This window comes from Bacillus sp. REN10 (assembly GCF_016820555.1).
Taxonomy (GTDB): domain Bacteria; phylum Bacillota; class Bacilli; order Bacillales; family Domibacillaceae; genus Bacillus_CE.
In genome coordinates, this window is the sequence record NZ_JADHDW010000003.1 from 57,672 (window position 1) to 288,357 (window position 230,686).

General features: G+C 39.3%; 213 protein-coding genes, 7 pseudogenes, 1 CRISPR repeat array and 3 riboswitches (2 of these 224 only partly in view). Of the genes and pseudogenes, 139 read left to right on the plus strand and 81 right to left on the minus strand.

Annotation, left to right across the window (positions count from 1 at the left end; all coding sequences use genetic code 11):
- The 18 genes from parE to IRB43_RS05895 form a co-directional block, all read left to right on the plus strand.
- Positions 1-1,489, plus strand: the 3' portion of a protein-coding gene (gene parE / locus IRB43_RS05810; RefSeq protein WP_203362793.1) for a DNA topoisomerase IV subunit B. 464 nt of this gene lie to the left of the window's left edge; the window shows 1,489 of its 1,953 coding nt (coding positions 465-1,953); its start codon lies off the left edge, out of view; the stop codon is at positions 1,487-1,489.
- Positions 1,490-1,493: 4 nt separating this feature from the next.
- Positions 1,494-3,917, plus strand: coding sequence for a DNA topoisomerase IV subunit A (gene parC / locus IRB43_RS05815; protein WP_203362514.1), 2,424 nt, complete (start codon positions 1,494-1,496; stop codon positions 3,915-3,917).
- A 148-nt stretch (positions 3,918-4,065) separates the two neighbouring features.
- Positions 4,066-5,493 (plus strand): alanine/glycine:cation symporter family protein, encoded by a 1,428-nt coding sequence (locus IRB43_RS05820; RefSeq protein WP_203362515.1) that lies wholly within the window; start codon positions 4,066-4,068, stop codon positions 5,491-5,493.
- Between the two features lie 390 nt (positions 5,494-5,883).
- Entirely contained in the window at positions 5,884-8,061 is a 2,178-nt protein-coding gene (locus IRB43_RS05825) for a PAS domain S-box protein (RefSeq protein WP_203362516.1), read from the plus strand.
- Positions 8,062-8,231: 170 nt separating this feature from the next.
- Positions 8,232-10,307, plus strand: a complete 2,076-nt coding sequence (locus IRB43_RS05830) for a hypothetical protein (RefSeq protein ID WP_203362517.1) — start codon at positions 8,232-8,234, stop codon at positions 10,305-10,307.
- A 54-nt stretch (positions 10,308-10,361) separates the two neighbouring features.
- On the plus strand, positions 10,362-12,272 hold the full coding sequence (locus tag IRB43_RS05835; protein ID WP_203362794.1) for a beta-propeller fold lactonase family protein: 1,911 nt from the start codon (positions 10,362-10,364) through the stop codon (positions 12,270-12,272).
- Positions 12,273-12,738: 466 nt separating this feature from the next.
- Entirely contained in the window at positions 12,739-13,137 is a 399-nt protein-coding gene (gene mscL, locus IRB43_RS05840; protein WP_203362518.1) for a large conductance mechanosensitive channel protein MscL, read from the plus strand.
- A 169-nt stretch (positions 13,138-13,306) separates the two neighbouring features.
- Positions 13,307-15,175: a sigma-54-dependent Fis family transcriptional regulator gene (locus IRB43_RS05845; RefSeq protein WP_203362519.1), complete on the plus strand. Its 1,869-nt coding sequence runs from the start codon at positions 13,307-13,309 to the stop codon at positions 15,173-15,175.
- A 236-nt stretch (positions 15,176-15,411) separates the two neighbouring features.
- Entirely contained in the window at positions 15,412-16,464 is a 1,053-nt protein-coding gene (locus tag IRB43_RS05850; RefSeq protein WP_203362520.1) for a zinc-dependent alcohol dehydrogenase family protein, read from the plus strand.
- A 24-nt stretch (positions 16,465-16,488) separates the two neighbouring features.
- The gene (locus tag IRB43_RS05855) at positions 16,489-17,973 is read left to right on the plus strand and encodes an aldehyde dehydrogenase family protein (RefSeq protein WP_203362521.1); all 1,485 of its coding nucleotides are present in this window, start codon (positions 16,489-16,491) and stop codon (positions 17,971-17,973) included.
- A 65-nt stretch (positions 17,974-18,038) separates the two neighbouring features.
- Positions 18,039-18,359: a quinohemoprotein amine dehydrogenase subunit gamma gene (qhpC, locus tag IRB43_RS05860; protein ID WP_203362522.1), complete on the plus strand. Its 321-nt coding sequence runs from the start codon at positions 18,039-18,041 to the stop codon at positions 18,357-18,359.
- Between the two features lie 14 nt (positions 18,360-18,373).
- Positions 18,374-20,005, plus strand: coding sequence for a quinohemoprotein amine dehydrogenase subunit alpha (gene peaA, locus IRB43_RS05865; protein WP_203362523.1), 1,632 nt, complete (start codon positions 18,374-18,376; stop codon positions 20,003-20,005).
- Positions 20,006-20,013: 8 nt separating this feature from the next.
- Positions 20,014-21,471: a radical SAM/SPASM domain-containing protein gene (locus tag IRB43_RS05870; RefSeq protein WP_238941843.1), complete on the plus strand. Its 1,458-nt coding sequence runs from the start codon at positions 20,014-20,016 to the stop codon at positions 21,469-21,471.
- A complete protein-coding gene (locus IRB43_RS05875) occupies positions 21,471-22,544 on the plus strand; it encodes a YncE family protein (RefSeq protein ID WP_203362524.1) in 1,074 nt (357 codons plus the stop codon). Before IRB43_RS05870 ends, IRB43_RS05875 begins: the two co-directional genes overlap by 1 nt.
- 58 nt (positions 22,545-22,602) lie before the next feature.
- The gene (locus IRB43_RS05880; RefSeq protein WP_203362525.1) at positions 22,603-23,535 is read left to right on the plus strand and encodes a hypothetical protein; all 933 of its coding nucleotides are present in this window, start codon (positions 22,603-22,605) and stop codon (positions 23,533-23,535) included.
- Between the two features lie 14 nt (positions 23,536-23,549).
- A complete protein-coding gene (locus IRB43_RS05885) occupies positions 23,550-24,542 on the plus strand; it encodes a peptidase U32 family protein (protein WP_203362526.1) in 993 nt (330 codons plus the stop codon).
- Positions 24,543-24,552: 10 nt separating this feature from the next.
- Positions 24,553-26,223, plus strand: coding sequence for an ABC transporter ATP-binding protein (locus IRB43_RS05890; protein WP_203362527.1), 1,671 nt, complete (start codon positions 24,553-24,555; stop codon positions 26,221-26,223).
- Complete coding sequence (locus IRB43_RS05895) at positions 26,201-26,944, plus strand: S8 family serine peptidase (RefSeq protein ID WP_203362528.1); 744 nt, start codon at positions 26,201-26,203, stop codon at positions 26,942-26,944. Before IRB43_RS05890 ends, IRB43_RS05895 begins: the two co-directional genes overlap by 23 nt.
- A gap of 19 nt (positions 26,945-26,963) precedes the next feature.
- Here IRB43_RS05895 and IRB43_RS05900 read toward each other — a convergent pair whose 3' ends face one another.
- Positions 26,964-27,704 carry a YwaF family protein gene (locus IRB43_RS05900; RefSeq protein ID WP_203362529.1) on the minus strand — a complete coding sequence of 247 codons (741 nt, stop codon included), beginning with the start codon at positions 27,702-27,704 and terminating at the stop codon, positions 26,964-26,966.
- A gap of 189 nt (positions 27,705-27,893) precedes the next feature.
- Between IRB43_RS05900 and IRB43_RS05905 the strand changes: the two genes are divergently transcribed.
- A complete protein-coding gene (locus IRB43_RS05905; protein WP_203362530.1) occupies positions 27,894-28,532 on the plus strand; it encodes an HAD-IA family hydrolase in 639 nt (212 codons plus the stop codon).
- Between the two features lie 49 nt (positions 28,533-28,581).
- Here IRB43_RS05905 and IRB43_RS05910 read toward each other — a convergent pair whose 3' ends face one another.
- Complete coding sequence (locus IRB43_RS05910; RefSeq protein WP_203362531.1) at positions 28,582-29,262, minus strand: glycoside hydrolase family 16 protein; 681 nt, start codon at positions 29,260-29,262, stop codon at positions 28,582-28,584.
- Between the two features lie 167 nt (positions 29,263-29,429).
- On the opposite strand from IRB43_RS05910, the gene map reads away from it, so the two are divergent.
- The 4 genes from map to IRB43_RS05930 all read left to right on the plus strand — a co-directional run bounded on the left by map (position 29,430) and on the right by IRB43_RS05930 (position 33,975).
- Positions 29,430-30,173, plus strand: coding sequence for a type I methionyl aminopeptidase (gene map / locus IRB43_RS05915; protein WP_203362532.1), 744 nt, complete (start codon positions 29,430-29,432; stop codon positions 30,171-30,173).
- A 119-nt stretch (positions 30,174-30,292) separates the two neighbouring features.
- Positions 30,293-31,087 carry an alpha/beta fold hydrolase gene (locus tag IRB43_RS05920; protein ID WP_238941844.1) on the plus strand — a complete coding sequence of 265 codons (795 nt, stop codon included), beginning with the start codon at positions 30,293-30,295 and terminating at the stop codon, positions 31,085-31,087.
- Between the two features lie 185 nt (positions 31,088-31,272).
- Positions 31,273-32,298 (plus strand): metal ABC transporter solute-binding protein, Zn/Mn family, encoded by a 1,026-nt coding sequence (locus IRB43_RS05925; RefSeq protein WP_203362533.1) that lies wholly within the window; start codon positions 31,273-31,275, stop codon positions 32,296-32,298.
- Between the two features lie 180 nt (positions 32,299-32,478).
- A complete protein-coding gene (locus IRB43_RS05930; protein ID WP_238941845.1) occupies positions 32,479-33,975 on the plus strand; it encodes an FAD-dependent oxidoreductase in 1,497 nt (498 codons plus the stop codon).
- An 87-nt stretch (positions 33,976-34,062) separates the two neighbouring features.
- Here IRB43_RS05930 and IRB43_RS05935 read toward each other — a convergent pair whose 3' ends face one another.
- Positions 34,063-35,400 carry a sodium-dependent transporter gene (locus IRB43_RS05935; protein ID WP_203362534.1) on the minus strand — a complete coding sequence of 446 codons (1,338 nt, stop codon included), beginning with the start codon at positions 35,398-35,400 and terminating at the stop codon, positions 34,063-34,065.
- A gap of 181 nt (positions 35,401-35,581) precedes the next feature.
- Here IRB43_RS05935 and IRB43_RS05940 point away from each other — a divergent pair, with 181 nt between their 5' ends.
- Both IRB43_RS05940 and IRB43_RS05945 read left to right on the plus strand, forming a co-directional pair.
- Entirely contained in the window at positions 35,582-36,964 is a 1,383-nt protein-coding gene (locus IRB43_RS05940) for an aldehyde dehydrogenase (protein ID WP_203362535.1), read from the plus strand.
- Positions 36,965-37,026: 62 nt separating this feature from the next.
- Positions 37,027-37,500 (plus strand): hypothetical protein, encoded by a 474-nt coding sequence (locus IRB43_RS05945; protein WP_203362536.1) that lies wholly within the window; start codon positions 37,027-37,029, stop codon positions 37,498-37,500.
- A gap of 76 nt (positions 37,501-37,576) precedes the next feature.
- Here IRB43_RS05945 and yhfH read toward each other — a convergent pair whose 3' ends face one another.
- Entirely contained in the window at positions 37,577-37,711 is a 135-nt protein-coding gene (yhfH, locus tag IRB43_RS05950) for a protein YhfH (RefSeq protein WP_203362537.1), read from the minus strand.
- A 314-nt stretch (positions 37,712-38,025) separates the two neighbouring features.
- On the opposite strand from yhfH, the gene cspD reads away from it, so the two are divergent.
- The 12 genes and pseudogenes from cspD to IRB43_RS06010 all read left to right on the plus strand — a co-directional run bounded on the left by cspD (position 38,026) and on the right by IRB43_RS06010 (position 49,497).
- A complete protein-coding gene (gene cspD / locus IRB43_RS05955) occupies positions 38,026-38,226 on the plus strand; it encodes a cold-shock protein CspD (protein ID WP_094834266.1) in 201 nt (66 codons plus the stop codon).
- 292 nt (positions 38,227-38,518) lie between these two features.
- Positions 38,519-39,709 (plus strand): RNA-guided endonuclease InsQ/TnpB family protein, encoded by a 1,191-nt coding sequence (locus IRB43_RS05960; RefSeq protein ID WP_203362538.1) that lies wholly within the window; start codon positions 38,519-38,521, stop codon positions 39,707-39,709.
- Positions 39,710-39,945: 236 nt separating this feature from the next.
- Positions 39,946-40,158 (plus strand): annotated as a pseudogene (locus tag IRB43_RS17770) (carbon starvation CstA family protein); the annotation flags it as partial.
- A gap of 227 nt (positions 40,159-40,385) precedes the next feature.
- A complete protein-coding gene (locus tag IRB43_RS05970; RefSeq protein WP_203362539.1) occupies positions 40,386-41,516 on the plus strand; it encodes a pyridoxal-phosphate-dependent aminotransferase family protein in 1,131 nt (376 codons plus the stop codon).
- Positions 41,517-41,675: 159 nt separating this feature from the next.
- Positions 41,676-41,981 carry a hypothetical protein gene (locus tag IRB43_RS05975; RefSeq protein ID WP_203362540.1) on the plus strand — a complete coding sequence of 102 codons (306 nt, stop codon included), beginning with the start codon at positions 41,676-41,678 and terminating at the stop codon, positions 41,979-41,981.
- Between the two features lie 155 nt (positions 41,982-42,136).
- Positions 42,137-43,060, plus strand: coding sequence for a DMT family transporter (locus tag IRB43_RS05980; RefSeq protein ID WP_203362541.1), 924 nt, complete (start codon positions 42,137-42,139; stop codon positions 43,058-43,060).
- A gap of 84 nt (positions 43,061-43,144) precedes the next feature.
- Positions 43,145-43,774, plus strand: coding sequence for a metal-dependent hydrolase (locus IRB43_RS05985; RefSeq protein ID WP_203362542.1), 630 nt, complete (start codon positions 43,145-43,147; stop codon positions 43,772-43,774).
- Positions 43,775-44,030: 256 nt separating this feature from the next.
- A riboswitch (cobalamin riboswitch) is annotated at positions 44,031-44,205 on the plus strand.
- Positions 44,206-44,413: 208 nt separating this feature from the next.
- A complete protein-coding gene (locus IRB43_RS05990; RefSeq protein ID WP_203362543.1) occupies positions 44,414-46,639 on the plus strand; it encodes a ribonucleoside-diphosphate reductase subunit alpha in 2,226 nt (741 codons plus the stop codon).
- Between the two features lie 14 nt (positions 46,640-46,653).
- Entirely contained in the window at positions 46,654-47,688 is a 1,035-nt protein-coding gene (locus IRB43_RS05995; RefSeq protein ID WP_203362544.1) for a ribonucleotide-diphosphate reductase subunit beta, read from the plus strand.
- Positions 47,678-47,845, plus strand: coding sequence for a hypothetical protein (locus IRB43_RS06000; RefSeq protein ID WP_203362545.1), 168 nt, complete (start codon positions 47,678-47,680; stop codon positions 47,843-47,845). The genes IRB43_RS05995 and IRB43_RS06000 overlap by 11 nt, the downstream gene beginning before the upstream one ends.
- A 27-nt stretch (positions 47,846-47,872) precedes the next feature.
- A complete protein-coding gene (locus IRB43_RS06005; RefSeq protein WP_203362546.1) occupies positions 47,873-49,156 on the plus strand; it encodes an acetyl-CoA hydrolase/transferase family protein in 1,284 nt (427 codons plus the stop codon).
- 203 nt (positions 49,157-49,359) lie between these two features.
- Positions 49,360-49,497, plus strand: coding sequence for a hypothetical protein (locus tag IRB43_RS06010; RefSeq protein WP_203362547.1), 138 nt, complete (start codon positions 49,360-49,362; stop codon positions 49,495-49,497).
- A 100-nt stretch (positions 49,498-49,597) separates the two neighbouring features.
- Here IRB43_RS06010 and IRB43_RS06015 read toward each other — a convergent pair whose 3' ends face one another.
- Positions 49,598-49,897, minus strand: coding sequence for a DUF6509 family protein (locus IRB43_RS06015; protein ID WP_203362548.1), 300 nt, complete (start codon positions 49,895-49,897; stop codon positions 49,598-49,600).
- A gap of 239 nt (positions 49,898-50,136) precedes the next feature.
- On the opposite strand from IRB43_RS06015, the gene IRB43_RS06020 reads away from it, so the two are divergent.
- The 4 genes from IRB43_RS06020 to ppdK all read left to right on the plus strand — a co-directional run bounded on the left by IRB43_RS06020 (position 50,137) and on the right by ppdK (position 55,284).
- Positions 50,137-50,955: a GDSL-type esterase/lipase family protein gene (locus tag IRB43_RS06020; RefSeq protein WP_203362549.1), complete on the plus strand. Its 819-nt coding sequence runs from the start codon at positions 50,137-50,139 to the stop codon at positions 50,953-50,955.
- Positions 50,956-51,160: 205 nt separating this feature from the next.
- Entirely contained in the window at positions 51,161-51,802 is a 642-nt protein-coding gene (gene ccpN, locus IRB43_RS06025) for a transcriptional regulator CcpN (RefSeq protein ID WP_203362550.1), read from the plus strand.
- A 24-nt stretch (positions 51,803-51,826) separates the two neighbouring features.
- Positions 51,827-52,642: a pyruvate, water dikinase regulatory protein gene (locus IRB43_RS06030; protein ID WP_203362551.1), complete on the plus strand. Its 816-nt coding sequence runs from the start codon at positions 51,827-51,829 to the stop codon at positions 52,640-52,642.
- A gap of 2 nt (positions 52,643-52,644) precedes the next feature.
- Complete coding sequence (ppdK, locus tag IRB43_RS06035; protein ID WP_203362799.1) at positions 52,645-55,284, plus strand: pyruvate, phosphate dikinase; 2,640 nt, start codon at positions 52,645-52,647, stop codon at positions 55,282-55,284.
- 115 nt (positions 55,285-55,399) lie between these two features.
- On the opposite strand, the gene IRB43_RS06040 is transcribed toward ppdK, so the two are convergent.
- Entirely contained in the window at positions 55,400-55,645 is a 246-nt protein-coding gene (locus IRB43_RS06040) for a YgaP family membrane protein (protein ID WP_203362552.1), read from the minus strand.
- A 162-nt stretch (positions 55,646-55,807) separates the two neighbouring features.
- Here IRB43_RS06040 and IRB43_RS06045 point away from each other — a divergent pair, with 162 nt between their 5' ends.
- The 15 genes and pseudogenes from IRB43_RS06045 to bcaP all read left to right on the plus strand — a co-directional run bounded on the left by IRB43_RS06045 (position 55,808) and on the right by bcaP (position 77,998).
- Positions 55,808-57,940 carry an ATP-dependent helicase gene (locus IRB43_RS06045; RefSeq protein ID WP_203362553.1) on the plus strand — a complete coding sequence of 711 codons (2,133 nt, stop codon included), beginning with the start codon at positions 55,808-55,810 and terminating at the stop codon, positions 57,938-57,940.
- A gap of 70 nt (positions 57,941-58,010) precedes the next feature.
- Positions 58,011-58,706 (plus strand): Type 1 glutamine amidotransferase-like domain-containing protein, encoded by a 696-nt coding sequence (locus IRB43_RS06050; RefSeq protein WP_203362554.1) that lies wholly within the window; start codon positions 58,011-58,013, stop codon positions 58,704-58,706.
- A 281-nt stretch (positions 58,707-58,987) separates the two neighbouring features.
- Positions 58,988-59,428 (plus strand): RNA polymerase sigma factor, encoded by a 441-nt coding sequence (locus IRB43_RS06055; protein WP_343070807.1) that lies wholly within the window; start codon positions 58,988-58,990, stop codon positions 59,426-59,428.
- Positions 59,428-60,327: pseudogene (locus IRB43_RS06060) on the plus strand (sigma factor regulator N-terminal domain-containing protein). Before IRB43_RS06055 ends, IRB43_RS06060 begins: the two are co-directional and overlap by 1 nt.
- A 122-nt stretch (positions 60,328-60,449) precedes the next feature.
- Positions 60,450-62,879 (plus strand): CRISPR-associated helicase Cas3', encoded by a 2,430-nt coding sequence (cas3, locus tag IRB43_RS06065; protein ID WP_203362555.1) that lies wholly within the window; start codon positions 60,450-60,452, stop codon positions 62,877-62,879.
- A gap of 12 nt (positions 62,880-62,891) precedes the next feature.
- Positions 62,892-63,611 carry a type I-C CRISPR-associated protein Cas5c gene (gene cas5c, locus IRB43_RS06070; protein ID WP_203362556.1) on the plus strand — a complete coding sequence of 240 codons (720 nt, stop codon included), beginning with the start codon at positions 62,892-62,894 and terminating at the stop codon, positions 63,609-63,611.
- Positions 63,612-65,501: a type I-C CRISPR-associated protein Cas8c/Csd1 gene (cas8c, locus tag IRB43_RS06075; protein ID WP_203362557.1), complete on the plus strand. Its 1,890-nt coding sequence runs from the start codon at positions 63,612-63,614 to the stop codon at positions 65,499-65,501.
- A gap of 15 nt (positions 65,502-65,516) precedes the next feature.
- Positions 65,517-66,380, plus strand: a complete 864-nt coding sequence (gene cas7c / locus IRB43_RS06080; RefSeq protein ID WP_203362558.1) for a type I-C CRISPR-associated protein Cas7/Csd2 — start codon at positions 65,517-65,519, stop codon at positions 66,378-66,380.
- Entirely contained in the window at positions 66,370-67,026 is a 657-nt protein-coding gene (gene cas4 / locus IRB43_RS06085) for a CRISPR-associated protein Cas4 (protein WP_481748117.1), read from the plus strand. The genes cas7c and cas4 overlap by 11 nt, the downstream gene beginning before the upstream one ends.
- Positions 67,023-68,054: a type I-C CRISPR-associated endonuclease Cas1c gene (gene cas1c, locus IRB43_RS06090; RefSeq protein WP_203362560.1), complete on the plus strand. Its 1,032-nt coding sequence runs from the start codon at positions 67,023-67,025 to the stop codon at positions 68,052-68,054. The genes cas4 and cas1c overlap by 4 nt, the downstream gene beginning before the upstream one ends.
- A gap of 9 nt (positions 68,055-68,063) precedes the next feature.
- Positions 68,064-68,354 (plus strand): CRISPR-associated endonuclease Cas2, encoded by a 291-nt coding sequence (cas2, locus tag IRB43_RS06095; protein ID WP_203362561.1) that lies wholly within the window; start codon positions 68,064-68,066, stop codon positions 68,352-68,354.
- A 166-nt stretch (positions 68,355-68,520) separates the two neighbouring features.
- A CRISPR array of direct repeats spans positions 68,521-75,034; the repeat unit is 32 nt; unit sequence GTCGCACTCTACATGAGTGCGTGGATTGAAAT.
- A gap of 171 nt (positions 75,035-75,205) precedes the next feature.
- On the plus strand, positions 75,206-75,433 hold the full coding sequence (locus IRB43_RS06100; RefSeq protein ID WP_203362562.1) for a hypothetical protein: 228 nt from the start codon (positions 75,206-75,208) through the stop codon (positions 75,431-75,433).
- Positions 75,434-75,802: 369 nt separating this feature from the next.
- Positions 75,803-76,012, plus strand: a pseudogene (locus IRB43_RS17775) (IS66 family transposase); the annotation flags it as partial.
- 33 nt (positions 76,013-76,045) lie between these two features.
- The gene (locus tag IRB43_RS17780) at positions 76,046-76,201 is read left to right on the plus strand and encodes a transposase domain-containing protein (RefSeq protein WP_238941847.1); all 156 of its coding nucleotides are present in this window, start codon (positions 76,046-76,048) and stop codon (positions 76,199-76,201) included.
- A gap of 405 nt (positions 76,202-76,606) precedes the next feature.
- Positions 76,607-77,998, plus strand: a complete 1,392-nt coding sequence (gene bcaP, locus IRB43_RS06110; protein WP_203362563.1) for a branched-chain amino acid transporter BcaP — start codon at positions 76,607-76,609, stop codon at positions 77,996-77,998.
- A 64-nt stretch (positions 77,999-78,062) separates the two neighbouring features.
- Here the strand turns inward: bcaP and IRB43_RS06115 are convergent, their stop codons facing one another.
- Both IRB43_RS06115 and pdxR read right to left on the minus strand, forming a co-directional pair.
- Complete coding sequence (locus IRB43_RS06115; protein WP_203362564.1) at positions 78,063-79,133, minus strand: DUF3900 domain-containing protein; 1,071 nt, start codon at positions 79,131-79,133, stop codon at positions 78,063-78,065.
- Positions 79,134-79,152: 19 nt separating this feature from the next.
- Positions 79,153-80,571 carry a MocR-like pyridoxine biosynthesis transcription factor PdxR gene (gene pdxR / locus IRB43_RS06120; RefSeq protein WP_203362565.1) on the minus strand — a complete coding sequence of 473 codons (1,419 nt, stop codon included), beginning with the start codon at positions 80,569-80,571 and terminating at the stop codon, positions 79,153-79,155.
- Between the two features lie 289 nt (positions 80,572-80,860).
- Between pdxR and ytvI the strand changes: the two genes are divergently transcribed.
- A complete protein-coding gene (gene ytvI, locus IRB43_RS06125; protein ID WP_238941848.1) occupies positions 80,861-81,898 on the plus strand; it encodes a sporulation integral membrane protein YtvI in 1,038 nt (345 codons plus the stop codon).
- 58 nt (positions 81,899-81,956) lie between these two features.
- On the opposite strand, the gene yfkAB is transcribed toward ytvI, so the two are convergent.
- On the minus strand, positions 81,957-83,075 hold the full coding sequence (gene yfkAB / locus IRB43_RS06130; protein ID WP_203362566.1) for a radical SAM/CxCxxxxC motif protein YfkAB: 1,119 nt from the start codon (positions 83,073-83,075) through the stop codon (positions 81,957-81,959).
- A gap of 243 nt (positions 83,076-83,318) precedes the next feature.
- Here yfkAB and IRB43_RS06135 point away from each other — a divergent pair, with 243 nt between their 5' ends.
- Positions 83,319-84,011 (plus strand): hypothetical protein, encoded by a 693-nt coding sequence (locus IRB43_RS06135; RefSeq protein ID WP_203362567.1) that lies wholly within the window; start codon positions 83,319-83,321, stop codon positions 84,009-84,011.
- A 44-nt stretch (positions 84,012-84,055) separates the two neighbouring features.
- On the opposite strand, the gene IRB43_RS06140 is transcribed toward IRB43_RS06135, so the two are convergent.
- From IRB43_RS06140 to thiC, 5 genes are all read right to left on the minus strand, one after another.
- Entirely contained in the window at positions 84,056-85,297 is a 1,242-nt protein-coding gene (locus tag IRB43_RS06140; protein WP_203362568.1) for a glutamate-5-semialdehyde dehydrogenase, read from the minus strand.
- A 21-nt stretch (positions 85,298-85,318) separates the two neighbouring features.
- Positions 85,319-86,434 (minus strand): glutamate 5-kinase, encoded by a 1,116-nt coding sequence (gene proB / locus IRB43_RS06145; protein ID WP_203362569.1) that lies wholly within the window; start codon positions 86,432-86,434, stop codon positions 85,319-85,321.
- A 346-nt stretch (positions 86,435-86,780) separates the two neighbouring features.
- The gene (locus IRB43_RS06150) at positions 86,781-87,422 is read right to left on the minus strand and encodes an NUDIX hydrolase (RefSeq protein ID WP_203362570.1); all 642 of its coding nucleotides are present in this window, start codon (positions 87,420-87,422) and stop codon (positions 86,781-86,783) included.
- Positions 87,423-87,573: 151 nt separating this feature from the next.
- Complete coding sequence (locus IRB43_RS06155) at positions 87,574-87,750, minus strand: hypothetical protein (protein ID WP_203362571.1); 177 nt, start codon at positions 87,748-87,750, stop codon at positions 87,574-87,576.
- On the minus strand, positions 87,747-89,492 hold the full coding sequence (gene thiC, locus IRB43_RS06160) for a phosphomethylpyrimidine synthase ThiC (protein ID WP_203362572.1): 1,746 nt from the start codon (positions 89,490-89,492) through the stop codon (positions 87,747-87,749). The genes IRB43_RS06155 and thiC overlap by 4 nt, the downstream gene beginning before the upstream one ends.
- A gap of 122 nt (positions 89,493-89,614) precedes the next feature.
- A riboswitch (TPP riboswitch) is annotated at positions 89,615-89,730 on the minus strand.
- Between the two features lie 102 nt (positions 89,731-89,832).
- Here thiC and IRB43_RS06165 point away from each other — a divergent pair.
- The 3 genes from IRB43_RS06165 to IRB43_RS06175 all read left to right on the plus strand — a co-directional run bounded on the left by IRB43_RS06165 (position 89,833) and on the right by IRB43_RS06175 (position 93,758).
- Positions 89,833-90,405, plus strand: a complete 573-nt coding sequence (locus IRB43_RS06165; RefSeq protein ID WP_203362573.1) for a GNAT family N-acetyltransferase — start codon at positions 89,833-89,835, stop codon at positions 90,403-90,405.
- A 145-nt stretch (positions 90,406-90,550) separates the two neighbouring features.
- Positions 90,551-92,350 carry a PAS domain S-box protein gene (locus IRB43_RS06170; protein ID WP_203362574.1) on the plus strand — a complete coding sequence of 600 codons (1,800 nt, stop codon included), beginning with the start codon at positions 90,551-90,553 and terminating at the stop codon, positions 92,348-92,350.
- A 316-nt stretch (positions 92,351-92,666) separates the two neighbouring features.
- Complete coding sequence (locus IRB43_RS06175; protein ID WP_203362575.1) at positions 92,667-93,758, plus strand: branched-chain amino acid aminotransferase; 1,092 nt, start codon at positions 92,667-92,669, stop codon at positions 93,756-93,758.
- A 129-nt stretch (positions 93,759-93,887) separates the two neighbouring features.
- Here the strand turns inward: IRB43_RS06175 and IRB43_RS06180 are convergent, their stop codons facing one another.
- The gene (locus IRB43_RS06180) at positions 93,888-94,382 is read right to left on the minus strand and encodes a L,D-transpeptidase family protein (protein ID WP_203362576.1); all 495 of its coding nucleotides are present in this window, start codon (positions 94,380-94,382) and stop codon (positions 93,888-93,890) included.
- 112 nt (positions 94,383-94,494) lie between these two features.
- Here IRB43_RS06180 and IRB43_RS06185 point away from each other — a divergent pair, with 112 nt between their 5' ends.
- Complete coding sequence (locus tag IRB43_RS06185; protein ID WP_203362577.1) at positions 94,495-95,736, plus strand: MFS transporter; 1,242 nt, start codon at positions 94,495-94,497, stop codon at positions 95,734-95,736.
- A 53-nt stretch (positions 95,737-95,789) separates the two neighbouring features.
- Here the strand turns inward: IRB43_RS06185 and IRB43_RS06190 are convergent, their stop codons facing one another.
- Positions 95,790-96,728, minus strand: coding sequence for a LysR family transcriptional regulator (locus IRB43_RS06190; RefSeq protein WP_203362578.1), 939 nt, complete (start codon positions 96,726-96,728; stop codon positions 95,790-95,792).
- Between the two features lie 133 nt (positions 96,729-96,861).
- Between IRB43_RS06190 and gltS the strand changes: the two genes are divergently transcribed.
- Entirely contained in the window at positions 96,862-98,052 is a 1,191-nt protein-coding gene (gene gltS, locus IRB43_RS06195; RefSeq protein ID WP_203362579.1) for a sodium/glutamate symporter, read from the plus strand.
- A gap of 39 nt (positions 98,053-98,091) precedes the next feature.
- Here the strand turns inward: gltS and IRB43_RS06200 are convergent, their stop codons facing one another.
- Entirely contained in the window at positions 98,092-99,543 is a 1,452-nt protein-coding gene (locus IRB43_RS06200; protein ID WP_238941850.1) for an amidase, read from the minus strand.
- Between the two features lie 113 nt (positions 99,544-99,656).
- Positions 99,657-99,757: riboswitch (TPP riboswitch) on the plus strand.
- A 72-nt stretch (positions 99,758-99,829) separates the two neighbouring features.
- Here IRB43_RS06200 and thiT point away from each other — a divergent pair.
- From thiT to IRB43_RS06245, 9 genes are all read left to right on the plus strand, one after another.
- Positions 99,830-100,402, plus strand: a complete 573-nt coding sequence (thiT, locus tag IRB43_RS06205) for an energy-coupled thiamine transporter ThiT (RefSeq protein WP_203362580.1) — start codon at positions 99,830-99,832, stop codon at positions 100,400-100,402.
- A gap of 212 nt (positions 100,403-100,614) precedes the next feature.
- On the plus strand, positions 100,615-101,718 hold the full coding sequence (locus IRB43_RS06210) for an ABC transporter substrate-binding protein (RefSeq protein ID WP_203362581.1): 1,104 nt from the start codon (positions 100,615-100,617) through the stop codon (positions 101,716-101,718).
- Positions 101,708-102,538 carry an alkaline phosphatase family protein gene (locus IRB43_RS06215; protein ID WP_203362582.1) on the plus strand — a complete coding sequence of 277 codons (831 nt, stop codon included), beginning with the start codon at positions 101,708-101,710 and terminating at the stop codon, positions 102,536-102,538. The genes IRB43_RS06210 and IRB43_RS06215 overlap by 11 nt, the downstream gene beginning before the upstream one ends.
- Before the next feature lie 31 nt (positions 102,539-102,569).
- Positions 102,570-103,415, plus strand: coding sequence for an ABC transporter permease (locus IRB43_RS06220; protein WP_481748118.1), 846 nt, complete (start codon positions 102,570-102,572; stop codon positions 103,413-103,415).
- Positions 103,412-104,191 (plus strand): ABC transporter permease, encoded by a 780-nt coding sequence (locus IRB43_RS06225; RefSeq protein WP_481748119.1) that lies wholly within the window; start codon positions 103,412-103,414, stop codon positions 104,189-104,191. Before IRB43_RS06220 ends, IRB43_RS06225 begins: the two co-directional genes overlap by 4 nt.
- A gap of 3 nt (positions 104,192-104,194) precedes the next feature.
- On the plus strand, positions 104,195-105,199 hold the full coding sequence (locus tag IRB43_RS06230) for an ABC transporter ATP-binding protein (protein WP_203362583.1): 1,005 nt from the start codon (positions 104,195-104,197) through the stop codon (positions 105,197-105,199).
- On the plus strand, positions 105,196-105,993 hold the full coding sequence (locus tag IRB43_RS06235) for a DeoR/GlpR family DNA-binding transcription regulator (RefSeq protein ID WP_203362584.1): 798 nt from the start codon (positions 105,196-105,198) through the stop codon (positions 105,991-105,993). Before IRB43_RS06230 ends, IRB43_RS06235 begins: the two co-directional genes overlap by 4 nt.
- A complete protein-coding gene (locus IRB43_RS06240) occupies positions 105,990-106,988 on the plus strand; it encodes a histidinol phosphate phosphatase domain-containing protein (protein WP_203362585.1) in 999 nt (332 codons plus the stop codon). Before IRB43_RS06235 ends, IRB43_RS06240 begins: the two co-directional genes overlap by 4 nt.
- A 102-nt stretch (positions 106,989-107,090) precedes the next feature.
- A complete protein-coding gene (locus tag IRB43_RS06245; protein ID WP_203362586.1) occupies positions 107,091-107,846 on the plus strand; it encodes an exodeoxyribonuclease III in 756 nt (251 codons plus the stop codon).
- Positions 107,847-107,869: 23 nt separating this feature from the next.
- On the opposite strand, the gene IRB43_RS06250 is transcribed toward IRB43_RS06245, so the two are convergent.
- Entirely contained in the window at positions 107,870-108,811 is a 942-nt protein-coding gene (locus IRB43_RS06250) for an endonuclease I family protein (RefSeq protein ID WP_203362587.1), read from the minus strand.
- Between the two features lie 181 nt (positions 108,812-108,992).
- Here IRB43_RS06250 and IRB43_RS06255 point away from each other — a divergent pair, with 181 nt between their 5' ends.
- Positions 108,993-112,802 (plus strand): dynamin family protein, encoded by a 3,810-nt coding sequence (locus tag IRB43_RS06255; RefSeq protein ID WP_203362588.1) that lies wholly within the window; start codon positions 108,993-108,995, stop codon positions 112,800-112,802.
- Between the two features lie 140 nt (positions 112,803-112,942).
- The gene (locus IRB43_RS06260) at positions 112,943-113,140 is read left to right on the plus strand and encodes a hypothetical protein (protein WP_203362589.1); all 198 of its coding nucleotides are present in this window, start codon (positions 112,943-112,945) and stop codon (positions 113,138-113,140) included.
- Between the two features lie 622 nt (positions 113,141-113,762).
- Here the strand turns inward: IRB43_RS06260 and IRB43_RS06265 are convergent.
- Complete coding sequence (locus IRB43_RS06265) at positions 113,763-114,260, minus strand: hypothetical protein (protein ID WP_203362590.1); 498 nt, start codon at positions 114,258-114,260, stop codon at positions 113,763-113,765.
- Between the two features lie 746 nt (positions 114,261-115,006).
- On the opposite strand from IRB43_RS06265, the gene IRB43_RS06270 reads away from it, so the two are divergent.
- The 8 genes from IRB43_RS06270 to IRB43_RS06305 all read left to right on the plus strand — a co-directional run bounded on the left by IRB43_RS06270 (position 115,007) and on the right by IRB43_RS06305 (position 123,394).
- A complete protein-coding gene (locus IRB43_RS06270) occupies positions 115,007-116,086 on the plus strand; it encodes a putative 2-aminoethylphosphonate ABC transporter substrate-binding protein (protein ID WP_203362591.1) in 1,080 nt (359 codons plus the stop codon).
- A gap of 21 nt (positions 116,087-116,107) precedes the next feature.
- Positions 116,108-117,124 carry an ATP-binding cassette domain-containing protein gene (locus tag IRB43_RS06275; RefSeq protein ID WP_203362592.1) on the plus strand — a complete coding sequence of 339 codons (1,017 nt, stop codon included), beginning with the start codon at positions 116,108-116,110 and terminating at the stop codon, positions 117,122-117,124.
- Positions 117,125-118,882, plus strand: coding sequence for a putative 2-aminoethylphosphonate ABC transporter permease subunit (locus tag IRB43_RS06280; RefSeq protein ID WP_238941851.1), 1,758 nt, complete (start codon positions 117,125-117,127; stop codon positions 118,880-118,882).
- A gap of 12 nt (positions 118,883-118,894) precedes the next feature.
- Positions 118,895-119,710 carry a phosphonoacetaldehyde hydrolase gene (gene phnX, locus IRB43_RS06285; protein WP_203362593.1) on the plus strand — a complete coding sequence of 272 codons (816 nt, stop codon included), beginning with the start codon at positions 118,895-118,897 and terminating at the stop codon, positions 119,708-119,710.
- A complete protein-coding gene (phnW, locus tag IRB43_RS06290; RefSeq protein ID WP_203362594.1) occupies positions 119,703-120,800 on the plus strand; it encodes a 2-aminoethylphosphonate--pyruvate transaminase in 1,098 nt (365 codons plus the stop codon). The genes phnX and phnW overlap by 8 nt, the downstream gene beginning before the upstream one ends.
- Entirely contained in the window at positions 120,797-121,972 is a 1,176-nt protein-coding gene (locus tag IRB43_RS06295; RefSeq protein ID WP_203362595.1) for a saccharopine dehydrogenase family protein, read from the plus strand. The genes phnW and IRB43_RS06295 overlap by 4 nt, the downstream gene beginning before the upstream one ends.
- A gap of 41 nt (positions 121,973-122,013) precedes the next feature.
- Positions 122,014-122,799, plus strand: a complete 786-nt coding sequence (locus IRB43_RS06300) for a DeoR/GlpR family DNA-binding transcription regulator (RefSeq protein WP_203362596.1) — start codon at positions 122,014-122,016, stop codon at positions 122,797-122,799.
- A 310-nt stretch (positions 122,800-123,109) separates the two neighbouring features.
- Entirely contained in the window at positions 123,110-123,394 is a 285-nt protein-coding gene (locus IRB43_RS06305; protein ID WP_203362597.1) for a hypothetical protein, read from the plus strand.
- Between the two features lie 49 nt (positions 123,395-123,443).
- Here IRB43_RS06305 and IRB43_RS06310 read toward each other — a convergent pair whose 3' ends face one another.
- From IRB43_RS06310 to fdhF, 3 genes are read right to left on the minus strand one after another with little or no spacing between them, the layout of a single operon-like run.
- The gene (locus IRB43_RS06310; protein ID WP_203362598.1) at positions 123,444-124,490 is read right to left on the minus strand and encodes a P-loop NTPase; all 1,047 of its coding nucleotides are present in this window, start codon (positions 124,488-124,490) and stop codon (positions 123,444-123,446) included.
- 15 nt (positions 124,491-124,505) lie between these two features.
- Positions 124,506-124,982, minus strand: a complete 477-nt coding sequence (locus tag IRB43_RS06315) for a helical membrane plugin domain-containing protein (RefSeq protein ID WP_203362599.1) — start codon at positions 124,980-124,982, stop codon at positions 124,506-124,508.
- 17 nt (positions 124,983-124,999) lie between these two features.
- On the minus strand, positions 125,000-127,927 hold the full coding sequence (gene fdhF / locus IRB43_RS06320) for a formate dehydrogenase subunit alpha (RefSeq protein WP_203362600.1): 2,928 nt from the start codon (positions 127,925-127,927) through the stop codon (positions 125,000-125,002).
- Positions 127,928-128,296: 369 nt separating this feature from the next.
- Here fdhF and IRB43_RS06325 point away from each other — a divergent pair, with 369 nt between their 5' ends.
- The 4 genes from IRB43_RS06325 (at position 128,297) to IRB43_RS06340 (ending at position 131,378) form a co-directional block, all read left to right on the plus strand.
- On the plus strand, positions 128,297-128,641 hold the full coding sequence (locus tag IRB43_RS06325; protein ID WP_203362601.1) for a Na-translocating system protein MpsC family protein: 345 nt from the start codon (positions 128,297-128,299) through the stop codon (positions 128,639-128,641).
- 13 nt (positions 128,642-128,654) lie between these two features.
- Positions 128,655-129,449, plus strand: coding sequence for a formate dehydrogenase accessory sulfurtransferase FdhD (gene fdhD / locus IRB43_RS06330; protein WP_481748121.1), 795 nt, complete (start codon positions 128,655-128,657; stop codon positions 129,447-129,449).
- 66 nt (positions 129,450-129,515) lie between these two features.
- On the plus strand, positions 129,516-130,532 hold the full coding sequence (moaA, locus tag IRB43_RS06335) for a GTP 3',8-cyclase MoaA (RefSeq protein ID WP_203362603.1): 1,017 nt from the start codon (positions 129,516-129,518) through the stop codon (positions 130,530-130,532).
- A 45-nt stretch (positions 130,533-130,577) separates the two neighbouring features.
- Entirely contained in the window at positions 130,578-131,378 is an 801-nt protein-coding gene (locus IRB43_RS06340) for a formate/nitrite transporter family protein (protein ID WP_203362604.1), read from the plus strand.
- A 104-nt stretch (positions 131,379-131,482) separates the two neighbouring features.
- On the opposite strand, the gene moaC is transcribed toward IRB43_RS06340, so the two are convergent.
- The 3 genes from moaC to IRB43_RS06355 are packed head-to-tail and all read right to left on the minus strand — an operon-like array spanning position 131,483 to position 133,062.
- Positions 131,483-131,971 carry a cyclic pyranopterin monophosphate synthase MoaC gene (gene moaC, locus IRB43_RS06345; protein ID WP_203362605.1) on the minus strand — a complete coding sequence of 163 codons (489 nt, stop codon included), beginning with the start codon at positions 131,969-131,971 and terminating at the stop codon, positions 131,483-131,485.
- 33 nt (positions 131,972-132,004) lie between these two features.
- Positions 132,005-132,571, minus strand: coding sequence for a molybdenum cofactor guanylyltransferase (locus IRB43_RS06350; RefSeq protein ID WP_203362606.1), 567 nt, complete (start codon positions 132,569-132,571; stop codon positions 132,005-132,007).
- Complete coding sequence (locus IRB43_RS06355; protein WP_203362607.1) at positions 132,568-133,062, minus strand: MogA/MoaB family molybdenum cofactor biosynthesis protein; 495 nt, start codon at positions 133,060-133,062, stop codon at positions 132,568-132,570. Before IRB43_RS06355 ends, IRB43_RS06350 begins: the two co-directional genes overlap by 4 nt.
- A gap of 101 nt (positions 133,063-133,163) precedes the next feature.
- Between IRB43_RS06355 and IRB43_RS06360 the strand changes: the two genes are divergently transcribed.
- From IRB43_RS06360 to IRB43_RS06390, 7 genes are all read left to right on the plus strand, one after another.
- Positions 133,164-134,180, plus strand: coding sequence for a thiazole biosynthesis adenylyltransferase ThiF (locus IRB43_RS06360; RefSeq protein ID WP_203362608.1), 1,017 nt, complete (start codon positions 133,164-133,166; stop codon positions 134,178-134,180).
- Between the two features lie 17 nt (positions 134,181-134,197).
- Entirely contained in the window at positions 134,198-135,484 is a 1,287-nt protein-coding gene (locus tag IRB43_RS06365) for a molybdopterin molybdotransferase MoeA (protein WP_275296759.1), read from the plus strand.
- Positions 135,448-135,969, plus strand: coding sequence for a molybdopterin-guanine dinucleotide biosynthesis protein B (gene mobB, locus IRB43_RS06370; protein WP_203362610.1), 522 nt, complete (start codon positions 135,448-135,450; stop codon positions 135,967-135,969). The genes IRB43_RS06365 and mobB overlap by 37 nt, the downstream gene beginning before the upstream one ends.
- Position 135,970: 1 nt before the next feature.
- Positions 135,971-136,444 (plus strand): molybdenum cofactor biosynthesis protein MoaE, encoded by a 474-nt coding sequence (locus IRB43_RS06375; protein ID WP_203362611.1) that lies wholly within the window; start codon positions 135,971-135,973, stop codon positions 136,442-136,444.
- Positions 136,441-136,674 (plus strand): molybdopterin converting factor subunit 1, encoded by a 234-nt coding sequence (moaD, locus tag IRB43_RS06380; protein ID WP_203362612.1) that lies wholly within the window; start codon positions 136,441-136,443, stop codon positions 136,672-136,674. The genes IRB43_RS06375 and moaD overlap by 4 nt, the downstream gene beginning before the upstream one ends.
- A 210-nt stretch (positions 136,675-136,884) precedes the next feature.
- Positions 136,885-137,964, plus strand: a complete 1,080-nt coding sequence (locus IRB43_RS06385) for an SDR family oxidoreductase (protein WP_203362613.1) — start codon at positions 136,885-136,887, stop codon at positions 137,962-137,964.
- 148 nt (positions 137,965-138,112) lie between these two features.
- Positions 138,113-140,677, plus strand: coding sequence for a DEAD/DEAH box helicase (locus IRB43_RS06390; RefSeq protein WP_203362614.1), 2,565 nt, complete (start codon positions 138,113-138,115; stop codon positions 140,675-140,677).
- Positions 140,678-140,735: 58 nt separating this feature from the next.
- Here IRB43_RS06390 and IRB43_RS06395 read toward each other — a convergent pair whose 3' ends face one another.
- Positions 140,736-141,041: a hypothetical protein gene (locus IRB43_RS06395; protein ID WP_203362615.1), complete on the minus strand. Its 306-nt coding sequence runs from the start codon at positions 141,039-141,041 to the stop codon at positions 140,736-140,738.
- Positions 141,042-141,165: 124 nt separating this feature from the next.
- On the opposite strand from IRB43_RS06395, the gene IRB43_RS06400 reads away from it, so the two are divergent.
- Complete coding sequence (locus IRB43_RS06400) at positions 141,166-141,648, plus strand: DUF456 domain-containing protein (protein WP_203362616.1); 483 nt, start codon at positions 141,166-141,168, stop codon at positions 141,646-141,648.
- Between the two features lie 61 nt (positions 141,649-141,709).
- Here the strand turns inward: IRB43_RS06400 and IRB43_RS06405 are convergent, their stop codons facing one another.
- A complete protein-coding gene (locus IRB43_RS06405) occupies positions 141,710-142,636 on the minus strand; it encodes a helix-turn-helix transcriptional regulator (RefSeq protein ID WP_203362617.1) in 927 nt (308 codons plus the stop codon).
- Between the two features lie 144 nt (positions 142,637-142,780).
- On the opposite strand from IRB43_RS06405, the gene modA reads away from it, so the two are divergent.
- From modA to IRB43_RS17975, 4 genes and pseudogenes are all read left to right on the plus strand, one after another.
- Positions 142,781-143,578, plus strand: a complete 798-nt coding sequence (gene modA / locus IRB43_RS06410; RefSeq protein WP_203362618.1) for a molybdate ABC transporter substrate-binding protein — start codon at positions 142,781-142,783, stop codon at positions 143,576-143,578.
- 4 nt (positions 143,579-143,582) lie between these two features.
- The gene (gene modB, locus IRB43_RS06415) at positions 143,583-144,239 is read left to right on the plus strand and encodes a molybdate ABC transporter permease subunit (RefSeq protein WP_203362619.1); all 657 of its coding nucleotides are present in this window, start codon (positions 143,583-143,585) and stop codon (positions 144,237-144,239) included.
- 351 nt (positions 144,240-144,590) lie between these two features.
- Positions 144,591-145,731 (plus strand): annotated as a pseudogene (locus tag IRB43_RS06420) (IS3 family transposase).
- Positions 145,732-145,812: 81 nt separating this feature from the next.
- On the plus strand, positions 145,813-146,097 hold the full coding sequence (locus tag IRB43_RS17975) for an HNH endonuclease (protein ID WP_343070817.1): 285 nt from the start codon (positions 145,813-145,815) through the stop codon (positions 146,095-146,097).
- A gap of 22 nt (positions 146,098-146,119) precedes the next feature.
- On the opposite strand, the gene IRB43_RS18145 is transcribed toward IRB43_RS17975, so the two are convergent.
- On the minus strand, positions 146,120-146,629 hold the full coding sequence (locus tag IRB43_RS18145) for an SMI1/KNR4 family protein (RefSeq protein WP_481748122.1): 510 nt from the start codon (positions 146,627-146,629) through the stop codon (positions 146,120-146,122).
- Positions 146,630-146,890: 261 nt separating this feature from the next.
- Between IRB43_RS18145 and IRB43_RS06430 the strand changes: the two genes are divergently transcribed.
- The 4 genes from IRB43_RS06430 (at position 146,891) to IRB43_RS06445 (ending at position 150,202) form a co-directional block, all read left to right on the plus strand.
- Positions 146,891-147,742: an ABC transporter ATP-binding protein gene (locus tag IRB43_RS06430; RefSeq protein ID WP_203362620.1), complete on the plus strand. Its 852-nt coding sequence runs from the start codon at positions 146,891-146,893 to the stop codon at positions 147,740-147,742.
- Positions 147,735-148,466 (plus strand): ABC transporter permease, encoded by a 732-nt coding sequence (locus IRB43_RS18150; RefSeq protein ID WP_203362621.1) that lies wholly within the window; start codon positions 147,735-147,737, stop codon positions 148,464-148,466. The genes IRB43_RS06430 and IRB43_RS18150 overlap by 8 nt, the downstream gene beginning before the upstream one ends.
- A gap of 31 nt (positions 148,467-148,497) precedes the next feature.
- Entirely contained in the window at positions 148,498-149,181 is a 684-nt protein-coding gene (locus IRB43_RS06440) for a response regulator transcription factor (protein ID WP_343070818.1), read from the plus strand.
- Positions 149,182-149,491: 310 nt separating this feature from the next.
- Positions 149,492-150,202, plus strand: a complete 711-nt coding sequence (locus IRB43_RS06445; protein WP_203362623.1) for a sensor histidine kinase — start codon at positions 149,492-149,494, stop codon at positions 150,200-150,202.
- Between the two features lie 815 nt (positions 150,203-151,017).
- Here the strand turns inward: IRB43_RS06445 and IRB43_RS18155 are convergent.
- Positions 151,018-151,156, minus strand: a pseudogene (locus IRB43_RS18155) (JAB domain-containing protein); the annotation flags it as partial.
- A 102-nt stretch (positions 151,157-151,258) separates the two neighbouring features.
- Here IRB43_RS18155 and IRB43_RS06450 point away from each other — a divergent pair.
- From IRB43_RS06450 to IRB43_RS06475, 6 genes are all read left to right on the plus strand, one after another.
- A complete protein-coding gene (locus IRB43_RS06450; protein ID WP_203362624.1) occupies positions 151,259-151,999 on the plus strand; it encodes a MerR family transcriptional regulator in 741 nt (246 codons plus the stop codon).
- A 136-nt stretch (positions 152,000-152,135) separates the two neighbouring features.
- Entirely contained in the window at positions 152,136-152,723 is a 588-nt protein-coding gene (locus tag IRB43_RS06455; RefSeq protein ID WP_203362625.1) for a TetR family transcriptional regulator, read from the plus strand.
- 15 nt (positions 152,724-152,738) lie between these two features.
- The gene (locus tag IRB43_RS06460) at positions 152,739-153,122 is read left to right on the plus strand and encodes a DUF5367 domain-containing protein (RefSeq protein WP_203362626.1); all 384 of its coding nucleotides are present in this window, start codon (positions 152,739-152,741) and stop codon (positions 153,120-153,122) included.
- A 115-nt stretch (positions 153,123-153,237) separates the two neighbouring features.
- Positions 153,238-154,284, plus strand: a complete 1,047-nt coding sequence (gene desA, locus IRB43_RS06465) for a Delta(5) desaturase DesA (RefSeq protein ID WP_203362627.1) — start codon at positions 153,238-153,240, stop codon at positions 154,282-154,284.
- Positions 154,285-154,429: 145 nt separating this feature from the next.
- Positions 154,430-155,566 carry a sensor histidine kinase gene (locus IRB43_RS06470; RefSeq protein ID WP_203362628.1) on the plus strand — a complete coding sequence of 379 codons (1,137 nt, stop codon included), beginning with the start codon at positions 154,430-154,432 and terminating at the stop codon, positions 155,564-155,566.
- Positions 155,563-156,162, plus strand: a complete 600-nt coding sequence (locus IRB43_RS06475) for a response regulator transcription factor (RefSeq protein ID WP_203362629.1) — start codon at positions 155,563-155,565, stop codon at positions 156,160-156,162. Before IRB43_RS06470 ends, IRB43_RS06475 begins: the two co-directional genes overlap by 4 nt.
- A gap of 35 nt (positions 156,163-156,197) precedes the next feature.
- On the opposite strand, the gene IRB43_RS06480 is transcribed toward IRB43_RS06475, so the two are convergent.
- Genes IRB43_RS06480 through IRB43_RS06490 form a run of 3 tightly spaced genes read right to left on the minus strand, consistent with a single transcriptional unit; the run spans position 156,198 to position 156,701 of the window.
- Positions 156,198-156,323 (minus strand): small acid-soluble spore protein P, encoded by a 126-nt coding sequence (locus IRB43_RS06480; protein WP_203362630.1) that lies wholly within the window; start codon positions 156,321-156,323, stop codon positions 156,198-156,200.
- Positions 156,324-156,338: 15 nt separating this feature from the next.
- Positions 156,339-156,536, minus strand: a complete 198-nt coding sequence (locus IRB43_RS06485; RefSeq protein ID WP_203362631.1) for a DUF3813 domain-containing protein — start codon at positions 156,534-156,536, stop codon at positions 156,339-156,341.
- Positions 156,537-156,701, minus strand: coding sequence for a hypothetical protein (locus IRB43_RS06490; protein ID WP_203362632.1), 165 nt, complete (start codon positions 156,699-156,701; stop codon positions 156,537-156,539).
- A gap of 544 nt (positions 156,702-157,245) precedes the next feature.
- Here IRB43_RS06490 and IRB43_RS17800 point away from each other — a divergent pair.
- From IRB43_RS17800 to IRB43_RS06500, 3 genes and pseudogenes are all read left to right on the plus strand, one after another.
- Positions 157,246-157,326, plus strand: a complete 81-nt coding sequence (locus tag IRB43_RS17800; protein ID WP_275296761.1) for a putative holin-like toxin — start codon at positions 157,246-157,248, stop codon at positions 157,324-157,326.
- A gap of 322 nt (positions 157,327-157,648) precedes the next feature.
- Positions 157,649-158,038, plus strand: a complete 390-nt coding sequence (locus IRB43_RS06495; protein WP_203362633.1) for an ASCH domain-containing protein — start codon at positions 157,649-157,651, stop codon at positions 158,036-158,038.
- A gap of 6 nt (positions 158,039-158,044) precedes the next feature.
- Positions 158,045-158,471 (plus strand): annotated as a pseudogene (locus IRB43_RS06500) (hypothetical protein).
- A gap of 38 nt (positions 158,472-158,509) precedes the next feature.
- Here IRB43_RS06500 and IRB43_RS06505 read toward each other — a convergent pair.
- Positions 158,510-159,664, minus strand: a complete 1,155-nt coding sequence (locus tag IRB43_RS06505; RefSeq protein WP_203362634.1) for an MFS transporter — start codon at positions 159,662-159,664, stop codon at positions 158,510-158,512.
- A gap of 227 nt (positions 159,665-159,891) precedes the next feature.
- On the opposite strand from IRB43_RS06505, the gene IRB43_RS06510 reads away from it, so the two are divergent.
- The gene (locus IRB43_RS06510; protein WP_203362635.1) at positions 159,892-161,823 is read left to right on the plus strand and encodes an S-layer homology domain-containing protein; all 1,932 of its coding nucleotides are present in this window, start codon (positions 159,892-159,894) and stop codon (positions 161,821-161,823) included.
- A 135-nt stretch (positions 161,824-161,958) separates the two neighbouring features.
- Here the strand turns inward: IRB43_RS06510 and IRB43_RS06515 are convergent, their stop codons facing one another.
- On the minus strand, positions 161,959-163,077 hold the full coding sequence (locus IRB43_RS06515; protein WP_203362636.1) for a tyrosine-type recombinase/integrase: 1,119 nt from the start codon (positions 163,075-163,077) through the stop codon (positions 161,959-161,961).
- 367 nt (positions 163,078-163,444) lie between these two features.
- Between IRB43_RS06515 and IRB43_RS06520 the strand changes: the two genes are divergently transcribed.
- Both IRB43_RS06520 and IRB43_RS06525 read left to right on the plus strand, forming a co-directional pair.
- Entirely contained in the window at positions 163,445-164,707 is a 1,263-nt protein-coding gene (locus IRB43_RS06520) for an ATP-binding protein (protein WP_203362637.1), read from the plus strand.
- 97 nt (positions 164,708-164,804) lie between these two features.
- Positions 164,805-165,584 (plus strand): DUF3959 family protein, encoded by a 780-nt coding sequence (locus IRB43_RS06525; RefSeq protein ID WP_203362638.1) that lies wholly within the window; start codon positions 164,805-164,807, stop codon positions 165,582-165,584.
- A gap of 68 nt (positions 165,585-165,652) precedes the next feature.
- On the opposite strand, the gene IRB43_RS06530 is transcribed toward IRB43_RS06525, so the two are convergent.
- Positions 165,653-166,006, minus strand: a complete 354-nt coding sequence (locus IRB43_RS06530; RefSeq protein WP_203362639.1) for a YxeA family protein — start codon at positions 166,004-166,006, stop codon at positions 165,653-165,655.
- 170 nt (positions 166,007-166,176) lie between these two features.
- On the opposite strand from IRB43_RS06530, the gene IRB43_RS06535 reads away from it, so the two are divergent.
- From IRB43_RS06535 to IRB43_RS06555, 6 genes are all read left to right on the plus strand, one after another.
- The gene (locus IRB43_RS06535; protein WP_203362640.1) at positions 166,177-166,305 is read left to right on the plus strand and encodes a YuzL family protein; all 129 of its coding nucleotides are present in this window, start codon (positions 166,177-166,179) and stop codon (positions 166,303-166,305) included.
- Between the two features lie 196 nt (positions 166,306-166,501).
- Complete coding sequence (locus tag IRB43_RS06540) at positions 166,502-166,759, plus strand: hypothetical protein (RefSeq protein WP_203362641.1); 258 nt, start codon at positions 166,502-166,504, stop codon at positions 166,757-166,759.
- Positions 166,728-167,033 carry a type II toxin-antitoxin system RelE family toxin gene (locus tag IRB43_RS17805; protein ID WP_343070808.1) on the plus strand — a complete coding sequence of 102 codons (306 nt, stop codon included), beginning with the start codon at positions 166,728-166,730 and terminating at the stop codon, positions 167,031-167,033. Before IRB43_RS06540 ends, IRB43_RS17805 begins: the two co-directional genes overlap by 32 nt.
- A 74-nt stretch (positions 167,034-167,107) precedes the next feature.
- Positions 167,108-167,680 carry an LAGLIDADG family homing endonuclease gene (locus IRB43_RS06545; RefSeq protein WP_203362642.1) on the plus strand — a complete coding sequence of 191 codons (573 nt, stop codon included), beginning with the start codon at positions 167,108-167,110 and terminating at the stop codon, positions 167,678-167,680.
- Positions 167,681-167,705: 25 nt separating this feature from the next.
- Positions 167,706-168,077 (plus strand): rRNA methyltransferase, encoded by a 372-nt coding sequence (locus IRB43_RS06550; protein ID WP_203362643.1) that lies wholly within the window; start codon positions 167,706-167,708, stop codon positions 168,075-168,077.
- Between the two features lie 555 nt (positions 168,078-168,632).
- On the plus strand, positions 168,633-170,243 hold the full coding sequence (locus IRB43_RS06555; RefSeq protein WP_203362644.1) for a DUF2339 domain-containing protein: 1,611 nt from the start codon (positions 168,633-168,635) through the stop codon (positions 170,241-170,243).
- Between the two features lie 23 nt (positions 170,244-170,266).
- On the opposite strand, the gene IRB43_RS06560 is transcribed toward IRB43_RS06555, so the two are convergent.
- Genes IRB43_RS06560 through IRB43_RS06595 form a run of 8 tightly spaced genes read right to left on the minus strand, consistent with a single transcriptional unit; the run spans position 170,267 to position 177,107 of the window.
- Positions 170,267-171,160 (minus strand): TSUP family transporter, encoded by an 894-nt coding sequence (locus tag IRB43_RS06560; RefSeq protein WP_203362645.1) that lies wholly within the window; start codon positions 171,158-171,160, stop codon positions 170,267-170,269.
- 22 nt (positions 171,161-171,182) lie between these two features.
- On the minus strand, positions 171,183-171,935 hold the full coding sequence (locus tag IRB43_RS06565; RefSeq protein ID WP_203362646.1) for a sirohydrochlorin chelatase: 753 nt from the start codon (positions 171,933-171,935) through the stop codon (positions 171,183-171,185).
- A complete protein-coding gene (cobA, locus tag IRB43_RS06570; RefSeq protein WP_203362647.1) occupies positions 171,932-172,711 on the minus strand; it encodes a uroporphyrinogen-III C-methyltransferase in 780 nt (259 codons plus the stop codon). The genes IRB43_RS06565 and cobA overlap by 4 nt, the downstream gene beginning before the upstream one ends.
- Before the next feature lie 18 nt (positions 172,712-172,729).
- The gene (locus IRB43_RS06575; protein WP_203362648.1) at positions 172,730-172,939 is read right to left on the minus strand and encodes a DUF3906 family protein; all 210 of its coding nucleotides are present in this window, start codon (positions 172,937-172,939) and stop codon (positions 172,730-172,732) included.
- Between the two features lie 15 nt (positions 172,940-172,954).
- Positions 172,955-174,577, minus strand: a complete 1,623-nt coding sequence (locus tag IRB43_RS06580) for a nitrite/sulfite reductase (protein ID WP_203362649.1) — start codon at positions 174,575-174,577, stop codon at positions 172,955-172,957.
- Positions 174,567-175,181 (minus strand): adenylyl-sulfate kinase, encoded by a 615-nt coding sequence (gene cysC / locus IRB43_RS06585; protein WP_203362650.1) that lies wholly within the window; start codon positions 175,179-175,181, stop codon positions 174,567-174,569. The genes IRB43_RS06580 and cysC overlap by 11 nt, the downstream gene beginning before the upstream one ends.
- Positions 175,182-175,192: 11 nt before the next feature.
- Positions 175,193-176,341, minus strand: coding sequence for a sulfate adenylyltransferase (gene sat, locus IRB43_RS06590; protein WP_203362651.1), 1,149 nt, complete (start codon positions 176,339-176,341; stop codon positions 175,193-175,195).
- Positions 176,342-176,399: 58 nt separating this feature from the next.
- Complete coding sequence (locus tag IRB43_RS06595; protein ID WP_203362652.1) at positions 176,400-177,107, minus strand: phosphoadenylyl-sulfate reductase; 708 nt, start codon at positions 177,105-177,107, stop codon at positions 176,400-176,402.
- A gap of 315 nt (positions 177,108-177,422) precedes the next feature.
- On the opposite strand from IRB43_RS06595, the gene IRB43_RS06600 reads away from it, so the two are divergent.
- The 3 genes from IRB43_RS06600 to IRB43_RS06610 all read left to right on the plus strand — a co-directional run bounded on the left by IRB43_RS06600 (position 177,423) and on the right by IRB43_RS06610 (position 179,529).
- On the plus strand, positions 177,423-177,599 hold the full coding sequence (locus IRB43_RS06600) for a hypothetical protein (protein ID WP_203362653.1): 177 nt from the start codon (positions 177,423-177,425) through the stop codon (positions 177,597-177,599).
- Positions 177,600-177,615: 16 nt separating this feature from the next.
- Complete coding sequence (locus tag IRB43_RS06605; protein ID WP_203362654.1) at positions 177,616-177,777, plus strand: hypothetical protein; 162 nt, start codon at positions 177,616-177,618, stop codon at positions 177,775-177,777.
- Between the two features lie 123 nt (positions 177,778-177,900).
- Complete coding sequence (locus IRB43_RS06610; RefSeq protein WP_203362655.1) at positions 177,901-179,529, plus strand: ABC-F family ATP-binding cassette domain-containing protein; 1,629 nt, start codon at positions 177,901-177,903, stop codon at positions 179,527-179,529.
- A gap of 35 nt (positions 179,530-179,564) precedes the next feature.
- On the opposite strand, the gene IRB43_RS06615 is transcribed toward IRB43_RS06610, so the two are convergent.
- The 7 genes and pseudogenes from IRB43_RS06615 to IRB43_RS06645 all read right to left on the minus strand — a co-directional run bounded on the left by IRB43_RS06615 (position 179,565) and on the right by IRB43_RS06645 (position 183,343).
- Positions 179,565-179,840 carry a hypothetical protein gene (locus IRB43_RS06615; RefSeq protein ID WP_203362656.1) on the minus strand — a complete coding sequence of 92 codons (276 nt, stop codon included), beginning with the start codon at positions 179,838-179,840 and terminating at the stop codon, positions 179,565-179,567.
- Between the two features lie 108 nt (positions 179,841-179,948).
- A complete protein-coding gene (locus tag IRB43_RS06620; protein WP_203362657.1) occupies positions 179,949-180,251 on the minus strand; it encodes an HXXEE domain-containing protein in 303 nt (100 codons plus the stop codon).
- 56 nt (positions 180,252-180,307) lie between these two features.
- On the minus strand, positions 180,308-181,243 hold the full coding sequence (locus IRB43_RS06625; RefSeq protein WP_203362658.1) for an SDR family NAD(P)-dependent oxidoreductase: 936 nt from the start codon (positions 181,241-181,243) through the stop codon (positions 180,308-180,310).
- 51 nt (positions 181,244-181,294) lie between these two features.
- A complete protein-coding gene (locus IRB43_RS06630; RefSeq protein WP_203362659.1) occupies positions 181,295-181,867 on the minus strand; it encodes a TetR/AcrR family transcriptional regulator in 573 nt (190 codons plus the stop codon).
- A gap of 249 nt (positions 181,868-182,116) precedes the next feature.
- Positions 182,117-182,659 carry an HPP family protein gene (locus tag IRB43_RS06635; RefSeq protein WP_343070819.1) on the minus strand — a complete coding sequence of 181 codons (543 nt, stop codon included), beginning with the start codon at positions 182,657-182,659 and terminating at the stop codon, positions 182,117-182,119.
- Positions 182,660-182,680: 21 nt separating this feature from the next.
- Positions 182,681-182,785, minus strand: a pseudogene (locus tag IRB43_RS17985) (CGNR zinc finger domain-containing protein); the annotation flags it as partial.
- A 135-nt stretch (positions 182,786-182,920) separates the two neighbouring features.
- The gene (locus IRB43_RS06645) at positions 182,921-183,343 is read right to left on the minus strand and encodes a DUF2935 domain-containing protein (protein ID WP_203362660.1); all 423 of its coding nucleotides are present in this window, start codon (positions 183,341-183,343) and stop codon (positions 182,921-182,923) included.
- A gap of 153 nt (positions 183,344-183,496) precedes the next feature.
- Between IRB43_RS06645 and IRB43_RS06650 the strand changes: the two genes are divergently transcribed.
- Positions 183,497-183,664: a YozQ family protein gene (locus IRB43_RS06650; RefSeq protein WP_238941857.1), complete on the plus strand. Its 168-nt coding sequence runs from the start codon at positions 183,497-183,499 to the stop codon at positions 183,662-183,664.
- Positions 183,665-184,049: 385 nt separating this feature from the next.
- Positions 184,050-184,694, plus strand: a complete 645-nt coding sequence (gene trhA, locus IRB43_RS06655; protein WP_203362661.1) for a PAQR family membrane homeostasis protein TrhA — start codon at positions 184,050-184,052, stop codon at positions 184,692-184,694.
- Between the two features lie 39 nt (positions 184,695-184,733).
- On the opposite strand, the gene IRB43_RS06660 is transcribed toward trhA, so the two are convergent.
- The gene (locus IRB43_RS06660; RefSeq protein ID WP_203362662.1) at positions 184,734-185,288 is read right to left on the minus strand and encodes a helix-turn-helix domain-containing protein; all 555 of its coding nucleotides are present in this window, start codon (positions 185,286-185,288) and stop codon (positions 184,734-184,736) included.
- Between the two features lie 73 nt (positions 185,289-185,361).
- On the opposite strand from IRB43_RS06660, the gene IRB43_RS06665 reads away from it, so the two are divergent.
- From IRB43_RS06665 to IRB43_RS06675, 3 genes are read left to right on the plus strand one after another with little or no spacing between them, the layout of a single operon-like run.
- Positions 185,362-186,072 (plus strand): AzlC family ABC transporter permease, encoded by a 711-nt coding sequence (locus IRB43_RS06665; RefSeq protein WP_203362663.1) that lies wholly within the window; start codon positions 185,362-185,364, stop codon positions 186,070-186,072.
- The gene (locus IRB43_RS06670; protein WP_203362664.1) at positions 186,069-186,395 is read left to right on the plus strand and encodes an AzlD domain-containing protein; all 327 of its coding nucleotides are present in this window, start codon (positions 186,069-186,071) and stop codon (positions 186,393-186,395) included. Before IRB43_RS06665 ends, IRB43_RS06670 begins: the two co-directional genes overlap by 4 nt.
- A 15-nt stretch (positions 186,396-186,410) precedes the next feature.
- Positions 186,411-187,709 carry an MFS transporter gene (locus IRB43_RS06675; protein ID WP_203362665.1) on the plus strand — a complete coding sequence of 433 codons (1,299 nt, stop codon included), beginning with the start codon at positions 186,411-186,413 and terminating at the stop codon, positions 187,707-187,709.
- Positions 187,710-187,751: 42 nt separating this feature from the next.
- Here IRB43_RS06675 and IRB43_RS06680 read toward each other — a convergent pair whose 3' ends face one another.
- The 4 genes from IRB43_RS06680 to IRB43_RS06690 form a co-directional block, all read right to left on the minus strand.
- The gene (locus IRB43_RS06680) at positions 187,752-188,345 is read right to left on the minus strand and encodes a GNAT family N-acetyltransferase (RefSeq protein ID WP_343070810.1); all 594 of its coding nucleotides are present in this window, start codon (positions 188,343-188,345) and stop codon (positions 187,752-187,754) included.
- A gap of 5 nt (positions 188,346-188,350) precedes the next feature.
- On the minus strand, positions 188,351-188,917 hold the full coding sequence (locus tag IRB43_RS06685; protein ID WP_203362666.1) for a dihydrofolate reductase family protein: 567 nt from the start codon (positions 188,915-188,917) through the stop codon (positions 188,351-188,353).
- 437 nt (positions 188,918-189,354) lie between these two features.
- The gene (locus IRB43_RS18065; RefSeq protein ID WP_343070820.1) at positions 189,355-189,513 is read right to left on the minus strand and encodes a GNAT family N-acetyltransferase; all 159 of its coding nucleotides are present in this window, start codon (positions 189,511-189,513) and stop codon (positions 189,355-189,357) included.
- 108 nt (positions 189,514-189,621) lie between these two features.
- Positions 189,622-190,839: an MFS transporter gene (locus tag IRB43_RS06690; protein WP_203362667.1), complete on the minus strand. Its 1,218-nt coding sequence runs from the start codon at positions 190,837-190,839 to the stop codon at positions 189,622-189,624.
- 156 nt (positions 190,840-190,995) lie between these two features.
- Between IRB43_RS06690 and IRB43_RS06695 the strand changes: the two genes are divergently transcribed.
- From IRB43_RS06695 to IRB43_RS06710, 4 genes are read left to right on the plus strand one after another with little or no spacing between them, the layout of a single operon-like run.
- Positions 190,996-192,297, plus strand: coding sequence for a right-handed parallel beta-helix repeat-containing protein (locus IRB43_RS06695; RefSeq protein WP_203362668.1), 1,302 nt, complete (start codon positions 190,996-190,998; stop codon positions 192,295-192,297).
- On the plus strand, positions 192,294-192,749 hold the full coding sequence (locus IRB43_RS06700; RefSeq protein ID WP_343070811.1) for a nitrous oxide reductase accessory protein NosL: 456 nt from the start codon (positions 192,294-192,296) through the stop codon (positions 192,747-192,749). Before IRB43_RS06695 ends, IRB43_RS06700 begins: the two co-directional genes overlap by 4 nt.
- Positions 192,746-193,564 (plus strand): ABC transporter permease subunit, encoded by an 819-nt coding sequence (locus IRB43_RS06705; RefSeq protein ID WP_203362669.1) that lies wholly within the window; start codon positions 192,746-192,748, stop codon positions 193,562-193,564. The genes IRB43_RS06700 and IRB43_RS06705 overlap by 4 nt, the downstream gene beginning before the upstream one ends.
- Positions 193,561-194,259 (plus strand): ABC transporter ATP-binding protein, encoded by a 699-nt coding sequence (locus IRB43_RS06710; protein ID WP_203362670.1) that lies wholly within the window; start codon positions 193,561-193,563, stop codon positions 194,257-194,259. The genes IRB43_RS06705 and IRB43_RS06710 overlap by 4 nt, the downstream gene beginning before the upstream one ends.
- A 38-nt stretch (positions 194,260-194,297) precedes the next feature.
- Here the strand turns inward: IRB43_RS06710 and IRB43_RS06715 are convergent, their stop codons facing one another.
- From IRB43_RS06715 to IRB43_RS06765, 11 genes are all read right to left on the minus strand, one after another.
- Positions 194,298-194,954 (minus strand): nitrous oxide reductase accessory protein NosL, encoded by a 657-nt coding sequence (locus tag IRB43_RS06715; RefSeq protein ID WP_203362671.1) that lies wholly within the window; start codon positions 194,952-194,954, stop codon positions 194,298-194,300.
- A gap of 321 nt (positions 194,955-195,275) precedes the next feature.
- Positions 195,276-195,419, minus strand: a complete 144-nt coding sequence (locus IRB43_RS06720) for a YrzI family small protein (RefSeq protein WP_203362672.1) — start codon at positions 195,417-195,419, stop codon at positions 195,276-195,278.
- A gap of 198 nt (positions 195,420-195,617) precedes the next feature.
- On the minus strand, positions 195,618-197,570 hold the full coding sequence (locus IRB43_RS06725) for a DUF6449 domain-containing protein (RefSeq protein WP_203362673.1): 1,953 nt from the start codon (positions 197,568-197,570) through the stop codon (positions 195,618-195,620).
- Complete coding sequence (locus IRB43_RS06730) at positions 197,545-198,447, minus strand: ABC transporter ATP-binding protein (protein WP_203362810.1); 903 nt, start codon at positions 198,445-198,447, stop codon at positions 197,545-197,547. The genes IRB43_RS06725 and IRB43_RS06730 overlap by 26 nt, the downstream gene beginning before the upstream one ends.
- On the minus strand, positions 198,440-198,829 hold the full coding sequence (locus IRB43_RS06735) for a GntR family transcriptional regulator (RefSeq protein ID WP_203362674.1): 390 nt from the start codon (positions 198,827-198,829) through the stop codon (positions 198,440-198,442). The genes IRB43_RS06730 and IRB43_RS06735 overlap by 8 nt, the downstream gene beginning before the upstream one ends.
- 252 nt (positions 198,830-199,081) lie before the next feature.
- Positions 199,082-199,462 (minus strand): PH domain-containing protein, encoded by a 381-nt coding sequence (locus IRB43_RS06740; protein WP_203362675.1) that lies wholly within the window; start codon positions 199,460-199,462, stop codon positions 199,082-199,084.
- 11 nt (positions 199,463-199,473) lie between these two features.
- On the minus strand, positions 199,474-199,833 hold the full coding sequence (locus IRB43_RS06745; protein WP_203362676.1) for a replication termination protein: 360 nt from the start codon (positions 199,831-199,833) through the stop codon (positions 199,474-199,476).
- A gap of 151 nt (positions 199,834-199,984) precedes the next feature.
- Complete coding sequence (locus IRB43_RS06750) at positions 199,985-200,845, minus strand: DUF421 domain-containing protein (protein WP_203362677.1); 861 nt, start codon at positions 200,843-200,845, stop codon at positions 199,985-199,987.
- A 17-nt stretch (positions 200,846-200,862) separates the two neighbouring features.
- The gene (locus IRB43_RS06755) at positions 200,863-201,069 is read right to left on the minus strand and encodes a DUF1657 domain-containing protein (RefSeq protein ID WP_203362678.1); all 207 of its coding nucleotides are present in this window, start codon (positions 201,067-201,069) and stop codon (positions 200,863-200,865) included.
- A gap of 12 nt (positions 201,070-201,081) precedes the next feature.
- Positions 201,082-202,086: a stage V sporulation protein AD gene (spoVAD, locus tag IRB43_RS06760; RefSeq protein WP_343070812.1), complete on the minus strand. Its 1,005-nt coding sequence runs from the start codon at positions 202,084-202,086 to the stop codon at positions 201,082-201,084.
- Positions 202,087-202,134: 48 nt separating this feature from the next.
- Complete coding sequence (locus IRB43_RS06765; protein ID WP_203362680.1) at positions 202,135-202,341, minus strand: DUF1657 domain-containing protein; 207 nt, start codon at positions 202,339-202,341, stop codon at positions 202,135-202,137.
- A gap of 212 nt (positions 202,342-202,553) precedes the next feature.
- Between IRB43_RS06765 and IRB43_RS06770 the strand changes: the two genes are divergently transcribed.
- Positions 202,554-203,732 (plus strand): LL-diaminopimelate aminotransferase, encoded by a 1,179-nt coding sequence (locus IRB43_RS06770; protein WP_203362681.1) that lies wholly within the window; start codon positions 202,554-202,556, stop codon positions 203,730-203,732.
- Between the two features lie 201 nt (positions 203,733-203,933).
- Positions 203,934-205,289 (plus strand): TrkH family potassium uptake protein, encoded by a 1,356-nt coding sequence (locus IRB43_RS06775; RefSeq protein WP_275296754.1) that lies wholly within the window; start codon positions 203,934-203,936, stop codon positions 205,287-205,289.
- Positions 205,290-205,382: 93 nt separating this feature from the next.
- Here IRB43_RS06775 and IRB43_RS06780 read toward each other — a convergent pair whose 3' ends face one another.
- The 6 genes from IRB43_RS06780 to IRB43_RS06805 all read right to left on the minus strand — a co-directional run bounded on the left by IRB43_RS06780 (position 205,383) and on the right by IRB43_RS06805 (position 211,574).
- On the minus strand, positions 205,383-206,066 hold the full coding sequence (locus tag IRB43_RS06780; protein ID WP_203362683.1) for an LrgB family protein: 684 nt from the start codon (positions 206,064-206,066) through the stop codon (positions 205,383-205,385).
- The gene (locus IRB43_RS06785) at positions 206,044-206,439 is read right to left on the minus strand and encodes a CidA/LrgA family protein (RefSeq protein WP_203362684.1); all 396 of its coding nucleotides are present in this window, start codon (positions 206,437-206,439) and stop codon (positions 206,044-206,046) included. Before IRB43_RS06785 ends, IRB43_RS06780 begins: the two co-directional genes overlap by 23 nt.
- 32 nt (positions 206,440-206,471) lie before the next feature.
- Complete coding sequence (locus IRB43_RS06790) at positions 206,472-207,518, minus strand: CaiB/BaiF CoA transferase family protein (RefSeq protein WP_203362685.1); 1,047 nt, start codon at positions 207,516-207,518, stop codon at positions 206,472-206,474.
- A 152-nt stretch (positions 207,519-207,670) separates the two neighbouring features.
- On the minus strand, positions 207,671-209,263 hold the full coding sequence (locus tag IRB43_RS06795; protein ID WP_203362686.1) for a long-chain-fatty-acid--CoA ligase: 1,593 nt from the start codon (positions 209,261-209,263) through the stop codon (positions 207,671-207,673).
- A gap of 257 nt (positions 209,264-209,520) precedes the next feature.
- Entirely contained in the window at positions 209,521-210,519 is a 999-nt protein-coding gene (bioB, locus tag IRB43_RS06800) for a biotin synthase BioB (protein WP_203362687.1), read from the minus strand.
- 239 nt (positions 210,520-210,758) lie between these two features.
- Positions 210,759-211,574: a GNAT family N-acetyltransferase gene (locus IRB43_RS06805; protein WP_203362688.1), complete on the minus strand. Its 816-nt coding sequence runs from the start codon at positions 211,572-211,574 to the stop codon at positions 210,759-210,761.
- Positions 211,575-211,818: 244 nt separating this feature from the next.
- Here IRB43_RS06805 and yidC point away from each other — a divergent pair, with 244 nt between their 5' ends.
- The 4 genes from yidC to IRB43_RS06825 all read left to right on the plus strand — a co-directional run bounded on the left by yidC (position 211,819) and on the right by IRB43_RS06825 (position 216,539).
- Complete coding sequence (yidC, locus tag IRB43_RS06810; protein ID WP_481748120.1) at positions 211,819-212,580, plus strand: membrane protein insertase YidC; 762 nt, start codon at positions 211,819-211,821, stop codon at positions 212,578-212,580.
- Positions 212,581-212,819: 239 nt separating this feature from the next.
- On the plus strand, positions 212,820-214,535 hold the full coding sequence (locus IRB43_RS06815; RefSeq protein WP_203362689.1) for a methyl-accepting chemotaxis protein: 1,716 nt from the start codon (positions 212,820-212,822) through the stop codon (positions 214,533-214,535).
- 166 nt (positions 214,536-214,701) lie between these two features.
- Positions 214,702-215,352: a 5-bromo-4-chloroindolyl phosphate hydrolysis family protein gene (locus IRB43_RS06820; protein WP_203362690.1), complete on the plus strand. Its 651-nt coding sequence runs from the start codon at positions 214,702-214,704 to the stop codon at positions 215,350-215,352.
- A gap of 2 nt (positions 215,353-215,354) precedes the next feature.
- On the plus strand, positions 215,355-216,539 hold the full coding sequence (locus IRB43_RS06825; RefSeq protein WP_203362691.1) for a toxic anion resistance protein: 1,185 nt from the start codon (positions 215,355-215,357) through the stop codon (positions 216,537-216,539).
- 51 nt (positions 216,540-216,590) lie between these two features.
- Here the strand turns inward: IRB43_RS06825 and brnQ are convergent, their stop codons facing one another.
- The 6 genes from brnQ to IRB43_RS06855 all read right to left on the minus strand — a co-directional run bounded on the left by brnQ (position 216,591) and on the right by IRB43_RS06855 (position 223,315).
- Entirely contained in the window at positions 216,591-217,886 is a 1,296-nt protein-coding gene (brnQ, locus tag IRB43_RS06830) for a branched-chain amino acid transport system II carrier protein (RefSeq protein ID WP_203362692.1), read from the minus strand.
- 211 nt (positions 217,887-218,097) lie between these two features.
- Positions 218,098-220,017 carry a vWA domain-containing protein gene (locus tag IRB43_RS06835; RefSeq protein WP_203362693.1) on the minus strand — a complete coding sequence of 640 codons (1,920 nt, stop codon included), beginning with the start codon at positions 220,015-220,017 and terminating at the stop codon, positions 218,098-218,100.
- A gap of 9 nt (positions 220,018-220,026) precedes the next feature.
- Entirely contained in the window at positions 220,027-220,842 is an 816-nt protein-coding gene (locus IRB43_RS06840) for an ATP-binding protein (RefSeq protein WP_481748123.1), read from the minus strand.
- 158 nt (positions 220,843-221,000) lie between these two features.
- On the minus strand, positions 221,001-221,432 hold the full coding sequence (locus tag IRB43_RS06845) for a Rok-like winged helix domain-containing protein (protein WP_203362694.1): 432 nt from the start codon (positions 221,430-221,432) through the stop codon (positions 221,001-221,003).
- A gap of 223 nt (positions 221,433-221,655) precedes the next feature.
- The gene (locus tag IRB43_RS06850) at positions 221,656-221,859 is read right to left on the minus strand and encodes a DUF6501 family protein (RefSeq protein WP_203362695.1); all 204 of its coding nucleotides are present in this window, start codon (positions 221,857-221,859) and stop codon (positions 221,656-221,658) included.
- A gap of 19 nt (positions 221,860-221,878) precedes the next feature.
- Entirely contained in the window at positions 221,879-223,315 is a 1,437-nt protein-coding gene (locus tag IRB43_RS06855; protein ID WP_203362696.1) for an NAD(P)H-hydrate dehydratase, read from the minus strand.
- A gap of 219 nt (positions 223,316-223,534) precedes the next feature.
- Here IRB43_RS06855 and sda point away from each other — a divergent pair, with 219 nt between their 5' ends.
- Positions 223,535-223,663: a sporulation histidine kinase inhibitor Sda gene (gene sda / locus IRB43_RS06860; RefSeq protein WP_203362697.1), complete on the plus strand. Its 129-nt coding sequence runs from the start codon at positions 223,535-223,537 to the stop codon at positions 223,661-223,663.
- 50 nt (positions 223,664-223,713) lie between these two features.
- On the opposite strand, the gene odhB is transcribed toward sda, so the two are convergent.
- The 3 genes from odhB to IRB43_RS06875 all read right to left on the minus strand — a co-directional run.
- Entirely contained in the window at positions 223,714-224,946 is a 1,233-nt protein-coding gene (odhB, locus tag IRB43_RS06865) for a 2-oxoglutarate dehydrogenase complex dihydrolipoyllysine-residue succinyltransferase (RefSeq protein ID WP_203362698.1), read from the minus strand.
- Between the two features lie 89 nt (positions 224,947-225,035).
- Positions 225,036-227,855 (minus strand): 2-oxoglutarate dehydrogenase E1 component, encoded by a 2,820-nt coding sequence (locus IRB43_RS06870; RefSeq protein WP_203362699.1) that lies wholly within the window; start codon positions 227,853-227,855, stop codon positions 225,036-225,038.
- A 589-nt stretch (positions 227,856-228,444) separates the two neighbouring features.
- Positions 228,445-230,686, minus strand: the 3' portion of a protein-coding gene (locus IRB43_RS06875; RefSeq protein WP_203362700.1) for an FAD-dependent oxidoreductase. Its footprint extends 212 nt past the window's final position; the window shows 2,242 of its 2,454 coding nt (coding positions 213-2,454); its start codon lies beyond the right edge, outside the window; the stop codon is at positions 228,445-228,447.

The following is a 230,686-nucleotide window of genomic DNA, read 5'->3' on the forward strand; positions in this document are numbered from 1 at the left end:
CGGAAAAACGAAGAAAACCGGTACGATTATTCACTTTAAACCGGACGAGACGATTTTTAGCACGATTAATTATAATTTTGATACACTGAGTGAACGGTTGCGAGAGTCGGCCTTTTTATTAAAAGGGATGAAAATAACGTTGCGTGATGAGCGTCACGGAGAAGAAGAAATCTTTCACTATGAAAACGGGATCGAAGAGTTTGTGAAATATTTAAATGAAGAAAAGGACACATTGCACTCTGTTGCTTCATTTGCTGGAGAACAAAGCGGTATTGAAGTTGAATTTGCTTTTCAATTTAACGATGGTTTTTCAGAAAATATTTTGTCCTTCGTCAACAATGTTCGCACAAAGGATGGAGGTACTCATGAAGCAGGGGCTCGTACAGCGATGACGAGAATGTTTAATGAGTATGCCCGAAAAGTGAACTTATTAAAGGAAAAAGATAAGAATTTGGAAGGGTCCGATATTCGCGAAGGGTTATCCGCAATCATCTCTGTTCGAATTCCTGAGGAGCTTTTACAATTTGAAGGGCAGACGAAAGGGAAGTTAGGGACGAGCGAAGCCCGCTCAGCTGTGGATCAAGTCGTTTCTGCTCAGCTGTCTTATTTTCTCGAAGAAAATCCTGACATTAGTTCGTTGTTAATTAAAAAGGCAATCAAAGCAGCACAGGCGAGAGAAGCGGCCCGTAAAGCGAGAGAAGATGCCCGCAACGGCAAAAAACGCAAAAAAAATGAAGCGGTTCTTTCGGGGAAATTAACACCAGCTCAATCAAGAAACCCACAAAAAAATGAACTGTATTTAGTGGAGGGAGATTCGGCAGGAGGTTCAGCAAAGCAAGGCCGCGACCGGCGCTTCCAAGCTGTTCTTCCGCTTCGAGGGAAAGTAATCAACACAGAAAAGGCCAAGCTTGCCGATATCTTTAAAAACGAAGAAATCAATACGATCATTCATGCGATCGGCGCTGGCGTTGGACCGGAATTTGCCGTTGAGGATGTGAACTATGATAAAGTCATTATTATGACGGATGCGGATACAGATGGAGCGCATATTCAAGTATTGCTGTTAACATTCTTTTACCGTTATATGAAGCCTCTTATTGAAGCGGGGAAAGTGTATATTGCACTTCCGCCATTGTATAAGGTAAGTAAAGGTAGCGGCAAAAAAGAAATCGTAGAATATGCATGGACGGATGAAGAACTCGATGAAACAATGAAAAAAGTAGGCAAGGGCTGCATGCTTCAGCGTTATAAAGGGTTAGGTGAAATGAATGCGGATCAATTATGGGAGACGACGATGAATCCTGAAACGAGAACGTTGATTCGTGTGTTAATTGATGATGCTGCAAGAGCCGAGCGTCGAATCACGACGTTAATGGGTGACAAGGTGGAACCACGCCGCAAATGGATTGAATCGAATGTTGCATTCGGCATGGAAGAAGACAGCAACATTTTAGAACATGAAAACCTTTCAGTCGGCGAGGAGGAATAATGAAATGGAGAAAGAAAAGTTTCAAGATTTACCATTAGAAGAAGTGTTAGGCGACCGCTTTGGCCGCTACAGTAAATATATTATTCAAGAGCGTGCTTTACCGGATGCGCGTGACGGGCTAAAACCGGTACAGCGCCGGATTTTATATGCAATGTACACGGAAGGAAATACTCATGAAAAAGGGTTTAGAAAGTCTGCTAAAACAGTCGGAAACGTGATTGGGAACTATCATCCGCACGGAGATACATCGGTGTATGATGCGATGGTGCGTCTGAGCCAAGATTGGAAAGTGAGAAACTTGCTTGTGGAAATGCACGGAAACAACGGGTCAATCGATGGCGACCCGCCAGCTGCGATGCGTTATACAGAGGCAAGACTTTCTTCTATTGCGGGTGAGTTATTAAAGGACATCGATAAACGAACGGTTGACTTTGTCCCGAACTTTGACGATACGACCGAAGAACCAACTGTGCTTCCGGCGAGATATCCTAACCTGTTAGTCAATGGTGCTACTGGAATATCTGCCGGATACGCTACTGAAATTCCGCCTCATCAGCTTGGAGAGGTCATTGATGCCGCTATTTTAAGAATGGATCGTCCGAACTGTACGGTAGAAGAGCTTATGACCGTGATCAAAGGTCCAGACTTTCCAACAGGAGGAATTATTCAAGGAATAGACGGCATTGAAAAGGCGTATAAAACAGGAAAAGGAAAAATTGTTGTCCGTGGAAAAGCCGAAATTGAAGAGATTCGAGGGGGACGAAAGCAAATCGTCATTACTGAAATTCCTTACGAAGTCAACAAAGCGAATCTTGTGAAGAAAATCGACGAGCTCCGTTTAGACCGCAAAGTCGAAGGAATATCAGAAATTCGCGATGAAACGGACCGAACGGGTTTAAGAATTGTCATCGAACTGAAAAAAGATGGCAATGCACAAGGAATTTTAAATTACTTATATAAGGCAAGCGATCTGCAAATTAGTTACAACTTCAATATGGTGGCGATCCACAATCGCCGTCCAACTTTGATGGGGCTTCCCCAATTGCTTGATGCCTACATAAGCCATCAAAAAGAAGTAGTAACAAAGCGCTCTGAATTCGAACTCTCAAAAGCAAAAGCGCGAGCGCATATTGTAGAAGGTTTAATTAAGGCTCTATCCATTTTGGATGAAGTCATTGCGGCGATTCGGGCATCGAAGGATAAAAAAGATGCAAAACAAAATTTGATAACATCTTTTGAGTTTACCGAGCCTCAAGCGGAAGCGATTGTAAACTTGCAGCTATATCGATTAACGAACACCGATATCACTGCTTTGCGCAAAGAAGCAGAAGAACTAGCTTCTTTAATTGAACATCTAACGAACATTTTATCCAGCGAGAAAAAGCTGGCATCTGTCATTAAAACGGAGCTTCGGGCGGTAAAGAAACACTACAATGACGAGCGCCGGACTATAATTGAAAAAGAAATCGAAGAAATTAAAGTGAATTTAGAAGTGATGATTCCGAGTGAAGATGTGATGGTCACTGTCACAAAAGACGGCTATATTAAGCGAACGAGCTTGCGTTCTTATTCAGCTTCCGGCGGGGCGGACTTGGCGATGAAAGAGACAGATCATCTACTTTACCAAGCAGAAGTGAACACAACCGATGTCTTGTTAGTGTTTACGAACAAAGGGAACTATTTATATTTGCCGGTTCATGAATTGCCAGACATTCGCTGGAAAGATTTAGGGCAGCATTTAGCAAGTCTTGTCACAATCGATAAAGAGGAAGAGGTTATTTCCGTCTTTTCTGTGAAGGATTTTCAGCAGCCGCTTTTCTTCTTATTTGTTACCAAAAATGGAATGGTCAAGAAGACAGAGCTGTCGCAATATAAAGTTCAACGTTATTCCCGAGCGCTTGTTGCCATTAATGTAAAAGGCGATGATGAAGTTGTTGATGTTCACTTGACGGATGGAGAAGGACTTGTGTTTATTGCGACCCATTTTGGATACGGCTTATTATTTGCTGAACAAGAAGTAAATATCGTGGGACCGCGTGCCGCAGGAGTAAAGGGAATCAATTTAAAGGATGGCGATTTTGTTGTGGCTGGAAAAGTCACTAAGGAATCAGCTGATCCAGCGATTCTCTTAGTCACTCACCGAGGTGCTGTTAAAAAAATGGACCTATCCGTATTTGAAGTCGCTACCCGAGCGACTAGAGGAGTTGTGATGCTTAGGGAATTGAAAGCAAACCCTCATCGAGTAGCGGGAATAGCGTTCATGGAATCAACAGAAAAAATCGCGTTGCAAACGAAAAAAGGTCAAGTAGAAATATTTGATTTTCATTCGTTAAATAAAAGTGACCGTTATTCTAATGGTTCTTTTGTGATCGATGAAAAAGAAAGCGGGGCAGTCATGCATATATGGCGATTGATTGATCCACAATAATAAATCAATGTTGCAGGGCTGTATACGAGGATACAGCCCTATTTTTCATGGTGTGCAAAAAAATCCATTTGATTGGAATCTATCTTTTTGATAAGTTAATATAGGTTAACTTTAAGCAGTATACGAAGGAAGGAGAGGTTAATTTTATATGCAGTTTTTAGATGTACTTGATCAATATGTGCTGAAAATTAATGACTATTTGTACACCTATTTAATGATTGCGATGTTAATAGGTTTAGGTCTGTTTTTCTCATATAAAAGCAAGTTTGTTCAATTTCGTTATTTTGGAGAAATGTTTCGCGTAATTTTTGAAAAGTCAACTATCTCAACAGAAGGAAAAAAAGGGGTTTCTTCTTTCCAGGCATTTACGATTAGTGCAGCTTCACGGGTAGGAACAGGGAACCTTGCTGGTGTAGCAACAGCGATTGCAACAGGAGGACCTGGAGCTGTTTTCTGGATGTGGCTGATTGCTTTTGTTGGAGCTGCCTCTAGTTTTGTGGAGAGCACGTTAGCTCAAGTGTATAAAATCAAAGATAAAGACGGATTCCGCGGAGGTCCTGCCTATTATATGGAGAAGGGACTGAACAAGAGATGGATGGGTGTGATCTTTGCGATTACCATCACCTTTTGTTTCGGATTAGTCTTTAATGCGGTTCAGTCAAATACGATCTCAAATGCAGTTAACCAAAGCTTTAATGTATCTACTTCTACCATTGGTTTGATTTTGGCTGCTTTAACAGCTGTCATTATTTTCGGTGGAGTGAAACGGATTGTACATGTTACGCAAATTTTAGTTCCAGTTATGGCTATTCTTTATTTAATTTTGGCTGTTGCGATTTTAGTCATGAACATTACAGAAGTTCCTGCCATGTTTATGCTGATTTTTAAAAGTGCTTTCGGCTTACAAGAGGCAGCCGGAGGGGCACTAGGAGCGGCTATTATGAATGGCGTGAAGCGCGGGCTATACTCCAATGAAGCGGGGATGGGTTCCGCTCCAAACGCCGCAGCGACAGCAGATGTCAGTCATCCAGTTAAACAAGGGTTGATTCAAACATTAGGTGTATTTGTGGATACAATTGTAATTTGTTCCGCCACTGCGTTTATCATTCTTTTATCTGGCGAGTATACAAAAGAAGGACTTACTTCGATTAATTTAACTCAATCGGCATTAAGTGTTCATATCGGTGATTGGGCAACCATTTTCCTTGCAGTAGCCATTTTCTTATTTGCCTTTAGTTCAGTCATCGGGAACTACTATTATGGTGAAACAAATATTGAATTTATTAAAAATTCACCAGCGGCATTGTTCATTTATCGTCTAGCGGCTGTTGGAATGGTTTACTTTGGAGCCGTTGCTAAAATCAGTTTAGTATGGGATTTAGCCGACTTATTTATGGCAATTATGGCCTTTATCAACTTAATTGCGATTGCAATGCTATCTAAAATCGCGATGGCGGTTCTCAGCGACTATCATAAGCAACGAAAAGCTGGGAAAGAACCAGTTTTCTATGCGGATTCCATTGAAGGGATCCATGGAGTAGAATGTTGGGAACGGAAGCCGGAAACAAACAAATAAACACACAAAGCCTATGGCGAATATCGCTATGGGCTTTTTTATATGCAATGAATGTATATAAATCTAAAATGATGTTCCGGCATCATCACATCCTATCTAGTTAGAAAAACCAACAGCGTATCTTATATCGATTTAACAAGTTGAACATGGATAGAAAAGCAACACAGTGTACTTTTTTCTCTTATTACCTAGTAATTTGATATAAAAAAGTGTTAATCTTTAATCAGTTCTAATTTTTGTATCACTATAGTATCAATGCAACAATCTAAATATCATTTTACGAAATTTTTTATATAATTATCTGCTTTTTGACGATTGTGTCAATGTAGGGATAAAGGGAGATTTACCAACCTTGAGTTATCTGTCATTTTAAGAAGAGGGGTATGGAAAGTGGCGAATAATTTTTTTAATTCTTCACTCATTTCTATGGAAGAGATCGAGTGGTTTATACAAATGACAAAAGATATATTTGCAGCAGTAGATCATGAAGGAATAATTCATTTTGTCAATCCAGCATTAAACGAAATGCTCGGTTATGAAGAAAACGAGCTGATTGGAAAAAACTTTCTAGAGTATGTGTATCCTGCAGATCTTGAATATACAAAAGAAAAATTTGCAGAGGTGTTGCAATGCGGCAAATTAGTATCTGTTGAAAATCGCTGTCTTTCTAAAGATAGCAATTATACTTGGGTTTCTTGGAATGCTGCTTCCATCAAAAAAATGGTATTAATGATTGGGCAAAATATTAATAAGCAAAAGCAGTTAGAAAGAGAATTAATTCAATCCAATCAATATATTCAATCATTTTGGGAAAACACGGGTGATGCAGTTGATCTTGTCGATTTAGAAGGAAAGGTGATTACGGTTAATCGAGCATTTGAGAAGATTTTTGGTTGGACAAATGAGGAGGTAAAAGGCAAGGAACTACCAATCATTCCTGATTTTCTTAATAATGAGTTTCAACAGATTAGAAAAAAAGTGTTATCTGGACAAAAAGTAGTCAATTATGAAACGATGAGACTGCGTAAAGATGGATCTATGATCCCTGTAAGCGTTACCGCTTCACCGATCCGAAATGAAGCAGGAGAAATAATGGCTTTTTCTGGTATTAGCAGAGATAATTCCTTGCTTGTCGAGGCAAAGCGAGAGCTAATTAATAGAAAAAGAGAGTTAAAAAAAGCAAATGACCGTCTTGAGAATATATTGAAGAGTATTATTGAAGCTTTTTTCTTTGTGGACGATCAATGGAATATTATTTATGTGAATGATGTGCTCGCAAATATATGGGGGAAAAGTCTAGAGGAATTAGAAGGTAAGAATTTGTGGGAAACCTTTCCTGAAGTGAAAGGAACAATCTATGAGCAGTATTATAAACAGTCTATGAGTACGCAAGAACCAAAACGTTTTCAAGTGTATAGCGAACTTTACAAAGGTTATTTTGAAATTTGTACGTTTCCATCTTCAATGGGGTTAGCTGTCAATATACGCGATATTACAGATTATCAAATGAGTTTACAAAAATTAAAGGAAAGCGAAAGACAAATACGAGAAATTACAGAAAATATTAATGAAATATTTTGCGTACATAATCTAGAAGGCTATGAGTTGCTTTATGTCAGTGCTGCATTTGAAAAAATATGGCAGCGACCTTTAGTAGATTTATATGAGAACCATTTTGATTATGTACATACTATTCATCCAGAGGATCGTGAGAATGTTATTCATCAATTCACTCAACCACAAGAAGCATTGGATGAATTCGAATTTCGGATGATCAGACCTAGCGGTGAAATTCGCTGGATTCGTACGAGACAAACGGTTATTTACAATAAAGCGAATGAGCCGCAGCGAATCATCAGTGTGTTAGAAGATATTACTGAATTAAAAGAGAAAGATATTTTAATTCGTAAAGGGGATAAGCTTGGAGCTGTAGGGCAATTAGCGGCCGGGATTGCTCATGAAATCCGCAATCCACTAACGACCATTAAAGGGTTTGTTCAGTTGTGGGGAAAAGAAAGTCAAACAAAATATAGCGATATTATTTTATCAGAATTACAGCGAATTGAATTTATTATGAATGAATTTTTAATGCTAGCGAAGCCCCATCAGGAACTGCAAATGGAAAAGCTAGATTTGAATAAAATATTAAATGAAGTGATTATTTTTATGCAGCCGGAGGCATTGCTTCATAATGCCAATATCGAGAGTGCATTAGACGAGCATTTGCCAGCAACGTTTGGGGAAATGAAACAAATTAAACAGGTAGTGATTAATTTAATTAAAAATGCGTTAGAAGCAATGCCAAAGGGCGGGGTGATTACGATCACAACTAAGCGTGATCATCATCGAGTGATTATGGAATTGACGGATGAAGGCATCGGCATTCAAAAAGATCGGATTGCTAGACTTGGTGAACCATTCTATTCTAATAAAGAAAAAGGAACCGGGCTAGGGTTAATGGTCAGCTTTAAAATTATTCAAAACCATAAAGGAACGATCTCTTTTGAAAGTGAAGAAGGGAAAGGAACAAAGGTGATTATTTCCTTGCCTGTCTATGAAGAGAACTAAATAATTGGTGAAAAAAGAAGCGACATGCTTCTTTTTTTAGTTGGATTAAACGACAGAAAATGACTTAATTATATAAAAGTATTGATAATGATTTTCATTAGTAGTAGAATAAGAAAATGAAAATCATTATTAATATTACATAGTTGAAAACGGTTAGGAGAAAAAGAGTGATGAAGAAAATGCCATGGAAAGTCGTTACGAGTTTATCTCTTGCAGCATCAATGTTTATTGCGGGTTGTGGAGCAGAAAATGTGTCGTCTGATGATCGCAGTAAAAAAGACGACAAAAATCAAAAAGCAACTGTAAAGGTTCAAGATTATACATTTAATACAGCGGATAATATGTTTGCATATAGTGAATTTGAATTGTCTGGAGAACCTTTAGCTGAGGGACTTGGACTTGATCTTGACGTTTTAGATCCTAAGAAAATTGATGAACCGACTCCTTTTGATTACATTGCTGGTATTGAATCGTATGAGTATTCTGAGGAAGCGATGTATGAAGTAGTTGAGAAGTCAGGTTTAGGATTGCATTTAGTTCATGGTCCTGCTGTTCAGGAAATGGCGAAAGCAGCAGGTAAGAAGCCGGAAGAAATGTTAGGAGAGCGTTTTTATGCATTAGCTGATGCTGTTGGATATCCGAGAGAAGAAGTGTTTTCTAATATGTACCCAACGCTGATTGAGTATGCAACTGGAGATCCGCATTATACTCAAAAAGTGGATACGAAAGAATATGCGGCTAATGATGATGGGACTTATGTTCCTATGTATCAAGTAAACTTTGAGTCTTTGCGCTGGGATCGTCAAAAGATGGATAAAATCCTGAATCCGGCCGCTTATGGTGGTGTGTTTTTAAAACAGGCTTTATGGGCAGGAGATTTCATGGGAGGCTTCCATACAGTGGACAAGGATGAAGAGCTGGCTGGAGAGACAACGAAAGACGATGATGATAAGAATATCGCTCTTGGAGTTAGTTCGGCAGATGGCATGCAAGGAGCCATTTTAACGGAGGAAATTTGGAATAAGTTACAATACATTCGCTCCAACTTATTTTTAGATGCAAAGTCTGGCAAGTTAACAGCGGCTGGTATCGGAAGTCAGTATGATCCGTCGAAAGGCTTTGTGTATTTGCCACACGCGATTGAAGTGAAAGAGGATGGAAATGATCAAGCGGCGAACGCTGAGTCTTTAAAAGTGGCTGATGCGAAAAGCCAGTTAAATGACCAATGGATGATGCTTTGGCCAGCGGCTGAATTTTATGGTATGGCCGATCAGCGTCCGGAAAATAAAAACGTCGCGCCTTCGTTTAGAGCTTTATTCGATGGAAAGCCATTCCCGCAAGCGAATACAGCTAATATTGACGCAACAGCTGATAATGACCAATTAGCGAATGATCCATTCTCTGTTAATAAAGACGTCGCTTTACATGTATTTAAAAATATGAAAGCAATGCATTTTAATGAGCAAGAAGGAGCATTTATCACAGAGCATGACGGCAAGTCTCAAAACAATATCGTTGATGCGTTTGAAGCAGGCTATTCAATGGAAGCAATGCGTATTTTTGAGCGTGCGATTGACGGATTGCCAGTCGGCTATGCGAGCGGAGAAGCGGCTGAAGGGTTAGGAACGGAAGAAGCGAAGCAAGCAAAAGAGATGGTTCAAAAGCAAGCTGATTTTATTTTAAATAAAATGATGCTTAAAAACGGTTTAGTCGCTGATCAATATGAAATCGGTAAAGGAGCTAGTGAAGAAGCTACATTGAAAGCTCAATTAGGAGCGATTCGCGGATTAACAGCGGCCTATTTATCAACAGAAGACGAAAAGTATCGTACAGCAGCCCGCGAACTATATGTCGCGATGGAAAAAGAATTCTTCAACAACAAGCTAAATATTTTAGAAACGAAAAAAGGTGAGATGAAGTGGGATCCAGCAACAGCTGGTGCTTTATCTGGTGTATACCGAATCGCCATTCAAAATTTAAGCAATCAAAATGCGAAAGAAACAAATAAAGAGTTAGAAGTAGAAACGATTATTGAGCGCTATAATGATTTTTATAATCTTGTCATTGATGGCCCTTCACTAAAAGAAGGAATGCAAACAAGCGAATTTTGGGATACAGGTGATTTCTATAAAGCAGATGATAAGTCTGAAAACACAGATGGTGACAATGTACCGCAAATTCAAGCAGGCCATGGGAAATATGGAATTGCGCCAGTGCTTGTCCCTGTCGAAGTAAAAGAAAAATAAAAGAAGGTATGAACTGTGAAAAGAACGAACCTTTTATTTGCGCTCGCGCTCCTTATGATAGGGGCGCTAGTCGCATGTTCAAACGGAAAAGAAACAGTGATTCGTCAACAAGCCGCAAGTAGCAATAATATTGTGATGTCAACGAAAGAAGGTATCATTTTTACAGCAAATCTTGATGTGGACACGGTCACAATGATTGATGTTGAGACGAAAAAGGTGAAAAAAGAAATTAAAGTCGGTCAAGAGCCTGTTCAATTAGCTCTGTCTCCTGATGAAAAAACGTTATATGTCTCTTGTAGATATGATCATCGTGTCGATGTGATTGATGTCAAGAAACAGAAAGTAGTTGACTCTATGAAAACAGGCATAGAGCCATACGGACTAATAACTAATCAAGATGGAAGCAAGCTTTATGTAGCGAACTATCGTGAAAATTCGATTTCAGCTATTGATTTACAATCAGAAAAAGTGACGAACATAAAAGCGGGGGACCGTCCTCGTACATTAGCTATTTCAAAAGATGGTAAAAAGCTGTATGCGACGAACTACTTAACTGGTGAAATCAAAGTCATTGATACTGAAAAAGACAACGTATCGAATACGATTGCATTAGTACCATCTCCCGATCAAGCCAATCGAAAGAAAAGTCAAGGACTACCGAATACATTGGAGCAACTCGTTATTTCTCCTGACGGAAAAACAGCTTGGGTGTCTCACTTACTGACGAATATAGACACGCCTGTGCACTTTGAAGAGACGGTGTTTCCAGCTATTTCAGTTGTTGACTTAGAAAAGGAAAAAGAGAAAACAGAGGAACGAAAAGAGCTATTTGAAGAGATCAATGTCACCGATCGGCAAAATCAAACAATCATTGTATCCAACCCATATGATATCGTCTTTCAGCCGGATGGCAGCAAAGCGTATGTGGTGATGTCCGGAAGTGAGGATCTTGCTGTGTTTGATTTGAAACGAGGCGGAAATGCCGTACAGATTTTGAGACGAATCGAAGGAGATAATCCAAGGGGTGCAGTCTTAACCGAAGATGGACAAACGTTATTTGTTCATAATGCGATGAGCCATGATTTAGCGACGATTGATACAGGTGGAGACAGCAGCTATGGCCGGGCAAAAATGGCAGGAGAAAATATTAAATTAATTAAGACAGATTCGTTAGATCCTCTTGTTAGGGAAGGGAAAACGATTTTTTATAGCGCCAACAGCGATGAGCATGCAGCCGATATTACCGGAAACAATTGGATGAGTTGTATTTCCTGTCACGCAGACGGAGAAATCAACGGATTATCCATTAGTACATTAAAAGGCCCGCGAAATATTCCATCTAATGTGTTAACGACAGAAACAGGTTTGTTTATGTGGGATGGAAGCCGAGATGATTTCACTGATTATTTATTAACGGTTCAAGGGGAAATGGGTGGAATGATGGATTACGATCCTTCTAAGCCTCTTCCGAAAGAAGTGGAGCATATGTATGATGCGATGCTAGCTTATTTGCAACATCCGGATTCATTCCCTGTTCCGAAAAGCCCCTATCGAAAAAACGGCGAGTTGACAGCGGATGCAGAAGCAGGAAAGCAATTATTCGAAGGAAAAGGGCAATGTTTAACCTGTCATGGCGGAAAAATGATGACAGACAGTGTAAAAGCTGTTGGAAAAGATGGCAAGCTTTCCACAGATCATACGCAATTTCTTCATGATATCGGTACAGGGTCCGATCAAGATAAAGCTTCAGATGGTGATGGTCGTGCCCAGTTTACCAATAAACGAGATAACAAGAAATTTGATACTCCGACTTTAAGAGGCGTATGGGCTACAGCTCCTTATTTTCATGATGGAAGTGCCAAAACGATTGAGGAAGCCATTATGAGACATCACTATGACAATGCACCAGAACTATCAGCTAAAGAAATTGCTAAAATTGCTGCCTATGTGAAATCCATTGAGTAAAAAAAGAAATCAATGGAAGAAGGTCAGGAGGATGCTCCTACTTGTGGTAAAATAGAAAGAAAGCCTAAAGGGAGTGGCCGAAATGAACATAGTAAGCGGTTTTTGGCTATTATTTGTGTTGATAATTCCTGTTTTCTTCATTTCTCTATTTATCGGTCTGTTTTTCTCCGAGAAAAGAAGCAATGAAAGATTTAGAAGGATAGAAGAGAGAGTTAAACAGCAAGACCGTACATAAAAAAGCAGGCGTGATGCCTGCTTTTTTATAGTATATAAATCTAAATTGATTTTCCGACATCATCACATTCTATCTAGTTAGAAAAACCAACAGCGTATCCAAATGAATATTCTTATGTCAATTTAACAAGTTGAACATATATAGTAGAAAAAATTAAAAATATTTTCCCCTTTATTCTTCTCCATTTTTTGCTATAGTTATATAGGGATTATAATCGAATGGAGGATATGTATGTTCAAAGAATTTAAGGAATTCGCGATGCGCGGGAACGTGATCGACCTAGCCGTTGGGGTGATTATCGGTGGAGCTTTTGGCAAAATTGTATCATCGCTCGTCGAAGATATTATGATGCCGCTGATTGGCTTGCTTCTTGGCGGAGTAGACTTTAGTAATCTAGCTTTTACATATCATAAAGCAACTATTAAATATGGAATGTTTATTCAAACAATTCTAGACTTTTTAATTATTGCTTTTTCTATTTTTCTTTTTATTAAGCTAATTAATAAATTAACTTCTAAACAGGAAAAAGCTGAGGAACCAGCAGTGCCAGCGCCTTCTCAAGAGGAAGTATTGCTAATGGAAATCCGAGATTTATTAAAAGCGCAAAAATCATTTGAGTCCGATAAGTAACATGCAGGAGCAGGAAAAAGTGATAGTTCTTTTTCTGCTCCTTTTTATTTTCAATAAAGAACGGAAAAGTTGTCTTCTAATGGATTTATTTGTCGTTTCAATTGACGGAAAATTCCGAATAATATACTCTTAATTTAACTACATACCCGTAGAAAAAGGAGGACACAGAATGAGGAATAGTCATTTTCGTTTAGTGAATCAAGAGGTCCCGAAAACGATTATGGAATCTTGGAAAAGAAGCCAGAAAAATAAAGTATCACACAGCCTTAATTCTGCCCCTCTTGTGTTAACCGAAGAAGATGTAAAAAAAATGAAGCAATATGGTGATCTTTATCAATCTTTTTCAACAGTCTACTCCCGAATGGAGGGGGAGATTGAGGATTGTTATGCTTTTGGTGTAGCGGATGAAAATGGTAGAATGATGGGCGTGAGGATGAGAGGAAAGCTGCGTGATCAGCTGAGGGAAGCCAACTTCTATCCGGGGGCAAATTGGCAGGAAAAGGTGACAGGAACGAATGCGATCGGCACAGCATTAGCTGCTAAACAGTCAGTAACGATTCATACAGAGGAACATTTTTGTGATGCTTGGAAAGCGTTTTCGTGTGCTGGTGTGCCGATTGTTCATCCAATTAAAAAGCAGTTAATGGGCGTTCTTGATTTAACGAGTAATGATGAACATTTCCATAAGCAAAGTTTGCTGCTGACGAAGGCGATTGCGGAGGGAATTCAGATGGATATATTGAATCGTTTTCAAAGAAAAACAAGTCGATTAAAAGAAGTCTTCACGACAAAAAAGCGCGAGATTCAACAAGATTGGCTGCTTGTAATTGATGATTACGGGGATATGGTGGCCTCTAATCACCCGAGGCAGTCTTTTCATTATATATGGAAGTCTTCTTTTAATTGGAGCACTTATTTTTATCAATTACAGAGTAAGAAACAAACGGATGCTACAGAGGCATCTTTACCTTTTTTTCATGGACAGCCTGAAGGAAAGATCCAGCCGGTCATAGAGAATGAAAGAGTGATTGGAATCATTGTGCAGCTCCCTAAACAGTCGGTTGTTCAAACGCCTGCCAAAATTTCTGCTCACATTTCTCAAGTAGAAAAGGGAGTGATCGGGGAAAGTGATTCGTTTCTCTCTTTTTTTGCTAAAATTAAAAAAGTTGCTCCAAGCCATGTACCGGTATTGCTGACGGGAGAGAGCGGGACAGGAAAAGAAGTGTTCAGCCAAACGATTCATCGGTTAAGCGACAGAAAGGAGAAGCCGTTTATTACATTTAATTGCTCCTCCTTAAATCACGAACTGGCGGCCAGCGAACTGTTCGGTTATGCACCAGGCTCTTTCACAGGTGGATTAAAGGAAGGAAAGAAAGGGCTATTTGAAGCGGCGGATGGCGGCGTCCTGTTTTTAGATGAAATTGGAGAAATCCCCTTAACGGTTCAACCGTTACTGCTTCGGGTGCTGCAGGAAAAAGAAGTGCTTAGAGTCGGAGAGTATAAACCAAGAAAAGTCGATGTTCGAATTATTGCAGCGACGAATCGTGATTTAAAGCAAATGATTCAAGAAGGCACTTTCCGCGAAGACCTTTATTACCGATTAAGCGTGATTAGTCTATCTATTCCTCCTTTGAGAGAAAGAAAAGAAGATATTGTTCCGTTAGCTCATTATTTTTTAGAGACATGCCAGCTAGCTCAACGCTTGCAATTCAGTCAATCGGTGATCAACGTATTACAAACGTATGGATGGCCAGGAAATGTGAGAGAACTTCGGAACGTGATTGAATATAGCGTATTGTTTGCGGACGGGCATATCATCGAAACTAAACATTTACCGGATTATTTACAAGAGCACATATCCGCTTCAGCAGTCAAGGCCAATCAATGGCAAGCAAGAAGTACCGAGAAGCATGAACGGGAAAATATTATGGACATGTTGAAGCAAACGAATTTTAATGTCACAAAAGCTGCCAAGATGCTCGGGTTTTCGCGAGGCACATTGTATAACCGTCTAAAAAAATACAATATCTCCTATTAAAAGGAATCAAAAAGTAACATAGTGTGATAACAAATTTTAACAATAAACAAACTGTTCAACAGCGCTTGAACAGTTTGTTTATTTTTTGAACAATTGAACAAATAAAAAGTTGTAATATACAGAATAATCAATACATTTGTTTTGGCATAAGATTTGCATTTATGTAAGTGAGCTCATAGACATGTAAAATTTCGCTTCTAGTAAATGGGTGTAAAAAACGTAAGGAGGGGATGAAGATGAGAGCTGCTGTGATGGAAGAGTTCAATAAACCGCTGAAAGTGTTAAATGTAGACGATCCTGAATGCGGTCCAGATGATGTCATTGTGGCGGTGAAAGCCAATGGAGTGTGCCGAAGTGATTGGCACGGATGGGTAGGAGATTGGGAGTGGCTCGGCTTAAAGCCGGAATTGCCTCATATTCTCGGTCATGAGTTTGCTGGAGTGATTGAAGAAGTAGGAAAAAACGTCAAGCGATTTAAAAAAGGCGATCGAGTCGTTATTCCTTTTAGTTTAGGGTGCGGAAGTTGTGACTGTTGTCAAACAGGGCATCAAAACGTGTGTGAAAGTTTAACGGTTTTGGGATTTGCCTGCAACGGTTCTTACGCTCAATTTACTAGAGTCCCTCTTGCCGACCAGAACTTAGTTCATTTGCCTGATTCCATTGACTTTATTACAGCTGCCTCCTTAGGCTGTCGATTTATGACTAGCTTTCATGCAGTAGCTGATATTTCAGGTGTACAAGCTGGAGACTATTTTACCATTTATGGCGCTGGCGGAGTCGGTTTGGCTGCTTTGCAAATTGCCTCTACTCTTGGCGCAAGAGTAATCGTCGTTGATATTGACGATCAAAAGCTAGAAATGGCTAAACAGCTTGGAGCGGTAGAAACAATTAACTCAAGAGAAGTGAATCCTGTCGAAGCGATTATGAACATAACGAATGGCGGCAGCGACATTACTTACGATGCGCTAGGGATTGCTGAAACTTGCCGAAATTCTATTTTGAGTTTAAGGAACAGAGGCACTCATGTTCAAGTAGGGTTAACGACTCAAGTAGAGGGAGGCATGATTTCATTGCCGACTGATTTAATTGTTGCGAAAGAACTGCAAATAAAGGGTTCCTTAGGGATGCAGCCTCATCGCTATAAAGCGTTGCTCGCTATGGTAGAAAGCGGCCAGCTTCATCCAGAAAAGCTCATTTCAAAAACGATTCCTTTAGAAGAAGCAAGCGATGTTTTAGCGTCTATGCACGAATATGGCACGGTAGGTTCTGTCGTTATTGACCGTTTCTAAATAAAAAATGAGGAGGAGATCGAAATGGAAAAAACAATCAACGTATCACCACGTGTGGAGGAATTTTTAAAAGGGACGAAAAAGCTGTTTATTAATGGGAAATGGGTGGAGTCCGCTTCAGGAAAAACGTTTGAAACATATAATCCAGCAACTGGGGAAGTGCTTGCTGTTGTAAGTGAAGCGATGGAGCAAGATATTGAACAAGCTGTTCAAGCAGCAAGACGCGCATTTGACAGCGGCCCATGGTCAAAGATGAGTGCAGCGGAACGGAGCCGATTAATTTATTTATTGGCTGATAAGATGGAAGAGCATAAAGAGGAATTGGCACAGCTCGATACATTAGATAGCGGCAAGCCGATTCGCGAATCATCCGCAGCGGATGTGCCGCTTGCCGTTGAACATTTTCGTTATTTTGCTGGCTGGGCGACGAAGATTATGGGACAAACGATTCCGGTTGCCGGCAATTATTTGAACTACACTCGTCACGAACCTGTAGGGGTAGTTGGACAAATTATTCCTTGGAATTTCCCATTATTAATGGCTGCTTGGAAATTAGGAGCGGCACTTGCGACAGGCTGTACAGTCGTCTTAAAGCCGGCAGAACAAACGCCTTTATCCGCTCTTTATTTAGCTCAGCTCGCTCAAGAAGTCGGTTTTCCTGAGGGTGTGATTAATGTTGTTCCTGGTTTTGGAGAAACAGCAGGAGCCCCATTAGTGAACCATCCGCAAGTCGATAAAATTGCTTTCACTGGTTCGACACCGGTTGGAAAATCCATTATGAGACAAGCATCGGAAACACTGAAACGAGTCACGCTTGAGCTAGGAGGGAAATCCCCGAATATCATTTTACCAGATGCTGATCTTAGCAAAGCAGTACCAGGAGCTTTATTCGGTATTATGTTCAACCAAGGACAAGTGTGTTGTGCGGGCTCTAGACTGTTTGTTCAGAAAAAGAAATATGATAATTTCCTAGCAGATATGGTGAGTCATGCCGAAAAAATTCAGCAAGGACAAGGAATTGATCCAGCAACAGAAATGGGCCCACTTGTGTCAGACGAACAGCAAAAGCGTGTCATGTCCTATATTCAAAAGGGACAAGAAGAGGGGGCAGAAATTTTAACAGGTGGAAAAGTACCATTTAACAAAGGATACTTCGTTCAACCGACTATTTTCGCTGATGTAAACGATTCCATGACGATTGCGAAAGAAGAAATTTTCGGACCAGTCGTTTCAGCCTTACCGTTTGACGACTTAGACGATTTAGTTGAGCGTGCGAACAACACAAACTTTGGTTTAGCCGCAGGGGTGTGGACAGAAAACTTAAAAAGCGCTCATTATTTAGCCCAACGCATTAAAGCAGGAACGGTGTGGGTCAATTGCTATAATGCGCTTGATGCAGCCAGTCCATTCGGCGGGTTTAAGCAATCTGGTTTAGGAAGAGAAATGGGCTCTTATGCTTTAAATGCGTACACTGAAGTAAAGAGCGTGTGGGTTGACTTAAACGAATAAGGTAGAAAAGTCTGGTCCGCTTCTAGCGGGCCAGCTTTTCTAAAATGAAGAAAGGAGCAGTTTCGATGAAGCATATTAAACCTCTGAATGTTAAAGGCAAGATGATTGAGCAAACGGTCGACCTGGAAAAAAAGCCGGAGGTGCAAGGGCTAGCCTTGCTTCCGATGGGATGTACAAGCCTGTTTGATCCAGGCTGGGAAACGGACTTTTCGGGAATGAGTTTAGAAGGGGTATGCCAACCGCATTATAAAGATATTTATGGATGTTACGGCGATTGCTGGTGGGCAGCTCAAGTGCCGGACGGATTAACGAATTACGGAAGTTGGGCAGATGAATGTCCAGTTGCTGCAAATGATTGGCGAAAACTAACGTACGTGAAACCATGAGAAGGAGTCGTGCCATGAGAAAAAAACATATTATGATGATTGTTATTGTCGCCAGTTTGATCTTGTTGTTGGCTGCTTGTTCGGATTCAGTGATCCAAGAGCAGCAAAGTGAACAAGGAGAAACGGTTTCATCCAATGTGCTTGTTAGTAAACAAGTTGAAAAAAGCTGTGTCAGCTGTCACGCGGTCGATGAAGCCGGAAAGCTTGAACGCATTGAATATGTCAGAAAAACGCCAGAAGGGTGGGCTCAGTCCATTGCTCGAATGGAAAGAATTCACGGGTTGAAAATAACGGACGAAGAAAGAGAGCAGCTCATCGCAGACTTAAGCAGTGAAAGAGGATTAGCTCCTGAAGAAGCAGAGAAAGTTCAATATTGGTTAGCGAATAAACCATCTTATTCAGAGCCGACACCTGAGAATGACAGTGTTGCTCAAAGCTGTATTGGATGTCATGCAGCGGGTAGATTTGAAGCCCAGCGAAGAACAGAAGAAGAGTGGAAAAATTTGAAGGATTTTCATCTTGTTATGTATCCGTCCATTTACTTAAACCATCGCCATATGGATTGGCCGGAGGAAACTGAAAAAGCGCTTGAGTTTTTAGCGAAAAATTACGGAGAAGAATCTGAGGCTTGGGAGAAATGGAAAGGCAAAGAATACGATGTCACAGGAAAATGGAAGGTAGCCGGTTTTCAAGGAACGAAGGGCTATTACATCGGAGAAAGTGAATTTTCAAAGTCGGAAAAGGGGTATACAGAAGAGAAAAATGTCCGCTTTATTAAAGATGGAAAAGAAGAAAGTTTTAGTGGGGAGGTAAAAATGTTCTCGGGCTATATGCTGCGCTCGCATTATAAGCAAGGGGAGAACAAAATAAACGGTACGTATAATGTAGCGAGTGAAAACGTTATTCAAGGCGATTGGTCTAAAGCGAATGATCTCGGTATTACAGCAGAAGAGACGTATTACAAAGTGCAAACGGAAACACCAGAGATCCTTCATGCGGAACCTTTTGCTTTGCAAAAAGGAAAAACGAATAAGGTCACTCTTTATGGGATGAACTTAAAGAAGTTAAAACAAGAGTTATTATCCTTACCTAAAGGAGTTGAAGTCGTCCGTTTAACAGCTTCATCCGATGATCAAGCAGAAGTGGAAATGAAAGTGGACGAGAAAGCGGAAGTCGGAGCGTTTGCTTTCAACGAGGAGAAAGTGAAAGTTCACGAAAAGTTTATGGTATATGATCAAGCTGATTATATTAAACTGGAACCTGCTTATGGCGTGTCCCGAATGGGCGGAGCTGGTCCAATGGATAAAGTCAGTATTCAATATGTTGCCTACGCTTACAGCAGCGGTAAAGATGGCAAGAAAGAGTCAAAGGATGACTTGAATCTAGGCCCGGTGGATGCGGAGTGGTCCCTGTTAACGTATCCAGAAAACAATGCCTCAAGGGATGATCGTCCATACATTGGCAAACTAGCTAAAAATGGCTTATACACACCAGAAGCAGAAGGTGTAAATGCAGAACGAGAATTTGTTCAAGAAAACGTAGGAAGCGCGACAGTACAAGCAAAAGTGATCATCGACGGAAAAGCCTTTACCGCGACGACTCATCATATTTCTACTGTACCGGACTATGTGAATACTATTCACTAAAAAAGGAGTTGGCCACTATCGCAAACGTCACATTAACTAATTATATTCCATTTGAAGTAGAAGATAGAGAATATTTATTCCATGGGTTAACAGGAAATATTATAGAGCTAGATGAGCTATCTAAACATATGGTTCAAACGTTTAATGAATATGGAGAGCAAATAGCGGATACACGGACTCTTTCAGAAAAGCAATTGCTAGAAAAGAACCCGCAATTTGCGGAGGTGTTAGCGGAGCTTGAGCAGATGGAGATGATTCACAGGGATGCCTCTTATGAATCGCGCTTTTCGAATACCCCTGCTCCGCCGTTAACAACGGAAAAAATGCCTGTTAAAACGCTTGTTTTTCATTTAGTGAATGAATGCAATTTACGCTGCACCTATTGTTATGCAGGAGATGGAGAATATGGAGCGCCACAAAAGTATATGTCTGTGGACACAGCGGATCGAGCCATTCAATTTTTAATGGAAAACAGTTTTGAAGAGAAAGAAGTGAATATTGTTTTATTTGGGGGAGAGCCTTTTTTAAATTGGAACACGTTGAAATATGTAGTGGAACAGGCCACATTAGAAGCTGAAAAACACGGCAAACGAGTGGGTTTTTCCTTAACAACTAATGGAAGTAAAATGTCAGAAGCGCAAATGTCGTTTTTGAACGAATATAAAGTGATGGTTTCTGTCAGTATGGATGGAACGAAAGAAGCTCATGACCGGCATCGACCATTAGCTGGAGGACAAGGCTCGTATGATCGCGTCAGTCAAAATGTCGAAAAGTTAATGAATATTCATCACTCTGCGCCAATTGGCACTCGAGTGACAGTTGTCAAGGATTTTGAGAAGCTCGAAACATCTTTAAAGCATCTGTTATCTAAAGGATTCTATGAGGTGGGATTTGCTCCTGTCACTGAGACGAATATGAATCTTGCTTTAGATGATGACGATTTAAAGGAATTATTGCGCCAGTTTGAAGAATTGACTGAGTTATTTGTTGAACATGCATTAAAAAATGAATACGTCGGCTTTTCAAATTTAACTAATCTTTTAAAGGAACTACACATCGGTACGAATAAAGCGTACGGTTGTGGAGCGGGGCTAGGCTTTTTTGCGGTCAGTCCGGATGGCGGGTTATTCCTTTGTCATCGCTTCAATGAAAATGAAGAATTTCGGATGGGAGACATTTTCTTTGGGATTGATCAGAAGAAGAGAGCTAGTATGTTAGATGAACTGCATGTGGATCGCAAGCCGACTTGTCAATCTTGCGCGTTAAAGCATATTTGCTCTGGCGGCTGTTATTACGAGGCGATGGAAAGACAAGGAGATTACCGGGCTCCCAATGCTCATTACTGTAATTGGATGCACGAATGGATCACGATTGGACTGAAAGCATATGTAAGAATTTCTCAACAAAACCCTACTTTTTTAGAGAAAATCAGCGGTGTCACAAAAGAGAGGTGTGTGAGTAACTAATGGCCAAGAAAACCGTTTCACTATTTATACTAGCTTTATTGCTGATTATTGGAAACACAAGCTTTTTCAGTCATGCAGAAGGAAATTATACAGAAAGAGTGTACATTTCCGGATATGGACAAATTATTCCTGTTGATCCGTCTGTTCCGAAAGTAATGGAGGGCATTAAAGTAAAAGGGCCTGTTCGAGATATGAGTTTTTCTGAAGATGGCAGAACAGGCTTATTTTTAGCTAATGGCCGGACAACGCTTTATGTGGTAGATACGATGAATAATAAAGTGAAGTCAGAAATTAATTTGCAAGCAAGAACGGATCAAGGCTTGTTAGATCGCCGCGTATGGGGAAGCACGATTTCGCCCGATGGAAAAAAAGCTTATGCTTTCGTGACTCAAGGAGAGAAAAGGAAGAACAGCTTTAAAGCTCATCCAAGTAAAATACTAGAAATTGATATTGCTAGTAAACAAGAGTTGCGCAGCGTGGAAGCTCCTTATGGCACGCATGTTCTCCAGTTTAAAAAAGGAGACCCGAATACGATCTATATTTGGGGGTATGACCTTCATGAATTAGATGTTAAAAAGATGAAACTGACATTAAAGCAAGGGATTAAGCACCCTGAAAAGGCAGAGGACGGATCAGGCAACTTTCTTATGCTGTTTCCTAGAGGAGAAAACGGAATCAATTCCATTCCGTTAATAAAGCAATATCCGGATGGACGTGTAACAGAAGGTGTTATGTGGATGAATTTAGCTTCAGGAGACATGAAAACATTAGAATATGATCGAGAGCCGATTGGGATGTTTTCAGCGATCATTGATCAAAAAGAGGAGTTTGCTTATACGACTTTAAATAAGTGGTACAAGGTAGATATTCAATCACAAAAAATTGTGAAAGAAGCTACGCCTCCAGTTGGAAGCATGTATGGAGTGAATTTAAGTGCCGATGAAGAAAAACTATATTTTAGCGGTGCGGGAAATGACTTTATTATTGCGAATAAAGACTTGCAAGTTGAGAAGAAACTGACTATTCCGACGGATAGTTTAGATCTTAAAGTCATTAAAATTCAAAACAAATAATGAACGAGATTAGTAACCATCGCTTCATGGTGACAAAGGAACAGAGGGGGATCGCTTCATGGAACTTGCTGTGGCTATTCAATCGATAAGAGATTTAAAACATGTGAAAGAACCTTGGAATCCTATTGAATCACAAAGTGAGATAGAAGCGGAACTACAAACGGTGTTTTTTGAAGAATGGAAGAAAACGTTTGGAGAAGTATCCGTTCCTGACCGAATCGTATTTGGCTCGGAGTTTTGCCAATATCGTATTCCTTCGTTGAAAAATGTCAAGAAAGCACTGGAGTTTTGCTTGGAAAATGGTCTTGCTTTCTCTTTTGCTACTCCCTACGTACACGAAGAAAAATATCAGCAGCTTCATGAGTTGCTGGCTTTTTTAAACGAACAGGCTGAGCAGCAAGAAAAAGTAATCGAAGTGATTGTTAATGATTGGGGAGTCTATTATTATACGAAAACCCATTTTCCTCATCTTCATTTAGTGATTGGCCGACTACTAAATAAATCGATTCGTGACCCGCGTGTGGCCCATTATTATAATGACAGCAAGGCACCGGAAGAGGGGAAACACTTCTTTAAGAATACGGGGTTGTTTGCTGAGGGTTTTAAACAGTTTTTAGCAGATGGAAAGGTAACTGGATACGAATTCGATCAATTAATTCAAGGGAATTCATTGAGCGCCAAGGAAGCTGAGAAAACAATTGGTCTTCATTTTCCGTTTGGTTGTGTCGCTAGCGGAAGTGCTTGTATGGTGGGCTTTATGGATACCGATAAAGCGGATAAGTTCCGCGGCGACCCAGAATGCAAACAGCAATGCCAATTATATGTTTTTGAGTTGAAAAACAAGCTCCACAAAGATATGAAAAGCCGTGTATTTCAAAAGGGAACGACTGCTTTTTACAGTCACGATCAGGGGCTGGTCAAGACTGCCTTTTCCAGTTTACAAACGATTGAACATGCTAGAGCTGTATATAGCATTAGGATACCAGTTTAAAGGAGGCGAAAAAGATGAAAATTTTAGCACCGCTTGGCTCCAAAGAAGAAGTAGAGATGTTAGCTGAAAATGGAGCAGAAGAATTTTACTGCGGTATTACTCCAAATGAGTGGATGAAGCAATATTCACCAGGCGTATGGATCAACCGGCGTAATCCATACGCTGGTTTTCCTTCCTTTCAAGATTTACAAGCAGCGGTACGACAAGCAGAAAGTTATACTATTCCGATTTTCTTAACGTTAAATGCTCCTTATTATATGGAAGAACAATACCCGATGCTGATCGATTTAATTAAGCATTGCTCCGAAGACATTGGCGTCCGGGCCTTCATCGTCAGCGATCCGGGGTTAATGATGGCGATGAAGGAGAAAGTGCCGCAAGCGGCGATCCATGTGAGCAGTTTAGCGGCTCCAATGAATACTGGAAGCATTGAATTGTATAAACAAATGGGTGTAGAAAGAATCGTTCTTCCCCGAAGTGTTCAATTGAACGAAATTCCCGCATTAAAAGAAGCAGCTGGGGATATAGAGCTAGAGATGTTTATTTTAAATGATGGTTGCGTATACGAAGAAAGCTTTTGTATGACAACTCATTCAGCAGGCGCCTTTTGTGCCCAATCACAATGGGAATATGAAGCGTTTCATGCCGATGGAAACAAGCAGTTGTCTTCTCGGGAAATGGAGAAACTGACTGAGCAAGTCAATGACTATCGTGAGTTTGTTTGGTTTGTCAATGACTGCAACTGTCAAATTGCTTCCGACGGTTTGCCGCTCGGACCTTGTGGGTTGTGTTCGCTCGGAAAACTGTTTCATATGGGGGTCGATTCACTAAAGATTGTCGGTCGTGAAGGAGCACCTTATCGAAAGTTAGCTAGCGTCCAGATGGTGAAAGCGGTCGTCGACCAAGTTCGAAAACAAGCAGAGGAAGAGGAGATAAAGCAAACGGCAAAAACGATTCGCAATCAGCCTCAATATTGTGACTCGGGGCTGATGTGCTATTATCGCTGAGGTGAGAGTGATGAATATGTTTTCTTTCATCAAACCGTATCGTTTTGTCTTTTTGCTTGTCTTTGCAATGGGATTGATCTCAACATTTATTACAGCGGCACAGCCGATGATTGGTAAGTTTTTTATTGATGAAGTATTGCTTACCAAACGTTATTCTTTCTCGCTCGTTTTAACAGTAGCTGTTGTAGTAGCAGCCGTTGGTTATGGTGTGGCGCTCTTTACAAAGTTTCTTTATTTTCGAATGAGTTTACATATCATGGTTGATATGCGAACGGCATTCTATCAACATTTACTGCATCTCCCGTTCGCTTTTTTTGCAAAAAAACGAACGGGTGATATTTTATCTCGAATGAACGAGGATATAACAGAAATACAGCGGCTGTACACAGAAAATGTATTGCAGCTATTCACTATTGGCTTAACTTTTGTGTTTAACGTGGCATTATTATTGTTTTTGAATTGGCGTTTAACTTTATTGTCTTTTCTGTTTATTCCTTTATTAGTGTTCGGTGTGCATGCATTTCGGCACCTCATTTTTATCAATCAAATGGAATTTCGAAAAGCATCAGCAAAGAATCAAAGTTTTCTTTACGAAACCTTTTCAGCAATGAATTGGATTCGTACCGCTCATATCGAAAAACAGCTACAACAGCAGTTTAAAGCGGAACTCGACCATATTAATAAACAAAATATGAAAGTCATGTTTACGAATGCCTCAGCCCAAGGAATCCCACAGTTCATTTTAATGGGCTCAGCTGTTTTGATGCTGGTATTTTTAGGGCAGCAGGTCATGCAAGGAGAGATGACATTAGGGACGATGCTCGCTTTTATGGCGTATCAAGCGAGTCTGTTCGCCACTGTGCAAGGGATGGCTCAACTGTATATCAAATTTCAAAAAGGCCGCGCATCCATACAGCGCATCAATGATTTCTTCTATATTCCGCCTATTGCAATCGAGGGAAAAGATGTCCCAGAGTCGTTTCGTACCATTCACTTTGATCACGTCTCTTTTTCTCATCATCCGAATCGGCCAATCTTAACCGATTTTACCTTTCGTATTCAATCAGGCGAAAAAGTCGGCCTCATTGGAGAAAATGGCAAGGGGAAAAGCACGATTGCTCAGTTGCTCGCCCAACTGTATGAACCGGTTAACGGAGCGATTTACTTAGATGATCACAATATTCGTGAATTTTCTAAAACGAGCTGGTATAAAAAAGTTTGCCTAGTTGCACATGATCATCCTGTGTGGTGCACGACGATTGAACAATTTTTAAGGTTAGGCAACAAAGAAACAACAGTAGCGGAACTAGAGGGAATAATAGAGTTAGTTGGGTTATCGGAATGGATTCAGGCATTGCCCGAGAAAATGAATACACAGCTTGATGGTCGAGGACTGACGGTATCCGCTGGGCAGAAACAGCGGCTTGTACTTGCCCGAGCGTTATTGCAAGAGGCTGATATATATATATTTGATGAAGCGACTTGTCATTTGGATATACAATCAGAGCAGCAATTGTTTCAGCGGCTACAAGAGCGGTTGCAAACGAAAACGGTCATAGTCATCACTCATCGCTATGATCATTTAGCCTGGCTGGATCGCATAGTGGATTTATCTACAAATGAATCGAAACAGATTAGAGGAAAGGTGGCGAATGAATATGTATCAGTTTTGCATGGATAAGGGAAAATGGGGGAATGGGCGAGGTATCAAAATTGCTCATATTGACAGCGGCATTAATGAATGGCATCCGCATATTGGCAAAGTGGCTGGAGGAATCGCTTTCGAGGTAACTGATCAGGGAAAAATTGTGCTCGAGGAAAGCTTTCAAGATGGTCTCGGGCATGGAACGGCGGTTGCAGGAGTGATTAAAGAGCAAGTGCCGGAAGCGGAACTGTGGGCGGTGAAGATTTTTCATGAGCGGCTCACGACGTATATTGAAGTGCTATGTGTTGCAATTGAATGGTGCATAGAGCAGAAAATGGATATAATTAATTTGAGTTTAGGAGTCAATCAAGATATTGCCGCCTTTCGTCATATTTGCGAGCAAGCGAATGAAGCGGGCATTTTCATTGTGTCGGCATGTGATGAACAAAATGGTTTATATTGGCCAGGCTACTATCCTTCTATATATGCTGTCCGAAGCGCGAAACATGGGAGAAGCGGTGTTTTTCATTTTTCGCCAGATGAGCCGATTGCTTTTCAAACAGTAGGTGTTCCTAGAAGTTTAGAAGGCCCCCTGCAAAAGTTTAACTACCAGGGGCATAGTTTTGCTGCAGCACATGTGACAGGAATGATGGCGAAGGTCAAAGAAAAGTATTCAGAGATAAAAACGGTCTCTGAAATGAATCAGCTGTTCATCAAGCTGAGTGAACAGCAGACTGTCCATCAAAAGAGCATCTGATCAGATGCTCTTTTGATGATTAAAGCTCTCGTTGAAAGGCATTTTTCACCTTAATGTTTGGATTCTTTTCTCGAAATATGAGCCAAATGATTAAACTTAAGCTGAAAGTGAGAAACTCTAAGGAAAGAATATACCAAGGATAAGGACCTAATAGATCGAGTAGGCTTGTCCCTTCTGGTTTGTGATGTAAGTACAAATAATTTCCATCGAAGAGCCAATTCATCGTCATTACAAAAGGCATAAGTACATTGACAAAGATGATCATTTTGAAAACGGAATAAATAGTTGGGCGATAGCCTTTCACCCATGTAAAATATAGAGGTGTACAAAAAATGATCATATGAGTGATGAAAAAGTGAAAAAATCGGAAATGCGGAAAATCAAACGTTAAGAATGGAGTGACTAAAGCTTGAGAAGCTCCGAGCAAGCCGGTAAATAATAAGATTTCATAGGCGATCCTCTTTTTACTGATTAATAAAATGACAGTTAAAAGTAAACTAATGCTGCATAATTCTAACGGGATGGAATGACTAAGATCCCAGCTATCCGTGACAATCATCCAAACATGGTACGCCAATTCTAACGTTAATAAAAACAGGGCTACACTAATTTCTGCATAGTTTAGCTCAAGAGCTTGTAACTGATTTCTAAAAACGTACATAAAAATAATAATTGAAACTAAAATAAATAAAATAGTTATATGACTAGCTGAAAACATATGAAATGGAAATTGCTCATTGCTTCCGCCGAACCAATCCATGTTTTTTCCTCCTCTCACACAAATAGTTTACCATATTTTATGGCGATCATTTTTAGATATGAAAAAAGAACGGGTTGGATAAGGAAAGCATTTAATAATTATTAATTCATTGTTAAGTAAAAGCAGAATCGATGTGAGTAGCTCGGGAAATTGGTATAATTAAGGTAATCCAATAAGGTGGTGTGACTGATGCCGAAATATATTGTATTTGATTTCGATGGAACGTTAGCGAACTCATTAACGCTTTTCATTGAAGCTTATAATGAGATGGCTGCGCGGGAAGGCTATCGGATTGTACAAGAGTCAGATTTAGAACCTTTGAGCAAAATGTCTATTCCTGAACGATGCAAGTATTTAAATTTCCCTTTACGCAACATCCCATTTGCGGCTCCCAAACTGTATCGTTATGTAAGAGAGTCAGGGATGGGATTTCAGTTTTTCCCAGGGATTAAAGAGCTACTAGATGAATTAAAACAGCAAGGATACCGCCTGGCGATCATTTCTTCAAACGCCAAAGATATTATTAGTCAATCTTTAAAAACCCATCAAGTTGACTATTTTGATGAAATTTTATGCTCGAAGTTTATTTTCAGCAAGGACAAAATGATTAAGAAGCTAATGAATAAGTATCAACTAGCACCATCTGATGCATTATATGTCGGGGATGAGGAGAGAGATATCACCGCTTGCAATAAAGCTGGTATTAAAGTCGTCTGGGCAGGGTGGGGATATGATGATGCAGAAGTGGCTTTAAAAGCCAACCCTGATTATGTGGCCGAACAGCCGCAAGAAGTATTGCCGATCATTTCTAAATTAAATATAAGTTGAATGGTTGAATCTAACGGAAAAAGGATACTCATTAAAAATGGGTATCCTTTTAATATTGGACTTGTTCAATGACTGTTTCTCGTTTGTTCGCTTTTTGTTTTGTTAACCAAGTAGGGTACCAGCTATTGATCATGAGCTGCATGTCCTTCGAACTAAATTGCCCTTCCCACGCCTGTATTTGTTCTCCATCAATATAGAAGCTTACTTCATCAGGCAATATATCCATTCTGTAGCGGTGAACCGATTTTGTCGGATCAAAAGGCAATTGATAAGTAGCTTGTTTAGCTTCCTTTCCATCTTTATAAATTGTAAACAATACTTTTCCACTAGAGTCATTCCATATTTCAATATCAATTTCATGATACAGATCAGGAGGGGCATAAAGAAAAAAGCCGGTGATCGACCCAGGAGCATCCGCTACTTGAATGTCAGCTTCAAACCGCCCGTATTGGAATGTTTCTCTCGTCCGGATTTCTCCGCCATTTCCTTCTTGATCGGAAAGCGACAAAATGATTTTCCCTCGTTGATGGCTCACTTGATTGGCTAATAAATAACCTTGTCCAAGCGGAAATTCTTTTCTGATTTCCCACCTCTTATCATTGAATGTATCAAATCGTTCTACTGTTCGGTTCCATGGGTGAACAAGCAGGGCATGTTGGAACCAAGGAAAATTAATAACAATGAAAGCGAGAAGCAGTATGGACATCAAAAGAAATAGTTTGAATTTCATGATCGTTCCTAATCTTAAAGTGAATTTTTTTATATCGCCAGTTAAGTTGCGCTATGGTGACGAAATGCATTTTTAGTAAATATAATATAATCGTAAAGGCTTTTCAAGCGCATCCTATTTCTGTATAGTAATATAAAAGAGATATTAAATAAAGAAGGAAGAGTTTTATGATTATTAAAAACGATGAAGAGCTTCAAGCTTTAAAAAAAATTGGCAAAATTGTAGCTGAGATACGAGATGAGATGCGCGCAGCTACTAAGCCAGGTGTGACAACAAAACAGTTAGACTTACTAGGCGGCGAACTATTTGCGAAACATGGAGCCATTTCTGGTCCAAAAGGGGAGTATGACTTCCCAGGTTTTACTTGTATTAGCGTTAATGATGAAGTGGCTCATGGCATACCGGGGGAAAGAATCCTTCAAGAAGGGGATTTGATTAATATCGATGTTTCCGGATCTTACGATGGATATTTTGCTGACACAGGTATTTCTTTCGTTGTTGGTGAAGGAGATCCAATTTTAACGAAATTATGTCAAGCAGCTGAAAAGGCCTTTGAACATGGATTGACGAAAGCAAAAGCAGGAGCGAAGCAAAACCAAATTGGGAAAGCTGTTATGAATGAAGCGCGCCGGCACGGATTTACCGTTATTAAAAACTTAACAGGACATGGTGTTGGTCGTTCCTTGCATGAAGCGCCGGACCATATTTTAAACTATTTTGATCCATGGGATAATGCTTTGTTAAAGGAAGGAATGGTTATTGCGTTTGAACCGTTCGTTTCAACGAAAGCAGAAATGATTGTGGAAAGCGGCGATGGCTGGACATATAAAACGCCTGATGGCAGCCTCGTTGCTCAAATTGAACATACAATTGTGATTACAAAAGGTGAACCGATCATTTTAACAAAATAACAATAAAAAAGCTGAATCTACTCCTCATTTGATTCGGCTTTTTTATTGTCTAGAGCAGTCAAATAATGTATGCTTAAAGGAATCGACAATTTTCTTATTTAGTAAAGGAGTTCAATCCATTGTTAGATTATAAGTTATATGAACATGCTAATTCGGATCAATATGTAGTGCTTATTCATGGTATGGGTGGAAATTCCAGCATTTTTTATAGCAATCTCAAATCTTTAAAAAAACATTTTAATATATTAGCTGTTCATCTTCACGGACATGGGAAGAGTCCAAGTGTAGAAGATGAAAAAAGCTTTAATATTGATGTCGCGGCTCAAGAAGTATTGCATGTGCTTGATCATTTATTAATTAAAAAAGCGCATTTTATTGGCATTTCTTTAGGAACGATTGTGATTCATTCGATCTTTAAAATGGCGCCGAAACGAGTATATTCAGCTGTATTGGGCGGAGCTATTACTCATTTTAATCTCTTTTCTAAGTTTTTGATTAAAGTAGGAAAGCTGATTAAATCCTTCACTCCTTTTCTATGGATCTACAAGCTTTGTGCCTATATTATTATGCCGGGAAAAATGAACCGAAAATCGCGGTCTTTGTTTATTAGCCAAGCTACCAAAATGAAACGGCCTGATTTTCTTGCTTGGTTCAATTTAGTCGATACGGTAGAAGAGGTATATGAGGGAGTGCCGGAGAGCTCTAAAGGAGTGCGGAAGCTATACATTTCGGGTTCAGAGGATCATTTGTTTATTAAGCAATTGCAAAAGGATATTGCAGAAGATCCATATGCTACATTTATGTTACTCAAGGATTGCGGGCATGTATGTAATGTGGAAAAAAGCAAAGAATTTAATGAAGCGTCTATTGAGTTTTTATTAAACACGGACAATAGGATGAAAGAAGCTCAATAAAAAAGTGTGTTGAGCGGTTTCGTAAAGAGTCTGACGCCCGAAAAATATTTATATAAATATTTTTCTTTGGCGGCAGACTTCTTTCCTTTTTATTTTTTATTAAATCGTAATAGTTACTATTTACAAAACGGAATCATTTCGATATAATTTCATACAGTTAACATTAGTAATGAGGAGGAAATTTGATGAAACGAATATTTTCAATGATTGGCATAATATCAGCCATTATGCTTATTATAGCCGGATGTTCCAGTGAAAAGACGGAGAATAATCAGGAAAACAAAGAAGGTAACAAACAGGATGCTCCATTGCAAGTGTACACTACGATTTATCCTTTAACGTTCTTCACTGAAGAAATCGGAAAAGAATTTGTTGAAGTGGAAAGTGTTTTGCCGGCAGGTGTAGACGCTCATACATATGAGCCGACTTCGAAAACAATGATCGATATTGCACAAGCTGATTTATTTATGTATAACGGGCTTGGATTAGAGCCTTTTGGCGATAAATTAAACGAGTCGATGAAAAGTGAAAAAGTAAAGGTAGTTGAGGTTGGTAAAACAATCGATATAGACGCCCATAAACAAATGCATGCGCATGAAGAAGCTACACATGGAGATCACGAGGATCACGCCGCTCATGAACAGGAGAATGAAGAGGCTCATGGGCATGATGATGGACATCATCATGGAGATACAGATCCTCACGTTTGGATCGATCCAACATTAGCCATTCAAATGGCTGAAGTTGTGAAAGATCAGTTAATAGAGCTACAACCTGAGCATAAAGCAGAGTTTGAAAACAATTTTAATTCATTAAAGGAACAGTTATCGAAATTAGACGAACAATTTCATGAAATGGCGGATCATGCCAAAAATAAAGAATTTCTTGTATCACACGCCGCTTTTGGTTATTGGGAGAAAAACTATGGCTTAAAACAAATTAGTGTAGCTGGTTTATCACCGACAGATGAACCTTCTCAAAAACAATTAAAAGACATGGTAGAGACAGCGAAAGAGCACAATATTAAATATGTTATTTTCGAACAAAATATTACGCCGAAAGTAGCGAAGATTGTCCAAAGTGAATTGAGGGCAGAAGCTTTACAGATTCATAATCTAGCTGTATTAACGAAAGAGGACGAAGCGAAGAAAGAGAACTATGTGACATTAATGGAAAAAAACATTGAGACATTGAAAAAAGCAACAAAATAATGAAAAGAGCCTTGCCTTTTTCCTTTAAGTGAAACAGCATTCATCATTGATGAAGCTGGTGATTTCACAGAGGGAGGCAAGGTTTTTTCTCATGGGTAAAAATCTCCCTTGTTTTGTTGGCATACTTTTCCTAAAAAGATGGAATGATAATGACAGGTAAGCAAGACAGGAGGAATAAAGTTGATAAGAAAAACATTATGGAAACAAGAAGTGAAACTACCTTCTTTCCCAAGTCTCGAGCAAAATGTATTTGCTGATGTCGTGATTGTGGGTGGTGGGATTACCGGTATTGTGACTGCTTATTTATTAACGAAAGCAAAGAGAAAAGTCGTGCTGCTCGAAGGAACCAAGCTTGTCAATGGAACGACAGGTCACACAACAGCCAAAATGACGGCTCAGCATAATCTCATCTACTATGAATTAATGCAAAACTTCGGGAAAGAACAGGCAAGACTATATTATGAAGCGAATCAAGAAGCGATCACTTGGGTGAAACAAACGATACAGGATGAAACAATTGATTGTGACTGGCTCGATGAAATTGCTTATGTGTATACGAACGCAGAGCAAGAAACAAAAACGGTAAAGGAAGAGGCCTATCGTTATGAAGAATTAGGCATTGATGGAGGGATCGCTAGCACGTTGCCATGGAAAACTCCTTTTAAGCAAGCGGTGCAAATGAATAATCAAGGACAGTTTCACCCGATTAAATTTTTGCGCCCGTTAGTGCAATTTATTACAGAACATGGCGGGGAAATTTATGAGCAAACGGTGGCAAAAGACATTGAAAAAGGAGATAAATCAGCTGTGATTACACTGGACGGTAAGAGAGCGGTAGGTGATCACATTGTCATTGCAAGTCATTTTCCTTTTTATGATAGCGGTTTTTATTTCACGAAAATGTATGCTAATCGTTCTTATGTTATAGCAATTAAGCCAAAAAAAGCGTTTCCGGGCGGTATGTATATAACAGCTGAAAAACCGACCCGTTCGGTGAGAAGTGCGATGTACCAAGGGGAGGAAGTTTTACTCATTGGCGGAGAAGGACATAAAACGGGGCAAGATCATCCGACAGAAGAGCGGTATCAGGCGTTAATTGATTTTGCAGAAAAAGAGTTTGGAATTAAAGAGTTATTATTTACTTGGTCTACACAAGATTTAATGACATTGGATAATATTCCTTATATCGGAAAAGTGAATAATGCGGAAAATATTTATACAGCCACTGGGTTTAAAAAATGGGGAATGACATCAAGCATTGTATCTTCTCTGCTCCTATCTGATTTAATTTTGAATAAACAAAACCGTTATGAAGAGTTATTTTCTCCGCAGCGTTTTAAAGCAGATCCTGGTTTGAGAAATTTTGTGAAACAAAATAGTGATGTGGCCGGTCATTTTATTAAAGGAAAACTCGATTATTTTCTTCAAAATAATGAGGAGCTTCCTGTGAATAAAGGAGTAGTTGTCAATTGGAATGGAAAGAGAGCAGGAGCATTTAAAGAGGAAGACGGTACGGTGCATCTAGTTGATACAACATGCACGCATTTAGGCTGTGAGTGCGAATGGAATGATGCGGAAAAAACATGGGATTGCCCATGCCATGGCTCCCGCTTTTCTGTTTCAGGAGAAGTGGTGGAAGGCCCAGCAATGGAGCCGTTAAAAAAGCTGAAAGAATAAAGAAAAACCTCAATCGGTGCATCGTTTCATCTCTCATCGATGAAAATAGGAAAGAAAACCGCCCTTCATATGAAGGACGGTTTTCTTTTAAATAAGGCCAATTACATCAAGAAAGACGATGATAATAATAATTGGAACAACAAAGCGCAGCAGAAGCAGCCAAAGAGCAAACCAGCCCTTTACATTGCCTGCTCCTTTCGATAATTCATCAATCAGCAATTGTTTATCCATTTTTAAGGGGATAAAAATCGCAATTAAAAACGCGCCTAATGGCATTAAAATATTGCTGACAAGAAAATCAGCCGCATCAAAAATGCTTTTATTAAAGATAGTGATCTCACTAAGGACACCGAATGATAACGCAGAAGGAATCCCAACGAGAAAGATCATTAGCCCAACGATCCAGGATAAACTTTTTCGTTTTGTAGAATCCCCTTTGGCAATCGAAGCTACGATAATTTCTAGCATCGAAAAAGCCGATGTAAGGGTCGCGAATAAAAACAGCGCTAAAAATAAAATTAAAAATATCGAGCCGAAAGGAATTTGCTGAAAAATAGAAGGCAGAACGATAAATAATAGTCCTGGCCCTGCTGCCGGCTCCACATCAAGTGCAAACACAGCCGGGAAAATCGCTAATCCAGCAAGCAAAGAAATAATAATATTTAAACTGGCAATAGAAACAGCTGATTTCGGCAAGTTTTGTGTTTTGTCTAAATAAGAGCTGTATGTCACCATAACAGATACACCAACACTTAATGAGAAGAAAGACTGCCCCATTGCAAACAAGATGCCTTCAGAGGTAATCTTAGTGAAATCAGGCTTTAAAAAAAATTCTACTCCAGCGATAGCATTGTCCAATGTTAATGAGCGAATAATGATAGCGATAAATATGATAAAAAGGGCCGGCATTAAATATTTGTTTGCCGCTTCAATTCCATTTTGAATACCACGTGAGACAACGGTGATCGTAATCAGTAAAAATGCTAATTGAGCGCCGATTGACCAAAGCGGAGATGCGATGGTTTCTCCAAACAAGGAAGCAAAGTCGCCTGTTGTTTGAAGCTTACCTGTTAGACCAAACAGTAAATACTGTAGGATCCAGCCTCCAACCACACTGTAAAAGGATAAAAGGATAAAGCATGTAATGACTCCAATATATCCAGTCACTGGCCAAAATGATTTGGGAGCAATATGTTCATATGCGCGAATCGCTTCTTTTTGCGTGCTCCGGCCAATGACGAACTCTCCAAGCAATAAAGGAAGCCCCACTAATGCAGTAAACAAAAGAAAGAGAAGGAAGAAAGCCCCACCGCCGCTTGTGCCCGCTACATAAGGGAGCTTCCAAATAGCTCCAATCCCAATAGCAGAACCGGCTGAGGCTAAAATAAAGCCAATCTTGGATGTCCATTGTTCAGTTTGATTCATTGTTAAATCTCCATTTCTCTTCTTAATATTTAATCATCATATACTACTTTAATTAAATAGAAAAGAACATAATCGAATTTTTAGAAAAAATCCTGCGCTCATATTGTTGGGAAAAATGAAGGGAAAAGAGTAAAGTAATAAATAGATAAGAGAAATGGATATTGCATGAGGAGGCACTTTAATGAACGAACAACAAATCTATGAAACCATCAATAGGCAAAAGCAGTTTTTTCATACTGGAGAAACGAAAGACCTCACTTTTCGTTTAAAGGCGCTTCAGCAATTAAAAAAAGTGATTGTCCAATATGAAACGAAAATTATCGAGGCGCTTTATCAAGATTTGCGAAAAAGTGAATTTGAAGCGTATGCGACAGAAATTGGTTTAGTGTTAGATAGCATTAATTATGTGTCAAAAAACTTAAAGAAATGGGCGGCCCCGATCAAGGTGAAAACACCTGTTTATCAATTGCCGGCAAAAAGCTGGATTCAGTCAGAGCCGTACGGAGTCGCTTTAATCATCGGTCCTTTTAATTACCCATTTCAGCTCGTCATTGAACCATTAATTGGCGCGATTGCAGCCGGAAACTGTGCGGTGATTAAACCATCTGAACATACACCTTACACCTCTGCTTTAGTTAAAGAAATGATTCAGCAAACGTTTGACTCGAATTATATACAAGTGATTGAAGGGGAAAAAGAAACGACTTCTATACTGATTCATGCTCCGCTTGATTATATTTTTTTCACGGGAAGCGTGCCTGTCGGGAAAATTGTAATGGAGGCAGCTAGCCGACATCTTGTCCCGTTAACACTTGAACTTGGAGGAAAGAGTCCAGCCATTATTGATCGGACGGCTGACTTGGAAACAGCAGCGAAAAGAATTGTTTGGGGAAAATTTGTGAATGCCGGTCAAACTTGCGTTGCACCTGACTATTTGCTTGTTCATCACAATATTAAGGAAAGCTTTTTAAAGCAATTAAAAAAAGAAATCATTGATTTTTATGGAAAGAACGCTCAAGAAAGTCCGGATTATGGACGGATTGTCAATCAAAAACAGTTTGATCGTTTAGTAGAGATAATGGAAAAAGATCGGTCAAAAATATTTTATGGCGGAGAGTTTGATCGCAGTGATTTGTTTATCGCACCAACCATTTTACAATCGGCGGATTGGGGCGATGCCTCGATGCAAGATGAAATATTCGGACCGATTTTGCCGGTATTAAGCTATCAAGAGTTAAATGATGTGATTACAGAAGTGAATAAACATCCGAAACCGTTAGCTTTATATGTATTTACAGAAAATGAAGCGGTAGAAAAGACCGTTCTATCTTCTATTTCCTTTGGCGGCGGCTGTGTAAATGACACATTGTCTCACGTAGGAAGCCCTTATTTGCCGTTTGGAGGAGTTGGTCCTTCAGGGATGAACAGTTACCATGGGAAGCATAGTTTTGATGCTTTTTCACATCAAAAAAGCATCATGAAAAAAAGCACCAAGCTAAGTCATTCCATGATTTTTCCTCCTTATGGAGATAAAGTGAAATGGCTGAAAAAAATTATGAAGTGAACAATTGATAGGTGAAGGGAAAACGTGGTCTGCGTCGAATGACTTTAACTGAGGTGAAAAAAATGCCTGTGAGTATAGCTGATTTAAAAGTACCAGATGAATGTATGTTGAACCAAGACGAAGTCATTGCAGCAGCGGCTCATTATTTTGAAAAAACAGGGTGGCAAGTAGACAGTAACCTTTCATCAACAGAGCCGGATGTAGTGGCGAAAAAAGGTCATTGGACCGTTGTTGTCAAAGCCAAAGGATCAAAAAGTAAAAAACAAAAAGGGGATATTGTCTTTGATAATAGTCAGCTAAGAACGCACATCGCGGACCAAATCGAAAAGATCATGAGGTTTCAGCAAAACGCAACTGCGCCAACTATTTTTATGATGGCTAATCCTGATGTTTATCGAATCAAATCGATGACGAATCAAGTATCATTAAGTCTTGATAAACTCGATATTGTAAGAATGTGGGTGGCACCAGACTCCCCCCCTCATTTTGAGATCCCCAAACATCTTTATGCGATGGCTGAGCAGCTTGGTTTATAGAGTAGAAAATAAGGGTTGACTCTTTTAAGTGTAATCCACACTTATGAGTCAACCCTTATTTTCTGTAATATACGTGTTATTCATCTCTTTTAGATAGACAGCGATCACATTCCATTAAGTAAGATTCTGCTTGTTCATGCATATGCTCACCACACTCTGGACACATTTTTTGAGGCATTGTTCTAAAGAATTCTACTGGACTCATCATCATGTTATTCTCTCCTTTTATAATACAGTAATTTTATTTAACTTCTGTTATAATACAGTATACGCACGGGGTGGTTATTTGTAAACGATAAAATTAAATTTTCTGAAAATTGGTTCAATCGTACTATTTTCTGATCAAAAAGTCAAAAAGCAAGGATAAGGAACAATTATCCTTGCTTTATTGTATATAAGATGATATATTTAATTCAGTTGTTTAAGTTCGTTTCAAAAGAGAGCATAGTTTTAAATTGTTTTCGTCTTGAAATAGCAATAAACAGCAAGAAATGAATGAGCGCGTTTGCGCGAGGAGGAAATTACATGTTACAAGGTAAAGTGAAATGGTTTAATGCAGAAAAAGGTTTCGGATTCATCGAAGTTGAAGGACAAGACGATGTATTCGTACATTTCTCCGCTATTCAAGGCGAAGGCTATAAATCTTTAGAAGAAGGTCAAAGCGTATCTTTCGAAGTTGTTGAAGGACCACGTGGACCACAAGCTGCTAACGTAGAAAAACAATAATAGATGTATAAGAAAAGAGACTATCCCAAGCGATAGTCTCTTTTCTTGTGTAAAAAAATTGGAAAAGCAGTATTTTTATTTTAACATAACCCGAGAGAAGTCCTCTTCCTCAAGGAGCGTGAAGGGCACAGCCCAGCGAGTAGAGAGGGGATGACTCTCGATTCGGCACAGCCGAAAAGCGTGAGATGGAGGACCTTTCGAACGTTGTCGAAAGAAAAAAGGGTGATAGTTTCCATTCACTCTTGATGAGAACGTATATTCGTTTTATAATGATGATAAAGGAGGGGATGGGATGTATCGCACGTTGAAAACAAGCTTTACAGCGCCACGGTCCACGCTTCAACAGTTGTTTCACCTACGTCGGCTTTGCGGAACGATTTGGAATGACTGCGTGCAGCTGGCTCGGTATTACTACCGAATTCATGGCCAATGGATCAACAAAAGCGACCTTCAATCGGAACTTAAAGGCTTGTATCCGCTTCACAGTCAGACGATCCAAGCGGTGTGCCACAAGTTTTTGCATGCCCGAGAAGGCGTTCGCCAAGCGCGGAAAACGAACAAGTCCATCCGGTATCCATACAAAGAAAAGTTCGTGTTTCCTCCCAAATGGGTCGACAAATCCTTCGTGTTGGAAGGACAGAAACTGATCCTGAGCTTAGGAAGATGGCAAGGGAAACAGCAGGCACCTCTTGTGTTGACACTCGCCTCGGCTCCAGCTGGTGTAGTCAAAGAAGTGGAACTCATCTATGATGGTCGATGGCATGCCTGTTTGTCGTATGAAGACGGCATCGAGCCCGTCCCCGTGTCAGATGGTCATACAGCCGCGATCGATCCAGGAGAAATTCATACAATTGCCGCCGTCAGTACTCATAGACAAGCGCTAGTGATTTCGGGCAGAAAGATGCGCAGTGTTCACCGGTTGCGAAACAAAAAAGTGAGAGAACTGCAAATCTTCATGAGCCGGTGTCAAAAAGGGTCGAGGAAATGGCGCCAATACAATCGGGCAAAAAAGTACATTCTCTCCAAAAGCGAACGACAGCTAGGTGATCTCCTACACAAGACGACCCGTGCGTTTGTGAACTGGTGCGTGGAACAAAAGATTGGTCATGTCGCTCTTGGTGATGTGGAAGGTGTCCAGCGACACACAAGCAAACGAAATAAGCGACGAAAACGCATCCGCTCCAAACAAGTGAACCAAAAACTCAGCAACTGGAGTTTTGGAAAACTCACGAAACAGCTAGCCTATAAATTAGAAACGGTCGGTGTTTCCTTATCAAAAGAAAACGAAGCCTATACAACGCAAGCATGCCCTGCTTGTGGAAAACGAAACAAAGTGCGTTCACGAAATTACCGATGTTCCTGCGGTTATGAACGGCATCGGGACATCCATGGTGCAGGGAATATTTTGTCCCAGTATGTGCACGGAAAGTTTCGCGAAGTGATGTTGACGAACATCACGTATCTACGTCCTGTACAGGCGTAGTAGATGGGCAGAACCGCCCCAGAGGGAGTTCGACTCTCTCTGTTGCTTACGGTGGCAGCAAGCGGTTGAGAGACTTCTTGCGTCAAGACCACTGCTTCCGTATGGGAGCGTCAGTCCCCAAGACAGACGAGGGTGTCGTGTACACCTATGGACATTGTCCAGTTTCTGATGTCTTGGGGATCGACAAGAAACCCCTACCTCAAGTGAAGTGCGAAGCGATAGGTGGGGGAGGTTCATTGACGACTTTGGATTCAGCGACTCGACTTGGAAAGTATGCCGTGCAGGAGTTTGCGGAAAGCCGTGCTTCCATCTTTACGAACAATCACGTAGCAACCATTGTCGTAGTTGTAGGGGCGGGTGCTCTAGCTTTATCAGGGACTTGGAGTGCGGTGTGGCCTTTGTTTGGCTCAGCTAATCAAATGCTTGGAGCGATTGCCTTGCTTGGCGTTCTTTAACGGCAGTGGGCGATGATACTTCAGTGAAAATCTAATATTGCTACAATGCTTGTACAATAAGCGTAGATTCATCATAAAAGCTTCCGTTTTAATAGATTATTTAAAATGGAAGCTTTTTTCATATACTTTACATAATATAATTATAGACTATCTAAGCATCTTTGATTCTTTTGTATTTTAACGAATGACATACTATAATAAGTGGAAAAGGAGGAATATCGATGATTAGTGAACTTTTACCACCAAAACGAATTTTAATGGGACCAGGTCCAAGCGATGTCCATCCACATGTATTAAAGTCAATGGTGACACCATTATTAGGACATTTAGATCCCGCGTTTTTAACCATTATGGATGAAACAATGGAATTGCTGCGCCAAGTGTATCAAACAAATAATAAAGCAACGATGGCGATGTCTGGAACAGGAAGCGCAGGGATGGAAACATTATTTGTGAATTTAATAGAGCCGGGTGACAAGGTAATCATTGGGGTGAATGGGCTTTTTGGTGAGAGAATGGTCGATGTGGCCGAGCGTTGCGGGGCAGAAGTGATTCAAGTGAAAGCGCCATGGGGACAGATTATTGATCCGGAGCAAATCAAAGAAACGCTACAAGATCATAAACAGGTGAAGGCTGTGGCTGTCGTACATGCAGAAACATCCACAGGTGTCAGACAACCGTTAGAAGAATTGAGTCAGATTGTTCATGAGCACGATGCGCTGTTTATATGCGATATGGTCACTAGTCTTGGTGGATGCCCGACGGACATTGATCGCATCGGGGTAGATGCTGCTTATAGTGGTACACAAAAATGTTTAAGCGCTCCTCCAGGGTTAGCACCAGTGACATTCAGTTCTCGTGCTGTTGACGCAATGGCGAAGCGAAAACAAAAAGTGCAAAGTTGGTATTTAGATTTATCGATGATTCAAGCGTATTGGAGTGAAGACAGTGAGCGTTTCTATCATCACACCGCTCCTATTACGATGATTTATTCTTTGCGTGAAGCATTAAGATTAATCGTCAATGAAGGGGTGGAGAATGTGTTTGCACGCCATAAACTTTATGGAGATGAGCTTCATACCGGTCTTGAAGAGATGGGATTAAGCCTTCTTGTGGATCGAGAGTACCGATTATCTCAATTAACTTCTGTAAAGATTCCAGAAGGAGTAGATGATGTAGCGGTTCGCAAACGGCTGTTGGAGAAATACAGCTTAGAAATCGGCGGCGGTTTAGGTGAACTGAAAGGGAAAGTATGGAGAATTGGGTTGATGGGCTACAATGCTCGCCAAGAAAATGTTACATATCTGTTAGCCGCACTACAAGATGTATTGAAAGAACAGAACTATTCATGAATGAATGAATGAATGGTTCAGTGAGTAGCTGCCAAATGAATTCATGTTGATCAGATTGAAAAGATTATATTTTCTCAACAAATAGTCTTATTTACAAATACGGCGAAAGCTGATACCGTAAGATTGTCAAAAACACTTACCGAATAAAGGGGTATTCAAATGGCGATTTTTACGGATGAAGAGAAAGCTTTAGAATGTATCATGACAGATGCCGAATGTTCATGGAAAAAGAACGTAATCAAGATTGAAAATGGATATTTAGTAAGTAGGGGATTAGTGACCAATGTTCGGATTCCGTTGCATCATGTAGATACAGTTGTATACTCTATGAATCCTAAAAAGCCAGCTCTTGTACCAGGTTTAAAGATTATTGGAAAAGGTGTTGTACTGGCCGAAATGGATGTTTCGGCGGAGTATATTGAAATGGTTCAAGATTGGCTTCTTCAAGTAGTTGAAAAGGAATAGTCACTTTTAAAGATGCCAGGCTTCTTCGCGGCTCCTCTTCCCTAGAAGAGAAATGTTGTGGGGGCGAAGCCTGGCTTTTCCATATTAAAAGCAAACTTGAACGCAGTTGGCTTATTAAATACTGAACATTCATTATTTTCGAAAGTGGTGATCAAATGAAACAGCCTTCTCCATACATACTTCTCGTATTAGCGACTCTTTTGTGGGGAGGTAATTTTGTGATCGGTCGGGCAGTAGCAAATGACGTACCTCCATATACGCTTTCTTTATTGCGCTGGTGCACAGCTTTTCTAGTTTTTTATCCTTTTGTAAGAAAGAATTTAAAAACAGATTGGCCGGCGATCAAACAACATTTTCACATCGTAATTGCAATGGCTATAACAGGCGTTGCCGGTTTTAACACTCTTGTATACATATCGCTTCACTATACGACATCGATCAATGCATCATTAGTGAATTCATCTACTCCTATTATCATTTTTGTACTCTCTTTTCTCTTTTTTAGAGAGCGGCTCCATCGCAATCAATTAATAGGGGCGCTTATTTCTCTTTCTGGTGTTTTGTTTATATTATCCAAAGGAGATTGGAGCAACTTGCTGTCATTTACATTTAACTTAGGGGATGTGCTTGTTGTCGGAGCGGTTGTTCTTTGGGGCGTATATTCCATTTTAGTAAAGCAATATGCCGGCAGGCTACCTGGATACAGCACCTTTTTTGTAGCGATCAGTCTCGGTTTAGTTGTTTTACTTCCTTTTTCATTCATCGAATTGTTTTTGTATAAAGAGGTAGTGAATTGGAAGTTGACATCCATGGGGGCAGTCGCTTATATCGGTATTTTTGCGTCGATTGTGGCTTTCACTTCATGGAATACGGCCGTGGCTGCGATTGGTCCGAATAAGGCAGGGGTCTTTTTAAACTTTATTCCTGTGTTTGCTTCTTTATTTGCAATTATTTTTCTTGAGGAAACGTTGACCTCCTATCAAATGATCGGTGGGTTGTTTGTTGTTTTCGGTGTGTATTTATCAACGAAAGCACCTAAAAAAGTCCCCTCTATCAATCGAAAAAATGCTGTCTCTTGAACATAAGAGGCAGTATTTTTTGTAGAAAAGAGAACGTTTGTTTGTTATAATGAGTCGAAATAAGAAGGAAGGGAAGGATCTTTCATGAAGGGATCAGCTCATTTAGCGATTGGAGGGGCTACGGGATTAGTAACGGCGATGTATGTACAAACAGATCCGCTTTCAACAGCATCCCTGATCGGCCTCGGAGCGGTTGCCGGGCTTGCACCAGACCTTGATGTGAACGGCAAGTTAGCTAATCGGATTACAATTTCAAAGAAATGGCTCATTTTATTTTTTGCTTTATGTGGCGTTTTGTTAATCGGCTATAGTTACCTGCATTTATCTAGTTTTACAAAATCAGCAGGAATCATCATCGGCGTCTGTTTATTATTGCTGCCGAGACTGTTTATTAAACAGCGGACGATGTTATTTCTAACTGGAGCGATACTAGCTTATGTTGGCTGGAAGGCTGATATTTATTGGGTGATGCTTTTAAGCGGATTTATTATTGTTTCTTCTTTTTTGCCGCATCGCTCATTAACTCATTCGTTACTTGGCGTCGCCTGTTTCGGTTATATTGCTTGGCATTTTGAACAAGCGGTCGGCTTGGAGGGCGGTTTTTTGTCATCGGTATTCGCTTACACAAGCCATCTAGTTGCAGATATGAAAATGTGGTCCTTTAATAAAAAAGGGATCAGATGGTTCCAACCAATTTTTAATAAAGAATTTTAATTTATTTTTTACAAAAACACTATGTGAAAAATTCAAACAATAAATTATTTTCCCCACCCTAAATATATTGTAAAAGCGTCATCAAATTCATGCACTGGTAAGCAAATGAAGGAACAAAAGGAACAGAATCTAACGATTGAATAATGCAAGTTAAAAAACATAAAGGGCAAATCATCACTTGCTAAAATGATAACCCATTGTTATAATGATTCAGGCACAATATTTAGTGTTTTATTGAAAATAAAATCTATATTTAGTATAAAACCAGTAAAAAGGTGTTATATGCATAATAGGGAATCCGGTGAAAGTCCGGAACTGTACCCGCAACTGTAAGTGCAGACGACCAAGGTAGAGCCACTGTCTTAAGACGGGAAGGGCCTTCGGAAGAATGAAGCACAAGTCAGGAGACCTGCCTTTTTACAGCGTTTACTCTTCTTCGGGAGTTGGGAAGAAAGCGCGGGGAAAATGTCAATTATGAATTAATCAACGAATTTAGAGGACTCTCTATGTCAGTTTGACTAATTTGTAATATTTCTTCGCTCTAATCCCATCTTTCTCATAGAAAGGTGGTTTTTTTGTTTTATTTTTTAAACAAGAAGTCTCTTTCGAAATAAAAATATGTCTTAAGGAGCCAATAAAATGAATCAAATGATACAAAAAGGGGTCGAGAAAATGATAGATGGGATCGGAATGGAGTATCCGAATCTCGATTTATCTAGTGTTCAAGAAAAGATAGAAGCGGCGGCTTCTCAAAAAGAACATTGGTCAGAAGAACAATTACAACGGTTACTTTTACAGGCAGCTGTTGAGAGAATTTCAAGTGAAGAACCGGATTGGACATTTGTAGCGGCTAAGCTTTATTTACAAAATTTATATAAAGAAGCAACAGCGGTGAGAGGTGAGTCCGCTCATCCATATGGCAGTTTTCTCGGGCTAGTTCAATTACTAACTGATGAAGGAATTTATCATCCAAGATTGTTAACAAAGTATTCCAAAGAGGAAATTGAACAATTAGGCAAAGTGATTGATCCAAGTAAAGATCGTTTATTTACATACATAGGAATTGTGACTTTGAGTGATCGCTATCTTGCTAGAACACATGAAAAGCAAACAGCTGAGCTTCCGCAAGAACGATGGATGATCATTGCAATGACGCTGATGATCAATGAGCCGAAGCATCATCGTATGCAATTAGTGAAAGAAGCGTACTGGGCTTTATCTAATTTATATATGACGACAGCCACTCCGACGTTGGCGAATGCTGGAAAATCTTACGGTCAGCTCTCTAGCTGTTTCATTGATACAGTGGATGATAGTCTCCGCAGTATTTTTGATGCTAATACAGATGCGGCAACGCTTAGTAAAAATGGCGGAGGATTGGGAATTTACCTCGGCAAAATTCGTTGTCAAGGCAGTGATATTAAAGGGTTTAAACATGTAAGTTCAGGGGTGATTCCATGGATGAAGCAGTTAAATAACACAGCTGTTTCTGTGGATCAGCTCGGTCAGCGCCAAGGGGCCATTGCGGTGTATTTAGACGTGTGGCATAAAGATATTTTCTCTTTCTTAGAGACGAGATTGAATAATGGAGATGAACGCCGTCGGACACATGACTTATTTACAGGAGTGTGCATCCCAGATTTATTTATGGAAGCAGTAGAAGCTCGAGATGACTGGTATTTATTTGATCCGCATGAAGTGAGAAAAGTGATGGGTTATTCCCTTGAAGATGCTTTTGATGAGGAGAAAGGTTCCGGAACATTTAGAGAGCGATATGAAGCATGCTGTGCTCACCCTGCACTAAGTAAAAAGATCGTACCGGCGATTGACATTATGAAAGCAATTATGATTTCCCAGCTTGAAACGGGCACACCTTACATGTTTTATCGCGATACAGTCAACAGAGCGAATCCTAACAAACATGCTGGAATGATTTATGCCAGTAATTTATGTACAGAAATTTGCCAAAATATGAGCCCAACGGTAGTGACGGAAGAGAACACAGAGGATGGAAAAATTATTGTAACCAAGGAACCGGGAGATTATGTTGTGTGCAACTTATCTTCTATTTCCTTAGCCAGAGCGGTAAAAGATGACGCTTTAGAACGGCTTATTCCTATTCAAGTAAGAATGCTTGATAACGTGATTGATATTAATGACATTGCCGTTCCTCAAGCACAATTAACAAACAATAAATACCGGGGAATTGGTTTAGGCACATTCGGATGGCATCATTTGCTTGCGTTAAAGGGATTGAAATGGGAGTCCGACGAGGCGGTCGCTTATTGTGATGAATTATATGAAAAGATTGCCTTCTTAACAATTGAAGCAAGTGCGGACTTAGCGAAAGAAAAAGGCGTTTACCCAGCATATTATGGATCTGATTGGGAGAATGGTCGCTATTTTGAACAAAAAGGCTATACAAATGAGCAATGGCAACGTTTAAAGGAAAAGGTGAGTGAATGCGGTATTAGAAACGGCTATTTACTGGCGGTCGCACCGAACTCTTCAACCGCATTAATTGCTGGGTCAACAGCCGGCATTGATCCAATTTTCCGCAAAGAGTATATGGAAGAAAAGAAAGATTATAAAATCCCAGTGACAGCGCCTGATTTAACGGCAGAGACCGCTTGGTATTATAAATCCGTTTACTATATTGATCAGCATTGGAGCATTAAACAAAATGCGAAACGCTCCCGCCATATCGATCAAGGTATATCGTTTAATTTTTATGTTCGCAATGATATTAAAGCAAAAGCTCTACTGAACCTGCACTTTGATGCATGGGATTCTGGGCTGAAAACCACATATTATGTGCGATCGACTGCATCAAATATTGAAGAATGCGACAGCTGTCATTCATAAGGAGGCATCATCACATGAAACTAGAAAAAAGAAAACTTATTGACCGCGAAGCACCGAACTGTTCTACAGGGATTATTAATGGAAAAAGTTCGAATATATTAAACTGGGATGATGTCCGATTCAGCTGGGCATATCCTAAATATAAGCGGATGCTAGCCAACTTTTGGACCCCTTTTGAAATTAATATGACGAAGGACCGCCAGCAATTTGATCAATTGGAGCCAGCTGAAAGAGAAGCTTTTTTAAAGATCATTGGTTTACTTGCTTTACTGGATAGCGTTCAAACCGATTATGCCGGCCGGGCAGCGGATTATTTAACCGATTCAAGTCTTCACGCATTAATGATTATGCTCGCTCAGCAAGAAGTGATTCATAACCATTCTTACAGTTACGTCTTGTCAAGTGTGGCAGATAAAAGCGTACAAGATCAAGTGTTTGAATATTGGAGAAGTGAACCGATTTTACGAGAGCGCAATGATTTTGTAACGAAAGGGTATGAAGCGTTTGCGGAAGAGCCGACGGTGGATCATTTTTTACGTTCAATCATATATGATGTCATTCTTGAAGGGTTATTCTTCTATTCCGGCTTTGCCTTCTTTTATAATTTGGCCAGAAATCAAAAGATGATCGCAACGAGTACGATGATCAACTATATTAATCGTGACGAACAACTGCATGTGGATCTATTTGTGAAAATTTATAAAGAAATATTAGTAGAATACCCTGAATATGATACGGATGAATTAAAGCAATATGGACAAGACACAATCAAAAAAGCAGCTGAGCTTGAAATTGAATGGGGAAGACATATTATCGGGCATAAAATTGACGGTATTCAAATGAATGAACTAGAAAGCTATATTAAATTTATGGCGAATAAGCGCGCGGAACAGCTTGGATTCAAGGTACCGTTTGAAGGGTACCGTACGAATCCGATGCGCTGGATTGTTGCTTATCAAGAAGTAGACCTTGGGAAAACCGACTTTTTTGAACAAAAATCACGAGCTTACACAAAAACGAGCGAGGTGAACGGCTTTGATGAATTGTAAAGAGGAGGAGAACGAGAGGAAACAGAAGTGGGTAGACCAGCTATTGGCAGGAGTGGTTTTATACGGAAGTCTTGACAAGGCGTTAACGCAGTATATGATAAAAGAGGAGAGGAAATTTTCTCTTGATAAGAAAGAATGGCTCTACATAAGTAATTAAACAGTCGAGTGAAGGAGTTGTCGTTCCGTGGATCACACAAAAAAGTACAGTCAATTATTAACTAGCGCTGAACAAGCAATCGCCTGTATTGAAGCAGGGGAAGATATTATTGTCCCTCTTTTACCTGGCGAGCCCCCTGGCTTACTAGCCGCTTTGGAAAACCGAACTGACTTGCAAAGAAATAGGCTATTTCAATTACTAACAGCTAGACCTGCGATCAAGAAGCATCCAGATGAATTAAAGGTAATTTCTATGTTTTTATCAGGTGGAGACCGAAAAGCGTTTCATGCTGGAGATGTGGATTTATTGCCTAATCATTTTTCGGATGTGCCTGTATTATTAGAGGAAATAACGAATGAACGCGTCATTATGGCTACTGTGGCACCGATGGATGAGAACGGATATTTTTCGCTAGGAACAAATTGTGACTACACGGCGCCATTGGCGAGAAAAGCGAAAAAGATCTTGCTTGAAGTCAATGAATATATGCCTAGAACATACGGAATGAACCAAGTCCATATTTCAGAAGTAACAGCACTAATTGAAAACCATCAACCACTCCTTGAAAGTCCGACACCTGAAGTGACGGAAAAGGATGAGAAAATCGGAAGTTATATTGCGGATTTAATTAAAGATGGCGACAGCTTACAAATTGGATTCGGAGCGATCCCAAATGCTGTGATGGACTCATTAACGAACCACCACAATTTGAATATATTTACAGAAATGATTCCCGATAAGCTGGTTGATTTAGTGAAAAGCGGGGCTGTATCGAATATCGGAAGAAGTGATTATCCAGGAAAGACAACAGCAACCTTTGCTTTCGGCACACAAAAGTTATATGATTTCCTGCATGAAAATGAGCAGGTCTATATGCTGCCTGTTGATCAGACGAATGATATTAGCCGCATTTCTGAGATTGACGGTATGATAACGATTAACGCCACGATTGAGGTCGACTTTTTAGGGCAATGTAATTCAGAAAAAGCCGGTTCTCTGTATTGGTCTTCGACAGGGGGACAAGCAGAATTCGGTATTGGTGCGAGAAGATCGAAAGGCGGAAAAGGGATTATTTGCCTTCATTCAACAACAAAGGATGGTAAAATATCAAAAATTGTTCCAATGTTAGCACCAGGTACACCGGTGACTACCTCCAAAAACGATGTCGATTATATCGTGACTGAATTTGGAGTGGCAAAACTACGCGGCAAGACGATTCGTGAGCGCACAGCTGCTCTAATCGAAATTGCTCATCCGGATTTTAGAGAAGAATTAACGGAGAAAGCAAAAGAAATGGGTTATTTGATATAGATTAAAAATGAGACTGGTCTAAGCAATCGATTACTTTCCATCTAAAGTGGAAAGAGGTATTCGCTGGGGCCAGTTTTCTTTTGGTTTGAAGTCAGAAAATTTCTTTTATTTTAAACAACAAGTCGTTGACACCTATAAGAATCTGTTATATATTATAAACAACAACTTAAGGTTGTTATATAACAGTTAAGGAGGAATGAACAATGGAAATGTATCGCATCGCTTATCAATATTATACGGAGACTTGCGAAAGCTATGGAATGGAGTCGATTAACTTTCATCACTTTATTAAGCATTTAACGGAAGAACAATTGCAAGAGTATATTAAAAAAGCAAATTAACGAAAGGTTGTGTTGATTACGGAAGTTCAAGTAGATAACCATAAAAAATAACCCCGCTTCAGTAACAGAGAAACTGTTCATAGGCGGGGTTTTCATATGTTTATGACTCTTGAACAACCTCATGATAATGATCGTGGCAATAACTAGAGATCATTTCCACTTCATCATCTTCTAATTCAAAATCGAGCACTTCGTCTGTTGCTCGGTCATAGAGGTGATAGTGAATGATTTTTTTTTGTTCATCATCTACCATATACAGAACACGGATGTAGAAGCCAGATTCAGAGTACAATTCATCCTCCTCATCTACCTCTGCGTACAAACGGAACTCATAGCGCTCCCCGGATAATAACCCGAACGGATCTTTTAACCACTCTACTGTATGTTTAGTTATGTTCATTTCTATGACCATCCTTTTAAGAAATATCTTTCTTATTCTAACACAATTGAAGATGGATAGACATCTATTCGAATGAACGAAAAAAGTAGAGAAAAAATATTTTTCCGTATGTTTCTTTAAAAAAACGTGCAAAATAGTCTAATAATACTTTAGTTGACTATTTCATTTATTTGAGAAATGACTCGTTTTAACATATATAATGAAGTTAGCATGACATACATGGTATAGAGGAGGTTCCCATGAAGAAGTTTTTCTTGTCGCTATTGTCGCTTGTAGTGAGTGTAGTCATTGGACTTTCTATCTGGATTTATTATCCTAAATATAAAATTAATCAAATGCAAGAAGAAGCAGTTACTGTCGCTTCACCGCAAGCGTTTACTTATATTGATCATTTCCGAATGCTAGATCAAACGTATTTGAACCACTTGGCGATCGGTGATTCCATTATTACCGGTATTGGAGCGGAAGGAGAAGAAAACTTTGTTGATCACTTTTCCAAAGAATTAGAGGAGCAAACAAATAAACATGTGATTACGCAAAATGAAGGTATTCCTGGCGTGAGTAGTTCGCAACTGAACGCTTTAGTGCAAAAAGGAACATTTGATCAGCAAATAAAAGATGCAGATTTAATTACGATTAATGTAGGGGGAAATGACATTTTACAAACAATGGAAGGGGTGGATTACCAAAAAGTATTTCAATCCTTTGACTCCATGCAATCCACATTTATGAATAATTTGACAGAGATAGCTGAAAAGATTAGAGAAACAAATGAAGAGGCAACCATTGTTTTTCTAGAAATGTATAACCCCCTTGAACAAAATCATGAATTTTATGCTGTTGCTGATCAGCTGCTTCCAAAATGGAACGTTAAAATTTATGAATTAGCCAACAGTTTGGATTATTCGTTAGTGATGCAAACAACGAAAGTGATTAACAGCCAGCACCAGCAATATTTATCAGCAGATGGTGTTCATCCCAATTCACTAGGCTATGCGGCACTTTCTAAACAAATGCTTAAACAATTAAGGAAGAAACCATTTGTAAAATCGGCTTAAGCTTAATATTAAAGGAGAAACTGCGAGAAATGATGAGAAAGCAACTCTATTCTTAATCATTTTTTGCAGTTTTTTTAAATTTTTTTGCTATATTGTCAAATTTTCTTTTTGCTATTTTCGATAAATATGATACATTATATAAAAATAAGTATAACACTTTTGTGGGTGTTTCATAAAATGTAACACACTTATTGTGAAAAAGAGGGTGGTAATCATTAAGTTATCCGATCGCCAAGATGAAATTCTTCAAATTGTAAAGCGTAGCGGACCCATAACAGGAAGTGAAATTGCAAAGAGACTTTCCGTTTCCAGGGCAGCGTTAAGGTCAGATCTCGCGATTTTGACAAGCTCCGGGAACTTAGAAGCAAGACCTCGGGTTGGTTATTTTTATAATAAAGACTTACAAATGATGCGTCATTCTGAACGATTTATTCAACAAAAAGTGAATGACTTTAAAGCCAATCCGATTGTCGTGGAGAAATCAGCTTCCGTCTACGAAGCGATTGTTCAATTGTTTTTAGAGGATGTTGGCACACTTTACGCAGTTGATTCTGAGGGATATTTAAGCGGGGTAGTTTCTCGGAAAGACTTACTGAGAGCGGCTCTTGGAAATAGAGATCTTCAAGAAGTGCCAGTCAGTGTGATTATGACGAGGATGCCAAATATTACGACTATTGATCCTGAAGATACGTTGATGGAAGCGGCGAAAAAAATGATTAATTTTCATATTGATTCCTTACCTGTTGTGAAGAAAGTTGACGGCAGGAAGAATACATATTCGCTCCTTGGGCGAATTACGAAAACAACCATCACACGAGCTTATTTAGAAATCATTGAAGGACAATAACATTTAAGGGGAGTTGCTAAAGTATTGGAGCGAAAAGAAGTGGTTTATGTAGTTTCTGACTCGGTTGGAGAAACAGCTGAGTTTGTCGTAAAAGCGGTTGCCACACAGTTTAATGGCAGCAAAGTAGACATTCGCAGAAATTCCTATGTGGAAGATATTGAAGACATTGAGGATGTTATTACGTTAGCGCGCAACGAACTGTCGATCATTGCTTATACGATCGTTATTCCTTCTTTAAAAGAGTATTTAGATAGAAGGGCTAAAGAAGAAGGGATTATCGCCGTTGATTTATTGAACCCTTTAATGAGTGCATTTGAAACAAGATTTCATAAAGAGCCTCATCATAGTCCAGGGGTGATGAGGAAACTTGATGAAGAATACTTTCGCAGGATTGAGGCGATCGAATTTGCTGTGAAATATGATGATGGGCGTGATCCGCGCGGGATTTTACAGGCGGACATTGTGTTGATTGGTGTGTCGCGTACATCCAAAACACCATTATCAATGTATTTAGCTCATAAACGGTTTAAAGTGGCGAATGTTCCGTTAGTTCCTGAAGTGGCTCCGCCGGACGAATTGTTCCAAATTCCAAGAAAGAACTGTATCGGTTTAGTCATTTCTCCAGATCAATTAAATGAAATACGCAAGGAACGTTTGAAGGCGTTAGGGCTAGGGGCAAAAGCAAACTACGCCAGCTTTGAAAGGATTTTAGGTGAGCTGGACTACGCAGAAAAAATCATGAAGCGTGTCGGCTGTCCAATCATTAATGTATCCAATAAAGCAGTGGAAGAAACAGCTGGTTTAATTTTAGAAGTGTTGAAAAAAGAGAGGAGTTTTTAATGGTGACAAAATTTGTTTATTTATTTCATGAAGGCCAAGGTAATATGAAGGAACTGCTAGGAGGGAAAGGAGCCAACTTAGCAGAAATGACAAACATCGGTTTACCCGTTCCGTTTGGCTTTACAATTACAACAGAAGCTTGTAATGCTTACTATGAATCTGGTCAAACGATTCCTTCGATGGTACAAGAGCAAACGCTTGAGGCGTTAAGCCGTTTAGAAGAAAAAATGGGCAAAAAGCTTGGGGATGCTGACAATCCATTGCTTGTATCTGTCCGATCTGGTTCTGTCTTCTCCATGCCTGGCATGATGGATACGATTTTAAATCTTGGGATGAATGATGAAACGGTTATCGGAATGGCGAAATTAACGAATAATCCGCGTTTTGCTTATGACTCTTACCGTCGCTTCATTCAAATGTTCAGTAATGTTGTTCTTGAAATTGATACATACTATTTCGAGCAGCTGTTAGAAGAAATTCGCGAACAAAAAGGGTATTCATCCGATCCAGAGTTAACAGCAGAAGATTGGAAAGAAGTCATCGCTGGATATAAAGAAATTGTGAAAAAACATACGAAAAAAGCTTTTCCGCAAGATCCAAAGGAACAGCTTTTCCTAGCGATCAATGCGGTATTTAACTCTTGGAACAACCAGCGTGCGATTATTTACCGCCGTCTAAATAAAATTCCTGACCATCTTGGAACAGCGGTGAATATTCAAAGTATGGTATTTGGAAATATGGGAAATGACTCTGGTACAGGAGTTGCTTTCACAAGAAACCCATCGACAGGCGAAGCCATTCTTTACGGTGAATATTTAATTAACGCTCAAGGTGAAGATGTCGTAGCAGGTATTCGTACACCGCAGCCGATTGCGACCTTACAAGAAGAAATGCCAGAAGTATACAAACAATTTACAGAGACATGTCACCAATTAGAGCAACATTATCAAGAAATGCAAGACATCGAATTCACAGTTGAACGCGGAAAACTATTTATTTTGCAAACACGTAACGGAAAGCGTACGGCACAAGCGGCCATTCGCATAGCGGTCGAAATGGAGAAGGAAGGAATTATTGATAAAGAGACAGCGCTTCTTCGTGTCGATCCAGATCAATTAAATCAATTACTTCATCGCCGTATTGATGATTCAGTCAAAAAAGAAGTGTTAGCAAAAGGATTGCCAGCGTCTCCAGGAGCTGCTACCGGCCAAGTGGTGTTTGATGCCGATGAAGCAGAGCAATTAGCGAATCAAGGACAAAAAGTTATTCTTGTCCGTCCTGAAACAACACCAGATGATATTCATGGTATTGTTACGTCACAAGCGATTGTTACAAGCCGTGGCGGAATGACAAGCCATGCAGCTGTTGTTGCAAGAGGTATGGGGAAAGCATGTATTTGCGGCTGTGAAACGTTGAAAATCGATTTAAAAGCGAAGCAGTTTACTGTAGGCGATACCGTTGTCCATTACGGTGATGTTATCACAATTGATGGCGCGACTGGTGAGATCATGCTTGGAGAAGTACCGATGATTGACCCAGAGCTATCTGATGAGTTCCAGCAACTGCTTACTTGGGCAGATGAAGTACGTCAAATGAACGTTCGCGCGAATGCTGATACACCAGAGGATGCGAAGAAAGCATTTGAATTTGGAGCAGAAGGGATTGGGTTATGCCGTACAGAGCATATGTTTATGGACAGCAAACGAATCCCAATTGTACAAGAAATGATTTTAGCGGAGAACTTTACTGAGAGAAAAGCAGCGCTTGATCAGCTTTTACCAATGCAACAAAGCGACTTTGAAGGAATTTTCGAAGCGATGCAAGGTCATCCGGTCACCGTTCGTTTACTAGATCCGCCACTTCATGAGTTCTTACCTAATAAAGAAGAACTCCTAGTAGAAGTGACGAAACTGCAAATTTTAGATCCGCAATCAGAGGAACTAAAAGCAAAAGAGCAATTATTGAAAAAGGTGCGTCAATTAGATGAGCATAACCCGATGCTTGGTCTTCGTGGTTGTCGCTTAGGTATGATGTATCCTGAAATTTATGAAATGCAAGCGAAAGCAATTTTCTATGCGGTAGCTCAATTAGCTGAAAAAGGCATTCCTGCACAACCAGAAGTGATGATTCCGCTTGTAGGGCATGTGAATGAGCTAAAAGAAATGCGTCAAGTTGTTATTGATGCGGCTCACTCTGTCCAAGAGGAAACAGGCCAAACGGTTGCGTACACGATCGGTACCATGATTGAAATTCCACGTGCGGCATTAACAGCGGACGAAGTAGCTGAGGAAGCGGACTTCTTCTCGTTTGGAACGAATGACTTAACACAAACAACATTCGGGTACAGCCGTGATGATGCAGAGGGTAAATTCCTGCAAGCTTATATCGAAAACAAAGTGCTTCCAGAAAATCCATTTGCTGCTCTTGATCAAAATGGCGTCGGAAAATTGGTCGAAACAGGTGTGAAACTTGGACGCACAACGAAGCCGCAGCTGAAAACAGGTATTTGCGGAGAGCATGGTGGTGAGAAGACATCCATCGAATTCTTCTACAAAACAGGTTTAGATTATGTCAGCTGCTCACCATACCGCGTGCCACTTGCTCGTTTAGCCGCTGCACAAGCGACAATTCGAAATCAATAAAAAAAGAAATGTAATAAAAGTATGATGTAAGTAAAGAGCTATCCCATCGTCAAGTGTTTGACGATGGGATAGCTCTTTTTATTTAACTCTATAATTGCACATGAAACGATTTAGCTTAATTTGTTTCATCCATTTTGAAATTGTAAACCATCATCTCTTGTCTCTTATTAAATAAGGCTGTTAATGGGCAAAAACGTAAAATACCTTCACCTATTTTCATTCCACCTAACATGGCCATGACCAGATAAGAGTTTCTCCAAGGCTGTTTCACGAGTTTGGAAGTGCTCCATGCAAAAACGGTAAAACCGAGAGTGATTCGAATGAGAGCGTTAATGATTCCGATATTGGATGTGATTTTCATTGTCGTTTCTCCTTTACAAAATGTCTTTCATTGATAGTGTTATAATTCCCATTCATTTGTATTTTATGCTTCAAAATAAATGGGCTCCTCTTTTCCCAATCGCCTTTAATTTGATGTTATACTAAAAGAAAAGTATGGAACGGTTGAAAGGGTCATTCAAAAATGGTTGTAAAAGCGGATTTTTTTGTTCGTAAAAAACATGAATTGGGTGTTTCGTTAAATCAAATGCAACAACAGGCGATGCTTCAAACGGAAGGACCGCTATTGTTGTTAGCTTCTCCAGGATCGGGGAAAACAACGACGATCATTATGAGGATCGGTTATTTGATTGAAGAAAAAGGGATAAATCCATCACGGATCAAAGCGATTACATTTAGTCGGGCAGCGGCTTATGATATGAAGTTGCGTTTTGCACGTTTTTTCCCTGATCTTCCAGCTGTTGATTTCTCTACGATTCATGGCTTGGCCTTTGAAGTGGTGCGGGAGTATTTTCGTGAAACGAGAACACCCTATCAAATGATTGAGGGGGATAAAAGTCCAGTACATAAAAAGATCATCCTCCGAAATTTATTTAAATCGATTGTCGGTGAACATATCACGGAAGATCAAATGGATGAACTGACGTCGTATATTAGTTTTATTAAAAATAAGATGATTCCTGAGGATAAGTGGTTAACTGTTAAAGTGAGTGTTCCGGAAGCGGAGCGGATTTTTCGTGAGTACGAAACTTATAAGAAAACGGGCACGCATCAATTATTGCTGGATTATGATGATATGCTAACGATCGCTAATCAAGTGTTGAAAGAGAATCAACAGTTTCTTAAGAGATACCAGCAAAGGTATGATTACATTTTGACAGATGAAAGCCAAGATACGTCAATGGTGCAGCATGCCATTACTGAAAAACTTGTTCAAGAACATCAAAATCTTTGTGTGGTAGCAGACGATGATCAAGCCATCTATAGTTGGCGGGGAGCCGAGCCTTCCTACTTATTGAATTTCAAGCAAGTGTATCCTAACGCTACAATTTTATTTATGGAACAAAATTATCGCTCGTCTCAAGAGATCGTCGATGCAGCGAATCAATTTATTAAACGAAACAAACAGCGCTACGATAAACATATGTTTACGGACAATCCTTCTGCTGAGCCGATTAAAGTAAAGGATTTAGCAGATTATAAATATCAAGCGAAATATTTAGTGCAAGAAATTCAGAAAGCGGCAAAACTTTCAGAAGTCGCTGTTTTATATCGCAATCATTCTTCCTCTATTATGTTAATGAATGAGTTTGACCGTGCCGGGATTCCTTTTTATATGAAGGATGCCGACAATCGCTTTTTCTCCCATTGGGTCGTGGAAGATATTTTAAATTTTATGCGCATGACGTTTACCGATAAACGCCCAGATATTTTAGAGAAAATTCATTTGAAATTCAATGGCTACATTAGCAAACAGCAAATGCTAACATTGAAGCAAATTCATAACAATGAATCGGTGTTTGATAACTTATTAAATCATGTTCAGCTACGCGACTATCAAGTGAAACAATTAAAAACTTGTAAAGAGACCTTCCGAGAAATGAGAGGGATGCCGCCATTGCATGCGATTCGTGTCATTCGAGATCGGTTAGGTTATGAAAAAGCACTGGAAAAGACATGTGAAACGCTAGGATTTCGTAAGGAATATGTATTTGGTATTTTGAACACGCTAGAAGAGATTGCAGATACGTTAGAAACAATGGAGGAATTTGCGAACAGGCTCAAGCATTTAGAATCCATTTTAAAACTGGCTAAAACAAGAAAAGGCCAGAATGCTGTCACTTTTTCTACTTTCCATAGCGCGAAAGGATTGGAATTTGAACGGGTGTATATGATTGATTTAGTTGAAGGAATCATTCCATCCTCCGATGATGATAAAAGAGGAGAAGAAGAGAAAATGGAAGAAGCCACTCGGCTTTTTTATGTCGGAATGACGAGAGCGAAACGCCATTTAGAGCTGATTCATTACCGAGTGCGTGATGGGAAAATGACAACGGAATCTCGATTTGTCACGGATGTAAAAAAATTAATCAATCCGAAAGAGGAAACTATTCGGGAGAAAGTGTCTGCACAGAACCCTAATGCGATCCGAAACAGAAAAGAATTAACAGTAGGGAAACAAGTGAAACATCGAGTGTTTGGAAGTGGAGAGATTATTCAACTTACTAAAGAGATGATTGAAATTCAGTTTCAAGAGGGTGTTAAAAAGCTGGCTGTGGCTACTTGTTTAGAGATGGGATTGCTAGAAAAAATATAGGAGTAGCCGTAGAACAGTCCTTGCTTTAAAAGTAACCGGAAATTCTAAGGGCGAGGGAGAATTGTTAGTTATGAGATTAGTTTTAATAGGTGGGGGATTTATCAAACATTTAGATCATTTTCATATTAATAAAAGAATAGTTGAGCTAGTTGACAAACACCATCCGAAAGTTTTATTCATACCTACTGCAAGTAATGATGATGAGGATTATATAAGAGACTTTATAGAGGTTTTTGAAAACCAGTTAGCATGTCAAGTTAATGTGCTACGCTGCATTAATGAAAATCCAAATGAAGAGGAATTAAAAGAGATAATTAACTCTGCTGATTTGATTTACTTGGGTGGAGGAAATTATATCAACATGCTGGAGAAGTGGAATCAATATAAAATTGATGAAAAGCTAATTAAAGCACTAAAACAGCAGAGCTTAATTGCTGGTATAAGTGCAGGTGCGATTTGTTGGTTTAAAAGTGGCATCCGTTCAAACTATGAAGGTACAGGGTATATAGAGAGTCTCGGGTGGAATGTCATAAATAAAATCTTTTGTCCACATTACAATCAGGCAGATAGAGCGAAAGACTTTCATAATCTACTTCTTCAAAATGGTGGTGAAAAAGCACTTGCACTTGCCTTAGAAGATAATTGTGCGTTGTATGTAGAAAATAATACTTTTGAACTAATTGGGGAACCTTTAAGGGCTTGGGAGATTCAAGTTAAGGATGGAAAAATATTGAAGCGAGCTTTTGAACAAGATAAGCCTCTTTAAGAACGAATTAAAAACCTGGCTGTCAAAACCCGTTTAGAGATAGAGTTACTAGAAAACCGCTCAGAGCGAAGAAGCTTTAGAGCGGTTTTGATTTTGGTGTTTTTATTATGTGTAAGATCATAAAATTATTTAATTTCGGAAATTGAATCGTTAATAAATCAAATTTTTTTCATTTAAGTGTATACATTTATTGTTATTTATTCGTTGTATAAGTATAGGGAGGAAAAATGATGAAGAAAGAAAACATACTGGCCTCCTATCTTATCAATTAAGGAGAGGAAGTGTTCAAGCTATTACTAGCGAAAGGAGTCAAAAAAGAAGATGCTGAAGATATCATTCAAAACACTTTTTACAAAGTATATACACTGCTGGATGATCTAACAGAGAGCAATATACGTCCATGGTTTTTTAGAGTCGCACTCAATGAATATATTGACTTTAAAAGAAAAAAGGAGCAGAGAAACATCTACTTAACCGAGGAAATTTACTCAAAGCTACAACATACAGACCGCGAATTTGATGTCATTTTAAATAAGGATGAGATTGGCTATTTATTAAAAGACATCAAAAAGGACTATAAAGAAGTTTTCTTTTTAAAGTATTACTATGATTTTTCGTATGAACAAATTGCGTCTATTTTGGATATTAAAGTAGACAGTGTAAAACAAAAATTATATCGCGCGCGTACATCTATTCATTCAAACATAGAAGGAGAATATTAATGGATACTTCGTTAAAAGGTGCTTTAAGAAAGGCTAAACGAAAACAATTACTAAAAGTCGTCACTATTTCAACTATCGTTGTACTTATACTATTACCGATCCTTTATAAAGTTGGAAATTACTTTGCAGCGAAGAGTTCTACAAGACTTCACGAACAGCTCTTTTTACATAATGAGATTGCCGAACCTAATATTCAAATCGATTCTCAAGTTACAAGTAATTCCTCTATGTTTGGTGGAAGCATTGTGACAAATCGTTCTAAAACATTAATGGCTATGTAGTGCAATGGGGTACCATATAATTGGATTGGTGTTGATATTGATCATAACGAGTTAATACCGGGGTTTTATTGGTCTGATACGGAATTCTACGAGTATGATAAACAAACAAAGAATAAAGTCGCAACGTTTTATCATCCATCTATTAAAAAATACCATGATAATGTGCAAAATGAACTAGGTGAAATTTCAAAAATGGAAAATCACGTTGCGGAAGTGGCCATTTCTTTCGATCATCCTTATACATTACAAGAAATTCAAGCAAAAATTCCTGATAATTTAAACATTGTATGGTTGTATATGGTATCACCAATTGTAGATGAAAGTAAGGGACCTTCTGGCATGCGGATTTATGGATTTGATCCATCTGATTCGCCAAAAGAAGCGTACGATGGCTTCATTGATGCACTTAAACAATATGATGCAGATGGTAATCACGAAGCAATCCAGGAGTTTTTCAAATTAAATAAAAATAAACAGTTTGATGAAGTGAAAATTTTAGGGGTCATGCTGACTGGCCAAACTAAAAATTTCAAAGTCTTAGAAAATCAAGATTGTATTCGTGGTGCCTCTGTAGGAGCTACTGCACCGATTGTTCCTTATATTAAACCGGAGAAATAATAAGCAAGAGACCAGATAATATTTGGTCTCTCTTTTTTTGTTAATTTCGTTGAATATTTGGTTGTTATTTGTAAAAATATGATAAGATGGATATGAAAATATCACCAGCAAGGAGAGGTTTGATGGGATATATTGCTCATGTTCGGGAAAGTGATCATCAAATACAGTCTGTTGAAGCTCATTTATTAGAAGTGAAACAACTAGCGGAATCTTATGGAAAAAAACTTGGGGTTCAACATATTACAGGACTAGCCGGAGTGCTTCATGATTTAGGAAAATATACTCAGGAGTTCAAACAATACATAATAGAAGCAGTGAATAACCCAGATGCTCCCCCGAAAAGAGGTAGTGTTGACCATTCTACTGCTGGCGGAAAGTTATTGTATGAATTATTTCATACAGGAAAGAACATCCAGTCTTATAAAGCTATTTTAGCTGAAATTGTGGGTAATGCGATTATTTCTCATCATGCTTATTTACAAGATTTTTTAAACTCTGAGTTAGGATCGAACTATTTAAATAGAGTGCGAGATAAAGAATTAGCGGAGTTTCACCTAACAAAGCAAACTTTCTTTGAACATGTTATGAGTGAAGAGGAATTTCTTGGATATGTAGATCAGGCTACTAGTGAATTACAGGGCTTTTTAGCCAAGGAATCGCCTGAAAATTATGATAAACAGTTCATGTTTTTATCGAAATTTGTTTTTAGTGCATTAATTGATGCTGACCGAACGAATACAAGATCGTTTGAAGAAAATAAAGGAAACGAATCAGCAATAAACACCAATGAATTGTTTGATATTTATTATGAAAGACTACTAGAAAAAATCGATTCATTTAAACAACATGAAAATGCCAATACGCCCATTAATTTGTTAAGAGCAGAGATGTCTAATCAATGTGAAGCGTTTGCTGAAAACCCATCAGGAATTTACACATTATCGATTCCAACAGGTGGAGGCAAGACGTTAGCTAGTTTAAGATATGCCCTTAAACATGCCAAATTGTATAACAAAAAGCGAATCATTTATGTTGTTCCGTTTACAACCATTATTGAACAAAATGCTAAAGAAGTGCGAAACATACTCAAAGATGAAATGAATATTTTAGAGCACCATTCCAATGTGATTGAAGATGTTGACGATAATGATGAATATCAAGATGGCATGATTAATGTTCAACAGAAATTGAAGCTAGCGAAAGATAATTGGGATGTTCCTATTATTTTTACAACGATGGTGCAATTTTTGAATGTGTTTTATGCAAAAGGAAGCAGGAATATCCGGCGGCTTCACAATTTGAGTGAGTCGATTATTATCTTTGATGAAGTCCAAAAGGTACCTATTTCTTGTGTCAGCTTGTTCAACCATGCGTTAAATTTTTTGAAAAACTATGCTCATTCGAGTGTTGTTCTCTGTACGGCGACTCAGCCAGCATTAGATTTTGTCGAACATAAATTAGAGATTAATACAGATGCTGAAATGATTGGAAATTTAAGAGAGGTCGTCGAGGCGTTTACTCGTGTGAAAATAATCGATAAGGCGACGAACGAATCTTTTAATAATGCCAAGCTTGCAGAGTTTATCCAATCAAAAATGGAAGATGTTCAAAGTGTACTAGTCATTTTAAATACGAAAACGGTTGTGAAAAATTTATACGATCAATTAATCAATCGAGAGCTCGATATTCCTATTTACCATTTAAGTACATCGATGTGTGCGGCCCATCGAAATGAAATATTAAATGAAGTAAGAGAGCACTTAAAACAAGGAAATAAAATGATTTGTATTAGCACCCAATTAATTGAAGCAGGGGTAGACGTTAGCTTTGATTGTGTAATTCGCTCTTTAGCAGGATTAGATTCCATTGCGCAAGCGGCTGGTAGATGTAATCGCCATGGAGAAAAAGATATTCAAGATGTGTATGTGATTGATCATGAGGAAGAAAACCTTGAGCGCTTAAAAGAAATCAAGGTCGGTAAACAAGTATCACAAAAAATTCTTATTGATCTTCAACGTGATGAAACCAATCACGGTGGGCATATTTTATCAACGCAAGCGATGGAACGGTACTTTAAAGAATACTATACAGAGTTTGTGTCTGATTTGAATTATTTTATTCCGGCGTTGAAAAAGGAAATGATTGAATTATTGACAGTCTCCAAAGCGAACAGTAGCTATGCTCAAGCTTATTATCGCAAAGAAAAAAAGCACGTACCGTTATTTATTGTCAATAGTTATCATACAGCGGCGGAGCATTTTCGTGTCATCGATGATCAAACGACATCCGTACTTGTCCCTTACGGAGAGGGAAAAGAACTGATTGCAGAATTAAACAGTAACAGATCCATTGAAGATCTTACTAAGTTATTAAAAAAGGCTCAGCAATACACGATCAGTCTATATAGTCATGAAAAGAACCAATTATCTAATAATGAAGGTCTTGTCAGTTACCTAGATGGGAAAATATTTGCGTTAAAAGAAGGGGCTTATAACGATAAATATGGTCTTAATCTTGAAAATGATAGTATGCCAGGCTTTACATTATTTTAAGGGGGTGAACAGATGAGAAACGGAATCGAATTTGAAGTTTTCGGTGATTATGCATTATTCACTGATCCACTAACGAAAATGGGTGGAGAAAAGTTATCGTACCAAGTACCGACATATCAAGCGTTAAAAGGAATTGTCGAAAGTATTTATTGGAAGCCTACTTTACTAATGATTGTGGATGAAGTGCGGGTGATGAATGCGATCAAAATGGAGTCTAAGGGAATTCGGCCGATTGATTATGGTGGAGGAAACACGTTAGCGAATTATACGTACTTAAGGGATGTACGCTACCAAGTGCGAGCTCATTTTATCTTTAACCCTCATCGACCAGATATGGCTTTTGATCGTAATGAATTTAAACATCATAATATCCTTAAGCGTTCTCTCAAGGCGGGGGGCCGCCGAGATATTTTCCTCGGAGCGAGAGAATGTCAAGCTTATGTAGAGCCATGTGTGTTTGGCGAAGGAGAAGGATTCTACGACAATTATGGTGGAGAAATTCACCTCGGACCTATGGTGCATGGTATTAATTATCCAGATGAAACGGGCCGAAATGAAATGGAAGTTCGTTTATGGACGCCGGTGATGAAAAATGGAGTCATTCAATTCATCCGACCGGATCAATGTACGCAAATTCGTAAGATTAAAGATATGGAAATGAAGCACTTTGATCAAAGCAACGTGAACTCTGTAGAGGGAGAAGAAGCGAAGCTAGACATAGGAGGTGAGTAAATGAGCTGGCTATTGAATTTATATGAAACATATGAAGCAAACCTCGATCACGTAGGTGTCATTGAAAAAAAATACAATGATAAGGAATTCACTTTACTTCCTATTTCACATACGACACAAAATGCACATATTGAAGTCAATATTACAGAGGATGGAGAGTTTCATTCGGCGGTCGTTATTGATAAAAGTGATGCCAGTACGTTAATTCCGTGTACAGAAGAATCAGCCAGTCGAGCAGGATCAAAAATAGCTCCATATCCGCTGCATGATAAATTAAGTTATGTAGCGGGAGACTTTGTCGCTTATGGCGGCCAAATAAAAAAAGAAGAGCCGTTTACATATTATATTGCGCAACTAGAGGAATGGGCAAAATCTCCGTATGGTCATGATAAGATAAAAAGTATCTATAAATATTTAAGCAAAAAACAATTAATTCATGATCTAGTGGGAGCAAAGGTTTTATTTCTTGATGAAAATGGCCGATTAATCGATAAATGGGAGAAAACATATGAAACCTTGCATGGTGAAAAACCAGCTGTTTTTTCTGTAGTGAGTGGCGGTCAAGAAAGTGCTTTTATCCGTTTTAACGTGCATTCGCCTAATGAAATATTAACGAAGATTTGGAGAGACAAAGACGTATATGATTCTTTCACTCGTTATTATAATGAATTGTTAAGTGATGAAGATCTTTGTTACATAACAGGTAAAAGCTTACCGAGTACAGACAGACACGCAAATAAAATCCGAAATGCCGCAGATAAGGCAAAGTTAATTTCAGCGAATGATACGAGCGGGTTTACATTTAGAGGTCGTTTTAATAAAAGTAATGAAGTGGCGAATATTAGTTATGAAGTGTCTCAAAAAGCACATAATGCCCTAAAGTGGCTCATTCATCGTCAAGCGAAAAGTGTTGATCAGCGAGTGTTTCTTGTATGGGAAAATGATGACACAAATACACCGGATCCAACCGAAGATACATTTTCTCTTGTGCCAGTTACTGCAGAGAAAAGCAAAAAAGTATCGTTTACTAACCAAGAGTTTGCGGGAGAAGTAGCTAAGGCACTTGATGGTTATAAGAATGATTTAAAGCAACGTTCAAACATCAATATTATCATTTTAGATTCTGCTACTACTGGTCGTTTAGCTGTACTATATTATCGGAATATGGAAAAAGAGCTTTATTTAGATCGATTAGCGAAATGGCATTCTAGTTGTGTGTGGCTTCATCGGTATCGAAAAAATGATCAGGGGGAATTTGTTCAATTCTATGGAGCTCCGGCAACGAAAGATATTGCTTTTGCTGCATACGGTCCAAAAGCCAATGAAAAAGTAGTGAAGGGGCTTATGGAGCGGATGCTTCCATGTATTATCGATGAGCGAAATATTCCATTAGATATTGTCAAAAGTGCGTTTTATCGAGCGTCTAATCCTGTATCGATGGACAAGTGGGAATGGGAAAAGACACTAAGTATTACCTGTGCATTAATCAACAAAAAGGAGGGGTATAATTTGGCACTAGATATAGAAAAGAATGACCGTGATTACTTATTCGGTCGCTTGCTGGCTGTTGCAGATGTATTAGAAAGACGTGCTTTAGGTTCGGATGAAACTCGTGCAAGTAATGCAATTCGATACATGAATTCGTTTTCTAAGCATCCGGCACGAACATGGAAAACGATTCAAGATAGCTTGCAACCGTACCAAGCTAAATTAGGAACAAAAGGGTTGTATTTGTCAAAACTAATTGATGAAATAGCTTCCAAAATGGACTATGAAGATTTTAATAACAGGCCGTTATCAGGAAAGTACTTATTAGGGTTTTACAGCCAGCGTCACGAATTATATCAAAAGAAAGAAAATAATGAAGCAACAGACCAGACGACTAATTAAAAAGGGGCTATGAACATGACTATTTTAGATCATAAAATCGATTTTGCTGTTATTTTAACTGTAACAAAAGCGAACCCGAATGGAGATCCGTTGAACGGAAATCGTCCGCGACAAAATTATGACGGTCACGGTGAAATATCTGATGTAGCTTTAAAAAGAAAAATAAGAAATCGTCTGCAAGATATGGGAGAATCTATTTTTGTCCAATCAAATGATAGAAAGATAGATTCATTTAAAAGCTTAAGAGAGCGTGCAGAAGCTAATTCAGAATTAGAAAAAATATTGAAATCCAAAGATAGTTCAGCAGATGCATTTGCAATGATCGCTTGTCATGAATGGCTGGATGTTCGTAGTTTTGGACAAGTGTTTGCTTTTAAAGGTACAGGTAAAGGATCCGGTGTCTCTGTTGGTGTAAGGGGACCAGTTTCGATTCATACAGCAACAAGCGTAGACCCGATTGATATCACAAGCATGCAAATCACGAAAAGCGTCAATTCTGAACCGGGTAAAGACAAAGGTTCAGATACGATGGGAATGAAGCACCGAGTCGACTTTGGCGTTTACGTATTTTATGGAAGCATTAACACTCAATTGGCAGATAAAACAGGTTTTACAAATGAAGATGCGGAAAAAATTAAACAAGCGCTGGTTACATTATTTGAAAATGATGCGTCTTCCGCAAGACCTGATGGAAGTATGGAAATCAATAAAGTGTATTGGTGGGAGCATAATTCCAAACTAGGTCAATATTCTTCTGCGAAAGTTCATCGTTTACTGGACATTAAAAGTAAAGTGGAAGAGCCTAAAACCATCGATGACTACACGATTACTTTAAATGAATTAGAAGGTTTGCGAGTTGACGTGATTGATGGACAATAAAGAAGATGGCTATTTAATTTTATCTGGCATTCAGCATTTTCAGTTTTGTCGACGGCAATGGGCGCTCATTCACATTGAACAGCAATGGGAAGAAAACGTTCGAACCGTTGAAGGGCAGCATCTTCATACAAAAGCAGATGATCCTTTTGTTAGAGAGAAAAGAGGAGAGAAACTCACTGTACGTGGCATGCCTGTAAAGTCTAATGAGCTTCAAATTACAGGTGTTTGTGATGTAGTTGAGTTTATAAAAGATCGGCATGGGGTGGAGATCAATGGTGCTGACGGAAAATATATGGCTTATCCAGTAGAATATAAACGAGGGAAGCCAAAAAAGAACGATTCAGATGTGTTACAATTAACGGCCCAAGCGCTCTGTTTAGAAGAAATGTTGCTTTGTGAAATAGACATAGGTTACATGTACTATCATGAAATTAAACACCGTGTTGAAGTTCCGATAACGATCGAACACAAAAAGAAAGTGAAGTCTGTTGTTGCAGAAATGCAAGATTATTATCACCGTAAGCATACGCCTAAAGTGAAAACAGGAGCATTCTGCAACAGTTGCTCTCTTCAAAACATTTGCTTACCAACGTTAATGAATAAACGATCGGTGAAAAGCTATATTGAAGGGAAGATCAACGAATGAAAAAACTTTTGAATACGTTGTTTATCACCCAACCAGATGTTTATTTATCATTAGATGGAGATAATATTGTTCTTTTGAAAGAGCAAGATAAGCTAGGAAGGTTGCCACTACATAACTTGGAATCAGTTGTTTCTTTTGGTTATACAGGGGCCAGCCCTGCGTTAATGGGCTACTGTGCAGATCGAAATATCTCATTAATATTTTTTACGAAAAATGGAAGGTTTTTAGCTAGAGTCATTGGGCAAAGCAAGGGAAATGTGGTCTTAAGGAAAAAACAATATCGCATATCAGAGGATGAAACGGCAGCGGCAAAAATATCTAGAAACTTTATTGTTGGTAAAATATATAATCAAAAATGGATGATTGAAAGAATGACAAGAGATTATCCATTACGAGTAGATGTCGTTCAATTTAAAGAAGTATCTAAACAGCTTTCTTCCATCATTTTAGAGGTAAGAGCATGTGAAGACTTAGAAAGTTTACGAGGATGGGAAGGACAAGCTGCTGTAAGTTATAACAAAATATTTAATCAAATGATTTTACAACAAAAAGAAGATTTCTATTTTCATCTGCGTTCAAGAAGGCCGCCGTTAGACAACGTGAACGCGATGCTGTCTTTTGCTTATACGCTATTAGCTAACGACATGGCTGCGGCATTAGAAGGTGTTGGATTAGATGCTTATGTAGGTTTTCTACATCGTGATCGGCCAGGAAGAGCTTCTTTAGCTTTAGATGTGATGGAAGAATTAAGAGGCGTATATGCTGATCGATTTGTCTTGTCTTTAATCAATAAAAAAGTGATGAATAAAGATGACTTCTTTAAAAAAGAAAATGGAGCTGTCATCATGACTGATGAAGCAAGAAAGAAATTTTTAGCCGCTTGGCAAAACAAAAAACAAGATAAGATCACACACCCATACTTAGGAGAGAAAATTTCTTGGGGATTAGTTCCACATGCACAAGCCTTATTATTAGCACGCTACTTACGAAATGATCTAGATGAATATCCTCCATTTTTATGGAAGTAGGTGAAATGTTTGTTAGTATTAATCACTTATGATGTAAGCACTACTAACAATTCCGGGCAAAAGCGATTACGAAAAGTAGCAAAAACATGTCAAAACTATGGTCAACGAGTCCAAAACTCAGTATTTGAGTGCATTGTAGATGCTGCACAATTCGCTGCACTAAAAATTGAGCTAACTAATATTATCGACAAAGACCAAGATAGCCTTAGATTTTACCAGTTAGGCAATAACTACAAAAATAAAGTAGAACATATCGGTGTAAAAGAATCCATCGACATAGAAGGACCTTTAATATTTTAGTGCGAACCTATAGTGCACATGAATTCCCCAGTGTATTCGCACCTGACATTTTTAGATTTTCTTTGTAATTTTGTAATATTTGTTACATTGTTCTTTATTTAATAAAGAAAATAGCGTATTTTTGGGCAGAAAAGGCTTTTTTCAAGCTTTTTGCCCAAAAATCGCTGTCGCACTCTACATGAGTGCGTGGATTGAAATAAGTAAAAACATACACAACAAATGCCGGCGACATGTCGCACTCTACATGAGTGCGTGGATTGAAATTATTATTATAGAAAAAAGTAGTTCTGAGGAATCCGTCGCACTCTACATGAGTGCGTGGATTGAAATATGCAGGATGGGCTGTGGAAGAGAAGGCGACAGCGTCGCACTCTACATGAGTGCGTGGATTGAAATCGGACATTGATACAGATATTGTTACCGACCGGCCAGGTCGCACTCTACATGAGTGCGTGGATTGAAATAAAGAAGGAGCTTATACAGGTCAAGAGGCTTTATGTCGCACTCTACATGAGTGCGTGGATTGAAATTAACCGCTCATTGATCAGGCTGTCAGTGTTAAACGTCGCACTCTACATGAGTGCGTGGATTGAAATAGATCATCCATGTCTCTTGGAAGCTCAATGTCATGTCGCACTCTACATGAGTGCGTGGATTGAAATCTCAGCAGTTACCCAACTAAAGAAGCTTTTTAGAGTCGCACTCTACATGAGTGCGTGGATTGAAATAATCATCGCAAGAACAGTGTTAGCAGCACGACTAGTCGCACTCTACATGAGTGCGTGGATTGAAATTGGCCAAGATTGGCGTGAATTGGTTGATCAACGGTCGCACTCTACATGAGTGCGTGGATTGAAATCTTTGTATCGATGTACATTAATCATCTTGCTCCCGTCGCACTCTACATGAGTGCGTGGATTGAAATCATGTCACGAACAGTCAAAGTGATCAAGTCGCTATCGTCGCACTCTACATGAGTGCGTGGATTGAAATCCTTCCCGATCCAAACGAAAAGATGTAATGGACCGTCGCACTCTACATGAGTGCGTGGATTGAAATAATTGTTATTTTGGATGAGGCGGATCTTGAAGCGTCGCACTCTACATGAGTGCGTGGATTGAAATCAACAAATACTTGGAAAACCTTGATATCGACTGGGGGTCGCACTCTACATGAGTGCGTGGATTGAAATCCCCTTTAACAAATCGTAAATGAATAGTCTGCCCTTGTCGCACTCTACATGAGTGCGTGGATTGAAATTTCATTTGCTCGAATCGATCGCTTAAAAACTTTGGTCGCACTCTACATGAGTGCGTGGATTGAAATAAGTCGAGCATTTGAGTTAAATGGCGTGCCTGTAAGTCGCACTCTACATGAGTGCGTGGATTGAAATTATAAAACGCTGCATAAGTGAGTTAATACTCTCAGTCGCACTCTACATGAGTGCGTGGATTGAAATACTTTCAACCGCTGTTTTTGTTGCTTCTCGATCGTCGCACTCTACATGAGTGCGTGGATTGAAATCAAAGGGTTGGAACATAGAATCATGTTTAAGAAAGTCGCACTCTACATGAGTGCGTGGATTGAAATATCAATAACATGATCATCTTCATTGAACATGTCAGTCGCACTCTACATGAGTGCGTGGATTGAAATAGCTAATTGTTTAGCGTGATACTCTTGCACCAAGTCGCACTCTACATGAGTGCGTGGATTGAAATGCAATACCATCAGCAATCGCTTGGCAGAAGTCGTTGTCGCACTCTACATGAGTGCGTGGATTGAAATGATTAATAACAGGGCAAGATTACACAAACGCTTAGTCGCACTCTACATGAGTGCGTGGATTGAAATTTGGAATGGAGTGTTTAGCAAAAAACGTATAGAACGTCGCACTCTACATGAGTGCGTGGATTGAAATCTTATTTTCGAGATTCAAAAAATATGGTTCAATTGTCGCACTCTACATGAGTGCGTGGATTGAAATGTATGAAATAGAGGAAAATTACGATAAAATGTCGTCGCACTCTACATGAGTGCGTGGATTGAAATAGTTAGAGTGTGGAATAAGCTGTTGACGACTTCTCGTCGCACTCTACATGAGTGCGTGGATTGAAATTAAAATCGACATCGTGCAATCTAATCCGCTTTCGTCGCACTCTACATGAGTGCGTGGATTGAAATCTTTTGTTAAAACTATATCTCTATTATATCCAACGTCGCACTCTACATGAGTGCGTGGATTGAAATTTTCAAAAACTCTCTATTCATTGTAATCTCCTTAGTCGCACTCTACATGAGTGCGTGGATTGAAATATACTCATCTAAACGCTCCTCATGTTGTAGCTTAGTCGCACTCTACATGAGTGCGTGGATTGAAATATCGGTGGAAAGAAGCAAGGCGGTCAGCAAAAGTCGCACTCTACATGAGTGCGTGGATTGAAATATCGGTGGAAAGAAGCAAGGCGGTCAGCAAAAGTCGCACTCTACATGAGTGCGTGGATTGAAATAAAACATATGTAGATGTCGTAAAAACCAAACGTGGTCGCACTCTACATGAGTGCGTGGATTGAAATACTTGATCCGCAGGGTAGTAATAAGGACAAGGAAATGTCGCACTCTACATGAGTGCGTGGATTGAAATCGCTATATCGTTGTAGTGATGGAACATATATAGCGTCGCACTCTACATGAGTGCGTGGATTGAAATCCATGTGTACGGTTCGAAAGACGTTTTGGGCAGTCGTCGCACTCTACATGAGTGCGTGGATTGAAATCCATGTGTACGGTTCGAAAGACGTTTTGGGCAGTCGTCGCACTCTACATGAGTGCGTGGATTGAAATCTCCATATTAACTCGTTTCACTGTAAATTCCCCGTCGCACTCTACATGAGTGCGTGGATTGAAATATTATAGTGTATTAATGGATAATGTAATGAAATCGTCGCACTCTACATGAGTGCGTGGATTGAAATCGCACCAACACTATCTATCGCTACTTTACTAGCGTCGCACTCTACATGAGTGCGTGGATTGAAATCGCCATATCTTGTAGCATTTTAATGTAAGCATCGTCGCACTCTACATGAGTGCGTGGATTGAAATCTTAACTCTTCTTCTGACACTTGTTCGACTATACGTCGCACTCTACATGAGTGCGTGGATTGAAATACTATTGGAATGAGATTAACAAAAAGTCAGGAAAGTCGCACTCTACATGAGTGCGTGGATTGAAATAAAGCTATTTGTGTATCTGTATGGAATGACGGCGGTCGCACTCTACATGAGTGCGTGGATTGAAATTAAAATCGACATCGTGCAATCTAATCCGCTTTCCGTGTCGCACTCTACATGAGTGCGTGGATTGAAATAAAACAGAAGAAGAGGTAAGCACGATTATCAACTGTCGCACTCTACATGAGTGCGTGGATTGAAATAAAACTTAGTTGAAGATTGTCTGTGGCTCGCTAAGTCGCACTCTACATGAGTGCGTGGATTGAAATCCACACCTTTCTCGCCAGCTAAATCAACACCTTGGTCGCACTCTACATGAGTGCGTGGATTGAAATTAGCGACTTAATGGCTCTCTTAATCGTATTAACGTCGCACTCTACATGAGTGCGTGGATTGAAATATAATGCATCAATTTGTCAGAGTCAATACGATTGTCGCACTCTACATGAGTGCGTGGATTGAAATATATCATCGCCACCTCTCATTTATTTAACTCTAAGTCGCACTCTACATGAGTGCGTGGATTGAAATTTTAACTCTTACAACTGGTTTAGTAGTGGATTTAAGTCGCACTCTACATGAGTGCGTGGATTGAAATGAATTAAGAATGCTTATCCAAGTGATTTATTAGCGTCGCACTCTACATGAGTGCGTGGATTGAAATTTTGGAGCGATCGAATCAGCACAAATCGCTTTTGCGTCGCACTCTACATGAGTGCGTGGATTGAAATAGAAATGATCTTTGCGTGCACTCCTTCATTTATTGTCGCACTCTACATGAGTGCGTGGATTGAAATAAGAACGACATGAAGATCACAGAAGGTGTGGGTCACGTCGCACTCTACATGAGTGCGTGGATTGAAATCTGTGATTGCTCCAAAGATTGCTAGCGTCGTAGAGTCGCACTCTACATGAGTGCGTGGATTGAAATCCTGACAGCTTTCTCGCTCTGCTTCGATAACACACGTCGCACTCTACATGAGTGCGTGGATTGAAATGATAAGCTAGCCAAAGAAGGATTCGAGCGGAATGGTCGCACTCTACATGAGTGCGTGGATTGAAATAGGAGGAAGCACAGACTTAATTGAGAAAACGATCGGTCGCACTCTACATGAGTGCGTGGATTGAAATTTCGAAAATGACAACACAAGAAACATGGGCTGATGTCGCACTCTACATGAGTGCGTGGATTGAAATAAAGTCATGCTCATCCGTTGGGCTGTCTCCTAACCGTCGCACTCTACATGAGTGCGTGGATTGAAATGGTAACGTGTATCCTGCTTCAAAGACGATTTTAGTCGCACTCTACATGAGTGCGTGGATTGAAATTGTAAAGCAAAAGAAAGTCCTCACATGGTGGCGTGTCGCACTCTACATGAGTGCGTGGATTGAAATTGTTGCTGGTCCAGAGGGGGCATATGTGTATTGGGGTCGCACTCTACATGAGTGCGTGGATTGAAATTATGGAATCCTTAATAGTATCTTTTTCTTGTTTTGTCGCACTCTACATGAGTGCGTGGATTGAAATCGCTATAAGTAGCGAGAGGGATCGCTACTGTGCGTCGCACTCTACATGAGTGCGTGGATTGAAATCTGCTCCAGCAGTGACGCTGTGTCGATTACGTCGTCGCACTCTACATGAGTGCGTGGATTGAAATTGATTACGCGCTAAGTTGTAGAAAAACGCAAAGGTCGCACTCTACATGAGTGCGTGGATTGAAATCACCTTTATCATCCTTTCTTTAATGCGCTTCATGTCGCACTCTACATGAGTGCGTGGATTGAAATACCAGTGTTTAGAGGACCTGCTGTAGAACGTCACGTCGCACTCTACATGAGTGCGTGGATTGAAATACCAGTGTTTAGAGGACCTGCTGTAGAACGTCACGTCGCACTCTACATGAGTGCGTGGATTGAAATAAGCTACAGATTGGAGAAAATCACATAACTTGCGTCGCACTCTACATGAGTGCGTGGATTGAAATATTGATTGTCGCTTCTTTGTGTGCTTGCATCATTGTCGCACTCTACATGAGTGCGTGGATTGAAATATTTCTTGCTTGAGCTTTCGCGTGTCTTCGTTCATGTCGCACTCTACATGAGTGCGTGGATTGAAATATTTCTTGCTTGAGCTTTCGCGTGTCTTCGTTCATGTCGCACTCTACATGAGTGCGTGGATTGAAATCGTATATGCGCATGAATACTGGCGGCCAGTTATACGTCGCACTCTACATGAGTGCGTGGATTGAAATAAGCCGGACTTGATTTAATGACAGCACTAAAAGAGTCGCACTCTACATGAGTGCGTGGATTGAAATGCCTAATGCAGACTGCTGTGTACCCGTTTAATAAAGTCGCACTCTACATGAGTGCGTGGATTGAAATTTGATGAGATTTACGGTCGAAACGACGCGGCGTGTCGCACTCTACATGAGTGCGTGGATTGAAATTCCGTGAGGCTTTCCTCGTCTTAACACGTTAGGGTCGCACTCTACATGAGTGCGTGGATTGAAATCGGCCATCTGATAATCTTGATCACGGCAGGAGACGTCGCACTCTACATGAGTGCGTGGATTGAAATTCATCGTAGATACAAGTAGCCCCTTGTGGCGTTGCGTCGCACTCTACATGAGTGCGTGGATTGAAATTTTAATGGTTGCACATCAATTAATGCCGGGGGAGTCGCACTCTACATGAGTGCGTGGATTGAAATCCTGCTTATCCGGCTAACGAGGTGAATGTTCGCTCGTCGCACTCTACATGAGTGCGTGGATTGAAATATCAGATAGCCGGCGGGCTGAACATAAACGTAAGCGTCGCACTCTACATGAGTGCGTGGATTGAAATATTAACTCGTTGCGAATTTCAGACGTTTGAGAAAGGTCGCACTCTACATGAGTGCGTGGATTGAAATTTTGTCGATGAACTTAAAAGAGCGTTAGCGGCGGTGTCGCACTCTACATGAGTGCGTGGATTGAAATTTGTGGTGCCACATTTTCCTCGAACTGCGACACTAGTCGCACTCTACACGAGTGCGTGGATTGAAATCGAGAGGCAGGTGAAACACATGAATACTGTGAAGTCGCACTCTACATGAGTGCGTGGATTGAAATCTGTCCTTCAACGAACTGAACCTCGATTTTAGCACGTCGCACTCTACATGAGTGCGTGGATTGAAATCCACCATGATCTCTAATGTCTATCATCTTTACACCGTCGCACTCTACATGAGTGCGTGGATTGAAATCATTGTTGTTACTTTCATACGGCCGAGCTTTAAGTCGCACTCTACATGAGTGCGTGGATTGAAATAAAATTAAAAGGACGGTCAGCAACAGTGACCATCCCGTCGCACTCTACATGAGTGCATGGATTGAAATTGTGATCGGGATTGCGCCTTTGCCATGGGCTCCAGTCGCACTCTACATGAGTGCGTGGATTGAAATTGATGGATGATGTCCATCGTCAGCAGCTCAATAGGACAATGTTAGTGCAATAAGAGTTATTGTGGTAATACGTGGATAAAAATGTTTCATCATACTAATTAAAAAATCATTAGCATATTCTTATTATTCTTTAAAGCGTGCAATGATGAAAGCATATAAGAGTGGTATTGCTTGTGCATAGCAGTGTCCCTTCTTTGTGGTGATACGCGACAAAAAGAGGCTGATATATCGGGAACAGGTAAAGTAGATGATTCATTTGAGGAACCTCTTGTCATGGAGATAACTGGAGATATTATCATTGATATTAACGATGGACATAATAATTTCGATGCATTCAGAATACTAAATGAGTCGGATGTTTTCGAAAAGGTGCAAGGCATTCTTGATAATGATAATTAGAAAATAGTGGAATTAAGTATGAGCTGATCTGCGGATTATCGTGCCGAAATTGTAGATAAGAGGGATAAGGAAAAGTCAGTAACAACTTTTTACTATCTTTGGGCAAATCCGGAGCATAAAAATATTGAACTGGTAGGTTATGGTAATACACGGTGCGTTCTGATGAATAAGTTGGATTCAGAAAAGTTGTACAAATTTTTGACGGATAGGAACTTGTCAGATCATGTTGTAATTGAATAACCATTATCTTAGGATTTGTTTTAACGTAATCCAAGAGAGTCTCTTTCCTCAAGGAGCGTGAAGGGGGTACCAATGGCTACAATTGAGTATTTCCAAGCATACTAAGTCAGGGTTTGTTACCACCATTTCCTAAAAAATCTTTATGTCACGTTCGCTAACTGTTGGGCACATGTGCGATGCTATTGGCTAAAAGCTAATAGCAAGCATGGACAAATTGGCGTGGATTACTGTGATCAATTGTATCTTTTAAAACGTCAATTTAAGCGCTTTTCAATAGGAAAATACCATAAAGCAAGGAAAAAACACTCCAAGCCGATTGTAGAAAAATTTCTGAAATAGATAGATGATTTACCTTTCTTCGGAAAAAATACCTTGGCTGAAGGGGCAAAAGCAAACGGCATTGATTTTTATCAATACTTTGTGAAGCTATTGATGGAGCTACTTAATTTACCGATTCACCAGCAACAAGAGATTTTAAATAGCTACATGCCGTGGTCAAAAAATACTCCGGCGCCATGTGCAAAATAGCCATCTATCCGAAAAAATTTTAGCATAGATGGCTATTCGTCGTGCGTACCCAAAAGGTGCGCTTATTTGTTATTTCGGGTTTATGTAAGAATGATTTGATTTTGAAAGCCACAAAAGTCATAACAACAGTCAAAGTGATAGTGTTTTATGACTATAAGTAATAAATCATCAAAAAAAGATCAAGCTAATAACGACGGTAGCAAAAGTTATCCACGCTGTTTCAATAATTGGAATAATTAACTGAAAATAAAAAATTAACGAAAAAATATATTTACTTTTTTAAAAGATCATATTAGAATAAAAAAGCGATCGATATCGACAATAAAAGACATATGTCGACAAATTAGGAATGTTTTTATTTCTGAATCAACAAGTTTATTACATCTAGGAAAGGAAATAGGGAATATGAGTTTATTTAGGAAGAAATCCATCTCGGATTTAATTGCTCAGTCAGAGGTCGCTGGAAAAGCTTTAAAGAAGGATCTTGGCCCCTTTGATTTAACGATGCTTGGAATTGGAGCCATTATCGGAACAGGAATTTTTGTGTTAACAGGCGTGGCCGCTGCCGAACATGCAGGACCAGCGCTGATTCTATCATTTATTTTATCCGCATTGGCCTGTGTATTTGCTGCCTTATGTTATTCTGAATTCGCTTCAACTGTTCCAGTTTCGGGAAGCGCTTACACTTATAGTTATGCGGCCTTTGGTGAGTTGATGGCTTGGATTCTTGGTTGGGCGCTCATTTTAGAATATGGCGTCGCTTCCTCCGCTGTAGCAGCAGGATGGTCAGGATATTTCCAAGGATTATTATCTGGATTCGGTATTAAAATCCCAACGGCATTATCAAGTGCGTATAATCCAGAAGCAGGTACGTACATTGATCTTCCTGCCGTTATTATCGTATTGTTAATTAGCGTTTTATTAACAAAAGGAGTGAAAAAATCAGCGCGTTTCAATACGTTTATGGTATTAATTAAAGTAAGCGTTATCTTATTGTTTATCGTCGTTGGAGCTTTTTATGTACAACCAGCTAATTGGACTCCGTTTATGCCATTTGGGTTTAGCGGTGTCGCAACAGGTGCAGCTACAGTTTTCTTTGCTTATATTGGTTTCGATGCTGTATCAACGGCTGCGGAAGAAGTGAGAAATCCACAGCGTACGATGCCGATTGGAATCATTGCTTCCTTGGCTATTTGTACTTTGTTATATATTATCGTCGCCGGTATTCTTACTGGAATCGTGCCTTATACAGAACTTAATGTGAAAAATCCAGTGGCTTTTGCTTTACAATACATTCATCAAGATTGGATTGCTGGATTAATTTCTTTAGGAGCTATCGCGGGGATTACCACTGTATTACTAGTGATGGTATTTGGACAAACTCGTTTATTTTACGCAATGAGTCGTGATGGCTTACTTCCAAAAGCATTCTCAAAGGTAAATGAAAACACAAAAACGCCAGTTATCAATACTTGGATCACAGCGGCTATGGTGGCTTTCTTTGCAGGAGTTCTTCCATTAAACAAACTCGCAGAATTAACAAATATCGGAACATTATTTGCTTTCATTGTCGTTTCAATTGGCGTGATTGTCCTTCGCAAAACACAGCCGAATTTAAAACGTGGCTTTAAAGTACCGTTTGTCCCGTTACTTCCTATTCTTGCTGTATTGTTTTGTGGATATTTAACCGTTCAGCTCCCATTGTCTACGTGGATTGGATTCACTGTATGGTTAGTATTTGGTTTAATCGTGTATTTCACTTACGGTTATCGTCATAGTTTATTAAGAAAGCAATAATTATATAAGAAACCACCCAAAAGGTATGAATTTTTGGGTGGTTTCTTTTTGAACACAACTGCTATTACTCCCTATTACTTTTCCGCTCAATCCTCTCAACCACCTCATGCAACTCATCCGGCTTATGAAACTCAATCGGCGAAAATCCTTTTTCAAACACTACCGAGTCCGCTTCCATTAATAAAACATAACGGTCGCCTAGTTTGGCGAGGTGAACGGATTCACCAAAATCAGAAAGCATGGCATTCACTCCCATATGGTCAAGCTTCATTTTCAGTTCAAGTTCAGGCGTATGCTCGATCATACGAGCGGAGGCTTCGACGACTTCATCGGTTGAAAACCGCTCCTGCAACTCCCGTTTCGGACTCTCTGCCCAAATTTCCATCGCTTCTTCAAATTGCTGAAATTCTGGACTTTCTTCTTCTAATTCTTCGATCGTATATTCCCGCACCATATCGATGACTTGAGACTTGACGATCTCAGGCATCGACTGTTCGTAGCCAACGTATTTCAAAAAATCCTCGAAGTAACGAGCGTGGGACGCTTGGTGAATTTTTAGTTCGCCTTCTTCAACCATTCCTTCTTCGGGCATGTATGGATATTGAATCGATTTCATGTTCTTTGTTGTAATCGCCAGTTCAACATGACGAATGAGGGAGGAGGCATCAGTAATGGTTGCTACTTTCGGTTCGAAATCGCATTTTAATAGGAAGACAAAAGTGTCGTCAAAATATTTTTTGATCTGTGCTTTTGCCACAATAAATACTCCGCCCCGGACTGCACTTGTTTGAGTGTACAATGTGGCAAATTGCTCGCTTGCTTCTTGAAATTCAAGCATGGAATAAGCAGCCCGCGCTTTAGCGAATAAATTATAGTTTGGATTAGAGGTTAAATCATGTCCAGGTTCAGCAATGAAATAACCGATTTTCGTTGGCACTTGTTCGGCTTTTGGATGCCGATCCGCTTTTCGTTTAACAATTTTCGTAAATTCCCCATCTAAAAAGTCTTTGAGCGGGCTATTTTCGTATTCTTCTTCGCCAAGTGTTTGATAATGCTGGGCGCGTTTAACAGCATCGTCTCCTTTGCCATCTACATGAACGACAAAGAATGATAAGTAATTAATTGTAAAATCCAATGAATATCACCTGTTTTTCTTAACTAATATCTAAAATAATTTTTCGTAATTGCTTGATGCCTTTTTCAAAGTCCTCCATCGACGCATAGCCGTAGGACAAGCGAATGGCTTGGACGGATTCTTCGGTATAAATGCTACCGATATTCAATGAAATGCCAGCGCGATAAGCTTTGGCGCAAATATCTTTTAAATGGACGCTTTCTTTCATGCGTAGCCAGATTAAAAAGCCGCCAGCAGGAACGTCCCATTCAGCTAAGTCGCTCATATGCTCTTCTAGTGCTTGAAGAGCCGCTGTTCGTCGCTTTTTTAATTCTTCCCGAACGAAAGATAAGTGCTGCTCATACAGGCCGCTTGAAATCCATTCCGCCGCAACGAGCTGGGAAAGAGAACTGGAGCCATAGTCTGTCTGTTTTTTGATTTCGGCGAGGCGTTCAATGACTTGTTCCGGTCCAGCAATCCAGCCGATACGAAGGCCTGGAGTAAGTGTTTTTGAAAAACTACCGATATACAGCACATGCCCATTTGAATCGAGAGACTGAAGTGTCGGCGGCGGAGGACTGTCAATCCAGAGCTCACGGTAAATATCATCTTCAATGATTGGAAGCCGCTTTTGCGCACAAATATCGAGCAGTTCTTTCCGGCGCGCTTCCGACATTAAGATGCCAGTCGGGTTATGGAAACACGGAATCGTATACAAAACAGAAGAGGGCCCCGCACTCGCTTTTTTGGAAAGGATGTCTGCTCGCAATCCTTCTTTATCCATCGAGAGGCCAGATAAATTCATGCCAGTGGATTGAAAGATGTGCAGAGAATAAAGATAAGACGGTTTCTCTAAAAAAACGGTCGATCCTTTATGTAGCAGGCTAGCCGATATTAACTGGAGCCCTTGAATTGCTCCGGAAACGATTAATATAGAAGCAGGAGAGATATCTGTTCCTTGCTTTTTCATGTAATCGCTGATCGCCTGTCTTAACGGAAGGTATCCTTTTGGTTCCTCGTAGCCAAAAGGTTCCAGACTTTGAGCGAGTCGCATCATCACTTGTTGCATATTATCGGTTGGGAAAATATCTTGAGCAAGCTCTCCTTTACTAAGTTCGATTACATGTTCCGGTGCCGTCATTGTATCAGTTTCCAAGGGAGGCAGAGATACCGCTTTTGGAAAAGAAAGTGAGGCGGAATCATCCCAGGAAGGAGGGCTTGCAGCAAGTAGTGTCCATGTATTGTTAATGACCATTGTGCCTTTACCCATCACGCCTTCAATTAATCCTTCTGCTTTCAATTCTTCCAGCGCTGTAACAATAGTCGAACGGTTGACGGACAGAAGTTCCGCCAATTTGCGCTGGCTCGGAATTTTACTGCCGATGGGCCATTCACCGCTTGAAATGGCTTTTTTGATGTAATTCATCACTTTTTCGTATTTCGCAAGGTTTGTGCTCATTGCTATTTCAATCTCCCTATTGTTGTGCTTCTTTTATCATATCATCGTCTGTCATTGCTTACTATCTCTAGCCAATGCTTTTTATAAATTTATCTCGGTCTGGGTTCACAATGACCTGTTACGTTAGCTCTTTATAGATAATGCGGTAGCTGCCATTCTGCTTCAATCCAGCCTCGCACAAACTTGATTGGATGAGATTTTATGATTTAGCGAAAATAAAGTGACTTTACAGGAGAGAATGGTTTATTATAGTAGTTAGAATTTTCGAGTCATGACAGAAGGGCAGTTGATGTTTTTGCTGAAAAAGTGGATTTTACCTGTAGCGATTTTACTTATTATTTTATTTTTAATACCGTACTCGCTGCCTTTTATACTCGCTTTAGTGACTGCTATTTTATTAGAGAACTCTGTGAAATGGTTCATCACGCGGTTTAAATGGCAACGATTTCGAGCGGTTCTTGTTACCTTTCTGCTTTATTTGCTGTTCATCGCATTATTTGTATGGTTTGTTGTGAATCTTGTGATTGATCAAATTGTGACACTAGCTCAAAAAGGGCCATCCTTTGTGACTAATTTCTATAAAGAATCACTTATTCAGTTTGTGGATCAATTTCAGCATTATTTTAAGACTTTACCGCCGGATGTGATTCGGTCATTTGAACAAACGTTGGAAAAATCAATTGATTCCGTCACGCAAATGGCGCAGTCGTTGCTTGAATGGTTATTCGGACTAGCAACCGCTATCCCAGGGTTTTTAATCGAGTTTTTAGTGTATTTAATCGCTGTCTTTTTGTTTAGTTTGGAACTGTCTCGATTAAAAATAAAAACAGAACGTCATTTAAAGGAATCTACGAAAGAGAAATTATACTTAATTACAGGCCAATTAAATAAAGCGGGTATCGGCTTTATTAAAGCGCAAATTTTATTAAGTGTGATCACCTTTCTAATGGCATTTATCGGCTTATCTATTTTGCGGGTGCCTTATGCTGTTTTGCTTTCTATATTAATTGTTTTTGTTGATGTCTTACCGATTTTAGGAACGGGATCTGTACTTGTTCCGTGGGCGGTCATTTGCTTTTTCCAAGACAATCAGTTCCTTGGTATTGGGTTAATTCTATTATTTATTATTATTACAGTAGTCCGCCGTATTTTAGAGCCGAAAGTCTTTTCGTCCAATATGGGCATTTCGCCATTAGCAGCGCTAATTAGCTTGTTTGTCGGCTTTAAAATATTAGGCTTTATCGGATTTTTCGTTGGGCCAGCGATTGTGATCATTTATGATACATTGCGAGAAGCGGGTATTATTAAAAGCAGATGGAGAATTTAGAAAAGAGAGTGATGTCAAAAAGTCGTGTTTAACGACCTTTTGTATCACTCTCTTTTTACTATGACAATGAACTGGTTTCAGCCTTTTTAGTTGTAAAATCTTCTTGCTCATAATAAGTGTGTTTCACTAAAATATTTGGCCCGAGACATTGGACGCTTGGGCAGTGACAATTTAATTCGGACGCAATGGAAGAGTTCATCCAAGCACGATAAGCTTCTTCTAATGTATTTGTTTGGATATTACCTAATGGCGGAGCATCTCCAAAGTCTGTCACAATAATATCTCCATTAAAAATGTTAACATTCAGTCTCGAACGTCCGTCAGGGTCATTTCTTACAGTGACCATATTTTCGTTTCGTAGCCTCTTTAACAGCTGTTGGTCTTCTTCTTTTTGGCTGCATGAATAAAACGGAAGAGTACCGAAAAGCATCCAAATGTTTGGGTCGCGAACATCGAGTAAATGATGAATCGCTTTACGCATTTCTTGTAACGAAAGGGATTCTAATGCGCTGGCAAAATCGCTTGGATACATCGGGTGAATTTCATGGCGAGCACAGCCCATGTCATCAACAATTTCGCGATGAATCTTCTCTAGATAAGGAAGTGTTTTTTTATTTAACATCGTTTCCGCTGAGACTATAACCCCCATTTTTGACAGCGCCTTACTATTATCAATCATTCGTTGAAAAAGAGCTTCCCGCTGGGCAATCGTAGGTTTTCGTTCCATATTAGCGAATCCTGTTTCGACAAACTCTTCGATTGTTCCCCAGTTATGTGAGATGTGTAGCACATCTAAATAAGGGGTGATTTCTTCATAGCGAGACAATTCAATCGTTAAGTTTGAATTGAGCTGTGTATATACATCACGTTCATGAGCGTATTTCAACAGTGGCAATACATAGTTCCGAACGGAGGATTTAGATAACATGGGTTCTCCGCCTGTAATACTAAGAGCCCGCAAGTCTGGTACTTCATCTAACCTACGAAGGATTAGCTCAAGCGGTAAAGCTTCTGGATCTTTCGTTTGTAATGTATAGCCAACTGCACAATGTTCACAACGCATATTACATAATGTGGTTGTCGTAAACTCGACATTTGATAATTTCATCTGACCTGCTGTTTGGATATCCGAATAAGGTTCCCATGGGTCAAATTGTGGATGAATCAATTGTTTCATTGTAAAACCTCTTTTCTATAGACATTAATATTATAACTCTTTTCGAAAAGAAATGGCTAGGGGAAAACGAAGTTAGATAGGCCGTCTCTTGTTTTTTCTTCAATCTATTGTTAAATAATGATTCATTTTATCTATCAATCTTGAGAACTATTTTTTCTATTTTCTAGTGTCTTTTCTTTGGAAACAATTTCACCTGTGATACAATGTAGGCGAGTTAACTAGTAGTTGGAGGGAGAGGTACATATGAAAAAAATGACAACTGTCATGGGAGCTGTATTATTAGCTGGCGGCGTGTTAGCAGCATGCTCTGATGCGGATACAACGAAAAGTGGAGAAACTCCTGAGAAGCAAGAAACAGAACAAACAACGGATCAAGCAACGGCTCCTGAGCAAGAAGTGGAAAAAGAAACGAACGCATCTCCAAAAGAAGAGTCGAAAAGCGAACCCGTAGCGGAAGAAGTAGAAGCAACAGGGATTTATAACGGCATGGCGGATCCTCATACAGTGGAAATCAATGTGAATGGGGAAGACAAGGCCTTTCAAATCAACCCTGATGGTGAAGAAGTGAAGAAATTCGAAGCGTTAGAGGCAGGGTCAGAGGTGACTTTTGTTTATAAAACAGAAGGGGAACAAATGACCATCACACAAGTAAAAACGGTAACCACTAAGCAGGACACGGAACAAGAAACATCTGAACCGGAGCAGGGAGAAATGAATGGCCAAACAGCCGTGCAGGAAGTAGAGGCTAAAGGGACTTATAATGGCATGGCGGATCTTCATACAGTGGAAATCAATGTAGATGGGGAAGACAAAGCCTTTCAAATCAACCCTGATGGTGAAGAAGTGAAGAAATTCGAAGCGTTAGAAGAAGGAGCAGAAGTAACCTTTGTTTATAAAACAGAAGGGGAACAAATGACCATCACGCAAGTTAAATAATAAAAAGAAGGCGAAAGAGTAAGGTTCTCTTTCGCCTTCTTTTTTTAAGAGCGAATTTGTCCGCTCCCTTTTACTAATGATTTAACGGTAGTAATCGCTTTAAGTCCCATAGGTCCTCTAGCGTGTAGCTTTTGAGTGCTGATCCCAATTTCAGCTCCTAAGCCAAATTGTTCACCATCTGTAAAGCGAGTTGAAGCGTTATGGTATAGAACAGCTGCATCGATAGCACGGAAAAACCAATCGACATTCTCTTTTGTTTCCGAAATGATAGCTTCAGAATGCTTCGTTCCAAATTGATGAATATGTTTGACCGCTTCTTGTACGTTCGCCACCGTTTTTACAGCGAGAATAGGAGCTAAATATTCGGTACCCCAGTCTTCATCTGTTGCCCCTTTGACAAAAGGAAATTCAGTGGCTAAGTGTTGATCTCCTCGAAGTTCCACCTCTTTTTTATGCAGTGCCTCTAATACAGCTGCGCGATGAGGCCAATCTTGATGAATCAGCAACGTTTCCGCTGCGTTACAAACAGACGGACGCTGTGTTTTCGCATTTACAGCAATATCAATGGCCATTTGCTTGTCCGCACTGTCATCAATGAAAATATGGCAATTTCCAACGCCTGTTTCTAACACAGGAACAGTTGCTTGACGAACAACTGCTTGAATAAGGCCAGCTCCGCCACGGGGAATTAACACATCTAAATATTCATTTAACTGAAACATCTCGGAAGCTGTTTCGCGGCTTGTATCTTCTAACAGCTGAAGCGCATCCTCAGGAATAGGAGACTGCTGCAAGGCGGCCTTCATCACTTTGACTAACGCTTGATTAGAATGAGCAGCAGAAGAGCTTCCTCTTAATAGTACGGCATTTCCTGCTTTTAAGCATAAAGCAGCTGCATCGACGGTTACATTTGGACGAGCCTCGTATACCATCCCAATGACGCCTAGAGGAACGCGGATTGTTTCAATTTTCAAGCCATGAGTGGTTTCATGCTCCTCGACAATTTCTCCTACAGGATCTTTTAGTTGAATGAGCTGGCGGACGCCGTCAGCGATTTGCTGAATCCGCTCCTCACTCAGCTGTAAGCGATCTAAAATATTAGGAGAGAAACCTGCTTTTACGCCGTTCTCCATATCCTTTGCATTTTCCTGCAAAATAAAATTAGATTGTTCGATTAGCCCCTCGGCTATTTTTTCTAGTCCTTGATTCTTTTCGTGTTCAGACAGCAAGCTCATTTGCAGGGAGGCTGCTTTTAGTAGTTTTGCTTTTTCAATTAATTCACTCATGTTTTTTCTCCTATCTATTATTTATTTAATGAAGTTAGTAGTGACCCAGTTGTCGCGGTGAATCACTTCGGCCCGCTCATTAATCGAGTACACTTTGGCTTCTGAACTGGATAAACCTTTAATTTTGTCAAGGTCGACGGAAGAATAGAATACTTGTCCTCTGCCAATGATTTCTCGTTTGCGATTTAAGACATTGACGACATCCATTGGATGAAATAAGCCTTCTACTGATAATATACCGGCTGGCAGCAAGCTCTTTCCTTTAGAGAGAAGGGCGGTTTCCGCTCCTTCATCAATGATAATAGTTCCAGAGGTTTTCGCATGGTGAGCTATCCACTGTTTTTTCATTTGCATATGCGATTTAAAAGGAGAGCCAATATAGGTTCCGCTGCCTTTGCCTTCAAGGATGTCTAGTAATTTATCCACTCCTTTTCCAGTTCCGACAAATACAGGGACACCAAGGGACAGTGCTTTTTCAGCGGCGATTAGCTTTGACTTCATTCCGCCTGTACCCACTGATGAACCACTGTCTCCAGCGTAACTGAGCAGCTCTTCTGTGACTTCAGGAATAAAGTGAAATCTTTTTGCTTCCGGATTAGAATTTGGGTTACTGTCATATAAGCCATCAATATCGGTTAAAATGATTAAAGCATCCGCTTGAACAAAGCCGCTGACAAGCGCCGATAACAGATCATTGTCACCATAAGTAAGCTCCTCGATAGAAATACAGTCATTCTCGTTAATAATCGGGATGGCCCCTGCTCGTAATAGCTCAGACATCGCTGTATAAAAATTTTGAAAGCGGCCGCGGTTGTAAAAGTCTTCTCTCGTCAACAGCATTTGAGCAACGGCTAGATGAAAAGTCGAAAACAACGAGATATATTTTTGAATCAGTAAGCTTTGACCCACAGCAGCTGATGCTTGTTTCGCCGCGACGGTTTTGGGGCGCGATGTATAGCCTAATGATTGGAATCCGGCAGCTACAGCCCCAGAAGAAACGATAATGACTTCATGGCCTTTTTGTTTCATCTTGGCGATGGCTTCCACGTGGTCCCAAACTTTTTCTTCAACAATGTTTCCTTGCTCATCGGTTAATGAGCTGCTTCCAATTTTCACAACTACTCGGTATTTCTTCACAACAAATCATCCTTTTATCAAATTTGGCTAGGTGCAAATGTTTGGCCTAGAAAATGAAAAAAAGCATGCCCCTCCTATCCATAAAAGGACGGAGGGCATGCTGATCCGCGGTACCACCTTTTTTGGCGCAAATTGCGCCCGCTCGATCCCGTAACGAGGGAGACGGCCTATGTTTCCATAAGCGATATTACAAAGGGCAGGTTCAATTGCTTCCTGCGAGGAGCCTTACAGCCGGCGGACCCCACTCTCTGGCGCATTTCACAAATTTACTAATCCCTTTATCGTTCAAGTATTCATAATTATTACAATTATCTATAGATTTTCTGATTTGTCAAGAGCATATGGATTAAACATTTTCTAAATCAACCTCTTGATCTTTAAGCAAGTCGAGAAAATGCTTTAAAATTCTAGCTGTTAACCCCCAAATAATTTTGTCTTCATAAAAATAAAAATACTCTTCCATTTTTCGCGGCCGCCAATTGTAGTTTTCTCCTCCAATAATGAGATCAAAAGGAAAATTTTCTTCCGGCTCTACTTTGAAATGGATATGATGTTTTTTAGGCGAATGCTGAAGCAAGTAATCAAGAGGCACAGTAAATAATTGTTCCACTTCATCTTGATTTGGCTTTAGTGTCGATTCTGGTAATAAGCAACCGGCAAATGGGTAAATCATCGTGCCAAACGGAGAGACGATAAAGTCCAGTGAAAATACTTGAGTAATGTCAGAAGGATTAATACCCAGTTCTTCCGATGTTTCACGAATGGCTGTATGAAACTCACTTTTATCAAATTTTTCAATTCTTCCACCCGGAAAGCACACTTCACCTGGCTGATTTCTCATTTGCAGAGAGCGGACTTGGAACAATATATGAATCTCGCCTTCTTTTTCTACGAGCGGAAGGAGGACAGCATATTTAGAGAAGTGCTCACTGCCTAAAATGGTCGGTGTTCGCTGATGGAATTGTTTCAACAGCTGATCTGTTTTCATACGTTTCCTCTTTTCTTTCACCATTTCTATTATTATAAAACAATTGCATACATTTGTGAAAAAAATGAGACGTTCCCAAATGCTCTATACGAAAAGAAGAAGAGCCGGTAAAGAAACAGACAGCTAGAGAAGGAGATCTCTAGCTGTCTGTTTACCATAACGTACTGTCTGAATAGCCGCATTTTTGACATACTCTGACAAAAGCCTTCTTTTCAAACTGATGAACACAATTTTGTTGCAGCGAAGACAGTTCTTGTTTTAACTGGCTCACTTTTTGTTCTAATGTCATAATTTCACTTTTTAATTGTGTAGCTTTGGCGGTGTTCATTGATAAATCTCTGCTCCTGATTGACGGAATTCATCGGCTTTTTCTTTTAACCCTTTTTCCACTTCCATTTCACGGATGTGGTGTGAAATTTTCATGCTACAAAATTTAGGTCCGCACATCGAGCAAAAGTGAGCTGTTTTTGCTCCTTCTGCTGGCAGTGTTTCATCATGGTATTCAAGTGCGCGTTCCGGATCCAACGAAAGATTAAATTGATCGTGCCAGCGAAATTCAAAACGGGCTTTAGACAGCGCGTCATCCCGTAAGTGAGCTTGTGGATGGCCTTTCGCGAGATCGGCTGCATGGGCGGCGATTTTATAAGCAATTACACCCTCTCGCACATCCTCTTTATTCGGAAGCCCTAAATGCTCTTTCGGTGTGACATAACAAAGCATTGCCGTCCCATAGGTAGCAATCATCGCTGCACCGATGGCGGAGGTGATATGATCATATCCCGGGGCAATATCGGTTGTTAATGGACCAAGTGTATAAAAGGGAGCCTCCATACACATCTCTAACTGCTTATCCATATTTTCTTTAATTTTATGCATCGGTACATGTCCAGGCCCTTCAATCATTACTTGTACATCATGTTTCCAAGCAATTTTAGTTAGCTCTCCTAATGTTTGAAGCTCGGCAAATTGTGCTTCATCATTCGCATCGGCAATGGAGCCAGGTCGCAGGCCATCTCCTAATGAGAAAGCGACGTCATACGTTTTCATAATTTCACAGATTTCTTCAAAATGCGTATATAAAAAGTTTTCCTGATGATGAGCTAGGCACCACTGAGCCATAATCGAGCCTCCGCGAGAAACGATGCCTGTCGTTCGTTTCGCCGTCAATGGAATATAGGGGAGACGAACACCAGCATGAATCGTAAAGTAATCAACACCTTGTTCCGCTTGCTCGATCAATGTGTCACGAAACACTTCCCAATTTAAATCTTCGGCGATGCCGTTTACTTTCTCTAACGCTTGATAGATAGGGACTGTACCAACAGGAACCGGACAATTACGAATAATCCATTCTCTTGTCGTATGGATATTCTTTCCGGTCGAAAGATCCATCATCGTATCTGCTCCCCAACGAATCGCCCAAGTCATTTTTTCGACCTCTTCATAAATAGAGGAAGTCACAGCTGAATTTCCGATGTTCGCATTGATTTTTACATGAAAAGCGCGTCCGATAATCATAGGTTCGCTTTCTGGATGATTAATATTTGCTGGGATAATCGCTCGGCCTTCCGCGATTTCCTTCCGAACAAACTCCGCATCCATTCCTTCTCTAATAGCGATAAACTCCATTTCAGGTGTGATGATTCCTCGGCGGGCATAGTGAAGCTGGGTCACATTTTGTCCTGTTTTAGCTCGTCGTGGCTTTCTTGTTAAGCCTTTAAACAGAAGCGACTGATCTTGTTGTTTTGTTTTAAACCCATTGTCTTCAGGACGCACAGTACGGCCTGTGTATTCTTCTGTATCATTACGCTCTGCAATCCATTGATCACGAACCGCAGGCAACCCGTTTTCAATTCGAATATTTACCTCATCATCTGTATAATAACCACTTGTATCATACACTCGAAGGGAAGGATTTGGCTCTTCCTTTGTTGAGGTGATCGTCGGCGATAAGGTAATTTCACGAAAAGGCACCTTCATATCAGCTCTAGATCCCTCCACATATACTTTTTTGCTATTTGGAAAACGGTGCATTAAATTCAACTTTTCATCTGGTCTTTGTTCTTTCATCATTTTTCCTCCTTTGTTAACAAAAGGACGAAATCCGATTCTACCCATGCATGAAAAAACCGAGCCCTATAAATAGACGGACCCGGTTAATGATCAGTTAAATAGCATAAAAACACAAGCTAATAAACAGATATAAACTTCCCCACGCTGGTATGAACCAGATCAGGTCCTGAGGGTTAAGAAACTTCTTTGCGTCTCTCTCTCAGCCCAAGCTTAGTGGACACCCCTAGTTTGCAACATATTCAATTTACTCCTTCACTCTATACCAATTTTAATGCATTGTAAAGAAAAAATTCCAAAATATACAATGAGCTGGTATAATGTTCTGTAAAATTTGGAGGTGCTTTCATTGAACCCATTATTAATCGATTTTCCAACTGAATTTTTTACTGACAGATTGCATATTCGTCTGCCTTTACCGGGAGATGGAAAAGCAGTATATGAAGCCATTCAAGCTTCGTTGCATGAAATGAAGCCATGGCTGCCGTTTGTTCATGATGAGCAATCGCTTGAAGGAGCAGAAGCGAACGTGAGAGAAGCCTATGCAAAATTTATCGCTCGTGAAGATTTAAGGTTGCATATTTTTGATAAAGAAACGGGGCAGTTCATCGGTTCTTCCGGCTTGCATCGGATCGATTGGAAGGTTCGCAAATTTGAAATTGGCTATTGGGTCAACACGAAATTTTCAGGGCGTGGCTATATGACAGAAGCAGTGGAAGCAATCACTGCTTTTGCTTTTGAACATTTACAAGCTAATCGAGTAGAGATCAGATGCGATACTAACAATAAAAGAAGCCGTGCTATTGCTGAAAAACTGCAATTTACTCTTGAGGGTGTATTAAGAAAAGAGCAGTTATCAGCGGATAGCACTCAAATAAGAGACATGTGCATTTATGCTCGAATAAGTAAATAAAAAAGCTGCTTTCAAAATCATTACGATTCATGTCTTTCTCTTGTCTATCGAGATTATTGTCGGAAAAACTCATCATTTGTTGAACGGTTTTTGCTGAAAAAATAAGAATATTTCGACATAGTTATAAAGAGGGAGAGGATTTTTTGTGAATAATAAAGCGCTAATAAATAGAATGAATGATCGAAATATAGAATGGTTTTGGGAGCATAGCTCAGATCTAGTTTTTTCAATGAATGCGGAGGGGATTCTTTTAACAGGGAACCCTGTATTTATCGAAATGACTGGGTTAAATCCGAAAAGTGAAACGCTCTCAATATTCGACCTTTGGAACAGCAAACCGCACAAAAAAATCATGGAACTCATGAATCAAGCGGTAGAAAGTGCTAGCTCTATTTCCGCTAATGCAAGAATTCTTCATCGAACAGGTACTTTATTTGTTTATAAATGGAGCATGATGTACGATTCGCAAAGCAAGTTGTTTTATGTAATAGGTCAAAAGTTATCTGAAGTAACTGGTTGTTTAGGATGGTGTGATGCCTTTTTAACCACTACGAATGATCCTGTTTATATATTAAACCGTGAAGGTAAAATCATGAAGGTCAATGAAGCATTCGAACGAGTATACGGCTGGAGTTTAGATGAATTGGTTGGGACAGAAGTACCAACTATTCCTTACCATTTAAGAGGGGAACGCCAAATGTTTTCAGACATGCTTCAAAGAGGCGAAGCGGTTCGCAACCATAAGACGATTCGCCAAAAAAAGGATAAATCCCTTATACATGCGGTCGTTTCAGCTACTCCTGTACTTGATATTCACGGCGAGATGGTTGCTGTTGTAGGAGTTAGCCGAAATATTACCGATAAAGTGGAAGCAGCGCTCTTATTAGATCAAAAAGTGAAAGAGTTAAAGGAACATGAAGTGAAGTTTTTGGAGATTTCCGAAAATATAAATGAGATTTTTTGCGTGTTTGATTTTTCATTAAAAAAAGTAGTGTACATGAGTCCCTCTTATGAGAGAATACTTGGGCATTCGAAAGAAGATTTCTATAAAAATTTCAACAGTATTTATCAATTTATTCATGAAGAGGATAGAGAGATATTTAAACAATTTCTAAAGTCAGCTAATACAGACTCGGAAGTAGAATATCGGATTTTCGATAAGGATGGTACTGTAAAGTGGTTTCGATCGAGAAAAACCCCTATTAAAGATATTCAATATCTTCATCGGATGGTGACGGTGACGCAAGATATTTCCAGTTTAAAAGAAAAAGAGCTATTGCTAAATAAACAAGATAAGCTAGGGGCAATTGGTCAATTAGCAGCAGGAATTGCCCATGAAGTGAGAAATCCTTTAACAGCGATCAAAGGGTTTACGCAATTATGGGGGCAAGAAACTCATAATAAATATAGTGAGATTATATTATCTGAGCTCGAGCGAATTGAGTCTATTATGCAGGAATTTTTAATGTTAGCTAAGCCGAATCAAGAAACTAAGTTCGAAGTGTATAATATTAATCAGTTAGTCAATGAAACCATTGATTTTATGCATCCGGAAGCACTGCTACATAAAGTGGAACTGATGACCGATATTTTTGAAGAATTACCGCTTGTTAAATTAGAGAAAAAACAAATAAAACAAGTGATGATTAACTTGATCAAAAATGCGATCGATTCCATGCCAAATGGCGGAAATTTATTGGTGAAAACAAAACGATTAGGAAATGAATATGTATGTATCGAGGTCATTGACGAAGGCATTGGTATTTCACCAGATCGCATTCCGCGACTTGGTGAACCTTTTTATTCTAATAAGGAAAAGGGAACCGGTTTAGGGCTGATGGTTAGTTTTAAAATTATTGAGCATCATAAAGGGAAGATTTTATTTGAAAGTGAAGAAGAAAAAGGGACAAAAGTTTTAGTTTGCCTCCCCGTCAAACTAGAGTAGCTGAAAAATAAACATAATCAACTCTCGGGATTGTTAAATTGACTGGCAATCCTATTTTTTTGTTTAATTTTATTAAAATACACTATGTGCAAAATTCAAGTAAATTTTAAAAATTTTTAAGCATCTAAAGATACAAAAGATCGTAGTCAAATCAGCACGTTTTTCATCTTTTAAAATAATATTTTTGTAAAATTTTATTTTTTTTGAAATTACCTATTGTGTAAAGATTCTAAAAAATTGTAATATAATAAGTATATATTTATTCATTGGTGATTTTTTCTAAACAAAATCTTTATTCAGCAAGGAGTTATGCAAAATGACAGAGCAAACCATTCAAGTTCAATTAAGTACTGAAAAAAAACAAAAACCAGTATCCGATCAATTAGGATTTGGAAAAATATTTACTGATCATATGTTTGTGATGGATTATACAGCAGGAAAGGGTTGGCATGATCCTCGAATTATTCCGTATCAGCCACTTATGTTAGATCCTGCTTCGATGATTTTTCACTATGGACAAACGGTATTTGAAGGATTAAAAGCGTATGTAACAAATGACAATCGGATTTTATTATTCCGTCCGGAAAGAAATATGCAAAGATTAAATCGTTCAAATGATCGATTATGTATTCCGGCTTTTGATGAGGAGTTGGCCTTAGAAGCATTAAAACAATTAATTTTAATTGATAAAGAGTGGATCCCTAAGGCAGAGGGAACATCACTTTACATTCGTCCCTTTATTATTGCGACAGAACCTTTCCTTGGAGTCCATGCATCAAGCCGTTATCAATTTATTATCATTCTTTCACCGGTAGGTCTATACTACAAAGAGGGAATTCAACCAGTGAAAATTTTAGTAGAAAACGAGTATGTTCGTGCGGTAGCTGGTGGAACGGGTGAAGCAAAGACAGCAGGAAACTATGCTTCAAGTTTGAAAGCACAAGAAGTAGCCAGTCAAAAAGAATATTCTCAAGTATTGTGGTTAGACGGGGTAGAGAAGAAATATATTGAAGAAGTCGGCAGCATGAACGTGTTCTTTAAAATTAACGGGGAAGTAGTGACACCGGCTTTGAATGGAAGCATTTTAGAAGGGGTAACACGCAACTCAGTTATTCAGCTGTTAAAACATTGGGGTGTACCAGTTTCAGAACGTAGAGTTTCCATGCAAGAAGTGTATGATGCCTATAAAGCCGGACAATTAGAAGAAGCGTTCGGTACCGGAACAGCTGCTGTCATTTCTCCTATTGGAGAATTCTTCTGGAAAGATGAAAAGCTTGTAATTAATGAAGGCGAGACAGGAGAAATCTCTAAGCGTTTGTACAAAACGATTACAGGCATTCAAAATGGAACAGAGCCAGATCCGTTCGGTTGGGTAGTAGAAGTTGACCAAAAATCTGTTGCCAAATAAAATGAAACTTTAATCAGTGGGGGATGAAGCCCCCACTGATTAAAGTTGAACCAATCGAGCGTTTACAGGCTGTTGTTAATACGGGATAAATCATCAAAAGGCGTCTACTTGCATAAACAGCCCAAAAATCTAATAGAGAATATTTACTTGTGTACCAATAGGCACGGTTTTTGCTAATTGTTCTACGTCGTGATTGTACATGCGAATGCAGCCTTTAGACACGTATTTTCCAATAGAAGCTGGATTATTCGTTCCGTGAATCCCATAAGATTTTTTTGATAAACTCATCCACATCGTGCCGTATGGGCCACCTGGATTGGGGGACTTATTAATAATGACAAATGATCCTACAGGTGTTCGGGTGAGCATTTTTCCGACACCTACTGGATAAACTTTTAAGACCCTTCCTTGGTGCGTTAAAGTCAAGGTGCGAGCAGACAAAGAAACAGAAATTTGATAAGGAATCGTTTCAGGAGAAGGTACTCCTGGGATCACAATTTTTTGTCCAACGTGAATTCCATTTTGTCCGATCCCTGGGTTCGCTTTAATTAGTCTCGACAAGGAGACTCGATAATCTTCGGAAATAGATTTCAATGTTTCGCCTGCTTTTACTGTATGAAACATGAGGATGACACCACCTTTACAAGTAACCAAATGTCATAAATGGAGAATGAAGCGCCTTTTTCATTGATATGTCATTTGTTTATGATTTAGCCTAATAAAAAAGGAGGAACTCATGTCCGCTGATCAGCGATCTTTATTCAAAAATCCTTTTGTCCGCGTGATTCTTGCTTCGGCTCTTTTTCTTCAGATCGGCATTTGGATTCGTAATTTTGCAGTGTTGCTTTTTGTAATGGAACAGACGAAAGGAGACCCTTTTGCTGTATCTATGATTTCTGTGGCAGAATTTGCCCCTATTTTTATTTTTTCTTTTATCGGTGGAACATTTGCCGATCGCTGGCGTCCGAAAAGAACGATGATTTGGTGTGATCTCCTAAGTGCTTTATCAGTATTTGCTGTTTTATTAGCATTAACGGTCAGCACTTGGAAAATGGTATTTCTAGCCATGCTTATCTCGTCTATTCTTTCGCAGTTTTCACAGCCTTCTGGTATGAAGTTGTTTAAAATGCATTTAACAGAGTCGCTCGTGCAAGCGGCGATGTCTATTTATCAGACAATCTTTGCTGTGTTTATGATTTTAGGTCCAGCGCTTGGAACAGTTATTTATCAGAATTTTGGAATCTACACTTCTATTTTATTGACAGGAGTAGCATTTTTACTTTCAGCTCTTATGTTAGTATTTATTCCAGCGGACCAAGTGATTGATCGCTCGCAAGCATCAACAACGCTGTTACAAGAAATGAAAAGTGGGATTCAGTACGTATGGCGAAAGAAAATGCTGAAACTATTAGGTGTTTGCTTTATAGCAGCTGGTCTTGGTATCGGGTTGATCCAGCCATTAAATATTTTCCTTGTCATTGAAAGGTTGGGGCTAGAAAAAGAGAATTTGCAATGGCTATTAATGGTTAACGGTGTTGGGATGATTGTTGGTGGAGCATTAGCCATGGCATTTTCTCAAAAGCTTCTTCCTCAAAGAATGTTACTGCTAGGGATGCTGATGAATGCTGCCGGAATTAGTGTGATTGGTATATCTACTAATTTATGGATCACATTAGGAGCTGAATTTATAAGCGGGTTGTTTATGCCTTGTATTCAAATTGGCATCAATACGATGATCCTGCAAAACACAGAAGGAAGTTTTATTGGCCGGGTCAATGGCATTCTCACACCACTCTTTACGGGAGCGATGGTTGTAACGATGAGCATCGCAGGCAAGCTACTTGAAATATTCAATATTGTTTCTTTATATGAAACAGCTGCTTTGTTGTTTATCGTCGGTTTATTATTCATTCTACCTTTGTATTCCATGCAAAAAGAAAGAAGTTCAAATACTGCTTCATCCGAGTCGGTTCATTAATTAACACTTTATTTGTATCAAACCAATGAAAAAGGAATGTTTTCGTTCCTTTTTCATTGGAAAGATGATGCCATGTACGAATCTATCATCCAACTATGCTGAATTAACTCATCGTTTTCTTTTGTTAAAAGAAGCTGAATGAACTCCTCAACAACAGGGGGAAGATAGCGGTTTTTGATTGTCATTAAATAAATGGTTCGAAAAATAGACTCATCTTGAATCGATTTATAAATAATGTCATCGCTTCGATAGCTTTTGATTGAATTGATTGGAAGCAAGGCAATTCCAACGTTCTGCTCAATTAAACGGCAAGCCATTTCGAACCGTTCAATTTCAAATTGGACTTTTAAAGGCAAGTTGTGACGCTGAAACATTTGCAGCAAATTATCTCTCGTCTGCAATCCGTGGGTACTAACAATAAAAGCTTCTGATGCTAAGTCCTCTAAGTAAATCTGCTGATAATGAGCTAATGGATGACTTTTATTCATAGCGACAACTAGAGGCTCGGAATATAGCTCTTGCACATGAATTAAATCTGATTTAATTTTATGATTCGAAATCACAAAATGTACATCCAGCCGATTTAAGGCTTGAATAATGCTATCTGGCGTGAGCATTTCTTTTAATTCCACTTTTAATTTAGGATGCTGCTTCGTATAGTCTGCCACCATTTTAGGAAGCCAATTTCGAACAGATTCAATTAAACCAATCGATAATTTGCCTTCCCCCATTTGTTGAATTTCCTCAATTTCCATCTCCACGTTATGCACGTGCTGAATGATCTCTAACGCTCGATTGTAAAAACGTTTTCCGGGTTCTGTTAATTCGATCCCTTTAGCTGTTCTTTCAAATAATGAAAATTTTAATTCTTCTTCTAATTTTTTTATAGAGTGACTAAGAGAAGGTTGAGAAATGTGTAGAAGAATAGCTGCTTTTGAAATGCTTTGTTCCTGTGCCGTTACAACAAAATACTGCAATTTACGAAAATCCATAAAATTCTCCTTTTCGTTAGGTATAGAAAAAAACTATATTAGTATCGAAATGTAGTATTAGAATATATATATTATATTTTGTATACTATACTATGGCAAACGCTTACAGCAAGAATAAATAAGGAGTGTTTATATGGAGTTTAACCAAGTAACTAGTTTATTTTTGGCCGTATTAGTATTTATGATCGGTTCTTTTTTAATTAAAAAAATACCAATATTCGATAGATTTTGCATACCAGCTCCGGTGGTTGGAGGTTTATTCTTTGCTATTTTAGTTGCAATCTTAAACAAATTTAACATTGTAGCGATTACGATGGATACGTCATTGCAAAGTTTATTTATGTTAGCCTTCTTCACAACGGTTGGTTTAGGAGCAAGTACAGCTTTAATTAAAATTGGCGGAAAATTGTTGCTGATTTATTGGGGCATGTGTACCATCCTTGCTTTGATGCAAAATGTCATCGGTATTTCTTTATCTAAGTTAATGGATATTAACCCGTTAATTGGTATTTTATGTGGAGCTGTTTCTATGTCAGGTGGTCACGGCGGAGCAGCTGCGTACGGTGGGACGATGGAAGAGCTTGGATTTTCTGCAGCGACAACGATTGGAGTGGCGGCAGCTACATTAGGTCTCGTATGCGGCGGCTTAGTTGGCGGACCAATTGCAGGCTACTTAATGAAAAAATATAATTTGAAATCCAATACGGACAAAGTAAATAAACTGGAACAACCCAAAAAAGATCATTTTGTGCGATTAAGTGATGAAAAGACATGGATGCGTCAAATGTTTCTAGTCACATTCTGTATGGCTCTTGGCTCTTATTTAGGTGAATTATTTGCGAGCACAACAGGTTTAACATTGCCTGGTTATGTTGGAGGAATGATTGTAGCAGTCATCGTTCGCTTTATTATTGATAAAGTGAATGAAGATTTCATCAATATGCCGACTGTACAAATCATTGGGGATATTTCTTTAAATATTTTCTTAGCGATGGCGTTAATGAGTATTAAGCTTTGGGAAATTGCAGATCTTGCGTTACCGATGTTGCTCATTATTGCGGTACAAGTTCTATTTATTACACTGTTTGCTGTATTTGTTGTTTTCCGCGTCCTTGGAAAAAATTACGATGCGGCTGTGATGATCAGCGGAATGCTAGGACATGGGCTTGGTGCGACTCCGAATGCGATGGCCAATATGTCAGCTGTGACAGCAAAATTTGGACCATCAAGAAATGCCTTTTTGATCGTACCGATCGCCGGGTCGTTCTTAATTGATCTTGTATCAATGCCAATTATTTTAACAAGTATTGAATTATTTAAGTAATAAGAAAACCTGCAGTCTAGATCTGCAGGTTTTTCTATTTTAAAAAGCGCATCGATATCCTCTAAATTGTTTTTCAAGTATGGCCCCAAGTTGAAATAATGCTTGTTCATTTCCATTTTTGCTGACAAGCTGAATCGCTATCGGCATGCCGTCCGAATCTTCCCCTACAGGTATAGTTAAAGCAGGGAGTCCCCAAACATTAGCATACGCAATATAAGGCATGTATTTTAAAAATGTTTTTCTTATAGAGAAAATTTCTTTATAAACGATAGAGTGAGGTGGTGCTGCCTGGTGGTAAACGGGCATGATGAAGATTGTCTGATCTAAGTATTCCTCTAATATTAAGTCTCCTTTTTTCAATATTTGCTCTATCTTCTTCACCCGCTTACGAGAAGGGCGGAATAACTTAGCACCGATAATGGCCCAGGTGAGGTAATAGTGCAAGTCTGATGTTTTCATACTTCGTTCTTTTAAAAATTCTACTACCGTATGAGGCTTTTGATCATGAAAAGCTACTGCTTCAATTCCTTTGCCCCCATCAACAGCCATCATTTCCTGCCACAGAAGAGTAGATTCATGAAAAAATGGTGGTACACAACGTTTAGTTGAAAACCGCTCCTGAAGAAACGTTTCCACTTGTTTAAGTAATTGATCTGTTTCTTTTGATAATTGCCTATGATGTTTTGTCTCTAGAAACTCTAAATGAAAATTGTTTATTCTTTTTTCCTCTATTTCATGCTTGGCTATAATGGAATAGAGCAGTTCCATATCACGGACGGATTTGCCCATCGGTCCAATTCCGATCATTCGCTCTTGAAAGGGGTGAGAAACAAACGGAAAGTGACCCTCCTGCGACACTTGAAATTTTCCAGGTTTGAAGCCAAGCACTCCGTTAAAATGACTCGGGAAACGAATTGAACCGCCGATATCTGACCCGATTCCTGCGGTAGCTCCGCCCGCTGCCAATAAAGCCCCTTCACCGCCGCTAGAGCCGCCTGCTGTTCTCGACTCATCCCATGGATTATTCGTTCGTCCGTATAATTTATTATCGGTTTCTTGGCAAAAGCAAAGAGTTGGAGTATTCGTTTTTCCAAGAATGATTGCCCCTTCTGCTCTTAACTTAGCAACTGCCTCGGCATCTTCATACTCGACCTGCTGTTTTCGATACAGTAATCCACCGGTTGTTTTCATTCCTGCCACATGAAGCGATTCCTTTATACTGATCGGCACCCCATAAAGAGCGCCTTTGTTCTTTTCTACTTGAAGCTGTTCGTCTTTTCGTTTCGCTTCCTCTAAAGCTTCTGAAAATCGTTCTTCTACAACAGCATTAATTGCAGGATTTACTGTTTCAATGTGGTCGATATAAGCTCGGACGGCCGATGTGCAAGTGATTTCTTTTGTGCGAATTTTTTCGGCAAGTACGGATGCCTCCATGGGTATAATCGTTGAAGCCAGTTGCGATTCATTGCAAGCTTGATCAGCTGTTTTCATAAAATCCCTCCAATATATTGAAAATTTCAAAAAAATCTTTCTCTTATTATATGTCTATTCATCTGCTAATCGTACTGTTATGATCGAAAAAATTATGCTATATTATATCAATATACGTCCACTAGGGGTGTCGATTGACTGAGAGAGGATTCTTCCTCAACTCTTTGAACCTGAACTGGGTCATGCCAGCGTAGGGAAGTGCGGACAAGTGCCATTATTTGAGCATTCTTATCGGTTAAATACCGGCACGTGCACCCCCTGGATAAAAAAGAAAGGGGATTTTGTTATGGACAGAAACAAGCTAGTGACAATGATTGAAATCGCGGTCATGGCTGGTTTAGCACAAATTTTAAGTTTATTTAAATTTGGTGCGTTGTGGGCCTATGGAGGTTCGATTTCTCTTGTGATGGTTCCGATCTTTTTAATGGCCTATCGCCGCGGATTAAAAGCAGGCATTGTAACGGGGCTAATTGTTGGACTATTAGGGCTCATTTTAGGTGGTACGATTGTTCATCCTATACAGCTAGCGCTTGATTATCCGCTGGCCTATGCTGTGCTTGGTTTAGCGGGAGTGATGGCAGCCGCATCAGAAATGAATGTCAATCGAATAATAAGCGGATTGATGCTTGGTACATTTCTGCGATTAGCCTGTCATTTTATTTCTGGAGTTGTTTGGTTTGGTCAATATGCTCCGGATGGATGGCCTGTCGTTTTGTATTCAATCGCCTATAATGCCTCTTATTTAATTCCGGAGATGCTGATTACAGCGCTCGTTCTTGTGTTTCTTTATAAAACCTCACCAAGCTTTTTTAAACAGTCAACTTCATCGGTACAGAGTGTGACCGGTGTGAAAATGTAATGGTAGAAGGCCTAGATCTCAATATGTGATCTAGGCCTTTTTATGTGATGAAGAAACATCGCCAGTTTTGTTTGCTGAAAATTCTCTTGGTTTCTTTACAATGAATTAAAAATTGAGATAACAGATTTTACATTTGTTTAATATTGGCTTTATTTTTGAATTCTATAATTCTACTTGTAAAACAAAACAAAACAAAAATCAGGAGGATGAACATGCGCGTAAATCTGTCGGTTTTTAAACTTTCTTGTATTGGGTTGTTGTCAATTCCTTTAATGTTTGGATGTTCAGGAGAAACAGAGAAGACAGCTTCATCAGAAAAGAATTATAGCGAGTTATCAGTTGAAGAAGTGGAAAAAAAGGCAAAAGAAGAAGGGGAAGTGAACTCCGTTGGGATGCCTGATACATGGGCGAACTGGGTAGGCACTTGGGAAGATTTAAACAAAAAATATGGCTTGAAACACACAGATACGGATATGTCGAGTGCGGAGGAGCTGGCGAAATTTGAATCAGAAAAAGAAAATGCTACTGCGGATATTGGAGATGTTGGCGTAGCATTTGGGCCCATCGCAGAAGAGAAAGAATTAACGCTTCCATATAAAACATCTTATTGGGATGAGATTCCTGAATGGGCAAAAGATGATAATGGAGATTGGATTGTTGGATACACAGGAACGATTGCCTTCATTAGTGACAAAACCAAGGTGAAGGAAATTCCGAAGTCATGGAAGGAACTAAAAGAAAGCAAGTATTCAGTGACCATCAGTGACGTACCAACGGCGAATCAAGGACAATTTTCTGTATTGGCCGCCGCTTATGCGAATGGTGGAGATGAAAAAAATATTGAGCCAGGATTGAATTATTTTGCGGACTTAGCGAAAGAAGGACGACTTGGCGGGGGAGATGTCAGTGTCGCTTCTTTAGAGAAGGGGGAAGTAGAAGTCGCCATTGTATGGGATTTTAACGCCTTAAACTACCGTGATCAAATTGATCCAGAGCGGTTTGATGTCATTATTCCAGAAGAAACATCCGTGATGTCAGGGTATGCGACGGTCATTAATAAATATGCTAAACATCCTCACGCGGCGATGCTTGCACGTGAATATATTTTATCCGATGAAGGTCAAGTGAACTTAGCGGAAGGATATGCGCGTCCGATTCGTGAGAAAGCGGAACTGCCGGAAGAGGTAAAAGCGAAATTATTACCAGATGAGATGTATAACAATGTTCGCCCAGTCGAAGACGACAAAGCTTGGGAGGAAACAACGAAACAATTACCTCAATTATGGGAAGAAAAGGTGTTAGTACATGCAAAATAAATTGATTTTCATTACAATAGACGGCCTCAGATTTGATACGGCCGTCTCACAAATGGGCTATATAAATCACCTTGTTGAAAAAGGCCAGGCAGCACGGTATAAAGTACAATCCGAGCTTCCGAGCATGTCTCGTCCTCTTTATGAAGTATTGTTGACAGGGACGCCTGCTTATCAAAACGGGATTACGCATAATGGAGTCGTGCGGTTATCTCATGAAAAAAGTTTATTCCATTTAACGAAGGAACAAGGCAGAACCAATGCGACAGCTTCTTACTATTGGGTTAGTGAGTTGTATAGCCGTGCCCCATTTCTTCCAGAGAGAGATCGATTTCAGTTTGCAGGTTCTCATGCGATCGAAAAAGGAATTTTTTACTGGGAAGATCATTATCCAGATAGTCATTTATTTGCGGATGCCAATTATTTGTTACATACGTACCACCCCGATTTTTTGTATGTCCATTCGATGAATGTCGATGATGATGGACATACATTCACGTCTGAGTCCAAACAGTATCGGGAAAGAGCCATTCATACAGATATCATCTTAGCGCATACACTGCCCAAATGGCTAGATGAAGGCTATCAAGTGATCGTAACAGCCGATCATGGCATGAATGCGGATGGATTGCATGGCGGAACCACTTTTGAGGAACGTTCTGTGCCACTATATATCATCAGTGAAAAGGTGAAGCCGCAAATTGTACAGGAAGAAATTCCGCAGCTTCAATTGGCTCCTTTGGCTTGTCACTTATTAAATATTCAACCTTCATCGGCGATGCAGCCTTTAACCATTCCAGGTGTAGCCGTGGCGTCTGAATAAGACGCCTTTTTGTGAGAAAGGAGCGACCAGAGTGAAACGTATAAATGGAATGTTAGTTGCTAGTCTAGTGCCATTTTGTTTATTGATTTTATGTTTTTTGTTCATCCCTTTTATTTCGATGATTTTAGCTAGTTTCCAAAGCAGTACAGGGGACGGATTTTCTCTCGATCAATATAAAGAAGTGGTGAGCAGTGTTTATTATCATAAGGCATTTAAAAACAGTATTCTAATTTCATTTGTGTCTAGTTTAGTTGCGATTATGGTTGGTGTATTTACTTCATACGCTATTACATTATTCCCTTCTAAAATCCAAGAAAGAATATTAGTGATTACGAATCTTACATCTAACTTCGCAGGTGTTCCGTTAGCCTTTGCCTTTGTTGTTTTGATCGGGAATAGCGGGGTCTTCACTTTACTATTGCATAAGTATGGAATTAATTTACTAGAAACATTTCATCTTTATTCATGGTCTGGGCTGGTTTTAATCTATATTTATTTTCAGCTGCCGCTTTGTATCATGTTTTTATATCCGGTGTTTTCTGGCATTCAAGGGCAATGGAAAGAGGCGGCTTCTTTGCTTGGAGCATCCACCACTCAGTTTTGGCTCAAGATCGGTTTGCCTTTTATGCTGCCGAGCTTAGCCGGAACCTTTAGTATTTTGTTTGCGAATGCGATGGGCGCCTATGCCTCTGTTTTTGCTTTAACAGGCAGTTCATACAACTTAGTGACGATTCGAATCGGTGCTCTTGTTTCAGGTGATATTTTTGCGCGTCCAGAACTCGGAAGCGCCTTGGCTATTCTTCTAGGGTTGATTCTTGTCATAGCTATGTTAATGAATGAATGGTTCACTCGAAAAGTTCGGAGGGATTTATCTTGAAAAAGCCGCTTCTTCCTATGATGATGGCTGGTATTGCGTCTTTCTATTTAGTGCTGCCGCTGTTAGCTACTTTGCTCTATTCTTTTGCTACGGATTGGAACGCCACCATTTTGCCAGAAGGGTACACGTTACAATGGTATCAGACATTGTTTCAAGATATTCGCTTTTTCGAAGCGTTAGGACGTTCCTTATGGTTGTCACTAATCTCTACTTTTCTTGGTCTTGTAATTATTGTTCCAACCGTGTTTAGTATCGTCGTGTATGCCCCTAAATTGGAGAGATTTATACAAGTATTAGTGATTATGACATATGCCATGCCCGGTGTCATTCTCGCTGTAGGATTAATTAGAACGTATTCAGATACGAGCCTTTCCATGATTTTTGTGATTATAGGAGCCTATTTCGTTAGTATTTTACCTTTCATGTATCAAGGCACTCGAAATAGTTTGCGAACCATTCACGCCACATCGTTAATGGAGGCAGCAGAATTGCTAGGAGCCAATCGATGGATGGCGTTCCGATCAGTCATTATTCCCAATATCCTATCAGGTTTACTTGTTTCTTCATTATTATCATTCTCTATTTTGTTTGGAGAATTTGTCCTCATCAATTTAGTGCTTGGTGGCCGATTTGAAACGGTTCAAATGTTTTTATATCAACAGCTAAGTAAAAGTGGGCATATAGCGAGTGCGATTGTTGTTTGTTATTTCCTGTTAATGTGTATCGTCTCGTTAACTATTATCCAACTCACTAAAGTCAAAAAGGAGAAGGTGTAACAAATGAGTTATATCACGATTCAAAACATCCATAAATCATTTCACAATAAAACCGTTCTTCAGTCTTTGAATCTTACACTTGAAGAAGGAGAATTTGTTACATTATTGGGACCGAGCGGATGCGGAAAAAGTACGTTATTGCGAATACTTGCTGGCTTGACTGCACCGGATACCGGAGTCATTATGATGGATGGAAAAGAGATCACCAATGTGAAAGCGAAAGACAGAAATGTCGGGATGGTTTTTCAGTCTTATGCTTTATTTCCTAATATGACGGTCGAAGAAAATATCGCATTTGGTTTAAAAATACAAAAAGCCAATAAAGAGATCATCAGGCAAAAAGTGAAGCGATTAATTGAGATGGTCGGTCTCGAAGGAAAGGAAACATCGTATCCAAGAGAATTATCAGGAGGCCAGCAGCAAAGAGTGGCTTTGGCTCGTGCATTAATCGTCGAACCGAAAGTACTCCTGCTGGATGAACCGTTAAGTGCCTTGGATGCTCAAATACGAAAAAATTTGCAAAAACTACTTCGTCACATCCAACAAGAGTTAAATATGACGACGATTCTGGTAACACACGACCAAGAAGAAGCGATGGCCATGAGTGATCGCATCTTTCTATTAAACAATGGACAAATCGTTCAAAGCGGCACGCCTCATTCGATCTATACACAGCCTAAAAATGAATTCGCCGCTAGATTCATTGGCAATTATAATATTTTAACTGGACAACAGTTACATATGTTGATCGAGGGTGAGCATTTTTCTCCTCGAAAAAAATATGCCATTCGACCGGAAGCTTTTTCTTTGAATTCAATGCCGGGGGGATTTGTTACTCACGGAAAAGTGGTGGACATTCAATTGCTTGGAAACATAGCTCGCTATGAACTGGAGAGTGGAAGCTTGACCTATATGGCTGATTTTTTACATCAATCGAATGAGCTAGATCGCATCAATGAAGAAGTCACTCTATATATCCATAAAGGGGATGTGATTGAATTGTCATGAGTACATTACAGAAGGAACGATATGTTTATATGCTGAAAGAGCTTGAACGTGTCGGAAAAATTATGGTCGTTGAAATGGCTCATCAATTGCAAGTAACGCCAGAGACAATTCGAAAAGATTTGGATGTGTTAGAAAAGGAAAAAAAGTTAAAACGAGTTCATGGCGGAGCCGTTAAATATGGGCAAACAAGGAAAGAAGCTCATTTTAACAAAAAAATGAATGATCAATACCATCAAAAAAGAGAAATTGGCAAAAAAGCAGCGGAAATGATTGAGGATAATGATACGATTATGATCGATGTAGGCACAACGACTGTTCATATTCCTGAACATATTGTTGGTGTGCAGCGAGTGACAGTGGTGACCAATTCTTTAGCAGCAGCGGATCTATTAAATAAACAAATCGAGCATCGCTTTTTTGACGGCAAGGTCATTGTGCTTGGCGGGATTGCTAATCCTGAACAAAAGTCTGTCGCTGGTACATTAACATGTAATATGTTGGAACACTTCCAATTCGATAAAGTGTTTATTTCTTGCGGAGGAATGACGCCTCAAGATGTTAGTGACTTTGATCTAGAGGAATCAATCGCTTCTGCTCAAATGTTGAAGCAAGCGAATAAAGTCATCTTGTTGGCCGACTCTTCCAAATTAGGAAATAAATCATTCTATAAAATTTGTCCGACTAAAGAGATTCATTCAATTATTTGCGATCAAGCGATGCCAGCGGAGTGGAAACATCATAAAAATTTACAACATATTAAATGGATTGAAGCAAAAGGCAGGGGAGTAATATGAAAATAGATTATCATGTTCACTTAGAAGAAGGACCCTATTCTTTACGGTGGTTAGAACGAACGAATCAAGCGATCTCGCATTTTAAGAAAGAGCAGCCACTGAAACATACAAAAGAATGGCTCAGTTCTAGTATGGCTCAGTTGAATGTAAGGCTAGAAACAGGTGCTTATTCCAAGGAGTGGCTTCGCTTTTACTTAAAAAAAGCAAAAGAACGAGGGATTCAAGAAGTAGGCATTGTCGATCACCTGTACCGATTTAAAGATGCACGTCCTTACTTTGAAACCTATATGACAATGGATGAAACGGAATTAGGGAAGAAGCAACGAATTTGGTTGGATCAAGTGATGACGGAAGACATTGAGGAATTTGTACATACGATCGAAGAAGCAAAATCAGAGTGGGCACAAGAAGGTATCGCTTTAAGATTAGGGGTTGAAGCAGATTATTTTCCAGGGGGGGAACAGTGGTTAAAGTCTTATTTAGATCTCTATCCGTGGGATTATATCATTGGATCGACTCACTTTGTGGAAGGGTGGGGCTTTGATAACCCGGAGACAAAAGAAACATTTACAAAAGGCTCATTAATACAGTTGTATGAAACATTCTTCGGAGCGGTGGAGCAGTCGATTCGTTCGGGTTTATTTGATATTGTGGCTCATTTAGATAATTTAAAAGTATTCAATTATCGACCGCACGAAACAGACTTGCTTCCATTTTATGAACGGATTGCTCAAGCATTAATCGAGGTAGATACAGCCACAGAGATCAATTCTGGCTTATATTATCGCTATCCTGTAAAAGAGATGTGTCCAAGTCCAACCTTCTTATCTGTTTTAGTTCAGCATGGAGTGACATTTACAACCTCGTCTGATTCCCATTTTCCAGATGATGTAGGCTCTTATATTGACGAAGGCCAAAAAATGCTAGTGCAATATGGAGTAAAAGAACTATGTACGTTTCAGCAACGTCAAAGAATCATGAAGCCAATCATTTAATGAAAGGAACCTTTGGATGCCTGTCGCAGCTAAAGGTTCTTTGCTTTTCATAAAAATGATATAATGGGAGACTATCTAATAGGATAAGGAGACGAATAAAGATTGAGGAAATTAGTTTCTTGGAATGTAAATGGCTTGCGGGCTTGTGTGAAAAAAGGATTTTTAGATTATTTTAAGGAAACAAATGCGGATATTTTCTGTCTGCAGGAAACAAAATTGCAAGCGGGACAAATTGATTTAGAGCTTGAAGGGTATGAGCAATATTGGAATTATGCTGAAAAGAAAGGGTATTCCGGAACAGCGGTATTTACGAAACAGCGGCCTTTGTCCGTGTCGTACGGCGTTGGAGAGGATAAAGACGAAGCGGAAGGTAGAATTATCACTTTAGAATTTGAGTCATTTTATCTTGTGAATGTGTATACGCCTAATGCGAAACGAGATCTTTCAAGATTGGTGGAAAGATTAGAGTGGGAAGATCGGATGCGGGTATATTTGCAACAGTTAGATCTAGTAAAGCCGGTCATTTTGTGCGGAGATTTAAATGTGGCGCATCAAGAAATTGATTTGAAAAATTATAAAACGAATCGGGGAAATTCCGGTTTTACGGACGCCGAGCGAGAGAAGATGACGAAGCTGCTTGAATCTGGTTTTGTTGATAGCTTCAGATATTTTTATCCAGACAAGACAGACGCTTATACGTGGTGGTCTTATATGAGTAAGGTGAGAGAAAAAAATATTGGCTGGCGGATTGATTATTTTATTGTGTCCGAGCGACTAACTTCTAAATTACACAATGCTTCCATTCATCCGCATGTATTTGGCAGTGACCATTGTCCAGTTGTCTTGGAGTTCCAATGAAATAGTCCCCTTTAGAAAGGGGACTATTTCATTGGAAATGCGAACCTAGCCGCAAGCTCAGGGTGATCAATAAAAGGGTTGCGGTTTCCTTGAATGCGATAAATGGCTCGATTTCGATGTTTTTCATAAATGGTCACTGGAAATTGTTCGTGCCAGTTTATTAAGAGAGAAAGATTGATTTGTTTTAAAAAGGACTTTCGAATTGTATTAGGGTAACGCAACAAAAAGTAAAGCATCGCCCGGGCAACGGTACCTTTTCCATTCTCAGGTTCAAATCCGCCATTTACGGCCACGCCGCAACGGTTTTGGATTCGTTCCTTCGGTGATTCGGGCTGGTAAAAGGAAAAATCGACATAAGGAAAGTTAGAGCGAGCGGTGTTGCAATCTGGCTGACAGACGAATAAATGATGCAAATCCCCTTTCATCGGTTCTTTGCCTCCAAACCAAGACTGAGGAACGACATGCTCCGTATTAAACTTTAACTGAGCATCAATGCTTTGGATTTTTGTATCGATCGCAAGGCCAAACCTTTTAGAACAGTTGAGTAAAATTTGAAATTCTACATATCTTTTTTTAATAGTTTCATAGTCTTCTTCTAACATCGTTTGCGGATCTTTATTTTCACCCGAGTAAATACTTTTGACGGATCCGTCCGGCTGTAAATCGACCCATGTATATAAATAGTGGTCTTTGCTTAAAAAATAGGGAATTTGCCATTTATGAGTGCGGGTCACTAATTGATGATATTGATGAAAAAGGGCATGTCCGTCACCTGAGCGGGAAGCTACTGAACGATAGTAGCGACGGATATCCCGTTCGTCTATTTTTTCACGGTAATAAAGATGCTCATCCTTCTTGATTTTTCCTTTATTCTCTTTTAATTTAGTGAGCGGTACGTGAACGTCCTTTTGGTACCAATTCTGTAATTCAGTCAAGCTCTCCCGTAAGGTTACATGGTTTTCCATATGATCGCCTCAATTGTATAGATTGCCTATTATTTTATCACAATGTTTACTAGACATCATGTCAGACAAGTTGCTACGAGCAGATTACACCCTAAATTAGACATCCCCCTCCAAATTTCTTACACTAAATCCAAACAGTATCATTCTTGGACAATTGATGAGTAAAGGAGCTTCGTATGAGATGCTAAATGAAACGCTAAAAGAGTGGCTTCAGAGACAACGTCCCACTCGTGCATTATTAGTTGAGAAGTTAACGAAATTGAGGGCAATGATGCTTAAGCAGAATCTTCACACGCTGGCAGGGAAATGTTCGGATTTAATTGAAAAGCTTGATAATATGGAGTATGTCATTGCTTTTTGCGGCCACTTCTCCGCCGGTAAATCTACGATGATTAATGAACTGATGGGCGAAAATTTACTGCCTTCTAACCCCATTCCAACGAGTGCGAACGTCGTCAAGGTGAAAGCGGGTGAACCGTATGCCAAAGTGAGCTTTAAAGAGCAAGGCATGAAACAGTTTCCGTTTCCGTATGATATAGAGACGATTCAGGCTTATTGTGTCAATGGAGATACAGTAGATGAAGTGGAGATCTCTCATCCTGTCGATCATTTGCCGAAAGGGGTGGCTATTTTAGATACGCCCGGTATCGATTCGACAGATGATGCCCACCGTGTCAGTGCGGAGTCTAAACTTCATGTAGCAGATATTGTTTTTTACATGATGGACTATAATCATGTGCAGTCGCCTGTTAATTTCGAGTTTTGTCAGCGGCTAGCGGATATGGGGAAGGAAAGCTATTTTATTGTTAATCAAATTGATAAGCATCTGGCCTTTGAACTGTCTTTTCATGAATTTGTGCAAAGAATTCGTTCTTCTTTTGATGAACATGACCTTTCTTACAAGGGCCTTTACTTTACTTCGTTGAAAGATGATGATCATCCCCACAATGAAATACATCAATTAAAAGCCTTACTAAGCGACAAGTTGGCGACGCGTAAGCAAGCGATCATTGAGCATGTGATGACAGAAGCTTTATTGCTGGCTCTTCAGTTTTACCATCATCAAGTGGAGCGGGATCAAGAGAAAAAAGAATCGATGCAGCAATTAGTAGCAAATGTTCGATCGATGGCCGAGTTAGAAGAAGCATTGACGAATGTGATTCGCGAAGAGGAAGCGATGGAAAGACGAGGGCAAAAGTATCTTCAACTATTTGATCAAGAGTTAGATATGATTTTTAATAATGCCAAACTAATGGATTATTATACAAGAATTTTAGCTCGGGAATTTTTAGAATCGCGGGAGCTCACCTTTCGTGTTCGGGGACTATTTTCTAAAAAGAAAACGCAAAAAGAGCGAATGGAGCGGCTTCATCGTTTTTATAAAGCGATTAATGAAAATCGGCTCGCTTATATTGATATTCCTTTAAAAAAAGCCATGCCGGCGTTTTTATTCAATTTCGGGTTGTTAAATGACGAACTCCGCGAGGGAATCCGTCAACTGCAAGTCAAATTTCCTACGTCCTTTTTAGAGGAAAAAGTGAAGCGAGGAGCACTTTTAAGCGGTGATTATGTATTGACCTATGCGAAAGATGTGACGAGGGAACTTCAGCTATTATATCGCCGCTCGTTGCTACCGCTCATTGAACCACTAGAGAGACAAGCACTCATTAATGCGAAAAAGAAAAAAGAGCAACTATTAAAAGAAAGAACAGAATTAGAACAAAAAAAGCAGGCATGGGAAGTGCTTGTTCGATTAAATGAACAGCATGAAACATTATACGAAACGCTGCTAGAACTGCTTGAAATGCAAGGGGAGGAAACGATCACGGAAGATGCGTTTATTGCTTTTGGTGATCAACACGTTCATAAACGGAAAAGCTCCCGCAAGGTCGTCCCGATTGGCGAGGTGGCTCGCGAATGGCACAAGACATCCAATGAACAGCCTTTTATTCCTGTGTCTTTGGAAAAAGAAGTAAAAGAATTGCATCGCCAAACCGATCTATTGTCGAGTGTAAATGGAATGGAAACAGTGGTTAGTCATATGCGTATGAGACTTAATCGTTTAGAAACGAATCAATATACCATCGCTTTATTTGGAGCGTTCAGTGCAGGGAAATCCTCCTTTGCTAACGCTCTGCTTGGCGAGCATGTCCTTCCTGTTTCTCCTAACCCGACAACAGCTGCCATCAATGAAGTACGCGCCCCGAACGAAACGTATTCACATGGGACGGTAGTTATTCAGTTTAAAACGGAAGAACAACTAGTGAAAGATGTGAATCAAGCACTCGAGTTGAGTGAACAAACGATCGAACATATAGAGGATTTGTATCTGCTTTTTGAACAACATGATCGGATGATGAAAGAATGGAAGGAGCAAAAAAAGGATAAAACGGATGCAAAGAAAACGGGGGAAGAAGAGGAAACCGCCTTTCCGCCACTCATTCAGTTGCCGAACGAGCAATTTACTTTTTTGCGGTCCGCTCTAAAGGGTTATCCATTCATGAACAAACGTTTAGGGAAAAAAGAAGTTCAGACCATTGCATCATATGGAGAATATGTGAGTATAGAGGAAAAAGCTTGCTTTGTGGAGAAAATCGAGATGTACTATTCTTCTCCTTTCACTGAGCAAGGAATGGTTCTTGTCGATACACCAGGAGCGGGATCAATGAATGCTCGTCATACAGAAATGGCTTTTCATTATATTGCTAAGGCTGATTCGGTCGTCTTTGTGACGTACTACAATCATGCTTTTTCGCGTACAGATCAAGAATTTTTGATTCAATTAGGACGAGTGAAGGATTATTTTGAACATGACAAAATGTTCTTCGTCGTGAATGCTGCTGATTTGGCCGAATCGAAAAAAGATCTGTTGGATGTGATGCATCATGTCGAGAAAAATTTATTAACGTGCGGCATTCATCAAGCACGTATCTATCCGCTGTCTAGCCACCTTTCATTATATGCTAAAAAAGCAGGTGCTCATCGTTTACAGGCTGAAGAAGAAATAAGATACAGAAAAATGCTACAGATTGCCCTTGATGAAGAGCTGCCTCATGCGAAACAATCATTGGAACTCTCGGGCATGAGCTTGTTTGAGGAGCAATTCGTTTCTTTTACGAAGCAACAGTTAGCGTTATCCACTCTTCGTCATGCTCAATTTGAGATCAAGCAAGCGATCATTGAGCTGAAGCGCTGGATGGATCTATCTCAAGAAGAAGAAGTTGTGAAAGAACAGACTCGAAAGCAGCTCATTGATCAGCTACATACAGCTCGAACATACTTACAACAGCGTTCCGTCACACTTGAACAGGAAGCGATGAAACAAGAAATGGAGGAATTGCTATTTTACGTGAAACAACGTATTTTCTATCGGTATAATGATGAGTTCAAAGTCATTTTCAGTCCAGCGGCTTTTGATCAATTTGACGATACCATCGTGGCGCTTCATCGATTTACCAATGAAATCATCCGTTTTGTCGCTAATGATTTAACCCAAGAAATGAGAGCGACCACGATCCGTCTCCAAGCATTTATGCAAAAAAGTATTCAAGCACTGCAAAGGAACCTAGAAGCGGAATTAAAAGAAAAGATGGAATCGGTGACTTTGCGATATACAGAAGCACCAACTATCGAGTGGCCATCTTTTCAAGCGGGATTACATCATATACAAGCTTCACATTTTCAGTCTTTCTTAAAAAAATTCGAGTCGCCAACCGCTTTCTTTGCGGAAGGAGGAAATAAAATGGTACGAGATGAAATCGAAAAAGCCTTACTCCATCCTGTTCATGATTATGTTGATCGTTCCGGTGAGCAAATACAGAACACAATGCGGCCAATTTATAGAGAATTACTAGAAGAAATTCGAAACGATGTCATGGAACAAATAGAAAATCAAACAGCGGGCCGACTGTCTATCTTGTCTACTGCTATAGATCTGGATCATATTCAAGAGATTATCCATAAATTAGAAAGAGGAGGGAGGAATTATTGAGCAAAAGTAAAAAGAAAATGAAAAATGATACGAGAATGTTAATCATTTGTTAAAAAAAGGAATAAAAACTTCTATTTTTCTCTAAAGCTAGTTATGATAAGTATGTACGATTGATTGCTACTTTAAAGGAGGAAAAGAGAGTGAAAAGTTTAAAACAATGGTTTATGTTATTATTAGCTTCTCTAATGATCCTAGGTGTTGCTACAGGCTGTAGCAATGATGATGCAACCAATGAAGAAGATACGACGAACACAGAAGAAACTGAAGATGCAAATACGGAAGATACAAACACAGAAGAAACTGAAGATACTACGGAAGAAAAAGAAGAAGGCCAATAATGAAGAAAAAAAGCTTAGATCCATTTGGATTTAGGCTTTTTTATTCGTATTTTTCAAACGAGAAGACCTACTGAGGGCGGTAACCCGTCTTTTGAAAAGAGTATATATAATATAGAAGAAAAGCGATATCATTCGTTAATGAATGCTGCCGCTTTTTTATAAAAAAACAGACCTAATCGAAACTGTGCCGAATGGTGAATGAGGGAGAAGAACCATTTGAGCATGCAAACTTGAAGCGAACGATTCGAATGCTTCGCCAAACCGTTTTTGAAAGCTTACAGATATCCACTAAGCATTATGAGTGAATTGAAGCTGCTTCCGTTGTAGGATAATTTGATAAGGAGTTACTTACGTATATTACCAAACAATTGCTTGATTACACGGAAAAAATGACTATGAAACGTTAAATGTTATGTTCCGTTATTTATTTGAACAATTGAGGGATAATGGCTTGCATACGGTTCTTTTGCCAACCGATTATGACATCTCCGGTTTACTTTCGTTAGGATTTAACGAACTCCCATGGGCCGCGTCGTCGACTAATTAACAAGAGGGGAATTCCACACGAATTTTAGAGAAAACACAAAGAGAATATGATTTCTCGGTGTGTTTTTATGAGTTTTCAAGCAAGGTTCACATTTTTCATCGACTCAATTGGAGACACCATTCGATTCAGGAATCTCCACTTTTTCGCCCCATGGTCCGCTCCTAAATAATCGTTGGTCAGCCATAATCCCACATCGGTCATTGTGACCATCTCCATTTTGATCGGCCCTTCCTTCACATTCATCGAAAAATCTGAATTCCACTGAAAATCAACGACAGTTGCAGGCTCGCCAGTAGACTCTACCCGATGTGTTCCCGTACCTGCAGCTAGTATCGCAGCAACCATACAATCGCCTAGCTTTTTCCCTTCGATCACTACATCACTCTCTAACAAAATTCCCTCACACTCGAGAGACGCCTGAACTTTTGGAACCTCTTTGTCCGTTTCCTCCTCGTTTGGCTGAGACTTTTCTTGCTTCGAATCTTCCTGCTTTAACTCGGATGGCGATTCCTTCGATTTCTCCTCAGCTGAACTACACGCAACGAGCAATATCGATAATAGAATTATCAGCAAAGCTAAAACAAGTCTAGTTGTTTTTTTCCAGCCCTTACACTCTCTATTTTTTGTAAAATTCCCCCTCTTTTACCACAACTTTCTATTATTCTATTCAACCTTTCTTTTTGTCATCATGCATTCATACATATTGTTTCATAAAATTTCTATCTGTTACTCTCAAGAAACTATCAAAATAAGGACGGCTACCTTTTTAATTTTGCAATAGAAAAGTGCAGAGAAATGATATAAAAGGGAATGTTATTCGAGGTCTTGGACAATTTATACAGGAATGGTATGAAACTTTTCATTTTAAACTTATAAACCCAGGATAATTAATCATAGAAACTCAATAAAAATGTTGAAGAATTTGAGAATGCCGCTAACTTTTTAACGTGAATAAAATCATATGATCGTCATCTCAAAGAAGTAATTCCTGCTTTTTTCGTATTTAGTTGTATAGGACTTATAATGGCATCTGTGCAGGGCTTCCTTGAACCAGTCCCCGAATTTTTATTTTAATGTAAAACCCACATAAAACCAAAATTCAGAGTGGTTTTTGTGGGACTTCTGCCTTGAATGTAAAGGTAATGTAAATGTTTAAGGAAAATGAGTGTGGTTTTTTATTGGGGTATGCGTAAAAATACACAATACAAAGAACTTCAATAGTAAACAAAGTTTTAACAAAGTTCCCCACTAGCATTAACATTTATCTCCTATAGTGGAATTGTGGAAGAGATGAATCCAACATAAAGGGGAGAAAATAAATGAAATCAACGAAGCGAAAGTTAATAGGGCTTACAGCTGTTCTAGGATTATCTGTCCTTGCGGGTTGTTCAGGCGAGGAAGATAAAGCAACTGGAAAAAATAAAGGGGGTAAGCTCGAAGGAGAACTGACAGTATATACAGCAATCGAGGAAGAACTGATTCCTGTGTATCTTGAATCATTTGAGAAGAAATATCCTGATGTTGATTTAAATATTGTGCGGGATTCAACAGGAGTGATTACAGCTAAACTTCTAGCTGAAGGCAAAAATACAGAAGCGGATGTTGTATGGGGAACAGCGGCCTCTAGCTTGTTAGCTCTTGATGAGAAAGATATGTTAGAAGGATACACACCTGAAGGGATTGATCGTGTACAACCGCAATTTAAAGATAGTAATCAACCAGAGAAATGGGTAGGGAATACAGCATTTATGACGGGTATTGCCGTCAATACGGCTGAATTAGAAAAGAAAAAATTACCGATGCCAACATCTTATGAAGACTTAGTAAAACCAGAATATAAAGGAACGCTTGTGATGCCTCATCCGGCTTCATCCGGTACAGGATTCTTAACAGTATCCGCATGGTTACAAATGATGGGTGAAGAAAAAGGCTGGGAGTACATGAAAAAGCTGCATGAAAATATTGCGACCTATACTCATTCAGGGTCGAAACCGGCCAAGCTTGCTTCCGCTGGTGAATATCCAATTGGTGTATCGATGGTGTACAGTGCCGTAAAAGAAAAGCAAAAAGGAGCACCCGTTGAAGTTGTGCTTCCAAAAGAAGGATTAGGTTGGGAAGTAGAGGCAAACGCACTCATCAAAAAAAAGGATAATAAAGATGAAGAGCTAGCGAAAGTATTTTTAGACTGGGCGATTTCTGATGATGTCATGCAAGAATATTTTAACGCCAATGGATTTGCGACGATCAAGAATGATTTCCCAGCACCAGAAGGTTTCCCAACTGATGTAGTTAGTCAATTATTTGAGGAAAATGACTTGAAATGGGCCGCTGAAAACCGAGAAGCGATCTTAAGTAAATGGGAGAAGGAATTTGGTCAAAAAGCCGAGCCGAAAGAATAATAGGCGAAAGGAAGAAGAAATATGAAAGATTACTTAAAAATTGACCATATTAGAAAAGTTTTTGGGAATGTGACGACATTAAATGATCTGTCTTTTCACGTGGCCAAAGGAGAATTTGTTTGTTTATTAGGCCCAAGTGGCTGCGGGAAAACGACCTTACTTCGAACGATTGCCGGTTTAGAGGAACCGACTGCGGGACGGATTTTTATTGATGGAAAAGATGTGACAGCTGTGCCTCCAGCTAAGAGAAACTTCGGGATTGTCTTTCAATCTTATGCCCTTTTTCCCAACTTAACGGCTTTAAGCAATGTTGAGTTTGGACTAAAGGCAAAGAAAATGCCAAAGAAAGAAGTGAAAGAGAAAGCATTAGCTGCATTAGAGATGGTCGGATTAGTCGATTTGCAAGATCGTTATCCTGCTCAGTTATCAGGTGGTCAGCAACAAAGAATTGCTCTTGCACGTGCTCTAGCATTATCGCCTAGCTTTCTCTTATTAGATGAACCATTATCGGCATTAGATGCGAAAGTCCGAGAAAAACTTAGATTTGAAATTCGCGATCTTCAAGAAAAGCTAGGAATTACAACGATTATGGTGACACATGATCAAGAAGAAGCTTTAACGATGGCGGATAAGATTATCGTCATGAATCGTGGGGAAATTATGCAGATCGGTACGCCTCAGGAAATCTATCAGTTACCAGCTAATCCATTTGTTGCTGATTTCATCGGCGCGATGAATTTTATCAATTTACAGCCGAGCCATCCTGAAGGCCGTATTTTGGCGATACGTCCAGAGCATATCACTTTAACTCAAGGAGAAGGGGTTTCCGCGATTGTTGAAAAACTGGAATTTAGAGGCCCTGTGTATAGAGGAATGGTCAAGCTTGAGCAAAGTGACTCTCCGCTACACGATAAGCTCGTATTAATTGACTTGCCAGCTACCATTGTTCACCAGCAGAAAATTCAATTAGGCAGTATATTGACACTTTCCATCGGGGAAAAACAGATGTTGTCATATAGTGAAAAGGTGGGCTGTTAAATGGAGTGGCTCGAAAAGAACGAGAAAGCAATGGTTACAAAGCGTGTGAAGCAGAAGGCAGGAAAAAATGAATGGCTCCAACGTTTACTTCTTCTTAGTATGATCGGCACCTTTTTATTATTACTTGTTTTTCCGCTCTATCAATTATTTGTACAAGCTTTTTATGATAAAGAAGGCGCATTTGTTGGACTAGATAACTTTACTCAATATTTTTCATCGCCAACGTTAGTACAATCATTGAAAAATACGATATTTATCTCTAGCATGACCACATTGATTGCCGTGACATTGGCTTTTGTTTATGCTTTCGCGCTGATTCGAGCAGCCATTCCAGGAAAAATATTTTTTAAATCAGCAGCTATGCTTCCGTTGTTTGCGCCAACGATGATGCATGGGATTGGCTTAATGTATTTGTTTGGAAATCAAGGATTAATCACGAATGGCTTTTTCGGGTTATTACCGAATATGGCAATCGAATTATACGGGCCAATTGGAATTATTATAGCCGAAGTGATATATACGTTCCCACAAGCAGTATTAATTTTATTAATAGCCTTTCAAGGGGCAGATTATCAAATGTATGAAGCGGCAGATACGCTTGGAGCAAGCAAGCTCAAGAAATTTATTACGATCACAATGCCTAGTGTAAAGTACGGCTTGATCAGTGCCTCCTTCGTTGTGTTTACATTAAGTTTTACGGACTTCGGTGCTCCGAAAATTGTTGGCGGACAGTACAATGTCCTCGCCACTGATGTTTATAAACAAGTCATTGGGCAACAAAATATGGCGATGGGTGCGACTGTAGGGATTATTCTAATGTTACCAGCAATTTTCGCTTTTACCGTTGACCGATTGACCATGCAAAAAAATTCAGCGGCGATTTCCGCCAAATCAAAGCCCTTTGTGATTAAAAACAATCGAATGAGAGATTCTCTTTTATTCCTATTTTGTTTACTTATCTCGGGAGCGATTTTATTAATGGTATTTGCAGTGTTAGTTGCTGCATTTACGAAGGTTTGGCCATATGATCTGAGTTTTACTCTTGATCATTTAAATTTCTCTAGCTATACAGGTGACGGAATGGAAGCATTTAAAAACAGTGTCATTGTCGCTTTGATCACAGCGATAGCTGGCACATTGCTGACTTTTGTATTTGCTTATGGTATTGAAAAAGTGCGTCGGATGGCTGGGTTAAGAAAAATAAGTTATTTCTTATCCATCATTCCATTAGCTGTACCTGGACTTGTCATCGGGTTAGGATATATCTTTTTCTTTAGTCAGCCTGAAATCCAACTTTTCTCATGGACAATGACGAATCCATTCCATTTCTTATATGGCACGGTCGCGATCATTGTGATGGCAAATATTATTCATTTTTATTCTGTGTCGTTTGTTACAGCGACTACGGCGTTAAAAAAGTTAGATAAAGAATATGAGCTTGTGTCTGAATCAATGGGTATCCCATTTTACAAAACATTTTTTAAAGTAACGGTACCGATGTGCTTGCCGGCCATTTTAGAAATATCGATGTATTTTTTCGTCAACTCGATGGTGACCGTATCAGCCGTGATGTTTTTATACTCACCAGATTTTAAGCTCGCCGCGATCTCGATTGTGAATATGGACGATGCTGGAAATTTAGCAGCTGCGGCGGCAATGAGCTCACTCATATTATTAACGAACATTATTGTCAGATCGTTATATGAACTATTAACGAAATATTTAAATAAACGTGCTTTGCATTGGCAAAAAAGATAGGAGAGAGAAGAAATGGAAACAAACATTAAAGCAGTTATTTTTGATTGGGCAGGAACAACAGTGGACTACGGATGTTTTGCTCCTGTTCAAGTATTTATGCAAATTTTTAAAGAAAAGGGCATTGAAATCACTATTGAAGAGGCTCGTCAACCGATGGGGTTATTAAAAATTGACCATATTCGTGCCATCACTGACATGCCACGGATTAAAGAATTATGGGAAGCTACATACGATCGTCAGCCACAGGAAAGCGATATTGAAGAGATGTACGGCAGATTTGAAGAAGAATTGTTTGCTATTTTGCCAGATTATACAACGCCAGTACCTGGATGTTTAGAATTAATGGAAAAACTCCGCCAGCGTAGAATCAAAATTGGATCAACTACTGGTTATACGTCCGAAATGATGAAGGTTGTCGCACCAGGCGCTGAAAAACAAGGCTATAAACCAGATTATTACATCACTTCTGATGATGTGCCAGCGGGTCGCCCATATCCGTGGATGTGCTATATGAATGCGATCGAATTAGGAATATACCCGATGAGTGCGATGATTAAAGTTGGCGATACCGTTTCTGATATGAAAGAGGGCAGAAATGCCGGTATGTGGACGGTTGGCGTCATTTTAGGCAGCAGTGAGCTTGGATTAACGGAAAATGAAGTAAAGGAAATGGACGCGAATGAGCTAGAAGCGAAAATTCAAGAAGTTAGAGAACGTTTACTAGCCGCAGGAGCTCACTTCACAATTTTACAACTGGCTGATCTTGAAAGTGTCATCGATCAAATTGAGCAACAACAAGTAGTAGGAGGCGCAAAGCAACATGGATAATCAACATTATTTATTATTGACACCTGGGCCACTGACAACGACGAAAACAGTAAAAGAAGTAATGTTAAGAGATTGGTGTACATGGGACGATGACTATAATGGACTCGTTCAACAAGTTCGCGGCAAGCTCGCTCATCTAGCCACGAAAAACAGCGAAAACTATACTTCTGTGTTAATGCAAGGAAGCGGTACTTTTACGGTAGAAGCAACGATTGGGTCTGTTATCGGATCTGAAGGGAAATTACTCGTTTGTGTGAACGGTGCTTATGGAAATCGAATCGCACAAATAGCTAATATTCTCGGCATTGACACGGTCATTTGTCAGACCGAAGAACACGAGCCCATTTCTGCACAAAAAGTAGAAGAACTTCTGAAATCTCATTCAGACATTACACATATTGCCGCTGTCCATTGCGAGACGACGACCGGGGTGTTAAATCCTATTCAAGAGATCACAAAAGTAGCTAAAGTATACGGCAAAATCACGATCATTGATGCGATGAGTAGCTTCGGTGGAATTGACATCGATATGGAAGATTGGCAAATTGATTTCTTAATTAGCAGTGCGAATAAATGTATTCAAGGCGTACCAGGTTTTGGATTCGTAATAGCGAAGCGAACAGAGCTAGAAAAGTGTAAAGGCATTGCTCGTTCCCTTTCACTTGATTTATATGGTCAATGGGAGACGATGGAACGGTTCAATGGGAAATGGCGCTTCACTTCTCCAACTCATGTCGTTCGAGCTTTTTATCAAGCTTTAGTAGAGCTTGAAGAAGAAGGTGGCGTGTTAGCGAGACAACAACGTTACACAAACAATCAACAGCTACTAGTAGCGAGGATGAAAGAAGCTGGATTTGTTCCTTTCATCGAGGAAAAGTATCATTCACCAATTATTACGTCTTTCTGCTTTCCTAATGCAGATTTTCATTTCCCTTCGTTTTATGAACGTTTGAAAAAACAGGGGTTTGTCATTTACCCAGGGAAGGTGTCACAAACAGATACGTTTAGAATTGGGAATATTGGCGATGTTCACGCTGAAGACATCAAAAAATTAACCGCTATTATTTCGGAAGGAGCTGTCTATCAATGAAAATCTTTTGTTTAGGTGGAGCAGGTAAAATTTGTAGAGAAGCGATTCTGGATCTAGTTCAATATTCTAATTTCGAAACGATCACAGTCGCAGATTATAATGAGGAAGAAGGAAGGAAAGTTGTCGAATGGTTAAATGACCCGCGGGTGGATTTTGTTCAAGTCGATGTAACCAATATTGATTCAACTGTTGCCAAAATGAAAGGCTACGATATTGTCTTAGACGGAACGACGATTAAGTTAAACGGACTGTCTTCCGAATGCATTGCTAAAGCAGGCTGTCATGGCATTAACTTAAATGGCTTTGGTGAAGAAAACCAATGGAACGATGTATTTATTGAAAACGACAAAACATTGCTTCCGGGTTTCGGAATGACGCCGGGATTAACACAGATGATGGCGATGCATGCAGCGAATCAATTAGATACAGTTGAAAGTGTTCGAGTCAGTCACGGATCATTTCGCCCAATTGCCTTTTCCGCATCGATTACAGAAACAACGACGTATGAATATGATCCAGAGCTACCGACAAGGGTCGTTTTTGAAAATGGTGAGATGAAGCAAGTGCCGCCATTTGCGCGTCCAAGAACGATTCAATTGCCGGAGCCGTATGGCGAAACTGTTCAATATATTATTCCACATGCGGAGACAGTAACGTTATCAAAAGCATTGAAAGATAAAGGAGTTCAACTAATTGAAACTCGTGGAACGTGGCCACAAAAAAATATGCGACTGGTGAAAGCTTTATATGAATATGGCATTTTGCAAAATACACCGATTCACGTGAACGAAAAAGAAATTGGGATTATGGATTGTATTTCCCAATATTTAATCCAATCAGAAGAAGGGCAAACAACAGAGTTATATGGATATTCTCTTCATGTAGAAGTGGAAGGAGAGAAAGACGGGAAGAAAGTCAATCATACTCTTTACCATACTCATCCTGCTTCAGACGGCTCTGTACCTGGATGGGAAAAGCTACGCGCCTATACACGAAATGTAGCTACTCCTTTTGCGATCGCAGCTCATTTAATCGCTAATGGTTATGTAAAGAAGAAAGGAGTCATTACGCCAGAAGAAGCCTTTACAAACCCGGCTATCATATTTGAAGAATTAGAAAAGCGAGGAATTTTTGTCCATGAAGAAGTGAAAGAAGTAGCTCCTACTATTTAGTCTAACTAGTTAAGCTAAATAACAGTAATGGAGGCTTGGCAATGTCTGTAGTAAGTGAAGAGAGAAAACGAATGATTCTAGAAAAGTTGGAAGTAAAGGGCAAGGTCAGGGTGGCTGATCTTGCTAATGAATTTGCCGTTTCTACTGAAACGATTCGCCGATACTTAGAAGATCTAGCCAAAAGTCAAAAATTAAAAAAGGTGTATGGAGGAGCTGTGAAGACATCTCATTCACCTTTAATTGAACCTTCTATGATTGAAAGAAAGATTTTAAACATTGAACAAAAGCAAAGAATTGCTTATAAAGCAGCGACATTCATTGATGATGGAGATGTCATTTTGATTGACGAGGGAAGCACGACTCTTCAGCTAGTTCCTTATCTTCTGCATATAAAAGATTTGACGATTATTACAAATTCTTTTGCCTTTGCCAACCAATTGATCTCAGCTACAAATAAGAGGTTATTTGATGGAGAGATTGTATTTATTGGCGGAACGATTAGTTCCCAGCATTTTCGAACGGCTGGACCGATGTCACAGGAAATTTTGAATCATTTATCTTTTGACAAAGCATTCATCTCAGTTGATGCGGTTCTTCCGAGTTTCGGGATCTCTTCCTACGATGTAGAGAAAGCAAGGCTATCTGAAATGATGATTAAGCAAGCAAAAGAAACGTATGTATTAGCGGATCATTCGAAAATTGGAGAAAAAGGAACGTATAAGATCACTGGATTGAGCAAAATTGATTACATTCTTTCTAACCAATATTCCCCTGAAGATTGGAAGGAATATTTGATCAATCATCATGTAAAGTGGATCAAGTGCTGATGAGTAACGATAGCGTGAAGAAGAACTTTATATTTGAACAATAAAATATCAATACTCTTGAAATAGAGTTTGATCATTTGAAAAAATCCTGTTGATTCAGGATTTTTTTACTTTATCTAAAAGATGATTTATATGACAGAGTTACTGACCGTATAATTGAATGGACTTTTAAACGCTCCTATTCATGGAGAAAAAGATCCGAAACAATAGAGGTAATCTTCACGGCGACAACAAACCATTTCCTCCCACACAAGTTTCTATATATAATAGAAGAAACTGATCAATTTTCATAGATTGGAGTCATTATATAATGAAAGAAAACATTAAGCATTGGATTGAACGTTATCAACAAGAAGGTGATGAGGAAGCGTTGGTGCAGTTGAAGATTGCGTGCTGGCCAATGATCGAGCCGCTCATTGAAGAGTTCACGCAAAAGCATGGAGCGGAAGTAGGGGGGCTTCTTCGTGAAAAGGGGCTGGAGCGTTTTGCGTTTATCTTTAGCAAATACCAGTTAAATGTGCAACTTCCGTTAGAGACGTTTGTTGCGAATACATATCGGTTTTATTTTATGCAAGTATTGAAAGAACAGGCATAAGAAAAAGGTATCCTTAACGAGCGCAAACTTGTCAGGATACCTTTTTTTATTAATGATAATGGATAATGTCTTCTGCTAAGCTAGTAAAGGCTTCACCGACGATAGATTCTTCATCATATACAGAAGTGCCGGTGTTTTCTTCCGGTTGAGCGAAAGGTACTTGGGCAATGACGGCTGTTTGTAGTTGTTCAGCTAGCCTATCACCGCCACCTTGTCCAAATAAATATTTTCTTTCACCGTTTTCTTCGTAGTACGCCATGTTTTCGACGACACCCATAATGTGATGTTTCGTATGTTTAGCCATCACACCTGCTCTCGATGCAACATGAGAAGCGGCATTGTGAGGGGTGGTGACGATAATTTCTTTTGCATGAGGGATCATTGCAGCTACATCAATCGCAACATCACCTGTCCCTGGAGGAAGGTCTAAGAGAAGGTAATCCAACTCTCCCCAATGCGTATTGACTAAGAAGTTGCGAATCCATTTGTTTAACATCGGCCCACGCCACATGACGGGTTGGTTATCCTTAGAATAAAAGCCCATTGACATGACTTTTACGCCATGGCTAGTGGAAGGAATCACCGTTTGATCAATCATTGTTGGCTGTTGTTTAATTTGCATCATCGCCGGAATGCTAAATCCATAAATATCCGCATCTAAAATGCCGACACGTTTCCCTAAGCGAGCAAGGGCAGCTGCTAAGTTGATCGTTACCGTTGATTTACCTACGCCGCCTTTACCGCTTGTTACAGCAATAAATTTGACGCCTGAATCTGGACGTAACATTTTCGGCATGCCCGTTTCCGTCACGGCTTCTGCTTTCAGTGATTTTGTTAATGCTTGACGCTCTTCATCGGTCATGGCGCCAAAAGTTAAAGCGACACTTACAGCACCAATGTTTCTCAGAGCTTCTTCAATATCTTGCTGAATTTTCGCTTTGAGCGGACAGCCTTGAATCGTTAATACGACTTCTAGTTGAACGTGGCCATCTTGGATTTGAATGTTTCTTACCATGTTTAATTCAACAATACTTTTATGAAGCTCAGGATCATTCACATTCTCCAGAGCTTGTAATACTTGCTCATTTGTTAGCATCGTGTTTATCCCTGCCTATTCTTTCAATCCTTTTCCTAGACCTTTTAAGAAGTGAACACCGAAGTTCACTGCACGATTCACGTCTGGATCTTTCAATACTTTCATCAAGTCGAATACGCCGATTTTTTCATCGTTATTGATCTGTTTTGCTTCGTCCATCCCCGAATTCAAGCTACTTACAAGTTTCTTTGTCATTGCAGGGTCCATAGCAGTGAGTACACCTGCGACGCCCATAAAGTGATTGATTAAATTCGTTACAGGTTCACGAGAGACTTGATGAAGAACGATATGTGCGACATCTTCTTTCGCTTGAAGCAGCTTAGTCGCTGCTTCAAGTGCTCCTACATTATTCAGTTCTCCAACAATCGAGAAGATTTGATTCAACGCTTCTTCATTTTCTGAAAGGAGCGTTTTTAAATCTTCTAGTTTTTGTTCTTTGATTTGTTCTTCTGTTAGTTGTTGTTTTTGAATCGTTGTAATAGGTGCTGCCATCGATTACACTCCTTCCATTATTTCGTTGTTAAGTGAACGTAGCCTGGACGCTTCCATTTACGTTCTGCTTCAACACCATTTTGCGGGTGACGTTTTTTGTAACGTGGGTTTGTTTTTGGTAATGGCGCTTTTCCACCATCTGCCTTCAATACTTCTAAACGCACTTTCGTTTGCTTATAAGCAGGTGTGAACGTACAACGGTCAACGGCTGGGCCTGTTAAGAAGTTAATCGCTGAGTCTTTGCTTACAGAGTTCATCGGTAAGAATAGCTCATTCTTTTGAACGCGATCCGTTACTAGTGCATTTAATTTTAACGCACCATATGGAGACACTAAGCGAACGAGAGAGCCATCTTTGATTCCGCGTTCTTTCGCTAACTCTGGTGATACTTCTACATAAATTTCTGGTACTTTTGCTTGGATACCTTCTGATTTATTCGTCATGTTTCCTTCATGGAAGTGCTCAAGTACACGACCGTTGTTAATATGACAATCGTATTCTTCAGGGAATTCCACCGGCTCTACCCAATCATATAACGCGAAACGAGCTTTTTTATCCGGGAAGTTAAAGCCATCTACATATAAAAGCGGTGTGCTCTTACCATCGAGGCTACCCCAGAAGAAGCTATTCCAGCCTTCAAGCACTTCATAATTTGCTTCTCCAAAAATAGGGGAGAGGCTAGCCATTTCGTCGTAAATTTCACTTGGATGGCTGTAATTCCAATCCGCACCTAAGCGATTCGCAACAGCCTGAAGGATTTGCCAATCTGGTTTTGAGTCACCAAGTGGCGGCAATGCTTGATATAGTCTTTGGACGCGACGTTCTGTGTTTGTAAATGTTCCGTCCTTTTCAAGAGAAGGAGCTGCAGGTAAGACAACGTCTGCATATTGAGCCGTTCTTGAAAGGAAAATATCTTGAACAACGAAGAAGTCAAGCTGAGATAAAACATCATGCACATGGTTAGCGTTACAGTCGACTAAAGCCATATCTTCTCCAACTACATACATCGCTTTCATTTTGCCTTCTTCAACGGCTTGAAGCATTTGAATATTATTTAAACCTGGTTTTGGACTAATTTTTACACCGTAAGCTTTTTCAAACTTCTCACGTGCCTCATCATTCGTCACACTTTGGTAACCAGGAAGTAGGTTTGGTAAAGTACCCATGTCACAAGCACCTTGTACGTTATTGTGACCACGAAGCGGGTAAGCACCAGCACCTGGACGACGGTAGTTTCCTGTGGCTAACAATAAGTTGGAAATCGCAGCAGATGTATCAGAACCACCTGTATTTTGAGTGACACCCATTCCCCAAAGAACACAAGTGCCGTCTGCATCGCGGATCATTTTCGCTACTTCAATTAATGTTTCTTTAGAAATACCTGTTTGTTCCTCGGCATACTCTAATGTGTACTTTTGAAGCACATCTTTGAAATCCTCATAGAAGTTGACGTTTTCTTGAATGAATTTCTCATCATGCCAACCTTGGTCGATCATATATTTCGTTACAGCCATTAACCAAACTTGGTCTGTTCCTTGTTTCGGTCGCATAAAGATATCAGATCTCTCAGCCATTTCATGTTTTCGAATATCTGACACAATTAGCTTTTGACCATGTAATTTATGCGCACGTTTTACGCGAGTAGCTAATACAGGATGTCCTTCCGCTGGGTTCGCTCCGACAATAATAACAAGACCCGCTTTTGCGATATCTTGAATGGTACCAGCATCTCCACCCATACCCACTGTACGGAATAGACCATCTGTTGCTGGAGATTGACAATAACGTGAACAGTTATCAACGTCATTCGTTTGGAAGATTTGGCGTGCCATCTTTTGAATTAAATAGTTTTCTTCATTTGTGATTTTAGAAGAAGAGATAAAGCCAACTGATCCAGGGCCATACTCTTTTTGAATCCCGCCCATTTTTGTTGCGATTAAGTCAAGGGCTTCATTCCAAGAAGATTCAACGAATACGCCATCTTTACGAATTAGCGGTTTCGTTAAGCGCTCTTTTGAATTGACGAAGTCCCAGCCGAATTTTCCTTTTACACAAGTAGAGATCGCGTTCACTGGTCCTTTAGATGGTTGAACTTTCAAGATTTTGCGATCTTTCGTCCAAACTTCAAATGAACATCCGACACCACAGAACGTACACACTGTTTTTGTCTTTTTTGTACGCTTGTCTCGCATGGCTGCCTCTACTTCTGATACAGCCATAATCCCGCTGTAGCCCGGTTCTACTTCTTTAATTAATCCAATCATCGGATCAAGCATATCTTGCTTTAATCCTGTCATAAATCCAGCTTCACCTAACATTGATTTTTCCATTAAAGCATTACATGGACAAACCGTGACACATTGTCCACAGCTGACGCATGAAGAATCATTGATCGCCACGCCTTCATCCCAAATCACACGAGGACGTTCCGCTTCCCAATCGAGCGATAGTGTTTCATTCACTTGTAGGTTTTGACAAACTTCTACACATTGTCCGCAAGCGATACATTGGTTCGGATCGTAGCGGTAGAATGGATGGGACATATCGACTTCTGTTGGATCCACTTTTGGTTCATACGGGTACTTTTGATGTTCAATGCCCATCATTTCTACCGTGTTATGCAACGTACAATTCCCATTGTTGTTGTCGCACACTGTACAGTAAAGTAAATGGTTTTCTAATAAACGATCCATTGCTTCTGTCTGTGCTTCTTTTGCTTTAGGAGAAGCTAGTTGAATGTTCATGCCATTCTCGGCCTTCGTTGAACAAGAACGAACAAGCTTTCCGTCGATTTCGACAATACATGTGTCACATGTTTGAATCGGATCTACTTCTGGAACGTAACACACTTGTGGGTGTGCGATTTCATTTTGGTTAATTACTTCTAGAATCGTTTGCCCTGGTTTCGCCGAGTACTCTTTTCCATTGATTTTAATTTCAGTCATGGTGTTTACCTCCTTTTTGAACACAAAAAAATCCACCACGAATTGACATGTCTACTAAACATGTAAAAAAATTCATGGTGGATAAGCTTCTTAGCAGATCTTACTAAAAGACCAATCCAGTTTTTAATTAATCAATTAAATAGAATCAAAACATAGGTAAATATTCCGATTCCATCTTTGCCGTCCCTTATTATAGCTCTTTCCCAAAAAATAAACAATATAAACTATAAAACATCTTTTATGAGAATAATTATCACAAACTTCTCCTTTAATTTTTTGCAGAGTTGATTTATTATTAACAAATTGTAGGGGTGAAATCGCTTTATCAAAAATAATAATAGTATTTTTTATGATGGGAGAATGCCTGTTATGTCTAGAAAAGTTCATGAATTCAATGACATCATTCGTAAACTTCGTAAAGATTTGTTCGGGAAAGGGCCGGAACGGATTCATACCATATTCGTTGAAAAGATGGCTGTATCCACACTTTATGGGAATTTGACACCAACAGAAAAATTCATTGCCAGTACGCCAGAAGGAGTCCAGATGGTTCACGCAGCGCGAACGCGAATGATTCAAGAAGTGTATTCAAAAGCTACTCCTGAGGGGATGGAAGAATTAATGGGTGCGAAGTTAGTCCATTTATTTTCTGATATCAAAATCGAAGAAGATATGGCGGTTTCTGTGTTTATCTTTGATAGAAATATAGATTAGGAGGTCAAAGATGATGGAAGCAGAAGTAAAAAGGGAGATTATTCGTGTAGAGAACGGGAAAGCAACAGCGGTAGAGGATGTGATTGTGACCGAGTACCCGGTCACCGTGAAAATTAATCAAGAGGAATTCGTCACGATGGTTTGTACTCCAGAGCATATTGAAGATATGGTCATTGGGTATCTTGCTTCTGAAAATATCATTCGCAAGTTTGAAGACATTGAGGATATTTGGGTGCAAGAAAAGGACGGTTTTGTTCATGTCAAAACGAAAAAAGTGAACCCTTATTATCAAAAATTTCAAAATAAGCGTTACATCACCTCTTGCTGCGGCATGAGCAGGCAAGGCTTTGTGTTTGTCAATGATGCGTTAACGGCGAAGAAAATGGATGAGGTTCGCGTTCAAGTTACGCCGGATGACTGTTTCCGACTGATGAATGAGATGCAACAGTCAGCGGTGACTTTTCAAAAAACAGGCGGTGTTCATAATGCGGCGCTATGTGATGTCAACGGTATCGTATTAAGCCGAATGGATATTGGCCGGCATAATGCGCTTGATAAAATATATGGGCATTGTTTGCGAAATGATATTACCATAAGGGATAAAGTCCTTGTTTTTAGCGGAAGAATCTCATCAGAAATTTTATTGAAAGTCGCAAAAATTGGTTGCGAAATCGTACTTTCGAAGTCAGCACCAACAGAATTAGCTTTACAACTGGCTGAACAATTAGGTATAACAACTATTGGGTTTATTCGCCAGGAATCGTTAAATATTTACACGCACCCCGAAAGAATCGACATGAATGCATGATGTGAACGGCGGCAGACCATGGAAACAAAGACGATCAACCACTAGTGAAGAAAAGAGGTGAAGAAGATGACTCAAGTAATACAGGACAAATTACACCGTCCTTTAAGAGATTTGCGCATATCTGTGACGGATCGATGCAATTTCCGCTGTCGGTACTGCATGCCTGAAGAAATTTTTGGTTCAGACTATTCTTTTTTGCCATCTGATAAAATTTTATCATTTGATGAAATAGAAAGATTAGCGAAAATTTTTGTCTCTTTTGGGGTAAAAAAAATACGGATTACTGGCGGAGAACCGCTGTTAAGAAGAAACTTAACAGAACTAATTGACCGTCTTAGTCAGATTAGTGGTGTGGAGGATATTGCCTTAACTACGAATGGTTCACTGTTGAAAAAGTATGCTAATGATTTAGCGAAAGCGGGATTATCGCGTGTATCTGTTAGTTTAGACTCGTTAAACGAAGAACGCTTTCTGGAGATGAACGGAAATAGAGGGAAAGTAAAAACGGTGTTAGAAGGCATTGAAAAAGCGGCGGAAGCTGGAATGAAAGTGAAAGTCAATATGGTTGTACAAAAAGGGAAAAATGACCAAGATATCATTCCGATGGCTCGCTTTTTTAAAGAAAAAAAATATACCCTTCGCTTTATCGAATACATGGACGTAGGAAATTCGAACGGGTGGCGTTTAGATGATGTCCTCTCGAAAAAAGAAATTATCAATCAAATTCATCAGTTTTCGCCTATCCAGCAGATCGAACCTAATTATCGGGGGGAAGTAGCCACTCGCTATCGCTATGTGGATAGCGACCAGGAAATTGGTGTTATTTCATCCGTCACGGATTCATTCTGCTCCACGTGTACAAGAGCGCGGATTTCCGCTGAAGGAAAGTTATACACTTGTTTGTTTGCTGCAGATGGTACCGATCTTCGGGAACTACTTCGTTCAGGAAAAAATGATGAAGCCATTGCCAAAACGATTGAAAACGTTTGGAGTAATCGAAGCGATCGCTATTCTGACGAGCGGACGAGCCACACTCAATTTCGCCAACATTCAAAAGTAGAAATGTCTCATATTGGCGGATAGAAACGAAACATTTGACAACAAGAGATAAATGAGAGGAGTAGAAGTATGGCTTTTAATAAACCGGATAAAATTACAGAAATAGCCATTGAGGCAGGGGTGAGCAAGGCCAAATTACCTGTGCCGACAATGCTCATATTAGGATTTTTAGGCGGAGCTTTTATTGCTTTAGGTTTTTTACTTGATATTCGAGTGATCGGAAATATGCCGCCAGAGTGGGGAAGCTTTGCCGGATTTTTAGGAGCGGCTGTGTTCCCATTAGGACTTATTTTAGTTATTTTGGCTGGTGCTGAATTAATTACAGGAAACATGATGTCTGTATCTATGGCACTGTATGCTCGTAAAATTTCTATGGCGAACTTAGCTCGTAACTGGTTTTGGGTGACATTCGCGAACTTACTTGGAGCTTTATTTGTCGCTTTCTTTTTCGGTCATATTGTCGGTTTAACAGAAACTGGACCATTTTTAGATAAAACGGTAGCGATTGCACAAGCAAAAGTCGCGGATTCTTTTATGCAAACATTCGTCTCTGCAATTGGCTGTAACTGGCTTGTCTGTTTAGCCGTTTGGTTAGCGTACGGAGCTAATGACTTCATCGGAAAAGTCGCTGGTATTTGGTTCCCAGTCATGGCGTTTGTGGCGATCGGATTCCAGCACGTAGTGGCCAATATGTTTGTCATTCCAGCTGCGATTTTTGCGGGACAGGTGACATGGATGGAGTTTGTAGGAAATGTGGTGCCGGCCTTTTTAGGAAATGTGGTCGGAGGAGCAGTATTCGTAGGTATGGCTTACTTTATGTCTTTCCAAAAACGACAAATGCCACAAACGAAATTACAAAAAATTTCTTAATACAAAAGCGGAGCTGGACGATACGAAAGAGGTCGTTAAGCAGTAGTAGCTGTTCATAATGTTGCTCACAACGTACATAAAAAACCCAGCAAATGCCGGGTTTTTTATGTACGTTCATGGAAAAAGTCACCGTTTTTTCCGCCAGTTTTTTGTACTAAATGTGTTTCTTTAATGACCATCGATTTGTCGACTGCTTTACACATATCATAAAAAGTGAGAGCAGCAACCGATACAGCTGTTAATGCTTCCATTTCGACACCTGTGTTTCCTTCACATTTCACAGTCACTTGTATATGTAATTCATATCCTATCTCCGTTTGCTTATAATCAAAGGTGAAATCAGTTCCTTGGAGCATGATCGGATGACACATCGGGATAAAGTCTGATGTTTTTTTAGCTGCCATAATGCCAGCAATTTGAGCCACTTGTGTAGGGTCGCCTTTTTTGATTAGGCCTTGTTGAATGGCTTCGTATAATTCATTGGACAGAGCAATCGTACTTTTCGCGATCGCCGTCCGTTTTGTGATTTCCTTTTCTGAAATATCGACCATCTTTGGTCGGCCGTCTTGATTCCAATGAGTAAAATTGCTCATGATATCCTCCTTAAGTATGTATCATCTGATGATTTATTCAGGCCAATCTTCTTTGGAGTTAATGTTAATGAACTCTTGTTGGTCGTTGGCAAAAGGTACATAACGAACATGTAGTTTATTTAATAAGGCTTGCATGCTTCTTTTGTTCTGTTGCAGAAGCTGTTCTGCAAGATCTATACTTCTGCGATGGTATATAGCGGCAAGCGGCTGGATCTTTTCGGGTTGACTAGGGACAATCGCATCATATCGATCCTCCGTGAATGAAAGCATCGTTTCGACAAAAGCAGAAGTCATGTAGGGCATATCGCTCGCTAAAATAAAAAACCATTCCACGTCTGTAATGGTAGACATGATATAGTGTAAGGCAAAGAGCGGACCTTGATAATGTTGTTCTTCTTCAATGACAAAGCGGGTCTCCGTTTGCGGAAATTTTGGTAATAAGTCTTTATTGGTTGAAATAATCAACGGATGAAGTTTGTTGTGTTTTAACGCATCTAAACTATATTCATATAAAGGTTTTCCCTTTAATTGTTCAAACATTTTCGGTTTGCCATAGCGAGAAGATTTACCGCCTGCTAATACAACGCCAGCTACGCTCATTGTCTGTTCAGTTCCCCGATGAAATGCTGAACCGTTGGGATGATGAGTTGATTCATGCCAAGCTTCACAGCATTGGTCGATCCTGGAAGCGCGTAAATCGCTGTTTTGTTTTTGCAACCAGCAACAGCGCGGCTAAACATGGCTCGCGGGCCAATGTCTGTGTAACTTAATGAACGAAATAATTCGCCAAACCCTGACATTTCTTTTTCAAACAGGGAGGTGAGAGCTTCATAGGTGATATCCCTTGGAGTAAACCCGGTTCCTCCGGTGACGATAATCGCATTAATCGTTGGGTCTTCACACCAAGAGTGAACTTGGCTCGTAATCGCTTGCTGTTCATCTTTGACGATGCGATATTGAACAACATCGAATTCGGCAGCTTTAAGCAACGATTGAATGTGCTGACCGCTTTTGTCATTTTCCATCGTTCTTGTGTCACTGACAGTTAAGATGGCCGCATGGACTGATGTCTGTGCATGAGTTGGATGCATCTGTATCCTCCTTTTACTATTTATGAAATCAATGACTCAATTATAATAGCATAAATCAAAAGGTCAAATTAAAATTTACATAGAGAAAGGAAGGATGTTCCATGAGTGAGAGATATTCAAGGCAACAGCTGTTTCAACCGATCGGAGATTCTGGGCAGGAACAGCTGCAAAAAAAGCACGTGTTAATTGTTGGAGCAGGCGCTTTAGGAAGTGCTAGTGCAGAAGCGATCGTACGGGCTGGAGTAGGAAAGGTGACCATCATTGACCGCGATTATGTGGAGTGGAGCAACTTGCAGCGCCAGCAGCTATATAGTGAGCAAGATGCAAAAGATAAATTACCAAAGGCAATTGCGGCAAAGAACCGATTAGAGAAAATCAACTCGACGATTGAAATTCAAGGACTGATTATGGATGCGAGGGCGGATAACCTTGAGCCGCTTCTTACTGATGTCGATGTGATGATTGATGGGACGGATAATTTTGATATTCGTTTTATGGTCAATGACCTTTCCCAAAAGCATCGCATCCCATGGGTATATGGGTCTTGTGTAGGAAGTTACGGGGCGACTTATGCGATCATCCCCGGAAAAACCCCTTGTCTTCACTGTCTACTGCAAGCTGTGCCCAACACAGGAGTCACTTGCGACACAGCAGGCATTATCAGTCCAGCAGTTCAAATGGTCGCTGCTTATCAAGTAGCGGAAGCGTTAAAGATTTTAGTTGGGGATATAACTGCTGTAAGAGACACCTATTTAACGTTTGATGTATGGAAAAATCAGCACTATGCCGTAAATTTGGATAAAGTAAAAGGCACTCATTGTCCATCCTGTGGAGATCATCCCACATATCCATATTTAGCCTATGAAAACCAAACAAAAACGGATGTCTTATGCGGGCGAAATACCGTGCAAATTCGACCAGCCAATGAAATCCATTACGATTTTGACCGCTTGGCTCAACAGTTAAGCAGCCACGGAGACATTCACCGAAATCCCTATTTGCTTTCTTGTCAATTAAAAGATTATCGCCTTGTGATTTTCCAAGGCGGGCGGGTCTTGGTTCATGGAACAAATGACATTCAGCAAGCAAAAAATCTTTATTATCGTTTATTAGGATAAAAGGAGTGGTAATTATGTTGCAAAAAAGAACCCCTATCGCTGTAGAAGAAGCTGTTCGACGTGTTATGGAGTTTGCTCATCAAGGAAAAAAAGAATCGGTGCCTCTCACTTCGGCATATGGCCGTTTTTTAGCCGAAGATCTCATCGCTGATCATGATGTTCCCGCATTTGATCGCTCGCCTTATGATGGATTTGCCATTCGAGCTGAAGATAGCGCTTTGGCGAGTGCTGAACAGCCAATTTCTTTTGAAGTAGTCGGAGAAATCGGAGCTGGATTTGTTTTCGATGAGGAGGTGGCGCAAGGTCAAGCTGTTCGTATTATGACAGGTGCTCAAATTCCACAAGGGTGCACGGCCGTCGTGATGCTTGAATTAACTCGTCCATACGAAGAAAACGGTAAGAAGTACATGGAAATTAAACGCGCTTATAAAAACGGGGACAATATTTCGTACCAAGGGGAAGATATGAAAAAAGGAACCGTACTTGTCAAAAAGGGAACGTATATCAATCCAGGTGTTTCCGCTCTGCTGGCGACATTCGGCTATCATGAAGTGCCGGTCGTGAAAAAGCCTGTCATTGGCGTGTTAGCGACAGGGAGCGAGCTGTTAGAGACGAATGAGACGCTCCAGCCTGGAAAAATCCGCAACAGCAATGCCTATATGATTCTTTCTCAAATTGAAAGAGCAGGAGGGGAAGCACGATACTTTGGCAAATTTAGCGATGATTTACATACATGTATTTCTGCTGTGAAAGGGGCATTAAAGGAAGTGGATGCCCTTATTACAACGGGGGGCGTGTCCGTTGGAGACTTCGATTATTTGCCGGAAATTTATAAGCAATTAGGCGCGGAAGTATTGTTTAATAAAATTGCGATGCGTCCAGGAAGTGTAACGACAGTTGCTCAGTTAAATAACCAATTACTATTCGGTCTTTCCGGCAACCCATCAGCGTGTTATGTTGGATTCGAATTATTTGTCCGCCCAGTGATCCGAACGTTCTTATGGAATGACTCTCCTCACTTACGTAGAGAGCAAGCGCTCTTAGGAGAGAACTTTACAAAGCCCAATCCTTTTACAAGATTTGTACGAGCGAGCTTATCCTTTAATAATGGTCAATTAGTCGCTGTTCCCTCTGGTTTTAATAAATCAAGTGCTGTGTCATCATTAGCAGTAGCTGATGCCTTCATTGTGCTTCCAGGAGGCACGAGAGGGTATGAAAAAGGGATGGCTGTCGATGTGCTTTTATTAGAGGATCTGCAAGGAAGTGAGTGGCCTTGGCACGGCATTGTTCCATCCTACAGGTAGTTGGCTATCAAAACAGCGGCAAAACGACGTTAATGGAGAAATTGATTCATCGTGCAGCGAGTGAAGGACTTCTCGTCTCTTCTATTAAGCATCATGGTCATGGAGGTGCTCCTATGAATGAAGCGGCATCAAAGGATAGTGTGCGTCATTATCGAGCAGGTGCTGTCGTTTCAGGGGTAGAAGGAGATGGAGTTCTCTCTTTAACTGTGAAGCGCGATTGTTGGAGCCTTCCACAATTACTAACGTTGTACCAAGCCTTTGACGTTGATGTGATTTTTGTTGAGGGATATAAACAAGAAACGTACCCCAAAGTCGTCTTATTACGTGGTGAAGAGGATATAGACTTGCTTTATTCTCTATCTAATATTCAATGTGTGATTTATTGGGAGGCATGTCGTTTACCGAATGACTTACCGTATCCAGCTTTCCCGATATCAGATGATAAGCAGTCTATCGATTTTTTAATAAGAATAGTGAGGAGATAAGATGGAACAAAATTTATTTGAAATTACCGATCAACCGATTGTGACAGAAGAAGTGACGAAGAAAGTTGCGAGTCGAAATGCAGGGGCCATCACGGTGTTTATTGGTACCGTACGGGAATTAACAAAAGGGAAGAAGACGCTTCATTTAGAATATCAAGCGTATCCTTCGATGGCTGTGAAGATGTTGGCGCAAATTGCGGATGAAATTAAGGGAAAATGGCCAGAAGCGAAGGTTGCTATTACGCATCGCACTGGCCGATTAGAAATTTCCGATATCGCTGTTGTGATTGCTGTCTCGTCACCTCATCGCAAAATGGCTTATGAAGCAAATGAATATGCGATTGAAAGAATTAAACAAATTGTCCCCATTTGGAAAAAAGAGTTTTGGGAAGATGGAACACAGTGGATTGGCGATCAGCTCGAAAATGTTCCTTATCCAGATGGACAACCAATAAAAGAAGGGGGATCAAAATGATTACCGTTTTATTATTTGCTCATTTACAAGAAGAGGTAGGAGAGGCACAAGTGACGATTGAAGCGGCGGAAATGACCGTTTTACAAGTGAAGAAGTGGCTAGAAGACCATTATCAAATATCTTCTTTGCAGCAAGTGATGACTGCTGTTAATGAAAGCTTTGCAACGGATGAAACGCTAGTTAAACAAGGGGATACGATCGCTTTTATTCCTCCGGTAAGCGGCGGATGAAGAAATGAAGCAATACAAAACCGTTTCAATAGTGATCTATTGAAGCGGTTTTGTCTTATGAAGGATTGGCTTCCAACAGAAAAAGCAAGAGATAATTTTATTGGCAGCAACGGATTGAGGTAAAACTATGCTATACTGAACAATGGTTGAATGATAAACAATGTTACCATTTTTATATAGAAGTTTGGTTTAGGGAAAGGAAGAGGGAGTTTGAATATTTTTATTACAGGTGGAACGGGTTTTCTCGGATCGAATTTAATGAAAAGACTAATAGAGCAAGGGCATCACGTTTACGCTTTAGTACGGAATGTAAAGAAATTTGACGCGCTTGTGCAAACATTACCACATGAGCATAGGGACCATGTGCATTCGGTACAAGGGGAATTGACAAAACCGCTTTTAGGAATTGAATCGTCCAAGTTGCAATCATTGATGGGGAACATCAATGCGGTGTATCATACGGCTGCTCTTCTTTCGTTTGATGAAGGAGATCGGGAAGCGTCTTTTGAGATGAATGTAGAAGGAACGAAGCGCGTGCTTGACTTTGCTGAACTCGTTCAGGCGAAAACATTCTTTCATGTGAGCACCGCTTATACATTAGGCAATCGGACAGAGGGAATGGAATCGCTTTACCCACTTCAATCGACATTCATTAATTCTTATGAAGAGAGCAAATGTCACGCCGAGCATCTAGTTATGTCGGCTAGCGAACGTTTCGATGTTATGATTATGCGTCCTGCGATCATCATTGGTGATTCAAACACAGGGGAAGCGGAAACGACATTCGGTCTCTATGGTATTTTGCGTACCATTGAATTATTAAAGAAAAAGGCAAGCAGAAAGCCGGGCCAAGAGCAAGAACTATTCCATTTGTTAATGGATAAGGATTCAGTTTCAAACATTGTGCCGGTTGACTATGTGACGAAAGTATTGGCATTAGGCTTACAATATGGAAAAGGAAAGACCATTTACAATATTACCAATCCTGCGCCGCCAACGAATAAGGAAGTGTTAGAAATGGTGAAAGAAGCGTTTGACTTCTATTCAGTTGAAATCACTCCTTATGAGCAAAAAAACAGTTTGTCGAATCGGGAACAAAAAATGAATGAGCCGTTAGAAGTATTTAAAGATTATTTAAATCGTTCGATTGTTTTCCACGATGACAACACGAGAGAATTACTACAACAAGGAAAAGAAGAGCATCTTCACATGGATAAAGACATGCTGTTACGCATCATTCACGGTTTTCAAAAGCGCAAGGATCAAGAGCAAATGTTAGTGAACCAGTAAGGATTACGAACCGAGACGCCTCTCTGTAAGTAAAGGAGGCGTCTTTTGTCGTTTTGATAAAACGTGGAGTTTATGGTGTTATAATAGAATTGAACATAGTACTGATGAGTTAGGGAAATTTCATACCTTTTAGAAAGGAGCAGAAAAAATGACTAAACGGATCGACGTATACGAAAAAGCTGTGAAGTTAACGAAAAATAAGATTCGTGAAGATATCAATCAGTATCTCGGCAGGGAAGAAATACCTCCAACATTTCAACAATATTTACGAGAAAGAGGGACATTTGTTGAGCAGATTTGGATTAATGTATGGGTTAGTCAAGCATCGAATGAGATGTCTAGAAAAGAAAAAAGAAACTATTTAACCGAAAAAGGGATCGCTGTTGAAGTAGGAAACCGAAAACTCGTTAATCAGTTATTTCGTACCGAAATTAGAAACTACCAGCCTTTTGATGTCATCAATTGGTTACAACATAAATTTCAAAAAGAAGAAACATGGTCCGCTACATATGAAAAAGCAAGAGCAGCCTATTTAAAACAGCAAGAAAAATTGCTTCAAAAAAGAAAACAACAGAAACTGCTTCAACAAATGAAAACCGTCATCGAATCTATTTTAGATGAGCAGAGAGACCGTTTATATTTGAACTTTCGATATTTGTTTGCTAAACAATTAGCGGAAGATCTACAAAAAACCAAATACAACCTTGTGGAGCTCTATCCTTTCGAATATGAATTAGTGGAAGATGGCCATTTTGATCCAGGAAAGTATTCAAGCTTAGGAGAATTTTCGTATGAATGTACGGGTCAATTTCAACGAACGTTCGATTGGGGTAGAGAAGAGATTGAATACGAAACGTATAATGACCGCTATATTGAGTTTTTTGAACACGAGTGGATGGATCAAGCTGTGGAGATGCTGATAATCGAGCTCCCCGCCTCTATTTACGCAGACTATGAAGCTGCCTTTCAACAGCCGCTAACGAAAGAAGAACTGATGGATGATTATGATCATCTGCTAGTAGATAGTGGCACGCTTGTTTTTGATCAATTGTCGCAGGAGCATGTACCGGATTTATTAAGCATTGCTGATTTGCCATTTGATGAGGACATTCACCAACAAATCTATGAGTGGCATGTGCGAGAAAGAGAAGCGCGAGAAGCGTTTGAACGCGCTGAAATCGAGCGGAAAAAAGCGGAAGAAGAACGGTTGCTTTCAGAGTTATTTGGTCAGGAATATCAGCCTTCTGTCGAAAGAAATGTCCGCTATGTACTCCATATTGGTGAGACAAATACCGGGAAAACGCATCAGGCGCTGAAACGAATGAAAGAAGCAAGCAGTGGTCTTTATTTGGCTCCGCTTCGTCTATTAGCCCTTGAAGTGTATGATAAATTAAATAAAGAGGGAATTCCTTGCTCGCTGAAAACAGGGGAAGAGGAAAAAAGTGAACCTTTTGCTCGCCATGCTTCTTGCACCGTCGAAATGTTCCATGAAAAAGACGTGTATGACTTGATCGTCATTGATGAAGCGCAAATGCTGGCAGATAAAGATCGGGGATTTTCTTGGTATAAAGCGATCACAAAAGCAAACGCGAAAGAAGTACATATTATTGGCAGTAAAAACATTAAAGAAATGCTTATTCAGCTGTTAGGAGAGAGTGAGTATGAACTGATTGAATATGAGCGAGAGCTTCCGCTTCAAGTGGAACCGAAGCCATTTAAGCTTTCTCAAGTCGAGCCTGGGGATGCTCTCGTTTGTTTTTCGAGAAGAGAAGTACTGGAAACAGCGGCGAGCCTGAAAAGAAATAAGCATTTAGTCAGTATGATCTATGGAAGCATGCCTCCGGAGACGAGAAAGAAACAAATGCAGCAGTTTATTAATGGAGAAACGAATATTATTGTGTCAACGGATGCCATTGGAATGGGTGTCAATTTGCCGATTCGCCGCATCGTCTTTTTAAAAAATGAAAAATTCGATGGGACGAGAAGAAGAAGATTAACGTCACAAGAAGTGAAACAAATTGCTGGTCGAGCGGGCCGTAAAGGAATGTATCCAGTCGGAAAAGTAGCCTTTACTTCCGATATTAAAAAAATGGTGAGTCTTTTAGAAAAACAAGATACTCCTGTTAGTTCGTTTGCCATTGCTCCGACACCGAGCGTGTTTGATCGATTTCAAATGTATGATCGTCATTTAGGTACGTTTTTTGAACTGTGGGAAAAATTCAAAAGTCCAAAAGGAACGAAAAAGTCGGCACTGACACAGGAAAAAGAACTATATTCATTAGTAGTTGGTAGTGACATTGAAGCGAGGCTTTCGATGACGGATTTATATAGCTTCTTACATTTGCCATTTTCAACAAAAGACGCCGGTTTAACGAAGCAATGGCTGATGACGATGAAGGCGATTGTGGAAGGAGCGGAACTTCCTGAGCCGAAATGGACACCGAACAGCTTAGAAGAATTGGAGCTTGCTTACAAAGCGATTGGTCTGCATTTACTGTTCTTATACAAATTAAATAAGCCAACAGAAGCGATTTATTGGGAGCGGATGCGAGAAGAAATTAGCGAGCAGGTACATGAGAAACTACAAACAGAAGTGAAAAACATTCATAAAACATGTCGGAAGTGTCAAAGAAGGTTGCCGGCAGATTTCAGATTTCCAATCTGCGATTCATGTCATCAAAGCAGGCAGGAACAATATTGGGGTAGATGGTAATTCAATGAGCAGGCTGTCTCAAAAGAAAATCACCTCTTTATGAGACAGCCGCTGTATGTTAGATCTTTTTTTGTCGAGCAGCGATTTCTTCAGTGACAATAAACGCGAGCTCCTCGTTTCCGAATAGTGAAAGAACATTTAATAAAGTGTCATAGTGAATGTCGCCCGCTTCTTCTTTCGGTACCGTTAAATCGATGGCTTGTTGTAAGGTTGGATTGGCCATCTGTTGTGGATAAGCACGCCCATATAACTCTTCAGGGTTAAGGTCATGGTTTACACACCATTGGGCAAATACTAAGATCATCATTTGCTCATCTCGTTGATAATTTTCTATGATTTGTTTTTCTAATTCTTTTTGATTCATCATTAAATCTCCTTAATACTTTATTTTTTCATTTTAAAGGGAACCATTATGGATGTCCATCCGTATATAAGGATAGAACTAGTCATCAAATGTGTTCTATGATGAAGTAGAAAGGAGCAGCTTTATGTCTATCGCTATTTGGATCGGCATTGTCGTATTATTTATTGCAAGCTTTATTGGGTTGATTTTCCCGATCATTCCATCTGTTTTAGTCATATGGGGAGGATTCCTTCTCTATCATTTCGGAATCAATAATGATGAACTGTCCATCTTGTTTTGGGTGGCCATGGGGGTATTTACAGCGTTAATATTTGTGGCAGATATGCTGGCCAACAGTTATTTTGTCAAAAAATATGGAGGATCCAAATGGGGCGAAGGAGTCGCAGCCATCGCCGTCATCGTTGGATCGTTTGTTATACCGCCTTTTGGCATTTTGATCGTTCCGTTTGTAGCTGTGCTTGTGACAGAGCTTATCATTTTAAAAGATGTCAAACAAGCATTCTTTGTAGGATATGCGACATTTGTCGGTTTTTTAAGCGGCACCCTCGCCAAAGCGTTAATTCAAGGGATAATGATTACTTGGTTTGTGATTGAAGTGATCATTTAATACATTTAATCATAATAAAAACGTCCTCCGAAAGAAGGGCGTTTTTATTATAATTGCAAGACTAGAATGTCTCATAAATGATCGAGCCTGTTTGGGAAAGATCATAATCTCCCAATGATTGGATTTCTGCATGAAAAGATGTAGAAGTGAGTATCTCCTTCACTTGATCAATAAGTTGTTTATTTTCTGGTGTTTTTAAGATGACGATATCATACCGTTCAGTAATCAATGGTACAAAATCGACTCCAACGATTTTGGCAGCTTTTTCAATCCCTACTCCGACGTCAGCCGCGCCTGTTGACACAGCAGAAGCGACACCAAGGTGATTCGTTTCTTCTATATCATAGCCTCTAATTTCTGACGGGGAGATTTGATGGATACGGAGCTGTTCATCAAGCAAAATTCTTGCTCCTGAACCTTTTTCCCTATTTATGATCGTCACATGCTCTTGATTCAAGTCGGCCCAAGTCTTGATGTTTAAAGGGTTTCCTTTTTGAACGTAAAGACCAGCTTTTCGCGAAACTAAATTCAATAAAATATAAGGATGACTGACTAATATCTTTTTCACATAAGGCAGATTGTATTCTCCTGAATCTCCGTCAAACATATGTAAACTAACGATGTCGCATTCTCCGTTGTACATCGAGATCAAGCTGTTAAAACTTCCGACATTTGAACGCAGTGTTTTATAATGAGTATTTTTCTCAATATACTTCCCTAGTAGGTCAAGAACAAGATCTTGTCCACTAATGACAATTGTAGTACTCTCTTTCGTTGGCGGTTTAGGAAGCGTCATCGCAGGGCTAGGAGAAGATCCTGTTTTCTGCTTTTTGATGTATAGCTCTAAATCGTTAGCGTCCATCCGCATTTGTCTGCCTACACGGAATACCGGCAATTCCCCTTTTTTGACAAGATCATATATCGTTAATTTTGATACCTTTAATAATTGTGCCACTTCCTCAATCGTATAGGAAAGCTCTTTTGACATATCCATCCCTCCATCCCTTTATATTAACGCATTCGTCAGTATTTTGTCACAAACCATTTTTATTTAAGTATTTCCTTTTTCATTATAAGTAATTATAATTAGTTATGGTTTGTTATAAATAGTTGGTCAGGAAGGAAGAAAAGAATGAAAAAGTTTTATGGTGTGATTATGTTCATCATGCTAATGTTTAGCATCGTATCTGGATGTTCTTCTCAGGAAGAAAGTAAAAAGAAAGAACAAGGGAAGCAAGAACCAGTAGAATTAACGATTTCTGCGGCCGCTAGTTTACAAGAGGCGCTAAATGAGATTAAGTCTTCTTATGAAAAAGAACATCCAAATGTAAAGATTGTGTACAATTTCGGAAGTTCAGGCGCCCTACAACAACAAATTTCTCAAGGCGCTCCAGTAGATCTCTTTTTCTCCGCAGCTGAGGATAAATTTGATCAATTAGTAGAAGAGGGCATGATTCAGAAGGAGCAGGGGAAAGATCTTCTGTCTAATGAATTAGTGTTAGTTGTTCCGAAAGAGACAGGTCAAGACATTCACACATTTGAAGATTTGAAAAAAGTGAATAAATTGTCCATCGGTACACCAGAATCGGTGCCTGCTGGACAATATGCAAAAGAAACATTAGAAAACATCGATGTATGGAAAGAGATTGAACCAAAAGTCGTTTATGCCAAAGATGTTCGCCAAGTGCTTACATATGTAGAAACGGGAAATGTAGACGCTGGAATTGTGTATAAAACAGATGCGATGATTTCAACGAAAGTGGATATTGCAGCGGCAGCTAAAGAGGAGACACATACACCGATTATTTATCCGGTAGGAGTGATTAAAGGTAGTGCTCATCTAAAGGAAGCTGAAGTATTTTATCAATATTTGCAAAACAACACATCGATGGAGACATTTACAAAGTACGGTTTTAAAGGGGTAAAATAATCCGATGGTTACCGATTTTTGGTCACCGATCAAACTCTCCATTGAAATTGCCTTCGTTTCTGGCTTCATTGTGTTGGTGGCAGGAATTTTATTGGGAAGATTCATGGCGAATCGGTCGTTTAAAGGGAAGCTGCTTTTGGAAACGGTTCTGCTTCTCCCATTAGTTCTACCGCCTACGGTCATCGGTTTTTTGCTTGTTATTATCTTTGGGAAAAACAGTGTCATCGGACAAGCGATTGAGTGGGTCTTTCACCAGCCTGTGATGTTTACTTGGTGGGCCGCTGTGATTGCTTCGACAGTCGTTGCTTTTCCGTTAATGTATCAATCAGTGAAAACCGGTTTTGAGGCTGTTGATCAAGATATCGAAAATGCTGCTCGTGTAGATGGAGCGAGCGAGTGGCAAGTTCTTTTATTTATTTCGATCCCGCTCGCCTTAAAAGCGATTATCTCAGGTGGCATTTTAAGCTTTACTCGAGCGTTAGGAGAGTTTGGGGCGACGTTAATGTTTGCTGGCAATCTTCCGGGAAAAACGCAAACAACACCGTTAGCAATATATATGGCGATGGACTCGGGCCATATGGACATGGCTTGGTTATGGGTCATTTGCATGATGGGCCTTTCGTTTTCACTGCTTCTTTGCGTGCATATGATAAAAACATAAAAAAGCCGCTTCGGTGTCATTCATCGAAGCGGCTTTTTTGATGAGTAGACATATACTGAGGTCGGTTCTTTTGAACCAAGCTGGTCATTTACTGAGTCTGAAAGTATAACGGAACAAACCGCAGATAAGAATATTACGTATAACCGATCCAGAAGGAAACGTCACACAATATGGATATGGTGATTAAGGTGGAACATTTGCTTATTTAACTGGTAGTTAGTCTAATGTTTCAGGAAAAATTCAATATTGGGCATCTAAGGCTTGGCAATATAAGAAATGGTTTGATGCTAGACTAAAAAGTAGACACAGATTGTTATAATAAATATATCAACTATAACGAGGTGTGTCTGTATGGCAAGAGGTAAACGATACGATGAGACATTTAAAATTGAAACAGTAAAGTATATCAGTGAAAACCATAAGTCTGTAGCTCAAGTGGCTAGAGAAATGGGGGTAAATGAAAATACTGTACACAACTGGATCAAAAAGTATAGTCAGCAACCAGAGATCAAAGAAGTCCAAACTTTCTCTTCGGCAGAGGCTGAGTTAAAGGCTCTACAGAAGGAAATGCGTGATCTTAAGGAGGAGAATGAAATCTTAAAAAAGGCGATGCACTACTTCGCGAAAAGCCCTCGGTAAAATATGAATTCATTCATAAAAATCGCTCCCAATTCCGAGTGGAGAAGATATGCATAGTCCTGGGAGTTTCCAAAAGTAGTTACTTCAAATGGTTAAATCGACCAAAAAGTGACCGGCAGAAACAACATGAGAAATTATCACAAAAGATTTTCCAGACCCATTTAGAATTCAATCAACGTTATGGGAGTGTCAAAATCGCAAAAACACTGAATACACGTGGCGTTAAAGTAAGTCAGCGTACCGTTTCTCGTATTATGACAAGTCTTGTACAGTCAAAGAATATAAGGCTACGACCAATTCGAAGCATCAACATCCAGTAATTGAAAATATCTTGGATCGCCAGTTTAAAGCTAGTAAACCAAACCAGATGTGGGTAACGGATATCACGTATATTCCGACCAATGAGGGGTGGTTGTATTTGGCAAGCGTAATGGATTTGTATTCTCGTAAGATCATAGGCTGGGCCATGGATAAAACGATGACAAAGGACTTGGTGATCTCCGTATTAAAGATGGCATTCAAGCGTCAGAAGCCGGAAAAAGGTGTTATTCACCATTCAGACCGAGGTGTTCAATATGCCTCCAATGAATATCAGAAACTATTAAAAAAGTATCATATGGTAGGCAGCATGAGCCGAAAAGGAAACTGTTACGATAACGCTTGTATCGAATCCTTTCACGGTATTCTTAAACGTGAGCTAGTGTATCAAACGAAGTATAAAACTAGAGAAGAAGCGAAGAAATCATTGTTCGAATACATCGAGTTCTTCTACAATTCAAAGCGTATTCATTCAACGTTGGGGTATTGTACGCCGAACGAATTTGAGCGAATGTATGGAAATTGTGCAGCTTGATTTTACCTTGAGAAAAAAGTTTAAATCGCTCTTTATTTAAACTTTTTTCTCAAGGGCACTAAGCGTAAGCGCGGTAGAAAAATCTGTGTCTATTTTCTTGATGTAGTATCAATAACACTTGATAATAAATATTTAAAATCATCAAATTCCACACAATTTCAACATGCAAATTTAGCTTTAGCTAAGAATAAATCTGCTATGAAAAACTTCACCACTTCTCAGCAAAAGAAAATAAAAGCAGGCAAGACCCCTGATGGTTATACTTGGCATCACCATCAAACAAGAGGATATATGCAATTAATCAAATCAGAGCAACATTCTAAAACCGGACATACTGGCGGTAGAAAAATCTGGGGAACTAAATAATAAATAGCTAACCCATTATGGGTTAGCTATTTATTATTCGTTGGATTTTTTCACCATATTTCGTCGTTGTACTATCTGGATAACCATCAATGTCTATAAATTGAACTAACTCTTCAGCTAACTTACTTAAAGATTCAATTGGCCAATTTTCTTTAGACTCACGCTTTAATTTAATTAATACCGTTTGCCCAATAATATAAGAGAGACCATCCAAATGTTTAAATTTTATTGCTTTTAAAGCTAGTTCAATAAACCACTCAATATCTCCTTCCTCTTCAGCAAATTGTTCGAAACAATTTCCTATATCAACATACGATTTATGTTTTTTTATAAATTCTTCAAATTGCTCTTTTGTATAAACAGGATATTCTTCATCATCTTCAAAATCATCTTCTTCAATATAAAAAACAGCTGGTTCATTGCCTGTATAATCACGGTAATCAAATGCTAACCAATAGTTACCATCTCCAGCGAAAATAACAAAGCCCTTTTCAAGTTCCCACTCTTTTTTAACTTTTATTAGTTTACAGATAGCAAAAGATTAATTCCTTTTTAATAATCATGTATTACAGTGTAGTTACAGTAAAAAAAAGGAGTGTTGTAAATATGGATAAGGTATTTATTATGTTGGCTATGATATCTTTCTTGCTGTCTGTTTCATTGTTTGCAGTAGAAATAATGAAACATGGATATAAAAACAGTAATTTTAAACCTGCACTGATTTTGTTTTTAATTTATATCATAAGTGTAATTTCATTTTTGTTTATATATAACAGTTAAGGGAGTGAGAAAGATGATAGTCTTGCGAAATGTTTCGTTCGATGTGAAGGGAAACTTCATTTTAAACAACATTAATTTGGAACTAGAAGAAGGAAAAGTATATGGATTATTAGGACCTAACGGAGCTGGGAAAACAACATTATTTAAAACATTATTAAATACGATTGAATACAAGGGCGACATTCAAAAAGATCCGGATAACATGACTATTGGTCAATTAATCGAATACCCGGCTTTTTATCCAAATTTAACTTGTATAGAAAATCTAAAATTACATGCCTCGTATGCTGATATAAACCAAGATGATTCTGCTATAAATGACTTATTAAGGATGGTTGGATTAATGGGTTCTAAAAGTAAAAAGTTTAAAGAATTATCTATTGGGATGAAGCAGCGATTGGGCGTAGCGAAAGCTTTGATGGGCAATCCCGATTTACTACTGTTGGATGAGCCAACAAACGGGTTAGATCCCATGGGTATGAAGGATATGCGAGATCTGGTAGAACGGAATCTTAAAAGCAACAATAGAACAATCTTGATTTCAAGCCATAATCTAAATGAAGTGTCCTTGATGACGGATACTTTTTTATTCATGAGGAATGGTGAAACAGTTTTAAAGATTGATAACGAAGATGATATCTATGTTTATGGAAGTGTTCAACAAATAGCAAATCAAATAGATAGGGAGATCACATTACTTGAAGACAGGAGAAAAGAGAAATATTTTATTACAAGTGCTAGTAAGTTTAAGAAGTTACAGACCAATAAAGAATTTGTTTACAAAGACGTACAAACATTCACTTTAGAAAATTTATACATCAAACTGATGTCTTCTGATTTAATTGAGGTGAAAGCGGATGCTTAAATTGATCAAAAATGAATGGATTAAGATAAAAAGTGAAAAAGTGATTCTAATTATTGTGCTCCTTAGCCTCATTCCACTGCTAATGAATTTCGTTAATTTTGCTATAAACAATAGGAATGTTCAACTGGATAGCGGTTTTTATTTCACCTATTATAATCAGTATTTTATGATGTTGCCGATTATTTCAAGTGTGTTGGTGTCTTTTGTTTTTTATATCGAAGTGAAGAACAAAACGTATTTAGATTGGATAACGTATAATATTCCGCGTTATAAGCTGCTCTTTTCAAAAATCTTTGTATCTTTGATGATTATGTTGGTTATTTTTTTGGTGCATTTACTCACTTTATCGGTGTTTTATATTATAGTGGATGGGAAGGTTAATCACCTTTTGCAGTTGGTTTACTCATATACCATCCTCAATTCACTAGTCGTGATAATCGTTACCATCACCTTTGCCGCAATCATCCAATTAACAAAAAATATAGTGGCAAGCATATCGATTGGAATAGGGATGTCTTTGTTATCAATGATACTAATGGCTGCGCCTTTTTCATATTTCATTCCAACTGCATTCGGTTATAGACTGGGTTTATATATGATTGATCACGAGTTTTACTATGAGGGGGGAATGTCATCAACCCTTACAGGTATAGGAGTGTTCATTCTATTAATCATTTTTATGCTAGTCATAAACTTGAAAATAATCTATAAGAAAAGCCTTTAAAATATAATCAAGGGGAGAAATAGTCTTGGCTGTGGAAGACATACTCAAAAAATTAACGATCTTTGTACTCGAGGATGATCCGACCATATCGAAGTTCTTACATGTGTTTTTGAGTGATTATTTTAAGAAAGTTATGGTGAAAACGGATAATCGGTTCAGCTATTCGGATTTATGCGATATAGATGTATTTTTATTGGATATTGAAATACCTTTTGATAATGGGTATGAGGTCTGTAAACGGATTAAAACGCTTTATCCTCAAAAACCTGTTATCTTTCTTACGGCGCATAGTCAAATTGAAGACAAAATCAAAGGGCTAGAGCTAGGAGATGAATTCATCCCAAAGCCGTTTGAACCGTTGGAGTTGATTGCAAGGATTAAAAATCTGCTGAAAGACAGGTATAAGCATCACTTCTATTTGAAAAGTGTGGTTGTTGATGAGCAAATACATAAAATCTTTGATAGAGAAACGAGAACTGAAATTCCGTTAAGTAAGACTGAAAGTAAATTATTCTTTTACTTGTTTGAGAACATTGATATTAGCTTGTCAAGGGAACAAATAATCAATCATGTATGGGGAGAGAGCGATCAAACTAATCAAGCAAATTCCTTAAATGTGTATATTAATAGTTTGAGAAATAAGATTGATCATGAAGATGAATTGATCCAAACCATTTATGGTTATGGTTATAAATTATCCGCACCAAAGGAATGATGTTCATGAATAAAAAGCTCTACCTTTTCGTACTCCTATCGGTACTATTCTTCCCAATCGCTTTTATGATTTCGAATTACATTGTATTGGGTGCACATCTAATACATGATTATATAAATGGGACCGATACTCCTTTCAGGGCTTATGAAAATTATTTATCTGTTTTTCCATTTTCATCATCTTGATTTTACTATACGTTGCCTTCCTATCAAAAATCATTATAAATATTTCGTCTGAAATAAGACTTCTTTCGGATCTTATTAGAGAAATAGCCAAAGATCAAAGTTATCCCGAACCGGTAAAGATCCAAGTGTTAAAAAACAACGAAATGAAACACCTGGGCGAGTCAATCAACATATTAATCAACAGGTTAAAGTATAATCAAGATAAATATGAAGAATCGGAAGAAATAAGGAAAAGATATTTAGACCAACTTGCTCATGATATTAAAACACCGCTTTCTATTATTAAAATTAATTTGTTTTATCTAAAAACTGGGCAACATGTAGACGAAGCAATTACAGAGATAAATAGGAATACAGATATCATATCTACCTTAAGCGACCGGATATATCACAAAAATTATCTAAACTCTAACTCAATAATTACTCATATGACACCAATCAACTTAGAAGAATGCGTGAATGAGTGTATTGGAAAATGGAAGAATGCATTAAATCATAAAGAGATTAAAAATAATACCAAAATAGATCCTGGTATTATATGGGAATTGGACAAGGTGTGGTTTGAACGGCTTTTTGATAACATTTTACAAAATATTTTATACCATTCCAAAGCTGATCAATTAACAATAGAAGGATTTAAAGAAGGAGATACACAAAAACTAATTATAATAGATAATGGCATAGGCTTTAATCCAGTGAAAGAGCTTCAGCAATCAAGCCGAAAGGGATTAAATATAATTAATGAGGTTCCGAAATTACTAAGTCTCGACATTTTACTAAAGAGCAATGGAGCGGGAACTAAGATTATACTTTCTCGTATCAACAAAAGTAACTGAAGAGGTTAGAAGAGGTTTGTTCTTGCAGTTGTACTGGGGACGCTGCGCTGCAAACGAGCCATGATTGTAGTGGAATCATGGTATGAAACCAAGGTTGAGGGAAAAAGGAAGATAGAGAAATGAAACCAATAAGTTAAATGGAGATACCGTAGAAGTTCTTTTAAATGAAACAGAAGATAATGATTGAAAATTCAGAAGAGATTTAAGGATTTCATACCCCCTCAATTCAATTTGGAGTTATTCTGAAACAGGTATTCCTTATCTAAATCCAGAAATCGTACTTCTATATAAGGGGAAAAACACAAGAGAAAAAGACCATCAAGACTTTATGGTAATTAAGGACTCCATCTCGCATCTTGTGTATTTGGACCAGTGAAAAGAGTATTCTTGATTTAGATGATGGAATCTCTTCATGGATTCATGGCGATAAATATCTGTAGGGATTGAGAGGCCGCCCATTAATTGAACGGGTGTGTTCTTTTTTCCGCTTTCATCAAAGAAAATGGATATATTAGATCGTAACGTGTGCAAAATAATCCCGCCTCTTTACAAAAATGAGTAATTAAATCATAATAAAAGTGTAATAATAAGATATATACCATCTTCACTCGTGGCGCCTCGTCTGCGTGTGAAATGGTTCGAGAGAAAGGAACTTGCCCGGCTTGACGGACACGTTCCTTTTTTGTTGTATGTTGTAGAATAAAATCGCAATATCCTCCTTCGATCATAGCCAAAAAACACAGAATGAGCAATGTTTGCTAAGAAAAAAGCAAAGAAGCGACGAGGCTCCTTTGCTTTTTTTCTCTGAATGTGTTTTAAACATACCCTTTTTCTTTTAAAAAACAAATTCTCCGTCCTCAACCACAATATGGTCAAGCAAGGCAATCCCTATGGTCTTTCCGCGAGTCGCTTGGTCACTTCAATATCTTCGTGACTTGGTGCTGGCGAGCCGCTGGATAGCAATAGGTAAGGCGATGAATCAAAATATTTTTATGATTATAGTTGACTCTAACGCTACGTCATACTTTATTGTTAGTGATGAAGGGGGAACAAGGAATGAGAGCAAAAGAAGTAGCTGATTTAGTTGGGATTAGTGTACGTACACTGCATCATTATGATGAAATTGGCTTGCTGGTTCCCGATGAGGTAACGGAGGCGGGGTATCGCGTGTACTCGGATGAGAATTTGGAAATGTTGCAGCAAATATTATTTTTCAGAGAGTTAGACTTCCCTTTAAAGAAAATTAAAGAAATGATTAACAGTCCGTCATTTGATCGAGAAGAAGCCCTCGAGTTGCATCGAAAAATGTTGCTGGAGAAACGACGGAGAATTGATCAAATGCTTCAGACGATTGATCAAACTATTCAATATGTGAAAGGGGAAATTGATATGTCAAACAAAGAAAAATTTGCAGGATTTGACTTTAGTCATAATCCGTATGAACAAGAAGCAAGGGAACGTTGGGGCGATCAAGCGGTGGATGAGTCTAAAAAGAGAATAGGGAATATGACAAAGGATGATCAAAAAGAAATGTCCAAAGAGTGGGATGACATCTATAAAAAATTGGCGGCTCTTCGTCATCACTCTCCAGCATCTCAACAAGCACAAGAAGCAATTAAAGAGTGGTATGATTTTCTGAATAACATGGGGAATTACTCGCTTGAAGCGTTTAAAGGGTTAGGACAAATGTATGTGGATGATGAGCGATTTACGAAAAATATTGATCAATATGGAGAAGGGTTAGCTCGATTTATGAGGGATGCCATGGCTGTATATGTAGACAAAAATAAACTATAACATTATTATGTAAACTTAATAAAAAGAAAACGAAACTACCAGGAAATTCTGTCGGTTTCGTTTTCTTGAAAAAATGAACAATAGATGTTAAGTTAATACAAAGTTAGTTAGTTGAATAACTTAAAGGAGTGGTACAGTGGCTAAACCTAATATTATTAATCGACAAGTATTGATTGACGCAGCAAAATTGTGTTTAGTGGAAAAAGGAATAGAAAAATTCACTTTAAAAGCAGTGGCAGAAGAAGCAGGAGTCACACAAGGAACCGTCTATTATCACTTTCGGACAAAAGAACAATTGTTGTTAGATTTAGTCAAAGATATTTGTGATCATTCTTGGAACGATATCGCGCAGCAACAGAATCATGAAAACATCGTGAAGTATGCTTTAGAGTCAGCGAAAAACCGCTCTTCTGACGAGGCATTTTTTCATCAATTATTCTTTACTTTGACTGTGGCAAGCTTTCAAAATGAAAAGATTAGAGAACAACTGGCCGAGGTTTTACAGGCAGAGAACAAGGCTTTGTTTCAGCATTTATCAAAAATATGGCGTCAATCGCCTATTGAAGGAGTGTCACTTGAGACATGGGGAGTATTTTTCAATGCGCTGATAGACGGCCTGGCTATACAAAATCTAATCTCAAAAAATGTTCAGATAGAAACATTTTTCGAAGAACTAGAGCAATTGTTTATCGGACTAACTAAGCTATCTGCTAATAAAAAATGATCGGAGAAGGAAGCTATGCCGTTTTTCTTATTTTGGGGATTTCTTGTTTGGTTAGGAGCTAGTTTATTATTTCGTTTTTTCGGACATATCTTTTTCGTGACGGATTCTGTGTGGCTGATGATGATTTCTTATCTATTTGCAATCCCATGTATTTTGCTTGTTACTATGCCTATTTATCGTTTAAAGCAGGTGACGAACAATGAGCGATTAGCAGCTGCTATTTGTATCGCTCTCCCAGGTATGCTGATTGACTCTCTTGTGTTAATTTATTTTGATCATGTGTTTGTGAATTTGCCTATTTACACAGATCGTTATTTTGCTTCATGGTTGCTATGGGCCTATTCATGGATCTTGATGACTGGAATAGTAAAAAATAATACGGTGCGAACCCACATGTAATCTAGCTTTCCCCATGGGACATGACATTTATCATACTCCCTATATGACGGGTGCTACTTCAAAGAATGATTTCCCTTCTTTATAATGATGGTATCAATGAAAGAAGGGGAAAGACATGACGATTCAACAACAAAAACAATTAAGAAAACAAATAGCTCCGTTTGAAAAGTCGAGTACAAAAGATAGTGTACGACAATTGTTTAATACGATTGGTCCGTTTATTCTTACTTGGATTTTAGCTTATCAAAGTCTTGAGATTTCATATTTACTTACTTTAGTTTTTGCGACGATTGGTGCTTTTTTGATGACAAGGGTGTTTATTATTTTTCATGATTGCACTCACAATTCATTTTTCAAAAATCGGAAAGCCAATCAAATTGTTGGGACAATTACTGGCATATTGACGTTTTTCCCGTTTTACCAATGGCAGCATAGTCATTCCGTCCACCACGCAACGAGCGGTAATTTAGATAAGCGTGGAACGGGAGATATTTGGATGTTAACGGTAGATGAATATTTAGAATCTCCGTTATGGCGTCGTATCGCGTATCGTTTGTATCGCAATCCAATCGTCATGTTTGGGATTGGACCGACGTATGTGTTCCTTATCACGAATCGCTTTAACAGAAAAGGGGCAAGAAGAAAAGAACGATTAAATACGTATTTCACGAATGTAGCGATTGTTTCTATTATTGCTCTTCTTTGCTGGACAATTGGTTGGAAAGCCTTCCTTTTAGTCGAAGCGCCGATCTTTTTAATTGCAGGAGCTGTAGGTGTATGGCTGTTTTATGTACAGCATACGTTTGAGGATTCCTATTTTGAAGAAGATAAACATTGGGATTATGTGAAAGCAGCGGTGGAGGGAAGTTCTTTCTATAAACTTCCAAAACCTTTGCAATGGCTGACAGGGAATATTGGTTTCCACCACGTTCATCATTTAAGCCCAAGAATTCCGAACTATAAGCTAGAAGAGGCTCATAATCAAACAGAACCTTTAAAAAATATTCCAACGATTACTTTGTCGACGAGCTTAACTTCGTTGAAATTCCGTCTATGGGATGAAAAGAACGATCAATTTATTGGTTTTAAAGAATTAAAAGCTTACGCGAAAAAACGGAAGCCGAAACAGCCTTACATGTCCGTGCCCGTTAAACAAAAATAAATAGTTCATTCATAAAAAACCATGTGTCTTTTCTCTTTTCACTGATTTCGTTATAGTGAGGATACATGGTTTTTTCGTTGTTATTTAGGAAAATGTGGTAAAATAAAAATGAAATGATGTGAAACGATTGAATGAAGGTTTAAGCATGTTGAAGCGGTTAAAGGTTTTTCAAAAAGGCTCAGGAACCGCCCCTTATATATGGAGTATTTTGAGCTTTCTTCCCTTTTACTTTATTTTTCAATCTTCTTCGACGGTTGAAATCATTGTAGGGATCATTTTAACGGTTTTGTTCTTTGTCTTTTTACGGTTAGCTTTTATTTCTAACAACTGGCCGATCTATTTATGGTCATTGATTTTGATTACGATATCGATTACGATGACGATTCTATTTCAGTTTGTGTATTTTGCTTTTTATATTGCCTACTATAACGGGCATATCAAAAAACGAGGAGCTTTTATCACTTTGTATGTGGTCCATCTGTTGGCCACCACGATTTCAATTAATTATAATATTGTGTTGCAAGATCAACTATTTTTATCCCAGCTTCCGTTCATTATCATTATTTGGATTAGTGTGATCCTCCTTCCGTTTAATATTTATAATAAGAAAAAGCAAGAAGAACTTGAAGTGAAATTACAGGACGCCAATGATCGGATTGCGGAGCTAGTTAAGCAAGAAGAACGGCAAAGAATTGCGAGGGATTTGCATGACACATTAGGACAAAAGCTTTCGCTCATTGGCCTCAAAAGCGATTTAGCTCAAAAATTAGTGTTTAAAAATCCGGAACAAGCGCGCAGTGAAATGACAGACGTTCAACAAACGGCTCGAACGGCGTTAAATGAAGTGCGAAAAATGGTTTCATCGATGCGTGGCACTCGCTTATCAGAAGAAATGGTGCTTGTGAAACAAATTTTAAAAGCCGCTCAAATTGAATTAATCAGTGAACCAGAATTCAAATTAACGAATGTTTCTTTGTTTTTAGAAAATATATTAAGTATGTGCATGAAAGAAGCTGTGACGAATATTGTGAAGCATAGCCATGCGACTGTTTGTCACATTCGTGTGCAACAGACAGCGGACCATGTTCGATTAATCATTCAAGATGACGGCATTGGCTTTGACGAAGCAAGGAGCCTTGGAAAAGGAAGCGGCTTGTTGGGAATGCGAGAACGCTTAGAATTCGTCAATGGGACGTTAGAAGTGATTCATAATCAAGGAACGATTTTAATGATGAAAATTCCTAATCATATTAGACAGCGGGAGAAGGGAGAACAAAGATGATTCGAATAGTGATTGCTGAGGATCAGCGGATGCTGTTAGGAGCTTTAGGTTCCTTGCTCAATTTAGAAGAAGATATGGAAGTGATTGGACAAGCGGCGAATGGGGAAGAAGCAATCACTCTTGTTCAACAATTAAAGCCGGATGTTTGTATTATGGATATTGAAATGCCAGGAAAAAGCGGGCTAGAAGCGGCGGAAGAACTAAAAGGTCTAGAGTGTAAAGTGATTATTTTAACGACATTTGCTCGAACCGGCTATTTTCAACGGGCGCTAAAAGCAAAAGTGAGCGGTTATTTATTAAAGGATAGTCCAAGCGAAGAACTGGCGAGCTCGATTCGAAGCATTATGGCAGGCAGCCGCATATACGCTCCGGAATTAATGGATGATTTTTATAGCGAGGAAAATCCGTTAACGGAAAGAGAAAAAGATGTATTAGCGCTTGTTGCCGATGGAAAAAGTACAAAAGAAATTGCGACAGAGCTTCATATTACGACCGGAACGGTGAGAAATTATATTTCTACGATTTTTGATAAATTAGAAGTGAAAAATCGAATCGAAGCGATTTCTCAATCAAAGGAGAAGGGCTGGTTTAAATAGGGGAAGGGACGGTACAGGCATACCGTCCCTCATTTTTACATATCGTGGCTTGCGTTTTTGTTTTGGCGAGAATGGTTTTTGTTTTTTACTTTGTGGGAGCCGCTTAATGGCTGAGGTTGAGTGGATTCTGTTTTTTCTGACTTGGAGGCACTTTTCGTCATTGTTTTTCCGCCCCTTTACATGGTTTGATGACTGTCGTGTTCGACTTGTCTTAAATTTTCTTGCATTTGACTTAACTGTTCTTGCTGGGCCAATGTCGAATTGGCAAAAGCGGAGACAAGACTATTTTTCGCTGTTGCGATATTTTCTTCTGTTGAATCCGTCAGCGCTTGATGGACAAATCGTCTTGCCTCTCGGAAAAGCTTCTGTCCCATTTAAAACCCTCCAAGTGTCATATCAGGGTTTTCTTCGGTCTGTTCATTCGTATAACGAGCTTCTGATTCCGAGAAAGTTGTCCGATAAGGGAAGCGCTCATCATGCTTAGAAACGGCATCTTTTCCTTGTTGGACAAAACGTTTCGATTTGCTGTTTTTTCCCATTATGAATCCCTCCGAATAATGAGTTCACAGAAGATGTCTGTGTCCTTCTTATTGTGACTTTAAATCAACGGATTATGAACAAAAAAATTTTTGTTTTTGATGTATAAATGTTGAACCGAGTGGCTATTATAAATAAGGCAAGGAACGAAAAACTCCAAATGGGGTGATGGCTTTGGACAAATATTGTGCTAACCCAGATTCGGGAATCTCGCTATACATCATCATGTAAATGAGGTGTTTGTCGGAGAGCAGGTACATGTTGTAAAAACCATTTGAATTTCTTGCAGGTGACGGTACGCTGAGTGGCGTGCCGTCTTTCTCTTTAACGTCTTTTTATCCTGACTACATATTTGCAAGATCTGCTTAGAGTAGAATAGAAAATATACATTATTATTTGGAGGATCTTCAGAAAAGTAATGTGAAGAATGGGAACAAATGTACGTTTGAATGTGGTATAATAAAAGAACAATAGAAAAGGTTTCTCAAGGGTGGTTGGCACACTCCTTCGTAAAGTTAGTTCATACGAGGAAGGAGGTGGTGCCGAATGACAGTGTTTGAAGCATTAACGTTAATGATCTCATTTGCGGGACTTGTTGTGCTTATTCTGTCAGTAAAAAAAGACTAAAACCGCCCTTGAGTTTTGGCCAGCTCAGGCGGTTTTGTTCGTCTTTCTGCCGATCCCCCGATAGGGAACCTTGCTATTGTATCGCCGTTTTCGATGTTACCAGCATCGAAGCGGCTTTTTTAATATATGATTATTCACTTTCATTATACCTGAAAGTGATGGGTTTGAAAACATAATATAATCGTGTCTGAAAACTGTTTGTATAATTAATAAGTCATTGCCCGATGTATTATGGAATGTCATGAGTACTGGAAAAAGAGAAAGAGTAAAAATGGGAACCAAGAGAATTTCGTACATTTTTTCACTTTGTTGCTCTTATAACATGAGAAAGGATATAATAAGGAAGCAATTGATAGTAAAGGTGGTTTTTACATTGACAAATGAACATGAAGTTTTGCCTCCAAAGACTTGTACGATTGAACGTCTGGTGACGATCAAAGAAGATGTGGAAAAGGTGCTAAACGGGCAAAAAACAGCCACACGCCGTAATGGGAGATATGCGGATATTGGGGAGGTCATGACGCTTTCAGATGTTGATTTTGTTGTTGAACGAGTCTATCGGCAGATGCTTGGAGAATTAACTGATGAACACGCTAAACAAGAAGGCTATGCAAGTGTCGAGGAATATAAGCAAGCGATTTTAGCGATTCATCCAGGTATGCCATGGCTTTCACATATGAAAGTATGGGTCCATGAGTTTCGTCAAGTGTAAGTAAATATGATATATACGCTTCTTTTATACATTCATATCTTTAGTGTGATTTTGTCGATTGGACCGTTTTTCGTTTTATTTCCTTTGTTAAAAAAGCTTCGCCAAGCAACGGCTGAAACAGAGCAAACATGTATAGAGATTTTCAGGTCCGCGATCCGACTCGTCAAACATGCAGGTCATGTACTAGTCGGTTCGGGGATTTTATTGATGATGGTTAGTTCGTGGCCGTGGACTACTTCTTGGATAGTGATGACCATTGCTGTCATGGTTAGCTCGATCTTTTTTCTAGCACGGGCGTTTACGCCAACCTTAAAAAAATTCAATAGCGAACAAGCAGCTCCTTGTTGCCAAGCTTTATCGGTCCGTTTGGATTTATATTTCTTTATTAACTATTATGTTGTGGTTTATGGTCGTTAAACCTGTGTTATGGTAAAAGATTCATAGAAAAAAGCAGGCGATCGCCTGCTTTTTTCATTGAGCTTGTTTTTCTTTCATCACTGGCGGCTCGATTAATAGACTGCCAGCCGCTGCAAAGATTAATAAAACACCGGTAAAGAGAAAGCCTTGTAATGGCGAAAATGCAAATAAGCCAGTTAATCCAGAACCAATCACCACACCTAAAGAGAAGAAAGCATAAAAGTATCCATACGCTTTGCCACGGTGAGCAGGTGCAATGGCTTGAACGAGTAACGAATTGAGTGATGGAAAGAGAAAGGCAAATCCAATACCATATAGAACCATACATAAATATAAGAAAGAAGTATCATCAAACTGACTCAGTAAAATCAGACTAAGTCCCATTGCACTCATACCAAACGCTAATGTCCACATCGGTTGGATCAGATCAAACAGCCGATTGGTCGGTAATAGGAAAATGAGAATAGCCGTCACACCGAATGTGCTTAATAACATCCCGCTCGTTTGGGCATCAAATCCAAGATGAATCACTTTCAGCGGCAACATATAAGCGAGAACACCTTGGGAGAACATTAATAGAAAAGCGCCAATAAATGCTTTGACCACGTTTGCTTCTTGGAAGAAGGCCCGCACGAGCATTGTTTGTTTTGTCTTTGGCTCCATCGAAGCCCTTACATTGTTTCGTAAAAAAAGGAGGGAAACAACAGCTAAAATAAGCATGCCAATAGCGGTCACTGTCAATACGGCTACTTCACTCGTTCTGCTAGCCATAATGCCGCTAAAGGCAGGACCAATCACGGCTGCTAACCCCACAAAAGCTCCAGAGATCGCTGAACTTTTTCCTTTTTTTCCTTCCGTTGCCGCATTGGCTAAATAAGTGAAAGCAGCGGGAACGATAAATCCAGCCAGCAATCCGTGCAAAAATCGAACCGCCAATAATGACCAAGCATCCACCGCTAAACGATACAATAACAGCGATACACTCGTTAAGAGTAAACCGATAAATAAAATGCGAAAGGCCCCTTTTCTATCCGTTAGAAACCCGGAGACTACATTGCCAATAGTATTAGAAAAAGAATAAATACCAACTACTAGTCCAGTCAATAGCGGTGTTGCTCCTAATGATTCTGCAAAAGGACTCATAATCGGGAGCTGAGTAAACAAATCAAAGAATGAGAAAAACACAATGATATAAACAAATATTCTCATGAGGAATAGCCTCCATCTAGTTGTCTTGTTTTCTATTGTTCGGTTTATTGAAGCATTTGTCAACGGCGATTTAATGAATAATGATCTATTTTCATAGGAAAGTAAGTGAACGGTCTCTTTAGAGAAAATAGTTTATAACTCTATTTGAAAAGATTGTCAACTAAGTTCATCTATTATACTATTAGATTTAACAGGTGTTTTCCTGAAATTTATAATGGAGGAAAAATATGAAGAAGAAACGAAACTGGCAGAAGGTGAGTCCTGTTTTACTTGCTGCTACACTAAGTGTAAGCGGTATACTGATTCCTGCTTCTAATGTATCCCATGTGCAAGCACAAGAAGCAATTTCTGTACATGCTGAACAAGTAGCCACTTCATTTATGACAGCGGTTACTAATGAAAAATGGGACGAGGCGTACGCATTACTGAATGAAAACTTAAAAAAACATATGACGCAGCAAGATTTGGCACGTATTTGGCAAGCGAAAACAACGGCTTTTGGTAAGATCGGAAAGCAAATCTCTGTGAAGAAAGTAATGAATGCGGTTCATACAAACATTGTGATGACTTATGAAGGTACGGCTTTTCCAATGGAGGTTACTGTGAACTTAGACAAAGAGGGACGTATTGACGACTTCTTTATTCCTTTCTATTATTCACCGCCAAGTCAGTATAAGAAACCTACATATGAAAAGGAAGCGAATTATTCTGAGCAACAAGTGAAAATTGGTGAAGGAGAATTGGCTTTGCCTGGGACACTGACGATCCCAAAAGGGAAAGGCCCATTTCCAGCTATTGTCCTTGTCCATGGATCAGGACCGAACGATCAAGATGAATCATTCTATTCTACGAGAGCTTTTCGTGATATTGCTGTCGGTTTAGCCAATGAAGGAATCGCTGTTCTTCGCTATGAAAAAGTGACGAGAGAGCATCATTTAAAAACCGGAATGAATTCGAAATTTAGTATTCAAGAAGAAACGATTGATGATGCAGTGAAAGCCGTTCAGCTTTTAGGAGATCATCCTGAAGTGAGTGATCAAATTTATGTATTAGGCCACAGTCAAGGCGGATATGCAATGCCGCGTATTTTAGAAGCAGATAAAAAGAAGCAAATTAAAGGTGGAATTATTGTATCAGGACCAAGTGGCAAGTTTCAAGATTTGATGTTAAAGCAGCAACAAGACGGATTAGAAAGAGCAAAGGAACAAGACCTGCCTCCTGAACAACTAGAAGCAGCCAAAGCAAACCTTGCCTTTTGGGAGCAACAAATCGCTTTAATTAACAACCCTGCTTATTCAAAAGATCATATCCCTAAAGAATTTCAACTTCCAAATGCGTACTGGTGGTTTGAACTTCGTGATTATGTACCAACCCAGCTAGCAATTAAACAAAACGTTCCGCTATTGATCATGCAGGGCGGAAAGGACTTGCAAGTACCGCCTTCTGATTTAGATGGTTGGAAGAATGCGTTAGCGAAGCGGAAAAATGTTGACTACAAAATGTATCCAGATTTAATTCATTTACTTGTTAACTACAAGGGTGAACCTGATTTTTCTGAGTATGCGATTCCAGCCAATGTGCCGGAAGAGTTTATTAAGGATATCAATAATTGGGTAAAAGGGGAGAAGGAATCTTTGGCATTTAAGGATGTCACACCAGACTTTTGGGCGTATAAAGAAATACAATTTATTGCTGAAAAAGGATATATTAATGGATACAAGGATGGAAGTTTTCAGCCGAACAAAGTGGTTACAAGAGCGCATGCTGCTAAATTGTTAGCCAATGCGTTAAACTTTGATCGCAAGTTGGTGAAGGATTCAACGGAATTTAAGGATGTAGCATCGGACAATGAGTTTTTACCATATATCCGCTTCTTAAAACAAAATGGCGTACTGTCAGGCTTCAAAGATGGCACATTTAGACCGAATGACGAACTGACTCGTTCTCAATTAGCTAAACTATTGTCAATAGCCTTTGACTTAAAAGGTCAGCCAACAAAACCTTTTAAAGATGTGAGTAAAAATTATTGGGCTGCTCCATACATCGATGCTCTCGCGGCCAATGGTATCACCGTTGGAAATTTCAATGGAACGTTTGGTCCGAATCAAAAAGTCACTCGTGCCCAAGCGGCTGTCTTTTTATATCGGGTGGTTCAATGAGAACAATAGCATTCTACTTGTACTAGTGATTTGAATTTGTTGACCCAGAAAACGATGGAGTTGACCAAGAAAGATATTCATGAAACAAATAATGAAGCAAGGGAAAAATATTCACATTTTTCCTTTGCTTCATTTTTATCTAAAAAGGTTCACTTTTTGCAAATGAACATGGGTGTTGTCTTGATTGATCCGTTCTAAGTACATATTGGTTGTGGAAATATCCGAATGGCCTGCCCAGTCTTTAACGACGGCGAGTGGCACATCGTTTTCAAGCAGCATCGTTACAAATGTATGTCGGAACCAGTGGGGAGAGACGTGCGAGTTTTTCCCGGCTAAATGAACGGCTTCTTTAACGATTTTATACAAACTTGGGTAAGTTAATCTCTTTTTATTTGTATACGGTTCTTTCTTATTATATAAAGCAAAGAAGAGCGGGCTCGTATCATATGGGTCGATCTCCATTGACTCTCCTATACATTTTCTGTAATCAAAGAGCAAATCACTAGTCTCTTCTCGGACAGGAATTGTTCGCGCTTTTCCTCCTTTTCCAATTACATCAGCAAACAGAAAACCTTGTCGATTATAGCGAAAACTTCCCCAATTTAAGCTTAATAGCTCACTAGCACGAAGCCCCGTTGTATAGAGGAGGTAACCAATCAATAAATTTCGCTTTTGTAACTGTTCACGATTTTGCTTGGCTTTGACCACTTTGGGAAAGAAAGAAATCACATATTCCGCTTCTCTCTGGTTCAACTCTCTCATTTGGACACGTGTTTGCCGCTCTTCTGGACGAGTTTCTTCTATTATATAGTGTCCTTTTTTAGCGGGCGGCTTGGAGATCCAAGTGGAAAGGTGAGCTTTGTAAAATTGTGTTTCATAGCCAAAGTCTAGTAGTCTACGAAAAAACTCCAATTTTCGTATTGCTGATTTCGCAGCATATTTATCTTTAATATATTTATTATACGCTTTTACTTCAGGAAAGCCGACGTCTCGAAAAGATAGAGAATGCTCCGTTAAAAAAATCAGCAACGTCTTAGCATCCGAACGATAAGCTTTCAGTGTATGAGGAGAAAGCTCCCGATCTGCCGAAAAGATTTTCTCAAGGAAAAACAGTTCCAGAAATTCTTCCTCGGAACTATCGGCAAGGGAGAGGTTTCGATGTTCATCGAGAAGCTGTCGGTGCTCTAACTCTGTTTTCAATTTTGATAAATATTGTTCACTCGTTATTTGATTCAAAAGGGTCAAATCATTCATCAGGAAGCACCTCTATTAGTTTAAAATAATATCATTATGTATAGTAAAGATAATACCTAATTATCTTTACTTCTATTGTATCATAGAATACTCGTTTCATACAGAGATAGATATAACAAAAAATGGATGTCGCTGAGAGCCTCTGTGGCGCATTTAAATTTCTTTTGACGGATGATGGGTCATTCGATTCGCTACAGGATCTTTTCCGTGTATTCGACTTCTTATTTGCTTTTTGGCGGATTTTTGGCACACTAATCCTTTCCAAGGAACGAAATGAACGGAATCTATTTTTTCTATGCCTCCGAACCGCGTTTTATGATACGATCATAGACATGGTGATTATATCGTTAGAAAGCCAGGTGAATAAATGGAGTTTGTGGCAAAAGAGTTATTGATTAACTTCGTGTTTGTTTTGCTTCCTTTATTTTTTGTCCAAATGTTTTATTTGGTGAAATATACACGTCAGTCTAAGAAAATGAAAAACTGGATGGTGGCGATCTTTCCCATTCTTTCTATCGTTTTATGCATGTCCTTCTCTGCAGAAATGATGGAAGGTTTTGTGGTAGATTTCAGGAGAATTCCTCTTATTTTAGGAGTGTTATATGGAGGACCTTGGTTGGGGCTCTTGTTATTGGCTCTTATTTTAATGCTCCGTTTTTTACAGGGGGGAGACGGTTTCGCAATAGCGCTGCTTATGTATCCGCTATTAACTTTTTTTCTTATTTATTTATCTAAGTCGTATCACATGATGTCATTAAAGAAAAGATTGCTCATCAGTATTTTCGTTTTACCAGGAAGCGAATCCCTCTTGCTATTTATGATTACACAACTATTTCCTGTGAACATTCCGGGGATGATCCAATTACAACTCATGCTTTTAAACATGACCTCTTTACTAATTGCGATGGTGATTTGGGAAGTCATTCGCCAAAGCTTTGAATTAATGCAGAAAGTAGCAAAAGCGGAAAAGCTAGAAGTAGTGAGTCATTTAGCTGCCAGCATGTCTCACGAAGTGCGTAATCCATTAACGGTGACAAGAGGATTTATGCAATTATTGCATGAAGATTTACCTAAAGAACAACGAAAAGAATATTTAGACCTAGCTATAAGAGAGTTAGATCGCTCCGTAGCTATTATTAATGACTATTTAACCTTCGCTCGGCCATCCATTGAAAAAAATGAAAAGATCGATATTTGTCTTGAAACACAACGTTCAATGAATGTATTGACACCACATGCGAATATGCACGGGATTACAATTAAGCGATTTATCCCGGCAATCCCCATTTATGTGATTGGTCAAACATCTAAGTTTAAGCAGTGTCTAATTAATATTGTAAAAAATGCGATTGAAGCGATGCCAAACGGAGGCGAAATAAATGTGACCATTCAAGATGACCATCCATCCGTTCACTTAATGATAGAAGATAGCGGGGAAGGGATGACCACCGAGCAGATCAACCGCTTAGGTGAGCCGTATTTCACAACTAAAAGTAAAGGAACAGGCCTTGGCATGATGGTTTCTTACAGTATCATTCAAAGCATGAAAGGAGAGATTACTGTCAATAGCACAAAAGGAAAAGGCACTTGTTTCACGATCACGCTCCCAATTGGCGCTGAAAATGAATAATTGATTTATAAAATGAGAAGTACGATCAGTAGAAAAATCGCGAAATTTGTTTTACTATATAGAAGCTTACGAAAAAGCTTGAAAGGAATGGAGAAAGGTGAAAAAACTAGACGTACTATTAATGGTACTTAGCTGTCTGTTCCCCGTTGCTGGTGCGATGAAGTACATGTCTCTAGAGCTATCCTTGTTGATGGGAGGCTTATTGTTTTTAACGAGTATCGGAAGTTATTACGCTAAACGATGGCATTCACGAATATTTAGCTGGATCGCTTATACTGGATTTATCGCGTTTTTGCTAGCGGTATGGGATCAATATGTCACCATTGACTCATTAGAACAAAACGTAAAAATCGCGGTCTGTATCGCTGTCATCCCAGGCATCTTACGTTTTCGCACATATGCGATTACGGTCGGTTTACTTGGGTTATGGGGCGCTGTCTTATGGGATATCAAAGAAATGCAATCATTAGCTGTTCTGCAACGAATGATGAATTTATTCCAGTCAGAGCCATTCTATTTAATCGTGTTAGCCGCAGGTTGTTTGCTTGGGGGATGGCTTGCTGGCTTATTTCGTCGTGGGAAGAGCAAGGAACCTAAAGAAAAATCAAGCTTACTCGCACAAACGAAGCGCTTCAAACCTACCTTAAAAATTCCTGTGCCGAGTTTGCCGAAAGTAAAAGTGAAGCTATTAACATTTGGCAGAAAACGATTTTCTCGATCAAAAAAAATGCATACGTACGAACCAGTTCAACAAGAACAGGCAGCCGCTGTCTATCCAGACATCAATGAGCAACCTTTTGAAGAAATAGAAGTGAAACAAGAGCCCATACAAGGTCAAACGAGAATGGAACGAAGAAAAAATCGTTTGAAGGCCTAAAGGATAAAAAACCAGCAAAGTATCTCTATACAATGAGAGACATTTTGCTGGTTTTTCTTTTTGTCCTTTTAGTCCATCTTATCCTGAATATCAGCAGATATCTCATTCCATGGAATCTCTTCCCACGATTGCACATACGTTCTTTTAGTCGCAAGTTTTAAATAAGCTCCCTCACGCAGCTGTTTACTTGCTGTAAATGTTATCGTTGTGTCTTTGCCATCTTCATTCATCCCAGTTAATGTATATTCGAAAGTTTTAGGTTCCACCTGTTGGCCTGGACCTTCAATTTTTACAAACACATCCTTTTTAGGAATGAAAGGATTTAACATATCCGCTAGTTCATTTTTTACAAAAAAGGTGAAAGAACAGATAATAATTGCGGCAACTATAACAGTCCCCATGGCTAATTTGACGATTTTCATGATTTTGCTCCTCCTTGTTTGTGTCTCTAGTATTCATTTTATAAGGAGCGGCCTGTAAAAGCCTTCGATTCAGATGACAAATGAGATAAAGAACATGACAATGTTGTCACCTTCCGCACATTTATGTATAAATGCATGGGAATAGGTCATATTAACATCGAGGTGATCACATGAGTAAACGAAAAAAAGACCCATCCAAGACAGGGTTAGGTTCTCCAGAAGTAAAGGGGCAAGGGACAACGAATATAGAAACAGGAGAGAGAACGAGCTCATCTGCAAGGCATAAGAAAAGGAAATAAAGTATAGGCTTTGCTGTCGCCCTTTTTATTGGGGCGATTTTTTGTTTTTAAGTTAAATTGTGACTAAAATCCTATTCGTTTTCACGGGTGGGGATGATTCATGTTTACCTTTTATTTACTTATATGAGTGTGGCATGATAACTTCATTTTATAAGTTATCGGATATGAAAAAATATACCGAAAGCAGGTGTTATACATGGCTATACGCAAAAAAGAGTTATACCGGCTGATTGATCGTCTTGATCAGCAAGATGAAAAAGTGGCTTTTGACTTTTTAGAATTTCTTGTTCAACGTTCAAAAAAGCAAATGACAGACTGGGAAAAGATTGATATGGCGGATCAGGATCATGAACCATTGTCTAGAGAAGAATTAGAACAGTTAAATAGTGAAGAAGGATATGTGTCAGGAGAGGGTGCCAAGCGTGAATTCGGCCTACAAGTTGATTTACCATAAGTCCGCAGTGAAATTCATCGCTAAACAAGAGAAAGCCATACAAGAGCGGATAGCTGATGGGCTGAAAGGACTTCTTGAAATTCCGCCTGAAGGAGATATTAAAAGTATGAAGGGATACGAAAATTTATACCGATTAAGGCTTGGAACCCTTGGAACCTTTCGCATTTTATTTGAAATTAATCATGATGAGAAAAATGATTATATAGCGTATATATCGTCGGTCTTTCTGATCGAGCGATTCGCAATGTGCTTTATAAGAATGGAGTTAAAATGAATCGTGAACAATCATAAGGTCAGCCTCGTAAGCATAAGGTCAATGAAGACTTCTTTAAAGTATGGACTCAGGAAATGGCATGGGTATTAGGGTTGTTTGTGGCAGATGGGACGATTAATAAGCAGGTTCACAGCCTTTCACTCACTCAAAAAGATGAAAGAATTCTTCGCTTAGTTGCCACGTGCATGGAAGCAGACTATGTACTGGCACCAGTGACTCCAACAAGATCTACTCCAATTTTGATTATTAATTCCAAAGAAATAAAACAAGATCTAAAAAAATTGGGTATTACCCCAAATAAATCATTAACCATTCCATTTCCCGATGTACCAGGTGAATTTTTGCTGTCCTTTATCAAAGGAGTGGTTGATGGAGATGGTTGGGTACAAAAAACTGGATATGTTATGAATATAACAACTGGAAGTAAACATTTTGCTGAAGGGCTTAGTGATGTATTTAAGAAGTGGAATTTGAATACCAAAACTACTTTAACAATCAGTCAAACTGGAAAAACTATATATCGTGTATGGATAAAAGGAAAATATGAACTTCCTAAACTAGCAGAAATCATATATGCTAATGCTGGTGATCATTATGTCATATATAAACGAGAACGAATGCTGCGGCAGGCGTTTAGGAGTCAATAAGTAAGAGCAAGGAGCGGTTTTTTATATGTGGAAATTATACAATGATAGATCCGTACACACGACGGACCCGTCAAGAATCAAGTTTCGGACGAATATTAGCCAGTCGTTATTGGAGCGGCTCAGTGAATTAGCTGATGAGCATGATACCTATGTGAATTATTTGTTAGAGAGCGGATTAGAAAATGTGTTGGCTGAAGGTGTGATTACCTTTGATAAAAAAACGAGGCCGAAAGATCGGGTTCAATATAAAACAACGTACGATGAACAGTTGCTGGACGATGTGAAAGAGTTTGCGAAGACGCATGGTTTATTTATTAATGATGTCATTGAATACAGCGTTCAATTTATTGATTTACAGTCGGTTAAAAATAAAAGCTATAGACATCGGATAGAGTAGAGGGTGAATACTCTGTCTTGTTTTTTAAAACAACGCCCCCGACATAATATATATTGTTGGTAGTTAAATAAAATTTCAATGATATGTCTCATTTTAGAAGAATACTATTAATATTGAGACAGAAGAGAAATTTTAAGTGATACATGATGTTTGCTCATTTTCATTGATTTCTTTATGATGGCGTGCGCCGCATCATTCGTAGCATCTTCATTAGAATGTCATCATATTATTTCGTATATAAGAATATCATTTGAGCTATTTTTTTCTGGAAACACAGATGTCAATCTTTAGGTCCGCTTTTGAATATTTATTCGTTTGTTAATCTATAAACCCCGTTTTATTTGTAACAAAATGAATAATAATGAATAAAAATTCTGTCTGTTATCTTATGTTTATTGGTGAATACCTTCATTTTTTGGAAAAAAACTATATTTTATCGACTCTCTTCCCTTATAATGAGTAATGGTGGGAATTTTAGTTAATATTTAGGAGGTGTTCGGTCTGGAGTCATCTAGGCATTCTTTAGAGGAAAAGGTTATTCAGCTAGAATCAGAAGTGAAACAGCTGCAAGCTCGTGTGGAAATGTTAGAGCATGCAAATTTTAACACCCAGCCGCTTCCGATCCAAGCAAAAGTGAAACAAGCGAAGCCTTCTCCCCCCTCTCATCCAGTGCAGCAGAAAGAAATTACGCCCGTCGATTGGGAGAAAGTTTTGTTTCAAGTCTGGTTGCCGCGAGTATTTATTTTTGTGTTTATTATCGGGGTTCTTTGGGGATTTAAGGCCGCTTCCGATTATGGCTTAATGAATGAAACGGTGAAAGTAGCGTTAGGTTTTATCGTCTCTTCCCTTCTGTTGTTCATTGGTCAAAAGCAGATGGAGGGCAAGCGTGAGAAGTTAGGATATGTACTGTTAGGTGGGTCAGTACCTTTATTTATGCTCACCACATTTGCGATGCATGTGTTATATGAAATGATAGGTCCTTCTCTCGCCTTTATGTTGAATATTGTTTGGATTGCGATTGGTTTATGGCTGACGCAAAAACATCGCTCGCAAGTGCTAGGCTTTATTAGTATGGTCGGTGGTGTGCTTGTTCCTTTCTTAATTGAAAGTAAAACGCCGAATATGTTTGTTTTTCTAAGCTATGAAACGCTTTTATATGTTTTATTTTTACTTCTAGCTGTGAGATTTCAGTTTACCGTTATTTATTACAGTTCAGCTGCCCTATTAAACATCGCTTTATTTGTATTTTATTTGTCTAGCTATGTCTGGACTGAAGGGCTATTTGCAGCAATGTATTATGTAGCCTTTCCTATAATCATCCAGCATGGATGTTTGCTTTACTTTTATATAAAGGAAAAAAAGCAGATCGATCAACACGCGGGTATTGTGTTTGTTAGTTTACTTGTGACATCCGCTTGGGTGTACTCGACTTTTTCTGAGCATTGGATTTCGTTATCTTTTGCTTTTCTTGCTATTATGTACGTTCTCTTATTTATCAACTATCAGCAAGATTTAAAGAAGCGTCCGATTTTTCTAACGAACGTGATCATTGCCGTCACGTTTCTAATCCTGCATGCGGTCAATGAAGAGTTGCAGATGAGCTTGCTTTTGATTGAAGGTTTGGCAGCCTATTATGTATCTTTACGGTATGGAAATCATATCAGTAAAGGAATTGCGATCTTTATTTATGTCTTTACCGGCTTAGTGCTGATCGCCAATGACGTGATCACCGCTCCTCTATCCAATGAAACGATCAATTGGCTCATTTTCTTAACGACTTTTGTGTTCGGAATGAGTATGACATATCAACTTCAGACATCATTTAAAGAGAACGTCTTGAAATACGGCAGTGTTATTTTGACAATATTATTGCTCACGTTCTCGACGGAATTAACGATGGCGGTTGTAGAAGAATGGGCGGATAATAAACAACGACTAGCGGTCAACGTTGTTTGGATTGGTTTAGCCGTTATAGCGATTGTGATTGGGTTGAAGAAAACATTCAATTATGCCAAATATATAGGTGTTTCGCTCTTAATGTTAACGTTATTAAAAATGGTTCTTTACGATATGCCGTATATTCCACTGGCCATTCGAGCGTGTCTTTTTATTGCTTTAGGCTTTGTTGGGTTAGTAGTTTCAAGAACTTTTTATAAAAAGAAATAAACGAAAACATCCTGATGTTGTTGTCAGGATGTTTTTCGTGACTTTAGTTGAACTACGAGCTTTGATTTTCTCTCCTTTTGAATGGTATAAAGAGCAATGGATCCCCAGATGATAATGATCATGACATAGCTACTAGTTGTTATGCTGCTTGAGAGTGTCGTATAACTGAAGATCGCTCTTACGTTGGTAAAGATCAGCATGCCGCTCACAATCACCGCTAATACTTTTGTCGGCAAACTTTTGACGATCCAAGCCGCAATTGGAGCAGCAATTACACCTCCGGCCATAATCGCTCCGACCCATAACCAATTAATTTGAGAAGGACCTAAAGAAATCATAAATCCGATGGTAGCCGATAGGGCAATCACAAATTCGCTCGTATTTACTGTGCCGATGACTTTTCGGGGAATCATTCCTTTTTGCGATAGCAACGCAGGAGTCGCAATCGGTCCCCACCCTCCCCCGCCGCTTGCATCAAAGAATCCAGCAATAAAACCAAGCGGAACGTAAAATCGATTTGAAAGTGCCGCATGTTCTTGTTTGCGGGCATCTTTCATCCAGAGAAACCGTCCTAAAATATACAGGCCTAAACAGACTAAAAAAATGGATACATATAATCGTACATATTCTCCCGTTAAATGACTTAAAAAGGTAGCCCCAGAGAAAGCACCAATTGAACCAGGGATAATCAGTCGTTTCAGCATCTTTTTATCAACATTTCCAAATTTAATGTGAGATGCTCCGGAGGCGGCAGTCGTTACCACTTCGGCCATATGGACAGAAGCAGAAGCGATAGCAGGAGCGATTCCGGCTGATAATAATAAGGTAGTGGATGTTAAGCCATACCCCATACCGAGCGCTCCATCTACAAGCTGTGCAGCTAACCCGATAAGCATTAAAATAATAAAGCGTTCCACTATGGCTTTCCTCCCTATCAAATCAATAATTTACATGTCGTTGTTCTTTTGACCGTGCTTCTTCAATTCGTACCGCCATAATGTTTCGTAAAAAAGGATGATAGCCGAGATATTTGCATAAGTACACATGGTCAGAAGCAGGCAAGGATTGAATTTCTTTTTCCATCGACTTCATTAATACTCCAGTGAATAATAAATAAGGGAGCACCCATAATTGTGATCTTTTTTTATGAGCTAGCCGCTTTAACTCTTTTGGAAAGGTGGGTGTAGTGGCTGCTAAAAAGCATAAATTCACATCGTTTAACTTGGTTTTAGAGCGGAATAACTGCAGAATCCGTGCGAAATCTGCTTTTGTTTGTGGATCACTGCTTCCGCGACCGACGATCAGTACTGTTGCCTCCGAATCGATCGGCACCTGTTTTTCTTTCATTCGTTCAATCAAAATATCGACAATCACCTCATGGACGCCGAGCGGATCAGCATAATGAATATGCACTTGTGGAAACTGGGACTGCATTTTATTTAACTCGAATGGAATATCTTTTTTGGCATGCCCAGCTGCCAGTAATAAAAAAGGAAACACGATGATCTCGGTTGCACCTTGTGCCACACATCGGGCAAAACCTTGTTCAATCGTCGGTTCCGCTAATTCTAAAAAACAAGTCTCTTGTATGGGCGCATCTATAAACGGCTTCGATTGTTCGATAAAGGCAAGCGCTTCTTCTCTTCCTTGTTTGACTCGGCTTCCGTGACAAATATAGAGAACAGCCTTCATTGGGCTGTACCTGAAGAGAGAGTTGTATGCGGCTCAAACTCTTGAAACCATTGAATTTGTTCTCTTAACTTGACGACGTTGCCAATGACAATCATGCTTGGGTTTTTTATAGCTGCTGTTTGGGCGACATCAGTGATCGTGCCTAATGTACCGGTGACGGTTTGTTGCACGGCCGTTGTCCCCCAATGAATCAGAGCTGCTGGTGTATCGGCTGATTTGCCATGAGTGAGCAACTGTTTTTGAATGTACGACAAGTTTTTGACGCCCATATAAATGGCCAGCGTATCAATCCCTTTTGCTAATGCGGCCCACTTGATCTCTTCTTGCTCCCCTTCTTGGCGGTGGCCTGTCACAATCGCAAAGGAAGCGCTATAGTTACGATGAGTAACGGGAATACCGGCGTAAGCAGGAGCGGCAATGCCTGATGTAATACCCGGAATCACTTCAAATGGAATAGCATACTTGACTAAAAATTCCGCTTCTTCTCCACCACGCCCAAAGACAAACGGATCTCCGCCTTTTAAGCGTGTGACGTTTTTCCCCTTTTTTGCATGAAAAACGAGTAAATGATTGATCGTATCTTGCTGTAGATGATGATGGTTGGGTAACTTTCCGCAAAAAATCAGTTCCGCTCCTTCTTTCGCATATTGCAATAAGTCCTCATTAATAAGTCGATCGTATAAAATCACATCCGCATTTTGAAGAGCACGCAAGCCTTTTACCGTAATTAAATCAGGATCACCGGGCCCTGCACCTACTAGCCAAACTTTCCCCATATTTGCCACCTCCTATTTTTATTTAGAAAAAGCGAGAAGAACATACCCGCTTCCGTTTCCAATCCGCTTCTTTTCAAATAACACGATTTCCTCATAATGCGGCAAAGATAAATAGCATTTCTCCAACTCAATATCTACTTGGTCAAACGCTTGCTGATCCTCTTTAGCCACAACGATCACAGGTGTTGTTTTGCCTTTGCTGACTACTTCAAATCGATACAAATACAAAGAAAGGCCTCCTTTTTAAACAGAAGATTGAGCCGCTAGCCATTGATCTAGTTGTTCTTGCAGATGCTCAATTCCTGTTCGGCTAATATAGTCATAAAAAGTTTCTGCCGGTAATTTGGTTGCTTTAAAATACTCCAGAAATTGCTTTAAGATGACAGGCAGATCATCGCCTGTCACTTTTCCTTTTAACTTCTGGTTAAACACGCCATCATTCAACAATGTCCCACCCACATTGATCTCAAAGGCCTGCACCATCTTTTTATCTTTATTTCGAACCATCACCCCTTGCAGACCAATATCGGCAATTTGCCTTTGGCCACATGAGTTGGGGCAACCGACCATATGAATTCGGACAGGTACGTCGATTTCGACCTCTTCATCAAGAAAAGCAGCTATTCGTTTCATTCTCTCTTTTGTTTCCGTCAAGGCTAGGTTGCAATATTCAATCCCTGTGCAGGAGACCGAATAAGCGGTAAATTTCGGGGCATCGACGCGAAGTCGCTTTAGAATCGGCTCATTTAATACCTTCTCCACAAACTCTGTCCTCACATTTGGAATGAGTAAGTTTTGCGAACCGCATGTTCGAATTTCCCCGTTGCCGTATGTTTTAGCGATGCGGGCAATATCGAATACTTCCTCCGCTTGAAGACGGCCAACTGGTACATTGACGCCGATGTAATGAAGCCCTTCTTGTTTTTGCGGCTTGACACCATAAAAGTAGCCTGCATTCCAGCCTTTCGTTAAGTCTGTACCTGCTTCCGGTAGCGGCCCGGTATATTCAAGCAGCTTTTCTTTAAACTTCTCTACTCCCCAGTCTTCTACTAAAAATTTCAAACGCGCGCGATGACGCTTTTCCCGGTACCCGTAATCTCTGAAAATAGTCGCAACGGCAATGGTGACCTTTAATACTTCTTCAGGCAAAATAAACAGATCTAACTTTTGCGCTAGCTTAGGAGCAGAAGAGAGCCCCCCGCCTACTTTTAAGTGAAAACCAATTCTTTTTTGGCCATGGATTTCTTTCTCTGCTGGCAAAAAGGCGACATCATTAATTTCTGCATTTCCAGCGTTGTACACATTTGCATTGATCGACATTTTAAACTTTCGCGGTAAATTGGAAAAGTCACGATTGCTTGTGAAAAAGTCATCTATTTCTTTAACGAGCGGACGGGTATCATAAACTTCGTCCGGATCAATGCCAGCGAGCGCATTGCCGATGACGTTTCTTGGAACATCGCCACAAGCGTTAGTAGAGGATAAACCCACGCGCTCTAATCGTTCAAAAATATTCGGGATTTGTTCGATTGTTAACCAGTGAAACTGAACCGCTTGTCGCGTCGTAATATCAAACACATTTCGTCCGTAATCTCTTGAGATCTCCGCTAGTGTCATCAATTGTTCATTCGTTAAAATGCCGGTTGGCACCTTGACTCTCATCATAAAATAACCGGCTTCTTTCGGCCGCTGCAAGTAGAGGCCTGCCCATTTGAATCCGTCCCATTCTTCTTTCGGGATGGATTCAAATCCATTCGCTGCATAGTAAGGGATGTCTTGAAAAATATCGAGACCATCTTTGACTAATTTCTTTTGTTCCTGTTTGCTTAATTTTGGGTTTGACGCCCATGTTTTCTCATATGTCACGTTTGTTCGCCTCCTCAAGCCAGTTTTTCTTTTGAATAAATGTGATAAGCTGTGCTACACATTCTTCAACTGTGTATTGATCCGTTCGCAAAACGAGATCAGGTGCTTTCGGCGCCTCATAAGGGGAAGATATGCCAGTGAATTGCGGGATATCACCGCTTCGGGCTTTTTTATACAGTCCTTTTGGATCGCGCGCTTCGCATTCATTGAGCGGACAGTCCACAAATATTTCGATAAATTCATCTTCTTCAAGAAGGGAGCGAACCGTATCCCGATCTTCTTGAAATGGAGAGATAAAAGCGGTGCAGACGAACTGGCCGCTATCTGCGAACAATTTAGCCACCTCTCCAATCCGCCGAATGTTTTCTTTACGGTCTTGATCGGAAAAACCAAGGTCTTGATTTAAGCCATGGCGAATATTATCTCCATCCAATACATATGTTTGTGCGCCTAGTTCATATAGTTTTTTGGCGACTGCATTGGCAATGGTTGACTTGCCAGAACCGGAAAGGCCAGTGAACCAAAAGACGGCACTATGATGGCCGTTTTTTTGACGGCGCCCTTCTTTTGTTAATGATTGCTGATGCCAGACGATATTTTCCATTGCGTTTCCTCCTATTGCACCGTTTCTTTCGCTTTTAATCCGCGAATTAATACGTCAATCACTTCCTTGCGGCTAAAGGTAGATGGCGGCACTTCTCCTGCCCGCAGCATTTCCCGCACCTTTGTGCCAGAAAGAATGACGTGATCTTCCTTTTCATGCGGGCATGTTTTAGCTGAAGCCATGCCTTCGCATTTTTGGCAATAGAAGCTATGTTCAAAGAATAATAAAGTAATCCCGATGTCTTCTTTCGTAAATTGATCAAATATTTTTTGTGCGTCATATGTTCCATAATAATTTCCAACTCCTGCATGATCACGGCCAACAATAAAGTGCGTGCAGCCATAATTCTTTCGGACAATCGCATGAAAGACCGCTTCTCTCGGTCCAGCATAACGCATAGCGGCTGGAAAGACGGCTAGTTGTACGCGATCTGCTGGATAATAATCTTTTAACAGCACTTGATAACTTTCCATGCGCACATCAGCTGGAATATCATCGGCTTTTGTTTCGCCGACCAGTGGATTTAATAAGAGTCCATCGACGATTTCTAAAGCGGTTTTCTGTATGTACTCGTGCGCACGATGTACAGGATTCCTCGTTTGAAAGCCGACGATGTTTTTCCAACCCTTTTCTTGAAATAACTGTCTCGTTTCGGCTGGGTCAAAATAAAAGTCCGTGAATTGTGTGCGTTCAATTCGACGAATGAGCTGGATGGGTCCGCCTAAATAAACGGAACCGCGCTGTAATAATTTTTTCACACCTGGATGAGCCTCATCGGTCGTTTGATACACGGCCTGAGCTTCTTTGTGTTGGTCAGGCTGATAAATATCTTCAATGGTTAATACCCCATAAGCGATTTCTTGATACGTTAATACAACTTTCTCGCCAATTGTATAATGGTTCGTTTCCTCTTCAAGGAGCGGAAGTGTAATTGGCAAACTCCAAACCGTTCCATTCGCCAATCTCATATCAGCTACCACACTGTCATAATCCTTTTGAGTGAGAAATCCTGTGAGTGGACTGTAAGCTCCTGTTGCTATTAGTTCTAAATCGCTTAACGCCGTTTGATCGATAGAAACTTGTTTTTCAATAGCTGAAATATCTACATTTGGCTCATATAAATCAATTAATTTACCGCCGTGTGGAAGGATTGTTGACATGATGAAAACCTCCTAATTTATTATTCATATAACATTACTTGGTATTGTGGTGAAAAAATTAGTCTGTGTGCAGACCACATTCGGTTTTTCCCGAATTCGTCCATCTTCCTGAGCGCAAATCCTCCATCGAAATCGCTGGTTTGGTACAAGGATGGCAGCCGATGCTTGGATAGCCTTGATCGTGAAGCGCATGATAATCTAATTGATGTTTATGAACATAGCGCCACACCTCTTTCCACGTCCAATGGATCAATGGGCAAATTTTAATTTTTTTGAATTTATGGTCTTGGTTGACATAGTTAGTGTGCTTTCTTGTGTTGGATTGTTCTCGGCGTAAACCAGAAATCCATGCGGTTGCGGGTTCAAGTGCTTCTTTTAACGGGATAATTTTTCTTAGTTGGCAGCACATGTTTGGATCCTGTTTCCATAGATCTTCTCCATAGGTCTCTATTTGTTCTTCAATGGTGAGAGCAGGTTGCTTCAAGTGAATGTGCAATGAAGGATAGCGCTGTTTTACTTTATCAATGATGTCATACGTTTCTTGAAAATGGTAATTGGTATCAAGAAACACGATTGAAGCATCCGGGCGAATACTTGAGATTAAATCGATGAGGACAATGCCTTCGATCCCGAAGCTGCAAGCATACATTAATTGATCGTCATAATGATCATAGGCCCATTTCAAAGCTTCCCTTGCCCCTCTCGTCTCACTATCAGATGGGAAATCCGGCAAGGTATGATGTTCCCAATGTTCATACGTCATCATTTTAAAAACCTACTTTCCTTATAGGAATTAATAATGTTTTATATTTTATCAGAAAATTCTCTGAAGTCAATCGTATTTTTCAGATAGGAATAATTAAAATATATGCATCATTCTCCTTGCATGTGAAAGAGGACTTTGCCTTATTGATCGTATGCTGATCAATCCCAAGAATGGCTCTATTCATTGCAATTGATGCTTGGCTTAATATAATAGTCGTTTAGGAATTGACTAGTTTTTTAGAACGGACGATTGAACTTGATTGTTTATGGGTATATTAAAATAAAGTGTGTGCAAATGACGGAAAGGAGGAATCGAATGGCCTATAGACGAATTTGCGAGGATTGTTATGGCATCGGCAGAGTTCCTCTCATTCGAGGAATCCGTATGAAAAAAAGCTGCAAACAATGCAACGGTACAGGTAGCCAACTCAGTTATCGGATGCAAGACGTTAGAATCGGTTGGGAGATCGGGGAAGAATTGATTTTTAAATAAAGAGAGGTCATTTAAAGTGAAGGAACGGGATGTTATTTTATATAATGACAAAGAGTATCAAATTATTCGAATCGATCAAGCAGGATATTGTGACATTAAACAAATCGCTCCTCCACATCAAGTCGAACTCACTCATATAAAACATTTAAAAGATTGTCCGATTATTTCTCGAACATAAATGAACCAGACATCGAAAAGTCGTTGGTTCTTTTTTTTATGAAGTTCACGGTTGTCTCTCCCTTTTACAGTTGTTAAATGGTATAATCAAAGGCGATTATGTATATATGGAGGACTGTGCACATTGATTACTGTACAAGACGTCAGCTTACGTTTCGGCGATAAAAAGCTGTTTGAAGACATTAATATTAAATTTACACCAGGCAATTGCTACGGATTAATTGGAGCAAATGGTGCGGGGAAATCTACTTTCTTGAAAATTTTATCGGGAGATCTTGAATCGCAAACTGGTCACGTGTCTATGACACCTGGTGCTCGTATGGCTGTGTTAAAACAGAATCACTTCGAGTATGAAGAGCATGAAGTGTTAAAAACCGTTATTATGGGTCACGCTCGCCTCTATGAAGTGATGCAGGAAAAAGATGCGATCTATATGAAAGAGGACTTCTCGGATGAAGATGGCATGAGAGCCGCTGAACTTGAAGGGGAATTCGCTGAATTAAATGGTTGGGAATCCGAATCAGAGGCAGCTATTTTATTGAAAGGTCTGGGTGTATCGGAAGACCTTCATACGAAGAAAATGGCCGAGCTAACAGGTTCTGAAAAGGTCAAAGTATTGCTCGCTCAAGCTTTATTCGGTAAGCCGGATGTATTACTTCTCGATGAGCCGACCAACCACTTGGATATTCAAGCGATTCAATGGTTAGAAGAATTTTTGATCAACTTTGAGAATACGGTCATCGTTGTTTCTCATGACCGTCACTTCTTAAATAAAGTATGTACGCATATTGCTGACCTTGACTTTGGAAAGATCCAAATTTATGTCGGTAACTATGACTTCTGGTACGAATCTAGCCAATTGGCGTTAAAAATGGCACAGGATGCGAATAAGAAAAAAGAAGAAAAGATTAAAGAATTGCAAGCCTTTGTCGCTCGTTTTAGTGCAAACGCATCGAAATCAAAGCAGGCGACATCTCGTAAGAAATTATTAGATAAAATTACGTTAGATGATATTAAGCCTTCTTCTCGTAAATATCCATATGTCCACTTTAAACCAGAACGTGAAATTGGAAATGATCTTCTTCGCGTGGAAGGTTTAACGAAAACGATCGATGGTGTCAAAGTCCTTGATAACATTAGCTTTATTATGAACAAAGATGATAAAATCGCACTCGTTGGGACGAATGAATTAGCGAAAACGACGTTATTTAAAATTTTAGCTGGTGAAATGGAGCCAGATAGCGGGTCTTATAAATGGGGCGTGACGACAAGTCAATCTTATTTCCCGAAAGATAACAGCGAATACTTTGAAGGATCTGAATTAAACCTTGTCGAATGGTTGCGCCAATATTCACCTGAAGATGAAAGTGAAAGCTTCCTTCGCGGATTCTTAGGACGTATGCTCTTCTCTGGTGAAGAAGCATTGAAAAAAGCAAGCGTGTTATCAGGGGGCGAAAAAGTTCGCTGCATGCTTTCAAAAATGATGCTTTCTGGAGCGAACGTTCTTCTTCTAGATGAACCAACAAACCATTTAGACCTTGAATCAATTACCGCTGTCAATAACGGATTAGTTAACTTCAAAGGCTCGATGATCTTTGCTTCTCATGACCATCAATTCATTCAAACAATCGCGAACCGTATCATGGACATTACGCCAAGCGGTTTAGTTGATAAAGAAATGACTTACGATGAGTATTTAGAGGATGCGGAATTACAAAAGCAAGTTAAGGAAATGTATCAAGTAGCGAAATAAAGTAAAACCGCTGGGGAGCCGATTCTCCAGCGGTTTTATTTTATCTGTTTATAGGCATCGATAAACTGGTGCGGGCTTGTGGTGACGATATAAGAAAACACCCCTCGAATCGTATGCAAATAGAAAAATCCATAATTAGCAGACAGCAATCGATACGACATATCATGAACTTCTGTAATCGTGAACTCATGGGAAGCGCAGATCACTTTATCTTGATATAAATGGAGATGCTCTTCTCTTTGTGAAACCTTTTGCTGCCCCCATTCAATTTGTCGACTAGTGATAATATATGGTTGTGTTGCGTAAAGCATGGGGTCCTCCTTTTAAGCTTCTATTGCAAAGAGTGTAACAGAAGATGGAGGAAAGAAACAAGAGAATAGAGTCACCCCCTCTTTACTACTCTTGAACAATGTGTGGGCTTATGTTTGATGCGGCAGTTCGGAATTAATATCGTTCGTTTCACTCTGGTTAAATCGAATGTTGATTGTTTCTTTGTTGGTATCAACCTTTAACATCACTAAAATTTGTTTAAAATTAATAAATGCAACATAGAATTGTCGCATTATCTTAATCTGTAAAATAGATAAATTGTATTTAGTTTTATTAACTAAATATTGAGTTTTTTGGGCCCAATTTTCTACACTTATAATTTCTTCAAAGTCATGCAACATAAACACGACTAAAAAAAGCCAAAGAGCATTATGTAATTCTATTGTAAACATATAGTTTGTCCTCCTGTATTTTTGTATTATGAATATCACTTACAAATTTTTTATGTTCATTCTTCATTTTTCATAAAATTTATCGTTTCTGTTAGCCCTTGAGTATAAGGTGTTTGCGGCAATAGGCCAATTTCTTTTTCGTATGTTTCCCCTGATAAAATAACGGGATCTTCATATAAATACATCATTTCCACTACTTCTCGCATATTGCGGCTAAATAAAGATAGAAAGCGGATCATTCCTTTATTCACTTGGGAAAAAGCATGCTGGCGATCTGTGATTTGTTCGAGTATCTGTTTTAATTGTTGGCCGCTGAGTGTTCCGGTCCCTGGAATATTCCAATGTTTATGATAAGCATGGTCAAGAGTAGATAATTCGATTAATGCTTTCGCGCCGTCCGGCGTATAAATAAATTCACGTTGTTTTCGCATATCTCCCACATACATCGCTTTTTTTCCTTTAATAATATTTTGAAGAGTGGTATGCATGACTGTACTCGTTGCATTCGGTCCATAAAAATCGGGGAAATGAGCTCGGACAGTTGGCACTCCAGAGTGAGCGTATAATTCTTCGAGTTGAAGACGGATTTTTCCTTTTTTCGTATGTGGATGTTTCGGACTCATCTCGGTGATTTTATGTCCAGGATTTCGTCCGTAAGCGTAAATATTATCAACTACAGCTAGCTTGCAATGATTCGTTTTCGCCGCTTCTATAATATTTTTATTCAGCATCACGAGCTTTTCTTCCCATAACTCATAAGGGATATTAACCGCATGATAAATAATATCTGCTCCGTTGGCCGCTTTTTTCAAATCCTCTAGATGAAAAACGTCACCTATTAGCACTTGAACGTTCGGCAATGACCCACATAATTGATCCAACTTGGATTTCGTTCGAGCAAAAGCAATCGTTTCTATTCCTCTTCTACTAAGCTCTTTTACAATCGCATACCCCATTCCACCTGTTGCACCTACTACTAATGCTTTTTTCATACTCTCCACCTCCGAATTAATTAACCACTGTTCAATAAAAGGGTAAAAAAATTAGTTTGACTGGATTCCCTTTAATAAAAATTTCACATGAGCATTCGCTAGCTCCGCTATATCCGTCATCGTTTGTCCGCTACGGCAGTACATCGTCACAAATCCATGAAGACTAAGAAACAATAGCCATGTTTCTTTTAAAGTGATCTGACCAGGATAAAGTTCCATAATCACAGATGCAAACCGCTCATAACTGACATCGGGTGCATTTTCTGTATAGTTTTTTAATTCTTCATCTTTAATTAAAAACATAATTTCATAATCACTTTGATTGTTCATGCCATACTCGATAAAACCGAACAGTATTTTTTCTAGCTTTTCGTCTGAAGAAAGCGAAGAAGCCATAATCCCTTCAAGCACTTCATTCAGTTTAGAAAAATTAGCTTTTACTAAGGCAAAGAATAATTCTGCTTTGTTTTTAAAGTGATAATAAATCGCCCCGTGACTGTAATTTAGCTTTTTCGCGATTTGTCGCATTGAAGTATGTTGGTAGCCATTCTCTACAAATAAATCTCTGGCGGCTTCCATAATCATTTCGCGTGTTAATTCATTCTCTACTGCTTTTCTTGGCATCTATAGATCTCCTTTTTATTGACCGTTGGTTAATAAAAGTGTATACCATGATTTCGTATTCGTCAATCAGAAAGAATTGATTTGATTGACTCACCAAAAACGCCTCTAATCAGATTACATCTTCTTTTGTTGGATAGATGATTGTTAGTTTCTAAATAAATAAGGCTGTCTCAAAAATATTTTGATGAGACAACCTTCCTTCGATGTTATTTAATTATCATTAAATTTTAATCAAAAATCCGTGGATGATTATACCCAAAAACTTGGATATTCTCGATTGCTTCGTAAATTATTGATAATTAATGCGAACAGGACGATCACGATTGAGCCAATTAGTACAGGGGTAATCAAATAAGTCCATTGTTGTTCACCCAACATCACGACGAGTGGGTTAGCCCCAGCTGGTGGGTGCGTTGTTTTCGTTATCATCATTACCGCAATGGCTAAGCCCACAGCTAAGCTAATTGCCCAAGGCTCATCTCCAAACATGTGGTAGGTAGCTAACCCGATAAAGGTTGCGATGAAATGGCCCCCAATTATATTGCGTGGTTGTGATAATGGCGCGTTCCAAACACTGAATGCCAGTACGCAACTTGCTCCAAATGGCGCCATTAGCCATTCAGTAGATGTGGTATTGGTTAAAAGAACTAAAGTAAAAATAGTGAGAAATCCGCCCATCAATCCTGTTGCTACATCTTTGCCGTGAACTTGCAGTGGACTTCTCCCTTTTCCTCTCATTTTATATAAATAACGTACCAAAAATGAGGGGGTTTCTTCTTTTACAATGCGAATTCATTACATCAAATATTTTCCAGAAAGCAATAAATCTTGACGTTGGCCACGTCTGACTAGTTCCGTGTTGACTAAATCTATAGAGAGATTACCTGATATTAATGGGCATTTTTTTGTTTCATTCATTAGCTCGTCTCCTATTTCTCATTGTCAGCTTATGATTAGCCTGTTGATTAAACAAGCACATCATTATTATACCTTGCTTTAATACGTTTCCATAATTTTTGCAGACAAAAACGGGACCAGTGGTAAGGTCCCGTTTCATGCTGAGAGTAATGCTTTAGCAATGCCAATAAAATATTCCGATTCACGAATGATATGGTTGATGACTGTTTTAGCGATAGGATTTTTTTGAACAGCGGCACTATTCTCTTTGATTTGTCGGCACAGTTCAATAAATTGTTCACTTTGCTTGAGGCAAAACTCAGTTAGTTTTAATACTTCTTGATATAAAACGGCAGGAATGTAACTGGCTGAGCGGTTGAGTGCTTCAATCATACGGACAATTTTTTGATGAGTCTCTGATAAAGATGCCTCCCATTTCTTTAAGGCGTCCACATATTCCTTTTCTAAATCCGGCAATAGTTCGCGAATGACGACAGTATGTTCTTCTTCTTGATGTTTCCAAAACTCCGCTTCATCCAATATGCGCAGTGGCATTTGCGGCCCGTAATAAAATTGCATAAACGCCATCCTTCCATCGCTTGTTTAGTACATGCTATGACTGCTGCTGAAGAAGTATGAATTTTTTCATAAATTTCCCCGTAAGCCTTGTCTGAATACTTTATGAAAAGGCGGTCAGACTAACAGAGAATACTGTTGAAAGGAGAAGGTGACATGAAGCAGAAAAAAGAGCATGGCATGGGATCTAGACTGATGAATCAAGAAGAAGCGATGAAAGCTGTACAGAAGGCAGACAACACCGATAACGCGATGGACATTACTCGAGAACAAATTAGCGATGTATATAATGAAGGGACCATTGATCAAGCGCAAGAAAGTTGAATGAGTGGCAGTTAGAATAAGAAAAGAGGCTATTCCCTCTTTTCTTATTCACGGGAGAAATATTTTCATTTACCACATCAATTATTTCCCCGGCAAGCGCAGAATTTGACAAATACTTTTATAATTCGTAAATGGGTTTCTTTTGATATCGCCCATTCATTTCCTGTTGTCTTTTAAGGAAAATACCTTTTTCCACCACTTCATGTGCGCTATTTTTTTCATTATCTCACAATATAGTCAATATGTTTATGGCATTTAGTGGATCGCGTTTCCTTCCGTTGTGTTAGCGTATTTTCCATCGTGAGTGAACACTCCGATTCCCAAAACGATATTTTTGATCATAGTATGGTAAAATAAAGATAGCTTAGTAAGAAGGAGCGATTAGATGGCAAATACGCATATATTTACTCGCGGTGAGGAAATTGCTAACTCCATTACTCATGGGGTCGGAGCGATCCTTAGTATTGCCGCATTAACGTTATTATTAGTGTTTTCCATTCTTTTTGGGAACGTGTGGCATGTTGTTAGTTTTACGGTGTTTGGGATCACGATGCTTATGCTTTATTTATCTTCAACATTAGTGCATAGTTTTCCTCAAGGAAAAGTAAAAGATTTATTTGAAGTGTTTGATCACTCGTCGATTTACTTTTTCATTGCTGGCACGTACACACCTTTTCTGTTTTTGGCAGTAAAAGGAACGCTTGGCTGGACGTTGTTTGCTGTGGTATGGGGGTTAGCGATTGCCGGGACAGTATTTAAATGTTTTTTTGTGAAAAGGTTTTTGAAAACCTCGACTCTTTTATATGTGATTATGGGCTGGTTAATTGTATTTGCTTGGGATACATTGGTGCAAAATATTTCAACGACTAGTTTAGCACTGCTCGTTACTGGAGGTATTTTATATACGTTGGGTGCCATTTTTTATGTATGGCGAGGTTTTAAGTTTCATCATATGGTGTGGCATTTATTTGTCCTCGCTGGAAGTGTTACTCACTTCTTTTCTGTGCTTTATTTATTGCCTAGCCACTAAAAAGGTTAGCTAGCTTTCATTTACGCTAGCTAACCTTTTTTATTCCGAATAATAAATGACCACAAAAAAAGTTGTCATTTCCTCCGTCGTATTTTTATACAAATGCTTGTCCTTGGCTTGAAAATGCAAGGCCTCTCCTTTGTTCAAAGCATACTCTTCTGCATTTATTTCAATCTTTAAATTCCCTTCATTAACTAAAACATACTCTTCACAAAAAGGATTATGTTTGTCTGACTCATGTGTATACCCTGGTTTTAGTTCTACAAAATATATTTCAAATTTTTTATCTGGATGAAAAGAAAACAAGGAGTAGACTAAATAATTACCTTGATCATCAATCAGTGGCTGCAATTGTTCTTTTTTTATTTGAGTAATTTGTGTCTCTTCTTCTTTCATAAAAGCAGAAAACGAAACGTTGAGTCCGTTGGCTATTTTCCAAAGTGTCGTTACAGTAGGGTTCGTATTGCCTTTTTCGATTTGGGCAAGCATCGCTTTGCTGACGCCTGTTAGTTCTGCCGTTTTATCTAAGCTTAAGTCTCTCTTTTTCCGAATAGCTGCGAAATTTTTTCCAATCACCTGTTGTAGAGAATCCATCGTATCCCCTCCATTTTGATTATTGATGATTATAACACACAAATGTATAATATATTAAACAAAAGGAGGGTTCATGGTGGAGATCGCCCAAGAAGAAAGGTTAACTTTTATACAAGGAGTGAAAGATTGCGTTCCGACATTATTAGGATACATAAGCATTGGCTTTGCTGCAGGAGTTGTAGGTGTTGCATCAGGGTTAAGTGTGTTGGAAATGGCCTTAATGTCCACGCTTGTTTATGCAGGGGCGGCACAATTTATTATTTGTGGCATGTTGGCGACAAATAGTCCCCCGTCGGCGATTATTTTTACCGCATTTATTGTGAACTTACGTCATTTTTTATTAAGTGCGACGTTAGCTCCTCATTTTTCGCAATATTCTTTACTAAAAAACACAGGCATTGGAGCGCTTGTGACTGACGAGTCATTCGGTGTGGCCGCCAGCCGAATTTTCAGCTCGAAACCGGTCAATGACCGTTGGATGAATGGTCTGAACCTGACTGCTTATATTACATGGATTGCTGCTTGCGTCATTGGATCACTACTTGGTAAATGGGTATCGGACCCAGAAAAATTCGGATTGGATTTTGCGTTGACGGCTATGTTTGTTGCTTTACTCGTGTTACAGCTCGATAGTTTAAAACGTTCACAGTTAACACATTATTTATTTTTAATTTTGTCGATGGTTGTTTGCATGTATATTTTGTCTATTTTTCTATCCATTGATCTAGCTGTCATTTTATCTACTATTATTGTTGCAACGATTGGTGTGGTGACAAGTAAATGAGCCTGAATGTAACTGTTTTACTCGTGATTATTGGTTGTGCGATCGTCACATTTATTCCTCGGGTAGCGCCTTTTTTAATTGTTAGAAATGTCAAGCTACCAGAGCCGGTGATGAAGTGGTTATCTTTTATTCCTGTTTGCATTTTAACGGCTCTTGTGGTTGGCAGTGTCATAGAAAGAGAACCTGGTCAGTTCCCTATTTTAAATATAGAAATACTGTTAGTGTTACTGCCAACTCTTATTCTTGCGATTTGGACAAAAAGTTTATTATTTACGGTGATTGCTGGGGTTGTCTTGATGGCTCTAGTTCGTACATTTATGTAAAGGGGGTTCTGTCAAATGATTGATTCACAAGCGGCAAACAGCAAGCCTACTTCGCTACAAAGCTACATAGATTCTCCCCAAATGCAAAAACAGCTATATCGACGGACATTAATAATTGTAGTGATGTCACAAATTTTTGGAGGAGCAGGACTGGCAGCGGGTGTCACAGTCGGTGCCCTTCTTGCAGAAAGTATGCTTGATACAAACAGTTTAGCTGGAGTTCCGGCTGCACTGTTCACCCTTGGCTCAGCCTTAGCTGCCTGGCTAGTTGGGCGATTCTCTCAGCGCTATGGTCGCCGTTTTGGTCTTGCCACAGGATTTATCACTGGTGGAATCGGAGCGATTGGGGTCGTGACAGCCGCTGCGTTTGATCAGATCTTTCTTCTGTTTGCTTCACTATTCATTTATGGTGCAGGTACAGCGACAAACCTGCAAGCACGTTACGCAGGTACAGATTTGGCTACGCCTACACAACGGGCCACTGCTATTAGTATCGCGATGGTCTCGACCACTTTTGGAGCGGTAGCTGGGCCCAACTTAGTAAGTATCATGGGAGAAGTGGCCACATTTATTGGCATTCCAGCGCTAGCCGGCCCGTTCATCTTAGCGGCCGTTGCCTTTATTTTAGCTGGGTTAGTGTTACTTATTTTTCTTCGCCCCGATCCGCTCATTGTAGCGCAAGCGCTTGCTGATGCGAAGGTTTCGGACAATAGTCAACTGTCAGAACAAAAGGCTGAAACAACAGCGATTCACAAACGAGGCATGGTAGTCGGAGCGACGATTATGATATTAACTCAAATTGTGATGGTCGCCATTATGACGATGACACCTATACATATGAAACATCATGGTCATGGATTAAGTGAGGTAGGAATGGTGATTGGCATTCACATTGCAGCGATGTATCTCCCTTCTCTTGTGACAGGGTTTCTTGTCGATAAAGTTGGGCGAACCCTCATGGCAATTGCTTCTGGTGTCACTTTACTATCAGCTGGCGTACTGGCTGCTTTGGCCCCTGCTGATTCCATGTTCGGACTGACGACTGCGCTGGCTCTGCTTGGAATTGGCTGGAATTTCGGCTTAATTAGCGGAACGGCACTTATCATCGATGCAACTCCCCCCTCTACTCGTGCAAAGACGCAAGGAACTGTTGATGTCTCGATCGCGTTAGCTGGGGCATCTGGTGGAGCAATGTCTGGGATGGTTGTTGCCCATTCCAGTTACGCTACTCTTTCCCTTGCTGGAGGGATCCTTGCGCTTCTCCTTGTGCCAGTAGTGGTTTGGTCGCGCAGAAAGGTCGATAAGGACGAATAATGCTAAAAAAACGAGGAAGAACATATGGCGTTTTTCCTCGTTTTAAAATGGTCGTTTCTTTTCAAAATGAGTTAAAAACAAGTGTTCATTCACTTTTCTCTCTTCAACTATTTGAAATCCATGCTTCAGATAAAATCGCACGGCTGGTGTATTTTTAGAACCAGTTGATACGATTACCTTCTCAGCCTCTCTATTTCTTTCAATGATCGTAAGTAGCTTCTCTGCTATTCCTTTTCTAAAATGCTTTGGATGCACAAGTAAACGATGAATATCAATTATATTTTTTTCGGCTTTTTTTATAGAGATAGCCCCACAAAGTTCATTGTTTACAAAATAACCGAAGAAAGTTTCCCCGCATTGTTGCAACGTTTTCACAGTATCTTTTAAAGGAGGGAGCTCAAAAAAGCCGATGATTTCTGCCTCCACCTTATAAGAAAGAAGTTGAATTTTTAACACTTCCTCAGCAATTTTTTGGTTGGTAATATCAAGTTCTTTGATCAAAGTGTTGTCCCTTCTTTCTACAATTTCATATTTCTTATAGTATACTAATGAGGAAATATCTATAAAGTTTTTGAAGGAGGAAGTCTTTAATGATATTCCTAAGGATTTAATGTATTTTATCTTTGGAATGTACAATATTATCAATTCCTATTTAAATGATAGATTAGTTGTACTACGCCAGAAGAGAAAGTTTTTGTATTAACCATTTTCAAATTAATTCTCTGATTAATATCAATAAACATCGGTTTCCCTTCACCCAAAATAACAGGGTGAACAGATAATCTAAATTCATCCACAAGCCCTAAATTGATAAAAGTTGTTATAAGATTTGCTCCACCGTATAGCCAAATGTCTTTACCAGGCTGATTCTTTAATTTATTTACTTCTTCAAGAATATTATCATTTATGAATACCGCTTTATCGTCTACCCCTTTTTGCATTTTGGAAAACACATATTTTTCTTTACTATGAATCAGATCCCACATTTCCTTGTCGCTATCAGGATCTTCAGTTTTCGGGATATATTGTCCCCATTCATCGTAACTTTTTCTACCATATAAAATAGTATCAATTTGATTTAAGAAATTAATAAAACCCATCTCAGAGTCCATGATACACCAATCAACTTCACCGTTTTTCCCCTCAATTAAACCATCCAAAGTTACTGCTAAATCTAAAATTATTTTTCTTTGGTCTGCATTTTTCATAATTTTTCCTCCTTTATTCAAATTGAGATGATCTGTGTCTATTAATGTAACCCAAATCGTTAATCATTAGCGAATAAATATAACGAGAAAAAGTAAAAGTGAAGATTCATTTTTCTTCCGGGACTCCTACATAAAAAGGAAATGTTGACTTCATCTCTATTCACCTAGCATGCTCATGTCTATAAGTAATATTAGTAAATCGGTAAGCATAAAACTCAGGTGTTTATGTCCGCTAGTACTTATTGCGAAATAAGTTCCATTCCTGCACAGACACCTAGTATAATATTTAGATGGGTAGTTATGCGTGCTGATAGGCTTATTTCCATTTTACTTCTGCTGCAACAAAAGGGAAATTGACAACCAGAAAATTAGCCAAGGAATTAGAGGTAGCGTTCAAAGAATAAAGTTCACTGGACGATTTGTACAAATTTTAGTTTCTATTTTATTTCATAATTCAACCAAACGGCTTTTTTTGCTCCCATTTTGTCATATAATGCTTGGGCTATTACATTATCATGTGCCGTTTCCCAAGCCATATGGGAATAATCGTTTTCTCGCATGTGAGAAAGGCAAGTTTCGAATAACTTTTCACCGATTTAAAAAAGATTTTTTATACAAAAGCGAATAATTTATTCATTAGTAAATAAATGTGAAAAGAAATGAAAAAACAGGAGAATTTCAGTGTATATCTCCTGTTTCTTCACCTATCTTCTATTTAAATCTCTCACCTTTTGATCTCCTGGCAATGCTAAAGCACTCACTCCTAAAAGTGGTAGAAAGCTAGCAAGGATCATCATAAATTTTAAACTGTAGTGATCGGCTAAAATGCCAAAAAACACAGAACCGATCGCTCCCATTCCAAAGGCCAGCCCGACGATTAATCCGGAAACCATGCCGACTTTTTCTGGGAATAATTCTTGAGCGTAGACAACGGAGACACTGAAGCTAGAAAGTAAGATAAAACCAATAAGAAAGAACAACGGCAACACAAAAGTTAGTGGAACATAAGGCAAGGCAGCGGCTAATGGGGCGGCTCCAAGCATTGAAAAGACGAGAATCTTTTTCCTACCGAAACGATCAGCTAGCGGTCCACCTAGAAACGTACCGGCAACACCAGCAGCCATGTAGACAAATAAGTATAGCTGCGCTTCTTTTATTGATAGTCCATAATTTTCAATTAAGTAAAATTGATAGAAGTTAGTGATAGCGGCTGCGTACCAAGACCGTGCAAATACAAAAAAGATTAATAGAACCATGGCCCACTTCACGCTCGTATGTAATGTTTTCTTGATGGATGAACGCTGCTTGTTTTTTGCTTGTTCGTTCATTTGCAATTGGTGTTTATACCAAACGGAGACTCGATAAAGCAACAGAACACCGATCGCTGTCACACCAGCAAACAACAATGCCCCTTTTTGACCTATTGGGACGAAAATAAAGGCGGTAAAGATCGGAGCAAGCGATTGGCCTCCATTCCCTCCCATTTGATAGATGGATTGGGCGAGGCCTCTTTTTTGGCCAGCAGCCATATAAGCAACGCGTGAACCCTCTGGATGAAAAACAGCGGATCCAAGCCCGATAAACAAAACAGCCAATAAGAGGGAATAAAAGTTAGGCGATAAGCCAAATCCGATCACACCTAGCATTGAAAGCCCCATTCCGATTGGCAATAAATACGGCTGTGGTTTCCGGTCAGCAACTGCGCCAAACACAGGTTGCATTAACGAGGAGGTAATATTTAACACAAAGGCGATCCAACCTAGCTGAGCGTAAGAAAGAGCAAGAGACTTCTCTAAAATCGGAAACATCGCCGGAACAACGGCTTGAATCGAGTCGTTAATAAGATGTCCGCCGCTAATCGCAAATAAGATACTATAAGTAGTTACTTGAGCGACAGATGTTTGTTTGGCTACAACTGACATCCTTTCAGCTCCTTTTTTTTGTATTTTTCTCATTATAGTCGATCTTCTTGATTTTGTCTGTTCGATCCAAAAAAGTATATTTCATAAAAGTTTCGCTATTACTTCTTTTATATTTCACAATTATGTAGTAAAACAGGAAAGAAAGGATGTGAGCCAATGAAAAACGCGGTGGCATTAGCAAGTTGGCTAATTCTCTTCCCTTTTAGTTTCAGTGTGGTGAAAGCGGATGCACCGATTGAGCTTCAGCCGCTCATCGATCAGGCACCGCCAAAGTCGGAGATTCGCTTAGAACGCGGGTTATATGCAGGACCTGTCGTGATTGATAAGCCGCTGACGATTAAAGGAGAGAAAGGAGCCGTAATTGACGGCGGGAAAAATGGTAACGTAGTGACGATTCAAGCCGATGACGTTGCGGTCCATGGGGTGACGATTCAACATTCCGGAAAAGGAGCCCAGCAAGCAGGAATTTTAATCGATAAAGCTAAATCAGCAAAAATTATTGACAATTACTTAAAAAATGTTCACTACGGCGTCTTTATTAGAGGTGGCCGCTCTCATATGATCTCTAACAATCATTTTTCGAGTTATCCAGGTCATTTTTCTACTCGTGGGAATGGCATTCATTTACTAGCAACGGCAAATAATCGAATAGTGGCAAATGAAATGACGAACGTGCAAGATGGGATTTATTTAGATGAGTCTTCAAATAACGAAATGAATGAGAACACGATCAGTGGGTCGAGATATGCTACTCACTTTATGTTTTCAACGGATAATTCTGTCAAAGGTAATCATTTTTTTGACAATATCAACGGGGTTATGGCAATGAATTCCAAAGGGATTGACATCGAAGAGAATCTTTTTGAAAAGCAGCTGAACTATCGTGGATTTGGTGTGTTAATTTATGAAACGGAAGATGTTCAGCTTGAAGATAACGACTTGCTTTACAATCATAATGGTTTGTCTCTTCAATCTTCGAACAATATTTCTGTTAAGAACAACATTATTGCCGGTAATTATATTGGTTTGATTACGGAAGGAAAAAATAGCGATATTCAACTAAGTGAGAATCGTTTTGAAGGCAACATTATTCAGACGAAGTTGACCGGTTCTGCTTTTTCTCTTGATGATGGCAAGAACGGCAACTATTGGGATGATTATCATTCCTATGATGTAGATGGTGATCAAATTGGAGAAGTTGCGTATCAAGGCGGCTCTACTTACAGCAGACTTCTTCATCAGTATCCACATTTGCAGTTTTATTTTGAGAGCCCTGCGATGACCGTGTGGCAATCGGCAGAGAAAATGTTTTCTTTGCAAAGCGACCAAGAGAATGCCGATCGCTTTCCATTGGTTCAACAGACGAAACCATTCGGTGGATCGTATGGTTTCGTACTGCTGATTCTACTAGGAGCGGCGCTGTACATATGGAGAAGAAAAAGGAGTGAATCATTGTGAAGCGTATATTTTTAGGAATAGCGGCTTCGACGATGCTGTTGGGCGCTTGCGGAAAACAGCAGTCGTACGAGCCTGTAGAGATTAATCCAGATATTGATGTTTGCGACATTTGCAATATGAGTATTACCGAGACTCAATATGCAACAGAGGTCATTTTAAAGGATGGATCAGTGGAAACTTTTGATGATATCGGCTGCATGGTGGAGTATTTAAACGAGCAAGATGAGAAAGACATTGGAGAGAAATATGTCCGAGATGCGTTGAGTGGTGATTGGGTGAAACTAGATGAAGCGACGTTTCTATACAAAAAAGATTATTGGACACCGATGGCTTATGGTGTCGTCTCTTTCTCTGATCAGTCCTCTGCCGAAAGCTATATGAAAAAGGAAGGAAAAGGTGAAATATTAACACTAGACGAGGTTATGAAGCATGATTGGGGTGGCCACCAGTGACAGCTTGGACTATTGCTCGCCATGAAATCAAGCTAGCGTTTAGAAGTAAGTGGCTGCTTGTGTTTGCCGGCTTGTTCACCTTGCTCGCTGGCATTATTATTTTTTTTACTGGACAATCGAGCGGCGATTTTGATGGATTTACACGAGGGACAGCCAGTCTGTTAAATTTATCTCTGTTTTTATTGCCATTATTAACACTCTTAGTCGGCGGATTATTAGTGGCCGGAGAAAAAGAAGATGGTCGTTTAGGATTATTGCTCACCTACCCTCTCTCTTCTCTGTCTGTCATACTAGGAAAGTATATTGGGCTTGCTGTTTCGCTCGTTTTTATTTTAGTGCTGGGTTACGGAGTATCTGCCGGCTTGTTTTTTCAATCGTCTGGAAGCAATGTTTCGCTATTGCTTGTGTTCTTCGGAACCTCAGTGCTGTTAGTTTTGATGTTTTTATCTTTAGCTTTATTCGTTGGGATCATCGCAGCCGGGCGACTTCAAGCGTTAGGAATTGGCTTGTTTTTATGGGCATTTTTTGTCCTTTTTTATGAATTTATTATGATGGCGATGACGATGGTTACCGGACCCGCGATGGTAGTGCCCCTTCTTACGGTCTCTGTTTTTTTAAATCCTGTGGAGCTCATTCGCGTATTTACCGTTTTATTTTTAGGGAGCGGCACCATTTTTGGTCCTTCTGTTTATGACTTTACCATTTGGGCTGAAGGAAACGCCGGCGTGATCATGTTTGTCGTTGCTTGTTTCTTTTGGATAGTGATCCCTTTATGGCTCGCCAATTTTGTCATGAATCGAGGAAAAACATTATGATTACTTTTCATGAAGTCAGTAAATCTTTTCAAAAAAAACAGGTCATCTATCCTTTATCATTTACGGTTGAGCCAGGGGAATGTATCGCTTTGTGCGGAGGCAATGGTGCAGGAAAAAGTACGATCATCAAAATGATGACGGGCATTTATACGCCAGATTCGGGAGAGATTTTATTAAATGGCCATAAATCAGGAGATAGAAAAACGGATTTTCGCTCGCAATTTGCTTATATGCCGGATGATTTATCCGCTCCCCCTTTATTGACAGGGAGAGAAACATTAACATATTTTGCTGATTTACAAAAAGCAGATCGTCAGCAAGTTGATGAACTGCTTGCTCTCGTTGGATTAAGCGAGCATGCTGATAAGAAGGTAAAGTCTTATTCGAAAGGGATGCAACAACGATTATCTTTTGCTCAAAGCTTGCTGTCAAAGGCTCCTATTTTAATTTTAGATGAACCCACCAATGGACTCGATCCGTACTGGGTGCATCGAATGAAGGAAATCATTATCGAGAAAAAAAATCAAGGACAAACGATTTTGTTTACAACGCATATCCTATCAGTTGTGGAAGAAATAGCGGATACACTTGCCTTTTTACAAGAAGGACGCTTACTCGTTCATCAAAAGGTAGAGACCCTGCTTGATCAGCACGCTTCCTTAGATGAAGCTTTGTTTAAAGAATACAGCAAATAATAAAGCAGCCCGGCTAGCTGAGCCGGGCTGCTTTATTATTAATGACCTTCATGCTTCATTTCTTCGTCTTTTTTCATATCACTATGTTCGCCTTCACCATGCTTCATATCGCCTTCTTGCATTTGTTTCTTTTTCATATAGCGTTCATTGGCAATTTGATCGATATCTTCTACAGTGGCTGGTGTTGCATTTTGATGTTTCGTTGTAAAAGCATTTAAGCTCTCATCATCTTTGAAAAAGGCAAAACCGTAGTTCATTGGTGTTTTCATGTCCGTTTTCAAGATTTTTGCGTCATCAACAGATACCCAGTCTAAACCGTTATAGTCGCGAACAAATCGCTCTTTTGCTGGTTTCTCTGCGTCTCTTTCATAGTTTAGCATACAACCGATATCGTCAAAGAAAAGTGTTTCGCCATCTTCTGTGACCATTTTAGCTGTAAATTGTCCCATATCTTCGCTCTTCATGTATACTTTCATATCACAAAAAGCACAAGTAGTTTCCGCTGTTGGCTCCCCATCCTCATGCTGATGAGCTTCTTCTTTTTTCACTTCTTCTTTTGGAGTCGTTTCTGCTTGCTGCTCAGTTGCCGCTTTTTCCTCCGTTGCTGGTTTGGATTCCTCTGCTTTTTCATTGCTAGAGCAAGCAGCTAAGCTAAGTGCCGCAGCAGCAGTCAGTATGTACAGTTTTTTCTTCATTTTGTTTTCCCCCTATATTTTGTATATGTTAAGTATAAGAAGAAATTGTGAGAAAAGAATGAAGAAAGTAAGAGGATTTAATGAAATAGCAAAAAAAATAGCAGATTTGAAGATGAAATGTTGTAGTTGGTCGGTATGCTTTTGGCCAATGCTGAATAAAAAACCCCTAACGATTCATATCGTTAGGGGTGATGGTGTCATAAGGACTGGTCAGTTTCACTAGGCAGAGTCTTTCCTAATATAAAGTGCAGCTTTCCATTTAGATTGAATCGGTTGTAATTTAATCATAAGACATTCTCCTTTCCTATTTCCTCAGTTGGATTAAAATAGATGATTCATTTGTTCTTGTTGCTTCTTTCGCATTTCGTCATAGATTTCTTCCACACGTTGTTCATGGATATACTCTTCCACGGTTTTTTCGCGTTTTTTAATCGTGATAATGACAAAAATAAGGTTGATCGTCATTCCTTCTCACCTCCTTTCAGAGAGCAATGAAAGCTTCTGCCTCGGAAGTTTGTGAAAGTTGACCAGTTCCAGAACATGTGTGTTTGAACAGACGAAACTGAAAGCTAATTTATACCTTTCTAATTATATCCAAAACATCTTTAAAATGCCATTGTTTTTTTGAAAAAAATGAAAGAGAGGGAAAACCCTCTCTCTACCTTACTTTGATAGTTGTTCTTTTATGAATGCAGGCGCTTCTTTTTTACTGATTTGTTCAATTGTAGGATGGTCTTGATTTTTCAGATAATAAGCGATGGCGTAGGAGTTATTTTCTCCCCCAGTAGGAGCAACCGAAAGTAATTTCTCAATTTGACCCTTATCTTTTATTTTGATTTGTTTGATAGAGGATTTGACTTGACCACGGTCATCAATAGCCCCGTAAAGATCAGGACTAGCTGCCGTTTCAAATACGATGGCGTAACCAATATCATAAGGCATCACTTTTATTTGTTCTAATAATCCTTCATCTTCAAGCCACTTCTCTACAGAGGGATAAGTCTTTTGCCAAGGTGCGGATATCATTTCTTCATTATCAAAATAGATCTCTATTCTTCCCCAACTATTTGTATTGTTTGTGAGATCTTCTTTCTTCATTTCTTCTTTTAGCAATGCAATTAGTTGTTTCATTTGTTTCGGATTTGTTAAAGTCAGTTGCTTGTTATGAGCGATATCTGAGTACAAGTTAATATTCTCAATATTGGTGTCGTCTATTCTTAATAAAGGATATTGATTGTACTTAAACTCTTCCGAACTAGCAAGCTCACCAATCCATTTCTCGTATTGGGTGATAGAAATATCATATTCTCGGATGAATTTCTTTCCCTGTTCTGTTTTATAAGCAAAAACTACAGGAGTTACATTTTTCAACTGGTGAGATTTATTTTTGATCGCTTGCTGATGAAACTCGGTGATTTTCTTGATGTTGACGGGATCCTTATAAAAGTTTGACGCTTGAATTTCAGTTGTATTCACAAGGTCATCCTGATGATAGCCATAGATCCCATCAGAAAAATAGGCTTCTTCTATTTTGGCCATATCTGGAACTTTCTTTTCATATACTCCATCTAAACTGTGGATAGATAGAGCTAATAGTAAAGTCGCCCCCATAAACAGTAAGTAACCTTTCCAATGCACGAATACTCTCGTTGTTTTTTCAACAATCATTCTAGCAATAAAATAGCTTAAAAATGAGAAGATCAGTAGTCCGAATACAATCCAAGGTACAGTATGCTGGATGCTACCAAAGTATAGACCGCCAAATAGCATTGCCAAAAATGTACAGCTGTAGACGAATACGGGGCGCAATTTCGGGAAAGCAAGAGCCAATGTCGCTGTTTCAGTGGGGCGACGTTTATAGGCTGCTAGCGCGATGAACAAGCATAGCATTGACCCCCCACCATACACTAGCCACTCCCACCATTGCAACGTAATATCCGTGCCAGAATAAATACGTGAAAAAATAATAAAACGTTCGAGATTAAAGTTTAAATAGTATTCAGCAGAAAATCCATGAAGCAAAAATTTAAGATTATAAACGGCTAATACGATAAATCCAATGGGCAAAAGAAAAAGGGCATAAGTGAACAAAATTTGCATAACGGACATCCCAGTGAGCATGCTTGAGAAAACGGCTGCTGCATAGATCACAAAGTTCCAAAACAGAGTAAAGCCGATCCAAATTAAGACATCAGAAGCTGAGAAATATTGGACACCAAGTGCCCATTGACTCACTGTTAGCACTACTGCCGTTGAGACAACCGGAATGATCATGAAAATGAATCCACAAATCGTGTATTGATAAAATAATGTCGACCGTGAAACCGGTAAGCTATGCATAAAATCAGCAGCGGCTTTGACGTGCAAATAGCGGAAGGCAAAAACAGCAAACCCGACTGGCACCGTCAAAATCAGCATCGTTTGCGTATCAGCTGATAATTGAAACACAGATGGAAGATCGTTAATGAACTCCCACTCTTCATTCGTATGTTTCACTAGTAATTGCAAAGGAACGATAAAAAATAGAAGAAGAAAGTAAAGAAAACTAAGCCAACCTAAGACTTTTGCCTTCTGTCTCCAAATGCCTTGATTAAAAAATAAAATTGCTGACACCATATCCTGCTTCCTCCATTTCATATGAGAATATTTCCTCAAGAGTGATCGGTAGCACATCGACTAACAATGGCTGAAAAGCAGAAACATCAGCATGAATCTTTTTCTCTTTTCCTTTGACGATGAAAATGTGAATGCTACCACGTTGTTCATGGTGAATGATATTGAGTTTAGCTAGAAATTCGGAAGGAATGTCTCCTCGAAAGGCCACTTGAATTTTGTGTAAATTGCTTTTTAACTCATCCAGTTCTCGCTCTAATAAAACCGTCCCCCCATGTAAAATCGCTACATGATCGCAAATATTTTCAAGCTCTCGTAAATTATGAGATGAGATAACAATCGTCATATTCCGCTCAGCGACATCTTCCATTAACAGCTGCTTAATTTTCTTTCTCATTACGAGATCTAACCCATCTAGTGGCTCATCTAATAGTAAATAATCTGGCATACAGCATAAGGCAAACCAAAAAGCGGCTTGTCGTTGTTTCCCTTTTGATAGTTGATGTAACCTCACATGTAAAGGAAGATCAAACATGTTGCTTAGTTGTTCGAAACGATGTTGATTCCATTTTTGATACACTTGTTGATAAAAATAAGCCATTTGCTTAATCGTATGTTGAGCAAAAAAATAAGGGATATCAGGTAGAAATAAAACTTCTTGCTTTAATTCTGGGTGCTGTTTCATCTCTTGACCATTGATACAAACTTTTCCATTGTCTGGTTCCATAATGCCTGCTATCACTTTTAATAGCGTCGTTTTTCCAGCACCGTTTGATCCAAGCAAACCATAAATAGATCCTTTAGTCACAGTTAAGTTTACTTGAGCTAAAGCTTCTGAATCACTTTTAAAGGCTTTAGTTAAATCACGAACTTTAATCAACATTTTTCCCTCCTTTTATACGTTGTTCTGCTTTCTCTGCTAATTCAGTTATTTCTTTTTTACTAATTCCTAAATATAAGGCTTCTGAAATTAAGGCTAATAATTCGTTTTTCAATTGCTCCACCCTCTGTTCATTTGCAATACTGGTTTGTTTTTTGACAAAGCTTCCTTTTCCAGGAAGAGAATAAATAAACCCTTCCCTTTCTAACTCTCGATAAGCTTTTTGAATCGTATTCGGATTAATTGCTAGGTCGCCTGCGAGTTGTCGAACAGAAGGAAGCTGCTCGTCTGGCTGAAAAACGTCATGCATAATCATTTCCTTTATTTTTTCCGTCAACTGTTCGTAGATGGGTTTCCGACTTTTAATATCAAGAATGATCACACCCCAATACCTCCTTTCACTGTATCAACTGTATTAATTTAAATAATACACTTAATACACTGTATATTTCAATCTTTTTTTGACTTTGGTGGAAAATTTCAATGAAAATCCCGTTCACTCGTGTAAGTGAACCGATGAACGGGGTGATCGTAGGCCGTTATTTGGCTGACTATCGTATTCTATGTAGCTTTAGATTGTAAAAAATAAAAACCTTGATTTTCCTAAATAAAAGGAGAAATCAAGGTTCTTCACTTAGCAAGAAAGAATATATGTAGCCAGGGCCCGCTGGACATCAAAAATGCTGTCATCTTTTCTAAATTGCCAAGCAATCGGGTTTTCATTTCCAACAATCCAAATTAATAATTCTGTTTCTAAATCAAATGTTCCCGCTGTTTGTACGCTGAAATGAGTAATGCTTCGATATGGAATAGAGAGGTACTCCACTTTCTTTCCTGTAACACCTTGCTTATTAATTAGCAGTAAACGTTTGTTGCTGAATACAATTAAATCTTTTAAAAGTTCAAATGCTTTTTCAATCATTTCTCCTTCAGCAACGATAAGCTTCAGCGTTTTTTCTACAGTTTTTACATCTGCTTCAGTTGCATTGCCGATTAATCCATCAAATAAGCCCATATCTACACTCCTCAATAAATATCTTCTAACGCTTTGCGAAGCAGTCCCATGCTACGGTCCAGATCAGTTTTTACTTGTTTTTTATACAGTTTAGCTTTTTCATAGTCCGCAAATTGATAAATGACCACTTCTTTGTATTTCGCTCCTTCTTGCAGTTTTTTGTATCTTTTTAATATGCCATCATCGATCAGTTCATGGAGCGAGCGATAAATTTCGGAATGATTTGGTTCATAGCCGTACTGCTTAAAGGTTGCTTTTAATTCGTCCATTGCTTGCATTCCGTACAAACGGTTTTCTTCGACGAATTTAATCATAAATAATTTTAAAAAAGCGCGTTGTTTAATGAGAAATTTCCCTTCCCCTCTTGGCATTTTGTTCACCTCACTAATCCTTAAATGCTTGTTTCTTTACTTATTATTTATTTTAGCAAATTTTTATGTGTAGAACGAATGTTTTATTTTTAATTTGAATTTTGCACATATTGAATTATAAGAGTAACAGGTACTTGTTTAAAGGTACCTGCTACGTTTGTAAATATGGCTTTGTTTTTTGAATGATCGCTTGAATCGCTTTTGCATTTGTTTCATACATTTTTTTCGTTTTCGGACATTCGGTGGCAAGGGCGAACGATTCCATATCAGCGACAAACTTTTTCAAATTAGCTAATAGTAATGGTCTTTCTTGTGGTGTAGCTAACTGAAGGAGGTCGTCAAATAAATCGACATACAACTCTCCATACGCATTGATCTGGCCGATAAATACATTTTCAAGCGATACGCCAGCTATTTCAAGTTGCTCATTTAACCATTCTTTCGTTTTGCCGCTCTCTGCTAGCGCATCGTGTAGCAATCGTCCATCCATAATGATCGTATGGGGTTCTTTTTCATTGATTGGCGTTAGCTGTAAGTCACTTCTAGTAAGCGGACGTTTATCTTTCTTTAATAAAGCGTTTAAACTGCCATCTTGTTCGAGAACAGCATATTCTACATCGCTAATCGAATAAATATCTTTCTTGCGCAGTAAAGATAATAACTCGTCAATTGTATATTTTTCTTTCTTCAAGTTATCTTCTAACACTTTGCCATCCTTAATAAATATCGTAGACTTTCCTTCAATGACACCTCGGATGGCTTTACTTTTTAATGCTAAATATCCTGCTAACAAAGGAATTAGTCCCCATACACTAATAGCGATCAGCCCATCAATCATAGAACGTTCTCTAACGGTGGACACTTCAGCCGCAATGCTGCCGATTGTAATTCCGGTAATGTATTCAAAAAACGATAATTGGGAAATTTGCCTTTTTCCAATGATTTTCGTGATAGCGAATAAAACAATGAGAAAAGAAAGAGAGCGAATCGTAACATCTAACCATTGAGGCAAGGAAATCACTCCTTTTGCTATAATCCTTGATATTGCGGTTCGTGATTTTCAAGCTCATAAATGCGCTGATTCATTTGTTCAATGATCTCATGAAGAGACATCATGCTTTCATGAAAGATTTTCTTCGATGTCGGATCGCTTGACATCAGCGCTAATTTGCTAAATACAGCTTCCGCATGCTTCAGGCCTGCTGTGCACGTTTTTACATCGGATGCAACTGTCATTTTGAAACTCCTTTATTGTAAATATTCGATGGAAACAGCATGAGCGATACAAGGAATGGATTCATTTTGCTGGAAGGAAAGCGGGGAAAGCAGCGCCCCTGTTGCCACTAGTAGCATTCTTTGAAATTCTCCTTTCTGCATCCGCTTTAATAAATGTCCATAGCCGACAACAGCTGAGCATCCAGCTCCGCTAGCTCCTGCAAAGACCGGTTGGGAATCTTTATAAATCATTAAGCCGCAATCTTGAAATTGTTGATCAGTGACAGGAACCCCACGTTCTGTCAACATGTCTAATGCGATGCTGCGCCCAATCGATCCTAAATCTCCCGTCACAATTAAATCATAATAAGACGGATCGAGCTTTAATGATGTGAGATGAGCGATGATCGTATCAACAGCTGCTGGGGCCATCGCGCCTCCCATGTTAAATGGGTCTGTTAAGCCCATATCAACAACTTTGCCGATTGTCGCCGAAACAACAACAGGGCCGTCTCCTTCTTGCGCAATGACCGCCGCTCCTGCTCCAGTCACAGTCCATTGCGCAGTTGGCGGCTTTTGTCCGCCATATTCCGTCGGATAACGAAACTGCCTTTCAACTGCTGCGTTATGACTGGATGCGGCAGTCAAAATATAATTGGCTCCTTTATTGTTGACAATAAACGCACTTAAAGCTAATCCTTCCATCGAGGTAGAGCACGCACCGAATAAGCCCATATAAGGAATACTTAACGTTCGGGCTCCAAAGCTTGTTGGAGTAATTTGGTTAATTAAATCTCCCCCAAGAAAGAATTCGATGTCTTCTTTTCGTAAGTTGCTTTTTTCCATTGCTCGAAAGCAAGCTTCTTCTAATAGCTTGCGATGCGCTTTCTCATACGTCTCTTGCCCAATCCATAAATCTCCGTGAAGCACATCAAAGTCATCAGCGATTTTGCCATTGCTCTCAAAGGGACCGCCAACGACTCCAGTGGATCTAATGACTGGTTTATTGGCAAAAACCCACGTTCGCTGCCTGTCCACACTTTCACCTCCTATTATTTTTGAATTTTGCATATAGTGATTTATACTTTAACTATTTTTATATTGCGGTTCTTCCTGCTCTACTTCTTGAATGCGCGGCTCTAGCGTATCAATAATCGTTTGTGTTTGAGTAGCTGCTGTTTGATATAACTTCTTTGCTTGTTGATTATCTGTCGCTAGACTAAAGCTTTCTAGGCTCGCTTGCGCACTTTTTAATCCCGCAAGTGTCGTTTTTAAATCATTAATGACTGTCATTGATGTGTCCTCCTTTGAATTGAAGTCCTTACTAGCATGAGCTATTTTCAAAAAAATATTTTTGGGAATTATTACAATGAGGCTGAAATTTAAAAATTATTTCTTTATTCTGTATGTTAAAATAATAAAGTGAAACTTCCATCAGTTGGAGTTCTCCTCGGCCGATGGAAATGAGATAAATAGTAACTATATACTTAGGAGGAATACTCATCATGGCATTTCATCTTGCTAAAAGAATGGATGCGTTTAGTCCATCTATTTTCAGTGAATTAAAGGCTTATAAATTAAAAAAGCAAGAAGAAGGAAAAAAGATTATTGATTTAAGCTTAGGCAGTCCGGATTTGCCGCCAGCTCCTTTTATTAGAGAAAAGCTAGCAACTCTTGCCGCCGAGCCCGATCAATATGGTTATACTCTGTCAGGTACACCCTCCTTTTATCAAGCGGTTGCGAATTATTACCGCCGCGCGTATGGGGTAGAGCTTGATCCTGCAACGGAAATTGTTCATGCCATGGGCTCACAAGAAGGACTTGTCCATTTGCCGCTCGTCTTCGCTGACCCAGGAGATATGATTCTTGTCACGGATCCTGGCTATCCTGCTTATGAGGCGGGGCTAGCAGTTGCTGGAGCTGAACCGTATTATATGCCGCTTGTAAAAGAAAATAACTTTTTGCCTGACTTAACAGCTATTCCTGAGGACATTGCAAGCAAAGCTCGAATGATGATTTTAAATTATCCGGGGAATCCAGTGCCAGGCTTAGCGACTGAACAGTTTTTCCATGAAGTCATCACATTTGCTAAAAAATATGACATCGTTGTATTGCATGACGCTGCTTATTCAGAGTTTTACTTCGACGATCAAGCACCTCTCAGCTTTCTAGCTGTTCCAGGAGCGAAAGATGTTGGGATGGAAATTAACTCATTATCCAAAAGTTTTAGCTTAGCTGGAGCTAGAATTGCTTATATTGCCGGCAATAAAAAAATGGTCCAAACAGTTGCTCAGCTGAAATCGAACTTAGATTATGGCGTGTTTGCTCCTATTCAAGCAGCTGGTATTGCCGCTCTCGACCATGCTGAAGAAATTGGACAAGCTGTTCGAACGACTTACCAAAAACGCCGTGATGTGTTGGTCGCAGAACTTCAGAAGATTGGCTGGACAGTGGACAAACCATCGGGCGGTATGTTCATTTGGGCGAAAATTCCTGATGGTTGGACATCTAAAGAATTTTGTTTCACTTGTATTGACAAAGCTGGAGTTGTGATGGTTCCCGGTCCCGCATTCGGATCAAATGGTGAAGGATATGTCCGCATTGCACTTGTTCACTCGGAAGACATATTGAAAGAAGCAGCTGAAAAATTACAATCAGTCATTCAAAATTCTAAACTGTCATAAATACAGAAAAGGCTGTCCCAATGATTCAATGGCGTTCATGGAGACAGCCTTGCCTATTTTAATAAGTAGCTTGGGATATGATTATTTTGGCTCATTCACGCAAAATAAGTAGCTGTTTTCTTTCCAGCGGCTTTTATATATAATAGGACATGTGTTTGGATTATTATATAGGAATTTTCCTAGTCAATAATGAGGGATTATATGAAAGAAACTGCGAAAATAAAAGCTTTGAAACTGTCAACTTTCCAGCTGATTGTTGTCCTTTATTTCACAGGTGCGCTATTATCTACCGGTTTATTACTTCTTCCTATTGCTCATAAGCCAGGAGTAGACTTACCCTTTATTGATGCCTTATTTGTAGCGGTAAGCGCCCTTAGCGTGACAGGACTATCTACGGTTGGAACAGTCGATACATTCAGCACAGTCGGCTACTTTTTTATTCTCTTTATTTTACAAGTCGGCGGTGTGGGGATTATGACGCTGAGCTCTATTATTTGGTTATTAGTAGGCAAGCGAATTGGCATGCGCGAGCGCCAGCTCATTATGGCGGATCAAAACCGAACAGATTTATCAGGTTTGGTCAAATTAATGAGAGAAATCTTTTTGCTTATTCTTGGGATTGAAGCGGTAGGTGCCATCATTTTAAGTATTTATTTCCTACAGTATTATCCAAGTGTATCCGAGGCTTTTCTTCATGGAATATTCGCCTCTATTAGCGCCACCACCAATGGAGGATTTGATATTACCGGCCAATCTCTCATCGTGTATAAAGATGATTATTTTGTCCAGTTCATTAATATGATATTAATCGTTCTTGGAGCAATCGGTTTTCCTGTATTAGTGGAAATAAAAGACTATTTAACGTATCGCGGTTCTCATAAATTTTGTTTTTCACTCTTTACGAAACTGACCACAACTGTGTATGCCATATTAGCTATAGCTGGCGCGATCGGTATTTATTTGCTGGACCGTCATCATTTCTTTGTCAATAAATCTTGGCATGAATCATTATTTTATGCTAGCTTCCAGTCCATTGCTGCTAGAAGTGCAGGGCTAACCTCGTTAGACTTAAATGAATTTTCGGCCGCTACCTTGTTATTCATTTCCACATTAATGTTTATCGGCGCTTCTCCTAGCAGTGTCGGCGGCGGATTACGAACGACAACATTTGCCATTGCCATGCTAAGCGTATACTTTTTTGCTCGCGGCAAAAATACAATCAAAATTTTCAACCGCGAAGTGCATCCGATTGATATCCAACGTTCATTTGTCGTTATTACAACAGGGTTTTTCATTTGGGGCGGATCGATTATTGTTCTTTCGTTTTTAGAACCTAGCTTATCTATCGTAAAAATTGTATTTGAAGTATCTTCTGCCTTTGGAACGACGGGATCGTCATTAGGAATTACTGCCGACTTAAGCACACCAGCTAAACTGTTATTAATTTCTTTAATGTTTATTGGTCGAATTGGCTTATTCTCATTGTTGTTTGTTATTCGCGGACGTGAGATTAAAGAGTCTTATCATTACCCAAAAGAGCGTATTTTAATAGGTTAACTGCTAATGTACATAAAAAAACAAGTGCCGCCATTAAGTATAGTGAGGGCACTTGTTTTTTAGTATAATAGCTATTTCGACGAATAAACCAAGCTAATACAGGAGTGGAAACAGCCAAGGTAAAATTATTGAAGTAAGAATGCCTGCAAACCCCATGGCAGCTCCCGACACGGCCCCTTGAATACGCCCCTCTGCTACCGCTTGCGATGTTCCGATTCCATGGGCAACGGTTCCAATCGCTAGTCCCCTTGAAAATGGGTCTGTTATTTTCATACTGTTTAATAAAACGGGACCGAAAATAGCGCCAAACATGCCTGCAACCATTACAAAAGCCGCAGCAAGAGCGGGATCACCACCAATGACTTTAGCGACTTCAATGGCAACTGGAGTAGTAACCGCCTTTGTCGCTGCCGTCGCGGCAATCGTTTCGGATAGTCCGAATGCCTTCACCAACCAGACAGCCGCCGCAATGGTGGATACCGTCCCGATGGTCAAACCGATCGTCGCCGGAATCAATCGAGACAATAGAACCTCCCGATTATGATAAAGCGGTACAGCTAACGCTACCGTTGCTGGTCCAAGCAAATACGTCATTATCTCTTTCGCTGGTGTGTATTCCTCATAAGAAATCCCAGTAAGCAGTAGCACGATAATAATGGCTGTTGTACTTGTAAAGACAGGGGTGGTAAAAGGAGATGGAAAGCGGAAGGACCATTTTCTTGATAGCCAATAAATAACCATTGTCAAAATTATACTAAATAACATGATGCTGCTCATGTCCCTTCTCCTTTCTTCTGCTTTTTTCAGATAAAACTTGAGTGATGCCCCCTGTGATGACTAGACCAACGATGGAACTACCAAAAATCACAACCGCGAGCTCCCATCCACTAGCTTTTATGAGCCCGCCATACATCATTAAGCCCACCGCAATAGGAACAAAAAAGAAAGAAAGATGCTTATTCAAAAAAGAAGCACCTCTTTCCACCCATCTGACCGGAATAAGATTGGTCATAAGAAGAAGAAAAAGCACCATCATCCCAAAGACATTCCCAGGAATAGGGATATGAAAAAAATCAGTAATAAAATAACTGACTTCATTTATCAGCCATAATAAAGCTATTTGCAACATAAACACGGCTCCGTCTCGCATAGATGCACCTCTTTCTTACGCAAATAATAATGTTATTTCCTATTGAGACAATTGCTATTTAATCCAGGAGGTGCATATAAATAGTTAGGTTTAGATGATGTAAATACTTGAAGGTCGTTCCAAGGAGATTCAACAATTATTTGGCGATACTGATTATAACAAGAATCCTTTAATTCCCTCATTTCATAAACGGGGGCCATACAGCAATCCACTTGTTGACTGAAGATCTCCCATTCATGAAATGATCTTGATTGAAATAATTGACATACTTCTTCATATACTCGATTTCCTTTTTCAGCTTTTTCGACATGATAAGGAAGCCATTCCTGCTTTTGTACAGCTTGACAGAAGTTGCTCCAAAATTTCGGTTCAAGAGCGGCTAAACTGATAAACCGCCGATCCTTCGTTTCATAAATATGATAAGAAATGATATGTCCATCTAGCTCAGGCACTCCATTACCTTCAGCATATTGCATATGTGTTGTTAATAAACTCATTACCGCATCAGTGATCGCTAAATCGATGTAGCTACCTTCCCCATTTTTTTCTCTCTTCAATAAAGCCGCCACAATGGCTTCAGATGCAGTTATCCCTCCAATTAAATCAGCAAATGTAAGCGTTGGATGAACAGGTCGTCCGCTCCCATCCTTCATTTGTGACAGCATTCCGCTTAAGGCCATATAATTTAAGTCATGGCTTCCGAGCATACTCAGCTTACCTGTTTGACCATAGCCAGTGAGGGAGCAATAAACAAGACTAGGATGAAGACTTCTCAACTGTTCATAGCCCAACCCAAGACTGGCCATGACCCCCGGGCGGAAACTTTCAACTAGTACATCTGCGGAACGAATGAGTTCTATTACTTTTTGTTGATCTGTTGTATTTTTTAAATCGAACGCCATGCTCTTTTTATTGCGATTATTCCCTTGAAACACTTTTCCGTCGGATAGCTCCCGAGCTGGATCACCTTCAGGACGCTCTATTTTTATCACTTCTGCCCCTAAATCACTTAGTCGAAGAGTTGCATATGGTCCAGGCAAATATTGAGTGAAATCCAATACTTTTATTCCGCTAAGCATATTCTCGCCTCCTGATTTTGAATAAAAATTAGCTGTCCTATCAACAGAAGGCCTCACTCAGGAAAGGCGACGGATCCTCGGATAAGAACAGCTAAATGGTTAGATTCGTATATCTTTCACCTTAACAATCTGAATACACCGCATCCTTTGAATCAGTTCACAAACCGACCAGTCTTTCCTTTCTCTTCCCAATAATTATTTCGCAAATGAATTTTTTGTATTTTGCCAGAGGCCGTTTTCGGTAATTCCTCAACAAAGGTCACCCCTGTAATGGCTTTAAAGTGAGCTAGATTCCTTCTCGAAAATTGAATTAAATCTTGTTCACTTAATTCAGCAGCCGGTCGTTTAACAACAAAGGCATGCGGGGTTTCTCCCCATTTTTCATGTGGAACAGCAATGACTGCAGCTTCTAACACATCAGGATGTTCATACAGCACTCCCTCAACTTCTATAGAAGAAATGTTTTCTCCTCCGCTAATAATAATGTCCTTCTTACGGTCCACGATATCTATATGGCCATGTTCATCCACAGTACCCATATCCCCTGTATGAAGCCAGCCATTTTTTAATGTTTGCATCGTCGCTTCTTCGTTTTTCCAATAGCCCTTCATGACGCCATTGCTGCGCACAATGACTTCCCCAATAGATATTCCGTTTTTTGGTACTTCTTCCCCATGTTCATCAACGACTTTCACTTGACTGCCAATCATCGCATAACCAGCCTTTGCCTTCATTCGGTATTGATCCTTTAATGGCAAATCAATAAACGGTGAACGAATCGCTGAATATAAGCTGAGCGGAGAAGACTCCGTCATGCCATACACTTGAATGAACTCCCAGCCTAATTCTTTCTCTACGCGTGCCACAAAGGATGGTGGTGGCGCTGATCCAGCGATGACTACACGAACATTTTTTTCAATTGGCGGCACATTTTCTTCGTAATATTGCAGTAAGCTATTTAATACGGTTGGAGCCATATGCATCACCGTTACTTTATGCTGAATAACCGCATCAAAAATCGTTTGTGGGCCTACTTGACGATAGCAAACATGTGTCGCTCCGTTAGCTGTGTAGTAAAATGGAGATCCCCAGCCATTTACATGGAACATCGGTAACACATGCAAATAAACATCGCGATCCGACACGCGCAGAGCATGCATCGTCGATAGCGCATGAATATAATTGTTGCGATGAGTCAGCATAACCCCTTTTGGATTACCGGTCGTCCCGCTTGTATATAGAAGGCTGGCCACATCATCTTCTTCAAGCTCTACCCGATCAAAAGCAGCAGATGAAAAACGGCTGAGCCAAGTATCATAATCTATTTCATTCGTTTCGTCGTTCTTATAATGGACAATAATATGCTCTACTGTCGTTAATTGATCTTTAATATCAGCAATAAGAGGATATAAATGCTGATCCACTAATAAAATTTTCGATTCACTATGATTTAAAATAAACAAATAATCATGAGGCTTTAGGCGAATATTCAACGGCACCATGATCGCTCCTACTTGGTATACTCCGTAGAAACCCTCTAGCATTTCTAATGAATTCGGCGCAAGATAAGCTATTCTATCTCCTTTTTGCACACCTAAATCAACTAGTCCCCTTGATAATTGATTGACACGACCATTTAATTGATTATATGTAAATTGGCGGTCTTCAGAAATCACAGCTATTTTTTCCCCATAATATGTGACGGCACGATCTAAAAATTGAGTTAAAACTAATGGTACATTCATGGCCCATCCCCCTATGATTGTCTCGAATTTTTGGCGATATTAAGCAACAATCGTTCAAAGTCAGCATCGTTGTTTAACAAAGCTAAATTTTAAAAATTTTCTAACAAATAAATAGTATCATGAGCTTGAGCAGCCATTCAATAGATTTCTGTAAAGTTTGAGAAAAATCCCTAATTTTTCAATAATATTGATGAAAAAGAGGCAGCGAAAAGGACTGATTGCCGGCTTATCACTAAGCCAGCAATCAGTCCTTTTGTTTAAACTAGTTGTTCTTGTTTTTCATCCGCAAACTCGACTTCAAAGCCCATTTCTTCGATCATTCGATGGTCAGCTGTTGTTTCTTGACCAGCCGTTGTTAAATAATCGCCTACAAAGATAGAATTTGCTGCGTATAATCCTAAAGGCTGTAAAGAACCTAAATTTACTTCACGTCCTCCGGAAATGCGGATTTCTTTCGTCGGGTTAATGAAACGGAATAAACAAAGCACTTTTAAACAGTAGCGCGGATTAAGTTCATCCGTTCCTTCTAGAGGTGTTCCGTCAATCGCATGCAAGAAATTCACTGGAATAGAATCCGCATCTAATGCTTTTAAGCTACGGGCCATCGTGACGATATCCTCTTTTCTCTCTTTCATTCCTACAATAACTCCGGAACACGGCGAGATGCCTTGCACTTTTACTTTTTCAATCGTTTCTACACGATCATCATATGTATGAGTTGTCGTAATTTGTTCATGATGATTGGCTGATGTATTAATATTATGATTGTAACGATCCACACCTGCTTCTTTTAGCTTTTCCGCTTGACCAGGTTTTAATAATCCGAGGCAGGCGCAAATTTTTAATTGATACTTGTCTTTAATTTCTTTGACCGCTTCCGTTACATTTTCTAGTTCTTTATCGCTCGGTCCGCGTCCACTCGCCACGATGCAGTATGTGCCTGCACGCAAATCATAAGCTTGCTTTGCTCCTTTTAAAATCGAATCTTTATCCATCATGCGGTATTTCTCAATTGGCGCTGTTGAGCGAGTCGATTGAGAACAATAGCCGCAGTTTTCCGGACAAATGCCCGATTTTGTGTTGATGATCATATTTAATTTCACTTTATTGCCATAGTAATGATGACGAATCTTATAAGCAGCATTTAATAATGTAAGCAGCTCTTCATCTGGACAATTTAAAATCGAAAGCGCTTCCGCATCTCCAATTTCACGCCCCTCAAGAACGACATCCGCTAATTCATCCCACTTTGTCATTGTACAACTCCCCTTCTCTTTATTTCCATTGTTTATAAAAACTTCTATCTTAAAGATAAGAGAAAAAGGGGTATTTAGTCAACTTATTTTAAATTAAAGTTTACAAATAATTTTCTTTACATGAAATAAAGTAAAAGTTCCATACTTACATTTAGCCATGTTAAGCTGGAGTGCAACCTGTTAATGTAAGATAAAAAAGCCATTCCTGATGAAATGACTTCTTTTGTTTAATGTGTATCCTATTGAAATGACAGTTGTTCCTGTTTTACTAATAAATAATAGTTAACAGGCTCTTCCTCTGCTTTAATCAGTTTAACCGTTACATATCCTGATTTAAAAAGTTCGTTAAACAGCTTACGGTAAGCTCTCTTCCACTCTAGAGCGACTTCAGGATGAGTTTGTCTGATTTGCTGAAAGTTTTTCGGAACAGGCACTAACCACTTTTCTCCCGCTAACTGAATATTTAGTTCTTGAATAGAGAGAAGACCATCTGCGTTTAATTCCCAAGAAGCAGCCTTTTGTGCGCCTTCCTCGCTCCACTGATTCGGTTGATCTAAATAGCCTTCTTTAATATGCCACTCAATTAAGAAGCGGTCTGTCGGCATCCCTTCACTGAAACTATCAGGCATATCGCCGTAACAATCCTCAATGTAGCTGCGACAAATTCCATTTAATTTCGATAAATTCAAGTAGCCGTTTACGCTTTCTAAAGGATCATATGTCCAAGTAATTAATGAGTACCCTAATTTTATCGCCTCTTGCCTTTGAACCTTTTTCAAGGCATCCCCGATCCCTTGCTTTTGGTAGTCCGGATGAATCCCTAAATTATGGGAGCATAAATAACTATGTCCATCGCGAAAACCAGCAAAACTGTAACTAAATCCAATGAGCTGATCCCCTTGAAACGCCCCTAAAGCCAAGCCTCCATTTTTATGAGCAATCATCGTTTGATTTTCTGGAATCGGCTCAATTCCCCAAATTAATCTTTCTAAATCAGCCATTTTTTTGAAATCTTCATATGTTTCAAATAAACGAATGGTATATGTATGAGACATTTTTCTTCTCCCCTACTGTCGAATTCTAGATTATTATATAAAAAACAAACGAGAAACAGCTAGTGTTTTTTGAATTTTGAATGTTTGAACTCCCTAGTATTTTAGGATATACTCTTTTTAGTCTTGGCTTTGTTAAATAATGATACTCATGCTTATGAGGCAAAAATTTTAATACGATCACTTTAACATCGCCTTAATCTTAAAAGCATTTTGCTTGTCGTTTGGGCAAATAGGAGGAAACACGTTGAAAAAATCATCTATTCTCGTATCTTTAATGGCCGCCGTTGTATTTATTTTATCAGGCTGCCAAAGTGCTGAACAGGAAGGACACTTTTTTCATGATTATTTAGTGAACCCTTTTGTACAGCTAATTCATACGCTAGGTCAATTTTTAGGTAACTATGGATTTGCTATTATCGTGATTACGTTAGCTGTTCGTTTAATTCTATTACCACTGATGCTTAATTCAATGAAAAAACAGCAAATTATGAGAGAAAAAATGGAAGTCGTTAAACCAGAAATGGACAAAATTCAAAAACGGCTAAAAGAGGCAAAAACTCCAGAGGAGCAAAGAAAAATTCAGCAAGAAATGATGCTATTGTATCAGCAGCACAATATTAACCCATTTGCGATGGGATGTTTACCTATCTTCATTCAAATGCCGATTTGGATGGGACTATACTATGCAATCCGCATTTCAGAAGATATTCAAACAGCTAACTTTCTATGGTTTAAATTAGGCCAGCCCGATATTGCTATGGCGTTAATCGCCGGGGTTATGTACTTCTTCCAATTCCGAGTTTCTATGATCAATGTACCTGAGCAGCAAAAACAACAAATGAAAATGATTGGCATGCTTTCTCCGATCATGATCTTAGTCTTTTCCTTCTCTACTCCTGCCGCCCTTCCGCTTTATTGGGCAGTAAGTGGACTATTCCTTATCGGACAAACATGGTTAAGCAAAAAATGGTATTCTACTCATCCAGTGAAAGAAAACAATCAGTAAAAACGGGGAGCCTATGTAGCTCCCTGTTTTTATTATGTAGGCTAAGTCCAAATGGCTATTTTCTCCATCTTTGTATTCAATATTATTTCAAAAATCTCTTATTTAATTGAATTTTTACAATAGAGGGCTTGTCTTTTATAGTTCTTTTAGTACAATTACCTTCAATAAGACTTTTTACTTATTAAAAAACGATGTTTCGATTATTTTATCTATTTTATTGGTTTTTAGGAGGGTATTTTATGCTAAAAAAGATGAGGCCAAGAGCAACCAATAGCATTCTTGCTCAATTTGGAACAGATTCAACGGTTCAAGGGCGTTTTTATCAGACACTGTCTTATAATCATTTCAACGAAGAAGATTTTTTTAGAATTGAAGAAATATATGAAAAATTAGCTCCTTTAGAGTCGGAAATGCTAGAGCTATTTGAAATTTACCTCACCAATTGCCGTGAGCCGCATTCGAAGGACATTCCACAGCAGGAAATTACTAACTACATTCGTCATTTCTTTACAAAAAAACGGGATGTTGACTATGTCAATAGTGCGCTATCCTTTTTCTATTTATTAAGAAATAGCAACTACAACTTAGGTAAATTAATCGTTATGTTTAATCAGTTTAATTTTTATGTCATCACCAACACTCTTCACTTCCTGGGGTTAAAACCAACCACTTGTATTTTATATATGCACTCCATCCAAAAAGCTGTCAACATCGATCAGGAGTTGCTGACGGAATGTTTCTCAGAACAAATGATGGAGCAAGTCGTTCAAGAAATCGGACAATTGATGGATGAAACAACAAAAATTATGTTTATTAAAGATTTAGTTCAACTATTAGACAATCAAAATGCACAAGTACAAACCTCTACTGTGGCCACGGATGAAATGAGAGCCTCCATTAATGCCGTTGCTCAGTCTGCTTCCACTGTGTCTGAAAAAACAGGAATATTAGTGGATCGAACAAATTATAGTCATCAAGTGATTTCTGAAGCATTAGATGAAATTTTTAATACAGAAGCAACCTTTTCAGAGATTGTTGATAAGTTTTCCCGTCTGCAATCCTATGTGGCTACCATTGAAAGTGTTGTACAATTAATTAATGATATTGCCGATCAAACAAATTTACTTGCCTTAAATGCATCTATTGAAGCCGCGCGGGCAGGAGATCATGGGAAAGGATTCGCCATCGTCGCACAAGAAGTACGAAAACTGGCGGAAAATACGGTGCAATCTTTACAAAAAGTCAATGAGAACGTTACAAACTTAAAATCGTTTTCACAAGATGTTTCCGTTTCTATCGGTGATACCGCCTCTGTTATTAAAAAAGCTGTATTTGAAGCAAAAGATTCTTTACCGCTGTTAACAGAAATTGTCGAAACCATCAGTGAAATTAACGAAGATATTAATAGTACAGCAGCTGTAACAGAGGAGCAAGCCGCTACGATGGATGAAATGTCTAATCAAATGCAACAAATTGCTATTATGACTGACGAAATTCGTTCTTTAGGAGATGATACTGGAGCTGCCATCCATGGGCTTGGAAAGCAAATGAATGCCTTCCGTTTAAATATTATTGAAAAGAATACGATTGTTTTATCCACAAAAGCATTATTGATGCTGTCTAAAACAGACCATTACATTTGGAAATGGAGAATTTACAATATGTTTCTCGGCTTAGAGGATATCAATCCTCAGGAAATATCTTCTCACATGGAGTGCCGACTTGGAAAATGGTATTATGATCCGCAAATTCAGCAGCGTTTTAGCCAATTTGACAGCTATAAAAAACTAGAAGCTGTCCATAAAGTGGTGCATGAGCAAGCGAAAGAAGCTGCGATCTTCTACCAGCAAAATCAATTGCAACAAGCCGAGGAAGCATTAGTACGATTAGAAGCCGCTTCGAATCAAGTAGTTGGTTATATTGATGAAATTTTATCTACTTTGCCAGGAAGATAAATAATGAGCAGAAGCCTGATAGCTTCTGCTTTTTATTTGCATATATGTCCTATTCAATTTAAAGTAAAAGGAAAGACTTTTTTTCGTAAAAAAATGCGACAAAATGAAACTTTTTTAGTCATTGATGCGTAGAACAAGTAAAAACCCTAAATGGAGTGAATCGCATATGAGAAACGCCAACTTTATTTTATGGCGTGCATTAGTATCCATCCCTATTGCAGCAGGATGGGGAGCACTCGCCTTTAACCAGTGGGGCTTTTCTCCCCTCATTACCAGCATCACGAGTTTTATATTAGGAGCTGTTTCGTTCTATAGTTTAGGACGCTTCGCTGATGCACGCTTGTACAAAAAATACGGACTCTCCCGGAAAGAATATTACTATATCCTTGATAATTTAAAAGAAGCGCATGGAAAATTAAGCCGGCTTCAAAAAGGATTTATTAAAGTACGAAGCATTAGTTCCTTTAAACAAATGATTGAGCTCAACCGGTTAGTGCGGCGAATTTTTTCGATCGTCAAGAAAGAGCCGCAACGCTTCTATGAAGCAGAGACTTTTTTCTATTCCCATCTGGATTCTGTCGTAGAGCTATCTGAAAAATACGCCGCTTTGAATAGTCATAAAATAAAAAATGAATCGGTCAAACAGTCGCTTATTGAAACACAGGACACGTTAGATGATTTAACGAAAATATTAGAAAATGATTTGCATAAAGTGCTAGCAAAAGACATTGAACATTTAACATTTGAACTCGATGTCGCCAAACACTCATTAAAAAAACGGAATTTAATCGAACCAAACGATAAAAGGAGAGTTTAATGATGACTAACGAAGGAAATGCAACACAGCCTATGATCTATAAAGACCCTGTCAATGAACTGGATGATTTGCTTGCGAGTCCTTTTGGAGAAAGCTTCGTTCAACCTGCCGCTTCGCCTGCTCCAACGAATGGACAAGCAGAGAAAAGACTTATTGATGTGCTTCCTGAAGAGCATCAGCAAAAAGCGAAAGAATTGGCCCAACAAATTGATCCGACAAATCATCAAGCGATTATTAGCTACGGAACTTCCGCCCAGTCTAAATTATCCAGCTTTTCTCACTCGATGCTCGATCATGTACAGCAAAAAGACATCGGAAGCATCGGCGACATTTTAAGTGATTTAATGAAACGTCTGCAAGAAGTTAATCCAGATGAATTGCAGCCAGAAAAGAAAAATATGTTTAGCCGGCTATTTAATCGAGTGTCAAATTCCATCCAAGAAATTTTGTCTAAATATCAAAAGGTTGGAAGTCAAATTGACCGAATCAGTATTAAATTAGATCATTCTAAACAGTTGCTACTTGAGGATATCGTTATGCTTGAACAGCTATATGATAAAAATAAAGAATACTTTCAAGCATTGAACATTTTTATCGCGGCTGGAGAACTAAAGCTTGAAGAACTGCAAAAGGAAACAATCCCAGCTCTTCGTCAAAAAGCAGAACAATCCGGGGATCAAATGGCTTACCAAGATGTCAATGATATGGTGCAATTTGCAGATCGCTTGGAAAAACGGCTTCATGATTTAAAATTAAGCCGGCAAATCACTATTCAAAGCGCTCCTCAAATACGAATGATTCAAAATATGAATCAAGCATTAGCTGAAAAAATTCAGTCATCCATTTTGACAGCGATCCCATTATGGAAAAATCAAATCGCCATCGCTTTAACGCTCGTTCGTCAAAAAAAAGCGATGGAATCACAAAAGCAAGTTTCGCAAACAACGAATGAATTATTATTAAAAAATGCAGAAATGCTAAAAACAAACACGATCGAAACCGCTAAAGAAAATGAACGCGGTCTTGTCGATATTGAAACATTAAAGAAAACACAATCAAATTTAATCTCTACATTAGAAGAAACGATGCGTATCCAACAAGAAGGCCGAACAAAGCGTCAACAAGCTGAACAAGAACTAGCGGCGATGGAAAATGAATTAAAGCAAAAGTTACTGCATTTAAAATAAAGAATTTGCTACGTGTAACAAACATAAAAACGGTGGGCTCCCCCACCGTTTTTATGTTCTATCTCCTAAATAACTAACGAGCCAACCTACTGTTCCTCCAACAATCGCCGGAAGCAACCAGCCTAAGCCGGATGAAAAGAAAGGCACCCAAGAAATCGCTTGATGTAACACCTCTATTTTTAGTTCAAATGCTGTTAACCCATCATTTAAACTAAAAATGGCAGTCATCGCCACTGCTCCTACATATAAGCCTTTATTAGCAGGAACTAACAATGTAATAAATGATAAAAGAACTAATACTATCGCAAATGGATAAATCATAATTAACACTGGGCCAGAGATGTTAATGATTTGCGTCAGTCCTAAATTGGCAATCACAAAACTAATCACAATTAATAATCGCACAAAATTTTTATAAGAAATAGCTGACCAGCGCTCATGAAAATACTGGGCACAGGCAGAAGTTAAACCAATACAAGTCGTCAAACAGGCTAACGCCACGATGGTCCCAAGCAACACTTGTCCTCCATCACCGAATAATAAGTAGGCAGCGTCAGTTAATAGCGCCCCTCCATTATCATAGTCACCCTTTGTCGTCATTTTCGTTCCGATCCAACCGATAGAAATATAGACTGTTGCCAAACCGATGCCGGCAATGACTCCAGCCGTAATCGTTGCTTTTATTTGACTTGCCCGATCGGTTATTCCCCGATCAGCAAATGCTGTAATCACAACGATCCCAAACGCTAACGCCGCGATCGTATCCATCGTTAAATATCCCTCTATAAAGCCGGTGATAAATGGAGACTCAGCATACTTGCTTGTAGGATCAGTGAGCGGAGCATCTAACTTAAAGAATGCGGCCACACATAAAGCGGCAATCGACAGCAGCAAAGCAGGTGTAAGCCACTGGCCGATACGATCCACCAGCTTCGATGGATTTAAACTAAGCAAATAGACGATCAGAAAGAAAATCGCCATAAATATAAAAAGCGATCCTTTACTCGCTGTAGTCAAAAACGGTTGCGCTCCCATTTCATAGGCAACACTGGCTCCTCTCGGAATACCGAAAAATGGACCGATGGCTAAATATACAATGATAGCAAAAATAAGACCAAATAACGGATGTACGCGACTTCCAATGGAAGCAACACCGCCTTTAGCAAACGAAATCGCTACAACCGAAAGAATAGGCAAGCTAACTCCAGTTAGAACAAATCCAATAATAGCTGGCCAAAAAGAGCGGCCGGCTTCCATTCCTAAAAAAGGAGGAAAAATTAAATTTCCTGCTCCAAAGAAAAGAGCAAACAGCATAAGTCCCGTGAACAATATGTCTTTTTTCTTCATAAAATCTCCTCTCAAGCTGGCAGCAAGTAAGCGCTTTCCTGATATTCTATCTATGTTCACTTGCGGCTAATTCCGAATAATATTCTACGCAATTTGGCGAACACTGTCAAATGAATTATTTGAATTTTTGTTATTGATAGATAATATATCAATTATAAAGATTGTTTATATTCAGAAAAAAAACTAAAAGGAAGAAGACTCCCTCCTCCCTTTAGTTGATACTTTTATATAATAATTTTTTCAAAATCGGGAACAAGATAGCTGGAAGTTCATCAATCGCAGAGACAAATAAACTATATTTTCCATACATATTTTGAATCGTTTTTCTTTGAGCTTCTTCTATCTCTTGATTCGCTAAAAACACATTAATGACTTCAATTCCTTGCTTTCTAGCTGATAATACCGCCTCGTGAGTATCGATAATACCATTGCGGTCATAATCATAGGCCGCTGGTTCTCCATCAGAAAAGACGAGCAAAAATTTCTGCTTCTCTCCCCGTTGAAGAAGTTTTTCCGTGATGACTCGAATAGCAAAACCGTCGCGATTGTCTTCTTCTGGCTGAAGCTGCAAAATTTCTGGGCCGCTTCTTGACAGTAAAGAAGTGCGGTAATTAATAACCGGCTGAAAATGGTTCGGCTGATAGGCATCTGTCGCCTCATTCGTGTCTTCCCAAAAACCAATGATTTCATGTGGCACTTTCACAGACTTTAATGCTTCGTGAAAAAGAACAATCCCTAGTTTCGTTTCCTCCATTTTATCTTGCATCGAAGCAGAACAATCCACTAATAATGTGAATACCGCATCAATTTCAGTGGAAGGTTCTTGTTTTTTATAAAATAAACGCGGCTGTTCTTCTAAGAAAAAACGCAATAATTTTTTATTTAAGCGGCCAGCTTGAAGATCACTTCTTGGTTGAACCTTTTTATGTTCTAACGTTTGTTCAATCATATGTGTTAATTTCTTTCGCAAAGGGGCAATCCGAGCTTGTTTTTCCTTATAGTCTTTTATATGGTCATAATGCGGTGGATGAATTACATCAAACACAGGCATAGCGAAACGGTTCTCTTTTCCGTACCTCGCTTCGTGCCCTCCTTTATGCCACTCTTTCTTCATTTGTTCCGCTTGAATGTCCGCAAAATCCGTTCTACTTGTCTTCTTTGCCGACCCTTGCACCATCCCTAGTGCCTGATCTCCTTCGTCTCCTTCTCTAGCCCCTTCTCCCATTAATTCCGTTTTAGACCCTTGCTCAAGATCAAATTGCAAAAAGCTTGTGCCTAGATCGCTCGTTTCACGATGCCACGTTCGAAACTCTTCATCTAAGATTTCTTCTTCACCCGTTTTCTTTTCTTCTAATGAATCGTCATTGGCTAACGGATCTTTCCTCTTTATGTCTTGAAATATTTCCTCATCATCGTTAAACCAGTTCGTTAAATCCGGCAAATGAACATATTCGTTCAGCATATCTTTTACCAACAGTTCATCAAGTACATCGAGCAGCAAAGTACAAACTTGAATAGTTTCTTTTGTCGATGTCGTCTCAAAAAAACGAAGGGCCGTTTGCAGGATAAAAGGCATAGCTGGATCTAATTCTTCATTTATCGAAGTAGGCTCTAGCGGTGCGTCCGCATTTAATAACAAAAATAAATAGTTAAATAAAGCATCGGTATGAAGACTTTTTACTATATTCACATTTAATTGAGTATGAAAGTATTGGCGTAAAATGCTTCTTCTAACAGCAAACACTTTCTTTGTACCCGGTCGCTCTCTTTTAATCAATTCCTCTATGCGTAAATCCTCTGCTAGCACAAATAATTGTTTAATAAACGAAGGAATCGTTGTTTTCGCTATCATCTGAACAAAGTGTTTCACATCATGTTCGTCCACATATTGAAAACTGCCAATCGCCCGCAACAATACGTCCGATTCATAGCCATTCCACGTATCACTTGCTGAGCGATGATTCCAAAAGTGACTCACATAGATCACGTTTTCTTTTTTATTCGCATAAGAATGCGGTCCATATTCTACTTCTATCTCCGGATTTTGAGTTAAAGTTTTGGCCAAATCCGACAACTGCATAAACAAAAAAGAATCGACGACTTCATCATTAAATTGGATAAATCTCTCCATGAAATCTCCTCATTCAAAAATAGTTTCTGCGATGTTTTTAACAGCAGCTTTCTCTCTTTCATCCTCTAATTTATCAATAATCGCTCGTTGAATCGCTCGTAATGGCGGCATATACACCGCTAAGTCACAAGTATCGATTAACGCTCTGACAGAAGCGGCTTCTTCCGATACTTGACCATTTCTTACTTGCACGATTAAATCCTGTGATAAAGCTGTGAACCGCTCAACCATCTTTGTATCGGTCAGACGACTTTCCGATAAAAGAATCGCTTTTAATGTATCACCTTTTACATAAGATACCTCAATGACGATAAAGCGATTTTTTAATGCTTCATTCATCGGAACGGTTCCAACATAGCCTTCATTAATCGCCGCAATGACTCCAAATGTAGGCTGTGCTTGAATCACTTCATTTGTAAATGGATTCGTAATGGTGCGGCGGTAATCTAACACACCATTTAAAATGGGTAACGTTTCTGGCTTGGCCATATTAATTTCATCAATATACAGCAAATGTCCCGTTTTCATCGCTTGAACGACGGGTCCAGGAACAAATTCAATATAATTTTTCCCATCCTTTTCGGAGATCGTTTTATAGCCTAGCATTGCTTCCGCATCAAGATCGATGGAGCAATTGATACTATGCATCGGTTGTGAAAACATGGCTGATAGTGTTTCCGCCAGCTTGGTCTTTCCAGAGCCTGTAGGACCTTTTAATAAAATATTTTTCCCCATCGATAAAGCAATCGCCGCATCAAATACTATTTCTTTTTCTTCTGGCTGATATCCTAATTGACCAATCAGATCTTTTTCCTGATCATTCATAAAGTGTTTCGCTCGCTCTTCTATCTGTTGTTGCACAACAGCAGGTAATTCTGTCATTATCACTAAGATCTTTCCTTTCTATTCATTTTCAAGCCTGCTTTCTATCATACCTTTCATTTCGGTTTCAGTAAAATAAAAAACTGATTGTAACGAAACAATCAGCCTTCATAATCGTATATGTATAATCCTCTTCCTAATTTACGCACACGTTGATTTTCACGTTCTAGTGCAACCATAAATGTCGTCATATTAGCAATTTTCTTTCCTGTATTCTCTTCAATTTGACGCTGTAATTCCACCCCTCGAATAGGTGTGTTTTGCGCTTTCAAAATAGAGATCGCTGCGTTTCTTAACTCATCCAGGTTTTCACTTCGTCGTCCTCTTTTTCTTTTATGAGGCAAACTGGTGATTTGCGTGATCGTCATAGTTTCTTTTGGCTTTCTCTCGTTACTGCTAGCAGCCATCGCGTCCAACTCTTTTAATCGCTGAAAAATGCTCTCTCGTTCGCGATTAAACTCACGAATAATCTTCAGTTCGGAATCGGCAAGTTGTTCTAATCTAATTTTCAATGCCACTCTCTCATCAAACACTTATACTCCCCCTAAGTAAATATAGAAACTATTTTATATGTATGTATGAATATATTTGAAGGATTATGATACTATAGTCCTCAAAAACACCCTTCCTTGCCCATAATCTTAACAAAAAAATACTAAAAATTCTAGTAAATATTTAAATTTATTAATTTGCACAATAATTTAAAAAAAGGTTGTACAAAAAGGAGATTTTCTCCCTTATATACAACCTTTTCTATTATACGTCTTTAAAATAATCTTTATAAAAACCAGAAATACTTCCTTTATTATCGACCACAAAATAAAATTCTTCTGTTTCATTTTTCACGTCGTATGTTTGACCAGCTGTTAAGCGATTATTGACCATATATTTTGCTGCATTCGTGTGTAGACATTCCACTTTCTTTACTGTTTCCCTTTTCGTCCATGTAAGATGATTCATAACTTCCTCCTTTGGCTATTCAACCTATAATCTTTTTCAACATGAACGGAAGTAAATGATCGATATCATGAGCAGCCATACTAGATGGGCCATTGTTTTCGATCCACGCATCCGCACAGGCTCCATGGAGATACACAGCATTAGCAACGGCTACTCGGTCGCTCTTTAACCGCAGCATACTTGCTAATAGCATTCCTGTCAATGCATCACCTGTTCCACCTTTAGCTAATGCTTCATTTCCGCTCATATTAATTATACCTGTCCCATCAGGAAAGGCAATTACTGAATATTGTCCTTTTAACACGATGGTTACTTGCTGTTCTCTAGCAAATTGAGAAGCGGCTTCTAGCCTGTTTTTTTGAACCTCTTTCACCGTTTGACCCATCATTCGTGCAAATTCTCCAGGATGAGGAGTCACAATGACATTCGCTTTTCGACCTGGTAAACAGTAATTTCTTTTTGAGAGCGCTCCAGCATCTAATATAAGCACCAGTTCTTCTTTTAAATAATGTTGAATGCATGCCTCTAGCTTATCTGTTGGCTCCAGCCCGCACCCGATCGCTACTCCATTAAAGGAAAGGTGCTTCTCTACGTTAGATTCGAAATGATATGTTGCTTCTGGTACATGGTGCGCAATAATCGCCGCTGCATAAGGAGTAGTATGGATCGTTAATTTTCCAATTCCCGTCCGCATAGCACCGATCGCTGCCAAAGCGGCACTACCAGGCATTGAATCACTTCCTGCAATTAATAGGCCATGTCCGAAGCTTCCTTTATGCGCATTTTGCAGTGTGTGCTTCCATGAAGTTTGAACATCCGTTGCCGTCCATATCTTCCATGAACTATTATGTGCTACACCAATATCAACAACATGTTTCTTCCCGAAAAACTCTGATGAAGGGAAAAGAAAGCTAGCTGGCTTATATCCATGTAACTGCAACGTATGGTCTGCCTGAAAAGTGGCTTCATCTACTTCTCCATGATCGCTGGATACACCCGTCGGCACATCAATCGCTAGTCGTATCGCCGACTGTTCATTAGCCCAAGAGACTAATTTTTTGATTTCAGAAGATAAAGGCAATTTTGTCCCGATCCCGAGAAGACCATCAATGATGACATCGTATTTCATCTTCTCGTTGAATTCACTGACTGTATAACCGAGATTTCTATAATAATTAAGATGCTGTTTGGCGGCCTGTGTGACTGGTTCACCCATTGGCAATAAAAGGTCGACATCCATGCCCGCTATTTGTAAGTACCTTGCTAAAACAATTCCGTCCCCGCCATTATTCCCTTTGCCGCATAAAATCGCTATGTTCTGCCTGCCATCTAACAACTGGGACACGACTCTGAAAAGTCCACCTCCTGCATTTTCCATCAATGTGAAGGTAGACATCCCCCCTCTCATCGCTTCTTGATCAATCGATTTGATTTGATCACTCGTATAGATATACATGGAATCACCTCATATTTACATAATTATTTTCATAGAAAATAAGATGAATATTGATCATCAATTAAGTCCTTTTTCACTCTTGATTTCTTCTTACATACTTTAGATGGATTTACAGTCATTATACTTTAAAATGCTAACAGAAACGTGTATAATACACTGCAAATAAAGAATATTCTTTATTTTTAGTTTTAAAGTAACCGATTACAAGGAGGATGTTTCATGAAAATTATGAGTAATGAAATGCTTGTCGCTGCTTATCGGGATGCAAAGAAAAAAGGCCAGGATCAGGAATGGATTCGCTTATTGGCAATAGAAGTGCAAAAACGGGGGTTAATGATCAATAAATAGTTTAGAAAAAGGTGTGCTAATTAAAGCACACCTTTACATAATTATCCGTATTAACCTTCTAATAAAAGATCTTCTGGATTTTCAATTAATTCTTTCACCGTTTTTAAGAAACCAACTGCTTCTTTTCCATCGATAATTCTGTGGTCATAAGATAGTGCCACATACATCATTGGACGGTTTTCAATCGTATCTTTATCGATCGCTACCGGACGAGTTTGGATGCTGTGCATACCAAGAATACCAGCTTGGCGGCCATTTAAAATTGGAGTAGACATTAATGAACCGAATACCCCACCATTTGTAATTGTAAATGATCCGCCTTGAAGATCGCTTAATGCTAATTTATTATCACGAGCTTTTAAAGCTAGACCTAAAATATCGCTCTCAATTTCAGCGAAGTTTTTGCGATCACAGTCGCGTACAACTGGTACAACTAAGCCGTCCTCAGTAGAAACCGCTACACCGATATCATAGTATTTTTTCAAAATAAATTCATTGCCATCAATTTCTGAATTCACATATGGGTATTTCTTCAATGCTGCTACGCAAGCTTTAGTGAAGAAGGACATAAATCCAAGACGAACTTCATGATCTTCAAAGAACTTATCTTTTTTGCGTTTACGAAGATCCATAATTGCGCTCATATCGATCTCATTGAACGTCGTCAACATTGCGGCTGTATGTTGAACGTCCACTAATGTTTTCGCAATTGTTTGACGGCGACGTGTCATACGAACGCGCTCTACTGGTTTGCCGTCATCTTGCTTAGGTGCTGCTGCTTGAGGTGCTTGGGCTACCGGTGCAGATGGTGCTGGTTGATTAGAGAATGAAGCTACATCTTGCTTACGAACACGGCCCATTGGATCAACTGTTGGTACTTCTGTTAAATCAATGCCTTTTTCACGAGCAAGCTTGCGTGCTGCTGGTGAAGCGATTGGGCGTTGTTTCGCTTCTTCTTGAGCAGCTTCAGCTTTCACTTCTTCTTGTTTTGCTTCTACTTGAGGTGCTACTTCAGCTGCAGGAGCTGGAGCACTTACAACTGCTGATCCACTTGCTTCTACGACAGCAATGACTTGACCTACTTCAACAGTGTCACCTTCTGCTGCTTTCAACTCTGTGATAACTCCTGCTTCTTCGGAAATAACTTCAACGTTGACTTTGTCTGTTTCTAATTCAACGATGAATTCCCCTTTTTCTACTTGATCTCCTGGTTGTTTTAACCATTGAGCAATGGTACCTTCTGAGATTGATTCTGCCAGCTCTGGAACTCTAATTTCAGCCACTTTCGTGTCCTCCTCTAATGTCTCATCAAATTTAAATGTAGTTTATTATTAGGAGTGAGCGGAATAAATTTCCCCACCCACTCGGCTACTTACTTCGTTAATGCTTCATTAAGAATACGTTCTTGTTCTTTCTTATGAACAATGGCATCCCCTACTGAAGGGCTTGAACGACGACGTCGACCAATGTAGCGAACTTTTGCACCATCTGGAGCTACATCGCGAAGTCTTGGATCGATATACGTCCAAGCGCCCATATTTTGCGGTTCTTCTTGCAGCCATACTAATTCCTTCACATTTGTAAAGCGTGATAAGAGAGCCGTGATTTCTTCTCTAGGGAATGGATATAATTCCTCCACTCGAAGCACATGCAACCAATCAAGTCCTTCTGTTTTGCTAATTCGCTCTGCTAAATCGATTGAAACTTTTCCGCTGCATAGAACGATTCTTTCCACTTTTTCTGGATTGCTTCCTAGTCTTGGTTCTTCCATTACTGGTTTAAAGGAGCCGGTTGTGAATTCAGAAGCTTTTGCTGCTGCTAAAGGATGGCGCAACAAGCTCTTAGGCGTCATAATCACTAATGGACGAACTTCTTCTTTTTTCAGAATAGAAGCTTGACGACGAAGAATATGGAAATACTGCGCAGTAGAAGAAAGGTTAGCTACTGTCCAGTTATTTTCAGCCGCACTTTGTAAGAAGCGTTCCACTCTCCCACTTGAATGCTCCGGACCTTGTCCTTCATATCCATGCGGTAACAACATAACAAGACCAGACTTTTGTCCCCATTTCGCACGACCAGAAGAAACAAATTGGTCAAACATTACTTGAGCCATGTTAGCAAAATCACCAAATTGAGCCTCCCAAAGAACTAAAGTCTCTGGAGAAAAGACATTATATCCATACTCATATCCGACAACCGCTGTTTCTGTGAGCGGGCTGTTAATTACGACGAACGAAGAATCTACACCTTCTAAATGATGAAGCGGCACATACTCTTCCCCAGTTTTCTCATCATGCAACACAAGGTTGCGATGAGCAAATGTACCGCGCTGAGCATCCTGTCCTGTTAAACGAATCGGTGTGCCTTGTTTTAAAATTGATGCAAACGCCAATGTTTCTGCATGACCCCAATCGATGTTGCCGTCTTTTTCAAACACATCAGCACGGCGTTTTAAAATACGATCAAGCTTTTTGAATACATTTAAATCTTCAGGCCAAGTTAATAGCTCGCTATTGATCTTGCTTAACTCTTCTGTGTCAACAGCTGTGTCGCCAGTCGGAAGCTCTTTTTCAACAAATTTCGGTGGATTCATAATGATGTCCGGATTGTCATCTTTTTTCGGAACAGTTTCAAATAGAGCTTTTAGTTTGTTCTCGTTATCACTATTTAATTGATCCGCTTGTTCTTTTGTTAAAACGCCGCGATCAATCAGTTTATTAGCATAAATTTCACGAACTGTTGGGTGTTGGTGAATCATTTGATACATCATTGGATTCGTTGTCATTGGCTCGTCCATTTCGTTGTGGCCGAAGCGGCGGTAACCAATTAGATCAATCACGAAATCTTTTCCAAAACGGTTACGATAGTCTACCGCCATAAGGGCCGCAGCTAAACAAGCTTCTGGATCGTCCGCATTCACGTGTACAATTGGTACTTCGAATCCTTTCGCTAAATCGGAGGCGTAGCGAGTAGATCTTGAATCGTAACTTTCTGTTGTAAAACCAATCATGTTATTCGCGATGATATGAATAGAACCGCCTGTTTGATAACCTGGAATTCTGCTCATATTAAACGTTTCACTGACAATTCCTTGTCCAGGGAACGCCGCATCCCCATGAATGAGTACAGCAAGTGCTAATTCAGTATTTTGTTCGGGTACTCCGTTTTTTGTCCGTTCTTCTTGCGCTGCACGAGTATATCCGGTAACAACTGGGCTAACTACTTCTAAGTGAGAAGGATTGTTAGCTAATGTCACACGTGTAACAGTCGCATCTTCTTGGTAATTGTGGTCAGCACCTAAATGATATTTAACGTCACCCGTCCAACCATATGTAGTCATTTTTGTTGAACCTTCAGGAAGAAGATTTTTGCTTGGTGCATGCTGGAATTCAGCAAAGATCATTTCGTAAGGTTTTCCTAAAATATGAGCGAGCACATTTAGACGTCCACGGTGAGCCATTCCGATGTTGATCGTTTTCGTTCCGTTTGCAGCAGATGTGCGCACAACCGCATCGAGAAGAGGAACCATCGCATCCAAGCCCTCAATAGAGAAGCGCTTTTGCCCTACGAAAGTTTTATGAATAAATTTTTCGAAACCTTCAACTTCTGTTAAACGTTTCAACAATTGAACTTTTTGCTCATTAGAGAATTTTGGGTAATATCCCGTTGATTCAATTTGTTTTCTCAGCCATTGCTTCTCTTCTAAATCGTGAACTTGGGCTAATTCAAAAGCAAGTTTATCTGTATAGACTTTCTTCAAATGTTGGATTGCTTCTAATCCATTTGTAACATGAGCAGGCGCATCTGGACATAAGTACTTAACAGGAACCTTTTTCAAGTCTTCTTCAGTTAAATCATATGTGCTTAATTCAATTCGCCGAGTATCTTTGTTACGGTCATTCAGTGGATTAATATCTGCCGCTAAGTGCCCATAAATACGAATGCTGTCCGCTAATTTAATTGCGTTAAATAGCGTGTGTAAATCTCCTTGTGATGCAGGTACAGCTGTTTGAACACCTTCTGCTACAGTCTCGTTAGCTACTGGTGCTCCCCACTCATCAAACATTTGCTTTAGTTCCGGATCAACTGATGCTGGGTCCTCTAAATACTGTTCATATACTTCCATCACGTATCCAAGGTTTGGTCCAAAGAATTTACTCCATGGATTCCCTTGGGCTGTCTGCATTTTCATTCTAAAAAACCTCCAACCATTTCGCCCATTAATTTTTACAATGAATAATTTTTTGTTCAGTTATTTTCTAAGAATGAAGTGGCAGTAGAAAATAACATAAAGAAATGAAAATAAAACCGCTTACAAGGACATCTTACCACTGAAGACTAATAATATAAAGTATTAACGCTTAATTTAGCAATTTTTTGTGACATTTTTAAATAGGCAAAAAAAATAGTATAAGCCATATGTTTTGTGCTAAAAACGTTATATCAATATACTTTTTTTTGCTGTTTCCCCGTATTTAAAACGCGGCATCTTTTTTTCATGTACCATCTTACTACTGTTACTTAGAAATTCCAATCCTTTTTTATAAAAATCTTAAATTAAATCGATCGGTTTTTTTTTAGCCTGTTTTTCCCTGCTTTAAAGGCGTTTTTTTCTGCTTAGTACCCTTCACTTCATTGTAGCTTATTTTCTTATTTTCTAAACATCTCCACATAAAGGAGGGAAGTGCTTCACTTGAATGTTTTTTTAACATTTCATCCATGTCAGGCAATCAGCAAATAAAAAGAACTGGCTAAAGTAAAGAGCCAGTTCTTCCAAGTCGTTAAATAAATAAATTTACATTTGAATCTTCAGCTTGACCGAGGTAAGAAGCCACCCCGCCGATTTGAACACCATCGATTAATTCATGCTCTTGAATCCCCATTACATCCATACTCATCGCACAAGCGGTAATTTCCACTCCAAGATCCATCGCCGTCGCCATCAGTTTTTCGAGACTGTCAACGTTTTTCTTCTCCATTACTGAGCGAATCATTTTCGCGCCCATTCCTCCCATATTCATATTGGAAATTGGAAGTTGTTTCGGTCCACGCGGCATCATTTTACTGAACATTTTTTCAATAAAGTCTTTCCCTTCTTGTGAGACTGCCTCTTCTCTCCGTAAAATATTTAAGCCCCAGAAAGTAAAGAACATCGTCACTTTTTTGCCCATGGCGGCTGCACCGGTTGCAATAATGAAAGAAGCAATCGCTTTATCAAGGTCTTGATCAAATACAACGAGCGTAGCACCTTTAGGGCTGTTGGCAGACACCTGAGTACTAGCTGTTAGCGCTTGACCATCTGTCCCTTTGCGAATGTATACAATCGTTGTTCCAGCCATTGTTTCATCTTTAAGGAACGTGTTGCCTGTTTTACTGCACCAAGCTTTCACATCAGAAATAAAACCCGGATCTGTCACTTTCACTTCTAACACTTCACCGTCATTCATTTGATTCATCGTTTGAAACACTTGGCTAATCGGTCCTGGACATTGAAGTCCGAGACAATTTAATTGCACATCTGCTTTTACATCACCTGTCATTGGTTCTATTGATTGTGTCATTGGCTGTTGTTCACCTTCTACTTTCATTTGAATTGGCTGTTGTCGCGCTTCTTGATCGCGTACCACCGCAGCATACATTTTATAGCCGCCACTTACGTTATAAACATCAAATCCATTTTCTTTTAATACATTAGATGCTAAATAGCCCCTTTGCCCAACTTGACAAGATACATATATAGGTCGATCTTTAGAAATTTCATCTATTCTCGCTGTCAATTCACCCAGCGGAATATTTTCACTTCCTTTTATATGCCCCATTTCGCGTTCAAACGGTTCGCGCACATCAATGACTGTACCACCATTGGCTACTACTTCATCAATCGTTAATACATGAGCCGCTTTCATTCCTCTTTCTACAATATTGCCTGCCACATAACCAAGCATATTGACGGGATCCTTCGGTGTAGAGAAAACAGGGGAAGAGATGAGCTCAAGGTCCTGCAAATCAAAGACATTCATCTTCGCTTTGATCGCTGTGGCCAGCACATCGATTCTTTTATCTACACCTGTTAATCCAATCGCTTGCGCACCGTAAATTTCTCCTGTTTCCGGATGAAACGTCATTTTTAATGTGATGGGACTTCCACCAATGTAATAGCCCGCTTGAGAAGCTGGGTGAATATGAACGACTTCGTATGGGATGTTCATTGCACTTAAGGTCTTTTCATTTTGACCTGTCGCAGCAACTGTTAAATCAAAGACCTTTGTGGCTGTCGTGCCGATCGAGCCACTATATTGCACGTTCTTTCCATAAATATGATCCGCTACAGCTCTTCCTTGACGGTTGGTAAAAGAAGCAGACGACAATCCATTAGACTCAACGACAGCACCAACGGCATAAATCGCTGAATCCGTTGTTTGTAAGTTAGTGTTAACGCTCACCCCACCATGTTCTCCTATTTCTAGTCCCGCTTGTTTCGCTAGTTCACTTTCAGACGTAAGACCCATCGCGACGATCGTCATATCACTTGTTAGAACAGTTCCATCTTGTAACGTTAATTGTTGCCCTTCATTATTCATACGACGGACTTGTTGACCTAAGACAACATTGATATCTTGATCACGTAATTTTTGATGCACAAGTGCAGCCATTTCTTCATCAAGAGCTGGGGCTAGTTGTGAATTCTCTTCAATAATGGTTACTTGTAACCCGCGCTTTTGTAAGTTTTCAGCGAGTTCAATCGCAGTCAAACTTCCACCAAGGACAACAGCTTGAGCTGGCTCTCTTTCTTTCATCCAGTTTTTAATCTCATCTGCGTCTGGAATTGTTTTCAATGTAAACACATTGTTCGCTTGATCGATACCCGGAATATTAGGAATAACCGGCGTAGCACCTGTCGCTAAAATTAACACATCATACGTTTCTTCGTACTGTTCACCCGTTTTCACATGTTTAGCCGTAATCGTTTTATTTGAGCGATGGATGTTTGTCACTTCTGTTTCGATGCGAATATCTAAATTA

Excerpts from the sequence above, each read along its gene's own strand:
- parC (WP_203362514.1), top strand. The coding sequence starts at position 1,494 with ATGGAGAAAGAAAAGTTTCAAGATTTACCATTAGAAGAAGTGTTAGGC.
- IRB43_RS05820 (WP_203362515.1), top strand. The coding sequence starts at position 4,066 with ATGCAGTTTTTAGATGTACTTGATCAATATGTGCTGAAAATTAATGAC.
- IRB43_RS05830 (WP_203362517.1), top strand. The coding sequence starts at position 8,232 with ATGAAGAAAATGCCATGGAAAGTCGTTACGAGTTTATCTCTTGCAGCA.
- IRB43_RS05835 (WP_203362794.1), top strand. The coding sequence starts at position 10,362 with ATGATAGGGGCGCTAGTCGCATGTTCAAACGGAAAAGAAACAGTGATT.
- mscL (WP_203362518.1), top strand. The coding sequence starts at position 12,739 with ATGTTCAAAGAATTTAAGGAATTCGCGATGCGCGGGAACGTGATCGAC.
- IRB43_RS05845 (WP_203362519.1), top strand. The coding sequence starts at position 13,307 with ATGAGGAATAGTCATTTTCGTTTAGTGAATCAAGAGGTCCCGAAAACG.
- IRB43_RS05850 (WP_203362520.1), top strand. The coding sequence starts at position 15,412 with ATGAGAGCTGCTGTGATGGAAGAGTTCAATAAACCGCTGAAAGTGTTA.
- IRB43_RS05855 (WP_203362521.1), top strand. The coding sequence starts at position 16,489 with ATGGAAAAAACAATCAACGTATCACCACGTGTGGAGGAATTTTTAAAA.
- qhpC (WP_203362522.1), top strand. The coding sequence starts at position 18,039 with ATGAAGCATATTAAACCTCTGAATGTTAAAGGCAAGATGATTGAGCAA.
- peaA (WP_203362523.1), top strand. The coding sequence starts at position 18,374 with ATGAGAAAAAAACATATTATGATGATTGTTATTGTCGCCAGTTTGATC.
- IRB43_RS05875 (WP_203362524.1), top strand. The coding sequence starts at position 21,471 with ATGGCCAAGAAAACCGTTTCACTATTTATACTAGCTTTATTGCTGATT.
- IRB43_RS05880 (WP_203362525.1), top strand. The coding sequence starts at position 22,603 with ATGGAACTTGCTGTGGCTATTCAATCGATAAGAGATTTAAAACATGTG.
- IRB43_RS05885 (WP_203362526.1), top strand. The coding sequence starts at position 23,550 with ATGAAAATTTTAGCACCGCTTGGCTCCAAAGAAGAAGTAGAGATGTTA.
- IRB43_RS05890 (WP_203362527.1), top strand. The coding sequence starts at position 24,553 with ATGAATATGTTTTCTTTCATCAAACCGTATCGTTTTGTCTTTTTGCTT.
- IRB43_RS05895 (WP_203362528.1), top strand. The coding sequence starts at position 26,201 with ATGTATCAGTTTTGCATGGATAAGGGAAAATGGGGGAATGGGCGAGGT.
- IRB43_RS05900 (WP_203362529.1), bottom strand. The coding sequence starts at position 27,704 with ATGGATTGGTTCGGCGGAAGCAATGAGCAATTTCCATTTCATATGTTT.
- IRB43_RS05905 (WP_203362530.1), top strand. The coding sequence starts at position 27,894 with ATGCCGAAATATATTGTATTTGATTTCGATGGAACGTTAGCGAACTCA.
- IRB43_RS05910 (WP_203362531.1), bottom strand. The coding sequence starts at position 29,262 with ATGAAATTCAAACTATTTCTTTTGATGTCCATACTGCTTCTCGCTTTC.
- map (WP_203362532.1), top strand. The coding sequence starts at position 29,430 with ATGATTATTAAAAACGATGAAGAGCTTCAAGCTTTAAAAAAAATTGGC.
- IRB43_RS05925 (WP_203362533.1), top strand. The coding sequence starts at position 31,273 with ATGAAACGAATATTTTCAATGATTGGCATAATATCAGCCATTATGCTT.
- IRB43_RS05935 (WP_203362534.1), bottom strand. The coding sequence starts at position 35,400 with ATGAATCAAACTGAACAATGGACATCCAAGATTGGCTTTATTTTAGCC.
- IRB43_RS05940 (WP_203362535.1), top strand. The coding sequence starts at position 35,582 with ATGAACGAACAACAAATCTATGAAACCATCAATAGGCAAAAGCAGTTT.
- IRB43_RS05945 (WP_203362536.1), top strand. The coding sequence starts at position 37,027 with ATGCCTGTGAGTATAGCTGATTTAAAAGTACCAGATGAATGTATGTTG.
- yhfH (WP_203362537.1), bottom strand. The coding sequence starts at position 37,711 with ATGATGATGAGTCCAGTAGAATTCTTTAGAACAATGCCTCAAAAAATG.
- cspD (WP_094834266.1), top strand. The coding sequence starts at position 38,026 with ATGTTACAAGGTAAAGTGAAATGGTTTAATGCAGAAAAAGGTTTCGGA.
- IRB43_RS05960 (WP_203362538.1), top strand. The coding sequence starts at position 38,519 with ATGTATCGCACGTTGAAAACAAGCTTTACAGCGCCACGGTCCACGCTT.
- IRB43_RS05970 (WP_203362539.1), top strand. The coding sequence starts at position 40,386 with ATGATTAGTGAACTTTTACCACCAAAACGAATTTTAATGGGACCAGGT.
- IRB43_RS05975 (WP_203362540.1), top strand. The coding sequence starts at position 41,676 with ATGGCGATTTTTACGGATGAAGAGAAAGCTTTAGAATGTATCATGACA.
- IRB43_RS05980 (WP_203362541.1), top strand. The coding sequence starts at position 42,137 with ATGAAACAGCCTTCTCCATACATACTTCTCGTATTAGCGACTCTTTTG.
- IRB43_RS05985 (WP_203362542.1), top strand. The coding sequence starts at position 43,145 with ATGAAGGGATCAGCTCATTTAGCGATTGGAGGGGCTACGGGATTAGTA.
- IRB43_RS05990 (WP_203362543.1), top strand. The coding sequence starts at position 44,414 with ATGAATCAAATGATACAAAAAGGGGTCGAGAAAATGATAGATGGGATC.
- IRB43_RS05995 (WP_203362544.1), top strand. The coding sequence starts at position 46,654 with ATGAAACTAGAAAAAAGAAAACTTATTGACCGCGAAGCACCGAACTGT.
- IRB43_RS06000 (WP_203362545.1), top strand. The coding sequence starts at position 47,678 with ATGAATTGTAAAGAGGAGGAGAACGAGAGGAAACAGAAGTGGGTAGAC.
- IRB43_RS06010 (WP_203362547.1), top strand. The coding sequence starts at position 49,360 with ATGGAAATGTATCGCATCGCTTATCAATATTATACGGAGACTTGCGAA.
- IRB43_RS06015 (WP_203362548.1), bottom strand. The coding sequence starts at position 49,897 with ATGAACATAACTAAACATACAGTAGAGTGGTTAAAAGATCCGTTCGGG.
- IRB43_RS06020 (WP_203362549.1), top strand. The coding sequence starts at position 50,137 with ATGAAGAAGTTTTTCTTGTCGCTATTGTCGCTTGTAGTGAGTGTAGTC.
- IRB43_RS06040 (WP_203362552.1), bottom strand. The coding sequence starts at position 55,645 with ATGAAAATCACATCCAATATCGGAATCATTAACGCTCTCATTCGAATC.
- IRB43_RS06045 (WP_203362553.1), top strand. The coding sequence starts at position 55,808 with ATGGTTGTAAAAGCGGATTTTTTTGTTCGTAAAAAACATGAATTGGGT.
- IRB43_RS06050 (WP_203362554.1), top strand. The coding sequence starts at position 58,011 with ATGAGATTAGTTTTAATAGGTGGGGGATTTATCAAACATTTAGATCAT.
- cas3 (WP_203362555.1), top strand. The coding sequence starts at position 60,450 with ATGGGATATATTGCTCATGTTCGGGAAAGTGATCATCAAATACAGTCT.
- cas5c (WP_203362556.1), top strand. The coding sequence starts at position 62,892 with ATGAGAAACGGAATCGAATTTGAAGTTTTCGGTGATTATGCATTATTC.
- cas8c (WP_203362557.1), top strand. The coding sequence starts at position 63,612 with ATGAGCTGGCTATTGAATTTATATGAAACATATGAAGCAAACCTCGAT.
- cas7c (WP_203362558.1), top strand. The coding sequence starts at position 65,517 with ATGACTATTTTAGATCATAAAATCGATTTTGCTGTTATTTTAACTGTA.
- cas4 (WP_481748117.1), top strand. The coding sequence starts at position 66,370 with ATGGACAATAAAGAAGATGGCTATTTAATTTTATCTGGCATTCAGCAT.
- cas1c (WP_203362560.1), top strand. The coding sequence starts at position 67,023 with ATGAAAAAACTTTTGAATACGTTGTTTATCACCCAACCAGATGTTTAT.
- bcaP (WP_203362563.1), top strand. The coding sequence starts at position 76,607 with ATGAGTTTATTTAGGAAGAAATCCATCTCGGATTTAATTGCTCAGTCA.
- pdxR (WP_203362565.1), bottom strand. The coding sequence starts at position 80,571 with ATGAGCACAAACCTTGCGAAATACGAAAAAGTGATGAATTACATCAAA.
- ytvI (WP_238941848.1), top strand. The coding sequence starts at position 80,861 with ATGTTTTTGCTGAAAAAGTGGATTTTACCTGTAGCGATTTTACTTATT.
- yfkAB (WP_203362566.1), bottom strand. The coding sequence starts at position 83,075 with ATGAAACAATTGATTCATCCACAATTTGACCCATGGGAACCTTATTCG.
- IRB43_RS06135 (WP_203362567.1), top strand. The coding sequence starts at position 83,319 with ATGAAAAAAATGACAACTGTCATGGGAGCTGTATTATTAGCTGGCGGC.
- IRB43_RS06140 (WP_203362568.1), bottom strand. The coding sequence starts at position 85,297 with ATGAGTGAATTAATTGAAAAAGCAAAACTACTAAAAGCAGCCTCCCTG.
- IRB43_RS06150 (WP_203362570.1), bottom strand. The coding sequence starts at position 87,422 with ATGAAAACAGATCAGCTGTTGAAACAATTCCATCAGCGAACACCGACC.
- IRB43_RS06155 (WP_203362571.1), bottom strand. The coding sequence starts at position 87,750 with ATGAACACCGCCAAAGCTACACAATTAAAAAGTGAAATTATGACATTA.
- thiC (WP_203362572.1), bottom strand. The coding sequence starts at position 89,492 with ATGAAAGAACAAAGACCAGATGAAAAGTTGAATTTAATGCACCGTTTT.
- IRB43_RS06175 (WP_203362575.1), top strand. The coding sequence starts at position 92,667 with ATGACAGAGCAAACCATTCAAGTTCAATTAAGTACTGAAAAAAAACAA.
- IRB43_RS06180 (WP_203362576.1), bottom strand. The coding sequence starts at position 94,382 with ATGTTTCATACAGTAAAAGCAGGCGAAACATTGAAATCTATTTCCGAA.
- IRB43_RS06185 (WP_203362577.1), top strand. The coding sequence starts at position 94,495 with ATGTCCGCTGATCAGCGATCTTTATTCAAAAATCCTTTTGTCCGCGTG.
- IRB43_RS06190 (WP_203362578.1), bottom strand. The coding sequence starts at position 96,728 with ATGGATTTTCGTAAATTGCAGTATTTTGTTGTAACGGCACAGGAACAA.
- gltS (WP_203362579.1), top strand. The coding sequence starts at position 96,862 with ATGGAGTTTAACCAAGTAACTAGTTTATTTTTGGCCGTATTAGTATTT.
- IRB43_RS06200 (WP_238941850.1), bottom strand. The coding sequence starts at position 99,543 with ATGAAAACAGCTGATCAAGCTTGCAATGAATCGCAACTGGCTTCAACG.
- thiT (WP_203362580.1), top strand. The coding sequence starts at position 99,830 with ATGGACAGAAACAAGCTAGTGACAATGATTGAAATCGCGGTCATGGCT.
- IRB43_RS06210 (WP_203362581.1), top strand. The coding sequence starts at position 100,615 with ATGCGCGTAAATCTGTCGGTTTTTAAACTTTCTTGTATTGGGTTGTTG.
- IRB43_RS06215 (WP_203362582.1), top strand. The coding sequence starts at position 101,708 with ATGCAAAATAAATTGATTTTCATTACAATAGACGGCCTCAGATTTGAT.
- IRB43_RS06230 (WP_203362583.1), top strand. The coding sequence starts at position 104,195 with ATGAGTTATATCACGATTCAAAACATCCATAAATCATTTCACAATAAA.
- IRB43_RS06235 (WP_203362584.1), top strand. The coding sequence starts at position 105,196 with ATGAGTACATTACAGAAGGAACGATATGTTTATATGCTGAAAGAGCTT.
- IRB43_RS06240 (WP_203362585.1), top strand. The coding sequence starts at position 105,990 with ATGAAAATAGATTATCATGTTCACTTAGAAGAAGGACCCTATTCTTTA.
- IRB43_RS06250 (WP_203362587.1), bottom strand. The coding sequence starts at position 108,811 with ATGGAAAACCATGTAACCTTACGGGAGAGCTTGACTGAATTACAGAAT.
- IRB43_RS06255 (WP_203362588.1), top strand. The coding sequence starts at position 108,993 with ATGCTAAATGAAACGCTAAAAGAGTGGCTTCAGAGACAACGTCCCACT.
- IRB43_RS06270 (WP_203362591.1), top strand. The coding sequence starts at position 115,007 with ATGAAATCAACGAAGCGAAAGTTAATAGGGCTTACAGCTGTTCTAGGA.
- IRB43_RS06275 (WP_203362592.1), top strand. The coding sequence starts at position 116,108 with ATGAAAGATTACTTAAAAATTGACCATATTAGAAAAGTTTTTGGGAAT.
- IRB43_RS06280 (WP_238941851.1), top strand. The coding sequence starts at position 117,125 with ATGGAGTGGCTCGAAAAGAACGAGAAAGCAATGGTTACAAAGCGTGTG.
- phnX (WP_203362593.1), top strand. The coding sequence starts at position 118,895 with ATGGAAACAAACATTAAAGCAGTTATTTTTGATTGGGCAGGAACAACA.
- phnW (WP_203362594.1), top strand. The coding sequence starts at position 119,703 with ATGGATAATCAACATTATTTATTATTGACACCTGGGCCACTGACAACG.
- IRB43_RS06295 (WP_203362595.1), top strand. The coding sequence starts at position 120,797 with ATGAAAATCTTTTGTTTAGGTGGAGCAGGTAAAATTTGTAGAGAAGCG.
- IRB43_RS06300 (WP_203362596.1), top strand. The coding sequence starts at position 122,014 with ATGTCTGTAGTAAGTGAAGAGAGAAAACGAATGATTCTAGAAAAGTTG.
- IRB43_RS06305 (WP_203362597.1), top strand. The coding sequence starts at position 123,110 with ATGAAAGAAAACATTAAGCATTGGATTGAACGTTATCAACAAGAAGGT.
- IRB43_RS06310 (WP_203362598.1), bottom strand. The coding sequence starts at position 124,490 with ATGCTAACAAATGAGCAAGTATTACAAGCTCTGGAGAATGTGAATGAT.
- IRB43_RS06315 (WP_203362599.1), bottom strand. The coding sequence starts at position 124,982 with ATGGCAGCACCTATTACAACGATTCAAAAACAACAACTAACAGAAGAA.
- fdhF (WP_203362600.1), bottom strand. The coding sequence starts at position 127,927 with ATGACTGAAATTAAAATCAATGGAAAAGAGTACTCGGCGAAACCAGGG.
- IRB43_RS06325 (WP_203362601.1), top strand. The coding sequence starts at position 128,297 with ATGTCTAGAAAAGTTCATGAATTCAATGACATCATTCGTAAACTTCGT.
- fdhD (WP_481748121.1), top strand. The coding sequence starts at position 128,655 with ATGGAAGCAGAAGTAAAAAGGGAGATTATTCGTGTAGAGAACGGGAAA.
- moaA (WP_203362603.1), top strand. The coding sequence starts at position 129,516 with ATGACTCAAGTAATACAGGACAAATTACACCGTCCTTTAAGAGATTTG.
- IRB43_RS06340 (WP_203362604.1), top strand. The coding sequence starts at position 130,578 with ATGGCTTTTAATAAACCGGATAAAATTACAGAAATAGCCATTGAGGCA.
- moaC (WP_203362605.1), bottom strand. The coding sequence starts at position 131,971 with ATGAGCAATTTTACTCATTGGAATCAAGACGGCCGACCAAAGATGGTC.
- IRB43_RS06350 (WP_203362606.1), bottom strand. The coding sequence starts at position 132,571 with ATGAGCGTAGCTGGCGTTGTATTAGCAGGCGGTAAATCTTCTCGCTAT.
- IRB43_RS06355 (WP_203362607.1), bottom strand. The coding sequence starts at position 133,062 with ATGCATCCAACTCATGCACAGACATCAGTCCATGCGGCCATCTTAACT.
- IRB43_RS06360 (WP_203362608.1), top strand. The coding sequence starts at position 133,164 with ATGAGTGAGAGATATTCAAGGCAACAGCTGTTTCAACCGATCGGAGAT.
- IRB43_RS06375 (WP_203362611.1), top strand. The coding sequence starts at position 135,971 with ATGGAACAAAATTTATTTGAAATTACCGATCAACCGATTGTGACAGAA.
- moaD (WP_203362612.1), top strand. The coding sequence starts at position 136,441 with ATGATTACCGTTTTATTATTTGCTCATTTACAAGAAGAGGTAGGAGAG.
- IRB43_RS06390 (WP_203362614.1), top strand. The coding sequence starts at position 138,113 with ATGACTAAACGGATCGACGTATACGAAAAAGCTGTGAAGTTAACGAAA.
- IRB43_RS06395 (WP_203362615.1), bottom strand. The coding sequence starts at position 141,041 with ATGAATCAAAAAGAATTAGAAAAACAAATCATAGAAAATTATCAACGA.
- IRB43_RS06400 (WP_203362616.1), top strand. The coding sequence starts at position 141,166 with ATGTCTATCGCTATTTGGATCGGCATTGTCGTATTATTTATTGCAAGC.
- IRB43_RS06405 (WP_203362617.1), bottom strand. The coding sequence starts at position 142,636 with ATGTCAAAAGAGCTTTCCTATACGATTGAGGAAGTGGCACAATTATTA.
- modA (WP_203362618.1), top strand. The coding sequence starts at position 142,781 with ATGAAAAAGTTTTATGGTGTGATTATGTTCATCATGCTAATGTTTAGC.
- modB (WP_203362619.1), top strand. The coding sequence starts at position 143,583 with ATGGTTACCGATTTTTGGTCACCGATCAAACTCTCCATTGAAATTGCC.
- IRB43_RS06430 (WP_203362620.1), top strand. The coding sequence starts at position 146,891 with ATGATAGTCTTGCGAAATGTTTCGTTCGATGTGAAGGGAAACTTCATT.
- IRB43_RS18150 (WP_203362621.1), top strand. The coding sequence starts at position 147,735 with ATGCTTAAATTGATCAAAAATGAATGGATTAAGATAAAAAGTGAAAAA.
- IRB43_RS06450 (WP_203362624.1), top strand. The coding sequence starts at position 151,259 with ATGAGAGCAAAAGAAGTAGCTGATTTAGTTGGGATTAGTGTACGTACA.
- IRB43_RS06460 (WP_203362626.1), top strand. The coding sequence starts at position 152,739 with ATGCCGTTTTTCTTATTTTGGGGATTTCTTGTTTGGTTAGGAGCTAGT.
- desA (WP_203362627.1), top strand. The coding sequence starts at position 153,238 with ATGACGATTCAACAACAAAAACAATTAAGAAAACAAATAGCTCCGTTT.
- IRB43_RS06470 (WP_203362628.1), top strand. The coding sequence starts at position 154,430 with ATGTTGAAGCGGTTAAAGGTTTTTCAAAAAGGCTCAGGAACCGCCCCT.
- IRB43_RS06475 (WP_203362629.1), top strand. The coding sequence starts at position 155,563 with ATGATTCGAATAGTGATTGCTGAGGATCAGCGGATGCTGTTAGGAGCT.
- IRB43_RS06480 (WP_203362630.1), bottom strand. The coding sequence starts at position 156,323 with ATGACGAAAAGTGCCTCCAAGTCAGAAAAAACAGAATCCACTCAACCT.
- IRB43_RS06485 (WP_203362631.1), bottom strand. The coding sequence starts at position 156,536 with ATGGGACAGAAGCTTTTCCGAGAGGCAAGACGATTTGTCCATCAAGCG.
- IRB43_RS06490 (WP_203362632.1), bottom strand. The coding sequence starts at position 156,701 with ATGGGAAAAAACAGCAAATCGAAACGTTTTGTCCAACAAGGAAAAGAT.
- IRB43_RS17800 (WP_275296761.1), top strand. The coding sequence starts at position 157,246 with ATGACAGTGTTTGAAGCATTAACGTTAATGATCTCATTTGCGGGACTT.
- IRB43_RS06495 (WP_203362633.1), top strand. The coding sequence starts at position 157,649 with ATGAGAAAGGATATAATAAGGAAGCAATTGATAGTAAAGGTGGTTTTT.
- IRB43_RS06505 (WP_203362634.1), bottom strand. The coding sequence starts at position 159,664 with ATGAGAATATTTGTTTATATCATTGTGTTTTTCTCATTCTTTGATTTG.
- IRB43_RS06510 (WP_203362635.1), top strand. The coding sequence starts at position 159,892 with ATGAAGAAGAAACGAAACTGGCAGAAGGTGAGTCCTGTTTTACTTGCT.
- IRB43_RS06515 (WP_203362636.1), bottom strand. The coding sequence starts at position 163,077 with ATGAATGATTTGACCCTTTTGAATCAAATAACGAGTGAACAATATTTA.
- IRB43_RS06520 (WP_203362637.1), top strand. The coding sequence starts at position 163,445 with ATGGAGTTTGTGGCAAAAGAGTTATTGATTAACTTCGTGTTTGTTTTG.
- IRB43_RS06530 (WP_203362639.1), bottom strand. The coding sequence starts at position 166,006 with ATGAAAATCGTCAAATTAGCCATGGGGACTGTTATAGTTGCCGCAATT.
- IRB43_RS06535 (WP_203362640.1), top strand. The coding sequence starts at position 166,177 with ATGAGTAAACGAAAAAAAGACCCATCCAAGACAGGGTTAGGTTCTCCA.
- IRB43_RS06540 (WP_203362641.1), top strand. The coding sequence starts at position 166,502 with ATGGCTATACGCAAAAAAGAGTTATACCGGCTGATTGATCGTCTTGAT.
- IRB43_RS06545 (WP_203362642.1), top strand. The coding sequence starts at position 167,108 with ATGGCATGGGTATTAGGGTTGTTTGTGGCAGATGGGACGATTAATAAG.
- IRB43_RS06550 (WP_203362643.1), top strand. The coding sequence starts at position 167,706 with ATGTGGAAATTATACAATGATAGATCCGTACACACGACGGACCCGTCA.
- IRB43_RS06565 (WP_203362646.1), bottom strand. The coding sequence starts at position 171,935 with ATGAAGGCTGTTCTCTATATTTGTCACGGAAGCCGAGTCAAACAAGGA.
- cobA (WP_203362647.1), bottom strand. The coding sequence starts at position 172,711 with ATGGGGAAAGTTTGGCTAGTAGGTGCAGGGCCCGGTGATCCTGATTTA.
- cysC (WP_203362650.1), bottom strand. The coding sequence starts at position 175,181 with ATGGAAAATATCGTCTGGCATCAGCAATCATTAACAAAAGAAGGGCGC.
- sat (WP_203362651.1), bottom strand. The coding sequence starts at position 176,341 with ATGTCAACAATCCTTCCACACGGCGGTAAATTAATTGATTTATATGAG.
- IRB43_RS06595 (WP_203362652.1), bottom strand. The coding sequence starts at position 177,107 with ATGATGACGTATGAACATTGGGAACATCATACCTTGCCGGATTTCCCA.
- IRB43_RS06600 (WP_203362653.1), top strand. The coding sequence starts at position 177,423 with ATGGCCTATAGACGAATTTGCGAGGATTGTTATGGCATCGGCAGAGTT.
- IRB43_RS06615 (WP_203362656.1), bottom strand. The coding sequence starts at position 179,840 with ATGCTTTACGCAACACAACCATATATTATCACTAGTCGACAAATTGAA.
- IRB43_RS06620 (WP_203362657.1), bottom strand. The coding sequence starts at position 180,251 with ATGTTTACAATAGAATTACATAATGCTCTTTGGCTTTTTTTAGTCGTG.
- IRB43_RS06625 (WP_203362658.1), bottom strand. The coding sequence starts at position 181,243 with ATGAAAAAAGCATTAGTAGTAGGTGCAACAGGTGGAATGGGGTATGCG.
- IRB43_RS06630 (WP_203362659.1), bottom strand. The coding sequence starts at position 181,867 with ATGCCAAGAAAAGCAGTAGAGAATGAATTAACACGCGAAATGATTATG.
- IRB43_RS06645 (WP_203362660.1), bottom strand. The coding sequence starts at position 183,343 with ATGCAATTTTATTACGGGCCGCAAATGCCACTGCGCATATTGGATGAA.
- IRB43_RS06650 (WP_238941857.1), top strand. The coding sequence starts at position 183,497 with ATGAAGCAGAAAAAAGAGCATGGCATGGGATCTAGACTGATGAATCAA.
- trhA (WP_203362661.1), top strand. The coding sequence starts at position 184,050 with ATGGCAAATACGCATATATTTACTCGCGGTGAGGAAATTGCTAACTCC.
- IRB43_RS06660 (WP_203362662.1), bottom strand. The coding sequence starts at position 185,288 with ATGGATTCTCTACAACAGGTGATTGGAAAAAATTTCGCAGCTATTCGG.
- IRB43_RS06665 (WP_203362663.1), top strand. The coding sequence starts at position 185,362 with ATGGTGGAGATCGCCCAAGAAGAAAGGTTAACTTTTATACAAGGAGTG.
- IRB43_RS06670 (WP_203362664.1), top strand. The coding sequence starts at position 186,069 with ATGAGCCTGAATGTAACTGTTTTACTCGTGATTATTGGTTGTGCGATC.
- IRB43_RS06675 (WP_203362665.1), top strand. The coding sequence starts at position 186,411 with ATGATTGATTCACAAGCGGCAAACAGCAAGCCTACTTCGCTACAAAGC.
- IRB43_RS06685 (WP_203362666.1), bottom strand. The coding sequence starts at position 188,917 with ATGAAAAATGCAGACCAAAGAAAAATAATTTTAGATTTAGCAGTAACT.
- IRB43_RS06690 (WP_203362667.1), bottom strand. The coding sequence starts at position 190,839 with ATGTCAGTTGTAGCCAAACAAACATCTGTCGCTCAAGTAACTACTTAT.
- IRB43_RS06695 (WP_203362668.1), top strand. The coding sequence starts at position 190,996 with ATGAAAAACGCGGTGGCATTAGCAAGTTGGCTAATTCTCTTCCCTTTT.
- IRB43_RS06710 (WP_203362670.1), top strand. The coding sequence starts at position 193,561 with ATGATTACTTTTCATGAAGTCAGTAAATCTTTTCAAAAAAAACAGGTC.
- IRB43_RS06715 (WP_203362671.1), bottom strand. The coding sequence starts at position 194,954 with ATGAAGAAAAAACTGTACATACTGACTGCTGCTGCGGCACTTAGCTTA.
- IRB43_RS06720 (WP_203362672.1), bottom strand. The coding sequence starts at position 195,419 with ATGACGATCAACCTTATTTTTGTCATTATCACGATTAAAAAACGCGAA.
- IRB43_RS06725 (WP_203362673.1), bottom strand. The coding sequence starts at position 197,570 with ATGGTGTCAGCAATTTTATTTTTTAATCAAGGCATTTGGAGACAGAAG.
- IRB43_RS06740 (WP_203362675.1), bottom strand. The coding sequence starts at position 199,462 with ATGGGCTTATTTGATGGATTAATCGGCAATGCAACTGAAGCAGATGTA.
- IRB43_RS06745 (WP_203362676.1), bottom strand. The coding sequence starts at position 199,833 with ATGCCAAGAGGGGAAGGGAAATTTCTCATTAAACAACGCGCTTTTTTA.
- IRB43_RS06755 (WP_203362678.1), bottom strand. The coding sequence starts at position 201,069 with ATGACAGTTGCATCCGATGTAAAAACGTGCACAGCAGGCCTGAAGCAT.
- IRB43_RS06765 (WP_203362680.1), bottom strand. The coding sequence starts at position 202,341 with ATGACAGTCATTAATGATTTAAAAACGACACTTGCGGGATTAAAAAGT.
- IRB43_RS06770 (WP_203362681.1), top strand. The coding sequence starts at position 202,554 with ATGGCATTTCATCTTGCTAAAAGAATGGATGCGTTTAGTCCATCTATT.
- IRB43_RS06775 (WP_275296754.1), top strand. The coding sequence starts at position 203,934 with ATGAAAGAAACTGCGAAAATAAAAGCTTTGAAACTGTCAACTTTCCAG.
- IRB43_RS06780 (WP_203362683.1), bottom strand. The coding sequence starts at position 206,066 with ATGAGCAGCATCATGTTATTTAGTATAATTTTGACAATGGTTATTTAT.
- IRB43_RS06785 (WP_203362684.1), bottom strand. The coding sequence starts at position 206,439 with ATGCGAGACGGAGCCGTGTTTATGTTGCAAATAGCTTTATTATGGCTG.
- IRB43_RS06790 (WP_203362685.1), bottom strand. The coding sequence starts at position 207,518 with ATGCTTAGCGGAATAAAAGTATTGGATTTCACTCAATATTTGCCTGGA.
- IRB43_RS06795 (WP_203362686.1), bottom strand. The coding sequence starts at position 209,263 with ATGAATGTACCATTAGTTTTAACTCAATTTTTAGATCGTGCCGTCACA.
- bioB (WP_203362687.1), bottom strand. The coding sequence starts at position 210,519 with ATGACAAAGTGGGATGAATTAGCGGATGTCGTTCTTGAGGGGCGTGAA.
- IRB43_RS06805 (WP_203362688.1), bottom strand. The coding sequence starts at position 211,574 with ATGTCTCATACATATACCATTCGTTTATTTGAAACATATGAAGATTTC.
- IRB43_RS06815 (WP_203362689.1), top strand. The coding sequence starts at position 212,820 with ATGCTAAAAAAGATGAGGCCAAGAGCAACCAATAGCATTCTTGCTCAA.
- IRB43_RS06820 (WP_203362690.1), top strand. The coding sequence starts at position 214,702 with ATGAGAAACGCCAACTTTATTTTATGGCGTGCATTAGTATCCATCCCT.
- IRB43_RS06825 (WP_203362691.1), top strand. The coding sequence starts at position 215,355 with ATGACTAACGAAGGAAATGCAACACAGCCTATGATCTATAAAGACCCT.
- brnQ (WP_203362692.1), bottom strand. The coding sequence starts at position 217,886 with ATGAAGAAAAAAGACATATTGTTCACGGGACTTATGCTGTTTGCTCTT.
- IRB43_RS06835 (WP_203362693.1), bottom strand. The coding sequence starts at position 220,017 with ATGGAGAGATTTATCCAATTTAATGATGAAGTCGTCGATTCTTTTTTG.
- IRB43_RS06840 (WP_481748123.1), bottom strand. The coding sequence starts at position 220,842 with ATGAATGATCAGGAAAAAGATCTGATTGGTCAATTAGGATATCAGCCA.
- IRB43_RS06850 (WP_203362695.1), bottom strand. The coding sequence starts at position 221,859 with ATGAATCATCTTACATGGACGAAAAGGGAAACAGTAAAGAAAGTGGAA.
- IRB43_RS06855 (WP_203362696.1), bottom strand. The coding sequence starts at position 223,315 with ATGTATATCTATACGAGTGATCAAATCAAATCGATTGATCAAGAAGCG.
- sda (WP_203362697.1), top strand. The coding sequence starts at position 223,535 with ATGAAAATTATGAGTAATGAAATGCTTGTCGCTGCTTATCGGGATGCA.
- IRB43_RS06870 (WP_203362699.1), bottom strand. The coding sequence starts at position 227,855 with ATGAAAATGCAGACAGCCCAAGGGAATCCATGGAGTAAATTCTTTGGA.